The following is a 223,292-nucleotide window of genomic DNA, read 5'->3' on the forward strand; positions in this document are numbered from 1 at the left end:
CGCTCGGCACCAAGGGCGGGCCGCAGACCGATGTGAATGCCCAGGTGCTCAGCGTTGATGGCGGGCCAATCCCGGGACTTTACGCGGCCGGCAATGTCATGGCCTCGGCAATGGGCATGACCTACGGCGGCCCCGGCGGGACGATCGCGCCGGGCATGGTGTTCGGTTATCTGGCGGGGCGCCATGCGGCCGGGCGGGGAGCGCATTGATATGCGGGTGATGGTGCTGGGGGCGTCGGCGGATCAGGGCATCCCATTGGTGCGGGCGCTGCTTGCGGCCGGGCACGAGGTGACCGCCGGCGCGCGTCGCCTCGATGCGATGGCGACCACGCCGTTTCCCGATCTGCCAACCGTCCACGCCGACATCGGCGACGGCGCGTCGCTCACGGCCGCCTTTGCCGGACAGGACGCACTCGCCTTTCACCTGCCGTTCGAATTCGACCGCGCCCGCGCCGCCGCTTATGGGCAGGCGATCGGAACCGCGGCCAAGGCGGCGGGGGTCGGCACGATCGTGTTCAACACCGCCTGTTTTGTCGCCGATCACGATCTGGATCTGTCGGCGCACGACGGGCGGCGCGACATCGAGGCCGCTTTGCAGGCGAGCGGCGCGCGCTGCTGCTTTGTCGAGCCCGTCGTGTTCATGGACAATATGATCCGCGTGTGGAGCAAGCCGTCGATCGCGCAGCGCGGCATCTTTGCCTATCCCGCCGCGCCGACGCTGCGCATCAACTGGGTGTGCCTCGACGATGTCGCCGCGGCGATGGTCGCGGCGCTGGAAACGCCGGACGCGCCGCTGCACCTGCCGCTCGGCGGCCCCGAAGCGCTGGTGGGCGACGAGGTCGCCGATCGCCTGTCGGCGGCGCTCGGCCGCCCGATCCGCTTTCTCAGCCTGGCGCCGGGCGAATTTGCCGCGCGCATGAGCGAGCTCGTCACCGGATCGCGCGAAATCCAGCCGCACAGCATCTATGACGGCATGGCCAAATTCTATTCCTGGTACAATAATCAGCCGGTGTCGCCGCTGATCGTCGATCCGGCGCCCGCGGCGCGGCTGGGGCTGACGCCGACGCCGCTCGTCGAATGGGCAAAGCGGCAGGATTGGGGCTAGGCTAGCGCAGCCAGCGCAGCGTCGCATCCAGCAACGCGCGCGCCCGTTCAGCGGGATCGGGCCAGCCCTCGCGCAGCGCGGCGCTGCGCAGTTCAACGCTCAGCGGCGCATCGCGCGGCAACACCGCCAGCAGTTCGGCCAGCGGCAGCGCACCATCGCCGGGCATCAGCCGCAGGTCGAGCGCTTCGTGGATGATCGCCGGAACATCGCTCGGCGGCGGGCCGTGCGCCGGGGCGTCGCAGAATTGCGCATAGGGAAAGCGGCGCGGGTCGATCGCCGCGAGATCGGCGGGCGCGCCGCCGGTGCGCGCGAGGTGGAGCGGATCGATCAACAGCCCGACGTCGTCGCATCCCGACTGGTCGAGGATGGCCAGCGCTGATTGCACATTGCCGACCGTCGTAAACGCCGCAAATTCCAGACAGACGCGCATTCCCGCCGCCGCTGCATGGTCGCTCAGCCGCGCCAGCTTTGCTGCTGTCTGCGCGGGGTCGGGTTCGGAGCTCACCGCCAGCACATGCCGCGCGCCGATCGCCGCCCCCGCGTCGATCGCGGCAAAATGGGCTGGATCGTCGGGACCGGGTTTCAGCCAGATCACCTCGATGTCGAGCGCGACCAGCCCGGCGTCGGCAATCCGGTCGCGGATCTCGATCGTCGTCGCCGGTGTCCACGTCGCCGGATCGTACCAGATCCCCACCGCGGGCCAGCCGCTTGCCGCCGCCGCCGCGACGGTCTGACCCGGCGAAAATTCGGGCATCACCCCCGCCGCGAGCGAGAGCAGGGGGCCGGGTGGCGCCATCAGGCGGGCAGCGTCCCGTCCATATATTTTTCCAGCGTGCGGTGGAAATGGCGGATGCGGCTTTCCTGATAATGGCCGAGCTCGAGCACGCCGTTCGGCGACGATTTCATCCCCTCCTGCACATAGGGCAGGTTTTCCATATCCTGGTCGAACACCCCGGCGAGCGCGGCGCCGATCAGATGGCTGGCGCTGGCGAACGGTTGGTCGCCCGGGATCAGGTGCATCGGCGCCGATTTAGGCGGCTTTTCGCCCTTCGGCGTGCGCATCAGGATGCGGACTTCCATCAGGCAATGGTCGGCATCGCCCCATGGGCGCCAACGATAGACGATGTTCGGGACCAGCCCGCCCCACGGCGACCAGTTGGGGAAGACATTATAGGTGAAATTGTCGAGCATCTCGCTGTCGGTCGCGTCCGAATAGTCATGCCCGTTCATCGCCGCAAAGGCGTCGCGGTTCGCCTGCGCCAGCACCTTGCGCGCCAGCATCGGATCGTCGGCGTCGAAGCCTTTGAGGTCGGCCGGATCGCCTGTTGCGCGGCGCGCGCGGCTGTCGCCGCCGCCGATGAACTCCTCCAGCGATTTCAGGACGTAGAACTGGTCCTTGCCCTTGATATGCGGCGACATTGCGCCCGCCGGGGTAATCGCGCGGTTAAGGAAATCGCCGTAGAGGTCGTAGCGCGTGTTCGCGTCGGCGGTGAAACCCAGGATCTGCGGATGGGTGACGATGCTGTGCCACGCCTCCATAAACGCCTCGGACACCGCTTTCCAGTTCGCCGGGATGACGCGGCCGACCCACGCGCCGGTGTAGCATTCGTCGAGCCGCCAATTGTCATAATGCTCGACGCCGGGGCCGATCCAGTCGCGAAAAGCGGGCAGGTCGTGATTCTCGGTGACCAGGATGAACCCCTGCCACCGCTCGACGCGCAATTCGGGCAGGCTCATGTCTTTGGCTTCGAGATGCTTGAAGTCCCACGCGCACGGCGCTTCCTTGAACCGGCCGTCGTGATGCCAGGAAAAGCCGTGGAAGGGACAGCGCAGATGCACCGCGGGGCCGCTTTCGGTGCGCAGCTTGCGCCCGCGGTGGAGGCAGACGTTATAGAAGGCCTTGACCGACCCATCCTTCTGGCGGACGAGCAGGATGCTTTTTTCGTTAATGTCATAGACGACGGTGTCGCCCGGCTCGGGCATATCCTCTTCGCGCGCCGCATATTGCCAGATGTTCGGCCACATCTTTTCGCGCTCGAGCCTGGCCCAATCTTCGCTGACATAGCGCGCGATCGGGATCGGCGCGTCGCCCATGTCCTGGTTCGATTCGGCGAACAGATAGTCGGGAACGCGGCGCGTATCGGCCTTCAGCATGTCGGTGTAGCTGGTCCCGGGGCAACGATCGTCGCGATCGGCAGCTTGGGGCGAACTCAGGTCGTTCATCGATGCACTCCGGATGGTCAGGCAAGCTGGTCGAGCGGCATGCCGCACGCCGCGGCGATCGCGCGGTGGACGCCGTGCAGCGCCGGTTCGTTCGCGCCGAGCACGACGCGGAAATCGTCGGGCGCGGTCAACAAATTGGCATAGCCGCTGCTCGCGACGCGATAATCCTCGGTCTGCACCACGGTCGCGGTGGCGTCATACGCCATTTCACACATGGCGCGATGCTCGTCGCCCTCGACGCCGAACGGCGCATAGACCGCGAACTGGCAGAACATTTTGCCCGGCCCGTCGGGAAACAGGCGGAAAACCTGGGTGAAATAGACCCCGGGGGTGACCGCGCCGAAAAAGATCACCGTGTTGGGGAACAGGAAATGCACCCCGCCATATTCGGTCTCGGGCCACTCGCTCTCGTCCTTGCCGACCAGATCGCCGATCGACAGGTCGGGAAAGCTGACGCGGTGATGGCGGCCGATCGGTTCATAGACATTGCGGTCGCTGTAATGCGTCACGCCGATCGTCGAGGCGTGGAGCATCTTGAAATGATAACCCTCGCCATAGGTGTCGAGCGCGAATTTCCAGTTGGAATCGGCGGTCAGGATGCCCTTCTTCACCGGCTCGGCGCGGTGCAGTTCGAGCTGCGCCAGCACCGGGCCGAAATCCCCCAGATGTGCCGCGGCATCGATCGGCGCGCCATCGGGATCGGCGCGCACAAAGATCAGCCCCAGATATTCGGTGCACGGCAACGCGATGAGATTCCGCGCGCCGATCTCGCAATTGGCAAAGCCCTCTTTGCCCGGCTGCCCGACCAGTTCGCCCGCGGGGTCAAAGGTCCAGGCGTGGAAGGGACAGACGAGCCGCGGGCGCGGGCCCTGCCATGGTTCCTTTTCCTCGACCAGCTTGGCGCCGCGGTGGGTGCACATGTTGAGGAAGGCGCGCGCGGCGCCGTCCTTGCCGCGCGTCACCAATATCGATGGGCCGACCGAGTCGAAGACCAACGTGTCGCCGGCTTTGGGAATATCGCCCGATAGCCCCGCGACAATCGGCTCGCCCCGGAAAATACGCGCCATTTCCGCTGCGTTGCGCGCTTCGCCAGTGTAGATGGATTTATGCAAGGGCAGCGGCGCTTCGGCGCGATCGGTGCGATTCTCGGCGATGATCGACACCAGCTTGCGCAATCCGGTTCGCGCATTGCGCTTGCGGACGGCGGGCCAATCTTTTTGGGCGATCTGGGGATCGGACTCGGCCATGGCTCTCCTCACATTTTGCCCAGTATGCGTCCGGGTCTCGGCTATCTTATCGCACAGAGTTGCAAGCTTGTGCGCTATCGCTTTTGAGGAGGATGTCCCATGGCCCGAACCCGAACGCTCGCATCGCTGGGCGACGTGATGCAACTGGCGTATGTGCCGTCGGACTTCGACGCGGCGGTGGCGCACTGGACCGAGGTGGTCGGGGCGGGGCCGTTCTTCCTGCTGCCCAACATGTCGCTGCCGGGTGGGCGCTATCGCGGCGAACCGAGCGATCCCGTGTTCACCATGGCGCTCGGCTATTGGGGCGACATGCAGATCGAACTGATCCGCCCGGAAAATGACGCGCCGTCGATCTATCGCGGCGCCTATGGCGTTACCGACCGGCTGCACCACGTCTGCATGCTGGTCGATTCGATCGCCGAAGCGCGGACGCGCTGCGGCGAGGTGGGGGCGGAGATCATCTTCGAGGCGCCGGTCGGCGACAGCGGCGGGGTGATTTACGCCGATCCCGGGACGGGGCCGGGCAATCTGATCGAACTGCTGGAACCGCAGGCGGGGACGCGCGAGCTGTTCGCGATGATGCGCGAAGCTGCGCGTAATTGGGACGGTAGCGAGCCGCTCAGGACGCTGGGGTAATTCGATCGCGCTCGCCCAACTCCGTTCGCCCTGAGCTTGTCGAAGCCTGTCCTGAGCGCCTGCAAGGCAGTCGAAGGGGGCCGTTCTTTGTTTTGGCGCGGTGCAGAAGAGAAGGACGGTGCTTCGACAAGCTCAGCACGAACGGAATATAGGATAGCTCTAACTATTCGCCCCCAGATACCCCAGCTGCCCCGCCTTGAAGATCGTCTGCGCGCGGTTGACCGAGTTCAGCTTCTCGCCCGCGCGGTGGACATGATAACGCACCGTCGCATGGCTCAGCGAGATGATCATGCCGATCTCGCGGTCGGTCTTGCCGATCGCCGCCCAGCGCAGGCATTCAACCTCGCGCTTCGACAATTCGCAATCCGAGGGGATGCGGCGCTTGGTCCGCATCGCCGACGCATAGCCGGCGATGAAGCGCCGCGTCGCGAGCGCCAGCGTGTCGCCGATCGCCGCGAACAGCTCGGACAGATCGGTGATGTCGGGATCGGACGGTTGAAAGCTGTTTGCGGAAATCTGACCGAACGGCAGGTGGACGGGAACGACGATCGCCGCCTTGTACCGCTCGTGCGCTGAAAAATAGCGCGAAAGGTCGATGTCGTCGAGATAGGGGTTGGGCTGCGCGGTGCGAAACCCGTCGCCGTTGCACCAGAAAGGCTCGCTTTCATAACGGCACGAGCGCGGCAGCGGCGAATGCAGCGCCAGCCTGTGGTCCTCCCACCAGCGTTCGCCGTCGCCCAGCCAGCCGAACAGATCGGCGGCCAGCACCGCGCCGTCGGCGTCCACCATCGTTTCTTTGGAAGCAATGTCGTCGCACAGCGCGGCGCGCAGGCCATAAGCGGCGGCATAGTCGCGCAGCACGACCGCCGCATCGTGAATATCCTCCACGTTGCGGATCGTGACCGCCTCGACCAGCGTCCGGGCATCCATTGGCGGTGCGAACCCGTCGACCGGCAGTTTTTCTGCCCGTTCTCCCATGGCGGGGACTATTTCATAGTGGCCGGCAAGTCGCAATGCAGGAGTCATAGGCGTAACACCGTCTTTGCTATGATGTTTTTCTGAACTTCGCTCGAACCGCCGAATACGGTCCACGCCCGGCTGTTGAGATAGCGGGCGGCGGCAACCTGCGCGTCGGCGTCGCCGATCGGCGGCGGCGCTTCATTGCCATAAAGCGGGCGCACGGTCGGCAGTTGCAGCCCGTCATACCCGTGCAGGTCCATCGCGAGTCCGTCGATCCGCTGGTGAATTTCGGACGAGATCAGCTTGACCAGCGACGTCTGCGGGCCGGCGGGGCGACCCTTGGCGATGTCGGCCAGGATGCGCAGCTCGGTGGTTTCGAGCGCCTCGGCCTCCAGCCGCAGCCGCGCGATCCGCATCGCGACCTGCGGATCGCCGCCGACCGGTCCATTGTGCCCGCTCGGCGTATCGCCCGCCAGCTGTTCCAGATGGTCGATGGCGCGGATCAGGCGCGGCGCGTGGAACGATCCACCGCGCTCGTTCTCGAGCAGGAATTTGGCGATCGTCCAGCCTTGCCCCTCTTCGCCGATACGGTTGTCGACCGACGTGCGCGCACCGTCGAGGAAGACCTGGTTGACCTCATGATCGCCCGCCATGGTGATGATCGGGGTGACGGTGACGCCGGGCTGATCCATCGGGATCAACAGGAAACTGATCCCGGCCTGCTTGCGGACTTCGCCGTCGGTGCGGACGAGGCAGAAAATCCAGTTCGCGTGATGCGCGTGGGTGGTCCAGATTTTCGATCCGTCGACGATATAATCGTCGCCGTCGCGCCGCGCACGGGTGCGCAGCGAGGCGAGGTCGGAGCCGCTTTGGGGTTCGCTATAGCCCTGGCACCAATAATCGGTCCCGGCGCGGATGGCGGGGAGGAAGCGGTCCTTCTGTTCCTGCGTCCCGAACGCGCAGATCACCGGGCCGACGAGGCGCAGCCCAAGCACCGACAGCGCCGGGGCGCCCGCGATCGCGCATTCCTTTTCAAAGATATAGCGCTGCATCGGCGTCCAGCCGGTGCCGCCGCAATCCTCAGGCCAGTGATAGGCGACCCAGCCCTTGTCGCCCAGGATGCGGTGCCAGACGAGGCCGATGTCGGGTTCGACGAACACGCCGGGGGTGCGCCGCGCGCCGTCGCGGACATAATCGGGTAACGACGTGCGGAGGAACTCCCGCACCTCCTCGCGAAATTTCAGTTCGTCCTTGGTAAGGTCTAAATCCATAGTTCCACTAACGCTCGAGGATCGCCACTGCCGACAGGCCGGGGGCGCCATAGACATGCGAATAACCGACCTTGGGGCCGTTCGGCACCTGCCGCTCGCCGCCGCGACCGCGCAGTTGCACCGTGTTTTCATAGACCTGCCGCAGGCCCGAGGCGCCGATCGGCTCGCCGCACGCCAGGCAGCCGCCGTCGGTGTTGATCGGCATTTTTCCGCCGATCTCGCTCCAGCCCTCGGCAAGCCATCGTTCCTGCTCACCGTCGGCGCAAAAGCCGTTTTCGGCCATGTGCATGATTTCGGCGCCGCTTTCGGTATCCTGCAATTGCGCGACCGACACGTCTTCAGGACCGATACCCGCCATTTCGAACGCGGCCTTGCTGGCGACCTCGGTCGGCTTGCCGCCGCCGCCCACGCTGATCGACGGGGCGAACACCTCGAACGATCCCTCGGGGCGGGTGCGGAAGGCGACGCTGGCGATGCGCACCGCGTCGGACCCCAGTTCGCGCACCTTTTTGGCCGATGCCAGCACCAGCGCAACCGCGCCCTCGGCGGGCGAACAGAACATATATTTGGTCAGCGGATCGTTGACGATCGGCGCATTCAATATCGTGTCGAGGTCGACCGGCGAGCGCCGCCAGGCGTGATCGCAGAGCGTGCCGTTGCGGAACGCCTTTTCGGCAACCAGCCCCAGCGTGCGGCGGCTGATCCCGTGCAACGCCATGTAACGCTGGATCTTGAGCGCGAAAAACTGCGTCGTCAGCATCATCCCCGTCTCGCCATACCATAAGGGCAGGCCATAGTCCGATGGCTTGGCGTTGAACGCGCCGCGCGGGTGCTTGTCGAACCCGACCGCGAGCGCGATGTCGCACGCCCCCGCCGCAATCGCATTGCGCGCGGCGGTCAGCGCGCTGCCCCCGGTCGCGCAGCCGTTGGCGACATTGATGAAGGGGACGCTCGTCAGCCCCAATTCGTTGACCATGATGTCGGCCGACCCCGCCGCCGCCGACCCGCCATAGGCGAATTCGACGTCGCGCCACTCGATCCCGGCATCGCCCAGCGCTTCGCGTACCGCATAGACGCCCTGATCGCGGCCCGAACGGCCGTCGGTACGGCCGAAGGGATGGATGCCCGCGCCGATGATATAGACGTCGTCGTTCATGGCTGGCGCTCCGGGCGGAAGGCATAGGTTGCGCGGGAATCGTCGAAGGGAACGACGGCGAATTCCATCGCCATGCCGATGACCAGGTCGGCGGGGTCCGCATCGACGATCCGCGTCTCGACGATCACCTCGCCGGGCAGCTCGACATAGCCGATCAGGAAGGGCCGGAAGGGCTGCGGGCCGCTGTACGGCTCTTTGGGTTCGAACCCCTGCGTCGTCCATGACCAGAGCGTGCCGTGGCGCGACAGCGCGACGGGCTCGACCAGCGCCGCGGCGTCGCCGTCGGGCACCGGAAAGACAATCTCGCCGTCGGCGCGGCGTCCGCCGATCAGCCGCGGTTCGGCCTCCCCGGTCCACAGGCCGGGCGCGATCGGGGCGAGCGCGTTCATGCCGCCCTCGCAAAGCGGCGCAGGCAATGATCCTGATCGCCGAACAATTTGTCGAGCAGCATCACGCGTTTCAGCGCATGGCCGATCGCCAGCTCGTCGGTCTGCCCCATGCCGCCGTGCATCTGCACCGCTTCCAGCCCGATCCGCGTCGCCGCCTCGCCGACGAACGCCTTCGCGCCCGCGGTCAGCCGCGGCCAGTTCACATCGTCGGTCGTGGGATCGAGCATCGCGGTGCGCAGCACCATCGAGCGCGCCTGTTCGAGCGCGGCATAGCATTCGACGAGTCTATGTTGCAGCGCCTGAAAGCTGCCGATCGCGGCGCCGAACTGCTGGCGCTCGCCGACATAGGCGAGCGTGTCGTCGAACATCGTCTGCGCCAGCCCGAGCATTTCGGCGGCGGCGAGCATCTGGACGTCGCCGATCACGCGCTGGAATTTGGCTTCGGCCAGGTCGAAGAGTTCGGCCGGCGAGCGGTGCAGGTCGAGCGTCGCGGCGTTCGATCCGTCGATCACCGGATAATCCTGCCGCACGACCCCGGCGTCGTCGTGCGCGACCTTCGCAAGCCGATTGCCCGCGATCGTGACGAGCAGCGTATCGGCCAGCGGCGCGCCGAGGACAAAGGTTTTTTCGCCGACAACCTGATCGCCTTCGGCGCGCGTCCCGATCGCTTCGGTGGCATAGCGGCGCCCCGGTTCGGCAAAGGCGGCGGCCGCGAGGCGCTGGCCCGCGAGCAAATCGCCGACCAGCGCAACATCGCCCGCGGCGGCGGCAAGCCGGATCGGCAGCACGCCATTCTCCAGCCAGGGATCGATGGCGATCCCGGTGCCGAGCGCTTCGGCGGCGAGCGCGAGGTCGACCATCGTCCCGCCGATGCCGCCCATCACCTGCGGCGCCGCGAGCGCGAGCAGGCCGAGGTCGGCGACCTCCTGCCAGCGCGCGCGCGCATACCCACCCTCGCTTTTGCGCATCGCATGCCGCGCCGCGACGTCGACCGGGCCGAGGAAGCGGCCGATCGTGTCGCGCGTCAGCTGCTGATCTTCGTCGAGATCGAAATTCATGCGCGCCGCCGAAAGGTGATCGGCAGCGTGGTCAGCCCGCGCAGCAGCATGTTCGGCGGCCAGCTCGGCACATGCCCATCGGCGACGCGAAAATCGGTCAGGCGTTTCAGCAGTTCCGAATAGGCGACCGCCATTTCCTTGCGGCTCAGCATATTGCCGACGCACATATGGATGCCCTTGCCAAAGGCGAGGTGGCTGCGCGCGTTGGCGCGTTCGATGTCGAACCGATCAGGGTCGGGATATTTGGCCGGGTCGCGGTTCGCCGCGGCATAGCGCAGCTGCACCATCGCGCCCTTGGGGATTTTGACCCCACCGAGTTCGGCGTCCTTCAGCACCATCCGCCACATGCCCGCGGTCGGGCTTTCGGTGCGCAGCACTTCTTCGACAAGGTTGATGATCGCGCGCTCATTGCCTGCGTCGGCGGCGACGACCGCCTTCGCCATCTGGTCGGGGTTCTCGATCAGCTGGAGCAGGCCTCCCGCAAGCGCCGAGGTCGTCGTCTCGTTCCCCGCGACCATCAGCTGCTGCATGATCGACAGGATTTCGGCGTCCTCCAGCGGGCGTTCGCCATCGAACTCGGCATGGACCAGGTCGGAGAGCAGATCGTCGGTGCGCGCGGCGCGGCGCTCGTCGATCTTGGCTTTGACGAAATGCTGGAATTCGACGACCTCGCGCGCGCATTCCAGCTCGCGCTCCTTGGGGATCATCCGGCCCAGCCGGTCGACAAAGGCGTCGGACCAGCGCTTCACCTTGTCCAGATCGTCGCCGGTCATGCCGATCTGGCTGGCGATCATCGCGACGGGCAGCGGAATGCCGAAATCGCGGACGAAATCGGCTTCGCCCCGTTCAGCCATCCTGTCGATCAGCCCAGCGACGACGCCGCGCATATCCTCCTCGATCGCGGCGACGCGCTTCATCGAGAAGGCGAGATTGACCAGCTTGCGGAAACGGGTGTGCGTCGGCGGATCGGCGGTCAGCAGCGTATCGACCTGCGGCCAGCCCTCGGCGAGGATCGCAGCGACATCGCCGTCCTCGGCCATCGCGCCCGACAATGTGCCCTGAAAATTGTTCGAGAAGGTTTCGACGTCGCCAGTCGCCTGCGCGCAATGTTCATAGGAGAGGACGAGGAACATCCCCTCGGACAATTGCACGACGGGGCTTTTGGGCAGCCAGGCGCGATAATAATCGAACGGGTCGGCGATGACCTGCGGCTCGAAAAAGCTGCTTGCGGCGATAGTGTTCACGCGCCTCTTCCCTCAATCTTCTTGTTATACGCGCAACTATATGCAGCCGCTCCAGCGGCGCGATGCACATTTTCGTTAGGAAGCGACGACATGGGCGAGCGCGTTCGCGATGAAGCGGCGGAGGTTCGGATCGGCATAGGCGGCGGGGCCGTCGCCGGGCTGGAGATAGACAAGACGCCCGGCGCCGACGGGTTTTTCCCACGCGATCAGGTCGCTTTCGGGGCGGTGATCCCACCCGTCATTGCTGAACATCCGACCCGCCACCGCCTGCGCCGCCGAATAGAAATTGCCGCGCACAAAGGCGTGATCGGCGCGGAGGAGCGGCGTCGCCGCACCCCACACCGGCGCCAGATACAGTTCGTCACACAGCGGAAAGCGCGGCGGCAGCCCGGCGGTCACCGGATGCGCAGGATCGAGCACCACCGCGTCATAACGCACGTCGTGGCGGTAGCCCGAGTCGAGATGCGCCGCGCCATGCGCTTCGCCGGGTGCATAAAGGAAGCGCCCGCCCACCATGTCGGTCCATTCGGGCCACGCCGCCCAACCGGCGATCGCGTGGTGCATCGCGACCGCGCCGCCGCCGCGCGCAAAATAATCGGTGATCGCGCGGCGATAGGCCGGGGCGGGCGGGCGCGTCGTCGCCCTGCCGCCCTCGAAACTATAGCCGGGCATGTCATAAAAGAGCATCGCGTCGGCATCGTTCGCGGCGCCCGCGGCAATTGCCGCCTCGGCCTCGGGGTGGATCAGATGCGTCACCGTCCAGCCGTCGAAGCTCGCCAGCAGCGCGGCGAACGGCTCGGCTTCATAAGGATGGCCGCCCGACAAGACGAGCAGGCGCCGCGTTTCCGTCATGCGATCTTCAATATCATCTTGCCCTGATTGCTCCCCGAAAACAGCCGCATGAAGGCGTCGAAACTATTCTCGATCCCCGTGTCGACATGCTCGTCGGCGACCAGTCTGCCCGCTTGCAGCCAGCCAGCCATTTCGGCGGCGCCCTCGGCAAAGCGCGGGATATAATCTGCGACGAGCAGCCCGCGGATCGAGGCGCGGTGGACGATGAGCTGCCAGATGTTGCGCGCGCCGACCTTTTCGACGCTATTATATTCGCTGATCAGCCCGCACAACCCGATCCGCGCCCCGTGGCGCAGGTTCATCAACCCCGCGTCGAGGATGTCGCCGCCGACATTTTCAAAGATGATGTCGACCCCATCGGGCGCTTCGGCGCGGATCGCCGCGCTCAGTGCGTCGCCGTCCTTGCCCCGATAATCGATCGCGGCGTCAAAGCCGTATCGGTCGATCAGTCGCGTGCATTTTTGGGAGCCGCCCGCGATGCCGATGACCTTGCTCGCGCCCTTGATCTTCGCAATCTGCCCGACGAGTGAGCCGACCGCACCCGCCGCTCCGGTGACCAGCACGACATCGCCGCCCTTGGGCTCGCACACCTCGATATAACCGAAATAGGCGGTCATCCCGACCGCGCCGAGCACCGAGAGATAGTTGGTGACCGATGGCACGAGGCTCGCATCGATCGGCTGGGTAAAACCGCCGACGATGCCGACCGAATAATCCTCGATCCCGTTGAGGCCCATCACCCATTGGCCGGGTTCGAATCCTTCGGCCTTGCTCGCCTCGACAACCCCGACGGTCGAAGCGCGCACCGGGGTACCGAGCGGGATCGGCGGCATATAGCTGGGCGCATCGTCCATCCAGCCGCGGATCGCGGGGTCGAGCGAGGCATAATGGTTGCGGATCAGGAATTGCCCGTCGGCGAGCTCGGGCGTGGGTTCGGTGACCAGCGAAAAATCATCGGCAACCGGTTCGCCGTTGGGACGGCGGGTCAGCAGGAAACGGCGGTTGTCGGGCATGGAAACTCCTCAGGCGGGAACGATGGAAACCGGGATCGCGCTTTGCAGCGACTGGCCGGTGATTGGATCATAGCGGACGGTTTCGCTGACCAGCCGGTTGGTCGAATTGCCGCGCTCGCGCACCTCGTCGGGGCCGACCTCGGGACCGCCGAACGCATGTGCCATCGACACGACGCCGGGGCGCATACCCGCCGCGGCGCGCGCCTCGGCGACGACCTCGCCCGCCGCCGAACGGATGCGGACGATGTCGCCCTCGCGGCACGGGATGCGCGCCATGTCGTCGGGATGCAGGAAGGCGGGGTTGGTCGTGCGTTTGGCGGTCAGCGCGGTCAGGTTCTGGCCGGTCGAATTGAAGCGGTGGCGGCTGCGCCGCGACACCATGCGGTACGGGAAATCGGGGGTCGGCTGGTCGGCGGTGCCATAAGCGATCAGCTGGTCGGGCATCGCCCCGGCGGTCAAGTCGAAACGGCCGGGCGCGTCGGGATCGCCGGGTTCGACGATCGGGTGGAGATCGGGATAGATCACCGCTTTCCCGTCAACGGTATCGGCGCGGACCTGGCTCGGCGCGACGACGCAGCCCGCGCTCATCAGGTCGAGGAAGCTCTGCTTGCTCGGCTTGGCATCCATCGGGCAGGGGCCGCCGGCGAGCGGGATCGGGGTGCCGATCCGGTGGGCGATGCCCCACAGCATTTCCCATTCCTCGATCAGGTCGCCGGGGGCGTCGATCATCGCCTCGGTATAGCGGGCGTAGGGGATTTCGTACCACCATTCGCTGAGGTTGCTGATGTCCTCGCGCTCGAGGCACATGGTCGGGGCGAGGATATAGTCCGATCGTTTGGCGGTCGCCGACTCGGCGTTGACGTCGACGCTGACCAGCAGCTCAAGGCCGTCCAGCGCGCGGGTCATCTTGTCCTGATCGGGAAAGGCGACCACCGGATTGCCGCCGATCGAGATCAGCGCACGGATCTGGCCCTCGCCGGGGGTGAGCATCTCGTCGGCCAGCACATTGCACGGCATTTCCATGCCGAGGTGGGTGAGGCCGCGGATGCGCGACGCCGGAAAACCCTCGCCATAGAGCGCCATCGGCGGCGCGACCTGCGCGCGGCGCGGGGTCGCGGCGGTAAACACCCGCGGGATCGAGCTTTTCTCACCCTCGCGGCAAAAGCGCCCGCAGATGATGTTGAGCGACGAGACGAGATATTGGGTCAGCGTGCCCTGACCCGCCATTTCGGGGCCGGTGCCGGTCGACACGACGCCTTTGGTCCCGGTGGCGAACATCCGCGCCGCGGCGACCAGCTGGCTTTCCTCGACCCCCGCGCGCCCCGCGGCGACCGCGGGGGTGAAAGCGGCGACGGCGCGGGTGAGGTCATCAAGGCCATCGACATATTGCTGGACAAAGCCCTGATCGTAGAGGCCTTCGGCCAGGATGACATGGATGATCCCGGCGAGCAGCGCGGGATCCTCGCCCGGACGCACCGGCAGATGGATGTGCGCGAGCGCCGCGACGTCACTTGTCCGGGGGTCGGCGACGATCAGCTTCAGCCCCTTGTCCAGCGCATCGCGCAGGCGGCGCGAGGGCGAGAAGGGCGGCAGCCCGCCGGGCGGTCCATAATGCGAGACGATCGGGTTGTTGCCGATAAAAAAGGCGACATCGGCGTCGGCGAATGTGTGCATGCCGCCCATCCAGCTGCCGTAGCGCATCGTCGTATAGACTTTGGCGGGCTGGTCGAGGGTGACCGAAGTATAGATGTTGCGCGTGCCCAGCCCCTGCGCGAACGCCATCGCACTGCCGACCCCGGCGCTGTTCTGAAACGCGTAGGTCCCGCCATAGACCGCCACCGCGTGCGGGCCGTGCGCGGCGATGATCGCCGACAATCTGGCGCCGATCTCGTCGAGCGCGGTCTCCATCGCTATGTCCTGAAACGCCCCGGCGACGCGCTTTTGCGATATGGTCAGCCGCTGCGGCCCATGATGCGCCTCGGGCAACTGGCGGCCCTTGATACAGGTATAGCCACCGAACACCGGGTCGTCGGGGTCACCCTGGACCTTGGTGACCCGCCCTGCGTCGATCGTGATCAGCATCGCGCAATTGGCATGGCAGAAGCGGCAGAAACTGCGGCGGACCTCAGGCATCTTATCTCTCCCTGATTGCACCCTACGCCCCCACGCTGCCCAAGCGACTGGCACTTTTGGCGGTGGTTGCGGGCCAAGCGCAGGCGCAGTTTCCGGACAAGGAACAGGGAGAGTATCGATGCCGACATCGCGCCAATGGCTGCTGAACGGACATCCGCGCGGGCGCGGGATCGAGGATGGCGATTTCGTGCTGGCCGAAAAGGACGTCAGCGCGCCGGGTGACGGCGAAATCCTGCTCAAGACGCTCTATCTGGGGTTCGACCCGGCGCAAAAGGGCTGGATGGAAAATATCGCCGACTATGTCGCGCCGATGGCGATCGGCGACGTCATGCGCGGCAGCGGGATCAGCGAAGTGGTGGAGAGCCGCCATCCCGGCTTTGCCGCGGGCGACCTCGTGATGGGGTCGACCGGTTGGACCGAATGGCACGTGTCGGATGGCACGGGGCTGGTCAAGATCGACACCGCGCTGCCGCCGACTGCAATGCTGTCGGTGCTCGGGACCACCGGGGTCACCGCCTATTGCGGATTGTTCAAGGTCGGGCGCCCGGTCGCGGGCGATACGGTGCTGGTGTCGGGCGCGGCGGGGGCCACCGGATCGGTCGTCGGCCAGCTCGCCAAGATCGCCGGGTGCCGGGTGGTCGGGATCGCGGGGGGCGCGGACAAGTGCCGCTGGCTGGTCGAGGAGGCGGGCTATGACGCCGCGATCGACTACAAGGCGGGCGATGTGCGGCGGCAGATCAGGGATCATTGCCCCGGCGGGGTCGATGTCATTTTCGACAATGTCGGCGGCGCGATCCTCAACGACATGCTCGGCGAGATCGCGACCGGGGCGCGGATCGCGATCTGCGGCGGGATCAGCCGCTACGAAACCGGGTCGCTGCCCGCCGGACCGCAGAATTATTTCAACCTGGTCTTTCGGCGCGGCACGATGGCGGGCTTTATCGTGCTCGATTGGGCGGCCGAATTTCCCGCGATCCGCAAGCGGCTCGAGGGTTTTGTCCAGGATGGCCGGCTGACCTATCGCGAGGATGTGCAGCAGGGGTTCGAAAACGCCCCGGCGACGCTGAAACGCCTGTTCAGCGGCCAGAACCGCGGCAAGCAATTGTTGCAACTATAGGGAGATCGACATGGGCAGGCTGGCAGGCAAGCGCGCCGTCATCATCGGCGCGGCATCGACGGGCAATATGGCGCAGGTGACCGCGCGGATCTTTGCGCGCGAAGGGGCGACGGTGCTGGTCGCGGGGCGCAAACAGGCGCCGCTCGATGCCTTTGCGGCCGAAATCGGCGGCCATGCCGCGCTCTGCGACATCACTGACAAGGCGTCGGTCTTCGCACTCGCCGATACGGCGAAAGCCAAGATGGGCGGGGTCGACATCGCGATGAACGCCAGCGGCTGGGGGCTGCTCAAGCCGCTGCTCGACGTGACCGAGGAAGAGCTCGACGCAATCGTCGCGTTGCAATTCACCGGCGTGCATCATTTCCTCCAGGCGTTCGTCGGTGCAATGCTGGCGAACGATCCGAGCGGTGGGTCGATCATCCAGATTTCATCGGCGACGACGCGATCGCCGATCAGCAATCATGCCGCCTATATCGGCACCAAGAGCGGGTCGGAGGCGCTGATCCGCTGCGTCGCCAACGACTTCGGCGCCGCGGGCATCCGCGCGAACATCGTCTCGCCTGCGTTTACCGAATCGCCGATGACGCAGGGCGCGTTCGCGACCCCGGGGCTCGTTGACGCCTTCCTGCCGCGCTACCCGCTCGGGCGGCTCAACACCGCCGAGGATGTCGCGAACGCGTGCCTGTGGCTGGCGAGCGACGAGGCGTTTGTGACCGGGGAGAATTTGCAGCCGAATGGCGGGCTGGCTTTGCGCGGCAATCCGCAGGAGGGCGATATTGCCGCGGCGGTCGGTGCGGCGATGGCGAAATTGCCAAGCTAGCTGATCTGCCGCTCGCGCCCTTCCCAATAGGGCGCGCGGAGTTCACGGCGGAGGATCTTGCCCGACGGGTTGCGCGGCAGCGCCGCGATGAAATCGACCGACTTGGGGCATTTATACCCCGCAATCCGTTCGCGTGCCCAGCCGATGATTTCGCCCGCATCCGCGCTCTGGCCTTCGCGCAGCACGACGCACGCCTTCACCGCCTCGCCCCACTTCGAATCGGGAACCCCGACAACTGCAACATCGGCGACCGCGGGATGACCGTAGATCGCATTCTCGACCTCGGCCGGATAGACATTCTCGCCGCCCGAGATGATCATGTCCTTCACCCGGTCGTGGAGGTAGAAATAGCCGTCCTCGTCGGTGTAGCCCGCGTCGCCGGTGCGCAGCCAGCCCCCCGCGTCGATCGTCTCCGCCGTCTCTTCGGGCCGCCCCCAATATTCGCGCATATTCGCCTGGGTGCGGATCGCGATCTCGCCGATTGCGCGCGGCGGCAGGGCGTTGCCGTCGGCATCGATCACCCGCATCTCGACCCCGCGCAGCGGCTTGCCGACCGATCGCATCCGCTCGTTGCCCGCCGGATCATGATCCTCGGGCGGCAGCGCCGCGATCGTGCCCGATGTTTCGGTCATCCCGTACATCTGGACGAAGCCGCACTGGAAGACGTCGATGCACTGGCGCAAGAGGTCGAGCGGGATCGGCGATGCGCCGTAGGCGATATGGCGCAGGCGCGAGAAATCGACCTCGCGGGCCCGCGGCTGACCCACGATGATCTGCATCGCCGCGGGCACCATGAAGATTTTCGAGATGCCATAGGCCTCGATCAGGTCGAGCACCCCGCCCGGATCGAACTCGCGGGTGATGACCCCGGTCGCGCCGTTGGTCATCACGGTGATGCCGTACCCGGTGCCGCCGATGTGGAAACAGGGCATCGCGACCAGCCCGACGTCATCGGCATCCCAGCGTTCCCAATCGGCCTGCAGCACCGGATCGCGGTCGAGCTGCGAGCGCAGCACCGACCCGTTGGTCAGCACCGCGCCCTTGGGTTTGCCGGTGGTCCCCGATGTGTACATCTGGATCACCGCGTCCTGCTCGTCACGCGCGACGTCGGGATCTGTTGCGGCAAAACCGTCGCGCCAAGTCCGATAGTCGGGAAAGCCATTTGCCGCGCCTTCGGTCGTGATGACATGCGCGACGCCGGGAAAAGCGTCACGGTGCGCGGCGACCAGCTCGGCAAATTCAGGGCCGACGAACAGGATGCGCGCACCGCAGTTGTCGATGATCCACGCGATTTCGGGCACCGCGAGCCGCCAGTTGACCGGCGTCGTCACCCCGCCCGCCTTGGCGACCGCGACCACCAGTTCGAAATAGAGGTCGCTGTTCTTGCCGAGATAGGCGACGCGGTCGTCGGGCTTCAGCCCCAGCGCGATCAGGCCGTTTGCGGCGCGGCTGCTGTTCGCATCGAAATCGGCATAATTTGTCGCGCGGCCCTCGAAGTGAAAGAGGATGCGGTCGGGGCGCTCGCGGGCGTTGGTCCGCGCGACGTCGGCGATCCGCTGAAAGGCTGGCACCGTCACAGACTTCCTCTCCCTTTTCAGGCGTGACCGAACGCCTGCCGGTAGAGACTGGAGTCGGCCGCATAGAAATTGCAATGGAAACCCGACGGGACGCGGAACGGGACATGCACCGTCGCGAGCGGTCCCGCGGCGATGTCGAGCGCGGCAAAGATCGCCAATTCGCTCGTCGCGGCGCCGGCGCGGTGGACCAGCGTCATCGCATAGCCGTCGCCTTCGCCAGCGGCGCCCATCTTCGGCGCAAAGATCAGCTCGCCGCACGATGTGCCGTTGCCGAAATGATAATAGTCTTCCTGGCCGCTCACCGTGTCAAAGCGCAGCACCGCGTCCATTCCCTCGGCGCGCCCGTCGCGGCTGTTCAAATTGATGTTGGCAAAGCTGTGGCGCGATGCGCGCGTCATGAAACGGTCGTCGGGGCGCGGGAACTGGATGTCGCGGTCGTTGAGCGTTTCTTCCTTGAGCCAGCTGCCTTCGCCCGACGGGTCGATCGTCCAGCGGCGCAGGCTTTGCTGGGTGTCGCCATGCGTCCGGCGCACGCCGGTTTCGTCGGGGAACAGCGCGGTGCCGTTGGCCGCGGCGACGTCGGCGATGATCTTGCCGCCCGCTTCCCACACATTGAGTTCGTGGAACATGTGGCGCGGCTGATAGTCGAACCAGCGCACGTCGCTCGCCGACCCGTTGCGTGGCATGATCGCGAATTTGGTCGGGCGGCCGTTGACCCACGCCGTCATCGGCCCGCCCTTCATAAAGCGGCCAAGGTCGGCGTCGATCGGGATGACCGGAAACACCACCCAGTTTTCGGTCAGGAAAAACGTGTGCATCAGCGCGTTGTGCGGCATGTCGATCAATTCGGCCTTGCGGACGCTGCCGTCGGCGGCGATCACGTCGTAGCGGATCTGCGGCGCCCCCATCGGGCCGTTGATCATCGCACCCAGGTTGATCAGCTCGCCCGTCGCATGGTCGACCTTGGGATGCGCCGAAAAGGTCGTGGTGATCGTCCCGCCATAATGTTCCTCGCCCAGCGTTGCGAGCGTGCGCGGATCGAGTGCGACCGCGGGCGCGCCCTCCATCAGCGCGAGCAATTTGCCGCCATGGACGATGATATTGGTGTTGGCGGTGTTGTAACGCTTGCCCGCCACCGACGGGTCGGCGGTCATCGGATTGCCGAACATCCCGAACAATCTTTGCCCCGCTGCCTTTTCCAGCTCGAATTTCTCGGTGCGCACCCAGCGGTTGAGCATCGACGCGCGGCCGCCTTCGATATGAAAGGCGTAAACCATGCCGTCGCCGTCGAACCAGTGATAGTCGCCCTCGCGCGTCGGATAGAGCGGTTCGGGGCCGTTGCGATAGAAAACCCCGACCAGATCCTCCGGAATCTCGCCGTCGACGATCAGGTCGGGGGCGGTCGCCTCGAACCGCACCGGTTGATGATGCCCCGACAGATAGGGGTGATCGAAAAATGCCTTGGCCATCAGCCGATCACCCCCGGATATTCTAGAATTTGAAGCCGAGTTCGACACCATAGGTCCGGGGCTCGATCGCGCCGGAGAAGGTGAAGAGGCCGGCCACCGGCAGGGTGCTGCCGATGTCGCGCACATTGGTCAGGTTGCGGCCAAACAGCGCGACGCTGACCTCTCCGCTGCCGGTCAGGAAGGTGTAGGAAACCTGCCCCGACAGATTTTCACGGTCCTTGGTGAAACAGCGGACATCGTTGGTCACCGCACCCAGAACGATCGGCCGGTTGGCGGTTATGCAGGTCGCCGTCTTGCTCTGGAAGCGCAGCAGCAGATTCGCATCGAAACGCCCCGAACCCACTTCCTTCGAATAATTGGCCCCTGCCGAAATCTGGTATTTCGGCGCCCGGCGCAGGGTCAGCGTCGACACGTCGTCGCCGACATTGTCGCCGTTCAAATCCTTCAGAAACGTGCCATATTCGGCGTCGAGATAGCTTGCCGATGCGGTGAAGTTCAGTTCGTCGGACGGCTGGATGATCAGTTCCAGTTCGGCGCCGGTGATCGTCGCAGAGGCGGCGTTGGCAACGACCGTTTCCTGCGGCTGGGCCGATCCCGGCGGCGACGGCTGGACGATTTCCTCCTGCTTGTTGTCATATTTCGTGTGGAACAGCGCGAAATTGGTGCGCAGGCTGCGGTTCAGCCAGTCGGCCTTCAAACCGACCTCGAATGAATCGACCGTTTCGGGGAAATAGGGTCCGAGCGAGGTGGCCGACGCCGCGCGCCCGTTGAACCCGCCCGATCGGAACCCGGTCGAATAGGAACCATAGACGATTTTATTGTCGCCGATTTCATAGGTCGCGTTGGCGCGCCAGGTGAATTTGCCGAACGACGCTTCGCCCGAACAATTGCTGGCCGGTCCATAGGTTGGCAGTCCCGCCAACGGTCCCGGTCCAAAGACGCCGGTCACGCGAACGCACGACCGTCCGTCGAAATTCGGCTGGCTCAGCTCGACCAGCCCGACGACCTGGCCGTAATTGTTGAAGGTTTCCTTCTTGTCGCGGGTATAGCGACCGCCGACCGACAGCTTGAATCGGTCGGACAGCGTGAACTGCGCGTCGGCAAAGCCGGCATAGGATGTCGCCTTGTTGTCGGTATAGGCGCGCAGCGTCGCCCCGGTGGGACTTTGCGAGGGCACCGGACCCAGCCGGGTGAATTGGTCCAGCTGGTAATTGCTGGTGTAATAATATCCGCCGACCAGCAGGTTGACCGCATCGCTCAGCTCGGCCAGCACGCGCAGCTCCTGGCTGAACTGTTCGAATTGCTGGATACGCCGGGTGGCGAAAAAGTCGGCCGAACTGCCGTCGAAATCCTGCGCCACATTCTCGTCATTGGTGCGATAGCCGGTGACCGAATAGAGCGTGACATTGTCGCTCAGCGACCAGGTGATGTTGCCGGTCAGCGCGTCGGTGTCGTTGGTGACGTCGTGCGGCGCGCGTTGATAGGTGCCGTTGACGCCGCGATCGGGCAACCGGAAGCGGTTGCATTCGGCGGCCGGCGAAAATCCGGGCACGCCCGCGGCCAGGCAGATCAGGTCCAGGCTCGACGATGTCGGAATCGAAACCGTCTCGCCGCGCTCGCGCATATGTTCATAGGTGATCTCGGCCGAAAAGGCGCTGCTCGGCTCGATCAGCGCGGTGACGCCGCCGGTCAGCGTTTCATATTTGCCGTCGCGGCCGCCGGTGCTGAGGTTGCGGACAAAGCCGTCGGTCTTGTCATAATAGCCGAACGCCTTGATCGCGATGAAATCGCCCAGCTTGCCGCTGTTCAGGACAAGGCGCGCGCTTTTGGTGTCGAACCGCGCATAGGAAAAGCGGCCCTTGGCGCTGAATTCGTCGGTCGGGGTGCTGCGCTTGACCTCGATCACGCCGCCGATCGTGTTGCGGCCGAACAATGTCCCTTGCGGGCCGCGCAGCACCTGCAGGCTCTCCAGATCGAAACTGTCGAGCAGCTGGCCGGTATTGGTGCCGATGAACACGCCGTCGACGACGACGCCGACGGTCGGGTCGAAACTTTTCTCGATGTCCTCGAACGAAATGCCGCGGATCGAAATCGCGGCGGCGCTCGGGCCCGCCGAAACGCTGTCGATCACCAGGCTGGGAACGCGTCCCGCGACATCGCGAATGTCCTGTACCATCCCGGTATCCAGCGCCTCGGCGTCCAGCGCGGTAATCGCCACCGGCACCGACTGGGCGCTTTCCTCGCGCTTTTGCGCGGTGACGACGATTTCGCGGATGCCGCCCTCTTCGGCGGCGGCGGGCGCGTCCTGCGCGGCGGCGGGGCTGGCGATGGCCAGCGCCGCGAGCGATACGGTGGTCAGGATGGCGGGCAGCATTCGGGCATGCGTGGACATCGGATTTCCTCCCTCTCGCGCCGGCGCATAGGCTCGCCGGTCACGTTAGAGGGCAAGGTCCGCTTTATGCCCCGAATGAACAATCATCAAAAATATCAGGCACGCCGCAGCGGCGTCCAGATACTTGAATCTACTGGCGTTGTGTCGCGCCGCCGTCGACGAAAAGCCCGTGACCCGACATGAATCGCGCATCATCCGACGCCAGAAAGGCGGCGACGTCGGCGATGTCATCGGGCTGGCCGAGCCGGCCGAGCGCCGCCTTTTCAATCCAATGTTGTTTGAATGCGGGCATGGCGGTGAAGGCCGGGGCGGTCATCGGGGTGTCGATCGCGCCGGGCTGGATGCAGTTAGCGGTGATCCCGAACGCGCCCACTTCGGCGGCGACCGATTTTGTCATTCCCAGCACCGCATGTTTCGACGCGCTATACGCGGTCATCCCGGCTTCGCCGAAACTCGACATCACCGATCCGATCAGGATGATCCGCCCGTGCGGCGACCGTTTGAGCAGCGGCAGCGCGTCGCGCATCAGGCGGAATACCGCGGTGACGTTCACCGCCATCATCGCGTCGAAAAATTCGTCGCTATGCCCGTCCAGCGGCTGCATGCCGGTGATCCCGGCGCAGGCGACGATGATGTCGAGGGCGCCAAAGCGGGCCTCGGCCTCCGCCACCAGCCGCGCGTTGATCCCCGCCTCGGTGACGTCGGCGGCGATGTCGACATCGCCCGCGCGATCGACGGTCAGCACCCGCGCGCCGTCGGCGGTCAGCCGCTGCGCGATCGCCAGCCCGATCCCCGATCCCGCCCCGGTCACCAGCGCGACGCGGCCGCCCAGGCGCCCCGCCATCACAGCGAACTGCCGCCGTCGATGCGAAACTCGGCCCCGGTGGCAAAGGCCGATTCGTCGGAGGCAAGATAGAGGACGATCGCCGAAATCTCTTCGGGTTTGCCCAGCCGCCCGACCGGATGCGTCGCGACCCAGCTGTCGTACAGCGCCTGGCCGTCGGCGACCTGCGCCATCACCTTGTCGAGGATCGGGGTGTGGATCGCGCCCGGGTGGACCGAATTGCAGCGGATGCCATAGCCTTTGCGGGCATAATGCAGCGCGACCGATTTGGTGAGATGCGTCACCGCGGCCTTGGCGGCGTTGTACGCGGCAAGGTCACCCTGCGCGCGCACCCCGCACATCGACGACATGTTGATCACCGACCCGCCGCGATCCTTCATCTTCGGGATGACATGCTTGCAGCCGAGAAAGACGCCGTCGACATCGACCGAAAATTCGTGGCGAAAGGCTTCGAGGCTCAGATCCTCGATCGAGCCATGGGTGGTGATCCCGGCATTGTTGACGAGGATGTCAATGCGGTCACAGCTGTCGAGCGCGGCGATCCACTCGGCCTCCAGCGACACATCGAGTTTGACGAAGCGCTGGCCAAGCTCGGCGGCGAGCGCTTCGCCCGCGACTGCATCGATGTCGGCGATCACGACGCTCGCGCCCTCGGCGACGAAGCGGCGGACGATGTCGAGCCCCAGCCCCGACGCGCCGCCGGTGACAAACGCCGTCTTCCCGGCGATCCGCCCGCTTGCTTCTGCCATCGCATCCTCCCTTATTTTCTTTGCCCACTATCATGCCGCCCGGCGGCCGAGGGGACTATTTATTGCGCTAGGTGCGGGGACGGCGCCGACGGTTCCAAGGTCAGGCCGGGACAGGAGAGGCCGGATGGCGACGGACTGGGACTATATCATCGTCGGTGCAGGGTCGGCGGGCTGCGTGCTCGCCGAGCAGCTGAGCGCCGACCCGCACGTCCGCGTGCTGCTGCTCGAAGCGGGCGGGCGCAACGACAGCCGCTGGGTCGCGATCCCCAAGGGGGTCGCCAAGCTGGTCACCAATCCCGACCATATCTGGGCCTATGGCGTGGCGCAGCCGCGCGGCGACGGCGGCGCGCCCGGCGAGGTGTGGATCCGCGGCAAGGGGCTGGGCGGATCGTCGGCGGTCAATGGCATGATCTGGAGCCGCGGCGAGCCCGCCGACTATGACGAATGGGAAAAGCTCGGTTGCACCGGCTGGAACGGCGAGGCGATGACCGACGCTTTCCGCAAGCTCGAAGATCATGGCCTCGGCGCCAGCGCGATGCGCGGCGCGGGCGGCCCGGTCGGGGTAGCGCCGAAAATCCACAGCTATCCGCTCGCCGAGACGATGGTGCAGGCGGGGACCGAGATGGGGCTGCGGCCTGTCGACGACCTCAACGCCGCGACCTTGGACCGCGTCGGTTTCTATGCGCATAATGTCCGCCGCGGGCGGCGCGAGAGCGCGGCGACGACCTTTCTGGCGCGCGCCCGGAAGCGCGCGAACCTGCACATCGTCACCCACGCGATGGCCGAGCGGCTGATCGTCGCGGGCGGGCGCGTCATCGGCGTCGAGGCGAAAGTCGCGGGCCAGCCGCAGCGTTTCGATTGCGCCGGCGAGGTGATCGTGTCGGGCGGCACGCTGGAAAGCCCGCTGCTGCTCCAGCGGTCGGGCATCGGCCCCGCCGCAACACTCCGCGCCGCCGGAGTCGAACCGCTGGTCGACGCACCCGACGTCGGCGGGCGGCTGCGCGAGCATCTGGGTTTTTCCATGCCGCACCGCCTGGCGCGCGACGTTGGCAGCAATCGCAGCTTTTACGGGATCGGACTGGCGCGCGCGATGGCGCAATATCTGCTGACCCGCGGCGGGATCATGGCGACGGGACCGTTCGAGGTCGGCGCGTTCCTGAACCTGACCAGCCGCGACATGCGCCCCGACCTGCAGCTTTATCTCGGCGGCTACACCTTTGCGCTCGGCGACGACAAGCATCCGGTGCCGCTCAGCAGCATCGACCGCAAGCCGGGGATGACCATCTATGGCCAGCTCCTCCGCCTGACGAGCGAAGGCAGCATCCTAATCGCCGGACCCGGCAGCGATGCGCCGCCCGACATCAAGCCGAACTGGCTGTCGACGCGCGAGGACGAGCGTACCGCGATCGCCGCGGTGCATGCGATGCGCCGCTATATGGCGCAGCCGGCGCTGGTCGGGCTGGTCGAGCGCGAGCTGCTGCCGGGTGCGGCGGTGCAGAGCGACGCCGAAATCCTCGCCGCCTTCCGCCGCCTCGCCACCTGCGGTCTCCACGGCGTCGGCACCTGCCGCATGGGCAGCGACAATCGTGCCGTCACCGACGCGCGGCTCCGCGTCAAAGGCATCGACGGGCTGCGCGTCGTCGACTGTTCGGTGATGCCGTCGCCGGTCACCGGCAACACCAATGCCCCCGCGATGGCGCTGGCGCTGCGCGCCGCGGGGCTGATCCGCGAGGATCGGCGGACGCTGCGCGCGGTGGCTTAGGCGCTCTCGCGGTCCTTCAGCCAGCCGATCCCGCGGCGCAGCAGGTCGTAAAACACCGGCAAATCCCATGCGCAGCGGTCGACCGTCGGCCACCAGTCCATCATCGGTTGCAGGTCGTAATGGCCGCGGCAATGGCCGAGCGTCAGGTACAGCACCGCGCCCGCGCCATGTGGCTTGATGTAAAACACCGGATAGGTGCCGGGCGCATCGTCTGCCTCGACGAACCCCGTCCCCGGGCCGCTGCATTCGGTGTCCATCAGCACGTGCAGATCGCCGTGCGTTTCGAGATGGTAGAGCTCGTCGGTCGTCTCGAACGGTTCGATGCCGCGCATCAGCGGGTGATCGGGATCGACGACGCGAACCGTATAGGGTTCGATCGCCGGGTGGCTGACGAACTGCGATCCGAGCAGGTCCATCATCAGCGGCGCCCAGCGCGGCGCATCCCATACCCCGGTATCGAGCAGGCGCAGGATCGAATTGGTGCCGTGGAGGGCGTACCAGCGCCCACCGCGGGTCAGCCAGGCCTTGAGCGCCTCCTGTGCCGACAACGACGGCGTGACGTCGCAGGTATAGGTGATCAAGATGTCCGCCGCCTCGATCGCCGCGATATTGTCGTAATTTTCGAACACCCGCGTGCGAACGCGCGGATCCTCGGCGAGCAGCTTGAGCAGCTCGAGCCGTGCAAAGTCCATATCGTGCCAGACGCCGCCGCAGATCAGCACGCAGTCGATGCGGGGTGGATGCTCGCTCTCGCTCATCGCCAGTCCTCTCCTCCTGTTATGGCGCCATGATGCGGGGCCGCGGCGCGTCCGTCACCTTGCTGTATTGATAGGTTCCCGAACGCAGCGAAACTGGCAAGAGGGCAGGCGAGAGGAGAGGCACGATGCAGCAGAGGCTGAGCGGCAAGGTTGCTTTGGTCACCGGCGGGACGAGCGGGATCGGCGCGGCCACCGTCGGCCGGTTGACGCGCGAGGGCGCGAGGGTGGTCTTCACCGGCTCCAACGCCGAAGCGGCGGCGGCGGTCGAAAGCGGCACCGGCGCGATCTTTCGCGCCCACCGCGTCGAGGATGCGGCGGCGTGGGATGCCTTGATGGCCGAGATCGAGGCCGAATTCGGCCGCCTCGACATCGCCTTTGCCAATGCCGGGACCGAGGCGGGCGACGCGAGCGTCGAAGACATTGGCATTGCAGCCTGGAACCATATCGTCGGCGTCAACCTGACCGGCGCGATGCTGACCGTCCAGCATGCGATCCGCGCCATGGCCAAGAATCCGCAAGGGCCGGCCGGTTCGATCATCGTCAATTCATCGATGAACGCGCATCGCGCGATGGGCAATTATGCCGCTTATTCGGTGACCAAGGCCGCGGTCGTCGCGCTGGTCAAATCGGCGGCGATCCACTGCGCGGGCAAGGGCTATCGGGTCCGCGTCAACGCGATCCTGCCCGGCGTCGTCGAAACCGACATGATCCGCGGCGTGATCGACCGTTCGCCCGACCCCGCCGCGGCGCGTGCCGCGTTCGAGGGGATGGCGCCGATGAAGCGCATGGCGCAGCTCGACGAGGTCGGCGCGCTGGTCGCCTTCCTCGCGTCGGACGAGGCGGGTTTCATTTCGGGCAGCGACTATGTCATCGACGGCGCGACGACCGCGGGGATGATGGGGGTTTAGCGCCCTTCGATCCGGTACAGCCCGCGATGCTCGGGCGGCTCGCTGCGTTCATATTGCGGCGGCACCGCGATGGTCGCGCCGAGCGCGGCGGCCGCGTGCCATGGCCAGCGCGGATCGTAGAGCGCGGCGCGGGCGATCGCGATCGCATCGGCGTCGCCATTGGCCAGGATTGCTTCGGCTTCCAGCGGATCGCTAATCAGGCCGACGGCGATCACCGGCATGGTTACGGCATCCTTGACCCGACGCGCCAGCGGCACCTGATAGCCCGGCGTCGGCACAATCTGCTGCGCCGGGTGCAAGCCGCCGCTCGACACGTTGATCGCGGCGCATCCGCGCGCTTCAAGCGCTTGCGCAAAGACGACGGTCTCGTCGATGGACCAGCCGCCGGGGGTCCAGTCGGTTCCCGATACGCGCACCGTCACCGGGCCATGGGCGCCGAAAGCGGCATGCACCGCGTCGAACACCTCCAGCGGAAAGCGCATCCGGTTGTCGAGGCTGCCGCCATAATCGTCGCCGCGCTGGTTCGCCAGCGGCGACAGGAACTGGTGGAGCAGATAGCCATGCGCGGCGTGCAGCTGGACCGCGTCGATCCCCAGCCGCGCCGCACGTAGCGCCGCATCGGCAAAGGCGGTGCGGATGCGGTCGAGCCCAGCGGTGTCGAGGGCGGCGGGGGCGTTGCTGGCGGCGAGGAAGGGGATTGCCGACGGCGCGACCGTCTGCCAGCCATTGGCGGCATCGGGAGCGATCGGCGCCCCGCCGTCCCACGGTCTCGCCGTGCTCGCCTTGCGCCCGGCATGCGCCAGCTGGATCGCGATCGGAATGTCCGACCATCGCCGCACCGCTGCCAGCACGCGCGCCATCGCGGCTTCGGTCGCATCGTCGTACAGGCCGACGTCGGCATAGGTGATGCGCCCATCGGGCACGACCGCCGCGGCCTCGATCGTCAGGATGCCCGCGCCCGAAATCGCAAGCTGGCCAAGGTGCATCAGATGCCAGTCGGTCATCTGGCCGTCGGTGGCCGAATATTGGCACATCGGCGCGATGATGATGCGGTTGGGCAACGACAATCCGCCGATCGCGATCCGCTCGAACAATCTGGCCACCATCGTCTCCCGCTATGCGCCGCCATTTCGCGTCCCCCTGCCGGCGCCGTCAAACGGGGGAGCGCGCCGGATAGGCCGATTATCGCCGCCGGTGAATGCGCAAAAATGACGAACTGCACATGGGCCACCGGTGCTGCCCCACCGATCGCCATCACCCACCGGATATTGCGCGCCGGGCGCCGCCGCGGTTTGCCGGGCAGCGTTTTGGGGTTAGATTTCGGGGGCCGGAGCGCGCAGGGAACTTGCCAATCGCGGCCGCACGCTCTTTAGCTGTGTCAACGGGGCTGGCGCCGCTGGGGAGGGTTCGATGGCCGGGATATTGGAGGGCAAGGTTGTCGCGATCACCGGCGCCGGGCGCGGCATCGGACGCGAACTCGCCTTGTATTGCGCGGCGGAGGGTGCGGCGATCCTCGTCAACGACCCCGGGGTAGCGCAGGCCGGCGACGGCGGCGATGCGGCCCCGGCACAGCAGACCGCCGACGATATTATCGCTGCCGGGGGCCGGGCGGCCGCGAACTTCGGCAATGTCGCCGACCCCGGGGAGGCGGCCAGCATCGTCGAGGACGCGGTGCAGCGCTTCGGGCGCATCGACGCGGTGGTCAACAACGCCGGGATCCTGCGCGACACCATCTGGCACAAGATGAGCTACGAGGATTGGAAAAGCGTCATCGAGGTCAATCTCACCGGCGTGTTCAACGTGTCGAAGGCGGCGACGCCATATTTTCGCGAGCAGCAATCGGGCAGCTTCATCCACTTCACCTCGACCAGCGGGCTGATCGGCAATCTGGGGCAGGCCAATTATTCGGCGGCCAAGCTGGGCGTCGTCGCGCTGTCGCAATCGATCGCGCTCGACATGGCGCGCGTCGGGGTGCGCTCGAACTGCATCGCGCCCTTTGCGTGGAGCCGGATGACCTCGTCGATCCCCGCCGATACGCCCGCGCAGCAGGAACGGGTGAAGCGGCTTCAGGAAATGTCGGCCGACAAGATCGCGCCGCTGGTCGCCTTTCTGGCCTCCGATCGCGCGCACGACGTTAGCAACCAGATTTTCAGCGTCCGCAAGAACGAGATCCTGCTGTTCTCGAAACCGCGCCCGATCCGTTCGATGACGAAATGCGAAGGCTGGACCGCCGAGGCGATCGCCGACGAGCTGATTCCCGCGTTCCGCCCCGCTTTCGCGCGCGCCGACGAGGTGTCGGCAGATGTCTTTCCGTACGACCCGATTTGAGGACAATGTGATGCACAATCCCGGCATGGACGCCGACATCTTCGACCAGTTCATCGAACAGCTGGAACGCTATGTGCGCGACCGGCTGATCCCGGCCGAACAGGGCATCATCGCGACCGACCAGATCCCCGCCGACATCCTCGCCGAAATGCGCGACATGGGGCTGTTCGGGCTGACGATCCCCGAGGAGTTCGGCGGCGCGGGCATGAACGTCAGCCAATATGTCCGCACCATCCACACCTTGTCCTACGCGATGCCGGCGTTCCGCTCGATCATCTCGATCAACATCGGCATGGTCGCCTCGGCGCTCAAGAACGGCGGCACCGATGCGCAGAAAGCCGAATGGCTGCCGCGCATCGCGGCGGGCGAGATCGCCTGTTTCGGGCTGACCGAACCGGGTTCGGGGTCGGATTCGGCGGGGCTTCAGGCGACCGCGGTGCCGACCGACAATGGCTGGGTGCTCAACGGCACCAAACGCTACATCACCAACTCGCCCTTCGCGAAAATCGGCCTGATCATGGCGCGGACGAGCAAGGAAAATCTGCCCAAGAATGCGCATGTCTCGGCCTTCGTCGTGCCGATGGATACGCCCGGCATATCGATCGGCAAATCGGACAAGAAGATGGGCCAGTCGGGCAGCCATATCGCCGACATCGTGATGGACGACGTCCGCGTCGGCGGCGAGGCGTTGCTCGGCGGCGAGCTTGGCAAGGGTTTTGCCTATGCGATGATGAGCCTCGACAACGGCCGCATGTCGGTCGGCGCCGCGGCGACCGCCTACGCCCGCCGCGCGCTCGACAGCGCGATCCGCTACGCGACCGAGCGCAAGGCGTTCGGCGAACCGATCGCCAACTTCCAGCTGATCCAGCAGATGCTGGCGCAGAGCGAGATCGATATTTACGCCGCCGAATCGATGATGGCCGACGTCACCGTGCGCGCCGATGCGGGCGAAAACGTCCTGCGCAAGGCGGCGGCGTTCAAGGTGTTCGCCAGTGAAATGTGCGGCCGCGTCGTCGACGCGTGCGTCCAGGTCTATGGCGGTGCCGGCTATCTCGCCGAATATGACGCCGAGCGCTTCTTTCGCGATGCGCGCATCTATCGCATCTACGAAGGCACGACGCAGATCCTGCAGCTCCAGATCGCCAAGCATATGCTGCGCGAATTTGCGGCGGCCAATTGATCGACGGCCGCGCATCGCGCCGCGATCGTCACCCCGAAGCGGTGCCCGTCCGCCGATAACGGAAATACCAGACCTCGTGCCCCAGCGTGCGCGCCTTGGCCTCATAGCGCGTTTCGGGCCAGCCGCCGGGGCGGACCTGGAAATCGCGCGCGTCCTGCGCCAGCCACTCGAACTGGTGGCGGTGGCGCCGCATCACCATCAGCGCGTGCTGCAGATAGATCGGGTGATCGGTGCCGAAACGGAACTCGCCGCCGGGTTTCAGTTTCGCCGCGATCAGGTCGAGCGGGCCGTCGTTCATCATCCGCCGCTTGGCATGGCGCGCCTTGGGCCAGGGGTCGGGATGGAGCAGATAGGCAAAGCTCAGCGCGCCGTCGGGAATCCGCCGCAGCACCTCCAGCGCGTCGCCATGATGGATGCGCACATTGCCCAGCGGCAACTTCCGGCCATGATCGCCGGCCACATGGACCAGCGCCTGCGCGACCCCGTTGATGAACGGCTCGGCACCGATGAAACCATGATCGGGCAGCATATCGGCGCGCCCCGCCATATGCTCGCCGCCGCCAAAACCAATTTCAAAATGCAACGGACATTCGTGCCCGAACACACGCTCCGCGGAAACTTCGCCAACTTCCGGCACCGCAATCTGCGGCAACAAAGTATCGACCAGCTCCTGCTGCCCGGCGCGCAGCGGCTTGCCCTTTGAACGGCCATAAAGGCGGTTGATCGTCGTCGGATCGCCGGGTTTGTGCGCAGTCATGCCGCGCCCCCTAGCCGCGCAGGGCAGGGGCGGCAAGCGCCCCGCGATCGTCGTCAGGCCGCCAGCGCCGCCTTCAACTTGTCGGTGAGGTCGGTGCGTTCCCACGGGAAGGCGTCGCCGTCGGCGGTGCGGCCGAAATGGCCGTAGGCCGCGGTCTGCTTGTAGATCGGCTTGTTGAGGCCGAGGTGGGTGCGGATGCCCTTCGGCGTCAGGCGCACCAGCTGCGGGATTGCGGCTTCGATGCGGCCTTCCTCGACGGTGCCGGTGCCGTGCAGGTCGACATAGATCGACAGCGGTTCGGCGACGCCGATCGCATAGGAGAGCTGGATCGTGCAGCGACGCGCGAGCCCGGCGGCAACGATGTTCTTGGCGAGGTAGCGGGTGATATACGCCGCCGACCGGTCGACCTTGGTCGGATCCTTGCCGCTGAACGCGCCGCCGCCGTGCGGGCTGGCGCCGCCATAGGTGTCGACGATGATCTTGCGGCCGGTCAGACCGGCGTCGCCGTCGGGGCCGCCGATCTCGAAACGGCCGGTCGGGTTGATGTGATAGACGGTGTTTGCGGTAAGCAGTTCGGGAGGGAGCACGTCGGCAATGACGCCCAGGACATATTTGCGCAATTCGATGTATTTTGCTTCGTCACCCTCGCCATTGTGAAAGAAATAGCCCGGAATATGCTGGGTCGACACGACAATCGCGGTCGCCTCGACCGGGCGCTCGTTGGCGTAACGCAGGGTGACCTGGCTCTTTGCATCGGGCTCGAGGAACGGTGCCGTCCCGGCCTTGCGGTCGGCGGCCATGCGTTCGAGGATCTTGTGGCTGTAATCAAGCGTCGCGGGCATCAGATCGGGGGTTTCGTCCGATGCGTAACCGAACATGATACCCTGGTCGCCCGCGCCTTCGTCCTTGTCACCGCTCTCGTCGACACCCTGCGCAATATGCGCCGACTGACCGTGAAGATTGTTTTCGAAGCGGAAGGTGTTCCAATGGAAGCCGCTCTGCTCGTAACCAATTTCGCGAACCGTGTTGCGGACCGTAGCCTCGATTTCCTCGAGCGCGCCGGGCGCCCATTCGTCATTCTCGAACACGCCCTTGCAGCGGATTTCACCTGCAAGGACGACGAGTTGGGTGGTGGTCAGCGTTTCGCAGGCGACGCGCGCTTCGGGATCCTTCGACAGGAACAGGTCGACGATCGAATCGCTGATCTGGTCAGCCACCTTGTCGGGATGCCCTTCGGACACGCTTTCGGAGGTGAACAGGAAGCTATTGCGCATGGGGGAGCCTTTTAGGGATCAAATATAAAGGAAGCTTTATGTCGCTGCGCTGTTAGCGTCCGCGACGGCGAAAGGCAATGGCTGCGGCGAGTAACAGCAGCGCAAATCCGACCGGCAGCATGTTGCCATGGCGCGCGAACAGCGTCGGGGCATGCGCGGGCGGAACGATGGTGTCGATCCGTCCCGCGGCGTGCATCGGCAGCGATTCGCGCACCCGGCCGTCGGCATCGATCACCGCGCTGATCCCGGTCGGGGTGGCGCGGATGACGGGCAGCCCTTCCTCGATCGCGCGCAGCCGCGCCTGCGCCAGATGCTGCGGCGGGCCCCAGCCACCGAACCACGCGTCGTTCGACGGGTTGAAGATGAAATCGGGGCGGTGGTCGCGGTCGACGACCTGCCCCGAAAAGATGATCTCGTAACAGATTTGCAGCCCCGCGCGGCCGAAGGCGCCGAGGTCGAGCGTGCGTGCACCCGGACCCGGCCAGAAATCGATATCGCCGGGGGCGAGCCGCGACAGGCCGATCGCCGACAGCACCGGGCGCAGCGGCAGATATTCGCCATAAGGCACCAGATGCGCCTTGTCATAACGCGGGCCGAGGGTGCCGTCAGCGTGGACGGTCATCACCGCGTTGCGCGCGCCGACGACGTCGCCCGTCTTGTCGAGTTCGAGCTTGAGCGCGCCGAGCAGCATCAGATCGCCGGGGTTCATCAGCGCAGTCAACCGCGCCCGCGCCGCAGCGGGCGAACGGTCGTAATAGGGCAGCGGATAGCCCGCCTCAAGATAATCGGGCACCGCCGCCTCGGGCCACAGGATCAGCCGCGGCGTATCGTCCTTCGGCGCGGTCAGCCGCGCCAGCTTGGCGAAATTGGCATCGGCCTTGGCCCCGACCCATTTGTCCTGCTGCCCGACATTGGGTTGAACGACGGTGATGGGGATTCCGTCTTTGGCCGTTTCGGACGCTTCCGGTCGGACCCAAGGTGCCGCTACGAATATTACAAGCACGGTGACGACCGTCGCGATCCGCATCTTCGTTGTGATATTCGAAGATTTCGAGCACCATGCCTGCGCAAATTGCGTCAATTCGCCAGCAAGATAGATTGCTACGCCAGCGAGGCCGTAGGTGCCAATTCCGACGGAAAACCAAGCCAATACTTCTGTCGGTACCAGTGTGACGCCTAGCGGATTCCACGCAAAGCCGGTGAATACCCAGCTGCGCAGCCATTCAGTGAGCGTCCAAAATGCCGCAAAGGCGAGGATGAAGGACAGCGTCGCTCCCGCAAAGACGGGGGCCGTTGGCGATTTATCCGGCGTCGTAGGTGCGGGGCCGCCAGCGGCCGTGCCGGGAGTCACGTGCCTCCCGACACCCTTCGCGGCGGCGACGAATTTCGTCACAGCCCAAGCTCCCCACGCCGCCAGCGCCGGATATACCGCCAGATACAACGCCAGCAGCACCACCGCGATCCACCCCAGCCACGCGGGCATCGCTGCCTGATAGGTAAAGGCCGTCGCGATCCAGTTCAGACCGACGACAAAATGCCCGACCCCGAATGCCCAGCCGATGCCGAACGTTCGCCAGCCCCTGGGGCTGCGTGCGACCAGCGCCATCCAGCCCGCAAGCGCGAGCAAGGTCAGCGGCCAGAGGTTTAGGGGAGCAAATCCGGTCGCCGAAACGGCGCCGAGCGCGAGAGCAATCAGCTTGGGCCAGCGGTCGGCAAAAGCGGCGATGCGGGGGGATAGCGCGGTCACGCGCGCTGCTTTAGCCGGGCGGCCACGTGCTCACTAGAGCATATATTTCATCTTGATCGCCTGACGCGTGTCACCGGTGATCGCGAAGCTGGCCGATTTGAACTTGGGCGCCCCCATGCCGATCGCGGGATTGCGCGAAAAGCCGAATCCTTCCTTGGGCATGAACAGCGCCATATCCATCTTGTTGTTGCTGTTTTCGTCGTGGACGACGGCGACCGCATAGGTGCCGTCGGCGGGGGCAGCGATGCTGAAATGACCCGCATTTGTGGCTTTCACTGCCAGCCGCACCGACGCCTTGTCCTTGCTGCAATCGGGAAAGGCCTTGGGGTTGGCGGTCAGGCAGACGAGCAGCTGTCCCTTGGTGCTGCGCAGCCCGGTGACGCTGACGTCAACCGTTGGGCTGGGCGCCGGCGGCGGCGCGCTCGCGGCGGCGGTGAGCAGCGGCAAAATCGCCAAGGCCAATATCGGTGCCGCACATCTTGTCCCAAAAACGGAAATAAAGCCCATAATTCCCCCGGTACGCGGCGTGATGCTGTTCATGGTGGGTCGCCGTTATCAGCCACCGTCCGACTGGTCCATGAACAAGCGCGCGCGGAAACATTTCCCACCCCATATGATTGCCGACCCCCATCACCGTCATGATCGCCAGCACCAGCCCCAGCACCGCGACATGGATCGGGATCAGGAACACCAGCGCGGGGATGACCACCGCGCCGGTGGTCGCCTCGATCGGATGAAAGCTCATTGCCGCCCAGGCGGTCGGCGGGCGGCTGTCATGGTGCACCGCATGCGCGATACGGAAGGGGCGCGGCCGGTGCATCCAGCGGTGGGTCCAGTAGAACCAGCCGTCGTGCGCGAGCAGATAGGCGAACAGGCTGACCGGCAGATACCAGAGCGGCCAAGCATCGACGTCGGTATAGATGCGTGTCCAGCCGTGCGCCTGCCACCCCCATGCGACGATGCCCGCGGGAATCCCGTAAATCGCGGCGCTGGCAAGGCTCCAGCCGATCTCGCGCCGCATCTGCGGTTCCAGCCCGCGATAGAGGCCGGGGTGCTTCCAGCGCGTCGCCAGCGCAAAACCGCCGCTGCTGATCAGGTAGCGGACCCCAACGATTGCGGTCATCGCCAGCGCAGAGAAAATGATCGCTTCCATGCACGAAGCGATAGCCGCCCGCGCGCGCGGCGGCTAGGGCGGACGCATGACCGCTGCCGAACCCGATTATTGCGACATCGCCATCGTCGGCGGCGGGCTGGCTGGCGGGCTCGCGGCGCTGGCGCTGGCGGCAAAGCGCCCGGCGCTCGATGTGCGGCTGATCGAACCCGATGCGATCGGCGGCAACCATATCTGGTCTTTCTTCGACAGCGACATCGCCAAGCGCGATCGCTGGCTCGTTGCGCCGCTCGTCCGCTATCATTGGGACAGCTATGACGTCGCCTTTCCTGCGCGCGCGCGCCGGGTGCGAATGGGCTATAAAAGCATCACCGGCGAAGCGCTGGCCGAAGCGGTCGCCGCGGCGCTGCCGCCGGGGCGGATGATCGCCGACCGGGCCAAGCATGTCGCGCCCGACCATGTGTTGCTGGCGCGCGGCGGGCGCTTGTCGGCCAAGCATGTCATCGACGCGCGCGGCACCGGGAAACTGGCGATGCTCGACTGCGGCTGGCAGAAATTCGTCGGCCAGGCGCTGACGGTCGAGGGCGGACATGGCATCGAACGGCCCGTCGTGATGGACGCGACCGTCGAACAGCTGGACGGCTATCGCTTCGTCTATCTGCTCCCCTTCGATGCCGAAACGGTCTTTGTCGAGGACACCTATTACAGCAACGACGCCGATCTGGACGTTGCGGCGGTGCGCGATCGGATCGCCACCTATGCCGCGCGGCGTCAGTGGAACGTCACCGCGGTGACGCGCGAGGAAACCGGGGTGCTGCCGGTGGTCGTCGCGGGCGATTTTGACCGGCTGTGGCCGCAGATCGACCGGGTGGGCCGCATCGGGGTGCGCGCCGGGGTGTTCCACGCGATGACCGGCTATTCGCTGCCCGACGCGGTGCGAACCGCCGCGGCGCTGCCGGCACTGATCGATCGCGGCAATCTTGGCGCGCGGCTCCGCGCCCGCGCGGCGGGGTCGTGGCGCCGCCAGCGTTTCTACCGCATGCTCGGCGCGATGCTGTTCCGTGCCGCCGATCCGGGCGATCGTTACCGCATTTTCCAGCGTTTCTACGGCCTTGCCCCCGGCCTGATCGCGCGCTTTTACGCGGGGCGATCGAACGCCGCCGACAAATTGCGCATCCTGGCAGGCAAGCCGCCCGTATCTCTTCGCCGCGCGATTGCGGCGCTGTCAAAACTGGACTGGAAATGACCCGTACCGCCATTGTCATCGGCGCCGGTTTCGGCGGCTTGGCGCTCGCCATCCGGCTGCAATCGGCCGGGGTCGCGACGACGATCGTCGAGGCCCGCGACAAGGCGGGGGGGCGCGGCTATCACTGGCAGCGGCAGGGTTTCACCTTCGACGCCGGGCCGACGGTGATCACCGACCCGCCGTGCCTGCAGGAATTATGGGCGCTCAGCGGACAGGACATGGCCGCCGATGTGACGCTCGACCCGGTGATGCCCTTTTACCGGCTCAACTGGCCCGACGGGACGAATTTCGATTATTCGAACGACGACGCCGCGCTGAATGCCGAGATCGCGAAGCTCAATCCCGCCGATGTCGCGGGGTACGAGAAATTCCTGACCTATTCGAAGGGGGTGTATGAGGAGGGCTATGTCAAGCTCGGCTCGGCGGCGTTCCTCGACTTTTCCTCGATGATCAAGGCGGCGCCGGCGCTGATGAAGTATCAGGCGTGGCGCAGCGTCTATTCGATCGTGTCGTCTTATGTGCAGGACGAACGGCTGCGGCAGGCGCTGTCGTTCCACACCCTGCTGGTCGGCGGCAATCCGATGAACACCAGTTCGATCTATGCGCTGATTCACACGATCGAAAAAGAGGGCGGCGTGTGGTTCGCGCGCGGCGGGACGAACAAGCTGGTCGCGGGCATGGTGGCGCTGTTCGAGCGGCTGGGCGGGACGATCCGCCTTGCCGATCCGGTGACGAAGATCGAGACGCAGGGCGACCGCGCGACCGCGGTGCAGACCGCGAGCGGCTGGCGCGGCGAAGCCGACATGATCGCATCGAACGGCGACATGATGCACAATTATGCCGCGCTGCTGTCGGACCACCCCCGCGGGAAAAAGGCGGCGAAGTCGCTGAACCGCAAACGCTGGTCGCCGTCGCTGTTCGTCGTCCATTTCGGGGTGAAGGGCGATTATCCCGATATTGCGCATCACAGCATCCTGTTCGGGCCGCGTTACAAGGGACTGCTCGACGACATCTACAAGAATGGCGTCGTGCCCGATGATTTCTCGCTCTATCTCCACCACCCGACCGCGACCGACAAGGCGATGGCGCCCGCTGGCTATTCGACCTTCTACGTCCTTGCCCCGGTCGCGCATCTGGGCAAGGCAAAGGTCGATTGGGACGGCGCCTTTGGCCAGCAATTCGCCGATGCGATATTGGACGAGGTCGAGGCGCGGGTGCTGCCGGGGCTGAGGGCGAACCTCGCAACCAGCTTTCACTACACCCCTGCCGATTTCGGCCGCGACCTGTCGGCGCATCTCGGCAGCGCGTTCAGCCTGGAGCCGGTGCTGTGGCAAAGCGCGTGGTTCCGGGCGCACAACCGCGACGATGTGATTTCCAATCTTTACTTCGTCGGCGCCGGGACGCATCCGGGTGCAGGAATCCCGGGGGTCGTCGGCAGCGCCAAAGCGACTGCGAAGCTAATGCTGGAACAATAACCCGTTCGCCCTGAGCTTGTCGAAGGGCCGTTCTTCCTTCAAAGCGCGAAAAGACAAGGACAGGGCTTCGACAAGCTCAGCCCGAACGGATTTTGGAGTAGCTTCGTTTCATGAAACGTCTTGCCGTCTATTGCGGGTCCGCGACCCCCGACGATCCGATCTATATCGAAACCGCGCGCCATGTCGGGCGCACGCTGGCCGAGCGGGGCATCGGCGTCGTTTATGGCGGCGGCCGGCTCGGGCTGATGGGTGCGGTCGCCGATAGCGCGCTGGACGCGGGCGGCGAGGTGATCGGGATCATTCCCGAAGCGCTCGTCGGCGCCGAGGTCGCGCACCGCGGCTGCACCGAATTGCACGTCGTATCGGGGATGCACGAACGCAAACGCATGTTCACCGACCTGTCCGACGGCTTCCTGACCATCCCCGGCGGGGTCGGGACGATGGACGAATTGTGGGAAGCGATCAGCTGGGCGCAGCTCGGCTATCACAGCAAACCGGTCGGACTGCTCAACGCCGCAGGTTTCTACAACGACCTGATCGCGTTCAACCAGAATATGATCGAGGTCGGTTTCATTCGCCCTGCGCATGCCGGGATCATGATCGTCGACGCCGGGCTCGACGATCTGCTCGACAAGATGGCGACGTACGAACCCCATGCCCCGATCTTTGCGATGAAGGCCGACGATCTGTAATGCAGGCGGCGGGCGTCTACGATGCGAACGCCCTGCACGGTTTTGCGCATGACAGCATTGTGCGCGGGTCGAAAAGCTTTGCGCTGGCCAGCCAGTTGTTCGACCGCGAAACGCGCGAGCGGGTGTGGCTGCTCTATGCGTGGTGCCGCGCCGCCGACGACCTGACCGACGGGCAGGATCATGGCGGCGCGATGGCGCAGGATCATGATGCCAAGGCGGCGCTCGCCCGCATTCGCACCCTGACCGACGCCGCCTTTGCCGGGCAGCCGACCGGCGACCCGGCGTTCGACGCGCTCGGCTTTCTGCTCACCGAGGTCGCGATCCCGCGCGCCGTGATCGACGATATTATCGCGGGCTTTGCGCTCGACGCCGACGACTGGCGGCCGCGCAGCGAGGCCGATCTGCTGCGCTATTGCTATCATGTCGCGGGCGCGGTCGGCGTGGCGATGGCGCTGGTGATGGGGGTCGACCCTGCTGACGAGGCGACGCTCGACCGCGCCAGCGACCTTGGCATCGCGTTCCAGCTCGCCAACATCGCCCGCGACGTCGCCGAGGATGCCGCCGCCGATCGCTGCTATTTGCCGATGGAGTGGATGGTCGAACTCGATATTCCGCCGGGCCAGCACATGCATCCCGCCTTTCGCGGGCGGTTGACGGTGATGGCGAAATGGCTTGCCGAAATGGCCGCGGAATATGAGGCGTCGGCGCGCTGGGGCGCCCGCAAACTGCCCCCGCGCAGCCGCTGGGCAGTGCTCGCCGCCGCGGGCATCTATGGCGACATTGCGCGCGAGGTGCGCGCCCGCGGCGATCATGCGTGGGACCGCCGCGCCAGCACGACGCGGCTCGCCAAGCTCGGCTGGATCGCGCGCGCCGGCTGGTCGGTGCTGCGCCGCCCGCCGGGACACCGGATCAGCCGCGACGGGCTGTGGACGCGCCCGCGGAGCGGGGCGCCGCCGCCGGACTCCGCCGTATGACCGAACTCGAATGGGTGGCCGCGGCGCTGGTCCTGATCAACGTCGCGCTCGTCGCGCTGCGCAGCGTGTGGAACTACCCGTTCGCACTCGCCGCGGTCAGCCTTTACGCGGCCGTTTTTTATGATGCGCGGCTGTATAGCGACATGGTTTTGCAGGGCTTTTTCTTCGCGCTCAATCTCTATGGCTGGGCGAGCTGGCTCCGCGCAAAGGACGACAGCGGCGTGCCGGTCGGCTGGATGGGCGCGGCGTCGCGTCAGAGCTGGGCTGCGGTAACGATCGTCGCGTGGGTCGCGTGGAGCTCTGCGATGGATCGCTACACCGATGCCGTCGCCCCGTGGATCGACGGCGCGATCGCGATGCTCAGTGTCACCGCGCAATGGCTGCTCGCGCGTCGGCGCGTCGAAAGCTGGTTTCTGTGGATCGTCGTCGACCTGATCGCGATCCCGTTGTTCGCGTGGCGCGGTCTTTACGCGACCAGCGCGGTCTATGTCGTGTTGCTCGGCCTGTCGATCGACGGGCTGATCCAGTGGCGCCGCGCCGCGGCAACGGGCAGGGTGGTGCTATGACCCGCCATATCTGCTTTCACGGCGCCGAAAGCACCGGCAAATCGACGCTGGCGCCGCGCCTTGCACTCCGGCTCGGCGGGCTGGTCGTCCCCGAATTTGGCCGCACCTATGCCGAGGCCAATGGCACCGACCTCGACGACATCGACCTGCTCGCGATCTTCGACGGGCATATCGCGGCGACCCGCGCGGCGCTGGCGCAAAACCCCGACTGGCTGATCTCCGACACCGACGCGCTGATGACGCAGGCATGGGCGATCATGCTGCTCGGCCGCCGCCTGCCCGAAATCGATCTGTGGGACGATGTCGCGGACCTTTATCTGGTCCCGGCGATGGACCTGGCGTGGCAGGAGGACGGCACCCGCCTGTTCGGCAGCGACCTGGCGCGGCGGCAATTCATGGACGTCGCGATCGGCGAGCTCGACCGCCGAAAGCTGAAATGGGCCTGGGTCGAGGGCGACGGCGACGCGCGCCTGCACAGTGCGCTGGCGGCGATTGACGCGGCGGGGTTGGGGTGAGCGACGCTTCGACGGCGTGGATGGCGGGTTTGGGGTGGGGGGCGGCCATCTGCGATGTTGCTGTTCCCCGGCGAAGGCCGGGGTCCAGAGCGCCATCACGCGACGCTTGCGTTTGAACGCTCTGGGCCCCGGCCTTCGCCGGGGAACAGCTAGTTGCGGTCGAAACCCGACGGCCCGCCTGCTACCGCGCGTAAGCGTCGCGCAATTCGCGCTTCAACACCTTGCCGATCGGGCTGCGCGGCAGTTCGTCCACGACGGTGATGCCGCTGAGCCGCTGGGTCTTGCCGACCTTGGCGTTGCAGAGTGCGCGCACCGCCTCGGCATCGGCGCCGGGTTTCAGCACGACGAAAGCCACCGGGGTTTCGCCCCACTCCTCGCTCGGCATGCCGACCACCGCGGCCTCGACGACGCGGTCGTCGGCAAGCAGGATCGCTTCGAGGTCGCTGGGGAAGATGTTGAAACCGCCCGAGATGATCATGTCCTTGGCGCGGTCCATCAGGGTCAGGAACCCGTCCTCGTCGATCCGCCCGATGTCGCCGTGGCGATAGAAGAGATTTCCCTCGCTGTCGTACCAGTGCATCGCCTTGGTCGCGTCGGGGCGATTGTTGTACCCCGTCATCATGGCGGGCGAGCGGCCGACGACTTCGCCGACCGACCCCTGTGGCAGTTCGTTGCCGTCCTCGTCGATCACTTTCGCGACATGCCCCGGCGCGGGCTTGCCGACGGTGTGGAGCTTGTCGGGAAATTGATGCGCTTCGAGAATGAAGGCGGCGCCGCCCTCGGTCATTCCGTAAATTTCCACCAGCCCGCCGGGCCAGCGCGCGAGCACGTCGGCCTTCAATGCGGCGGGGAAAGGCGCCGAGGTGCAATATTTGACGACGAAGCTGGAGAGGTCGAAGTCGCCGAAATCCTCCAGCGCCATGATGCGGCGATATTGCACCGGGACCAGCATGGTGTTGGTCGCGCGCTCGCGCGCCGCCAGTTCCAGAAATCCGCGCGCGTCGAATTTCTTCATCAATACGGTCTGCCCGCCCGACCCGACGGTCGGCATGAAACTGGCCATCGTCGTGTTCGAATAGAGCGGGGTCGACAGGATCGTTACCGCATTGGCGCCATAGGCGGGGGCGCCGCGGATGATATGCTGCCAGCGCATCGCGTGGCTGTGGATGATCCCCTTTGGCGTGCCGGTCGTCCCCGATGAATAGATGATGTTGAACCCGTCTTCGGGGCGGATATCGACGTGGGTTGGTTTGGCGCCTGCCAACGCCAGCCAGGCGTCGAGCGGGGTGCCAGCATCGCCGCCGTCCATCGCGATCAGGTCGCTGGCGGTGATTACCTGCCCTTGCAGGCTCGCCCGCGCGGCGCTGTCGAGGAAAAGTTGGCGCGCGCCGGTGTCGGCGATCATCGCCGCCATCTGCTCGCCCGTGGCGCTGTTGGTGACCAGCCCCGCGACCCCGCCGGCGCGCAGCGTGCCCAGGATGACCGCCATCTGCTCGACGCTGTTGAGCCCCGCGATCGCGGTGCGATCGCCCTTGGCAAAGCCGTCCTGCTGTAACCGCGCGGCGATTCGGTCGGTCAATTGATCCAGTTCGGACCAGCTCAGTCGCCGCGCCGCGTCGGCAGCCGCTACGGCATCGGGACGTTCCGCGGCATGGGCACGGACAAGGTCGGGCAGGGTGGCGAAGTCGCCGTCAAGCATTTCGATACTGGTCATGGCCCAGGGTTAGCACAGCCGAAAGGCGGTGCAATGCCGGTGGGGCGGCGGCGCGATTGGGCTCTGACCCTCGCTGTTGCGACGACGACGGGGATTGCGGATGACATCATCGGGTCTGGCGGAAACCGGCGACAGGAAATTGCTTGTCGCGCTCTATCATCCCCGCGCGCCGCGCGCGGCCGTGCTGCGCGGCGCGATCGAGGCCGCCGGATGTGCGGCGCGGATATTGCCGCCGCAGGCCAACGGCCTGCGACCCTGGGTCGATGGCTGTTTCGACCTGCTGCTGATCAACCCGTTTCTCGATTGGCAGGAACCCGCCGAATTCATTCGTCTGGCGCGATCGATCGCGGGCCGACGGCCGCTGCTCGTCGTATCGGATCGTAATTCGCTCGCCGAGCGGATGCTGGCGCTCGGTGCTGGCGCCGACGACGCCGTCGGCTGGACCGGAAATACGCCCGAGGTGATCGCCCGGATCGCCAGCCTGCTCCGGCGCAGCCGCATTGCCGCTGGGCAGCTGGGTGAGGGCGAGCTGCGCATCGACCTGATCGACCGGCGGGTCGAGCGCGCGGGGCGGTTGATCCGCCTGCCGCTGCGCGAATTCGACCTGCTGGCGAATCTGGCGCGCGTCCCCGACCACCCGATTTCGCGCGCGGCGCTGCTCAAGGCGGTGTGGCGGATCGATTTCGATCCCGGCACCAACCGCGTCGAGGTGCATATGTCGCGGCTGCGCGCCAAGGTCGATCGGGGTTTCGCCTGGCCGATGCTGCGGACGGTGAAGGGGCGGGGCTATGCGCTGCGGTCGCGGCCCGATTAGGCGCGGCGACGCAGCCTCGCTTGACCGAAAGTTTCAGGTTGCTACTGATCTTCGACATAAGAAATCAACGATTCCGGAGATGATGGCCCGATGCACCCTTCCGTCCATGCCCGCAGCAACCCTGAAAAACCCGCGATTATCGTCGCCGAGACGGGCGAAGCGATCAGCTATGGCGCGCTCGACGCCGCGTCGAATCGCGCCGCGCAGCTGTTTCGCGCCCACGGGCTGGGGCATGAGGATGTCGTCGCTTTCATGCTCGAAAACACGCCGCATTATTATGGGCTGACCTGGGGCGCGCAGCGTTCGGGGCTGCGCTATGTCTGCATCTCGTCGCGGCTGACGCAGGACGAGACCGACTATATCCTCGAAAATTCGGGCGCGAAGATGCTCGTCGTTTCGGCCAGCCTGGGCGACGCGGCGCAGCAGCTGACAACCGGGATCACGCGCTTCGCCATGGGCGGCGACCTTGCCGGCTGGGCCAGCTGGGAAGATGCGGTTGCGGCGATGCCGGCGACCCCCGTCGCGGACGAACGCGCCGGGGTCGACATGCTCTATTCATCGGGGACGACCGGGCGGCCCAAGGGGGTGCGCGTGCCGCTGCCCGAGGACGCCGCAATCGATGCGGCCAACAGCCTCGTCATGCTCGCCTCGGCGGTGTTCCAGATCAACGCCGACAGCATCTACCTGTCGCCGGCGCCGCTCTATCACGCCGCGCCGCTGCGCTGGTCGATGACGATCCACCGGCTGGGCGGCACCGTCGTCCTGATGAAGAAATTCGATCCCGAAGCGGCGCTCGCCTATATCGAAAAATATCGCGTCAACGCCAGCCAGTGGGTGCCGACCCATTTTGTGCGGATGCTCAAACTGCCCGACGACACCCGGGCGCGCTACGACAGTTCGTCGCTCAAGGTCGCGATCCACGCCGCGGCGCCGTGTCCGGTGCCGGTCAAGCAGGCGATGATCGACTGGTGGGGGCCGGTCTTGTTCGAATATTATGCCGGGTCGGAGGGCAATGGCATGACCTTTATCTCCAGCCCCGACTGGCTGACCCACAAGGGCAGCGTCGGCCGCCCGATTCTGGGCGCGGTGCATATCGTGGGCGAGGATAATGAAACCGAGCTTGGGCCGAATGAAGAAGGCGCGGTCTTTTTCGAAAGCGAGAATGTCTTCGAATATCATGGCGATAATGAAAAGACCGCGTCGAGCCGCAATTCGCGGGGCTGGTCGACGCTGGGCGATGTCGGCAAGGTCGACGACGAAGGTTTCCTGTATCTGACCGACCGCAAGAGCTTCATGATCATCTCGGGCGGGGTGAATATCTATCCGCAGGAAATCGAAAATCATCTTGTCACCCATCCGAAGGTTGCCGACGTCGCGGTGGTCGGCGGACCGCACGACGAAATGGGCGAAGAAGTAATCGCGGTGATCCAGCCCGCCGACATGGCTGATGCCACCGATGCGCTGCGCGACGAGCTGATCGGCTACGCGCGCGAGAAATTGTCGGGCGTGAAAATCCCGCGCCGCATCGACTTCATGGAGGCGCTGCCGCGGCACGACACCGGCAAGCTCTACAAGCGCCTGCTGCGCGACCAATATTGGGCGAAAGAGAAAGCGTGATGCCGCGTCGGCTGGAGTTTTTCTTCGATCTTTCGTCGCCCTGGACCTATCTGGCGTTCACCAATGTCCAGGCGATCATCGCGCAGAGCGGGGCGGCTGCGACCTTTCGGCCGATTCTGGTTGGCGGGGTGTTCAACGCGGTCAACCAGGGCGTCTATGCGGCGCGCGAACAGGCCGACAACCGCAAGCTCCAGCACAGCTGGAAGATATTGGGCGACTGGGCGCGGCTGGCCGGGGTTGCGATGAATTTCCCCTCGCAATGGCACCCGGCAAAGAGCGTCAACGCGATGCGCTTTGCCGCCGCGCTCGAGGATGACCAGCCGGCGCTGATCGCCTTTTCGCGCGCCGCGTTCGCCGCCTATTTTGGCGCCCAGGACAATCTGGACGATCCCGACGTGCTCGAAGCGGCGGCGGCGACGGCGGGGCTCGACGGCGCCGCGATTCGCGCCGCGGCCGCGAGCGATCCGGTCAAGGCGCGGCTGCGCGCCAATACGGACGAGGTGATCGCGCGCGGCGGTTACGGATCTCCGTCCATGTTCGTCGATGGCGACGATATGTATTTCGGCAACGACCAATTGCCGCTCGTCGAAGCGGCGCTGCGCCGCTGAACATGAAGGATTCTCCTATGCAAGACCGGATTTCGATCACCATGCTGGGCGGCGGCATCGCCGACGTCCGGCTGATCCGCGCTGACAAGATGAACGCGCTCGACCCCGCAATGTGGGCGGCGCTGGCCGAGGCGATCGACACGCTCAAAGCCATGGCGGGGCTGCGCGTCGTCGTGCTGTCGGGCGAGGGCCGCGCCTTTTGCGCCGGGCTCGACCTCGCCAGCCTGGGCGGCGAGCGCGCGCCGGGGACGAGCAGCACCGGCGGCAGCCTGAACGAACGCGCGCACGGGATTGCCAACGGCCCGCAATATGCCGCGTGGGGCTGGCGCGAAATTCCGGTGCCGGTGATCGCGGCGGTGCATGGGGTGGCGTTCGGGGCGGGCAGCCAGATCATGGCCGCCGCCGACATTCGCATCGTCCATCCCGACACGCGGATCGCGATCATGGAAATGCGCTGGGGGCTGGTCCCCGACGTCGCCGGGATGGCGTTGTGGCGCACGCAGGTCGCCGACGATGTGCTGCGCGAGATGATCTATACCAACCGCGAATTCAACGGGTCGGAGGCCAAGCTGCTCGGCTTTGCGACGCATGTTTCGGACGATCCGCTGGCCAGGGCGATGGAGCTGGCCGCGGTGATCGCCGACAAGAATCCCGACGCGATCCGCGGTGCCAAGCGATTGTGCAACATGCTCGCCGATGCAAGCGACGCAGAGATTTTGCAGGCCGAAAGCGACGAGCAGGTGAAGGTCATCCGCACGCCGAACCAGATGGAGGCGGTGATGGCGGGGATGCAGAAGCGGCGGCCGAATTTCGTGGATTGAGCAGAAAACCTAAACCCGTTCGCATCGAGCGAAGTCGAGATGCCCATCGTCGGCGCACGACCTAAGGGTGTCTCGACTTCGCTCGACACGAACGGATTTAGAGATGGGTCAAAAACCGCACCGCATTGTCCCAGTCGCGCTTGTGCGCGGCGCGTTGCGCTTGCGCCTGCGCATCGGCGCCCCAGCGACGTTCTTGATAAAGTTCGTCCAGGCTGACCGCGTCCCACAGGGTCTCGGCGTCAAACGCGTCCTCGACCCGCGCCAGCCCGGCGACCAGCGATCCGCCGATGGTGACGAGCGGGGTCAGCGCGGTCATCCGCCACGGATCGATCGCGAACACCGCATCACGCAGCGCCGCGACCGTGGCCGCCGGCTGATCGATCGGGAGGATCCCCCGCGTGATCGCAAATTCGATTCCATAACGCGCCTCGGCCCAGGCGAGCAGCGGATTCCACGCCGCCGCCTGTTCGGCCTGCAGCGCCGGATCGCGGTCGTCGCGATAACAGAAGAGGTCGGTGGCGGCATAAGCGGCGATCGGTTCGGCAAAGGCGGCCGGGTCGGGGGCCGCGAGGTCGATCGCGGCATTGGCGAGCCCGGTCATCGGCATCGCGCCGGGATCGATCGTTTCGCCGACATGGCGCCATTCGGCGGCGATCGATTCAGCCAGGGCGGCGCTGGCGACCGCCAGCGGCGCGCGTTGCGGGGTGCGCACGGGCCGTCCGTCGAGCGCGATCCCCCAGCCGCCGTCTTCGGTGGCGACGGCGACCTCTTTCCAGAAGCGTTTCACGGGTTTTTGGGCGAACGCCAGCGGCGCGCGAGCAACAACGGCATCACCGCGAAATCGAACACGCCGACCAGTACGATCGCGACGCCGATCCAGCGGTCGGTCGGCTGCCCCGCCAGCGAAAAGCCGCCGCTGATCAGGATGAAGCCAATCGCGACGAACGCCACGCCCATCAGCCGCATGATGGTGATCGCAAGAAAGCGTTTTTTGGCGAGTGCGTCGTCGGCCTGGGTCATACGCCCGCCTTATCGCCGCCGAGGTGGCGCATCAACTGCGCGAGCGCGCCATGACCGCTCGCCTCGACCCCCGCGATGACCCGGTCCCGCTCGTCGGGAGATTTGTTCTGCGACAGCTTGATCGTCGGGCGCCACGCGGTGACCCGCAGCTCGAAACCGACGATCGCCCCCGTCATCTTGCTGAACAGCGCGGGGTTCATCTTGTCGCGCGTCCATGGCGGATTGGCGCCGACGCGCGCTTCGTGGTTTGCCGACAACGTGTCGAGCTGCGCGATCAGCGCGGCATCGTCGAGCTTGCTGACGACGCCCTCCATTTCGATCGCGACATAGTTCCACGTCGGCACCTGATCGGCATCGGCATACCAGCTCGCGCTGACATAGGCGTCGGGCCCCTGCACGACGGCGAGCGCATTCGCCCCACCCAGATGGCGGGTCAGCGCATTGCCGCGCGCAAGGTGGAATTGCAGCGTGGCGCGATCGTCGCTCAGCACCACCGGCGCATGCGCGACGCGCGGCCCGTCGGGGGTGGCGGCAAAGATCGCAGCAAAACCGATCTCGCGGACCAGCAGTTCGGCAAGATCGTCCTGTCGCGGGCGAAAGGCGGCGTTCGGGTGCATCAGCTGGCCCGGGGCGGACGGGCGGGATGTTTCTTGGCGCTCGGCTTCTTGCCCGCAGGCTTGTCGACCGCTGGCTTCTTGGGCGCTGGCTTCCCGGGTTTTGCCTTGGCTTTCGGCTTGGGCTTGCCGACAAAGTCGGTCGGCTTGCCCTCGGCGGAGCGACCGCGCCGTTCGCCGCGCCGCGCCTTGCGGATCTGCTTGCTGTGCGCTTTCGCTTGCGCCTTCAGCGCCGATTTCGGCGGCGGGCCTTTTTCAACGGCGTCGATGCCGATCTCGCCGAGCAGCAAATCAAAGCCCAATGCGTCGAGGCTGGCGGCGAAATGTTCGGGCACCTCGGCCTGCACGTCGATCGCGCCGCCATCGGGGTGATCGATGCGCAGCCGGCGGCTGTGCAGGTGCATCTTGCGGCTGATCGTCCCGGTCAGAAACGCGCCCTTGCCGCCATATTTGCCGTCGCCGACAATCGGATGGCCGATCGCCGCCATATGCACGCGCAGCTGGTGGGTGCGCCCGGTCAGCGGCTGCAGTTCGACCCACGCGGCGCTGTTGCCGGCGCGCTCGATCACGCGGTAGCGCGTCTTCGACGGCAGGCCGCTGTCGTGAACATGCATCTTCTCACCGCCCGACCCCGGCTGCTTGGCGAGCGGCAGGTCGATCTCGCCCTGCTGGATGTCGGGTACCCCGACGATCAGCGCCCAATAGGTTTTCTTCGCGCTGCGGTTCGAGAAGCTTTTGGCGAAATAGGCCGCGGCCTTGGGCGTCCGGGCGATCAGCAGCGCGCCCGACGTGTCCTTGTCGAGCCGATGGACGAGCTTGGGCCGCGTCGGCCCGTCGAACTTCAGCGCGTCGAGCAGGCCGTCGACATGCTGTTCGGTCTTGGTGCCGCCCTGCGTTGCGAGTCCCGGCAGCTTGTTGAGCACGATCGCACTCGCGTCGCGGTGGATCAGCATCCCCGTTGCCAGCTCGATGTCGGCGTCGGTCAGCGGGCGGCCTTTGCGCGCCGGGCGCGCCGCGGTTTCGACCGGCGGGGTTGGCATCACCAGCTTTTGCCCCGCCGCGATGCGATCGGATACATCGGCCTTTTTCCCGTCGAGAGTCAGCTGCCCCGACCGCGCCCAGCGCGCGAGCAGCGCGTGCGGTGTGCCCTCACGGTGGCGCTTGAACCAGCGGTCGAGCCGGATGCCGTCGTCTTCTTCGGCGATCGTCGCGCCGTCGAGCTGTGGCTTGGCGCCGGTCATGCCGGCACCTGCCGCATCAGGAACAGGCCGAGCCCGCAGGCGGCGATCGCGCCGATCACCGACGCGAGGACATAGCCGGCCGCCTGAGCGTTTTGGCCGCGTTCGAAAAGCATCCAGAATTCCATGCTGAAAGAGGAAAAGGTGGTGAAGCCGCCGAGGATTCCGACGCCGACGAACAGCCGCGCGGCATCGCCGCCGCCCTCGCCGCGCGCCAGCGCACCGATCAGCAAACCCATCAACAGGCTGCCGACGACATTGATCGCCAGCGTTCCCCACGGAAAGCCGGGGCCGAGCCGCGCGAGCATCGCCTGCCCGACCAGATGGCGGGCACCGGCGCCGATCGCGCCGCCGATCATGACGGGAAACAGGCTGTTCATGACGCTCGCCCTAGCCCGAAACTGGCGCGAGGCATAGCGGGTGCGTTTTGGCTAGGCGTCGGGGCCTGCCAGTGCGGTCGCCGGACGGTCGTGCGCCGCGCGCCAGTCGGCGGGTCGGATAAAGTTGCCCTGCCAGATGCCGCGCCGCTTTGCCTGCGCTTCGGCCTCCTCGACCAGATAGGCGTCGCTGGTCGCCACCGCCCACCCCTGCCGCACCATTTCGGCACCCAGGTCGATGCCGCCTGGAAAGGGGCGGGTGCGGCACGTCGCGAGGCTGCGGTCGTAGCGGTCGCGGGCCGCGACTTCGCAGTGCAGCGGCCCGCCGCCGGCAAGCCTTGCGAGCGCTGCCCGCGCATCATGCCCGCACGGCCAGCGGCTGGCATCACGACGCGCACAATCCTGCCGATATTCGGCCGCGTCGATGCCGGTCAGCCGGATCGTCACCGACCCGTCGTCCTGCCGCACGATCAGGCTGTCGCCGTCGATCACGTGGACCAGCGGCACGATGTGCACGGGTGCGGGCAGCCAGCCCCACGCGGCGATGGCCATGCCGATGAGCAGCAGCAACGCCAGCAACGAGCGAAAGCGCCGCCGCCAGCGCAGCCGCGTGAGCGAGGAGGGGGCAGCAGACATCGCCCTCGCCTGACCCGACCGCCGCGGCTTGGCAAGCGTCAATAATTGATTGACGATGAGAACAAATCATGTCCAAATTGGACCAATTCATTCCGCCCGACGCGTCCCCGACTCGTGCAGCGGCCATCGCCTGGGTCCGTATTGGCGGCAAATGGGAACGAACAAAAGGTGAATGACGCCGAAATGAGGGAATTATCCCCTTCGGACATTTACGGCAGTACCCAGAAAACACGACAATGCGTAGATGGTTATCTATGCTGCTGTTGGCGGGAGCCATCATTTGCGGGACAGCCAGCCCATCAGTCCCATCGGCGGACCAACGGCGCGATTGGCGGCAGGTGTCCGAGATCTGGCTCGAAAACCACGCCTTCCCGCTGCTCGAATGGAACCGGCGGAATGATAACGTGGTATTCCTGTATATTCGCCGAATTGCCCCCGTAAAATGCGCCGACGATAAGGAGCTCTTCCCGGTGCTCACCGAGACTGTGGACGGAGATGCCCGTTTCCTGCGCCGCCCCCGTGCGCTCCAGGTATCGCCCCGGAAAGACAATCAGCGGGTTGACTTCTTCGGGGTCGAGGTCGTTTCCGATCTTCGCGAACTCTTCCCGAAGGCTGGCGATATCTTCGCCCCATTCGCACATGCGATATGCAAGTTTGACCCTCACAGGAGTCTTGCCTTCATTCTCAAAGAGGAATTTGAAATTGGCTTGAAGTTGCCATTCTTCGCTGCCCGCCTTGCGGGACCATGTAACCCCGTCAAGTTTCGAACTGAATATGATCCAAGGCCGTTGAGTTTCCTCGGTAAGTTCGTTCTGGCGCAGCATCGCGGCAGTAGCTTTGCCGGTGTCCTCAACAGCTTGTCGAGTCTGCGTTACCTGTCGCCAGATCAGAAGCGTGCCGAGGCTGGTAATTACGAAAGTCGCCACCGCAGCGACGAACATCCACATAGCCCAAAACGCCATATCCTCTTGGGCGGTCAAATCCCGCAAAACATATGGGCTGGGTTGCTCGGTCTGGGCCTGCTGATCTGCTACAGCGGCTTCCGAACTAGCGGGTGGTTGTTTGAGCGGAAGCGAGACTGCGCCTTTTTGTTCGCTGCCTTGCTTATTCCCGTTGGCGGGTGGCTGGTCGGCATGGCGGTGGTTGGCCTTTTGACCAACTAGGACCTCCGTGCCGTCGCCCCGATTGTTTCCCGTCATTCCCACCCCCATTTGCCCATAGCGACCATATGAGCGATAAGGGCGTAGGAGTCACGATATGCCGGAAACCCAAAACGAACGCTTCGACAAACTTCTAACTGCAATGCTGGCAGGTGATGCGCCTAGCGCGCGAAAGAAGCCATCAAGCGGGGAAGCATCAGATGCGGAACGTGACGCATGTTGTAGCGATACTCAAACTCGCCCAGATACTTCGAAAGATGCTTCTGACTGACGTGGATATGGGTGCCGTTGATCGACCGCTTTAGCTGCGCCCAGAAACCCTCAATCGAGTTTACCGACGTTCCCTGCGCGCCGACATACTGCCCAGCGCTGTGGTTCACTGACATATGATAATATCCCTCACCGCCGACCGTCAGATATGCGCCCGCTTCGTCCGTATGCACGATGCTGTGGCGCTTCACGTTCTCTTTGATGACGGGGAGCAGGGTCGCACGGCGCTGGTTCGGGACAACCTTCGTCATCACCTTTCCGCCGCGTTCCATTAGGCCGATCACGACAGTCTTGTTCGACATGCGGCCTTCTTCGGCTGTCGTTTTGCCGCCAATGATCGTTTCATCGACTTCGACTTGCTTGGTGAAGCCGCCAAGCGGTCCATTGCCGTCCACTGCGCCCATATACTCGCGGATTTGGTGGCACATGCGCCAAGCCGTTTTGTAGGTCACGCCGATCTGGCGCTCGACAGCCTTGGCGGCAACGCCGTTGCGCGTGGTCGTGAACATAAACATCACCGTGAACCAGTCGCGAAGGCTGGTGCGGGTCCGGTCAAAAGGGGTGCCAGCGGTCGGATAGACTTGGTGGCCGCAATACTCGCACACATAGGCGCGGCGGGTCGAGACGCGGTAATAATGGGCGCTCTTGCCGCAACCGGCGCACTCATGGCGATCACCGAAACGCTGGCGCATGATGTGCTCTAGGCAGCTTTCCTCGTTCGGGAACTGCGCTTGGAACTGGCGAAGGGTCGGTGCTTTGCTCATGCCGATTATCTAGCACAAGACCCTAAGTGTCGCAAGGGGATAATTACCCGAAATGACGACATAGTTACGCCAGGGTGGAGCAATGAAACGGGGACAATGAGCATGATGGACCATGAAGCACCGACGCGACGGGACAGCCCGGCCTTTCCTTTGCACCGCCTGGCCGATGCGGGCGCCGGGGCGCCGCCGATGACCGGCGCGCCGGGGCGCGATGGCACGGCGTCGCCCCTGCTGTTCGTCGGCCCGCCGACCGCGCTGCCCGACACGGCGGCGCTTGCCGCGGTGCGGCTGGCCAATATGCTGCCGCCGGCGCGGGCGGCGGGCTATATCCGGCACAGCGGCCTGCTGGATATTGTCTGGCTGGCGGCGGCGGACACGGTCGAGGGCGCGATGCTCGCCGACATCTGCGCCGCGGTGGGCGAACAGGAGTGCCACCTGATTTGCGAAACTTCGCTGACCGCGCTCGACCGGGTGGCGGCGGCGATTCCGGCGGCGCTGCATGTTCAGTTCCTCGTCGATGCCGACCCGACCGACAAGCTGGTCGCGCTGGCGGCGGCGCGGCGCACCCGCCACCGGTTGGTCCACGACGTCGCGCGCGACGATGCGATGGAGCGGATCGACCGGTTGCAGGACGAGGTCGCGCGGATTTCGCGGCTGCTCGCTGATCTGGCCGGGCAGCGCGGCGGGCTGGCCGGTACCCCTACGGGCTTTGCGGCGCGCGGCGAAGACTTGGACGATTATCCGGGGCAGGTGCGCTCGCCGCCGCGCGATTATGCCGCAATCCCGCGCAGCTTTGTTCCCGAAGAGCGCCTGATCGACCGCCAGCGCGCCAAGGCGGTGCGGCGGATGCTGCGCCAGCGGCGGATGCGCGAACAATATTTCCCCGCCGACCTGTTCGCCGACCCGGCGTGGGACATGCTGCTCGACCTCTATGCGGCGCGGCTGGAGCGCCAGCCGGTGTCGGTGTCGAGCCTGTGCATCGCCGCCGCGGTCCCCGCAACCACGGCGCTGCGCTGGATCAAGACGATGACCGACGCCGGGCTGTTCGTGCGCGAGGCCGACCCGCACGATGGCCGCCGCATCTTCATCGCGCTGGCCGAAGCCGCATGCGACGCGCTCGCCCGCTATTTCGAGGCGCTGGAGGAATAGCGGCGCGCTTGCCAGCGCGCCCCGGCTGTGGCAGGGGCGCGCTTCCCCGCCTATGGTGACATTCCGGGGGCGCTTAGCTCAGTTGGTAGAGCATCTCGTTTACACCGAGAGGGTCGGCGGTTCGAGCCCGTCAGCGCCCACCACCGTCTTTTTCCTTTCATCACAAGAATCCGAGATCGAGAGCGGCGGCTCTGCCGCGTGGTCGGTCGATGCGCGATATAATCAAATCATATAGTAATCGGTTGCATTATTATTATTCATATAGACCTGGCCCGATAACCTTCGCTTGTCTGAACCGGGACCGTCAACCCTCGGTCGAGCGTCAGCGCTAAGCGGCGCAACGACCGGTCGGCGGTTGCTCCCGGACGCATGATGGGGGAGGGATTCGATGAACAAGATGATGACCAGGGGCCGCGCCGCGTTGATGTTGGGCGTCGCGACCGCGATGATCAGCCCGCAGGCCGCGATGGCGCAGGATGCGCCGGGCGCGAGCGACGGCGGACTGGAAGAGATTGTCGTGACCGCGCGCAAGCGCGAGGAGAATCTGCAATCGACCCCCATCTCGGTCGCGGCGCTGAGCGGCGATGCGCTAGCCAAGGCCGGGATCGACGAATTTTCCGAAATCGCCAACCGGATTCCCGGCTTCACGCTGAACCCGGACAATGTCTCCGAACCCAATATCTTCCTGCGCGGTATCGGCACCGACATCGAAAGCGCCGCATCGAGCGCGGCGATCGGTTTCTTCCTGAACGACGTCTATCTGCCGCGCGCGCAGGGCACCGCGATCGAACTGTTCGATCTGGAACGCGTCGAAATCGTCCGCGGGCCGCAGGGCACGCTTTACGGCAAGAATGTCGTCGGCGGCGCGATCAATTATATCACCCGCAAGCCGACCGACGAATTTCGCGCCGGCGCCGAAGCGGGGATCGGCAATTATGGCGGCTTTGACGTCAAGGCGAATGTCGCGGGCGGCCTTGGCGAAGGACTGTCGGGCAGCATCGCGGCAACCGCGCGGCGGCATGACGGCTATGCCTTCAACAGCTTCACCGGCAATGACGTCGAGGATCTGACGGCATTCGGCGCCTTGGGGCAGTTGCGCTATCAGCCCAACGACAGCCTCGACATCCTGCTGACCGGCGACCTGACGCGGCGGCGCGCGCGCGGCAAATGGGTCGATATCCAGACCCCGTCGACGCACAATATCCCGTTCGTGAATCCCGATCCGCGGCGCGGCCCGAACAATATCGACGGCAAGCAGGACGCCGACCTGGGCGGGGTGCATTTGAGCATCGACTGGGACAGCGGATCGGGGACGCTGACATCGATCAGCGCCTATCGCGAAGGCCGCTTCAAGGTGCTCAACAACGACGCCGGCAGCTTCATCGACTTCACCCGGCTCGCTTATGGCCCCGACGGCCGGATCGATTTTTTCGGGTTCGACCGCACCCGGTTCAACGACGATTATTTCGTCAACAACAAGAATGAGCGGGTCAAAAGCTTCTCGCAGGAATTGCGGTACCGCTCGGACTGGGACGGCGCGTTCAACCTGCTCGCCGGGGTCTATTACCAGCATGAGCAGGTCGACCGGGTCGAGGATGCCGATTATATCTTCGTCCGCTTTTTCGCGCAGGGCCGCGAGATTGCCGAAACCGGCCTGAAGTCGGACACCTATGCCGCGTTCCTCGAAGGAACATATGATTTCACCGACACGCTGGGGGTCACCGCGGGCATCCGCTACACCAAAGACAGCAAGCGTTTCACGGTCTATCGCGAGACGATCGGCGATTTTCTGGGCGCCGATTTCGAGGACGAGAACGGCAATTTCACGCGCAGCTTCTCGGCATCGGACAAACAGAGCTGGGACGCCTGGACGCCCAGCATCAACCTGCACTGGCAGGCGAGCGAGGATGCCTATCTCTACGCGCTGGTGTCTAAGGGCTATAAATCGGGCGGCTGGAACGGCGAAAATGCCACCAACCCCGGCGAAGCGCGCGTGTCCTATGACCCCGAATATGCCTGGAATTACGAAATCGGCGCGAAGACGACCTGGCTCGACAACCGGCTGCGTCTCAACGTCACCGGTTTCTGGACCGAATATAAGAACCTCCAGACGCAGCAGTTCGTGATCTTCGATCCCAATCTGCCCGCCGACAATGTCATCGCCAATGCGGGCAAGGCACGCGTCAAGGGGATCGAACTGGAAACCGCGCTGGTGCCGGTCGACGGGCTGACGCTGTTTGCCAACTACACCTATATGGACGCCAAGATTACCGGCGACCTGATCAGCACCGAGCTGCGCTTCGACTTCAGCTGTTTCTGCAACGTTGCGGTGCCGACCAACCTCAAGGGAAATGTGCTGCGCCGCTCGCCCGAAAATTCGTTCAGCATCGGCGGCGATGTGACGGTGCCGCTCAGCAGCCGGCTCAACGGCTTTGTGCGCGCCGACTATAATTGGACCGACGATTTCTTCTTCGACAATGAAAATGGCCTGCGCACCGCGCAGGATTCGGTCGGCGTCCTCAACGCCTCGATCGGGGTCGCAACCGAAGACGATAAATGGGAACTGCGGCTCTGGGCCAAGAACCTGACCAACGAACTGTATGAATCGGGCAAAGCCGACGTGATCGGATCGGTGCTCGTGTCCTACAATCCGCCGCGCACCTATGGCGCGACGCTGCGGTGGAAATATTGATCCGCTAGCAAGGCCGCGGCGATGCGCATCGGTTTGATCGGTTTCGGCTTTATCGGGGCCGAGCTGTACCGGCGTATCGCCGCGGACCCGGGGTCGGGACAGGTGGTGTTCGTCCACAACCGGACGCCGTCTCGCCTGACCGCGATCCCGCCCGAACTGATTTTGGACGATCTGGCAGATGCGGCGAACTTTGCCCCCGATCTGATCGTCGAAGCGGCCGGTCCCGATGTGACGCGCCGCCATGGCGCCGCGTTTCTGGCCTTTGCCGATTATCTGCCGCTGTCGCTCACCGCGCTCGCCGACGATGCGCTGTACGACCGGCTGAGCGATGCGGCGGCGCAATCGGGGCGGTCGCTGCTGATCGCGCATGGCGCGCTCGTCGGGCTCGACAGCCTGATCGAATGGCGCGCGATGTGGGACGATGTCACGATCAGCTTTCGCAAACCGCCTGCGAGTTTGGGCGCTGGCGCGGTGCCGCCGGATCGCGAGAGCCTGTTGTTCGACGGCAGCGTCCGCGCCGCGGCGGTGCGTTATCCGCACAATGTCAACGCGATGGTTGCCTGCGCGCTGGCGACCACCGGGCTCGACCGCTGCCGCGCGCGGTTGGTTGCCGACCCCGCGATCGATCATCTTGAACTGACGGTCGAAGCGCGCGGCCGCGACGGTTCGCAGCTGTCGATTCAGCGCCGCCAGCCGGCGATGGGGGTATCGGGCAGTGAAATGGCGGCGGCGGCGCACCGATCGATCCTGCGCGCGGGCAGCATCGTCGGACCCGTCGAATTTCTATGACGACCGGCGCCGACGCCATGCGGGCCGCGGGCCGCTTACCACCGGATGCAGGGGACAGCGGGACCATGACGACTGTGCCAATTCAGACGACGATCGACGCGCTGGCGTTCGGGCCGTTCCATGCGCGGGTGTTGGCGCTGGTCGCCGCGATCATTTTGCTCGACGGCTTCGACATCCAGCTCGCCGCCTTCGCTGCCCCGGCGATCCTCGCCGACTGGCAGATCGGCTCGGCGGCGCTGGCGCCGGTGATGGCGGCATCGCTGATCGGCATGGCGTTCGGGACCAGCATTGGCGGACGCATCGGTGACCGGTTCGGGCGGCGGCCCGCGCTGATTGGCGCGGTGCTGTGGTTCGGCAGCACCGCGATGCTGACGGCGCTGTGCACGGGCGTGACGAGCTTTTCGATCCTGCGCTTTGTTACCGGGCTGGGGCTGGGCGCGGCGGTGCCCAACGCCACCGCGCTGGTCGCCGAATGGATGCCGGCGCGGGCGCGCCACTATGCGGTCACGGTGATCTCGGTCGGGGTGCCATGCGGCGGGATCATCGGCGCGGGCATCGCGTCGTGGCTGATCCCCGCCTATGGCTGGCCCGCGGCGTTTCTGCTCGGCGGTGCGCTGCCGCTGCTGCTGTGCCTCGTCATGCTGCGCGGCTTGCCCGAATCGCCGATCCTGCTCGCCCGCCGCGGCGGTGCCGACGCCCGGATCGCGCGGATGCTTGCGAGCGCGGGTGGGTCGGCGCCGGGACCGTTTGCGCCGCCGCCGGTGGTGACGGCCAGCGGCCAGGTTTTCGGGCCGGCGCTACGCCGCGCAACCTTTGGCATGGCGATCGCTTTCTTCGCCGCTTTGATGGGGGTTTATGCGCTGCTCAGCTGGGTGCCCGTGCTGCTGTCGAGCGCCGGGTTTCCGATGGAGCGCGCGATCCGCGGCGCGATGATCCTCAATCTTTCCGGGGTCGCGGCGTCTTTCGCGCTGACCTGGGTGATGCTGCGGATCGGGTCGCGCGCGACGCTGATCGGCACCGCCGGCGCCGCGATGGCGGCGCTCGCGCTGTGGGCGGCGCTGTTGCACACGCCGGGCGTTGCGCCGGGGCTCATCCTGCTCGGCCTGGCGGCGACGGGGGCGACGGTCCTGTCGCTGCAAGTGTTGCTGCTCACCCTGTCGGCGCATGTCTTTCCGGTCGAATGCCGCGCGGCGGGGATCGGCTATTCGATCACCTTTGGCCGCGTTGGCGCGATCCTCAGCGCATTTGGTGCCGGGATGTTGCTGGCGCAGCCGGACGGCCTGCTGCTGTTCTTTGCGATGCTTGCGGGCGCGCTGCTGCTGCTGGCGGCGGGGGTGATGCTGATCGATCGGCATATGCCCGCGCGGCGCTAGGGCCGCGGCGGCCACGGCCTTTCGGGCGCCTTGAACACCGGCTTGCCGAGCAACGGCGACGACAGCGCGTAGAAGCCGTGGTTGGTGAACGCCCACAGGATATTGCGATCATATTCGGCATAGACGCCATAGGTCAGATTGCCCTGCGATTCGCCGCCGGTTTCCGCGTCGGTGGGGAAACGCGGCACGAAATATCCTGCGATCACCGGCCGGGTCGGATCCTTGACGTCAAAGATCTGTACCCCGGCGTTGTAAAAGGCGTAGGAGACGATGCCGTCGCGGAAGCGTCCGGGCTGGGTCAGATAGCCCGACCTTTTGGGGCCGAAGCTGCCGCGGCGCTGGCAATAATCGGTGAACGCCGCGTCGGCGGGCGGCGTCGGGCGCGGGAATTTTGCCGCGATCTTCAGATGGGCCGGATCGCGCGCATCGACGACGAAGATGTCCTTATAGGGTTCATAACATTCGTCGTTCATCGGATAGCCGTTGCTGAAGACATAGCCGGTGCGCTCATATTGGCTGAGGTCGACATTATCGAACTCGGTCCCGGCGAATTTTGGCACCTGGTTCACATGACCGACGATCTTGATGGCGGCGGGGTTGCTGACGTCGAGCGCATAGAGCCCAAGCCCGGCCATCGCGCCGAAAGCGATCTTGCCGCCCGCGTCGGGCGCCTTGGTCATGAAGGGGGGCATCCGCGATCCGAACCATGAGGTGCGGTTCCCGGCGCGCGGGTTGCTCAGATAGGCGGCCTCATGATCGGGATCGCCGAGGATCTGCCCTGGTGCAGCAAACTGGCTGACAAAGACGGGGTTGGCGGGGTCGCTCATGTCCCACACCTGATAGCCGGGGGTATAGATATAGTCGGCGAACTCGGTCAGCATGAACCGGTCGTCGGGGGCGGTCGACAGGAACATATATTTGCCCCCGGTCCACGCCGGAATGTCGAGCGCGCCCGACCCCTGTTGCTCACCATAGGGCGCGTCGGGGTGGCGATAGTCGGTGGTGCGTTCGGCGATCAATTGCCACTGGTGGGGCAGCGGGCCGTCCATCGCATAGACGCGAAAACCTCTCAGCCCTTGCCAATGCTTGAGCGTATCGACGCCTTTGGGTTCGTGATATTTTTCGTCCATGACGCCATAGCGCGGGACTTCAAAGGCCTGCACCATTACATATTTGCCCAGACCCTGGTGCCACTGGACATTGGCGGCGCCGAAACCGTCGGTCTTGGCATAGGGGTTCACGATATCGCGCTTGCCATGCGCGACGACGCGCTGGCCGCGGCGATAGACCAGCTTGGCGCGGCGCGGGTCGGTGATGTCGAAGATACCGAGGCCCGAGCGATAATAGACATACATGTACCGTTTTTTGCCGAAATCGACGATTGTCTGCCAGGTATGTCCGGTCGACGGGATGAAGTAGTAAAAGGCCAGCACCTCGACATTTTTCCGGTAGGATTTCTGATCCCAATGATCGAGCTGGCCGGGAAAATTGGGCGCGGTGCGGACCAGCGGCGTCGCTTTGGGATGGCGGAACGTCCCCGTCGCGGCGTCCATGCCATAATCCTGGCCCGGCACGGGGGCGGGAGGCTTGCGGTCATAGGTGAGGTTCCACCAGGCGCGAATGTCGGGATCGGGAATATCGTCGGCCGATGCGGTCAGCGGCGGCGTTTCGGCCGCGCCGCCCGGTGGCGGCTCCGCCGCCGACGTGGGCAAGCTGCCGATCAAAAGCGCGAGCATGCACCCTGCGCCCAAGTATCCGTTCATCGCGTACCGCATTCCAGCCTCCCAAGTCGAAACCCGGTGGCGTTTGTCGGCGCTGTGACCCCTGCGATCCAATATCCGATGGCCGGAGCGATATAACGGCTTGGAAATATCGTCGGTCGCGAGCAGGAGCAAAATCTTCCAGCCCGCCCCCGGTGCGACCGGGTCGCTGTGGTGGCCCGGTTTCATTCGATATAATATTTTATGAATATCAGTGAGTGTATAATCTATTATCTCGATATATAAACGCAACTAGTTTCCAGCCGGCAATGCAATCAGGCCGACGCGAGCGCTTTCCCATCCGAGGACGAGCCGTGTCGGGCCGCTGGGGAGAGAAAATGGTGGGATCGACACGAATTTTGCGCGAAGCGCTTTTTGCAACGGCGGCCGTCTGCGCCCTGCCCGGCGTCGCGCAGGCGCAATCGGCACCGGCTGACGGTGTCGATGCGGCGGCGAACGACGAGATTGTCGTCACCGCCCGCAAGCGCGAAGAGAGCCTGCAGGACGTGCCGATTTCGGTCCAGGCGTTCAGCGGCGCCGCGCTGGAGCAGGCGGGGATCAAGGATTTCTCCGAAATCGCCTATCGCGTTCCCGGCCTCAAGCTCAGCGCCGAGCGCGCGGTCGACACCGAATTGTTCATTCGCGGCATCGGTTCGGACATTCAGGGCGCCGGTGCCGACGGCGCGGTCGGCATTTTTGTCGATGGCGCCTATCTGTCGCGCGGCACCGGGTCGTTGCTCGACCTTTATGATCTTGAACGCGTCGAGGTGCTCAAAGGGCCGCAGGCGCTGCGCTTCGGCAAGAGCGTCGTCGGCGGGCTGATCAACTATGTCACCAAAAAGCCCGGTGACACCTTCGAGGGGCGCTTCGAGGCGACCTATGGCAATTACGACAAGCTCGACGTCGCGGCTTCGGTGCGCGGACCGGTGTCGGACACGCTGGGGCTGGGGCTGGTCGTCAGTTCGCGGATACATGACGGCTATGCGATCAACACGCGCGGCGGCGACGAAGAGGATCAGAATGTCCAGTCGGTGCGCGCCCAGCTGCGCTGGCAACCGAGCGCGACGGTCGATATTAACCTGTCCGCCGATTATACGCGGCACCGCGACGGGGCGCGCTGGGTCGATGTCATCGTCCCAGGCGACAGCAACGAGGTCACCTACAACAGCTTCTTTGCCCCGCCGATCGCCAGCCTGCCCGGATTTGTGCTGCCGAACCGCAACGCGCCGTTTCAGAGCGCTGACCGCCGCAAGGGCGCGCACAACTTCACCGGTTATCAAAATTCGGACATGTATGGGGTCAGCGGCTCGATCGACTGGGAAGCGAGCGACAATCTGAGCATCGCGTCGCAGACCGCCTATCGCGATTCCTCGCTCGCGGCGCGCGAGGATGGGTCGGGGCTGTTCTTCGACTTTGCGATCGATCCGGCGACCAACGCGCCTGACATCACGCCGGCGATGGTGGCGGGGCTGGGCACCTATCTGGCGACGGTCCCCGACAGCTATTTCGACAGCGGCAAGGCCGAGGATGTGAAGCAGTTTTCGCAGGAACTGCGGCTGCGCTGGGATGATGGCGGCCCGCTGCGGCTGGAGGGCGGGGTCTATTATCTGCGCGAAAATATCCGCCGCGCCGAGGATGTGAACTTCCTGTTCCCCGATTTCCAGGCGATCACCGAATTCGCTTTCGCCATGGCCTTTGGCGGTACCCCTGCATCGCCGTTCCCGGGCTCGAACCACACGGTCACGACGTCAAGGAACGACAATATCGGGGTATTTGGCGAAGTCAGCTACAGCCTGTCGGACCAGCTCACCTTCGACGCCGGGCTGCGCTATGCCTATGACCGCAAAAGCTATTCGAACAACCGGTCGGGCGACTCGTTCGAAGGCGCGCCGGTGAATTTCACCGTGACCGACAAGCGCAGCTGGGATGCGTGGTTGCCCAGCGCCACGCTGCGTTTTGAACCCAGCCCCGATGTGACACTCTACGCACGCTATGCCAAAGGCTATAAGCCGGGCGGCTGGACCGGTGAAGATGCGAACACCCCCGCCGAAGCTTTGGTGTCGTTCGAACCCGAAACCGCCGACAGTTTTGAACTGGGGGCCAAGCTGGCGCTCGCCGACCGGCGCGTGTTCATCAACGCGGCGGGCTATTACACGCTGTACGACAATCTCCAGACCAACCAGTTCCTGTCGCCCGGCCCGGGGCTGCCGCCCGACAATTTCGTGTTCAACGCAGCCAACGGCACCCGTGCTTATGGCCTTGAGCTCGATGTTCAGGCGCGGTTGACCGACAGTTTCAGCGTGTCGGGCAACTATGCCTATTCGCGGTGCAATTTTACCGGCGAGCTGATTATCGACGATGATGGCACCGACCTGGACGGCAACAGCTGTCGCCGCACGCCCAAACATGCATTCGGTATCTCGGCCAATCTCGACCAGCCGGTCAGCGACACGATCGTCCTGCTCGCGGGCAGCGATTTCCAATATACCGGCGCCAATTTCTTCGACAATCCGAACACGCCGATCCTGAAGTTCGACAGCGAGATATTGCTCAACGCGCGGATCGGGCTGCGCGATGTCGACAGCAAGTGGGAGGTGACCGCCTGGGTGAAAAACCTGACCGACGAGCTCAACTACACCAGCAAGCTCGAGCTGTTCGGCACCATCTATGGCACCTACATTCCGCCGCGCACCTATGGCGTGACGGCCCGGTTCCGCTTTTAGGGCGCGCCGGGGCCATGCTATCCTGGGTCAAGACAATGGGGACATGCCGATGAAACGCGGAGTGAGGATCATCGGCAGCGGCGCGGCGGTCATCGCCGGGCTGCTCTATGCCACCGTGCTGACCGCGGCGAGCGGCGAGGGCGGCCATGCCACCGGCCCGGTCAGCATCGTCGATCCCTATCTGAAGGCGTGGCACGAGGCGACGCCCGAAAACCCGCCGCGCCCGCCGGTGCCCGATATCGACTATGGCATGGACCCGGCGACCGGCGCGTTCCGCCATCCGGCCGCCACCCCGCTGACCACCAATGCGCCCAATTTCGCGGGCCAGCTCGATCATTGGGACCAGAATAGTTACGCCAAAAATGTCGAGGTGATCGGCTTTTATCCGGGCGTGACCTCGCCTTGGCATGCGTGGGCCAGCGTCGTCGATTTCGGCGGCAGGCGGTACCTCTACACCCACGACCGCGACTATCTGCGGATCATGGACGTCACCGATCCGGCCAAGGCCAAGGTCGTCTGGTCGCAAGGCGGCGTCTGGGATGCGAAGGGGTCGAGCGAAGATTGGGACGCTTCGACAGTCACCGACTATTTCGGCGGCGTTACCATCGCCTGGAACAAGAAGCTTCAACGCAATGTGCTGGTCGCATCGTACGAGATCGGGCGCTTTGGCCTGATGGACGACAAGCTGCGCCAGCCGGACAAGGTCGCGGCGCAGCGTAATTACAATTCGCTGAAGGGCTTCAAGGTGTTCGTGATGAACGGCCCGACCCCCGAGAAATGGGATTTGATCGCGACGCGGACGACCGACTATCGGCATCCCGATGCGCCGGTGGGGCAGCAGCAGGGGTCGGGCGCGCTCGATGCCGCGACCTGGTGGGGCGGCAAATATATGCTGTTGTCGGCGGCGCCCGACGACAGCTATTCGCTCACCGAATATCCCGATTATCTCTATTCGCCCGGTTATCAGGTCTGGGACATGGAGGATCCGGCGAACCCCCAATTCGTGTCGCAGATCAGCGTGCCGGGGCAAGTGCTCGGCGACAAGGACAGCGAGGCCGCGTACCGCGCCAACCCGCGCGCGGGCAACCGCACCAGCTGGATGGGATCGCGCAACCCGATCGTGCTGACCAAGCCGATCGAGGCGGGCGGCCGGATCGGGTTCGGCGGCATGGGCGGGCTGGGCTTTTACACCTTTGACCTCGCCGACCCGGCCAAGCCGAAAACCTTGGGCCACCTTGACGTGCCGCCGAGCTATGCGGGTACCGAATTCGACAATGTCGATGTCAGCCAGTACGATCGCACCGGCTTTGTCTTCTCGAACGGTTACCCGATGAACGAGAATTGTTACGAGCCGTACAAGGATATTTTCGCGATCGATGTCCGCGACCCGGCGCGTCCGAAGGTCGCGGCGAAATTCCCGCGGCCGGTGCCGCCGCCGGGCGCCTCCTTTACCGATTTCTGCCAGCGACGCGGCAGCTTCGGGCCGAAGCGGTCGGGCGGATTAGGGCAGCCCGAGGGCGGCCGCCAGGGGCTTGCCATCTACGCTTTCTACAACGCCGGGATCCAGATTTTCGACGTCAAGGATCCGGCGAAGCCAGCGATCGCGGGCTATTTCGTCCCGCGCTTCCCGACCGAGAAGGAACTGCCCGGCTATACGTTCGGCAATTCGACCTTTGCGGTGTTCACCGAATATGACCGCAACATCATCTGGGCCTTTTCGGTGAACGGCGTTTACGCGCTGTCGAGTCCGCTCCTCGGCAAACCGCATCTCGCCGCCCCGAAGAAGATCTGGCCCGAGCGCCGATAAACCCGTTTTGGAGGACTGACATATGCGCGCATGCACCATGGCGCTGGCGGGGGCCTTGCTCCTCGCCGGATGCTCGAACGCGTCCACGGAAGACGCGGCGAACCAGCCCGCCGAACCCGCGGGCGACAATATGCTGCACATCAGCTGGGGCGGCATCGCCGAGGCCGATGTCGGCGAGGCGAAGCGCCATTGGTCGACCTGGGCGATCAACCTTGTCGACGGCGGACCAGCCTATGGCTGGCTGTCGGACAAGGCGGGTAGCCTGCCGCACACGCTGAATTTCGAACTCGCGGGCAACGGCAAGATCGCCGCCGTCGCGCTCGACAATCGGTTCGAGCCCGTCGTGCGCGAGGATGGGTCGATGTCGCAAACCGCCGAAGGTTCGCCGGTGCGCCGCTTTGCCCTGCTGGGTTCGACCGTCGGTCCCGAAGGGCCGTTCGAGACCCTGATCGAGGGGGAGGCGAAGGGCGACGCCCGGACGATGATCCAACTGGCCAAGCCGACGTCGGCGCGCTGGCTGCGGCTACGGATCGACAGCAATTGGGCGGGGAGCGGCGCGACGCGGCTGTCCGACCTGGGTGTCATCGGCGAACTGGAGGCGCGCGGCGCGGCGGCGCCCGCCGAGCTCAGCGGGGTCTATAGCCATGAATATGGCCCGATCCTGCTGCGGCAACAGGGGAATGAAATCTTCGGCTGTTACAACGACGGGCTCGGCACGTTGCGCGGGACCCAATTCGGGCGCATCATGCGGCTGACCTGGTTCTCGAAAACCGAGGGCAGCATCGGCGCGGCGACGCTGGTCGCGGCGAACGACAAACTCTATGGCTTTTGGTATCGCCCCGAGGACAAGATGGGCAGTCCGTGGAACGCGGCGAGGGAAAGCGGGATCGACGGCGCCGACCTTGGCGAATGCCGTGCGGCGCTCTATCCGCCCGCCTGACAAGCGAAGGCCGACCGATGAACGAACCATTTCCCGTCACCGCCCCGAGCGCCGCGATCGCCGACAGCGACCAGCGTTTCCCGGTTCGCCGCATTTTCTGCGTCGGCAAGAATTACGCCGACCATGCCCGTGAAATGGGAGGCGACCCTGATCGCGAGCCGCCCTTTTTCTTTTCGAAACCGGCCGATGCGATCGTTGCCGGGACCGCCGCCATCGCGATGCCGCCGCGCACCGAAAATTTGCATCACGAGATCGAACTGGTCGTCGCGATCGGCAAGGGCGGCCGCGACATCACATCCGACGACGCGCCGGCGATGGTGTTCGGCTATGCCGTCGGCAATGACCTGACCCGCCGCGACTTGCAGGCCGATGCCAAGGCCGGCGGGCGGCCGTGGGACATGGCCAAGGGCTTTGATCGCAGCGCGGTGCTGTCGCCGATCCGGCCGGTTGCGGCCGTCGGCCACCCGGCCGCGGCGCGGATTTGGCTGTCGGTGAATGGCGAGACGCGGCAGGACGGCGACATCGCCGACATGATCTGGCCAATCGCGGACATCATCGCCGAACTGTCGACCTATGTCGAACTGATGCCCGGCGACCTCATCTACACCGGCACCCCGGCGGGGGTCGGGCGCATCGTCCGCGGCGACCTGGTCGAAGGCGGCATCGACGGCATCGGCGCGATCGCCAATCGCTTCACCTGACGGCGCTCCTATAACCTCTAGAGCATATCACGCCGGGCTTTCGATATTATTTGTTTATGACGAGCGGGTCTAGGCCGATCGCGGCTGACCGCTTTTGATGAAGGATCGCGCATGAAACCGACCAGTGTTGCCCATAATGTCGTGACGGCGCTTCGCGATCTGGGCGTGCGCCATATCTTTGGGGTGCCGAGCGGCGGCTGGGTCGATTATATGGAGGCGATCCGCACCACCGACGGGATCGAGTTCGTCCTGGCCAGCCACGAGGGCGGCGCGGGCTTCATGGCCGATGTCTGCGGACGGCTGACCGGGGTGCCGGGGGTCTGTTTCGGCACCTTTGGCCCCGGCGCGACGAACCTGGCGACCGGGGTCGGCGGGGCAACGCTCGACCGGTCGCCGATGATCGCGCTGACCGACGAAATGCCGGCGGCGTGGCGCGACCGGACGATCCAGATGGGGATCGATCACCAGGCGCTGTTCGCCCCGATCACCAAGGCGACGATGCGGATCACCGCCGACAGCGCGGTCGAAACGCTGGGCGCAGCGGCGCGGATTGCGCTGTCGGGGCGCCCGGGGGCGGTGCATGTCGGGCTACCGCAGGGGATGAGCGCGGTCGCGGTCGGCGAAGCGCGGATTGCGCCGGTCGCCGCCGATCCTGTTGCGGCCCCGGCGGCTGCCGATGTGGACGCGCTGGTTGCCGCCTTTGCCGCCGCCGAAAAGCCGGTGCTGGCGATCGGGCTGGGCGCCGTCCATGCGGGCGAGCAGGCGCGGCTGGTTGCGCTGGCCGAACAGTTCGGGCTGCCGGTGCTGCTGACCCCGATGGCCAAGGGCATGATCGCCGAAACGCATCCCAATTATGCCGGCGTCCTGTTCCACGCGCTGTCCGACGTGGTCGGCCAGACGCATGCCGCGGCCGATCTGGTCGTCGCGGTCGGCTATGATCCGATCGAGTTCAATTACGAAAACTGGATGCGCGAGGGGCTGGCGCTGGCGAGCATCGACGTTGCACCGGCCGACATCGACCGCGCGAAATATCCGCTGCTGGCCGATGTCGTCGGCAAGATCGCGCCTGCGCTCGACGCGCTGCTCGCGCTGCCCGCCGCGGCCAAGGGCTGGGATCTTGCGGCGCTTGGCGCGCGCAAGGATGCGATGTTCGCGCGGCTGGCGGGGCGCGATGGCCCCTTCGGCCCGTGCGCCGCGCTCGATGTGCTCCGCGACGTGCTGCCGGACGACGGCATCATGACCTGCGACGTCGGCGCGCACACGCATCTGATCGGCCAGCACTGGCGCACGCCCGCGCCGGGCACCCAGATCATGACCAACGGCTGGTCGGCGATGGGGTTTGGCCTGCCCGCCGCCATCGCCGCCAAGCTGTGCCGCCCGGATACGCCGGTGTGCTGCGTGCTCGGCGACGGCGGCTTCCTGATGACCGTCGGCGAACTCGCCACCGCGGTGCGCGAGAAATTGCCGATCGTGATCGTCGTCTTCACCGACAATGACCTGGCGCTGATCCGCATCAAGCAGGAAAAGAAACAGAACCCGATCTATGGCACGCCGGTGCGCGCCGAGGGGACGATCGGCGGGCCGTCGCTGTTCGGGGTGCCGGTCACCGTCGCGCGCGACCCGGCGGAATTCCGCGCCGCGCTGGAGGCGGCTTTTGCCGCCGACGGGCCGGTGATCGTCGAGGCTTTGCTCGACAGCCGCGAATATGACGAACTGGTGCTGCGCAAGGACAAGCCATGATGCACGTCCCGTTCGACGCGGGCCAGTCGCTGCTGATCGGCGGCCGCTGGGAAGGGGCGACCGACACGATGGCGGTGGTCAATCCCTGGTCGGGCGAGGAACTGGGGCAAGTCGCGTGCGCGACCGCCGATCATGTCGAACGCGCGGTGACCAGCGCGCGCGCGGGCGCCGCGGCGATGCGCGACCTGTCGACGGGCGAGCGATCGCGGATATTGCACGCCGCGGCCAGCGCGCTGGACGGCGAGGCGGAACGCTTCGCCGCTGCGATCACTGCCGAAACGGGCAAACCGATCCGCGCGGCGACGCGCGAGGTGGCGCGCGCGGTCAACACGTTGCGGCTGTCAGCCGAAGAGGCGGTGCGGATCGCGGGCGAGACCATCGCGTTCGACAGCGTGCCCGGCGGCGAGGCGCGATCGGGGCATTATCTGTTCGAACCGCTGGGGGTGATCGCGGCGATCACGCCGTTCAATGATCCGCTCAACCTGATCTGCCACAAGCTTGGCCCCGCCTTTGCGGCGGGCAATTCGGTGGTGCTGAAACCCGCTGAGCAAGCGCCGCTGGTCGCGATCATGCTGGCGCGCCTGCTGGTCGCCGCGGGTCTGCCAGTCGGGGCGCTGAACCTGCTGACCGGCCGGGGCCGCGATTTCGGCGATGCGCTGACCGGACATCCCGACGTCGCGATGGTGAGTTTCACCGGCGGCGCGGGGGTCGGCGCGGCGATAGCCCGGTCGGCGGGGGTCAAGCGGCTGGCGATGGAGCTGGGCGGCAATGGCGCGGTGATCGTCATGGACGACGCCGACCTGGGTCGCGCCGCCGCCGCCTGCGCCGCGGGCGCATTTGGTGCGGCGGGACAGAATTGCATCGGCGTCCAGCGCATCTATGTCCACGCCGCCGTCCACGATGCCTTTCGCGATGCGCTGGTTGCCGCGACCATGGCGCTGCGCGTCGGTGACCCCGGCGATCACGCCACCGACGTCGGGCCGATGATCTGCGCCGTGCAGGCCGAACGCATCCTGGCATGGACCAACGAAGCGGTGGCAGACGGCGCGGCGGTGCTGACCGGCGGCGAACGCGCCGGGACGCTGGTCCGGCCGACGCTGCTCGCCGACGTGCCCGAACAGGCGCGCGTGGCGTGCGACGAGGCCTTTGGACCCGTCGCGAGCCTGTTTCGTTTCGGCGAACTCGACGATGCGATCGACGCCGCCAACCGCGCCGACTATGCGATCCACGCCGCGATCTTTACCGCGTCGCTCCGCCATGCGCGCCACGCCGCGCGGCGGCTGCGCGCGGCGGGGGTGATGATCAATGATTCGACAGACTATCGTCTCGACGCCATGCCGTTCGGCGGGGCGGGGCGCGGCAATATGGGGCGCGAAGGCGTACGCTTTGCCGTGCGCGAGATGGCGCAGACAAAGGTGATATGTTTCCATGATGCGTGACGCCGCCAACCTCGACCGTGCTGCCTGCGAGGCGATGGACCTGGCCGACCCGCTCGCGCCGCTGCGCGACCTGTTCGTCCTGCCGGGCGGCCTGATCTATCTCGACGGCAATTCGCTGGGCGCGATGCCGAAGGACGCGGCGGCGCGCGCCGAGGATGTCGTGAGGCGCGAATGGGGCGCCGACCTGATCAAGAGCTGGAACAGCGCCGGCTGGTTCGACCTGCCGGTGCGGCTCGGTGACAAGCTGGCGCCGCTGATCGGCGCCGGGGCGGGCGAGGTCGTGGTCTGCGATTCGACCAGCCAGAATCTGTTCAAAGTGCTGTCGGCGGCGGTCGCGATGCGCCCCGACCGGCGCGTCCTGATCCTTGAGGGCAGCAATTTTCCGACCAACAATTATATCGCCGAAGGCGTCGCCGCCGCGACCGGCGGCCGCGTGTCGGTGCGATTGTGCGAAAAGGACGCGATCGCCGATGCGATCGACGAAACGACCGCCGCGGTGGCGATCACCCATGTTCATTACAAGACGGGGCATATCCACGACATGGCGGCGATCACCGCGCGCGCGCAGGCGATGGGTGCGCTCGCGATCTGGGATCTGTGCCACAGCGCGGGGGCGATGCCGGTCGACCTCAACGGCGCGGGCGCCGATTTCGCGGTCGGGTGCACCTATAAATATCTGAACGGCGGCCCCGGCTCGCCCGCATTCCTGTTCGCCGCCAAGCGGCATCAGGGCGTTTCTCAGCAGCCGGTGACGGGTTGGTGGGGCCATGCCGCGCCCTTTGCGTTCGAACCTGGCTATCGGCCGCAGGGTGACGTTCGCCAGTTTCTGATCGGCACCCAGCCGATCGTGTCGATGGCGCTGGTCGAAACCGGGCTCGATATTCATCGTTCGGCCGACCTTGCGGCCATCCGCGCCAAATCGATGGCGCTGACCGATCTGTTCATCCAGCTGGTCGAGCAGCGCTGCGCTGGGCATGGCTTTTCGCTCGCGTCGCCGCGCGCGGCGGCCGACCGGGGCAGCCAGGTGTCGTTTGCGCACACCGACGGCTATCCGATCATGCGCGCGTTGATCGCCGCCGGGGTGATCGGCGATTTCCGCGCCCCCGATACCGTGCGGTTCGGCTTTGCCCCGCTCTATGTGCGTTATGCCGACGTCTGGGACGCGGTCGACCGGCTGGTGACGATCATGGACGACGCGGTCTGGCAATCGCCCGAGCATCAGGCGCGCGAAGCCGTCACATGAACCAGGGGCGCGAGGGGATGGCGATGGACGAACAGGCCTATATCGACCGCGAGGCGGGGCTCGAACGCGGGCTGAGCAAGGCGCAGATCATCATGATCGGCCTGGGCGGCGCGATCGGCACCGGGCTGTTCATGGGATCGGGGATCGCGATCGGCTATGCCGGTCCCGCGGTCCTGATCAGTTATGGCATCGCGGCGCTGATTTCGGTCATCATGGTGTTCAGCCTGTCCGAAATGGCGGTCGTTCACCCGACCGCGGGATCGTTCGGCACCTATGCCGAAATCTATCTGGGCCCGATGATGGGTTTCATCGTCCGCTATACCTATTGGATCCAGCAGGTGCTGCTGATCGGCAGCGAAGCGGTCGCGGTCGGCATCTATATGGGCTGGTGGTTCCCCGGCACGCCAGTGTGGCTGTGGGCGATCGGCAGTGCGTTTGTGGTCGTGTGGGTCAACACGCGCGCGGTGCATAATTTCGGTTCGGTCGAATATTGGCTGACCGTGATCAAGGTGTCGGCGATCGTCGGTTTCATCCTCGTCGGCCTCAGCCGCATCTTCGGCCTCGTCGGCGATCCCGTCGGCCTGCACAATGTCACCGGGCTGGCCGGGGGCTTCATGCCCAACGGTTTTTCGGGGGTGTGGATGGCGGTGCTGATGGCGCTTTTTTCGTTCATGGGGCTGGAATTCGTGGTCGGCACCGCGAGCGAGGCAAAGGATCCCAAGACGGCGATTCCGGCGGCGCTGCGGACCATGGCGGCGCGGCTGTTCCTGTTTTACATCCTCGCGCTCTTCATCATCGTCGCTTTCCTGCCGTGGACCGAGTCGGGGGCAAAGGTCGTCACCCAAAGCCCGTTCGTGAAGATGTTCGCGAGCGCCGGTATCCCCTATGCCGCGGGGATCATGAACTTCGTCGTCGCGTCGGCGGCGCTGTCGGCGATGAACACCAGCATCTATCTCGGCTCGCGGATGCTGTTCTCGCTCGCGCGCGGTGGTTATGCGCCGCGCGCGTTCGGCGAACTCAACCCGCAGCATGTGCCGATGCGCGCGACCATGCTGACCGGGGTCTTCATCCTGCTGGCGGCGTCGCTCTCGATCCTGACGCCGCTCGCGTATAATTATCTGTTCGGCATCACGCTGTTCGGCGGGCTGCTGGTGTGGAGCACCATTTTGGTCAGCCACCTGCGGTTCCGCCGCCGCCATGCCGCCGCCGACCTGCCGGTGCGGATGCCCTTTTTCCCCTATGCCCAGATTCTGGGGCTGGTGCTGCTCGCTGCGATCACGGTGACGATGGCGCTCGACACCGACTTTTGGCAGACCGCGGTGATCGCGGGAGTGCCTTGGCTGGTCGTCGTGGCGTCGGCTTATTTCGTCTGGCGCCGCGCCGCGCGCGGATCGGCCGCCGCGTCCTGATCCTGGCCAAGCTCGGCGCGGATCTCGTCGGCGATTTCGTGGACGACCGCCATGAAATAGCGCGCCGCCGCCGATAGCTCGCCATGCGCGTGGGTCGTCGCGCCGATCCGCGAACTTGCGCCAGCCAGCGTCACGGGAAGCGCGACCAGGCCCGCCTGTCCGATCCCGACCTGATGCGGCATCGTCGCGAGCATGTCGGTGTTCATCAGCAACGCATGGTTGGTCAGGATCGACACCGATTCGATCACATCGTGCGGCGGCTCCAGCCCTTCGTGCAGGAACGCCTGGTCGACCTGTCGCCGCAGCGAGGTTTGCGGCGGCGGCATCACCCACGCCTGGTCGACCAGGTCGGCGAGGGACAGCGATTTGCGCTGCGCCAGCGGGTGGCCCTGGCGCACCATCACCGAAACCGTATCGAGATACAGCACCTCCTGCTTCAATCCTTCGCGTTCGCGATATTCGGGCAGGCGCCCCAGCACGACGTCGATGTCGCCGGTGCGCAGCCCAGGCATCAGCCGGTCGATCGTCCCCTCCGCCACCGTCACCGCGATCCCCGGACGGCGTTCGCGCAGCCGCGCCAGCGCGCGTGGCAGGAGCGAGGTGGACGCGGCGAGGAGGGTGCCGACGTGGACGCGCCCCGACAGCCCCTCTTCGAGCGACTGAAGTTCTTCGCCGGCGTGGCGCAGTTGGGTCAGGATCAGCTTGGCATGTTTTATCATCACCCGGCCGAAATCGGTCGGGGTGACCCCGCGCGAGGAACGGTCGAACAGCTGGACGCCGAGCGCGTCCTCCATCTCCTTGATGCTCTTGGTCGCGGCGGGCTGCGCGATGTTCAGCGCCTGCGATCCCTTGAGCACGGTGCCCTCGTCGGCGATCGCGGTCAGGAGCCGGAGCTGGCGGAGCTTCAGCCGGCTGAGAAGAAAATTCTCGTGAAACTTTGGCATTTTGCCCCCTCGCGACCGCTTTCCGGCAATATAGCCATTTTATAATAGCGAAGGCAAGTCTCGGGATTATTGTTGATAGCTAAGCCTCGTTACCCACGCTTCATGCCCGCGCGCCGATGGCGATGGTCGGGGGATGGACGAACAGGGGTGCGGCGAACGACATGACCATAGAGGCTTCACAACCGGCGGCTGTCATCGACATGCACAGTCACTTCTTCCCCCTGATGGACGCGGCGTATCGCGCGCACGCGGAGGCCGAAGGACTGCCGTGGCTCCGCGATACGGGCGGTGGCAAGGGGTTCATCATGCAGGGGACGAAGGAGTTTCGTCCCGTCGACGACATATTGTGGGATCCGGCGCGGCGCGTCGATGCGCTCGATGCGCAGGGCATCGACCTGCAGATCATCTGCGCGACGCCGATCATGTTCGGTTACGCCCGCCCGGCGGCGCTGGCGCTGGAATCGGCGCAGCGTTTCAACGATGCCGCGCTCGCCTTTTGCAGCCACGCGCCGGGGCGGATGAAGGCACTGGCGCAGGTGCCGCTGCAGGACATCGACATGTCGTGCGCCGAGGTGAGCCGCGCGGTCGCGGCGGGGCATCTGGGGGTGCAGATCGGCAATCATATGGGGCTGCGGAACCTCGACGACGCCGGGATATTGACCTTTTTGACCCATTGCGCCGACGTCGGCGCGGCGGTGCTGATCCACCCATGGGACATGATGGCGCGCGAACGCATGCCCAAATATATGCTGCCCTGGCTGGTGGCGATGCCTGCGGAAACGCAGCTTTCGATCCTGTCGCTGATCCTGTCGGGCGCGTTCGAACGCCTGCCGCGAAGCCTGCGCATCTGTTTCGGCCATGGCGGCGGCAGCTTTGCCTTCCTGCTCGGACGGGTCGAAAATGCCTGGAAGCACCGCGACATCGTGCGCGTCGATTGCCCGAACCCGCCCTCGACCTATGTCGATCGCTTCTTCGTTGATTCGGCGGTGTTCGACCCGCGCGCGCTGACCCTGCTCATCGAGGTGATGGGCGAGGACCGGGTGCTGCTGGGGTCCGACCATCCGTTCCCGCTGGGCGAGCAGGACATCGGGTCGCTGGTGCAGGGGCATGCGGGGTTGAGTGCCGCGCAGAAGGCCAAGATATTGAGCGGCAACGCCCGGGCGTTTTTGGGTTTGTAGCGCCCACTAGTAATTTCGTCATTGCGAGCGCAGCGAAGCAATCCAGAGCAGGCGTGAACCGCTCCGGATTGCTTTGCTGCGCTCGCAACGACGATTCAGCGGGCGCGTGATCCATACAAAAAAGGCGACCGGAGCGTTGCTCGGTCACCTTTCTTTGTAGTGGGAGTGTGCCGCGGTCAGGGCGCCTTGGGTGCGCTCCGGTAGCTTTCGGTGCCAGCCCAGCCGCGTTCGGACACGTCGACCATGATATTTTCGGGCCCCTTCATCTTATACTCGGCATTGTCCTTGTTGGGGTTTTTGCCGAGGCCCTGCGCCAGATTGACGTCGTGACGCGGGGCGTAGCCCGATGCCTCGAACCGTGCGACGACGGCGTCGATGTCGTCGCACTGAAAACCGATATGGTGAAGCCCGGTATAGCCTTCGGGAAATTCCATCCCCGCCGCGGGGCGGTTCTTGAAACAGAGCAGCGCGATATTGATGTGGCCGTCGGTGACATAATAGCCGCGGGCGTTGCGGCTATCGATCTTGCCGGCGAGCGTCCAGCCGAGGACATCGGTGAAAAAGCCGACCGACGTGTCGGGATCGGCGGCAGCAATTGCGACGTGGCGCAGGCGGGTGGTCATGGGTCGGGCCTTTCTGGTTGGACGGAAATCAGGTTCCGATGCGGATCGGGCTGACCAGATCGTTCAGCGCCGCGACGATGCTCTGCGCGGTGATCCGGCCGGTGCCGGGATTCTCGACGGTCGGAATATTCTCGATCGCCAGTTCAAAGCGGGCGCTGTCGGAATCGACGATGATCCGGTGGGTGTTGCGTTCGAGTGCCGGATCGGCCCAGATTTCGAGCCGCGTCCGCGCCGGGCCGACGCCCGCCATGCCGAGCGCGGCGGCGACATTGACGTTGGCGGGAAAGGCGATCGCGCCTTCGAGCGCGCTGCCGTCGAAAATCTTGAGCGGTGCGGTCAGCGCGGCCAGGTCGATCGCGTTGCGCACGACATATTCGGCCTTGACCAGCGACTTGACCGGCTTGCGCGTCACCATCGTCACCGAATGGATCGTGCCGATCGCCGCGGCGCGGACGGCGTCGAGGCCGAGCAGCGCGCCGGTCGCCAAAACGATGCGGCCGCCGTGCGCGCGGGCGATCTCGATCGCATCGGGCCATTGCATCAGCGCAGCGCCGCTGACCGTCACCAGGGTCTTGCCCGCCCGCAGCGTCGTTTCGGCGATCGCGCGGAAGGCGGCGGTCGGCGCACTGTCGACGATGATGTCGCACCGCGCGACGAGTTCGGCGGTGTCGACGACCGGAACCGGCTGGCGCAGCGCCGCCATCGCCGCCGCGGCGCGCGCGGGGTCGCCCGCCGACACCGCCGCCAGCGTCAGCGGCAGGTCGCTTGTTTCGATATGCCGCGCCACGACGCGGCCGATGGTGCCGAATCCGGCGATCCCCACATAAGTCATGGGTCCGCGCTACGGCGTCTTTCCTGTCGCGGATAATATAGATTGCCCGCCTTCCTATCCCGAAAAGGATATAGAGAGGCGATCGCCGAAGATATGCAAATTTGATTATATAAACGTCCACTTTCTATCTTTGACGGCATATGAAGCGCGCCGCACAAGGAAGGCCGACCTTTGGGGAGAGCCGATGCTGGATGTGTTGAACGGAGATTTGCTGACGCTGGCGGCGATGATGCTGGTGACCGGCGCGGTGGGCGGCGTGATCGCCGGGATGCTTGGCGTCGGCGGCGGCATCGTGATCGTCCCGGTCCTCGATCTTATCCTGTCGGCGCTGGGCGTCGATGGCGACATCCGCATGCACGTGACCGTCGCGACCTCGCTCGCGACGATCATCCCGACCGCGATTTCCTCGTCGCGGGCGCATGCGGCGAAGGGCGCGGTCGACGGCGCACAACTCCGCCGGTGGGGCGCGGCGATCTTTCTCGGCGCGATCGCCGGGGTGGCGCTTGCCTCGCGCGTTTCGGGCGATGTGCTGTCGGCGGTGTTCGGGGTCGTCGCGCTGCTCGTCGCGATCAAGATGCTGCTGCCGCTGGAGGGCAAGCATATTGCCGAAACGCTGCCCGGCGGCGTTCCCGGCCAGGCCATTCCCTTTGCGATCGGCGGCGTGTCGAGCATGATGGGGATCGGCGGCGGCACGCTCAGCGTTCCCGTGATGACGTTGTTCAATGTGCCGATCCACCGCGCGGTGGGCACCGCGGCGCTGTTCGGCCTGTTGATCAGCGCCCCTGCGACCGCCGCGTTCATCGTCGCGGGCTGGCATGTCGACGACCTGCCGCCGGGCAGCCTCGGCTATGTCAACCTGATCGGCTTTGCGATCATCGCACCGGTGTCTTACCTGACCGCGCCGTGGGGCGCGCGGATCGCGCATGCGCTGTCCAAGCGCCAGCTCGGCGTGCTTTTTGGCCTGTTCCTGACCGTCGTCGCAGTGCGGATGCTGCTGCGGGCGTTCGGGTGAGATGCGATGCCGCGGCCTTATAACAAAATCGGTGCGCCCTATGCGCAACGCCTATTGGATCGCCGCGCCGCGCTCGCGCAGATCGGGGGCGCGCTTGCGCTCTCGCTCGGCTGCACGGCGCCGGCGCTCGCCCGCCCTTCTGGACAGAAAGATCGACCTATGACCTGGTTCGCCCTTGCCACCCGCGCCGGACCCGATGGTCCGCGTCCGACCATCCAGGTCGGCGACGCCTTTCACGACCTGCACGATGCCGCCGCGGCGCACGGCTTTGCCGCCGTTACGGGAGATGTTACCGCGATCATCCGCGACTGGGACGCGCGCCGCGACGGGCTGTTCGCGCTCGCCGCGGCGCTGTCAGGCAAGGACGGCTCGATCGCCGCGCCACGCCTGGCCGCGCCGTTCGAGCCGCGCCGGATTTTTGCGGCCGCGTCGAACTTCATCGAACATGCCGAAGAGATGCAGACCAAGCTCGCCGCCAAGGCCGAAAGCGAACCCTTTATCTTCCTCAAGACGATCGAAAGCGTCGTCGGGCCGGGCGACACCGTTGTCGTGCCGCCGCAGGTGTCGCGCCCCGACTGGGAGGTCGAGCTGGGCGTCGTGCTGGGGCGGCCCGGCAAGAATGTCGCGGTGGCCGATGCGCACGCCATGATCGCGGGCTATACGATCGTCAACGACGTGTCGGCGCGCGACCGCACCCGGCGCAGCGACTTTCCCTTCTCGCACGACTGGTTCCGCGGCAAGAGCTTCGACAGTTTCACCCCGCTGGGGCCGGTGTTCGTACCGCGCGACTGTCTGGGCGATCCGCACGCCATTCGCCTGGGGCTGAAGGTGAATGGCGCGGCGATGCAGGACGGCAATACGTCCGAGATGATCTTCAACATCTATGAACAGATCGCTTATCTTTCGACGATCCTCGAACTGCGCGCCGGCGACCTGATCGCGTCGGGCACCCCCGCCGGGGTCGGCATGGGCCGCGGGGTGTTCCTGAAGGACGGCGACATCATGAACGCGTGGGTCGAGGGGGTCGGCGAGCTCGTCAATCCCGTCGCGGCGCCGCATCTGCCAAAGGGAGCATGACCATGGCCGCCTTTCACCGCCGCGCGCTGGTCGCCCCGCTGCTCGTCGTGGCCGCGATCGCCGCGCTGACCCTGTGGAGCGCATTCGGCGGCAATACGCCGCGCACCGCGCCGGCCGAGAACAGCCGCAGCGTCCGTTTCAACATGGCCTGGCTGCCGCAGGGCAGCATGGCGGGCATCTTTGTCGCGATCGACAAGGGCTATTTCGCTGAAGCCGGGCTGGATGTGCAGCCGGTTCGCGGCTTCGGCGGCATGCGAACCGCGAACGAGCTGGATCAGGGCATGTTCGAATTCGCCTATATCGACCCGCTGTCGGTGGCGCTGAACCGGTCGAAGGGCGGCGCGGTGCGGATGGTCGGCGGCATCAACATGCGGCTGCCCGCGGGGGCGTGCTTCGTCAAGGAACGGCACAATATTGCCGCGCCCGCCGACCTTGCCGGCCTGCGTTTCGGCGCCGGGCAAAGTTCGATGATCCAGGCGCTGCTTCCCGCCTGGCTCAAGGGCAATGGCGTCGATCCGGCGCGCGTCGAGCAGATCCAGCTCGACCCCGCGATCGTCGTATCGTCGCTGGTTGAAGGGCGGATCGACGCCGCCGAATGCTGGCTGGGCAATTCGATGGCGCTGTTCGACAAGGCGGCGAAGGCGAAGGGCGTGACGATCGGCCGTATCGCTTATGCCGATTTCGGGCTCGACGTGTACGGCAGCGGCTTTGCGACGCGCGACGCGCTGATCGACAAAGACCCCGAGCTGGTGCGCGCGTTCCTGAAGGCCGCCTATCGCGGCTATGCCGATGCGGCGCGTGATCCCAAGGCGGCGCTGGCGATCACCCGCAAACATTATCCGTTGCTCGACGAAGCGGTGACCGAGCGGCAGATCCGCGAGACCGCGGCGCTGATGGCGGCCGAAGGCGGATCGCATCGGCTGAACCCCGCAAAGATCGAGCGCACCGTTACCTATCTGCAGGCGAGCGGCCAGCTGCAAGGGTTCGACCAGGCGCCGCAGCTTTTCACCAACGCCTTTTTGCCGATGGGGAGCCAGCGATGACCGATCCCGCCACCTATCGCCCGCGGCCGACGCGGCTGGGGCATCTTGTCCTGAAAGTCCGCGACATCGACCGGTCGCTCGCCTTCTACACCGAGGTTGTCGGCCTGGAAGTGTCCGACTGGATCGACCATCAGATGGTGTTCCTGCGCGCGGGCGTCGATCATCACGACCTGGCGCTGTTGCAGCTGCCGCCCGGCCATGACGCGGCGCCCGGGGGGCATTATCCGGCGGTCGAGCATTTCTCCTATCGCCTCGAAAGCCTGGACGAGATGGAAAAGGTGGCGGCGATGCTGATCGCACGCGGCATCACCATCGACCGCGGCATCGGCAAACATGGCCCGGGCGCCAACAGCTTCCTGGTATTCCGCGATCCCGACGGCAACAATGTCGAATTCTATACCGACATGACGCAGATCGACGCCGACCATCCCTACACCGCGTCGGTGTGGGACGGCCAACAGCTCGACACATTCGACCGCTGGCAGCTCGAGCATTTTCTGGTGCCGCCGCCGGCGCGGATCAGCGCGCTGATCGACAGGGAGGACGGGCAATGAGCGCGCCCGCCGTCACCCGCGATCATGCGATCAGCCTGGGCTTTTTCCTGTTCCTCGGCCTCGCCTGGGAATTTGGCGTGCGCTGGTCGGGGGTGCAATCCTATCTGTTGCCGCCGCCGAGCGCGATCCTGGCCGAACTGTGGCAGTCGCGCGGGCCGATATTGGCGCAAAGCCTGGTCACGCTGACCGAGGTGTTCTGGGGCTTTGTCATCGCGGTGGCGCTGGGGGTGCCGATCGCGGCGCTGATCTATTTCTCGCGCACCGCGAAACGCACCGTCTATCCGCTGTTCGTCGCGCTGCAGAGTATTCCCAAGATCGGGCTCGCACCGCTGATCGTCGTCTGGTTCGGTTATGGGCTGACGTCGAAACTGATCATGGCGTTCCTGTTCGCCTTTTTCCCGATCATCATCTCGACGCTCGGCGGGCTGGCGAGCACCCCGGCGCATCTGGAGGAACATTTCCGCGCCTTGCGCGCGACGCCGATGCAGAGCTTCTGGCGGCTGCGCGTGCCCGCGGCGCTGCCGAGCTTCCTCGACGGGTGCAAGGTCGCGATGCCGCTTGCGGTCATCGGCGCGGTGGTCGGCGAATTTGTCGGGTCGAACGACGGCTTGGGCAACCTGATCCTGACCGCGTCGGGTTCGGGGCACACGACGCTGACCTTTGCGGCGTTGATCGCGGTGACGTTGATGTCGCTCATTCTTTTCTACAGCGTGGCCTATTGGGAACGCTTCATCTGGTGGCGGGCGGCATGAGCGCGGTGATTTCGATTTCGGGCGCCGGCAAGCGCTTCGGCGACCTTCGGGTGCTGGGCAATGTCAGCGCCGATATTGGCGCGGCGGAGTTTGTCTCGGTGCTTGGCCCGTCGGGGTGCGGCAAGAGCACGCTGCTGCGCCTGATCGCCGGGCTGACCCCGTTCGAGGACGGCAGCATATGTTTCAATGGCGCCGAAGTGACGGCGCCCGCCCCCGAAATGGGGTTTGTGTTCCAGACGTCGAACCTGCTGCCCTGGCTCAATGTGCGCGACAATCTGTTGCTCGGCGTCGACCTTGACCCCGTGGCGCAGCGGCCGGACGCCGCGGTGCTGGCCGATCTGGTCGAGACGCTGGGGCTGACCGGGTTCGAGGACAGCCATCCGCACCAGCTGTCGGGCGGGATGCGGCACCGCGTCGCGATCGGCCAGGCGCTGGCGCGCGGGCCGCAGGTGTTGCTGATGGACGAACCGTTCGGCGCGCTCGACGCGCTGACCCGCGACCGGCTGAACATGGAGTTGCTGCGCATCTGGCAGCGCGACCGCAAGACGGTGGTGCTGGTCACCCACAGTATTTCCGAAGCGGTGCTGCTGTCCGACCGGGTGCTGGTGATGTCCGAGCGGCCGGGGACGATCGTCGAGGATGTCCGCATCGACCTGCCGCGCCCGCGCGACCCCAGCGTCACGCGCGAGGATCCGGCGTTCGGCGACTATGTCGTGCGGCTGAGCAAATTGATGGGGGTTTTGTGATGGAGAGCGGGATATTGGCGACCGCGGGTGCCGAAATCTATTGGCAGACGCACGGGCAGGGACCGGCGGTGGTGCTGGCGCATGGCATCGGCGGCAATCATGCGATCTGGTATGCGCAGGTCGATGCGCTCGCGCGGTCGAACCGCGTCATATTGTTCGATCATCGCGGTTTCGGCCTGTCGCGCGATCTGGACGGGCGCGGGCGTGACGGCTTTGTCGATGACCTTGCGGCGCTGCTCGACCATCTGGGCGAGGCGAAGGTGGCGCTGGTCGGGCAGTCGATGGGGGCGGGCAGCTGTATCGGTTTTGCGCACCGCGCGCCCGGACGGGTCGCGGCGCTGGCAATCTGCGACAGCCTGCACGGCATTGCCGAGACGGACGCGGTGAAGGCGGTCATGGACGCGGCGCGGGCGAAGACCGCGGCGATGGGGCAGATCGAGCGCGTGCTGGGCGCCGCGGCGCCGCGCGAGCTGGCGGCGCTCTATACGCAGATCGCGAGTTTCAACGCCGCCGATCGCCACAGCCTGACCGGCCGGTTCGACGCGCGGCCCGCCGCCGAGCTGGGCGCCATGGGCTTTCCGATCCTGTTCCTGTGCGGCGCCGACGACATATTGTTCCCCGTCGAAGCGGTGCGGATGGTGCAGGCCGAGGTAGCGGGATCGTTTCTGGTCGAGGTCAACGACGCGGGCCATTCGGCGTTTCTGGAGCAGCCGGTGCAGTTCAACGACACCATCCTCTCGCTGCTCCAGATGGCGGGGCATGTCGGCACCGGCGGCGCGGTGCACAGCAACACCGCGGGCTATGTCCGGGTCGGGGGCGAGGCATGACCGATATGGCTTACCCCTTCGCGAGCCGCGACATCCTGAACTATGTCGACGGCGCTTTTGTCGCGACCGGCGCGCATTTCGACAATGTGAACCCCGTCACCGGCGAGGTCGTGGCGCGGGTGTCGCTGGCCGACCAGCCGCTGGTCGACCGCGCGGTTGCCGCGGCGCGCCGCGCGCTGAAAGGGCCGTGGGGCAAGATGTCGCAGGCCGAACGGTGCAAGCTGCTCGTCCGCGTCGCCGAAGGGATCGAGGCGCGCTTCGACGAATTTGCCGCCGCCGAGATCGCCGACACCGGCAAGTCGCTGCATCAGGCGCGCACGATCGACATTCCCCGCGGCGCCGCCAATTTCCGTGCTTTTGCCGGGCTGGCCGAAGCGCGCGCGATGCCGAGTTTCCGCACCGACCTGCCGGGCGGGCGCAGCGCAATCAACTATGCGATCGCGCGGCCGCTGGGCGTCGTCGCGATCATTTCGCCGTGGAACCTGCCGTTGCTGTTGATGACGTGGAAGGTCGCGCCCGCGCTCGCCTGCGGCAATGTCGTTGTCGTGAAACCCAGCGAGGAAACGCCATCGACCGCGGCGCTGCTCGCCGAGGTGATGGACGCCGCGGGGGTGCCGCCGGGGGTGTTCAACCTGGTCCACGGCTTTGGCGCTGCATCCACCGGCGAATGGCTGACCGCCCATCCCGACATCGACGCGATCACCTTTACCGGTGAATCGGCGACTGGCGGGGCGATCATGCGCGTCGCGGCGGCGGGAGTGAAGCCGGTCTCGTTCGAGCTTGGCGGCAAGAACGCCGCGCTGGTCTTTGCCGATTGCGATTTCGACGAAGCGGTGGCGGGGACGGTGCGGTCGGTGTTTTCCAACTGCGGGCAGGTGTGCCTGTGCACCGAGCGCGTCTATGTCGAGCGCCCGATTTTCGACCGCTTTGTGAAGGCGCTGGCCGAGCGCGCCGCGGCGCTGACCATCGGCGATCCCTGGTCGGGCGCCGACATGGGGCCGCTGATCTCGCACGGCCACCGCGACAAGGTGCTCGGCTATTATCAACTCGCGCGCGACGAGGGGGCGACGGTGGTGACCGGCGGCGGAGTGCCCGCGTTCGGGAGCCCGCTCGATCAGGGGGCGTTCGTCCAGCCGACGATCCTGACCGGCCTGAGTGCTGACGCGCGCTGCGTGCGCGAGGAGATTTTCGGCCCGGTCTGCCACATCGCCCCCTTCGACCGCGAAGACGAGGCGATCGAATTGGCGAATGACAGCGCCTATGGTCTGGCGGCGGCGATCTGGACCCGCGATGTCGGGCGCGCGCACCGCGTCGCCGCCCAGATGGAAACGGGGATCGTCTGGGTCAATGAATGGTTCCTGCGTGACCTGCGTACCCCGTTCGGCGGGATGAAATTGTCGGGCATCGGGCGCGAGGGCGGCGAACATTCGCTGGGCTTTTATTCCGAGCCGACCAATATCTGTGTGAAGCTGTAAGAGGATCCTATGGCCGACATTGCTGCCATTGCCGCAAGGCTCGACGCCGCCGCCAGAGAGACAAGGGCGATCGCGCAAATCACCGGGCAGGAGGGCGAATTGTCGCTCGCCGACGCCTATGCGATCCAGCGCGCCGCGATCGACCACCGGCTGGCGCGCGGCGCGGCGCTGGTCGGGGTCAAGATGGGGTTCACCAGCGAGGCCAAGATGGTCCAGATGGGGCTGACCGACCAGATCTGGGGGCGGCTGACGTCGGACATGGTGGTCGCGAACGGCGCCGCGATCGACCGCACGCGCTTCATCCATCCGCGCGTCGAGCCCGAGGTCGCGGTGCGGCTGAAAGCGCCGCTGGCGGGCGAGGTGACGCGCGAAGAAGCGCTGGCGGCGGTCGATGCGGTCGCGGCGGCGCTGGAGATTATCGACAGCCGCTACGAAAATTTCCGCTTCGCGCTGGGCGATGTGGTCGCCGACAATGCCTCGTCATCGGCCTTTGTCGTTGGTCCGTGGTTGCCCGCGCACACCGACGTCGCCGATGTCGCGATGGAAATGCGGGTCGACGATGTCGTCGTCGAGACCGGGTCGAGCGCGGCGATCCTGGGCGACCCGATCCGCTCGCTGGTCGCCGCGGCGCGGCTGGCGGGGGCGGCGGGACTGACGTTGCAGCCGGGCTGGACGATCATGCTGGGCGGCGCGACCGCGGCGGCGGCGATCGGGTCGGCGCGTGCGGTGTCGCTCGACGCCGCGCATCTCGGCCGCGTCGGCTTCACGATCGCGGGAGAGGCGGCATGAGCGGCGCGAGCGAGGGTCGGATCATTCCCGGCAAGGCGCGGCCGCGCGGGCGCTTTCCGCATTATCGCCGCGCGGGCGATTTCGTGTTCGTATCGGGCACCAGCTCGCGGCGGGCCGACAATAGTTTCGCGGGTGCGTCGGCGGACGAATATGGCACCGTCAGCCTCGACATCCGCGAGCAGACGCGCGCGGTGATCGAGAATATTGCGGCGATCCTGACCGATGCGGGCGGATCGCTGGCCGACGTCGTCGATGTGACGAGCTTCCTCGTCAACATGAATGATTTCGGCGGCTATAATGCGGTTTACGCCGAGTTTTTCGACGAAGCGGGTCCGGCGCGCACGACGGTCGCGGTCCACCAGCTTCCCCACCCGCACCTGCTGATCGAGATCAAGGCCACCGCCTTTATCCCGCGCGCGCCGACGAAAGGATAGCGGCCATGCTGAGCTATGGATTGCCCTTCAACTTCCGCCAGTGGATCGAGGATCACCGCGATGTGCTGAAGCCGCCGGTCGGCAACGCGCAGATCTGGGAGGATGCCGATTTCATTGTCACCGTCGTCGGCGGCCCGAACCAGCGCACCGATTATCATGTCGACCCGCTGGAGGAATTCTTCTTCCAGCTGGAAGGCGACATGAATCTGCGGCTGTGGACCGATGACGGCCCCCAGGACATGCCGATCCGCGAGGGCGACATCTTTCTGTTGCCGCCCGGCGTGCCGCATTCGCCGCAGCGCCCTGTCCCGGGCAGCGTCGGGTTGGTGATCGAACGCAAGCGCCCCGACGGGATGATCGACGCCTTTCAGTGGTATTGCGACGATTGCGGTCACATCGTCCACCGCGTCGAAGTGCAGCTGAAAAGCATCGTGCGCGACCTGCCGCCGCTGTTCGCCGCCTTTTACGCCAGCGACGAACTGCGCACCTGCGGCCATTGCGGCGCGGTGCACCCCGGCAAGCATGGGCCGCAGGCCGCGGCATGAGCAATATGCACAACAATGCCGCGCGGCGGCTGCGCGATGCCTATTCGGGCGGGGTCATCAAACCGCTGCGCGACGTGCTGGCGGCGACCGACGCCGACGGCGCCTATGCGGTGCAGACGATCAACACGCGGTTCTGGGAAGCGCAGGGGCGGCGGATCGTCGGGCGCAAGGCGGGGCTGACCGCGAAGGCGGTGCAGGTCCAGCTGGGTGTCGATCAGCCCGATTTCGGCGTCTTGTTCGCCGATATGCAGATTGCCGATGGCGGCACGCTCGATCCGGCGCGCACGATCCAGCCGAAGGCCGAGGCGGAAATTGCGTTCGTGCTCGGCGCCGACCTGCCCGCTGCCGATACGACGGTGGAGCAGGTCGCCGCGGCGGTCGCCAGCGTCCACGCAGCGATCGAGATCGTCGACAGCCGGATTGCCGACTGGAAGATCAGCTTTGCCGATACCGTGGCCGACAACGGCTCGTCGGCCTTCTTCGTGCTGTCCAATGCGGGGCTGGCGCTGGCTGGCCTCGACCTTGAGGGCGCGGCGATGGCGCTGACGGTGAATGGCAGCGTCGCCTCGACCGGGGTGGGCGCGGCGGCGCTTGGCAATCCGCTCAATGCCGCCGCGTGGCTGGCGCAGACGCTGGCGGGGCGCGGCGAGCCGCTGAAGGCGGGCGACATCCTGCTCGCGGGGGCGCTGGGGCCGATGGTCGCGTTGACGCCGGGCGATCAGGTCGTGGCGACCATCGCGGGCATCGGCAGCGCCAGCTTCACCTATGGCGAGGGCTGACCCGATGGCGAAGACCAAAGTGGCGATCATCGGATCGGGCAACATCGGCACCGACCTTATGATCAAGATCATGCGCCTGTCCGACACGCTGGAGATGGCGGCCTTTGTCGGCATCGATCCCGAGTCCGACGGGCTGAAACGCGCCGCGCGGCTCGGCGTGCCGATTACCGCCGACGGGCTCGATGGCCTGGTCGCCATGCCCGGCTTTGCCGACATTGCCATCGTCTTCGATGCGACCTCGGCGGGGGCGCACCAGCGGCATAGTGCGGTGCTGATCGCCCATGGCAAGCGCGTCGTCGATCTCACCCCCGCGGCGATCGGTCCCTATACGATCCCGCCGGTGAACGGCGACGCGCACCTGGACGCCGCCAACGTCAATATGGTGACGTGCGGCGGGCAGGCGACGATCCCGATCGTCGCTGCGGTGAACCGCGTCGCGAAGGTGCATTATGGCGAGATCGTCGCCTCGATCGCTTCCAAGAGCGCGGGGCCGGGGACGCGCGCCAACATCGACGAGTTTACCGAGACGACCAGCCGGGCGATCGCCACCGTCGGCGGCGCGGCGCGCGGCAAGGCGATCATCGTGCTCAACCCCGCCGAACCGCCGCTGATCATGCGCGACACCGTCTATTGCCTGTGCGACGATGGTGACCGCGATGCGATCGCCAAGAGCATCGAGGCGATGGTTGCCGACGTGCAGGCCTATGTCCCCGGGTACCGGCTGAAGCAGGCGGTGCAGTTCGAGAGCATCGGCAGCAACGCGCCGCTGCGCATCCCCGAAATGGGCGGCAGCTTTACGGGATTGAAGGTCAGTGTCTTCCTCGAGGTCGAGGGGGCGGCGCATTATCTGCCCGCCTATGCCGGCAACCTCGACATCATGACCTCGGCGGCGCTGAAGACCGCCGAGAAGATCGCGCAAAGGCTGGCGGCATGACCTTGGATCCCACGACCACCAAGCTTTATATCCAGGACGTGACGCTGCGCGACGGGATGCACGCGATCCGCCACCAATATGGCCTCGATCATGTCCGCGCGATCGCGAAAGCGCTCGACCGCGCGAAGGTCGATGCGATCGAGGTCGCGCATGGCGACGGGTTGCAAGGGTCCAGCTTCAACTATGGGTTCGGCGCACACACCGACTGGGAATGGATCGGCGCGGTGGCCGAGGTGCTCGAGCATAGCGTGCTCACGACCTTGCTGCTGCCCGGCATCGGCACGATCCACGATCTCAAACACGCCTATGACCTGGGCGTGCGCTCGGTGCGGATTGCGACCCACTGCACCGAGGCCGATGTCGCGAAGCAACATATCGAGGTTGCGCGCGGCATCGGCATGGACGTGTCGGGGTTCCTGATGATGAGCCATATGTCGGCGCCCGACGCGCTGGCGAGCCAGGCGCAGCTGATGGAAAGCTATGGTGCGCATTGCGTCTATGTCACCGACAGCGGCGGCGCGATGACGATGGACCAATATGCGGCGCGATTGCAGGCGTACGACCGGGTGCTGAAGCCCGAGACGCAGCGCGGCGTCCACGCCCACCACAATCTGTCGCTCGGCGTCGCAAACAGCATCGTCGCGGTGCAAAATGGCGCGCTGCGCGTCGATGCCAGCCTGGCGGGCATGGGGGCGGGCGCGGGCAATGCGCCGCTCGAGGTGTTCATCGCGGCGGCGGACGTCCATGGGTGGAACCATGGCTGCGATCTTTACGCGCTGATGGACGCGGCGGAGGATCTGGTGCGGCCGTTGCAGGACCGCCCGGTGCGGGTCGACCGCGAGACGCTCACCCTCGGCTATGCCGGGGTGTATTCGAGCTTCCTGCGCCACGCCGAAAAGGCGGCCGCCGACCATGGGCTCGACACACGCGCGATCCTGGTCGAGCTGGGGCGGCGCAAGATGGTCGGGGGGCAGGAAGACATGATCGTCGACGTCGCGCTCGACATGGTTCGGGCCGCGACACGGGCGGGTTAGCGTTGCAGACGATGTTGCGCCTGTATCTCATTTGAACCATATAGGTTATTTCACTTGACATCGTAACGCTGATATGGCACAAGTGTCACATCATGAAGAATTGCGAGTCGGGCCGGCGGCCTTTCCCCAGGGGAAAGGCTGTTCCGGCCCGACTGGCGTTTGAGGAGGATGGCCTGTGGCGCAAATCGGCAAGACGGCGACCCGGAAAGCGCGCGGCGCGCGTCCGGGCCGCGCCCAGATGGATATGTTTCTGGAAGCATTGGCGGAAACGTCGAACGTCGCGGCGTCGGCGCGCGCCGCGGGCGCGACGGGCAATGCGATGTACCGCGAGCGGCGGCGTAACGACGGCTTTGCCGCGCGCTGGCACGCGGCGCTGTGCGAGGGGTTCGCGCGGCTGGAGGCCGAGCTATTGTCCGAGGCGCTGGTGGCGCCCAGCGGCAATGTGAAGGACGCAACGCTGAAATCGCGGGCGCAGAAATATCGGCTGGGGCTGGCGTTGCTGGCGGCGCACCGCGCGGCGGTGCGCGGGGCCAAGTTGCCGGGCGGTGGCGGTGCGGTGGCGACGCAGGGGAGTGCGAAGGAGCGGCTGCGGGCGAAGCTTTACGCGATGCAGGCGCAGATGGAGGCCGAAGCCGCGGGTGATGAGGAGCAGGATGACGGCGCGTGACGGGAGCGGTTGCGCGGATCGCCGAGGGGAGAAAAGACCTTGATCGCTGGTTGAAGGCGCTGTCGGGAGACAAATGCGCGGCGCTGCTGACCGACTGGCGCTGGTGGCGGCGGGAGGATCAATGCCCGCCCGCGGGCGACTGGCATGTGTGGATGTTGCTGGCGGGGCGCGGGTTCGGCAAGACGCGGACCGGCGCCGAGTGGGTGCGCGAATTTGCGGAAGCGACGCCCGGGGCGCGGATCGCGCTGGTCGCGGCGTCGCTGCACGAAGCGCGGCAGGTGATGGTCGAGGGTGAAAGTGGTTTGTTGGCCATCGCGCCCGATGCGTCGCGGCCCGACTATGAAAGCAGTCTGCGGCGGCTGACCTGGCCGAACGGCGCGGTCGCGACGCTCTATTCGGCGGCCGAGCCCGACAGTCTGCGCGGCCCGCAGCATGAAGCGGCCTGGTGCGACGAAATCGCCAAATGGCCGCAGGGCGAGGCGGCGTGGGACAATCTGATGTTGACGATGCGCGTCGGTACGCAGCCGCAGGTCGTCGCGACGACGACCCCGCGCGGGGTGCCGCTGGTGCGGCGGTTGATCAAGGAAAAGGGCGTCGCGGTGACGCGCGGTCACACGCGCAGCAACCGGCTCAACCTGTCGCCGCGCTGGCTGGCGACGATGGCGGCGATTTACGGCGGCACGCGGCTGGGGCGGCAGGAGTTGAACGGCGAGCTGCTCGACGATGTCGAGGGGGCGCTGTGGTCGCGCGCGCTGATCGAGCGGTGCCGGGTCGCGGCGGACGCGGTCGGCAAGCCGGTGCGGGTGGTAATCGGGGTCGACCCGCCGGCAAGCGCGCAGGGTGACGCGTGCGGGATCGTGGTCGCGGCGCTGCTGCGCGATCGCCGGTTGGCGGTGATCGAGGATGCGAGCGTCGAACGCCCGGCGCCCGGCGTGTGGGCGCAGGCGGTCGCCGCCGCGGCGGCGCGCTGGGGCGCCGAACGGGTGGTGGCCGAGAGCAATATGGGCGGCGAAATGGTCGCCGCGATGCTGGCGCACGCCGATGCCCGGCTGCCCGTCCGCGCGGTGCACGCGAGCGTCGGCAAGGCGCGGCGCGCGGAGCCGGTGGCGCTGGCCTATGAGCGCGGGCAGGTGGTGCACGCGGGGGCGTTCGAGGATTTGGAGGACCAGCTGTGCGGGTTGCAGATCGGCGGCGGCTATGCGGGACCGGGGCGCTCGCCCGATCGGGGGGATGCTTGTGTGTGGGCGCTGGCGGCGTTGCTGGAGGGGGTGCGGATGGGGCGGGTTGTGGGGGTTCGGCGGGTTTGATCGCTCTATAGATTCTCTGGTTCCGCTCGACACGAACCGAATTGTGACGGCGGCGCGGCCCACCGATGTCGCACAAGGATGATAGCAGCCCCCGCCTTCGCGAGGGCGACGATCTGGGAGGCTTTTCATGAACTGGTTTGGCCGGAAGGCTGCGCAGGATGCTGCGCGGCCTGCTTTGTCGCGGGTGTATGGGGCATATGGGGTGATGGGGGCGGCGCCCGCGCCCTTGTCGTTCGAGGCGCAGGTGCGTGAGGGCTATTTGTCCAATGCGATTGTCCAGCGCAGTGTGAAGCTGGTTGCCGAAGCCGCAGGAAGCGCGCCGGTGGTGGCGAGCGATCCGGCGCTGGCGGCGCTGGTGGCGGCGACGTCGGGCGGGCAGGGGCTGGTCGAGACGCTGGCGGCGCAGCTGCTGCTGCACGGCAACGGTTATGTGCAGATATTGACCGACGGCGCGGGGGCGGCGGCGGAGCTGTTTGCGCTGCGCCCCGAGCGGGTGACGGTTGAGGCCGATGGGCGCGGGTGGCCGGTCGCTTATCGTTACAAGGCGGGCGGGTCGGCGGTGGTGCTGCCCGCCGAAGATGGCGCGGGGCGAACCGCGGTGGTGCATGTAAAGGCGCTGCATCCGCTGGACGATCATTATGGCGCGGGGTGCCTGGGCGCCGCGGCGGGCGCGATCGCGGCGCATAACGCGGCGGCGGCGTGGAACGCGGCGCTGCTGGGCAATGCGGCGCGGCCGTCGGGGGCGCTGGTGCATGATCCGGGCGACAAGGGGATGCCCTTGTCGGCCGAGCAGGTCGAGCGGCTGCGCGAGGAGCTGGCCGAGGGGTTTTCCGGCGGTGCGAACGCGGGGCGGCCGTTGTTGCTGGAGGGCGGCCTGCGGTGGCAGGCGCTGAGCCTGAGCCCCGCCGAGATGGATTTCCTGGCGCTCAAGGAATCGAGCGCGCGCGAGATTGCGATGGCGTTTGGGGTGCCGCCGATGCTGCTCGGGCTGCCCGGCGATGCGACCTATGCCAATTACCGCGAGGCCAATCGCGCGCTGTGGCGGCTGACGGTGCTGCCGCTGACGGCCAAGATTTTGGGGGGCATCGCGCAGGGGCTGAGCGGGTGGTTCGCGGGCGCCGAGCTGCGCGTCGATCTGGACCGGGTGCCGGCGTTGGCCGAGGACCGGATGGCGCTGTGGCACGAGGTGTCGGCGGCGGACTGGCTGAGCGCGGACGAGAAGAAGGCGCTGTTGGGGGTGGGGTAGCGTTCGCCGACAACGGGCCACCCCCACCCAGCTTCGCCTAGGCAGCAAGCTGCCAAGGCTTCGCAACCCTCCCCCGTCTCAGGGGGAGGGGCGTTAGTGAGGAAATCGACATGGATGAGGAAGAAGCGCTGGCGCGGTTGATCGCGCTGGCGGGGACGAGTGCGCCTGACGCAGCCTTGCTGCGCGCGGTGGTTGAGGAGGCGAGCGAGTTGGGGGCGCGGCGGGCGCTGGCGCGGCTGGGGCTGGCCGATGCGGCGGCGCGCGACGACATCGTCGATCTGCGCCAGCTGCTGGGGGCATGGCGCGATGCCAAGACGAGCGCGTGGAAGGCGGCGGTCGACTGGGCGGTGCGCGGGATGCTGGCGTTGCTGGTGGTCGGACTGGCGGTGAAGCTGGGGCTGCCGGGGTTATTGCGGTGAGGGCGGCGGCAGAAAGAGGTTCACGCGGAGACGCGGAGGCGCGGAGAGAAGCTTGCCTCTCTCCGTTTGTCCTGAGCTTGTCGAAGGACCGTTCTTCCTTTGTCGGGTCAGAAGAGAAGGACGGCCCTTCGACAAGCTCAGGGCGAACGGGGGAAGAAAAGCTCCGCGTCTCCGCGTCTCCGCGTGAACCCCGCTCCATCCGCTTTGCTGGCTATGCCGCGGTGTTCGACCGGGTCGATCGGGGCGGCGATGTCGTGCGTCGCGGGGCGTTTTTGGCAAGTTTGCGCGAGCGGCGCGCGGTGCCGCTTTTGTGGCAGCATCGGCCGGGGGCGGTGGTCGGCGTGATCGAGACATTGGCGGAGGATGCGCGCGGGCTGCGCGTGGTGGCGCGGGTCACGCATCGGATCGCGGCGGCGCTGATTGCGCGCGGCGCGCTGACGGGATTGTCCTTTGGGTATCGGGTGACGGCGGCGCGCGGGGGCCATCCGCGCGAGCTGCTGGCGCTCGATCTGGGCGAGGTGAGTTTGGTGGCGATGCCGATGCAGCCGCTGGCGCGGGTGATTGCGGTAGATTCAACGAAGGAGTGACGGGCATGGAATTGGATATGGAAGTGAAGGCGGACGCGCTGGACGGGGCGTTCGATGCAGTGCTGGCGGCCGAGGCGGTCGATGACCTGAAGGCGTCGGTGGCGGCGCTGAAGGCACAGGTCGACGCGCAGGCGGTGGCGGCGTCGCGGCTGCCGCTCGACGGGGCGAAGGCGGCCGATCCGGCGCGTGACGCTTTTGTCGAGCGCTATCTGCGGCGCGGGATCGATGCCGGCGTCGAGATGAAAAGCCTGTCGGGGGCAACGGGCGGCGAGGGCGGCTTTGCGGTGCCGCGCGAGATCGACGGCAGCATTGCCGAGACGCTGAAATCGCTGTCGCCGATCCGCAGCATCGCGACGGTCGTGCAGACGGGGACGAGCGGGTATCGCAAGCTGGTCGCGACCGGGGCGATGGGCGCGGGTTGGGTCGGCGAGACGGCGGCGCGGCCCGAGACCGCGACGCGCAGCTTTGCCGAGATCGTGCCGCCGTCGGGCGAGCTTTACGCCAATCCGGCGGCGAGCCAGGCGATGCTGGACGATGCGATGTTCAACGTCGAGGACTGGCTGGCCGACCAGCTGGGCCGCGAATTTGCGGTCGCGGAGGGCGGCGCATTCGTGACCGGCAACGGGACGAACCGGCCGAAGGGGTTCCTGACCTATGCCACCACCAATGAGGCCGACGCGGTGCGCGCGTTCGGCACGGTGCAGCATCTGGCGACGGGGACCGCGGGGGCGTTTCCGGCGGTGAACCCGCAGGACAAGCTGGTCGAGCTGGTCCATGCGCTGCGCGCGCCCTATCGGCAGGGCGCGGTGTGGGTGATGAATTCGGATACGCTGGGCCGCATCCGCAAGTTCAAGACGAGTGACGGCGCGTTCATCTGGCAGCCGGGGCTGGTCGAAGGACAGGCGGCGACGCTGCTCGGCTATCCGGTGGTCGAGGCCGAGGACATGCCCGATGTGGCGGCGAACAGCCTGTCGATCGCGTTCGGCAATTTCCGCGCCGGTTACCTCGTCGCCGACCGCGGTGAAACGCGCATCCTGCGCGACCCGTTCAGCAACAAACCGTTCGTGCATTTTTATGCAACCAAACGGGTCGGCGGTGCGATCATCGATTCGCAGGCCATCAAGCTGATGAAATTCGCCGCCAGCTAAGCTGACGCTGGCGCGATGGGCGCCCGGCCACGCCGTCCCCTTTCGGGCGAGGCCGGGCGCTGAGAACCGGTCGGCATTACGTCCATACCGGCCTGCAAATGGCGGTCTCCCGCGCTTCCGGTGCTCACGTACTGAAGTACGCTGCGCTCCGGGTCACGCGAAACCACCATTTTCGGCTCGGTCTGAACGAAATGTCGACCGGTTCTTTTCGATCGTTTGAAGGTGCTCGACGCCGAAGGCGGGGGCCGACGGCGGAGTGTGGCACGGCGGGTGGAGAAATAGCGATGACGATGAGCCTGGTGCCGGGGGAGTCCCCGGTGAGCCTGAGCGAGGCGCGCGGGTGGCTGCGGATGGGCGCGGCAAGCGACGATGCGGTGATCGCGCCGCTGCTGCGCGCGGCGACGAGCATTTGCGAGGCGTTTACCGGCCAGTGGCTGGTGATCCGGCCCGGAACCGAAGTGCTGGCGCTGTCGGGCGGCGCGGCGCGGTTGACGGTGCGCCCGGTCGTGGCGGTCGAGGATGTCGCGCTGCTCGCCGACGACGGCAGCGAGACGGTGCTGGGCGGCGGCGAGTATCGCCTGGCGGTCGGGGCGGGCGGCGAGGGCCGGGTCAGCGTCGCCGGCGCGGATGGACACGCGCGGGTGCGCGTGACCTATCGCGCCGGGATCGCCGACGATGGCGCCGGGGTTCCCGATGCGATCCGGCAGGGGATCGTGCGGATGACGCAGCATCTGTACGACGCGCGCGACGGGACCGACGCGCCGCCGCCGGCGGTGATCGCGGCGCTGTGGCAGCCGTGGCGGATGCTGAGCCTGGGCAGCCCGCGATGAGCGGCGCCGAGCAGGCGGTGCGCGCGAAGGCGCTGGCGCTGCTGGCGGGCGATGCCATGCTGGCGGCGCAGGTGCATGGCGTTTTCGACGGGACGCCGGTGCGGGTGAGCGCGCCCTATGTGGCGGTGGGTGCCGCCGAGGGGGCGGACTGGGGAACGAAGGATCGCGCCGGGCGCGAGGTGCGGTTGACGCTGGCGCTGGTCGGGGTCGGCGGCGCGGTCGATGATGACGCCGCGGGGCGGATCGAGGCGCTGGTCGCGGGGCTGCGCGGGGCGGCGGGTGGTTGGTCGGTGGTGAGTACGCGGATGGTGCGGACGCGGTTCGGGTTCATGCGCGAGGGTGGCTGGCGGCACGAGCTGGTCGTGCGGTGCCGGTGTTTGGCGGCGTAGCGCTAGGCCGATGAACCCACCCCGCTGCGACTAGCCAGCAAGCTGGCAAGTCTCGCTGCCCCTCCCCTGAAGGGGAGGGGATTTTCCTATTTTTTCACTCGCCCGGGAGCGAGTTGTTGGCTTTGTAATCCTTGAACTTGTCGGTGAAATTGGCGTGGTAATCCTCGATCTGCATGTCGGCGTCTTCGACCGCGACCTTTTCGGAATCGCCGCCTGAGCGGCCGAGCGCGATCACCGCCTTGCGGAAGGCGTCGCGTTCGGCGCCGCAATTCGCTTTCAGCGCCATTTCATATTCGACCTCCTCGACCTTGGCCTCGAGCGCCTTCTTCATGTCGTCGCGCAGGCATTTGGTGAAGGCGGCGCGCGTGGTGTCGACGGTCGGCGACTGAACCATGGCGGCCAAAATCAATGTCGTAATCAGCATCCTGCGACTCCCCGTTCCGCATGTTTTTCTGATGAGGAGATTAAACCATGGCAATTGAAAATGGGAGCGCTTTTCTGCTCAAGGTCGGTAACGGCGGAGCGCCGCCGACCTATTCGACGGTCGCCGGGCTGCGCACGACGCAGTTGTCGGTGAACGGCGAGGCGGTGAACGTCACGACCAAGGATTCGGGCGGCTGGCGCACGCTGTTGTCGGGCGCCGGGGTGCGATCGGTGTCGGTGAGCGCGGCGGGGATCTTTACCGGGTCGGCGGCGGAGGTGCGCCTGCGCGGCCATGCGCTGGCGGGGGCGATCGACGATTATGAGCTGAGTTTCGAAAGCGGCGAGCGGCTGCGCGGACGGTTCCTGGTGACGCGGCTGGACTATGCCGGGGACTATAATGGCGAGCGCAATTATACGCTGAACCTGGAATCGAGCGGCGCGGTGGTGAGCCTGTGAGCGCGGGGGCGAATGGCTTGCGCGGCGAGGCGGAATTGCGCGTCGGCGAGCGGGTGTTCGTGCTGCGCCCGAGTTTTGCGGCGCTGGTCGCGGCGGAGGGCGAGCTGGGGCCGCTGTTCGCGCTGGTCGAGCGCGCCGCGGACGGGCGGCTGGCGCTGGGCGAGCTTGCTTCGCTGTTCTGGCATTGTCTGCGCGATCGGCCTGACGCGCTGACGCGCGAGGCGGTGGGCGAGGCGGTGGTGGCGCAGGGGCTGGCGGCGGTGACCCCGGCGCTGCGCGTGCTGCTGGGGCAGATTTTGTCGGGGCGGTGAGCGTTCGGACTTAAGAAAAAAGAAGAATTTCGCACAAAGACACAAAGACACGAAGAATGGCAGCCGCGCATCGCTGCGCCGAAGCTCGACCTTGGCTTGAAAGGCGGCGTGCGCGCCTTTGACTGGCGGCTGTGTCGCCATTTTCGATCTTCTTCGTGTCTTCGTGTCTTTGTGCGAACCCCAGTTTTCGCGGCGGTGAGGTGCAAGATGGGCACAGATGGCTACCCCGATGCGGCAAATCTTTCGGGTGGCGCCCTGTATTTGCTGGGCCTGATGGCGCGGGTTGCAGCGTGGCGGCCCGATGAGTTTTGGGCGGCGACGCCAGCCGATGTTCGCGCCGTGCTGGCCGGGTGGGCCGAGGCGGACGCGGCGGCGGCGGTCGATGGCGCGGCGCTGGCGTCGATGATGGAGCAATTTCCCGATGGATGAGATCGACGAGATGGTGGTGGCGGTGCGCGCCGACACCGGCGCGTTCCGGCGCGACATTGCGGCGCTGCGCGCCGAGCTGGAGGGAGCGCTGGGGTCGTCGAGACGCCGCTCGACGCCATGGTGATGGCGGCGCCGCGCTGGCGGCTGGCACGGAAGGATTGAGCGATGGCGACTTTGGTGCTGACGGTGGTCGGCGGCTTTATCGGCGGCCCGGTCGGGGCGGCGATCGGCGCGAGTCTGGGGCAACAGGTCGATGCGGCGATCTTCAGGCCCAAGGGGCGCGAGGGGCCGCGGCTTGCCGATCTGAAGGTGCAGGCGTCGACCTATGGCCAGCAGATCCCGCAGCTGTTCGGGACGATGCGCGTCGCGGGCAGCGTGATCTGGGCGACCGACCTGATCGAACGGCGCAGCAAACGCGGCGGCGGCAAGGGGCGGCCGTCGGTGACCGAATATAGCTATGCGGTGTCGCTGGCGGTGGCGCTGTCGTCGCGGCCGATCCGCGCAATCCGGCGGATCTGGGCCGACGGCAATCTGCTGCGCGGGACGAGCGGGACGTTTCAGGAGCGCTGCATCTTTCGCTGGCATGACGGCGGCGAGGATCAGGCGGTCGATCCGCTGATCGCGTCGGCGATCGGGCCGGGGTCGGCGAGCGGCTTTCGCGGGCTGGCCTATGCGGTGTTCGAGGAGCTGGAGCTGGGCGCGTTCGGCAACCGCATCCCGTCGCTGACTTTTGAGGTCGAGGCCGATGCGGGAAGCGTCGATGCCGGGGTGATCGGCAATGTCCTGCTCGGCGAGGCCGGGCGCTGTTTGGGCGAATGGCCGGTCGCGGGCTATGCGGCGTCGGGCGACCGCGCGCGCGACGCGCTGGCGCCGCTGTTCGAGGTCGACGGCGTGCGGGTGGCAAGCGGGTCCGACGGGTGGCGGCTGGCGCCTGCGGCATTGGCGGGAACGCCGCTGGCGCTGGGCAGTTTTCGCGAGGTACGGCGGGCGGAGGCGGGGCGCGATGCGGTCGAGCGGCAGCGCGCGCCGCTGGCGGCGCTGCCGGGGGCGATCCGGCTGCGGCATTACGAACCCGAGCGCGATTATCAGCTGGGCCAGCAGGGCAGCGCGGTCGCCGGCGGCGGGGTGCGCGAGGAGCGGATCGACCTGCCCGCGGTGCTCCCGGCGCCATCGGCGCGTGCGCTGGCGCAGCGACTGGCCGCCGCGGCGGCGGACGGGCGCGAGACGTTGATCTGGCAGGCCGATCTGGCGGCGCTGGCGCTGCCGGTCGGACATATCGTGACATTGGCCGATGGCAGCGCGTGGCGGCTGGCGGGGCGCAATGTCCGGGCGAGCGACATATTGCTGGAGCTGAAACGGCACCAGCCGGTGCCGGTCGCCGCGCTTCCCGCCGAACCCGGGGTTCCGGTACGCCCGCCCGACTGGCCCGATGCGGCGGGGACAGTGCTTCTGTTCGACCTGCCCAATATCGGCGGCCCGGCGGCGGCGACGGCGCGTATCCTGATCGCCGCGGCGGGTAGCAACGACGGCTGGCGCGGCGCCGATTGCTGGTTCGTCGCCGCGATCGATGCCGAGCCGGTCGCGCTCGGCACGGTGCGACCCGCGGCGGCGCTGGGCGCGCTGGCCGCGCCGCTGGCGGCGGGGAGCGAGTATCTGGTCGATCGCATCAACACGGCTTTGGTGACGCTGGTCAATCCGTCGATGACCCTGGAATCGGTCGACGATGCCGCGCTGCTCGGCGGCGCCAACCGGGCGATGGTGGGCGGCGAACTGCTGCAATTCGGCACTGCCGAGCTGGTCACCGCGGGGGTTTGGCGCCTGTCGCGCCTGCTGCGCGGACGGGCGGGGACCGGCGGCGGGGCCGCGCATGCGGTGGGGGCGCCGTTCGTGCTGCTCGACGACGGCGCACCGACGCTGCTGCCCGAGGCGCTGGCGGCCGCGGCAGAGGGCTGCGGGGCGCGGCTGCAATGGGCGGCGCGCGGCGCGACGGCGCTGACCGAGATCGCGGTGCCGCCCGCCGCGGCGGCGTTGCGGCCGCTGGCGCCCGTGCATGGACAAATATCGCCCGATGGATCGGGCGGGGTGGTCGTTGCGTGGCGGCGGCGTAGCCGCGTCGACACCGGCTGGCGCGACCATGTCGACTTGCCGATCGGCGAAGGGCAGGAGGCGTGGCGGATCGTGCTGGCGCCGCCCGTCGCCGGCATCGCGCCGTGGGAGCGCGCGACGCCGAGCCTGCATATCGAGGCTGCGGTCCTCGCCGCGCTGCCGTCCGGCACCATGGTGGCGATTCGCCAGGTCGGCGACTTTGCGTTGTCGCCGCCCTTGTCGCTGCCGCTGACATGAAAGGATAGATGATGACCGACATGCCGATGACCCCGCGCCTGGCGTTGCCGTTGCTGGCGGTGGCGCAGGCCCAGAAAGAGGCGACGCACAATGAAGCGCTGACCCTGATCGACGCGCTCGTCCACGCCGCGGTCGCGGCCGGGCCGCTGAACGACCCGCCGGCGGCCCCGGTGGCGGGGCAATGCTGGCTGGTCGGCAGCGCCCCGACCGGTGACTGGGCCGGGCAGGCGGCGGCGATCGCGATCTGGAGCGCGGGCGGCTGGCGATTTTCCGCGGCGCGTGCGGGGATGGTGGTGACGCGGCTGGCCGACGGCGCGCGGCTGCGATTCGAGGGCGGCGAATGGGCCGGGCCGGCAACAATCGCGACGCCGGCGGGCGGCTCGACAATCGATGTCGAAGCGCGTAGCGCGCTTGGCATGTTGATCCTGCACCTTGAGGCGCAGGGTCTTCTGATTTCAGGCTGAATTTCCGCTCGTTGGTCAAAAAAGTGCGACTTTTTAGCAACAGATTGGCGATTTGTTTACTTGCACGGAACCAAAGCGACGAGTAGGACGTCTGCCGAGACGTATATCTCAATTTGAAAGGGGAATTACTATGAGGAAGCTTGCCGTCGCTGTGGCGTTGGCCTCCACCGCCCTTGCGTCGCCTGCTCTGGCGCGCGACGACTCCTGGTATGTGGGTGTCGGTGCTGGCGCAATGCTGGTCGAAGACCTTGATCTCGACATCGGCGTTGTCGACAACGCCGCTTCGCTCGACCATCGCGCGGGCTATGACTTCGAAGGGACCGTCGGTTATGATTTCGGCGGCTTCCGCGCCGAAGTCGAAGTCGGCTATCGCGAAGCCGACATCAAGTCGGGCCGCTTTGCCGCACCTGGCATCCCGCAGACCGCTTCGGGCGCTGGTGCGCTGCGCACCGGTGACCTTCGCCTGAACGGCGACACCAATGCGCTGAGCTTCATGGTCAACGGCCTGCTCGACTTCGGTGACGACGACGGCCTTCAGGGCTTTGTCGGCGGCGGTGCCGGTGTGGCCCGCGTGTCGGTCGAACCCGTCTATGCCGGTGCTTTCCTCGACGATTCGGACACCGGTTTTGCCTGGCAGGCAATCGCCGGCGTTCGCGCCCCGCTCAGCAGCAACTGGGATGTTGGCCTGAAGTATCGCTTCTTCAACGCCGACAATCTCGACCTCGTCGATCAGCTCGGCCGCGACGTTTCGACGCGCTTCCGTTCGCACTCGATCCTCGGCACGCTGACGTACAACTTCGGCGGTGCGCCGGAACCGGTTGTGGCACCTCCGCCCCCGCCGCCCCCGCCGCCCCCGCCGCCTCCGCCGCCCCCGCCGCCCCCGCCGCCGGTGGTGTGTGAGCCCGGGCCGTACATCGTGTACTTCGACTGGGATCAGTCGAACATCACGCCGGAAGCCGCTTCGACGCTCGACAACGCGATCAGCGCCTACAACCGTGGTTGCACGGGTACGCAGGTCATGCTGGCCGGTCACGCTGACCGTTCGGGTTCGGCCACGTACAACGTCGGTCTGTCGGAACGCCGCAACACCGCGGTTCGCAGCTATCTCACCGCTCGCGGTATCTCGGATGGCTCGATCAGCGCGCAGGGCTTCGGCGAAAGCCGCCCGGCCGTTGCCACCGCCGATGGCGTCCGCAACGACCAGAACCGTCGCGTGGAAATCACTTACGGTCCGAACTCGGGCATGTAAGACCGGTTTCCATTCCCGACCGGGACTGGAAGAAACAAGCGAGGGCGGTACCGCAAGGTGCCGCCCTTTCTTTATGGCGATGCGGTTCTTCGTGGCGATGCCGCGCGGCGATCGGGATCTGGCCGCAGGGCCTAGAATGTCCCTGCCTGTTTTGTATAATGATATACCATTACTTCAAGGGTGCGAGATGGTCTTGGGCCCTTTACGATGGGGCGGGTGCCCGCCAGTCGCGGGCGTTCCTCCCCAAGCGGGAGAGAGGCTATGCGCAGACGCCGCAGCATGTTTCATCGCAGCATTTTTCGCGCCGATCCGAGCGGCGACCCCGACATCAACACCACCCCGCTGATCGACGTGATGCTGGTGATGCTGGTGATGTTCATCATCACCATCCCGCCGCCGACGCATAGCGTCGATGTGACCCTGCCCGCCGATGGCGTCGGAATTCCGGTCGCGGACGAGAACCGCGTGACGATCGACACCGCCGACGTCATCCGCTGGAACAGCGAGGCGGTCGATCTGGCGCAGCTGGGGATGCTGGTCAAAGCGGCGGCCGATCGTCCCGAACCCGCCGCCATCCTGCTCGAGCCCGACGCGCGGGCGCGCTATCTGCGCGTCGACGAGGCGATCGGTGCGATCCGGCGCAACGGCGGGTCGAAACTCGCCTTTCCGGGAATCCAGCAATATGCCGGTCTGATCTGAACCGGCGCGGCACTCTGCGGTTAGAGCCCTTTTGGATGGGCTCTAGGCGACAGTCGCGGTACCGGGGCGCAGATACGCCATCATGTAGCTGACATAGTCGGCCTTGCCGAGCGGGACGCCCATGTGGCGGAGGATCGAATAGGCGGCGACGAGGTGGAAGTAGAATTGCGGCTGCGCCCAGTCACGCACATAGGTCAGCGCGGTCATGTCGAACGCCATTCCGTTCGGCAGGTCGAAGCCGACCGCGCGGCCGGGGTCGGTATCGAGCGTCGCGGCCTCGACGGTGTCGAGCCATGCCAGCGTCGCCGCGATCTGGGCCTGGAGGCCCGCAAAATCGGCCGCATCTTCGGTAAATGCGGGCGCACCGGTCGCGCCGAGGCGCGTCGGCGACTGCATTGCTTGCAGGCAGCTGAAGCGGACTTGCGATGCGAGCGGGAACATGTCGGGCGCCAGCCGCGCGACGATGAGCTGCAATTCGCCGACGCCGTTTTCGGCGCCCCAGGCGAGCGCCTTGGCGAGTTGGCCCGACAGCGCGCGCAGGCCGTTCTGATAGGCGGGAACGGTGAGGTCGTAGAGCATCGTCACATCCTTTGCGGGTCAGGGCTTTGCATGGGAGGGCCGGTCAGGCGGGGGCGAGATTGTCCTGGAATTGCAGGCGTGCAAGGCGGGCATAAAGGCCGTCGGCGGCGACGAGCGCGTCATGCTTGCCCTCCTCGACGATGCGGCCGTTGTCCATGACGATGATGCGGTCGGCGGCGCGCACGGTCGCGAGGCGGTGCGCGATGACGATCGTCGTGCGGTCGTGCATCAAGGTTTCGAGCGCGTCCTGCACCAGCTTTTCGGATTCGGCGTCGAGCGCCGAGGTTGCCTCGTCGAGCAGCAGCAAAGGTGCGCGGCGGAGCAGCGCGCGGGCGATCGCGACACGCTGGCGCTGGCCGCCCGACAGCCGCGCGCCGCCTTCGCCCATGAAGGTGTCGAGCCCCTGCGGAAGCTTACGAAGGAATTCCTCGGCGTTGGCAGCCCGCGCGGCGTCCCACAACTGGTCGTCGCTGGCGTCCCAATTGCCGTAGCGCAGATTGTCGCGCGCTGAGGCGGCGAAGATCACGGTTTCCTGCGGCACCATCGCGATGCGGGCGCGGATGTCGGCGGGGTCGGCATCGACGAGCGGGACGCCGTCGAGCAGGATCTGCCCCGCCTGCGGATCGTAGAAACGCTCGGCGAGCTGGAACAAGGTCGATTTACCGGCGCCCGAGGGGCCGACGATCGCGACGGTTTCGCGCGGCTGGATCGCGAGGTTGAAGTCGTGCAGCGCAGGGGCGTCGGGGCGCGTGGGGTAGTGAAATTCGACGTGCGCAAATTCAAGCGTACCGTGCGGCGGTTCGGGGAAGGCGCGCGGCTGGGCGGGCGGTGCGATGCTCGCTTCGGCATTGAGCAGTTCGGAGAGCCGCTCGGCGGCGCCCGCGGCGCGCAGCAGATCGCCATAGACTTCGGTGAGGGCGCCGAAAGCGCCCGCGACGAGCCCGCCGGTGAGGACGAAGGCGGCGATCGTACCGCCGGTGATTGTCCCCGCCGCGACGCCTTCGGCCCCATACCACAGCAGGGTGGTGATCGCGCCGAACAGCAGGCCGATGACGATCGCGGTCATGATCGCGCGGAGGCGAATGCGGCGCTTGGCGGTGGCAAAGGTCGCCTCGACGGCGCTGGCAAAGCGTGCGGCTTCGCGTTCCTCCTGGCCGAACGCCTGGACGATCTTCATCGCGCCCAATTGTTCGGAGGTGGTGGCGCCGATGTCGGCGACGCGGTCCTGGCTCGACCGTGAGACATTTTGCAGGCGGCGGCCGAGCAGGACGATCGGCATGATGATCAACGGGATGCCGAGCAGGATGCCGCCAGTCAGTTTGGGCGACAGGGTGAACAGATAGGCGATGCCGCCGATCCCCATAACGGTATTGCGGAGCGCCACCGACACGGTGGTGCCGACGACCTGTTCGATGATCGTCGTGTCCGACGTCATCCGCGAGGCGATTTCGGACGGACGGTTTTCCTCGAAAAAGCCGGGCGCAAGGCGCAGCAGGTTGCGCTGCACCGCTTGGCGGATGTCGGCGACGGTGCGTTCGCCCAGCCAGCTGACGAAATAGAAACGCAGCGCGGTGGCGAGCGCGAGTGTCAGCACAATACCGTAGAAAAGGCGGAAATGCGGGGCGACGTCGCCGCCGCCGGCGACAAAGCCGCTGTCGATCATTTCCTTGAATTGCCAGGGGATTGCCAGCGTTGCGAGCGCGGCGACGCCGAGCGCGACGGCGGCGATCACCAGCTGCAACGGATAGCGACTGGCATAATGCCAGATCATCCGCAGGCTGCCGAGCTTGCGGCGCGGTTCGGCGGGGGCTTTGGCGGCGGAAGGGTCGGGAGTTCGGGCCATCGCAGCGGCCCTAGCAGTGGCGCTCGCCGCGCTCAACGCCGCAGAATGTCTTGGGGCTTCATGGATTATGAAGCGGAGCTGCATAACCAGCGCCGCGATACGGGACAAAGAACATCACAAACCGCGTTTATGACGCATTGCACAATAGATTGGATGCCCTAGACTGGCGCCAACGAAAAGGCGTCTCAAGAGCGCCGGGGCTTGCCAAGGAACATATCGAATATGCTGTATCACGCCTTTGAAATGCAAAAGAGCTGGCTGGCGGGCGCAAGCGCGCTGGCGACCGCGGGGGCGCAGGTGATGCAGCACCCGGCGAACCCACTCGGCTATTTCGGCGGCAGCCCGCAATTCGCATCGGCGCTGGAGGTGTTCGCGCACGCTGCGGCGCCGCGCGGCAAGCCGGGGTTCGAGCTGTACGAGACCGAAGTCGATGGCGAAACGGTGCGCGTCACCGAGGCGATCGAGGCGCGCAAGCCGTTCGGACAGCTCAAGCATTTCAAGCATAAGGGGACGAAAGACGCGCCCAAGCTTTTGATCGTCGCGCCGATGTCAGGCCATTATGCGACGTTGCTGCGCGGCACGGTCGAACGGATGCTGCCCGGCCATGACGTGTGGATCACCGACTGGCGCGACGCGCGGAACGTGCCGCTGGAGGCGGGCAAGTTCGATCTGGACGACTATATCGATTATCTGATTGGCTGGCTGGAGCATATCGGCCCTGGCGCGCATATGCTGGCGGTGTGCCAGCCGTCGGTTCCGGCGCTTGCCGCCGCGGCGATCATGGCCGCCCACAAGCACAAGGCCCGGCCGCGGACGCTGACGATGATGGGCGGGCCGATCGACACGCGCAAGGCGCCGACCGCGGTCAACGAACATGCGATGACGCGGCCCTATGCCTGGTTTCAGGAAAATGTCATCGTGACCGTACCAGCCTGGTATCCGGGCGCGGGGCGCCGCGTCTATCCGGGGTTCCTGCAGCTCGCCGGCTTCATGTCGATGAACCTTGGCAACCATATGATGAGCCATTGGGAGATGTTCCGCCACCTCGTCGACGGCGACGGCGAAAGCGCCGACAAGACCAAGGAATTCTACGACGAATATCGCTCGGTGTGCGACATGACCGCCGAATTCTATCTCCAGACGGTCGATCTGGTGTTTCAGCGTCATGCGCTGCCGAAGGGCGAAATGCTGCATCGCGGCAAGCCCGTCGACCTGAATGCGATCGAGGATATTGCGCTGCTCGCGATCGAGGGCGAGCGTGACGACATTTCGGGGATCGGCCAGACCAAGGCGGCGTTGACGCTGACCAAATCGCTGCCGACCGACAAGAAGAAATATCTGATGGCGAAGACCGTCGGCCACTACGGCATCTTCAACGGCCGGAAATGGCGCGAGGATATTGCGCCGGTGGTCGAGGGGTGGATCCGCAGCAACGGCGGGTGACGTGTAGGGAATCGACCGTTTCTTGTCATCCCCGCGAAGGCGGGGATCCCGCTTTGCGACGGCGAAGGAAAAAGCGGGATCCCCGCCTTCGCGGGAATGACGAAGTTAGGTGAGAACGTCCGCTCCCCACCCCAAAACGGCCGTTCTGCTAGCCCGTTTGCGAGGTTCAATGCACCGGCGACGTCCGCACCGCCCAATAGACCAGATAAAGCAATCCCGCCCATAGCAGCAGGATGAAGGCCATTCCGGTGCGGCTTGACGGGCGTTCGCTCGCGGCCTCGGCGGCGGCGTGGAGTTCGGCCCAGAGCGACGCAGGGATCAGGCGGCGGACGAGGATGAGCCCGAGCGGCACGATGATCAGGTCGTCGAGCCAGCCCAGCACCGGGATGAAATCAGGGATCAGGTCGATCGGCGACAGCGCGTAAGCGGCGACCGCGACGGCAAGCAGGCGGGCAAGGTTCGGCACGCGCGGATCGCGGGCGGCGAGCCATGCGGCATGCGCCTCGACCGCGAGGCGGTGGCCGAGGTCGCCGATCCGTTCGGATAGGGATTTGCCCGTCATCCTTTCCACCATAGACATTTTATGGGTCATTGCGAGCGAGGCGAAGCAACGACGATGTTGTGGGATTGCAGTCTTCGCTTATGATCGGGAGATGGCGATCCAACTGAAAAGCGCGCGCGTCGAACGCTGGCCGATCGCCAGAGATTTTGCAGTGGTGCATGGCGCCCATGTCGATGTCATCGTGGCCGAGGTGGCGGGCGAAGGAGCGATCGGGCGCGGCGAGGGGACGCCGGTCGCGGCGCTGGGCGAGGATGCCGCGGGGTGTCGCGACCAGATCCTTCGCGCCGCGGCGCATATCGGCGGTCTGGGCACTGCTGCCGCACGCGCCGCGGTGCAGGAGCTGTTGCCGCCAGGGGCGGCGCGCAACGCGCTCGACTGCGCGCTGTGGGAGCTCGAGGCCAAGGAACGCGGCCTGCGGCTGTGGCAGCTGGCCGGGTGCGAGGGGGCGCCGACCGCGCGGGTGACCGCGTTCACGCTCTTGCCGGGCGGTCCCGGCGCGATGGCCGAACAGGCGGCGACCGCAGAGGCCGATGGATATAGTCTGCTGCGGATAGAATTGACCGGCGACAACGACCGCCTGTGCGTCGCGGGTGCGCGCAAGGGGGCGCCCAACGCCCGCCTCATCGTCGATGCCGGGGCGCGATGGGGCGAGGCCGACATATTGAGCGAGGCCGAAGCGCTGGCAGAGCTCGGCGTCGAAATGATCGCGCAGCCGGTGCCGGTCGGCTCCGACGCGCTGCTCGACCCGGTCTATGCGCCGGTGCCCTTCGTCGCGGACGAAAGCTGCCAGACGGCCGCCGACGTGGCGCGGATCGGTGCCTTTTACGACGGGGTCAACATCAAGCTCGACCAGGCGGGCGGGCTGACCGAGGCGCTGCGCATCGCCGACGCGGCCGATGCGATGGGGCTGGCGATCATGGTCGGCGGGGCGGTGTCGACCAGCCTGGCAATCCTGCCCGCCTTCGTCCTCGCACAGCGGGCGAAATGGGTCGATCTTGGCGGTCCGGTTCGCCTTGCGGAAGACCGCGATGGCGGGTTCGAATATCGCGGCGGGCGGATTGGCCCGCCCGTGGGCTAAGCGTCGCCCCCGCGCCGGCGGGCCCCCAAGAGGCATAGAGCGACGTCAGATGCGTTGCCCAAAGCCACCAGCGGCCCCGCCTTTGCGGGAGGGACGAATATTACAGCGCCACTTCGGCATGCTGGCCGAGCTCGCCTTCCTTCATCGTCATCCCGGTCATCAGCTTGAAGATGCCCTTGATCCCGGGATCGGCGGTCCAGATTTCGGCATTGTCCAGATCGAAGCGGAGGAGGACGAGTTTCGGGTCGTCCTTGCCGTCCTCATACCAGGCCGCGATGCCGTTGTTCCACAGCCTGTCGAGCACGGCGCGGTCGCTTTCGTGGACCAGCGTCCCCGAAATGCAAGCGAACAGGTCGTGGCCCTTCGCCGCAAATTGCGCCATCGCCGGGCCGCCGCCCGCCAGGCGATTGTCGGTCGAGGTGAAGAACCAGAAGGCGCTGTTCGCATCCTTGTCGAGCTGCGCGTTCATCGGGATATGATGTTCGCGTTCGCCGGTCGCGCCGACCATGACATAGGGGCTGTCGGCCAGCGCTTTCCAGAATTGCTGTTTGATGTCGTCGCTCATGGAGGAATTCCTTTCGTCCCTCGATAAGCGAATAACGCGCCAGCGCGGTCGCCGTTGCCCGGTTCAGCGCGGCCGCGGCTCGGCATAGCTGACGACTTCATATTCGATGCCGTCGGGATCGAGGAAGTAGAAGCGACGACCCGGTTCGTAGTCGCCGTGGTTGAAGGGGATGAGGCCGACCGCCTTGACCCGCGCCTCGACCGCGTCAAGGTCGTCGACCTGGATGCCGAAATGATTGAGCGGTTCGCCCTTGGGGTAACGCGCATCGGCGTGCTGGCCGTCGGGGCCGGTGTACAGCGCGACATAGGCGCGGTCGCTGCCCAGGTGGATCGTGCGCCCGCCATCGCGCGCCGGGCCGCGCCAGCGTTCGTACCAACCGAAGATGGCGGACAACAGGGTTGCGGTGCGGTCGGGGTCGCTGACCGTCACATTGACATGCTCGATGAAGGAATGCGTCACGCGGTTACTCCTGATTCGGGTTGACGCGGCAGGTATTGCAAGCTCAACTGAGGTTTAGGTCAAGCGCAAATGGCGCGACCGGCTTGTCCGGCCCGTCATTGCGAGGAGCCGAAGGCGACGCGGCAATCTTCAGCCATCGGCATGCGATAAGGTCGATGGCTGGCGATTGCTTCGCTTCGCTCGCAATGACGAGGGAGGCTAGAGATGCACCGCACCGACCTGATACCGATCGGCGAACTGGCCGCGCGCACCGGGGTCGCGGTGTCGGCGATCCGTTTTTACGAGGCGAAGGGACTGGTCGAAGCGCTGCGCACGCGCGGCGGCCAGCGGCGTTTCCTGCGCGCCGACATCCGCCGCATATCGTTCATCCTGATCGCGCAGCAACTGGGGCTGAGCCTGGAAGAGATCGCCGCCGAACTGGCGCGGCTGCCCGCCGGGCGGACGCCCAACGCGAGCGACTGGGCGCGGATCAGCACCGGATTGCACGCGCGGATCGCCGCGCAGATCGCGGCGCTGCAACGCACGCAGCAACTGCTGGGCAATTGCATCGGTTGCGGGTGTTTGAGCCTGAAGAAATGCGGGCTGTACAACCGAGAGGACAAGGCCGCGCAGCGCGGGGCGGGGCCGCGTTACCTGCTGGGGGATCGGGCAGGGGAGATTGCGGAGGTCGGGTGAGATCGGCTTTTGGGGTGGGGAGCAGTCACCTCCTTCGTCATCCCGGGCTTGACCCGGGATCCCGCTTTTTGACGCAACCACCCGCTTCTGACGCAAAGCGGGACCCCGGATCAAGTCCGGGGTGACGAGAATGCTATGGCTACTTCCGGTCGAAACCCGTCACCCCAACCGGCTCTTACGCGGCGCTAAGCTTCTCGATCTCCGGCGCGCCTGCCAGGCACGGACCCAGCTTCGCGCCAAGGGTGCGGAAATGGTCCGACGCGCGGTGGGCTTCGACCGCGGCGCCATCGTCATAACATTCCAGAACCTTGTACACCCCCGCTTCCTCGGTGCGGAACAGCTTGTAATAGCTGTTGCCCGGCTCGTTCGCGGCGACCGCGGGGGCCAGCTCGGCGAAGACGCCCTCGAATTCGGCTTCCTTGCCGGGCTGGACGCGCAAGGTCGCGATGATGCCGATGCCGCTCATGTCATTCTCCCTGTTTCAGGCCTTCAGATCGGGATCGACGTCCCAGCCGTCCTCGACCTGCACGCCAAAACTGTTCAAGATCATCGAAACCTGTGTGTACTGGCCGACCGTCATCACCAGATCCATGCGCCCCTTCTCGCCGAGCGGCGCGAGCGCCGCCCAGGTCGTATCGGTAACGAAATGATCGGTCGTCAGCTCGTCGGTGGCACGCAGCATGGCTTGGTCGAGCTCGCTCCAGCCATCCGCATCCGGCCCCGCCTTGATCCGCGCGATCTCGGCTTCGGTCAGCCCGCAGTCGAGCCCGATGCGCTTGTGCTGGGTCCATTCATACCCCGAACGGCAATTATAGCCGGTGCGCAGGACAACCAGCTCGCGATCGCGCGGGGTGAGCGCGCTCCGCTTCGACAGGATATAATTGCCCCAGCCGAGGAAAGCGGTGAGCGCCTTGGGCGCATGCGCCAGCGTGCGGAAGATGTTGAGAATCTTGCCGCCCCCGACCCGGCCACCGTCGGTAGCCAGGAAGGGTTCGAGCGCGGCGCGCTGGTCGGCATCGAGCCGGTCCAGATCGACCGGCTCGATACGCGGTTGGCGGAGTCTCACTGGAGGGGCCGCAAATCAAAAGACCTCGAACAGGCCCGCCGCGCCCTGGCCGCCGCCGATGCACATCGTGACGACGGCATATTTGACGCCGCGGCGCTTGCCTTCGAGCAGCGCGTGGCCGACGCAGCGCGCGCCGGTCATGCCGAACGGGTGGCCGATCGAGATCGAGCCGCCGTTGACGTTGAGCAGCTCGTTAGGAATGCCGAGCTTGTCGCGGCAGTACAGCACCTGCACCGCGAAGGCTTCGTTGAGTTCCCACAGGCCGATGTCGTCCATCTTCAGCTCGAAGCGTTCGAGCAGCTTGGGGATCGCGAACACGGGGCCGATCCCCATTTCGTCGGGCTCGGTGCCCGCGACCGCCATGCCGACATAACGGCCCAGCGGCTGGAGGCCGCGCTTTTCGGCGACCTTGGCTTCCATCACGACGCAAGCCGACGATCCGTCGGCAAGCTGGCTGGCGTTGCCCGCGGTGATCGTGTGGCCTTCGCCCATCACCGGCTTCAGGCTCGACAGGCCTTCGAGCGTGGTGTCGGCGCGGTTGCACTCGTCCTTGTCGGCGACGACGTCGTGGAAGCTGACTTCCTTGGTTTCCTTGTTCATCACCGCCATCGTCGCGTTGCAGGCGACGATTTCGTCGGCATAAAGCCCCGCGGCCTGTGCCGCGGCGGTGCGCTGCTGCGACTGGAGCGAATATTCGTCCTGCGCTTCGCGGCCGATGTTGTAACGCTTCGCGACGACCTCGGCGGTGCCGATCATCGGCATATAGGTGTCCTTGTGCATCGCGATCAGCTCGGCGTCGGTCTCGATGAACACCTTGCCGCTGCCGCTGACCTTCGAGATGCTCTCGATGCCGCCGGCGACGCAGATGTCCTGGCGGTCGACGATGATCTGCTTCGCGGCGGTCGCGATCGTCATCAGGCCCGACGAGCATTGGCGGTCGATCGACATGCCGGGGACGGTGACGGGCAGCCCGGCGCGGAGCGCAATCAGGCGCGCGACGTTCATCGTCTGCGATCCCTGCTGCATCGCGGCGCCGAACACCACGTCGTCGATCTCGCCGCCCTCGATCCCGGCGCGCTCGACCGCGGCCTTGACCGAATATGCGCCCAGCGTCGGGGCCAGCGTGTTGTTGAACGAACCGCGGCCCGCCTTGGTCAGCGGGGTGCGGGCAGTGGAAACGATGACGGCGTCACGCATGATGATATTCCTTCTTACTTAAGCCCTCCCCTTCAGGGGAGGGTTTGGGTGGGGCATGTCGAGGAAGTACAGCCAACAGGCCCTCCCCCGACCCCTCCCGCAAGCGGGAGGGGAGATTTACCTCAAACGAAAAACTGGCTGATCCATTCGGCGATCAGGGCGGGTTTTTCCTCGCCCTCGATCTCGACGGTCACTTCATTGGTCTGTTGCCACTGGCCGGGGCGCTTTTCTTCCAGCTCGAGCAGCTTGATATGGCTGCGCACACGCTTGCCCGAACGGACGGGGGCGAGGAAGCGGACTTTGTTGCAGCCGTAATTGACCCCCATCTTGACGCCGCCGACCTTCGGCCCATCGGTGCTCTGGCCCAGCATCGGCATCAGCGACAGGGTCAAAAAGCCGTGCGCGATCGTCCCGCCGAACGGCGTCAGCTTGGCTTTTTCTTCGTCGATATGGATGAACTGATGGTCGCCGGTCGCATCGGCGAACTTGTTGATCATCTCCTGATCGACGAGCACCCAATCCGACGTGCCGAGATGCTCACCGACCTTGGTCTGCAATTCCTGCGGCGTGATTGTGGCCATCGCTCATCCCCTCGATCATTGGTTCGGGGCGCGTTCTAGGCCTGTCTGGACGCGTTGCACAAGGCCCATGCGGTCATGCCAAGGCGCCGTAGCGTCAGCTGGGCTTGGCCGCCTTGGCGGCCGCCGCCTTGGGTTTCGGAGACTCGGCATAGGGCATGATCATCGTGCCGTCGGGGGCGGCGGTAAAGGTTGTCTGGGTCGGATAGGCAAACTCATATCCTGCCCGTGCCATCGCGTCGAACACGCGGATGCCGACATCGGTGCGCGCCGCGGCGACGACGTCGAATTCGTCGCTGAACACATCGAACAGCAATTCGAAATCGAGGCTGGAGGGGCCAAAGGTCAGAAAGCTCGAACGGATGAACTCGTGCCCGCCCGCCACAACCTGTTCCTCGAGCAGCGCCGGTAGGTCGCGCAGCATCGTCGGTGTCGTCTGATAGATGACGCCGATGGTGAAGGTGATGCGGCGGCGGTGGAGATGCGCGAAATTGGTGATCTCCTTGCCCAGCAAATTGGTGTTCGAAATCACCAGCAACTCGCCGTTGAGCGAGCGCAGGCGGGTGCTTTTCAGGCCGATGCGCTCGACCGTCGCGGTGCTGGTGTCATATTTGATCGTCTCGCCGACGCGGAACGGCCGGTCGAAAATGATCGACAGCGACGCGAACAGGTCCGAAAAAATGCCTTGTGCGGCGAGGCCGATGGCGATGCCGCCGATGCCAAGCCCCGCGACCAGCCCGGTCACATTGACCCCCATATTGTCGAGGATGACGATGGCCGCGATCGCGAACAATGCGACGCTGATAAGCAGGCGGATGATCCCCATCGCATTCGACAGCGTTTCGTTGTTCCCGTCCGACGCGCGGCGCTGGATCAGGCCCAGGATGACCTCGCGCGCCCAGATCGCGACCTGCAACACCACCGCGACGGTGAAGACCAGCTGGATGATCTGCATGATCACGGCGGGCGGCTGTGCATAACCCGCGACCATGCGGATCGCGACGATCGCCAGCACGAAGGACTTGGTCTTGTGGATCACCCGCCCGACGATGTGGGTCAGGGTGAATTCGCCCGGCGTCGCCTGCGCGCGCTTCAGCGCAAAGCCGCGGATCATCGACAACAGGAAATAGATCGCGAGCCCGGCGGCGATCGCGATGCCGATCTGCAACCAGTGGCTGTTCACCCACGCGACGCTGCTGTCCCACCAGGCGCGGATGTCGGCCAGTGGGTTGCTCGCTGCGGCGGGCGCCGCGGTGGCGGTCTTGGTGGCCGCAGTCTGCGCCGCGGCAAGGATGGAAAAGGTCAAGTCGGTCCTCGTGGGTCTGGATCAGGCAGAGCGGAGCAGCGCCGCGGCGCCCGGCGCGCGCTCCAGATAGGTCAAAAATCCGCGTTCGTAACGCGAAAGATATTTGGCCGCGCGCGGCAGCGCCCCGGCGGCGGTGGCAAAGTCGCCGCGCTCCTGCGCCGCCGCGATCATCGCCGGGTGGACATAGGCCTTGCGCGCGATGGCGGGCGTGTTGCCGAGGTGGTCGGCGACATGCTCCAGCACCGCCTTGAGGGTCGGCGGTTCGGGCGCGTCGTACAGGAACGCAAAGGCCTCGACGCTCGCCGACCAGGTGCGAAAATGCTTGGCGCTGAAATCACCGCCCATCGCCTCGCGGATATAGGCGTTGACGTCTTCGGAAGCGACCGCGCAGACGCCGCCATCCTCCTGATACTGGAACAGCTTCTGTCCCGGCAGATCCTGCAGGCGGCGCACCAGGGTCGTGAGGTTCCGGTCGCTGATCGCCACCTCCTTCTGGGTGCCGCCCTTGGCGCGGTAGCTCAGCCGCAGCGTCTGGCCGGTCAGCTTGGCGTGGCGCTGGCGCAGCGTCGTCGCCCCGAAACTCTTGTTTGCCGCGACATATTGTTCGTTACCGACGCGCAGTGCGGCGAGGTCGAGCAGGCGGACGACCGCGCCGACGACGCGTTCCTGACACAGATTGCGCCGCGCCAGGTCGCTCTCCAGCCGCGCGCGGAGCAGCGGCAACGCATGACCAAAGGCCGCACAGCGATCATATTTGTCGGCCTCGCGTGCCAGCCGGAAATCGGGGTGATAGCGATATTGCTTGCGCCCGCGCGCGTCGTAACCGGTCGCCAGGATATGGCCGTTGGCGGCGGGGCAAAACCATGCGTCTTCGTAAGCCGGGGGCAGGGCGATCGCGTTGAGCCGCGCGATCTCGCCCTGGTCGCGGATGATCTTGCCCTTGGTATCGCGGTACCGCCAATCCTCCCGAACGCGCTCGCGCGTGATGCCCGGCAGGCCGTCGTCGACGTGGATCAGGCGCGGGGAGGGCATGCGGCATTAGCGCCCCGCCGCCCCGATGGTTCCGTCAGCCGACGCCGGGCACGCTATGCCGCGCCGGCACCTGCGCCGGGCGCGCGGTCAGCGGGCGCCACCCGGCCTCCTGTTCGCGGCGGCGGCAATAGGTCGACAGCCCCATCTCCAGCGCCAGCATCATATAGATGAACGGCTGGAACGCGATGCCGACGAACAGCGATCCGACCATATAGACGATATGGCCGTGCTGGAGCGCGGTCGCCAGCGGCGCGATCCATTGTTCCTCGCCGCGCCGCGTCTTCAGATAGCGGCGGCGGAGCCGCTCCATCTGGACGATGCCGATGATGTGGAGCAGCAGCCACAGCGCCAGCCCCGGATAACCCTGTTCGCCCAGCATCTCGAAATAGCTCGAATGATAGGCGCGCGACTTTTCGTCATGGACCGTCGCGTCGGCATTTTGCGGCTGGTCGGGGTCATAGTCCGACCCGCTCGTTTCGACGCGCAGCCGGTTCTGGATATAGGCCTCGAACCCGCCGCCGAACGGGTTTTCCTTGGCATAGTCCCACGTCCACGCCCACACCGCGACGCGGGTCGACGCCGACTGGTCGGACTTATAGCCCTGGATCGTTTCCATCCGCTCGGTGAAACTCTGCGGCAGGAACGGCACCGCGGCGATCGCGAGCAACCCGGCGCCGGCGATATAGAGGAACCGGTGCTTGACCGCGCGCAGCGACAGCACGGCCAGCACCGCGAGGCAGACGAGCCCGGTGCGTGCCTGCGTCCCGATCGGCAGCAACATGCAGGCAAAGCAGAGCGCGAAGCAAAAGAGCGACACGCGCCAGTCGGGGGTAAAGATCGTCCCATGGCGGCGATACCACAGGATCAGCGGGATGATCGCGATCCCCACCGTCGACATGATCGACCCTTCGTATAATCCGTAATTTTCGTTGAGCAGCAGCTGCAGCGAGCCGTAACCGCCGCCGCCCGCCGCGGTCTTGATGCCGCCCGCGATCGCGATCGACGCCGCCGACAGCAGCATGATCAGCGCCAGCGATTCGATGCGCAGCTTGGTCCGCAGGGTCAGCGGCAGGAAGATCGCCCAGACCAGCGCCTTCCAGACCCAGCTCCATTTGTCGGCGGCTTCGACCGGGAAATCGGCCTGCGACGTCGTCAGCCCGCAATAGATGAGCAGCGCCATGAGCAGGAATTGCCGCCCCGACCAGCGCATGTCGCGCTTGTCGTCGGCGGCGAGCCAGCCGACGATCGCCAGGCCAAAGACGATCAGCGAGATCGGGATCGAGTTGATCAGGAAATAACTCAGCCGCTGCGGCGCGACGATGTCGATGTAGCAAAAGCACAGCACAAACAGGAACGGCCGCCGGAAACCGACGCCGATGAAGGCAAACAGAAAGGCAACGAAGGCCAGGTCACGCATCGCGCCGGGCATCCCGTTCGGCGTCGCGGTCCTGCTGCCATTGCACCCGCGGGCTGACCTCATGGTCCAGGTCGCTGCGATACAGCAGGCGCCACAGCGCAATCGCCATCAGGACGTGGGTGAGGCCAATCGAGAAATTGTCGACCATTCGGGCCTACCTTGTTGTTTTACCGGACGGTTCCGGCCGCGCTTCGACGTGGCTCTACGATATTGGGGTTGACGCGGCGTTAAGCCTTGTCTGCCAATAGGCCGCATCATGCCTCGCATCCTGCACGTCCTCGATCATAGCCTGCCGACGCACAGCGGCTACACCTTTCGCACCCGCGCGCTGATGAAGGCGCAGGTGGCAAAGGGCTGGGCGGTTGCGGGGGTCACCGGGGTGCGCCACCCCGAACCCGGGCCAGACGGCGAAACCGTCGACGGCTTGACCTTTTACCGCACCGCGCCGATCGCCCCGGCGCGCGCACCGATCCGCGAATGGCGCGAAATCGGCGCGCTGGCCAAGCGGGTCGAGGCGCTGGCGCAGCAATGGCAACCCGATGTGCTGCACGCGCACTCGCCGGTCCTCGACGGCCTCGCCGCGCTGCGCGTCGGCAAAAAACTGGGCATCCCCGTGATCTATGAAATCCGCGCCTTCTGGGAGGATGCCGCGGTCGGCAACGGCACCGGGCGCGAGGGCAGTTTGCGCTATTGGCTCACCAAACAGCTTGAGACCCATGCGGTGAAAGCGGCCGATGCGGTCGCGGTCATCTGCGAAGGGCTGCGCGGCGACCTGATCGCGCGCGGGATCGACCCCGCCAAGATCACCGTCTCGCCCAACGGCGTCGATCTCGACCTGTTCGGCGATCCGCCACCGCGCGACGATGCGCTTGCCGACACATTGGGGATCGCCGCCGCCGACGCGGTGATCGGCTATATCGGCAGCTTCTACGACTATGAGGGGATCGATGATCTGATCGCGGCGATGCCCGCGCTGGTCGCGGCGCAGCCCGCGGCGCGGCTGCTGCTCGTCGGCGGCGGGCCGATGGAGGCGGCGCTGAAAGCACAGGCCGCCGCGTCGCCTGCCGCGGCGCAGATCCATTTCGTCGGGCGGGTGCCGCACCAGCAGGTGGAACGCTATTACTCGCTGATCGACATCCTCGCCTATCCGCGCAAGAGGATGCGGCTGACCGACCTCGTCACCCCGCTGAAACCGCTCGAAGCGATGGCGCAGGGCAAGCTGGTCGCGGCGTCGGACGTCGGCGGGCATCGCGAACTGATCGAGGACGGCCAGACGGGCACGCTGTTCGCGCCCGACGATCCGGCGGCGATCGCCGCGGCGCTGGCGCAGCTGCTGGACAATCGCGGAGTTTGGGCGGAACGAAGGCGGATCGCACGTATTTTTGTCGAAACCCATCGTAACTGGTCATCAAACATTTTACGTTACGAACCGGTTTACCAGCGATTGCTGCGCGGCACCGGCTGACCGCGCCGCTGGACGCGACGCTATTTTGGCCCCCGCAGGCCGCACGGAATTGGACGATATGGACGACAGCAGCGACAACCCCGGCCACGCCGTATCGAGCGCGCTGCTGCGCGTGCTGCGGCCCGCGATGCCGGCGGTGATCGGCGCCGCGGCGCTGACCTTTTTGTTCGCCGCCCTCATGCCGATGTCGTGGGTCGCGGGGATCGCTTGGAACCTCTATCTCGATCGCCTCTCCGACTATTTCGTGCCGCCGGTCGGCAACGCCGCGCGCCTGCTGCTGGCGCTCGGCATGGCGGCGATCGCTTCGATGATCGCCGGGCTGATCGCGCTGCTGATCGCCCAGCCCGATGCGGCGGGGCTGGCGGCGCTGCGCGGCCGCTTCCGCCGCGCCGCCGCGAGCGACGCCGATGAGGCGAGCGATGGCGACCATGATTTTTCGGCGCGTCGCCGGCGCGTCGACCTGCATCCCGACGATCCGCCGCGGCCGCCGATCCGCGCCGGCCGCGACCTGCCCGCGGGCGGGCTGGGGCCGCTGACCGCGGCAACCACCGAACAGACCGGCGAACAGGCCGCCGAACAAATGATCGAGCAAAGCGCCGAACACAGCGCTGAGGCCGATCTGTGGCTCGGCGAATTTGCCGAACAAAATGCCGAGGAACTGATGCTTGCCGACCTCGCGCCCGAGGATGCGGCACCGACCGGCGACGAACCCTGGCTGCAACCGGCCGAAATGACCGCGCCGCCGCCGCCCGCCGCCATCGACAATTCGCTCGGCGCGATGGTCGCGCGGCTCGAAGCGGGGCTGGCGCGCCGCCGCGAAGCGCCTGGCGAGGCGGCTTCGGCGACCGGCGCCGCCACAGTGGAGCCCGAGGTCGACCTCGCGCTCGAAGCCGCGCTCAGCACGCTGCAACGGATGACGCGCCAGTCGGTCGGCTAGATCCCGCACCCTCAGGCCCCTCAATCTTCCACCGTCAGGATTTCGATCCGCAGCGCGCGCGGCTCGCTGCCGCACTCCACCACGACATCGGCGACGATATGCCCGGGCAGCGTCCATTCGGCCGCGGTCAGTTCGGCCTGCAGCGCCGCGCCCACCGCTTGGCCGTCGCCCGCCGCCAGCGCGGCAGCAAAGATGTGGCGCGCGCCGACGAAATTCGCGCTCGCCCACGGCCGGAATGTCGAGGGGCACAGCGTCAGCCCGATCGGCAGCGCCTGCGTCAGCAGGTGGCGCAAACGGCGGTGCGGACAGCCGGGGCGCGGCGACAGGGCGGGCGACCAGCGCATCATGCCCGCTCCCCGGCGCCCGCCTTGCCCAGCGGACGGCCGCGGCGGTTCTGATAGCTTGTGATACGCCCGGCATGGCGGTCGGCGCGCCATGTGTTCATGAAATGTTCCACACGGCAAATCAGCGGACCTCCCGGTTCGCGGCCCCTACGCAGATCGCTCACCAGCATCGGATCGCGCACCGCGGCGCGGCCGAAGACGCTGGGCGGCATCGCCGTTTCCTTCAAAAAGGCGTTGATCCGTTGCAACAGGCTGCGCTCCATATGTTCCTCCCTGACGACGCCAACAACCGGGCGACTCACCCGATAGGATAATTCCTATTTGCCGCTCAATTTCCTACTTGTCTAGGAAAAATCCGCTTGCTAAGAAACAAATAGGAAGGACCAGCCCCAAGCCACCCGATGAGCGACCATGTTTCCGATCCGCGCGCTGCGCTCGACCGCCTGCTGGCCGACAAGGGCATCGACTATGCGCGCCTGTCGCAGGTGATCGGGCGCAACCCCGCCTATATCCAGCAATATATCAAGCGCGGTTCGCCGCGGCGGCTCGCCGAACAGGACCGGGCGCGGATCGCCGCTTATCTCGGCGTATCCGAAGCGCTGCTCGGCGGCCCGGTCCAGCGCGTCGCCACCCCGGCGCGGCTGCGCGGGCCGGGGATGATCCTCGTCCCGAAACTGGCGATCGGCGCGTCGGCGGGCGCGGGCGCCAGCGTCGAGGGTGAACCGGTCGAGGGCGAGGTCGCGTTCGACCCCAAATGGCTGCGCGACCTCGGCGCCGATCCGCGCGCGCTCAGCATCATTCGGGTCGAGGGCGATTCGATGGCGCCGACGCTGAACGACGGCGACGACATCCTGGTCGATGGCGGCGACGCCGCGGCGCGGCTGCGCGACGGCATCTATGTGCTGCGCATGGACGATGTGCTGATGGTCAAACGTATCGCGCGCGCGCCGGGGCCGGGCCGCATTTCGGTGATCAGCGACAACCCGCATTACCGCAGCTGGGACGACCTGCCGATGGCATCGGTGCGGCTGGTCGGCCGCGTCGTGTGGACGGGGCGGCGGGTGCGGTAGCGTTTAGCGCGGCGCCGCCATCAGCGCTTCGATCTCATGCTCCAGCACCTCGGCGCGCTGGCACTGTTCCTCATTGCCGCCCTGGCATTTTTCGGCCGCCTTGTCGCGCTGGCGCGACAGCTTGCCCAGCTGTTCCTCGCGCTGGCGCATCTCGCGGCCGCGGTTGCGATCCGATTCGTCCTGGCTGGTCGTCGTCCAGTCGGCGACCTGCCCGACGGCCTTGACCGGGGCGGTGACGACGCTCTTGACCGCGCTGAAACAGCCGGTCAGCAGCGGCAGCGCCGCCAGGGCGATGATGATGGCACGCATAATTTTCTCCTCGCCTCCGCCGCCGCGCGGCCCGGCGTCCCATCGCATAGCCGCCGCGATCTGAACAGAATATTGCGACAGATCGCCTTGGCGCCGCGGCCTTGTGTCACAGCATTGAAACAAATGGTTAAAGCGGTGTTTACCAACACCGCCTAGGGATTGCGCCAACATAGATCGCAGCGCGAAGAGAGACGATGACCGTGATGGCTCCCGCCTTTACCCCCACCTCCGGCCATGCCGCGGCGATCGGCGCCGATGCGCATATGGCAGAGGTCATCGACCTGTTCCGCGGCAATCCCGAACTGCGCGGGCTCGCGGTGCTCGACGCCGACGCGCGCCCGATCGGCATCATCCGCGAACAGCGGGTGCGCGAACTGCTGTTCTGCCCCTTCTGGTTTTCGCTGATGCAAAATCCGACGATCGGCGGCTCGATCGCCTCGATGATCGAACCCTGCCCGACCGCCGATGTCGCACAATCGACCACCGAATTGCTGCGCATTGCGGGCCAGGGCCGCGCGCGCGGCGAACTGATCCTGACCGAACGCGGCCGGTTCGTCGAAACGCTCGACAGCGGCCAGATCGCCAAGCTGGCGATGCTGCGCGACGTCGAACTGGCACAGGAGCGCGCGGCGCGGGCGACCCGGGTCGACGACGCCGGACGCCGGTTCCAGCAGGACATTACCGCGCTCACCGCCATCCTGTCCGACATGGCGCATCAGGTCGAAACTTTCGCCGCCACCTTGTCCGATCGCGCCCGCCAGACCGGGCGCGACGCGGTGACGGTCGCGGGGGCGACGGCGCAAACGCTGACCGGGCTGCACGAACTCGGCGATCGCGGCCACGCGCTCGCCGCGACGATGGCCCGGATCGTCGCCGACGGCGCGCGCGCGCGGACTATCCGCGGCGAGGCGCATGGCAAGGTGCGGCAGGCGGGCGAAAAGGCGAATGCGCTGAAAACCGCCAGCCAGTCGATCGAACAGATGCTGGCACTGATCATCGACATGGCGAGCCGTACCAACATGCTGGCGCTCAACGCCGGGATCGAAGCGGCGCGCGCCGGCGATGCCGGGCGCGGCTTTGCCGTCGTCGCGTCGGAGGTGAAGACGCTGGCCAGCCAGACGCGGGTCGCCGCCGGCGACATCGCCCAATATGTCGACCGCATCCGCGACATCGTCGGCCAGGTGGCGACCGGTTTTGTCGAGGTCGAACGCGCGATCGACGCCAATAACGGCTTTTCCGACGCGATCGACAGCGCGGTCGACGGGCAGAGCGCGACGACGCTGATGATCGCGAGCTATGTCGAACAGGCGGTCTCGGCGGGCCGCGAGATCGATCTGCGCGTCCAGGAAATCGGGCAGGGCGCAACCGCGGTCGGCGACGGCGCGCAGGCGCTGGGCGAATTGTCGGCGGGGCTGTCGGAGGCCGCGCGTTCGCTCGATCAGCGCGCCCGCCATTTTGTCGAAGCCGTCGCCGCTGCCTGATTTTTGGGCGCTTCGGCAAAGACTTGCCGCGCGCCATCCCGCTGCTAGGATGGCGCGGCGCCGGGGGCGTCCATGGCCGCCGGTGGGGAGGAGGGTCATATGACGAATGTACAAAAGGGCTTGGCCGAATTGATCGGCACATTCTGGCTTGTCTTCGGCGGCTGCGGCAGCGCGGTGCTGGCGGCGGCGTTTCCCGATGTCGGCATCGGATTGCTCGGCGTCTCGCTTGCTTTCGGTTTGACGGTCGTCACCATGGCCTATGCGATCGGCCATATTTCGGGCTGTCACCTCAACCCCGCGGTCACCGTCGGGCTGTGGGCGGGTGGCCGCTTCGACGCGCGCGACATCCCGCTCTATGTCGGCGCGCAAGTGGTCGGCGCGGTCATCGCGGCGTTCCTGCTGTTCTATATCGCCAGCGGCAACCCCGCTTATGACCTGGCGACTAACGGCCTCGCGGCCAACGGTTTCGATGCGGGGTCGCCGGGCGGTTACGACATCTGGTCGGCGTTCCTGATCGAAATCGTGCTGACCGCCTTCTTCCTGTGGATCATCATGGGCTCGACCGATGGTCGCGCCCCGGCGGGCTTCGCGCCGCTCGCCATCGGGCTGGCGCTGACACTGATCCACCTCATCTCGATTCCGGTCACCAACACCTCGGTCAATCCGGCGCGCAGCACCGGCCCGGCGCTGGTCGTCGGCGGGCTGGCGATCCAGCAACTGTGGCTGTTCTGGCTCGCACCGCTGATCGGCGGCGCGGTGGGCGGGCTGCTCTACAAGACGCTGGGCGCCGACACCTTCCCGAAACCGAATATCGAGGGCGAATAACCACCCGGCCGGCGGGGGCAGGGCGCCTCCGCCGGTCTTATTTCAGCAGATCGATGGCAAAAGCGCGGACCTCGTCCGCCATGTCGGGGCGTTCGAGCGCGACCGCGAGGTTGGCCTGGATATAGCCCGCCTTCGACCCGCAGTCGTAGCGCGCGCCGTCGAAGGTCACGGCGTGGAACGGCTGGTTGCCGATCATCGTCGCCATCGCGTCGGTCAGCTGGATTTCGCCGCCCGCGCCCCTTTCCTGCCCCTCGAGTACGCGCATCACCTCGGGCTGGAGGATATAGCGGCCCGAAATGATCAGGTTCGACGGCGCATCGGCGACTGCCGGCTTTTCCACCAGCCCGGTAACCTCGGTCAGCGCGCCGTTGTGCGCCCCCGGCGCGATCACGCCATAGCTTGATACCTGTTCGCGCGGCACTTCGAGCACCGAGATCAGATTGCCGCCGACCTGGTGGTACGCGTCGACCATCTGCTTCATGCAGCCGGGCGATCCGTGCATGAATTCGTCGGGCAGGAAGATCGCGAAGGGTTCGTCGCCGACGATCGCGCGCGCACACCAGATCGCATGACCCAGCCCCAGCGGCTCCTGCTGGCGAACATAGGCGCAATTGCCGGGGCCAAGCCGCGTCGGCTCCAGCACCGACAGATCCTTGCCGCGTTCGGACATCGTCTTTTCCAGCTCGAACGCGACGTCGAAATGATCCTCGATCGCGCTCTTGCCGCGGCCGGTGACAAAGATCATCTGCTCGATCCCCGCCTCGCGCGCCTCGTCGACCGCATATTGGATCAGCGGCCGGTCGACGACGGGCAGCATCTCCTTGGGGATCGCCTTGGTCGCGGGCAGAAAGCGCGTGCCGAGACCGGCAACGGGGAAAACGGCTTTGCGGATCGGTTTCATGGCCAGCGGCTTAGCCGCGAAAGATGGTCAAGAAAAGTCGAACCCGCGCTTGTTTTGCCACCTTATTGCGGGGTGACGATCACCACGACGCGGCGGTTGTCCTGGCGGCCTTCGTCGGTGTCGTTGCTCGACATCGGTACCGCTTCGCCGCGGCCGACGACCTGATCGGCGGTGAATGTCATCCCGCCGGCCAGCATCGGCGCCGCCACGGCCTCGGCCCGCGCCTGCGACAGCGTCAGATTATAGGCGGAAGCACCGGTCGAATCGGTGTGGCCTTCGACCCGCGCGGTCGTGATCCCGACCGCGACGAGGTTGGCCGCCGTCCGGGTTATCCGCGCTTGCTGCTCGGCCGGGACGCTGCTTTCGTTGACGGAAAAAAGCAGGCGTTCGGGCATGCTCAATGCCCAGCCGGGACCGTCTTCGACAAAACCTTCGGTCTTGAGCACCGCGATTTGCGCGGGCGTAAAGCCGGTCGGCGGCGGCACGCTCTGGCAGGCGGCGAGCAGCGCGGCAAAGGCGAGCATGCACAGGGCTCGGATGGGTCGGGCGATAGTTTGGGTCACGGCGATACTCCGCTGGTCATACTCGGGAACGGTTGGTCAGTTTGTCGGCATACATTGCGGCGTCGGCGGCGGTCAGCAGCGCCGTCGCGTCGTCGCCATGGTCGGGATAGACGGCGGCGCCGACGCTCACCGACGCGCGATAGCTCTCGCCGCCGGGCAGCGTCACGGGCTGGGCGACGCAGGCGCGAATATGATTGGCCAGATCTTCGGGCACCGCATCGGCGTCGAGCGGATCGATGATGACGACAAATTCGTCGCCGCCGATGCGCGCCGCGAAATCGCCCTTGCGCAGCGTGTCCTTGATGCACGCCGACAGCGCGACCAGCACCGCGTCGCCCGCGGCATGACCGAAATTGTCGTTCGCCGCCTTGAAATTGTCGGCGTCGATAAACAACAGCGCAAAGCGGTCGCCGCGCGTTTCGGCGGCGGCAATCCGCTGCGCCAGCTGTTCGTCAAAGGCATGGCGGTTCGGCATCGCGGTCAGCGTGTCGTGCGAGGCGCGGTGGGCGAGCACGGCGCGCTCGCTTTCCATATGCCCCTGCCAGCCCTGCAATTCGTCGAGCAGCGCATTGATGTCGCCGCCCAGCCGGTCGAGTTCGGCGATGCCCAGCGGCTGCACCCGCTTGTCGAACCGGCGGTGCAGGCGCACGTCGTGCGCGACGGTCGCGATCTCGTTGAGCGGTTTGACCAGCTCATATTCGAACCGCCTTGCCAGAAAGATGGTGCCGAGCGCGGTGACGAGCAGGCAACCAAGCCCGGCGAGCAACCCGATGCGGACATAGTCGATCAGGGTCGAGCTATCGCCCCAGACCTCGATCGTGCCGATCGCCGATCCGTTGCGGTCGACGGTCACCGCAAAGGGGCGCGGAAAGAACATCCGGGTCAGCAACGGCGCGGGGTCGGCCATCGGCGACGTCCATTGGGTCAGCGGCTGGCCGCGATCGTTCAGCACGCGCAGCCGCGCGATCCCGGGAATGCGGGTCAGCGGTTCCAGCCCTTCGCGCGCCGCTTGCGGGTCGTTGAACACCAGCGCGGGTTCGACGCCGTAGGCGCCCAGCTGCGCCGCCAGTTCCATGTTGCGGTCGGCATAGCCGCGCAGCGCGGTCACCCCCGCCAGCAGGATGGTGAGCCCCGACAGCGCGACCGCGAACAGCGTGATGCCGAAATGAAAGCGCGACAGCAGCTTTTGCAGCGTCGTGCGCGCGCCGATCCGTTCGGGGGTCTTGCCGGTCATGGCGCGCCTCCGTCGCTGCGCCCGATGCTCAGCACCCGCGGGTCGATACGCAGCGGGCCGCGCCCGATGGCGTCCAGATTGACCGAAAAGCTGAGGCTGGCGGCGCGGTTGCTCAAACAGAACATCGCGCCATAGATGCAGGCGGCGTCGTCGTCGGTGATCGTCAGGATCGGGCGGCCGCGGACCCACGCGATCAGCTGCCGCCGGTCGGCGATCGCCATGCGGCCGAGGAACAAGATGTCACAGCCGCTACGGCTGGTGGCCGCCGCCACGCTGATCCGCCGCACCGTCACCGATCCGGCGCCGGGCACGTCGGGCGCCATGCGATTGGTCAGCCGCGGGGTGCCGATCACGCACATCACGCGTGCCGCATCCGCCGACACGCCGGGCCAGCGTGCATAGCTGACGATGCCGCCGACCATCCGGTTGACCGCACGCGCCATACCGTCGCCGCTGTCCTCGACGATCGTCTGGCTTGCGGCCTGGACCGACATCTGGGGCGTCGTCAACGACGCGCCGATCAGAAACAGCGATGCCAGCACTTTGCAGAGACCCCCATCTGCGCCTGGAACGAGACCTAGTCTGCCCGAGCGAGGGGGTGTCCGCTAGCCAAAACGATTGGAAAGTCAATGAAAAGTGACGTCATGCGACCATATTGCAACAGTCGTTCGGACCCGAATGGCGAGCAATCGCGCACATGTTTCGTAATCCCGGCGAAGGCCGGGATGACGATCTGGAGAAGTCAGGCGCGCAGCCGGTCGGCAAATCCCTTGCGCAGCTTGGCGAGCTTCGGCGGGATCACCGCCATGCAATAGGGATTGCGCTGGCCTTCGCCCTCCCAATAGGCCTGATGATAATCCTCGGCCGGATACCAGTCGGACGCCGCTTCGATGGTGGTGACGATCGGCGCCGGCCAGTCGGCCGCAGCGCGGTCGATTCCGGCCCGTGCCGCGTCGCCCTGCGCGGCGTCGAGCGGGAACAGCGCGCTGCGATATTGGGTGCCGACGTCATTGCCCTGGCGGTTGAGCGTCGTCGGGTCGTGGGTCGCGAAATGGACATCGAGCAGGTCGGCGTAAGAGATCGCCGCGGGGTCGAAGGTGATACGGATCGCCTCGGCATGGCCGGTATCGCCGCCGCACACCTGCTTGTAAGTGGGGTTGGGAATCGCGCCGCCGATATAACCGCTCTCGACGCCTTCGACGCCTGCAAGCGATTGGAACACCGCCTCGGTGCACCAGAAGCAGCCTCCGGCAAAAATGGCGGTTTCGTGGGTCATGGCGTCGATCCTTGTCTGGCAAAGCTGGGGAAAAGCAGATGCTGCCCAAATAAGGCGCGCGCGGTGCTATTCCAAGGGTGGCGGCGCGTCGATCAGCGGCGGGCGCAGCGGCTGGCCCCCGGCACGCGCCGCCGCGATCGCCGCGACTTCGGCCTCGATCGATGCGACGCGGTCGCGCCAGCGCGGGTGGGTGCCGGCCTGGAACAGCGGACGCCCCTGGCGCTGGCCGAATTTCTGCCAAAAGCGCGCCGCGGCGGCGGGATCGTAACCCGCCCCCGCCAGCAGCCATGCCGACAGCCGGTCGGCCTCGACCTCGGTCTGCTTGAACAGCCGCGCGCTGCGGCCGAACTGCTTGCCCAGCCCGCGATCGACCCCCGCGGCGTCGAGCCGGGCGCGGTGGCGCAGGATATTATGCGCGATTTCATGCGCGATCGCCGCGGCCAGCTCGGCATCGTCGGCGGCAAATTGCGCCAGCCCATGGTTGACCAGCACCATCCGCCCGTCGGCGACGGCGCCGGGCTTTTCGCTCGCCTCGACGCGAAAGTCGCTGACGCATCCGGCAACGGGGGTGATGGGAAGCGCCGCGGCAGCGCCGACGTCGAGCGCGAGCGGCGCGGCGGCGGGCAGCGCTGCGAGCTGCATCTCGATCGCGGTGATCCGGGCAAAGGGGTGCGCGTCCCGCCCGTTCGGTACCGGCGCCGCCGCGATCCCGAGCACCGCCATGCCGACGCGCATTCCGGCCAGCGCCGCCGGTCCGGTCGGGGCGATCGCGGCGACAAAGGGCGCGTCGCGATCCGCCGCGCCATAGGCGGCGAGCGCTTCCGGCCGCCGCTCGGCATCGTAAAGCCGCGGGTCGCCCCAGATCCAGCCGAACTGCGGCTGCTGCTCGCGGCACCACGCGGCATTGGCGGTGGTCAGGCGAAACCCGATCGCCGCGACGCGCGCTTCCAGCGCGGCGAGCGAGGCATAGGGCGACGGATCGGCGCTGGCCGCGGCCTGGACCGGCGCCGCGGCCAGCAGCGCCAGCGCGGCAAGGATCGAAGGAGCACGGCGCAGCATCGCGCCCGCTTATCAAGCCTCGGCTGTCGCGGCCATGAATTTCCCCCGCCGCGCCGCGGCCGCCCCCTTGCCTATCGTCCGGCAAGCGCCGATAGGGCGGGGCGATGACGAACGCCGCGCCACTGTCTTCGCCCGCCGCCCGCCAACCCCGCCCCGCCGCGCTCGCGCGCTGGCTGTGGGCCGTCGCGCTGCTGGTGGTGATCGTCGTCGGGGTCGGGGGGGTCACCCGCCTGACCGAATCGGGGCTGTCGATCACCGAATGGCGCCCCGTTTCGGGCGTGCTGCCGCCGCTCAACGAAGCCGATTGGGTCAAGGAATTCGAAAAATACAAGCAGATCCCGGAATATAAGGAGATCAACCTCGGCATGACCCTGGCGGGGTTCAAGGCGATCTTTTTCTGGGAATGGCTGCACCGCATTCTGGGGCGCGTGGTCGGCATGGCGATGCTTGTGCCGCTGGTCTGGTACGCCTGGCAGCGCACGATCCCGGCGGGTTATGGCGGGCGGTTGCTGGCACTGACTTCGCTCGTCGGGCTGCAAGGCGCGCTTGGCTGGTGGATGGTCGCCTCGGGGCTCGAATATCGCACCGACGTCAGCCATTTCCGCCTCGCCGCGCATTTGCTCACCGCGCTGTTCCTGCTCGCGGGCCTGGTCTGGACCGCGCGCGACCTCGATGTTCTGGCTAGCGACCCCGCGGCGCGCCCGGCGCGGCTCACCGGCGGCGGCCTCGCGCTCATCGCCATCCTGTTCGTCCAGCTGCTGCTCGGCGCGTGGGTCGCAGGGCTCAATGCCGGATTCGTTGCCAGCAGCTGGCCGCTGATGAACGATCATTTCGTGCCAGAGGGGATCGACTGGACCCGCGGCGCCTGGATGGCGCTGACCAACGATCCCTTCCTGATCCATTTCCTGCATCGCTGGTGGTCGTGGATCGCGGCGCTGGCGTTGTTGCTCCTCGCCCGCGCGCTGGCGCGGCGCGGCGCCCGGCGCGAGGCCGGGCTGCTGCTCGCCGTCGTCGCAGCGCAAATGCTGCTCGGTATCTGGACCGTGGTGTCGGGCGTTTCGATGTGGGTTGCCGTGGCGCATCAGGTGGTGGGGGCGATCCTCGTCGCCATCGCCGCCGCGGCGCTGCACCGGCTGGGCCGCGCCGCCGCATGATGCTGCTCGGCGGTCTCGGCGGCGCGCTGCTGCTGATCGCCCAGCCGCTGCCGGCCGATGGCGACGCGCCGGTCGCCGCGACCGCGCAGCTCCACTTTGCCCCGCCGGTCGGGCGCCCGATGAGCTATCGCGTGACGACGCGCCGGATCGGCCGCGACGGGTCGCTGATCAATTTTTCGCTCGTCTATGCGCTGCAATGGCAACGGATCGGGCGCGGCTACCAGCTCGACGCGACGCTGGAGCGGATCGATTCGGACGCGCCGCCCGCGGTGACCCGCGCGCTGACGATGATGCTCCAGCCGCTGGTCGGCGAACCGCTGGCCTATCTGGTTGCCCCCGACGGCAGCCGCATCGACCTGGTCGATCCCGACGGATTGTGGGAACGGGCGTCGGCGCGGATCCAGGCGACGGGTGCCGAGGGGCGCCGTGCCGAGGCGAAGCAACTGGCCGCGCTGATCGCGGCGCTGCCTGCCGCCGAGCGCGACCGGCTGGCGACCGCCGACGTGCGCGCGCTGGTGGCATCGGCGAACGGTGCGATTCCGGTGGCTGGCCCGGCCGACGGCGCCAGCGTGTCGATGCTCCACGGCGGGGCGCTGCGCACGATCGCCAGGGTCGAAAGCCAATCGGCGGCGGTCGGCGGCAGCGGCGCGCCGCTCCAGATCGACCATCTGTGGACCGTCGACACCGCGACCGGGCTGGTGGTGCACGAACGGCGGCAGAGCTGGATTGTCGAGCCGGGCGGCGACGGGCGGACGCTTGTCGAGGAGCGCGTACGGGCGCTGGAACCCGCGTCCTAAATTGACAGGTATCATAATACCTGTCAGCAAAGCCGCTCTACGCTTGACTTTCCGCCCGCTTGGCGCCATTGGCCCGCTCCGAAGCGCCGCTGCGTCCAGCATGGATCAGGCGGCGCGGTTTGTTTCGGGCGCTGGTGCATCGTTCCATCGCCCCGTCCCCATCTGTCAAGGAGGTCGCCATGATGAAGGCGCTGACCAAGACGACCGCATCGGCGAACGCCGCGACGGTCGAAAAGAAATGGGTGCTGATCGACGCCGAGGGCCTCGTTGTGGGCCGCGTTGCATCGATCATCGCCAACATCCTGCGCGGCAAGCACAAGCCGTCGTTCACCCCCCACGTCGATTGCGGTGACAATGTCATCGTCATCAACGCGGAGAAGGTGGCGTTCACCGGCAAGAAGCTGGCCGACAAGCGCTATTACAAGCACACCGGCTATGCCGGCGGCATCAAGGAAACGAGCCCCGCGAAGATCCTCGAAGGCCGTTTTCCCGAGCGCGTGCTCGAAAAGGCTGTCGAACGCATGATCCCGCGCGGCCCGCTCGGCCGTCAGCAGATGCGCAACCTGCGCATCTTCGCTGGCACCCAGCATCCGCATGAAGGGCAGAACCCCGAAGTGATCGATGTCGCGTCGATGAACCGCAAGAACAAGGTGGGTGCATAATGGCTGACGAACAGACCATGACCGATCTCAAGGATCTCGCCGGCGCCGTCGAAGGCACCGTCGCCGCTCCGACCAGCAACACGCCGCTGCGCGAAAAGCAGGTCGACAAGCAGGGCCGCGCTTATGCGACCGGCCGCCGCAAGGACGCCGTCGCCCGCGTGTGGGTCAAGCCCGGCACGGGCAAGATCACCGTCAACGGCCGCGACCAGGAAGTCTATTTCGCGCGTCCGACGCTGCGTCTCGTCATCAACCAGCCGTTCGGCCTGACCGATCGCGTCGGGGCTTATGACGTGATCGCCACCGTCAAGGGCGGCGGTCTGTCGGGCCAGGCGGGCGCGGTGCTGCACGGCATCGCGCAGGCGCTGACCCGTTTCGAACCCGCGCTGCGCGGCGTGGTGAAGTCGGCCGGCTTCCTGACCCGCGACAGCCGCGCCGTCGAGCGTAAGAAGTACGGCAAGGCCAAGGCCCGCCGCAGCTTCCAGTTCTCGAAGCGCTAATCGCTTTCTTCCGTCGACGGACGGAGAAGGGAAGGGCGGTCCGGCAACGGGCCGCCCTTTTTCGTGCGTTGGGGGCCGCCCCTTAAGCGGGGTTAAATATCAGTAAATAGGCCATTGTCTAATCGCCGCGCGCAGCTAAGCTACCCCCATGCGCCGACTCTCTGACCCAGAGGAGGTGTACACTTATACTTTGGGGGTAGTTTATGAATTTTCATTTTGATTCGCGGCGCATGCGCCGCGGAGCGTTGCTCACGTCGGTTTGCGTCGCGGGCCTGTTGCAAGCGGCACCGGCGCTGGCCGAGGCCGATGCGGGCATCGCGCCGACCGGCGGCGAGGGCCATATCACGGTCACGATTCCCGAACCTCAGGCCAATCTGGTCCCGGTCACGCCGGGACCGACGATCCAGCAGATTACCCCCGAACCCGAAATCCTGATCGCCAACCCCGGCACGCCCGTCACCGCGCGCGACCCGGTGAACATCACCGGCGTCGGTCAGATGATCATCGACAATGGCGGCGGCTTCGTCGGCCTGTGCACCGGCACGCTGATCAATCCGCGCACCGTGCTGCTCGCGGCGCACTGCGTGAACACCCGCGCGGCGACCGCTTATGGCGCCAATTCGGGCGGCACCGCGATCGGCTTCGGCTTTGAAACCAACACCCGCGCCAACGCCGCGGGCCAGACCGACGAACTGGTGCGCTGGCTGCTCGGCGGCGCCGGCGGGGCCGGCAAATATCAGACCAACACCGCGCAGGCCTTCTACAACGCGAACTGGCTGGCCTATAATCCGCTGTCGCTCGAACCGGCGGCGCGCAGCTTTCTGTACGGCGACGTCGCGCTGGCGTCGCTCGACACGCCCGCGGCCAATATCCCGACCTGGGCGATGCTGTTCTCGCCGCTGCCCGCGCCCGACGCGATCACCGCGGCGGGAACCGGCTATAATGTCGGCATCGTCGGTTACGGCAACAACGGCACCGGGACGAGCGGCGCGGCGGGCAGCGATTTTCGCCGCCGTGCCGCCGAAAACATCCTCGGGGCGCTGACCGACATCCAGACGTTCGAAGGCTTTCTGTTCGGCGGCGCGCCCAACGGCCTGACCCAGAATCTCTATTTCCTCGACTTCGACGATCCGCGGCGCGGGATGACCGGGGCCAGCCCGTTCGACTTCAACGCGTTTCGCGACAATGCGCGCGCCAACCCGAACGGCGCTTCGCTCGAAGGCATCACGTCGCAGGGCGATTCGGGCGGGCCGCTGATCCTGCAGAACTTCTCGCGCCAGGTGGTGATCGGGGTGTTGTCGGGCGGTTACACCCGCTTTTTCACCGGCCAGCCAGCGAACGGTTATGGCACGGTGTCCTTCTATCAGCCCGCTTATCTCTATTGGGACTGGATCGCGGCGAACAACCCCTATCATTATGTCTCGGCCAGGGCGGGCAACGGGTCGTGGACCGATCCCAATCACTGGGTATCGACGATCGACCCGTCGTACATGATCCTGTCGAACGGCCAGCTGGTCAACGGCATCCCGACGCTGACGGGTGAGCAGAAGACCGGCACCACCGGCGATTTCGGACAGATTTGTTTCCAGAGCGGCGGCGTCAGCGATTGCCTCGACACCCGCACCGGGGTCGAGGTCGTCGAAAACCGGCCGATCGGCACGTCGGGCGACAATGCGGGCTCGGCATCGATCGCCGACATTACCGGCGGCGCCACCGCGACGCGCGACGCGCTGATCCCCGGCGCCCAGCCCGAGGCGCAGGCAGCGGCGACCCCGCTGCCCGCCGCGACGCTCGCCAACGGCCTGCCCGGCGCGACCAATTTCGTGCCGAACAACGTCGACCCGGTGCGCACCGCGGGCACCGCGCCGCGCTATTTCGATGTGACGCTCAGCGCTACCGGGCTGACGACGCTGTCGGGCGCCAGCGTGACGGTCGACCGGCTGACGATCGGCACTGCGGGCGCTGCGCTCCAGATCGATACGGGTGCGTCGCTGTCGTCGCTGATCAACGTCAACCAGCTGGCGGGCATGGTCACGGTCAACGGCACGCTCAGCTCGGTCGGCGACTACAGCCTGTTCGGCGGCGGCCTGATGGGATCGGGGCGGATCAACACGCCGTTCCTGACCAGCGTGCTCGGCCAGATCGCGCCGGGCACCCCGACGACGATCGGCACGCTGACCGTCGGCGGCAATCTGGTGCTGTCGTCGGGCAGCAACCTGTTCATCAACTTCGGCCCTAACGGCACGTCCGACGTGCTCGCGGTCGTCGCGAACGGCACCTCGACGGGAACGGCGACGCTGGGCGGCGCGGTCAGCTTCTCGCCGGTGGCGGGGACGCAGGTCACCGCAGGCAATCGCTACACCTTCCTGACCGCCGCGGGCGGCGTGAGCGGTACCTTCAGCTCGGCCAACGCGCTGTCGGCGATCCTGACCCCGCGTCTGACCTATGGCCCGAACAGCGTGTCGGTCGAAATCCAGGCAGGGCTGTACCGCAACGTCGTCGCCGCTACTGCGGTGCAGGGCGCCTATGCCCAGCTGCTCGACCAGTCGCGCGGCACCGCGGGCCTCGCCGGTGTCTATGGTCCGCTCGACCTGCAGAACGCTGCAACGATCCGCGCGACGCTCGAAAGCTGGGCGCCGCGCACCGAAACGCTGCGTGGGTCGCTCGCGACGGTGGCGGTCGACAATATGTCGCGCTTCTATCGCGATCGCCTGCTCCAGCTTGATGACGGCGACATGGGCGGCACCCTGTCGATGATCGGCCGACCGGTGCAGCTTGCGCATCTCAACATGACCGCGGCCGGCGCCGACACGATGGCGGTGCGCTCGGACAGCGATGCGGTGACGGTGCAGCAGGGCCGCTTGCCCGACGACACCAGCGCCTTCTTGGCTGGCGGCTATCTCGACGGCGACAGCCGCCCGATGGCCAGCGCGCTGCCCGGCGGCGGCCGCGACCAGTTCGACGGCTTCTATCTGGCCGGCGGCATCGAAAAGGCGCTCGATGAAGGCAGCGTGATCAGCTTCGCGCTCAGCTACACCGACGTCGACGGCACCACCCCGGTCGCGGGTCAAAAGGCCAGCGGCAGCCTGTATCAGGGCACGCTGTACGGCAAGGCTGCACTGGGCGGCGGGATCGAACTGGCGACGCAGGTCAGCGCCGGTGCGTTCGATTCGCGCACGACGCGGGTTGCCGACCTGGTCGGCACGCCGTTCACGCTGACCGGCGACGACACCTCGCTGATCTTCACCGGCGAGGTCAGCCTGGCGAAGAATTTCGACCTTGGTTCGGTCGAATTCGGGCCGCGGGTTGCGGCGCGGGCGAGCCATATCGGCTTTTCCGACATCAAGGAAAATGGCGGCGGTCCCGCGCTGCGGCTCGACCGGTCGAGCTTCAACAGCTTGCAGGCGCGCGCCGGTCTGGCGCTGTCGGGCAAGAAGGGGAGCAGCTTCCAGCCGCACCTCAGCGCCGATTTTGTCCATGAGTTCGAGGACGCCCCGGCGTCGTTCGGCGCGACCTTCGTCGGCGGCCCCGGACCCAATGCGATCTTCGGCCTCGCGGGGACCGACAAGGACTGGTTCGAAGTCGGCGGCGGCATCACGGTGACCACCGGCAATGTCGACCTGTCGATCGGCGCCGACACGACGATCGGACGCAAGGATGTGTCGAACCAGAGCTATCGCGGTTCGGTGACCTTCCACTTCTGATCGGAACCCGGCCAAAAAAAGGGGGAGGGCGGCTCGGCGACGGGCCGCCCTTTTTCGTCGCTGGGTCATGGAGTTGACATCGCGGGATGGACATGGCGATGTGAAGCCTCCTTCTTTCGAAAGCCTCTCATGACCCATGCAACGCTGATCCGGTGGCATATGCTGACCGCGGCATTTCTGTTTCCCGCCATTCTGCTCTTTCTGATGACGGGCGCGCTTTATACTTGGGGCATCAAGGGCGATTATGCGTCGGCCGAATATGACGTTGCGCTCACCGCGCCCCTGACCAAAGATAAGGATGCGTTGCAGGCGGTGGCCACCGCCGAACTGGCGCGCCGCCAGATCGCGTTGCCGTCCGGCGCCGCGTCGGTGAAGTCGATGGGCGATGCTTTTCAGTTGGAATGGACGGGAACGCGGCGCGACGTGCTGCTCGATGCGACCGACGACGCAATGGTCGCCAAATTGACGGTCAAAGATACGGGCTGGCACCGCTGGCTGGTGCAAATGCACAAGGCGAAGGGCGGGACCGCGTTCAAGATTTATGCGGTGATTCTGGCGCTCGGCCTTCTGTTCCTGGTTGTGTCGGGCCTTTTGATGGCGTGGCGCGTCCGCGCGATGCAGCGTCCTGCCGTGCTGGCCTCCTTGGCAGGGCTTGGCGCCTTTGTTGGGATCGCCCTGATTTCCTGAGGATAGACTCTAAATCAGGTCGAGGCTCCCGAGCGCCAGCGCTTGACGCGCTGGGCGTTCGGCCATCACCGCAAACATTTCGTCACCGCGGTCGGTGCGCTCGACGTTCATCGAGGCGAAGACCGCCATGAAATAGCCGCTGAGCGCCCCGACACGATAATCGTCCCACAGCGCCGCGGGGTCGGGATCGACGCCATGCGCGCGCAGCGCCGCCAGCCAATGGTCGAAGGCGGGGCGGTCGGCGGCGGCGCGCTCGAACGGGTCGGCGATGCTGGTGCCGACCAGATAAGCGAGATCGGTCGCGCCGCTGCCGCGCCCCAGCGTCTGCCAGTCGACGAGCCAGCAGGCATCGCCATCGGGGGCGAAGAGGATGTTGTCGATCCGCAGGTCGCCATGGACCAGCGTCCGTGCCGCAGGTTCGCGCGACAAATAGGCGTCTAGTTTCGCCACGATGCCGGCGCCAACTTCCAGGATTTCGGGCGCAAGGCGGGCCGCGTAACGCTCGCGAAATCCCAGATAGAGCTGCGGGAACAGTGCGCGGACCAGATCGCCATTGTCGCGCGCAAACCAAGGCAGCTGCGCGAGGCGCGGATCGTTCCACAGAAGGGCGTGGAGGCTGGCGGCGGCGTCGATACACGGGACGAGCCCGGCAAGGCCAAGCCCCGCAAGCTGGTCGCCCTGCCGCGCGGGGGCGAGGTCGGAGAGGATGAGGACGAAGTCGACCTCGTCGTCGGCGATCTCCGAATGGTGGCAACGCGGCGCCGGAACCCCGCTTGCCGCGGCAAGCTCGCGGTACCAGCTGACTTCCTTGACATAGGTACCGGTGAGCTTGGCGATGTTGCGGCTGGCCTCGTCATGGCTCGGGCATTTGGCGATGACGGTCGCGGGGGCGTCGGCGCCATCCTGCCAGTCGCCATCCTCCCAATCGAGCGTCAGGCGGTAGCTGTCGCACATCTGCCCGGTGCCGACCTTGGCCGCGGTGAACCCCTTCAACCGCCCTGACTGCCCAAGCACCGCGCCGAGCCAGTCGGCGCTGATCGCGTCGGGCGACGTCGGAAAGCTCATGCAGCGGGGTCCATCAGTCCGGTCAGGCCGGTCGGCGCGTGCGGGCCGACGAACAATTGTTCGAGCACGCCAATGCCGACGTCGGTGCGGTCGCCGTCGGTCAGCTCGGCACGAACCAGCGCTTGCACGTGCATCGCCAGCGGATTGCCCCACGCTCGCTCGGCTTCGGACAGGCGGTCGTGCGCCACTTCGAGGTCGCCATGATCGAAGCCATGACCCCAAATGGGATGGGTGTACCCAAGCCCGCTCATCGCGAACAAAGGCTCGCTGGGGGTGAGCGTCAGGCGCGTGCTGCCATCGAAGTCGGCAGTCAACCCGGTCAGGCGCCGCGTGCCCGGCTGCCATTCGGCGGCAAAGGCCGGATCGGCGAAATGGCGCTCGCTGCCGTTGCCGCTCACCAGCACCGCGCGGCGGTTCCACGCGCTGCCTTCGCCATCGTCGTTGCTGTGAAAGAACAGCGAGCGATCGGCGAAATTGCACGGCGTCCACAGCCAGAAGAATTGGTGGAAATTTCCCTGCGGCGGCGGTTGCGGTTCGGCGGCGCCGACCGGGCGGATGCCCCAGCTGCGGTCGCGGGTTCCGGCGCAGTCAGCGCCGATCTCGACCCGCCGCCCATCGACCGTCAGCCAGCCCGACCAATGGCCGTTCTGGGTCATGCGGGTATAGTCCATGAACAGGCGGGTGCCGTTGCGGCGAGTGAACCGCGGTTCCTCGATCGGGAAATGGCGCGCGGTGAAATGCAGCTCGCCGGTGAGCGGGCCGTCGTTCGCCGCGATGGTCAGCGTCAGCCGCTTCAGCGGCTCGTCGATGCGGATCGCGATCGGCCCGACCGTCAGGTCGAGCCGCTCGCCCGCCGAGCGGCGGCTGGCGCGCAGATTATGCTGCACCCCGCCGATCAGCACACAGAACGCCGCATCGACGATGCCGAGCTGTGGATAAAATCCCATCGCCGCGGCGAAGAATATCGATCCGTCGGGCGCGTAGCCGTTGAAGAAATAGCGGTCGTAAAAATTGCGGTCGGTACCCGCGAACGCGATCGGTTCGGCGCTCTGGTGCAGCGGGAAATCGTCGCCCTTGGTCAGCATCGCTTATCCTCATCCCGTTTTTTCTTGCAACCTAACGTGATGAGACGCGGCGTCAATGCACCGGCGGATCCACCGGCGGAACGGCGTGGATCGGCGCCACCGGCTCGCCAGGTTCGCGCGGGGGCAGTGCGTCGGGGGGCACGCCCGCGATCTGCATGTCGGGGGTCGGCACCGCGTCGATGTTGCGGACCCGAACCGCCACGTCGCCGTCCCTGATCCTGAGTTCGTTGAAGCTGGGCGGGGTCGAACGGATGCGCTGCGACAGCGTCCCCGCTCCGATCATGCGGATCGAACCTGCGGCGGTCGGCGCCACCAAGTCGAAAGCATCATGGACATGGCCGGTCAATACCGCCGCGACGCCGCGTCCCGCCAGCGCCTCGAGCGCGCGCGCGCCGCCGCGGGTCAGCGCGCGGCCCTTTGTCCCGGCCTCGACCAGCGGATGATGCGCGGTGACCAGCGCGGTGGTGCCGCCCGGGAGTGCGTCGATCGCCGCCAGCGTCTTGGCGAGCGCACCGCGCGTCACCCAGCCCTTCGACCAGTCGAGCCGCCACTGGGCGCGCGCGGTGGTTTTCAGCGGCACGACCGCGACGCCCGCAAGGTTCAACTCGCGTTCGACCAGCCGCTCGATCCGGCGGATGCGGCGATACGGCCAGAAAAAGCGCGCGAACGGGTTGAAATAGGGCAGGTCATGGTTGCCGACCTCGACCGTGACCGGCACATCGAGCGCCTCGATCCAGTCGCACGCCGCGGCAAACTCATGCGATCGCGCGCGCATCGTGAGGTCGCCGGTGATCAGCACCGCATCGGGCTGTTCGCGGCGGACGCATTCGCGAAACCAGTCGAGCGCGGCGCGATCCTCCAGCCCGAAATGCAGGTCGCTGATATGGAACAGCCGCGTCATGCCGTCGCGATGAAATCGACCGCGCTGGTGCCGAGCGAAAATTTGGCGGGTGACGCGACCTCTTGCAGTTCGCCGTCATATTCCAGGCTGATCGGTTGGTCGCTTTCCAGCACGACGGCCTCGCTGGTTGCGATCGGCTCGCTCGGCCCGTCGCGAAAATCGCCCCCCAGCCACGCGAGGCCGTGGCGCAACACGTCGCCGGTGCCTTCGGTCAATATGCCGTCGGCGCGGATGCCCGCCGCGGTCGGGGTCAGGATCACCGCGGGATAGGCCTTGCCGTCGGTGCCCACGCGGACGCCGGGGGCGTTCATCATCTCGTCGAGCGCGTCGGGCGCCGCGCGGCTCGCCTCGATCAGCCCATCCTGCCGCATCGTCTCGCGCACCTCGGCCCAGCGCGTCGCGGGACCGGCGACGACGGTGATGAAGGCGGTGCCGGCGCCGGACACGACCGTCGGGATCGGGCTGCGCCGCGCCCTGCCTTGCAGGGCATCGGTCAAAATCTCAGACACCGGCCGGTCGCCGTGCAACGCCTTGGAGAGCAGGTTCAAGGTTCCGCCGGGAAGCGCGAGGATCGCACCGTCCCAGCCCGCCCCCTGCGTCGCGGCGGCATTGATCGTGCCGTCGCCGGTCCACACCAGCAGCAGGTCGATGTTCTGCTGTTTGAGCGCGGCGGCATCGGGGATGTCGCCGTCGGGCAGCGCAAAGGTCGCGACCAGCGGCGCGCCATGCGTGCGGCACAGTTCGGCGATCTGGTCGCGGACAGCCTCGTCATGGCTGCCGCTTTGAGTGTTGCAGAGCAGGGCGGGGCGGGTGAAGGAACCGGTCATCGCGCTGTCCTACGCATGAAGAGGAAAAAGGTGGCGAAGCATTCGCGCTGCATCCGCCGGATCAGCCGCCTTGTCGCGACCCGCGCCGCGCGGTAGGGCGCGACGATGACGGCACGGGTTTCCAAAGGACGGCGATTGATCAAATTCTTGCTCGTGGCCCTGCTGCTCGTGCTGCTGTTCGGCGGCGCGGCGCGGATGATCGTCGCGGGGGGTGCGAAGTCGCTGAACCTCGGCGACCGGTTGCTCGGCGACAGCGACGGCGCGACGTTGCAGGTGGCGGGGCAGCCCTATGGCGCGGGCGCGCGCAACAAGCTCAACATCTGGGTGCCGACGGGGACAAAAAAGACCGACAAGCTGCCGGTGCTCGTCTTCCTCTATGGCGGCGGCTGGTACAGCGGCGCGCGCGACGACTATGGTTTTGCGGGCCGCGCCTTTGCCAAACAGGGCTTCGTCGTGGTGATCCCCGATTACCGCATCGTGCCCGAGGGACATTGGCCCGATTTCTTGCACGACAGCGCCGCCGCGGTCGCGTGGACCGACGCGCATATCGCGAACTATGGCGGCGATCCCGATCGCATCGCGCTGGCGGGCCATTCGGCGGGCGCCTATAATGCGGTGATGCTGGCGCTCGACCCGCAATGGCTGCGCGCGGCGGGCAGCGACGCGTCGGTCATCCGCGGCGTCGCGGCGCTCGCCGGGCCTTATGATTTCCATCCGTTCGAAAAGGGTGGCCGCGCCGACGTCGCGATGGGCGATATCCGCCCGGTCGAACAGACCCAGCCGATCACCTTTGTGCGCGCCGATGCGCCGCCGCTCTGGCTTGGTCATGGCACCGCCGACACCGTGGTGCGGGTGCGCAACAGCCAAAGATTGGCCGCGGCGATGCGCAAGGTCGGCGGGTCGGCGACATTGCGCGAATATGACGGGCTCAGCCACAACGACCTCGTCATGGCGCTGACCAAGCCGCTGGCGTACAAAGGGCCGATCCTGCCCGAGATGACCGATTTCCTGCGCGCCGCGACCGCGCGCCGCATTTCGTCCGCGCCGCCCGCCGAATGATCCCCGCGATCGTCCTTGCGGGCAGCCGCCCCGGCCCCGACCCGTTGCTGACGGGTAGTGGCGCATCGACCAAGGCGCTGCTGCCGATCGCCGGGCAGGCCATGCTGATCCATGTCGTCGGCGCGCTGCGCGCTTCGCCCGACGTGGGCGCGATCACGATCCTGGCGCAGAACAGCGCCGAACTTGCCGCCGCGCCGGGGCTGGCGGGGATCGCCGACCTGCATTTCGTCGATTCGGGGCAGGGGATCAGCAGCTCGCTCGCCGCCGCGCTCCCCGCCGGCGACGATCCGCTGCTCGTGACGACCGCCGACCATGTGCTGCTCACCCCGACAATGGTCGCCGAATTCCTGACCGGCGCCGCGGATAGCGATGTCGCGGTGGCGATGGTCGAGCGCGCCGTGCTGCTCGCGCGCTATCCGCAGTCGAAGCGCACCTGGCTGAAATTTCGCGGCGGCTGGTGGTCGGGCGCGAACCTGTTCTACCTGCGCGGGCGCCGGGCGCTGCCGTTGCTCGATTTCTGGGGGCGGATCGAACGCGACCGCAAAAAGGGGCTCAAGATCGTCGCCGCCTTCGGTCCGTGGCTGTTGATCGGGGCGCTGCTTCGCCTGTTCACGATCCAGCAGGGCGTGGCGCGTGCCGGGCTGCGCTTCGGACTGAAAGCCAAGATCGTGCCGATGGCCGAGGCGGAGGCGTGCATCGACGCCGACAAGCCCGCCGACATCGTGCTGATCGAGCGGATATTTGCCGCGCGGCGGCAAGCCGCTATAGGGCAGCCGCTATGACCATCGAAAAAGCCATCATCCTGTCGGCCGGGCAGGGCTCGCGCCTGCTGCCGCTGACCCGCGACATCCCCAAATGCCTGATCGACCTCAATGGCCGCACGCTCATTGGGTGGCAGGTCGCGGCGCTCGCCGCCAACGGCATCAAGGACATTGTCGTCGTCACCGGGTTCCGCACCGAACGCGTCGAGGATCATGCGCTCCAGCTGTACCGCGACACCGGGGTGCGCATCCGCACCTTGTTCAACCCTTTCTTTCAGGTCGCCGACAACCTTGGCACCTGCTGGATCGCGCGCGAGGAGATGGACCGCGATTTCATCATCCTCAACGGCGACACCATCATTTCGGACGAGATCGTCGCGAAGCTGATCGCGGGCGCCAGCGAGCCGATCACCGTCACCGTCGACGTCAAACCCGACTATGACGACGACGACATGAAGGTGAACCGCGACGCCGAGGGCCGCCTGCACCACATCGGCAAGCGGTTGCTGCCCCCCGATACCAACGCCGAATCGATCGGCATGCTCGCGTTCGTCGGCGACGGCCCGTCGATCTTTCGCAACCAGATCGACCAGATGATGCGCACGCCCGAGGGGGTCGAGCGCTGGTACCTGCGCGCGATCGACGTCATCGCCAAAGGCAACCGCGTCGGCACCGTGTCGATCGAGGGGCTGGAATGGCAGGAAGTCGACTTCCCGCAGGATGTCGAGGCCGCCGATGCGCTCACCGCAAAATGGGCGGCCGCAGGACTCTACGCAAAATAGGGCTTGAGCCAGCCGGTGAGCGCCGCGACCTGTGCGTCGTCCAGCTTGACCGCCTGCGCCAGGTCGGGTTGCGCGGGCCAGCCCGCATCGGCGACGGTCAGCCCGGCACCCGAGCGTTCGCCGTCATAGCGCGGCAGGACGTGAAAATGGACGTGCGGATCCACCATCATCAGCATCAGATAGTTGATCTTTGCATAGCCGACCGCGCCGGTCAGCGCCGCCTCGATCGCTGCCGTCGCGGTCTTCAGCTCGGTGTGCGCGGCGGCGGGCAGGTCGCCGAACGCCGTCGCGTCGGACTTCGCCGCGAGCACCAGCGCGCCGAGCACCGGCTGCGCCGGGCGCACCAGCACGACCCAATGATCATATTCGGCGATCAGCGTCGCGGGGTGACCGAATTTCGCAATGGTGTCGTTCATGCCGCCTCCATCCAGCTGACGATCGGGCGGCCCGAACGCCGCACGGCATAGGCCTGCACCAGCTGCACCGCATGGACGACCAGCGAGATGATCGTCCACCACGCGACCGCGATCAGCCCGATGTCGGGGCGCCCCGCCAGGGTGGCAAAGAACAGGATCGCGATGTTCGGGTTGCGCCGCGCAGTGATCAGGCGGAACTGGCTGTCGAACCGCCGCCAGACATGGACGTCCATGCCGAAATCCTTGATGAACATCCCCTCGATCACGCGCTGGAGCACATAGCCAGCCAGCACCGCGATCATCACGAACAGGAAGGTCTGATCGGACAACGCCAGACCCCAGCTACCCAGCCCGACGCCCCAGAAATACCACCAGAAGGGCGGGTGGACCAGGTCGACCCCGTGATCGGCGACATTGCCCCATTTCGACGAGGTGATCGTGCAGCGCGCCAGCTTGCCATCGACGGTGTCGAACACCATGAAGATGAAGGCCGCGAGCATCCCGGTCCAATAATGGCCGTAGGCGAAGAGATAGGTGGCATAAATGCACAGCGCTGCGCCGATCGCGGTGACCATATTCGGCGTCATGCCGATGCTCGCGGCGATCCGCGTCAGCCATAGCGCGAGTTCGGGCCACAGATATTTGGTCAGCGCATCGGTGACGCCCTTATACGCCCCGAAATAGCTTTTGCGCTCGATGTCGCGCCGCGTCTCCGGGGTCAGCCGCTGGATGAAGGGGCAGTCGAGCTTGCGCAACTGGCGGTTATAGATTTGCGGATTGTCGCGGTAATCGATGACCGTCAGCGCGCCGCGATGCGCCGCAACATCGTCGGGGCCGAGGCCGCCGGTCAGATGCGCCATCACCAGCGCATCGCCGTCCATCACCACCGTGCCGGGCAGCGCCGCGATATGGCGCAGCCACACCGGATCGAACACATAGTCGAGATTGACGGTCAGCTGCGCGCCCGACGGCGGCGGCGTGTCGGGCAGACCTTCCGCCCGCGCCAGTCGGCGCAGCCGTTCGGCGTTGGTCATTCCCCACAGCAAGGTCGGATTGTCGCCGATCAGCGCCAGGGCGGGCAAGGTCGTTGGTTCGCTCATCCGCCGCTCTTATCCTCTGCCGCGTCCTTTGCAAGGAAGCGCGCAATCGCTTCGGCGCCCCGCTGCGCTGCGCCCGCGGGATCGCCGCCGATCGATTCGGCCAGCCGTTCGCGCTGGGCATCGGCATAGCGCGAATGGCGCGCGGGCGCGCGCTCCAGCGCCGCGGGCAGCGTGGCCAGATCGTCGATCACGTCGCCCAGCGTCCAGAACAGATAATCGGGATCGCCCGCCCATTGGGCCTCATGCGCGTTGAGGAACAGGCAGGGGCGCGGGGTCGCCAGAAATTCGTAAACCTGGCTGCTGACGTCGCCCAGATAGATGTCGGCGCCGCTGGTATAGCTCATGTCGAACAAGCGTTCGGATTGCAGGTCGATCAGGATCTTGTCGGGCACCGCGAGCGCTTCGACGGCAGCGCGGTCGGTATCGCTCGCCTCGGCGAACAGGCGGATATGCGGCGCGACGACCAGATTGTAATGATCCTGCGCCGCGAACCAGGCGATGATGTCGCGCCCGAAGCGGTCCCACGACGACAGGTCGCGCCGGAAATGCGGGGCGTAAAGGACGGTCGGGCGATCGTTGGCGAACAGGCGGGCGCGGCTGGTCTGAAGTCGGCGCATCAGGTCCAGTTTGACATAACCGTTGACGGCATAGTGCCCCGGTCGGATCGTTCCGGCGTCGAGCATGCGCTGCTCGCTCTTTTCGCCCGCAACGAGCGCAAAATGGAAATGGCGGTCGCGCGCGTCAAAGGTGATGGCGCGGTCGCCCGCACCGTGCGGGGTAAAGATCAGTCGGGTTCGCCGCGGCAGCAAGTGCCGGATCGCGGTCGTCGTCCGTTCGGGCACGACGATCGCATCGAACTGGCGCAGAAAGCGCAGCGCGCCCAGCAGGATCGGCAGGCGCGGGTGGCGAATGACCGCGCGCTCGCGCAGCCAGCGGCTGACCCCGCGCTGGCCGAGCAGCGTGATGCGGGGGGCAAAGCCCGGATAAGCCGCCGCTACCTGCTCGACCACCGGCAGATGTCCGGCGCTGGCGACCGCAACCTCGATGTCGCTGCCCGCCGCCGCCATCTCGGCGGCGATCGGCAGCGCGTGGAAAATCTGGTGCGGCTCGCCGATGAACAGGAACAGGATCCGCATTATGGCGCCTCGATCGCGGCGCCTGCCGCCGCATCTTCGAAATCGGCGGCGCGCCAGCCGTGCTGCGCCGCCAGCCGGACGAATTTGTCGCCGCGCCCGACCAGCCAGGCTTCGTCGGCCAGCGCAAAGGTCGGCGCGTCGCTGATATGGTCGGAATAGGCGCGGATATGCGCGGCGCCGTCGGGCGTATGCGCGGCCAGCCATTCGGCGACCCGCCGCGCCTTTTCGGCGCCGTAGCAATTGGGTCCGTCGAGCGTCGGCAGCCAGTTGCCGTCGGGATCGCGCTGGTGGCGCGAGGCGACGATCGCGTCGAATTTCAGCGCGGCGGCGATTGCATCGGCATAAAATTCGGGCGCCGCGGTCGCCATCACCAACCGGTAGCCCTGTTCCCGGTCGCGCGCGATCGAGGCGCTGGCGCCCGGCGGCACATCGCGCGGCACCCGCCAGGCGGCAAAGCGCTTCGCAAGCCCCGCGGCACGCGCCGGGGTCAGGTGACGGCCCAGCATCAGGCGGATCGCAGCGGGCTTGAACCGGTCGCGGCCATAAAGGCGCAGCGCATAGCCGATCATCAGCGCGGCGAGCGGGGGGAGTAGCAGCAGGCGCCACGGCGCTTCGCGTGCCGCGGCCCACAACAGGAACAGGGTAAAGGTTGGCCGCCGCAGCACGGTGCGGTCGAGATCGTAGATCGCGACGCGAGTGACGCCGCCGGTCATGGCGCCTCGCTCCCGATCAGGTGCAGCCGCCGCCCGGTTTTGCCGAGCGAAGCGCGGTCGGCATAGGGCAGGGCGAAGCGGATCGCCGCCCAGATCGACGCAAGCGCGATGAGGACGATCAGCGGCAGCGCCACCGGATCGGGCAGTCGGTCGGCGAGCAGCGCGGCGGCCCCCGCGACGAAGGTCAGCCCCATCCCGCGCAGCGCGACGATGGGGAATTGATGGTCGAAGGGATGCAATTTCTCGTTCATCGCCAGTTGCAGCGTCGGGATCGCCGCCATCACGACCAGGCCGATCGACGTCGCCAGCGTTACCCCGGTCAGCGCATCCATATGATCGACGATCAACCACCCGGCGCCGACCGCGACGCCGACGCCAAACACGCTCGCGGTCAATTGGTGGCGAAAGGCGGAAACGACCTGCAGGACGGGCGCTGAAATGCCAAGCACCGCTTCGGCGGCGCGCGCGAACAGCAGGATGACCAGCGCCGCCTGCGCCGCCTGCGCCTGCGCGCCGAACAGGCTGAGCAGCGACGCGCTGCCCGCCGCGAGCACCGCGGCGAGCGGCAAGGCGATCGCCGAGATCAGCCGCGTCGCATAGGCATAGATGTCGGCAACCTGGCGCCGGTCCTCGCGCTCGGCGCTGGCGGCGAGCGGCGCCATCACATAGACGAACGCGATGCGGACAAGCTGGACGACGCTCGACAGCTTGCGCGCGATGGTGAACAGCCCCGCCGCCGCCGCGCCGGCGGCGCCGGGCAGCAGCAGGTTGAGTACCAGCGCCGGGGCGTCGCCGAACAATCGCGCGATGATGTTCGACGGCAGGATCGACAGCCCGGCCCAGAAGGTGTTGCGCGTGGTTTCGGTCACCCACGGGCCGCGCCACATGTCGTCGAGACTGTAATGTTTGGCGAGCAGGCGGACGCACAGGATTGCGGTGATTGCCAGCGAACAAAGATGCGCGATGAACAGCCCCTTGAGCCCAAGGCCGCCGGCAAAGAACAGCCCCGCGAACACCAGGCGCAGCACCTGTTCCCAGACGATCCGCAGCCGGATTTCGGCACCGAACACCATGCGCGCGCGCAGCGCCGAGGTCGCGATCTCGACAAAGGCCCAGAGCGGCAGCGCCCAGACGAAGACCCGGATCGCCGGGGTGACGAGGGCGCGATCCCTTTCGGCGACATTGAGCAGCGGGCCAAGATCGGCGGCGAAGGCCGCGATCAGCGCCGCGACGACGATGCACGGGCCGACGCCAAAGATCATCGCGGTGCGCAATGCCGCCGCCGCGTCGGCATCGCTCGCCGATTGCGGCACGGTGCGCTGCATCGCGCTGGTCATGCCCATGTCGAAGATATTTTCGAGCAGGTTGATCGCCGCCCACAGCACCGCGTAAAGCCCGTAGCCCGCGAGCCCGAACATCAGCACATACAGCGGCTGCGCGACGATTTCGACGACCGCGCCCAGCCGTGCGAGCACCGTGGTGCCAAGCCCGCGCGCGACGCTGCGGCTGGTGACGGCGGGTTGGGCGGCGCTTTCGCTCATCGCTGCCGCCCTAGCGCCTTGCCCGCGCACCTGCCAGCGGCTTTCGCGCTTTCAACCTCTTGTCGTCCCTGCCAATCGGGTCTAGGCAGCGCGCAATTGTATAGGGGAGCCCCGCGACATGGCCGAATTCCGCCTGCCCAAGAACAGCCGCCCGCAAAAGGTGGGCAAGGTCCACAAGGCCGAGGGCGCGGCCGCGGTCAAGACGTTCAAAGTCTATCGCTACGACCCCGACAGCGGCGAAAATCCGCGTTTCGACACGTTCGAGATCGACACCGAAAAATGCGGCCCGATGGTGCTCGACGCGCTGATCAAGATGAAGAGCGAGCAGGACAGCTCGCTGACCTTCCGCCGGTCGTGCCGCGAGGGCATTTGCGGCAGCTGTTCGATGAACATGAACGGCAAGAACGGCCTCGCCTGCACCACCGCGATCGAGGATTTGAAGGGCGCGATCACCATCACCCCGCTGCCCGCGATGGACGTGATCAAGGATCTGGTCCCCGACTTCACCCATTTCTATGCGCAATATGCGTCGATCGAACCGTGGCTGAAAACCAAGACGACGACGCCGAGCGGCAAGGAACGCCTCCAGTCGCCCGCCGAGCGCGAAAAGCTCGACGGCCTTTACGAGTGCATCCTGTGCGCCTGTTGCTCGACCAGCTGCCCCAGCTATTGGTGGAACAGCGACAAGTTCCTCGGCCCGGCGATCCTCCTCCAGGCCTATCGCTGGCTCGCCGACAGCCGCGACGAGATGACCGGTGAGCGGCTCGACGAGCTGGAAGATCCCTTCCGCCTCTATCGCTGCCACACGATCATGAACTGCTCGAACGCCTGCCCCAAGGGGCTGAGCCCGGCGCGCGCGATCGCCGAGATCAAGAAGCTGGAAGCCGAGCGGCAAGTCTGATGCGCTGGGGGGCGTTCGCCGCACTGGCGCTCGCTTCCTGCACGACAAAGCCCGCGGTCGAAACCGTTCCCGCGCCCCGCACCTATGCGCATGGCATTGGCGGGGCGACCTTCCTGATCGGCGGCAGCTTCGCGCCGGGCCGCTCGCCCGACGGCAATAGCGTGATCCTCTATGGACCCGAAGGTTCGATACTCGTCGATACCGGCCGCGGTGCCGAGCATCTCACGGCGATCCGGCAGGGGCTCAGCGGGCTTGGCTTCCCGCTTGTCGCGATCGTCAACACCCACTGGCACCTCGATCATGTCAGCGGCAATCCGGCGCTGAGGGCGGCGCATCCCGGGGTCAAAATCTATGGCACCTCGGCGATCGATGGCGCGCTGACCGGCTTTCTGGCGACCAGCGCCGCAGCGTCGCGCCGCGCGCTCGCCGACGGCACGCTGCCCGCCGCGGCGCGCGCCGATGTCGAGGGCGACCTTGCGACCATCGCGCGCGGGGGCGAACTGCGGCCCGACGTGATCGTCGATGAACCGCGCGACATGACGATCGCGGGCCGTCCGTTGTCGCTGCGTATCGCACACCGGGCGGCGACGACACGCGACTTGTGGCTTTACGACGCGGACCAGAAGCGCGCGATCGTTGGCGATCTGGTGACCGTCCCCGCCCCGTTCCTCGACACCGCCTGCCCCGAGGGTTGGTTAAAGGCGCTGGACGATGTCGCCGCATCGGGCGCCGAGCAGGTGGTGCCGGGGCACGGCCCGATCATGCCGATTGCGGATTTCCATCGCTGGCGCGGCGCCTTTGGCGATTTTATCGCTTGCGCGCGCGGCGCGGGCGCGCTTGAGGGCTGTTCGGCGGGCTGGCTCGCGGGCGCGTCGCGGTGGATCGGCGATGACAGCGTGCGGGCCAAAGCGATGGCGGACTATTATGGCGGGCTGATCCGCGCGGGAAAACTGGACGGATATTGCACGGCATGAATGACGGGATCGAGGAACCGAAGCGGCGCGACCATTTCAGCGCCGAGGCGCTGGACGATGGCTGGCTGAGCTGGGATCTCAAGGACGCGAGCCGCTTCAACAGCTTCATCGAGCCCCTGACCGTCCGGGTCGAGCCGCCGACCTCCGATGGCCGCCCGTGTGCGCGGGTGCGCATGATTCCGACACGCAAACACAGCAATCTGGGCGACAATGTCCATGGCGCGGTGACGCTGGCGCTGGTCGACATCGCGCTGTTTGCGGCGTCGCATCAGTTCGGCTCGCTCAACGCCGGTCATTCGGTGACGCTCGACCTGTCGACGCAGTTCGTCGGCGCGGGTCGGCTTGGCGAGCCCCTGGACGCGGTGGTCGAGCTGGTGCGCGAGACCGGGCGCCTGATCTTCCTGCGCGGGCTGGTGGTGCAGGGCGAGGGCGACGAGCATATCGTCCTGACCTTTGCGGGCACCATTCGCAAGGCGAGCAAGGATCGCGGCTGATGTCGGTGCTGTCGGCCTATGACGCGCTTGTTGTGGGCGGCGAGCTTCGGCCCGACGCCGAGCAGCGCGCCGCCGCCGAACGGCTGAACCTGTTGCAGGCGGAGCTGGAGGCGGTGCCGCCGCGTGGCAGTCTGCTGTGGCGGCTGACCGGACGCAAGCCCGAGAGCCCTCGCGGCGTCTACCTGTGGGGCGCGGTCGGGCGCGGCAAATCGATGCTGATGGACCTGTTCTACGACCAGCTGCACATCCAGCGCAAACGGCGCGTCCATTTCCACGCCTTCATGCTCGACGTCCATGCCCGGATGCGCGAGGTGCGCAAAAGCGAGGCGGGCGACCCGATCCCGCTGGTTGCCGATGCGCTGGTCGAAAACACCCGCTGCCTCGCGTTCGACGAGATGGTGGTCAACAACAGCGCCGATGCGATGATACTTTCGCGCCTGTTCACCGCGCTGATCGACCGCGGGGTGACCGTCGTCGCAACTTCGAACCGCCCGCCGTCGGACCTGTATAAGGACGGGCTGAACCGCGAGCATTTCCTGCCCTTCATCGCGCTGGTCGAAGCGAAACTCGACGTGATGGGACTGAACGGGCCGACCGATTACCGCCGCGACCGGCTGGGCGATGGCGCGCGCTGGTTTGTCCCCGCCGACGACGCGGCGAGCGCGGCGCTGTCGGCGGCGTTCTTCCGCCTGACCGACTATCCGCCCGAGGACCGCGCGCATGTCCCGACGCTCGATCTCGACCTGGGCGGCGCGCGGACGCTGCATGTGCCGAAGGCGCTGAAGGGGGTCGCCGTCTTTTCGTTCAAGCGGCTGTGCGCCGAGGCGCGCGGGGCGTCGGATTATCTGGCGGTCGCGCGGCATTTCCACACCGTGATTATCGTCGGCATCCCGCGCATGGGGCCGGAAAACCGCAACGAAGCGGCGCGCTTCGTGACGCTGATCGACGCGCTGTACGAATATAAGGTCAAGCTGCTGGCCAGCGCGGCGGCAATGCCCGATGCGCTCTATGTCGCCGGAGACGGCGCGTTCGAATTCGAACGGACGGCGAGCCGCCTGTCCGAAATGCAGTCCGACGACTATCTGGCACTAGGCCATGGCGAGCAGGACGCCGCTGGCAATTTTCCCCCAGCGTGACGAGTTGATCGCCACCGCGATAACGTCGCGGACATAACGCACCTCGTGGGCGAGGTGGCCATATCCCTGTTGTATGACCCGGCGCATGGTGCGTAGCGGCCGCGGGGCGGGGACGTGGATTCGGGGCGGACGCGGCGGTGGCGGCGGCAGGGTAGCAAGGCCGCCGCTGGTGACGCGCGGGTCGTCGGCAACGGCACGGCACAGCGCCTCCATCCGCGAAATGGCGAGCCGGTTGGCAACCTTGCGGTCGCGGCTCAGCAATTCGAAACTGTGGCTGAACACCGAAAACTGGATCGCGCCGCTCGCCGCGGCATGATCGAGCGCGTCGCGCATTTCTTCTTCCGACATCGCGCACAGCTGTGCCGGGCGAAAGCGGCTGGCGCGGTCCATCAGCCCGCTGACCGGCACTTCGACGACGCCATGGTGCAGCCGCATGCCAAGGTTCCCGGCGTCGAGCGAGATGTCGCAACCCTGTCCCTGCCACGCCCCGTTGAAGCTGCTGTCGAAACCGAAACCGAGCGCGGCCAGCGCGCGCAGCGTGTCGTCATTGGCGCCGAAATTGCCGGCGCGAAAGGCGACCGGTTTGGGCGCGCCGGCGCCGACCAATATGTCACGCGCCAGCCCGATCAGCTTCTTTTGCGCCGCCAGCGGAAAATCGCCGATGTTGCGCCCAACCAGACGACCGACGGGGTTGAAGCGCGCGAAGGCCAGCCATTCGGTGTGGATATGCACCTGGACCTCATGCCCGCGGTCGACGATGGGGCGGACGATCGCGTCGATAACCCCGGGGCCGTAAACCAGCGCCGGCATCGGATCGACGAAGAACACCCCGGTCAGGCCGTGGCGTTCGAGCATGTCCATCTGGAAATGGATGCCGAAATCGCCATCGCGGCAACGGCCCAGGATCGAACTGTCGAAATTGGCACGCGCATCGGCGCCGCGCTGATACAGCCCGGCCGACAATTCGGTATCGAAACTGATGATTGCCCGCGTCATCCCCTCGCGCCTAGCATCGCAGCAATAAGGGAGGGTTAACCCCGCCCTGCGGCACCTTGCCCCCGCGAAACCTGTCATGCCCTTGCAGCATTGTCCACCCGATCGCATCTCCGAGCGAGAGCATCTGGCGCTTTATTGTTATTGCGAACTATTTGCAAAAAAAGGCGGATTTTCGACCTTTTCGCGGTTGTTTCGTTAAGGGAATCGGCGTAGGGGCGTCGCCAGTCTTGGGATCGACATGGCACTTTAGCCCGTGTGCCGACGATCTTTGAACCAATTGCCGGGCTTGCCAGAAGGGAGTGCCGCGCGCCATGGGACGCAAGAAGATCGCTTTGATCGGAGCCGGGAATATCGGCGGGACGCTGGCGCTGCTCGCCGCGCAGAAGGAACTGGGCGACGTCGTCCTGTTCGACGTGGTCGAAGGCGTGCCGCAGGGCAAGGCGCTCGACCTGTCGCAGGTCGGCCCGATCGCGGGCTTCGACGCGAAGATCACCGGCTCGAACGATTACAAGGACATCGCGGGCGCCGACGTCATCATCGTCACCGCCGGGGTCGCCCGCAAGCCGGGGATGAGCCGCGACGACCTGCTCGGCATCAACCTGAAGGTCATGAAGGCCGTCGGCGAAGGCATCAAGGCCAACGCCCCCGACGCCTTCGTCATCTGCATCACCAATCCTTTGGACGCGATGGTGTGGGCGCTGCGCGAATTTTCGGGCCTGCCGCACAACAAGGTCGTCGGCATGGCGGGCGTGCTCGATTCGGCGCGCTTCAGCCACTTCATCGCCGATGAATTTGACGTGTCGGTGAAGGATGTGAACACCTTCGTGCTCGGCGGCCATGGCGATACGATGGTGCCGGTGACGCGCTATTCGACGGTCAACGGCATCCCGGTTCCTGATCTGGTCAAGATGGGCCTGTCGAGCCAGGACAAGATCGACGCGATCGTCAAGCGCACCCGCGGCGGCGGCGGCGAGATCGTCGCGCTGCTCGGCACCGGCTCGGCTTTTTATGCCCCGGCAGCGAGCGGTATTGCGATGGCCGAAGCCTATCTGGGTGACCAGAAGCGCATCCTGCCCTGCGCCGCTTATGTCGACGGCCAATATGGCCTCGACGGCCTGTATGTCGGCGTTCCGGTGCTGATCGGAGCGGGCGGGGTCGAGAAGATCGTCGAGATCGAACTTGATACCGAAGACAAGGCAGGCCTGCAGGTGTCGGTCGACGCGGTCAAGGAACTGCTCGACGCGTGCAAGGCGCTGGATTCGTCGCTGGCGTGATGATCTGGCGGCGAGCCCTGTCGGCGACTTTGCTCTCCGCAGCCGCAGTCGTGCCCGTGTCTGGGCAGGCAAGCGGAGACACGGCCCCTGCCGTTGCGCAGGACAAGGTTGCGTCGGCGTCGGCGACAGCGGCGCGCGAGCTAATGCGTGTGTGCGTCGATACGGCGGCGTCGCCCGCCGCGGTTCGTGCGCTGGCAGCGTCAGAGGGTTGGCAAACGGTCGACCCGCTTTCGTTGCCGGTGAAAAATCGGGTGGTCGTTAACGGCAAGAAAAAGAGCGAGGATCGCGTCTACACGCGGAATAGCGCGTGGACCTACACAAGGGACGGCGTGGAACTGACCATCGGTCTGTTCGACTATCCCGACTTGCCACAACAGATGCAGAGCCAGTGCGAAGTGATGGCCTGGGATCTCGATTCGACGGCTCTCGACGAAGCATTGCTTGGCGATGCGCGCGTCTCCGCCGAGGCATCTTTTCCAGGCCTTCCGTTAAAGAACTATCGGGTTTCCGGAGCCAATCTCAATATTCGGTACGTCGCGAGCGATGCGGGATCGAAGATGATCCACTCGTTCACGGTCAATTAGCAAGCACAAGCAAAGGTGACATAATGTCCATCCTCATCGACAAAAATACCAAGGTCATCACGCAAGGGATGACCGGTGCGACCGGCACCTTCCACACCGAACAGGCGCTCGCCTATGGCACGCAGATGGTCGGCGGCGTGACGCCGGGCAAGGGCGGCACGACGCATATCGGCCTGCCGATGTTCGACACCGTCGCCGAGGCGAAGGCGGTCACCGGCGCGACCGCGAGCTGCGTCTATGTCCCGCCGCCGTTCGCCGCGGACTCGATCCTCGAGGCGATCGACGCCGAGATGGAGCTGATCGTCTGCATCACCGAAGGCATTCCGGTGCTCGACATGGTCAAGGTGAAGCGCGCGCTGTCGGGTTCGAAATCGCGCCTGATCGGCCCGAACTGCCCCGGCGTGCTGACCCCGGGCGAATGCAAGATCGGCATCATGCCGGGCAGCATTTTTTCGAAGGGCAGCGTCGGCGTCGTCTCGCGCTCGGGCACGCTGACCTATGAGGCGGTGTTCCAGACCACCAATGCGGGCCTGGGCCAGACGACCGCGGTCGGCATCGGCGGCGACCCGGTCAACGGCACCAACTTCATCGACGTGCTCGAACTCTTCCTCGCCGACGAGGCGACCAAGTCGATCATCATGATCGGCGAAATCGGCGGCGATGCCGAGGAGCAGGCGGCGCAGTTCCTGATCGACGAAGCCAAGCGCGGCCGCAAAAAGCCGATGGCGGGTTTCATCGCGGGCCGCACCGCACCTCCGGGCCGCCGCATGGGACATGCAGGGGCAATCGTGTCGGGCGGCAAGGGCGACGCCGAAAGCAAGATCGCGGCGATGGAAGCCGCGGGCATCACCATGTCGGCCAGCCCGTCCGAACTCGGCACCACGCTGGTCGAAGTGCTGAAAGAACGCGTGTGATTTAAGCGCCCGCTGGCAACAGTCGTTGTTAGCGGGCGTTGCTCCCATATCCTCCCCGGAGCCATTTCTCTCTCGAGAATGGAAAAGACAATGAACCTCGAACGACAAAGCTTTGACATCGACGAGCCGCAGCCCGGCCCCAGCTGGGCGCCGAAGAACTGGCCGCAGATCGACAGCGACGACCTGACCGCCGCGCTCGACCCGCAGCAGATGCAGGTTGCGGTCAAGGCCGCCGCCGCCAAGGGCGGTGCTCCGCTGTCGAACGCCGAAGTCGAACGCGCCGCGCAGGATTCGATCCGCGCGATGATGCTGATCCGCACCTATCGCGTGCGCGGGCATCTGGCCGCCAATCTCGACCCGCTGGGGCTGACCCAGCGCGAGCTGCCCGCCGATCTGACCCCCGAATATCATGGCTTCGCCGGCGCCGATCAGGACCGGCCGGTGTGGCTGGGCGGGACGCTGGGACTCGAACGCGCGACGGTGCGCGAGATCGTCGCGATCCTGCGCGCCAATTATTGCGGCAATGTCGGCCTCGAATATATGCACATCGCCGACATCGAGGAGCGCCAGTTCCTGCAGGAACGGATGGAAGGCGCCGACAAGATCATCGAATTTTCGGTCGAGGGCAAACGGGCCATCCTGAACAAGGTGATCGAGGCCGAGGAATGGGAAAAATTCCTCGCCAAAAAATATGTCGGGACCAAGCGGTTCGGGCTCGACGGCGGCGAGAGCATGATCCCCGCGATGGAAGCCATCATCAAATATGGCGGCCAATACGGGGTCAGGGAAATCGTTTACGGCATGGCGCACCGCGGGCGCCTGAACATGCTCGCGAACGTCATGGCCAAGCCGTACAAGATCATCTTCCACGAATTTGCCGGCGGATCGGCGAACCCCGACGACATCGGCGGTTCGGGCGACGTCAAATATCACCTTGGCACCTCGACCGACCGCGAGTTCGGCGGCGCGTCGGTGCATATGTCGCTGGTCCCCAACCCCTCGCACCTCGAAGCGGTCGATCCCGTGGTGCTCGGCAAGGTGCGCGCGCAGCAGGTGGTGCGCGACGACCTCGCCAAGCATGAGCAGGTGCTGCCGGTGTTGATCCACGGCGACGCGGCGTTCGCGGGGCAGGGGATCGTGTGGGAATGCCTCGGCTTCTCGGGCATCCGCGGGTACAACACCGGCGGCTGCATCCACTTCATCGTCAACAACCAGATCGGTTTCACCACCAGCCCGCAATATGCGCGCTCGTCGCCCTATCCGTCGGATGTGGCAAAGGGGGTGATGGCGCCGATCCTGCACGTCAACGGTGACGATCCCGAAGCGGTGACCTTTGCCTGCAAGCTCGCGATCGATTTCCGCCAGCAGTTCAAGCGCGACGTCGTGATCGACATGTGGTGCTATCGCCGCTTCGGCCATAACGAGGGCGACGAGCCCAGCTTCACCCAGCCGCAGATGTACGCGAAGATCCGCCAGCATCCCAAGGTCAGCAAGATCTATGGCGATCGTCTGATCGCCGAAGGCGTGGTGACGCAGGACTGGATCGACGGCACCGCCAAGACCTTCTCGGATCAGCTCGAGGTCGAGTTCGAGGCCGGCAAGACCTACAAGGCGAACAAGGCGGACTGGTTCGCCGGTCGCTGGTCGGGCCTGCACATGCCCGCCGACCCGGAAACCGCGCGCCGCAACATCGAGACCGGCATCGACAAGAAGCTGATGGAAAGCCTCGGCCGCACGCTGACGACGATCCCCGAAGGCCATGAGGTGCACAAGACGCTGCGCCGCGTGCTCGAGGCGAAGCGCGAGATGTTCGACAAGGGCGAAGGCTTCGACTGGGCGACCGGCGAAGCGCTCGCCTTCGGATCGCTGGTGTCAGAAGGCTATGCCGTCCGCCTGTCGGGCCAGGATTCGGGTCGCGGCACCTTCAGCCAGCGGCACGCGGTCTGGATCGACCAGAATACCGGCGGTCGCTATCTGCCGCTCGAACAGGTGCCGCATGGCCGGTTCGAGGTGCTCGACAGCCCCTTGTCCGAATATGGCGTGCTCGGCTTCGAATATGGCTATGCCATGGCCGATCCGAAGACCCTCGTGCTGTGGGAAGCGCAGTTCGGCGATTTCGCCAATGGCGCGCAGATCATGATCGACCAGTTCATCGCGTCGGGCGAGGCCAAATGGCTGCGCGCCAACGGCCTCGTGATGCTGTTGCCGCACGGCTATGAAGGGCAGGGGCCGGAGCATAGCTCGGCGCGGCTCGAACGTTTCCTCCAGCTGTGCGCGGGCGACAATATCCAGGTGTGCAATATTTCGACCCCGTCGAACTATTTCCACGTCCTGCGCCGCCAGATGCTGCGCCCGTTCCGCAAGCCGCTGATCATCATGACGCCGAAATCGTTGCTCCGCCATAAGCTGGCGGTGTCGCAGCGCAGCGACTTCATCGGCGAGGCGCATTTCCGCCGCATCATGTCCGACCGCACCCCGCCTGCCGACGCCGACATCAAGCGCGTCGTGCTGTGTTCGGGCAAGGTCGGTTACGACCTGATGGAAGCGCGCGATGCCGCAGGGCTGACCGACACGACGGTGATCCGCATCGAGCAGCTCTATCCCTTCCCCGGCGATCCGCTGGCGGTGCGGTTGAAGCGGATGCCGAAGCTGGAAGATGTCGTCTGGGCACAGGAAGAGCCGCGCAACAATGGCAGTTGGTTCTTCGTCAACGAACTGATCGAGGACGCGCTGACCGAAGCGGGCAAAAAGGGCATGCGGCCGCGCTATGCGGGCCGCGCCGCCGCGGCGTCGCCCGCGACGGGCCTGATGAGCCGCCACCAGACCGAGCAGGCGGCGCTGGTCGCCGACGCGCTGGGCCTGAGCGTTCGGGCCGAAATTCGCCGCAGCAAGAATAAAGCCTGATCCAGGCATAAGACCCCCAAGGAACTGCACCTATGAGCACCGAAGTCAAAGTCCCCACGCTGGGCGAAAGCGTCACCGAAGCGACGATCGGCGAATGGCTGAAACAGCCGGGCGAAGCGGTCGCACTCGACGAGCCGATCGCCAGCCTTGAGACCGACAAGGTGGCGGTCGAAGTGCCGTCGCCGGTGGCGGGGGTGATGGGCCAGCAGGTCGCCGCGGTCGGCGACACCGTCAATGTCGGCGCGACGATTGCGACGATCGAAGCGGGCGGTGCCGCCGCCGCTACACCCGCACCAGCCGCTGCGCCCGCCGCCACCGCAGCTCCCGCTGCAAAGGCCGAGGCCGCCGCCCCGGCGCCCGCCACCACGGGCGAGGATTCGGTGACGACGCTGTCGCCCGCGGTGCGCCGCCTGGTGCTCGAGCATGGCCTTGACCCCAGCAAGATCAAGGGCACCGGCAAGGACGGCCGCCTGACCAAGGAAGATGTCCTCGCCGCCGCCAATGCAGCGCCCGAAGCCCCCGCCGCGGCGCCCGCCGCCGTCGCCGCTGCCCCCGCCCCATCGGGCGCCCCGGGCCGTCGCGAAGAGCGCGTCAAGATGACACGGATGCGCCAGACCATCGCCAAGCGGTTGAAGGCGGCGCAGGACACCGCGGCGATGCTGACGACGTTCAACGACGTCGACATGTCGGCGGTAATGGCGACGCGCGACAAATATCGCGAGACGTTCGAGAAAAAGCATGGTGTCCGCCTGGGCTTCATGAGCTTTTTCACCAAGGCGGTCGCGCTCGCGGCGCATGACATCCCGGCGGTCAACGCGCGCATCGACGGCGACGAAATCGTCTATCACGATTATCTCGACGTGTCGGTCGCGGTCAGCGCGCCGAACGGGCTGGTCGTGCCGGTCGTCCGCAACGCCGACGGCCTGAGCTTTGCCGAAATCGAAAAGGCGATCGCCGACCTTGGCAAGCGCGCCAAGGACGGCACGCTGACGATGGACGACATGACCGGCGGCACCTTCACCATCTCGAACGGCGGCGTGTTCGGCGGCCTGATGTCGACCCCGATCATCAACCCGCCGCAGTCGGCGGTGCTCGGCCTCCACCGCATCGAGGACCGTCCGGTCGTGCGGAACGGCGAGATCGTGATCCGCCCGATGATGTATCTGGCGCTCAGCTACGACCACCGCCTGATCGACGGCCGCGAGGCGGTCAACTTCCTCAAGACGATCAAGGAAGCGATCGAGGATCCGACGCGGTTGTTGATCGATTTGTAATAGTTTGTGCTCCTGCGAACGCAGGAGCCCAGGGCAGGATGCAATGACGGTGCAATCTGACCCTGGGTTCCCGCTTTCGCAGGAACACGGAGATGCAAAATGAACCGGCCGGGCTATCTCTATCTGATGGCAAGCGCGCGAAACGGCACATTGTATCTTGGCGTTACCAGTGACCTGCTGGCCCGAGTGTGGCAGCATCGCAATGAGGTGGTGGAAAGTTTCACCAAGAAATATGGGTGCCACAGGCTGGTCTGGTACGAAGCGTTTGATGACATTCAGCAGGCTCGTCATCGCGAACTGCAAATGAAGAAATGGAAACGGGCGTGGAAGGTTGAACTGATCGAACGGGACAATCCACAATGGCTGGATTTGTTCGACAGGCTTTCGCTTTGACGCCCTGGGTTCCTGCGTTCGCAGGAACACAAACGGAGTGAGTTATGGCTGATTACGACTACGACGTCCTTGTCATCGGTGCTGGTCCCGGCGGTTATGTCGCGGCGATCCGTGCGGCGCAGCTAGGGCTCAAGACCGCCTGCGCCGACGGGCGCGCGACGTTGGGCGGTACGTGCCTCAACGTCGGCTGCATTCCGTCAAAGGCGATGCTGCACGCGTCGGAATATTATGACGCCGCGGCGAATGGCGCGATGGCGAAGATGGGGATCGACGTGACCCCCAAGCTGAACCTGCCCGCGATGCACGCGCAGCGCGTCGATGCGGTCAAGGGGCTGACCGGCGGGATCGAGTTTCTGTTCAAGAAGAACAAGGTCGACTGGCTGAAGGGCTATGCGGCGTTCACCGGCAAGGACAGCGTCGCGGTGGCGGGCAAGACCTATCGCGCCAAGAACATCATCATCGCCACCGGATCGTCGGTGACCCCGCTGCCCGGGGTCGATGTCGACAATGACAAGCAGATCATCGTCGATTCAACGGGCGCGCTCGAGCTGGCCAAGGTGCCGGGTCATATGGTCGTCATCGGTGGCGGTGTGATCGGGCTTGAGCTCGGGAGCGTGTGGCGCCGGCTGGGCGCCAAGGTCACCTGCGTCGAATATCTCGACCAGATCTTGCCCGGCATGGACGCCGATGTCCGCAAGGATGCGAACCGCATCTTCAAGAAGCAGGGCATCGAGTTCAAGCTGAAGACCAAGGTCACCGGCGCGGTCGTGAAGGGCAAGAAGGCGGTGCTGACGCTGGAACCCGCCGCGGGCGGCGAAGCGGAGACGCTCGAGGCCGATGTGGTGCTGGTGTCGATCGGGCGCCGTCCGAATACGGACGGCCTCGCGCTCGACAAGGCGGGGCTGGCGGTCAATGCGCGCGGCCAGATCGAAACCGACCATGATTTCAGCACGCAGGTTCCCGGCATCTGGGCGATCGGCGACGTCATTCCCGGCCCGATGCTGGCGCACAAGGCCGAGGACGAGGGCATCGCCTGCGCCGAGAATATCGCGGGCCAGACCGGCATCGTGAACCATGATGTCATTCCGTCGGTCGTCTATACCTGGCCCGAAATCGCCGGGGTCGGCCTGACCGAAGAGCAGGCCAAGGAAAAGGGTGAGGTCAAGGTCGGCAAGTTCCCGATGGCGGGCAACAGCCGCGCCAAGACCAACCACGAGCCCGACGGTTTCGTGAAGATCATTGCGGACGCCAAGACCGACCGCGTGCTGGGCGTGTGGTGCATTGCCAGCGTCGCCGGCACGATGATCGCGCAGGCCGCGCAGGCGATGGAATTTGGCGCGACGTCGGAAGATATCGCCTATACTTGTCACGCGCATCCGACGCACAGCGAAGCGATCAAGGAAGCCGCGATGGCGGTGACGGGCAAGCCGATCCACATCTGACGGCAATAACGGGGGAGAGAGATTATGGCGAAGCATTGGCTCTGGGTAGCGGCTTCGCTGACCCTCTCCCTCACCGCGACGGGCGCGCAGGCAGCTCCCGACCTGAATGCCGCCAACGCGCGGCTGACCGCGCTGCTCGACAAAAATTACCCGGCGCTCGATGCGCTGTACCGCGATCTGCACCAGAACCCCGAACTCGGGATGCAGGAGGTTCGCACCGCGGGCATATTGGCGCAGCATCTGCGTAAGGCGGGCTTCACTGTGACCGAGAAGGTCGGCGGCACCGGCGTCGTCGGCGTCCTGAAAAATGGCGAAGGCCCGACGATCCTGATCCGCGCCGACATGGACGCGCTGCCGATGGAGGAAAAGACCGGGCTCGCCTGGGCGAGCAAGGCGCGCGCCACTTATGAGGGCAAGGATGCGCCGGTCATGCACGCGTGCGGTCACGACACCCACGTCGCCTATCTGGTCGGCGTCGCGCAGGCCTTGAGCACAATGCGCGACAGCTGGTCGGGCACCGTGGTGCTGATCGGTCAGCCCGCCGAGGAGATCTTGAAGGGCGCGAAGGCGATGCTCGACGACGGGCTGCTCACGCGCTTTCCCAAGCCCGACTATGGCTTTGCCGCGCATGTGCTGAACGGCCCGACCGGCACGGTGGGGATCAAGGCGGGCACCGCCTTCTCGGCCTCCGACAGCTATTCGATCCTGTTCCACGGCCGCGGCGGTCATGGTTCGATGCCGTCGGCGACGCTCGACCCGATCCCGATCGCGGCGCGCTTCGTCACCGATGTGCAGACGGTGATCAGCCGCGAAAAGGATCCCTATGCCTTTGGCGTGCTGACGATCGGTGCGATCAATGCGGGCAGCGCGCCCAACATCATTCCCGACAGCGCCGAGGTGAAGGTCAACATCCGCTCGCTGACCCCCGAGGTGCGCCAGCTGCTGCGCTCGGGCGCCGAGCGTTCGGCCAAGGCGGCGGCGATGATGGGCAATGCGCCCGAACCGACGATCACCTACCTGACCGGCACCGCCAGTCTGGTGAATGACGAGACGATGGCGGCAAACGGCTTTGAGATCCTGAAACCGGTGTTCGGCGACAAATTGCTGTTTGCGCCCGCCAGCGCGGCCCCGGTGTCGGCGAGCGAGGATTATTCGGAGTTTGTGGATGCGGGCATCCCGTCGCTCTATTTCGCGATCGGCGGCTATGATCCCGCGGTGCTCGCCGATCTGAAGGCCAAGGGTCAGCCGATCCCGACCAACCATTCGCCCTTCTTTGCCCCGCAGGCCGAACCGGTGATCCGCGGCGCGGTGTCGGCGATCGTCCTGTCGGTCATCGGCGGGGTGCGGCCGGGCGCGAAGTAGGCGCCGATGTTCGATTTCGACAATGTACTGATCGTCCGCCTGCTCGACCTGGCGGGAATCGGCGTGTTCGCCTTGTCGGGGGCGTTGATGGCGGTGCGGCTGCGCCAGACATTGGTCACCGCCGCCTTCTTTGCGCTGGTCACCGGGGTCGGCGGCGGCAGCGTGCGCGACCTGTTGATCGGCGCGCCGGTGTTCTGGGTGCAGGACGGGGCGATTTCGGCGGTGTGCATCGCGATCGCGCTGGTCGTGTGGTTGACCCCCGAACGCTGGTGGCAGGGGCAATTGCTCGAATGGGCCGACGCGGTCGGGCTGGCGGCCTATGCGGTGTTCGGTACCGCCAAGGCGCTGGCGTGGGGGGTGCCGCCCGCCCCGGCGCTGCTGATGGGCGTCATCACCGGCTGCGTCGGCGGCACCATTCGCGACATATTGGCGGGGGTGCCGTCGATCATCGTGCGCCCGGAAATTTATGTGACCGCGGCGGCGCTCGCGTCGGGGCTGTTCCTGCTTTTGCTGTGGCTGGGCACCGGCACGCCGGTTGCGGCGGTGGTCGGCGCGGTCGCCGGGTTCATCCTGCGTGGTGCAGCGATCCGCTGGTCGCTCGCGCTGCCAGCGTATCGCGACCCCAAGACAGGCGTTTAGCGCGCTGTCCACCATCCCGATCGTGTCGAGCGAAGTCGAGACACGCAGAGTTCGTGCCTGACTTCGCGTGTCTCGACTTCGCTCGACACGAACGGACGAGAGGCGGCGCGTTAGGCTCTCGATGCCCGGCTTGACGTTCGCGTCAACTGCGCCATGGTGGCGGAAACCGGCCAAAGGATTTTCGCAGCATGACCATCGCGCAAACGACCGCCAACGGCATCAATATCACTTATGAGGACAAGGGGGCAAAGGACGCCCCGGTGATCCTGCTGGTGATGGGGCTGGGCGGGCAGCTGACCTTGTGGCCCGACGAATTCGTCGACGCGCTGAACGCGCACGGGTTTCGCACCATCCGTTATGACAATCGCGACGTCGGTCTGTCGACGCGCTTCGACGCCGCGGGAGTGCCGAACCTCAAATGGATGTTCGTGAAGGCGGCGATCGGCCTGCCGGTGCGCCCCGCCTATACGCTTGCCGATATGGCCGCCGACGGCATCGCGCTGCTCGATCATCTGGGGATCGCCCGCGCGCATATCGTCGGCGCGTCGATGGGCGGGATGATCGCCCAGCATATCGCGGCGCGTTATCCAGACCGCACCCTGTCGCTGACCTCGATCATGTCGAGCACGGGCAACCGTCGCCTGCCGCGCGCGCGTAAGGAAGCGATGCAGGCGCTGGCGAACCGTCCGATGAGCGGCGATCCCGAGGATATGATCGCCTATTCGGTGCGCACCGCGCGGGTGATCGGCAGCCCCGGCTATCCGGCGGCGGAGGAGCGGCTCCAGCGCCGCGTCCGCGCCGATTTTGAGCGCGGCTGGTACCCGCAAGGCGTCGCGCGGCAGATGGCGGCGATTGTTGCCGACGGCGATCGGCGCGCCCTGCTGAAATCGATCACCGCGCCGACGTTGGTCGTGCATGGCGAGGACGACCCGCTGGTGCCGCTGGCCGCGGGGCGCGACACCGCGGATAACATCGCGGGGGCGCAGCTGCTGACGATTCCCGGCATGGGGCATGACCTGCCGCTGGCGCTGGTCGATACGCTGGCCGATGCGATTGCGGGGCATGCGAAGGGTGTTGCGGTGGCTGCCTGAGAGTTAGCGGTCGTCAACTAATACGTCATTGCGAGCGTACCGAAGCAATCCAGTGCGGTTTACGCACACTCTGGATTGCCGCGTCGCTTCGCTCCTCGCAATGACGAACGATTATTTCAACAACAGCGCCACCGTCGCGAAAAAGCCCTTCGCCTCGGCCGCACCCGGCCGCGGCACCGCGGGCAGGTAGCCGCGGCAATCGAGGCACGCGGCCTGCACCGATCCGCTTTGAGTCAGCATCGCCATATCCTGCATCAGCCGCCGTTCGGTCAGCTGGCGGTTCATCGCCGCGATACCGAACCAGCCGCGCGGCGCGGCGGCACTTTCCTCTTCGCCCTTGCCCCAATTGGCGAGCATCTTGGCAAATTCGCTCGGCTCGTCCTCATAATATTTGGCGTGGAAATCGCCATCGACCTTGGCGAGTTTCGCCGCCGCCGCCAGCGCCGCGGGCAAGCCGCCGAACTGGTCGACCAGCCCCAGCTGGCGTGCGGTGCCGCCGGCCCAGACGCGACCTTCGGCGATCGCCTGCACCTTCTCCAGCGGCTGTTTGCGGCTTTTCGCGACCAGCCCGGTGAAGCGGGCGTAGATGTCCTCGACGCTCGCCTGCGCCAGCGCGTTGAATTCGTCGTTGACGCCGCCGAACACGTCGGGCTGGCCCGACAGCGGTGTCGTCGCGATGCCGTCGGCGGTGACCCCGATCTTGGCGAGCGCCTGATCGAAGCTGGGCAGGATGCCGAACACACCGATCGATCCGGTGATCGTCTCGGGCTCGGCAAAGATGCGGTCGGCGGGGGTGGCGATCCAATAGCCGCCCGATGCCGCGACATTGGCCATCGACACCACGATCGGCAGTTTTTTTGCCTTGGCGGCGAGCAACGCCTGACGGATTTCTTCGGACGCGAGCACCGATCCGCCGGGCGAATCGACGCGCAGCACGATCGCCTTGGTACTATCGTCGGCGGCGGCGTCGAGGATATGCTGCGCAACAGTGGCGCCCCCGGCGATACCCGACGGCGCCTCGCCATCGACGATCTCGCCGACGACGGGGATGACCGCGATCGCGCTGCCGTTCAGTTCGGGCGGGTTGGCGGCGACCCAGTTTTCGAGCGGGATCGCATTATATTCCCACGGCTTGCTGTCATCATAGGCGCCGCTGATTTCGGCGACGCGGGTGTTGAACGCCATCCGGCTGCCCAGCTTGTCGACCAGCCCGGCGTCGAGCGATGCTTTCGACAGGTCATTGCCCGCCGCGCGCACCGCGCCAGCGGTGTCGGCGATATAGGCGTCGATCTTGGCCGCCGGCCGCGCCCTTTTGACGTCGGTCAGCCAATTGTCCCACAGCACGCTGGCATAGGCGAGGTTGGCCTCTTTCGCTTCGGGCGACTGGTCGCTGCGCAGGAAAGGTTCGACCGCGCTTTTGAAGGTGCCGACGCGATAGATGTTCGCGGTGATACCCAGCCGGTCCATCAGCCCCTTGTAATAGAGCCGCGATCCGCCGGGACCGGCGATGGCGACGCCGCCGATGCTGTCGGCCCATATTTCGCTGGCGTGCGAGGCGATCTGATAGCTGTCGGTGGTGTAGGCAGTGGCAAAGGCCAGCACCGGCTTTTTCTTGGCGCGGACCTTGTCGATCGCGGTGCCGATTTCAGCGAGCGAGACCTGCCCGCCGCCAAGGAAGCGGTCGAGGTCGAGCACGACCGAGGTCACGCGCTTGTCGTCGGCGGCGCTTTCCAGCGCATGGACGACGTCGCGGACGCGGATTTCCTGAAGCTGGTTGCCGCCCGACAGCGCGGTGAAGGTGTCGACTTCGGCGGGCTGTTCGCTGACCACCCCGTCGAGCTCGATCAGCAGCGCGCCCTCGCTGACCGGCAGTCCGGCGTTGGGGCGCCCCGCGAGCAGGCCGAACAGCACGACGAAGAACAGCAGCAGAAAGATGAGCGCGAGCGCGTCCTTGATTGCCACCAGCAGTTTCCACACCTTGCGCGGAAAACTGGTCGTCGATTTGGGCTTGTCGTCGCCGGGCAGCGGGCGGCGCACGGGGATCGCCCAGGGGCCGGCGGGGTCGTTCGAGGTGTTGGCGGTGGTGTCGGTCATGCCGCAAACCTAGGGACGCGGTTCGCCCTTGGCAATGCACGCTTCGACGGGTGGGTCATCCAGCCCTATCGGCGACGTCAGAGCCAGCCTTCGCGGCGGTACCAGCGCACCGTTTCGGTGAGCGCGTCGTCGGTGCCGCGTTCGGGGCGCCACAGCGCCGCGGGTGGATGCGCGCCCGTCGCCGCGACCCAATCGGGATGCGCGATATAGCGCGCGCGGTCGGGGGTCAGCTTGGCGCGGCCGCGGCGGACCAGCTTGTCGATCCGCCCGCCCGCCTTGAGCACCGCGGCCGGAATGGCGAGCGTCGCGACATGGCTGCGCCCCACCGCGCGCCCGATCGCGCGGGCAAAGCTGCGGTGTGACCAACCGTCCGCTCGGCCGTCGTCGGGCTCGTAGATCGCGCCGACGCTGGTATCGCGATCGGCCGCCAGCGCGACGAGCAGGCGCGCCAGATCGTCGACATAGATCGCCGACATGCGCCCCTTGGGCGGCAACAGCGCGATGCCGCGCCGCGCCATGCGGAACAGGTCGAGCATTTCGGTATCGCCGGGGCCGAACACCGCGGGCGGGCGAACGATCGTCCAGTCGAGTTCGCTGGCCTGCACAACCGCCTCGGCGCGCTCTTTTGACCAGCCATAGTCGGAAAGCGCGGGTTCGCGCGCCGCGAGCGACGAGACGTGGACAAAACGTGACACGCCCGCGCCGCGCGCGGCCTCGACAACATTTGCTGTCGCGGTCGCATTGCCTGCCTCGAATGCTGCGCGGGTCGGGACATTGACGACCCCCGCGATGTGCATGACGGCATCGCTGCCCTGTGCCATTTCGGCAAGGCTGTCCGGTTTGTCGAGCGCGCCCGCGATCCATGTCACGCCGTCGCGCTCGGCTTGCGGGCGGCGGGTGAGGGCGCGGACATGCCATCCCGCCGCGATCGCATCGCGCATCGCCGCGCCGCCGACGAAGCCGGTTGCGCCGGTCATCGCCAGCACGGGCTGGGTCACAGCAGCACCATATGGTCGCGGTGGACCATCGCGCTGCGCGGCGCGTAGCCGAGCGCCGCTTCCTGCGCGTCGCGGCCCAGGCCGACGATCGCGGCGGCATCGGCGCCCGGATATTCGGACAGCCCGCGCGCGATCACCGCGCCGTCGGGACCGGCGATGTCGAGCACGTCGCCGCGGGCAAAGGCACCCGCCACGCTGTTCACCCCCGCCGCGAGCAGGCTGGCGCCGCCGCGCAGCGCCCGCGCGGCCCCGGCATCGATCGTCAGCCGTCCCTTGGCGGTCAATCCGCCCGCGAGCCACGCCTTGCGCGCGCTGGCGCCCTTTTCGGCGACGAACAGGCTGTGCCGCGCCGCGGTCGACAGCGGCCGGTCGATGCGGCCCGAGGCGATCGCGAGATGCGCGCCCGCGGCGTTGGCGATGCGCGCCGCGGCGATTTTCGACACCATGCCGCCCGATCCCATGCCCGACGCCGATCCGGTATCCGCCATCGCCTCGATGCTGGCGTCGATGCGTTCGATCCGCGCGATATGATTGGCGCCGGGCTGTGCCGGGTTGCGATCGTAAAGGCCGTCGATGTCGGACAGCAGCACGACGCCGCCCGCGCCCGCCGCCTGTGCGACGCGCGCGGCGAGGCGGTCGTTGTCTCCGAAGCGGATTTCCTCGGTCGCGACGCTGTCGTTCTCGTTGATGATCGGTACGACGCCCAGGCTGAGCAGCCGGTCGAGCGTGGCGGCGGCGTTAAGATAGCGGCGGCGATGTTCGAGGTCGTCGAGCGTGACCAAAATCTGCGCTGCGGTCAGCCCCTCGGCGCCCAGCACGTCGGCCCACACTTGCGACAGCGCGATCTGCCCCGTCGCGGCGGCGGCCTGCGCGTCCTCCAGCGTCCCACGGCCCCCCTTCGCCAGCCCAAGCCGCCGCGCACCGAGCGCGATCGCGCCCGACGATACCACCGCGACCTGCTGCCCCGCGCGCCTCCGTTCGGCGATGTCGGCGGCGATCCCGGCCAGCCAGTCGCGGCGCACCGCGCCATCGGGATCGACGAGCAGCGCCGACCCGATCTTGACGATCAGGCGCGAACAGACGGAGGGCGCGAACAGCAGCATGCGCCGTGCGTTAGCGCGCCGCGCCGCATGTGCCAATCGGTCGCTTGGGCGGCAGCAAATTTAGCGCGGCGGCGGCGGCGCGCTGAACAACCGCCCGATTTCGTCGATCCGCGCCACGTCGAGCGCCGCCAATGCGGGATCGGCGACCATCGCCTGACCGAGCGCAGCCCAGTAGAGAAACGTGGCGCGGGGTCGTGCGCTGTGCTGGTCGATCCCTGCCGCTTCCAGCAATTTGGCGATATGGGCGACCCGCCGGGCATCGACGCCGGCGACCTCGGTCGCCACTTGCCGGTCGTCCAGCGCCCAGGCGCGGATCGCATGGTCCAGCCGCTGCCGCGTCCCGAACCCGCGCCGGATCAGCTGCGCCAGCGCGTCTTCCGCTCCGTCGGCGACCGCATGCTCGTCGATGATCCGGTCGGTCATCTGGTCTTGCCAGTGCTGCAGCAATTGTGCGCGGAAGTCGGCTATATCACGAAAATGCCAGTAAAAACTGCCGCGAGACACGGCAAGCGCCTTGGCCATCGGGTCGGCCTTGACCGCGCTGATGCCGTCTTTTGCCAGCGTTTTCAGGCCGTGGTCCAGCCAGTCGGTCTTGCTCAAACGATCGGTCATCGCCGGACCATACATCACTGTATTGAAATGCGCCATCGACGCTGCTATCACCATACAGGGGTGTATGGATATGATCGATCAGAATATCGCGCTGTTGCTGGCCGGAGTCGTCGGGGCGGGGGTTGCGATCTTTCACGGGATCGTCATGCAGCGGCATATGGTTCGCCCGATCGACGCGGCGCTCGCGCGTTCGCACGTCTCGCTGCCGATCCGGCGGCTGGTGTCGCCGCTTCTCCATATCAGCACGATCGCATGGCTGATCGGCGGACTCGCGCTGATCGCGGTCGGCGGCGGCTGGGCGCCGCATTTGCGGCTCGCCGTCGCGCTGGTCGTCGGCGGCTTTTATCTGCACGCGATGGTGATGAATGGCTGGGCGACACGCGGCCGCCACCCCGGCTGGGTGCTGATGGGCGCCGCGTTGGTGCTGATCGTCGCGGGCATCCGCCCCTGAACGACCGCGGCGCTGCCGGATTTCGTCCGAGATCTTAGCGTTTTCCGCCGAAGGTGTAGCTGAGCGCAAGGCCGACCGACGGCTGGCTGCGCGACCCCAGATTGCGGGTGACCGGCGAATCGGCCGCATCGCCGATGAGCCGGTCATAGCGGCCGTAAACCGCGAACCCCCAGTTCCTGCCGAGCATCCGGTGATAGCCCGCGGTCAGCCCGACCGACTGGATGCCGCCGCCCGGATCATAGGCAGGCAGGCCGGAGGTGAGCGCGGCCGCGGGGGTCACGCCGAAATAGGCGTTGCTGTATTTCGCGTCGCCCAGCGTCACGCGCGGCCCGACCGAAAACAGCCAGTCGTCGCCGTCGCGCGCGACATAGTCGGCGCTGACTTCTCCGACCCAGCCCTTGTGACCGCTCAGCCCCTTGCGGCCCTCGACGCGGACGCGGATCGCCGGGGTCAGCGATACCTGGGCAAAGCCGCCCGCCTCGATCGTGAAACCGACTTTCGGCAGGTCAGCGCCGATGTCGGCGGCGGTGCGTTTGCCGATGAATCCCAGGGCCGGCCCGAACGCGAGGTTGCCGGATTGGATGAGCGGGGCGCCAAAGCTCTCGTCCGCGGCTTCGAAGGTGAATTCGGTGCCTTCGCGCTCGCGCGACAGATCGAAATAGGGGCCAACCGATAGATCCTTCGATCCCGGCCACGACGGCGACAGCTGTGGCCCGATGATGATCCGGGTGCGCTTTTCGGGTTTGTCGCCGGTTTCCTGCGCGTGCACGGGCAGCGCGGCGAGGGCGACGATCGGCGATGCGGCGAGGAGAAGATGGCGCGAAAGGCGGCGATTGGGCATCCCGAATTCCTTATTGTTCCCAATCAGAAAGCTCCGGCAGCCGCATTCGTTCCTAGACCGGCGACCAGTCGGTCGTTTCTTCGCCGTCGTCGCCGCGGCCGCCCGCGCGCTTTTCGGGGCCGATGATCTCGAGCAGCTTGTCGAGTACCGGGCCGACCCCCGCGCCGCTCGCCCCCGACAGCGCCATCACCGGATGGCCGCTTTCCGCAGCGAGTTCGGCCGACAGCGCCGCGACCAGTTCGTCGTCGAGCGTGTCGATCTTGTTCAAGGCGACGATCACCGGCTTGTCGACCAGATCGGCGCCATAGGCCTCCAATTCGTCGCGCACGATGCGATAGCTGGTCGCAACATCTTCGTCATTGGCGTCGACCAGATGGAGCAGCACGCGGCAGCGTTCGATATGGCCGAGGAAACGGTCGCCGACCCCGGCGCCGTCGGCGGCCCCTTCGATCAGGCCAGGGATGTCGGCAACGACAAATTCATTGCCCTTGTGGCTGACCACCCCGAGCTGCGGGCGCAGGGTGGTGAAGGCGTAAGCGCCGACCTTGGCTTGGGCGTTGGTGACGCCGTTGATGAAGGTCGATTTGCCCGCGTTGGGCAGGCCGACGAGGCCTGCGTCGGCAAGCAGCTTCAGCCGCAGCCACACCCATTTTTCCTCGCCCGGCCAGCCGGGGCCGTGCTGGCGCGGGGCGCGGTTGGTGCTGGTCTTGTAACTTGCATTGCCGCGCCCGCCGTCGCCGCCGCGCAGGAAAACGAGCGTCTCGCCCTCCTTGGTCAGGTCGGCGAGCAGGGTGCGGTCCTCATCATCGTCGAGGATCTGGGTGCCGATCGGCACTTGGATGACCAGATCGGGGCCGCCCGCGCCGGTGCGGTCGCGTCCCGCCCCCGGGGTGCCGCGCTTCGCCTTGAAATGCTGGGTATAGCGAAAGTCGATCAGCGTATTGAGCCCGGCGACGGCTTCAAAGATGATGTCGCCGCCCTTGCCGCCGTTGCCGCCGTCGGGGCCGCCGTATTCGATATATTTCTCGCGCCGGAACGACACGGCGCCGGGGCCGCCGTCGCCGGACTTGATGTATATCTTGGCTTGGTCGAGGAAATGCATGGCGGGGCCTTTAGGGGCATGAAAGACGGGAGCTATTTGTAAATCCCGCTCGCATCGAGCGAAGTCGAGATGCCCCTCGGCCGTGCCAGCCCGTGGGGTGTCTCGACTTCGCTCGACACGAACGGGGAAGCGGGAATTGGCCGCCCTTTAGCTCGTGCGTAATAAAATTGCCAGCCCTCAGCCGTGCGGCTTGCCGCCATGCTCCGCCCAGAATTTGGCGATGCGTCCGGTGATCAGTTCGGTCGCCAGCACGCGCGACGTATCGCGCGGCAGGTCGAGCGCCTCGGCCATCGGCCCACCCATCTGCGCATCGCCCAGCGCCATCAGTACCAGCGCCAGCGTGTCTTCGTGCATCAGCCGCTTTTCATGCGCGTCGGGCGCCATGCCGTCGATCAGGCGGTGGATCGCCTCGACGATCGGGTCGAGCGCGTCCTCGTTGCCCGTCGCCGCCATCCAGGTCGCAAGCGCCCCGGCACCGCCGCTGTTGAACGCGTCAAAGGCGAGATCGACAATCTCGCGGACATTGCGCTCGCCCGGCGGCGATTCGGCCATTTTCCGGCCAATCGTCGCGCACACGGTTTCGGCCTGATAGGCGGCGAGCGCCTTTTGCAGCCCGGCGGCGCTGCCGAAATGGTGCAGCAGGTTGGCGTGGGTGCGGTCGATGCGCGCCGCGACCGCCTTCAGCGTCACCGCCGCGGGGCCCATTTCGATCAGGATATGCCGCGCGGCCTCGAGCGCCGCCGACCGGCTTTCTTCGGGACTCAGGCGCTTCTTCACTATTGACATATATGTAAGTAAACCCTATTGAACCACCCCATCGCCCCTTTTCGACGGTATGACCCATATGTCCAGCCTTTCCCTCTCCCCGACTCCCGCCGACCTGTCGATCACCCCGCGCGACATGCGCTTTGGCCGCGACGACAAACAGGGCCGCTGGTGGCTGAACGGCGACCCGATCGCCTCGGCCTTCCACACCGCGCTGTCGGTGACCTTTCCGCGCGGCGAGGCAATGTTCATCGAGGCGGTGAAGGCGCACCGCGACGGCGTGCCCGACAAGCTGGCACGCGAAATCCGGGCGTTCACCCAGCAGGAAGTGATCCACAGCCGCGAACATGTCGTCTTCAACAAAAAGGCGGCGGAGGCGGGGTACGACCTGTCCGAGCTCGAGGCCGATGTGAATCAGGTGCTCGACCTGATCAAGCAGCGGCCGCAGATCGTCAACCTGATGGCGACGATCGCACTCGAACATTATACCGCGATGATGGCATCGGTGATGCTGCGCGACGACAGCATGTATGCGGGCGCCGAACCCGAATGGGCGGCGCTGTGGAAATGGCACGCGATCGAAGAGATCGAGCATAAGGGCGTCGCATACGACACCTGGCTGCACGCGACGAAGGACTGGAGCCGGTTCCGCCGCTGGCGCGCCAAGTCGATCATGATGCTGCTCGTCACCAGCCGCTTCTGGCCGAAGCGGATCAAGGGCATGAAGAATTTGCTCAAGCAGGACGGCCTGACCGGCTGGCGCGTCACGGCGCGCATCTGGTGGTATCTGCTCGGCAAGCCCGGCGTCCTGCGCAAAAGCTTCCTGCCGTGGCTCAGCTATTTCCTGCCGGGTTTCCACCCGTGGAACCACGACGACCGCGCGCTGATCAAGCTGCATGAAAGCGACTATGCCGACGCGGTCATGCCGACGCAGGCGTCGACGCCGCGCGAGGAACTCGCCGCCGCCTGATTTTGGTCGCCGCCGGTCCCGACTAGACGCCGCGCATCGCGTCCCATATCCCCTTGATGGTGGAGGGGACCATGCAACCACAGATGTCGGCGGCGGAAGTCACGCAGTTCGAGCTGCAATTGGCGGGGCTGTCGTCGCTACTCGAATTCGGCTGCGGTGGCAGCACCCTGGTCGCGGCGCGGCAGGTGCGGCGGATCGTCAGCGTCGACAGCGACCCCGCTTGGCTGGCGAAGGTCCAGGCCGACATCGCGGGCGAGGCGGTGGAATTCACACCGTTCCACGCCGACATCGGCCCGGTCGGCGAATGGGGTTATCCGGTCGACGAAGGCCGCATCCGCGACTGGCCGCGCTATCACAGTCAGATCTGGCGCGGCATGGGGGGCAGCCCCGATGCGGTGCTGATCGACGGGCGCTTTCGCGTCGCATGCCTGTTGCAGGCGATCATCCACTGCAAGCCCGACTGCATCTTGCTGTTCCACGATTTCCGCGATCGCCCGCATTATCATGTCGTGCTGCGTCACGTCGACGTGCTGACCCGCGTCGATAGCCTCGCGGTGATGCGGGCGAAGCAACAGGTCGACGGCAAGGCGGTGCTGCACGACCTGTTCGATCATTATCTGAACCCCGATTGACCGGCCGGACGCGCTTCGGCACACCCGCGCCCATGCCGATCATTGCCCCCGTCATCGAAACCGACCGCCTGCGCCTCCGCCCCGGTCGCCTTGCCGACAAGGATGTCCATGTCGCGATGTGGGCCGACGAGCGCGTCACCCGCTTCATCGGCGGCGAGCCACGCGCGCCCGACGTCAGCTGGGGCAAATTCCTTGGCTCGGCGGGGCTGTGGCCGGTGATGGGGTTCGGTTATTGGGTGTTCGCCGACCGGGCGAGCGACGCGCTCGTCGGCATGGGGGGGCTAAGCTATTTCGGCCGCGGCATCCCCGAACTCGAAGGCTTGCCCGAGGCGGGGTGGGCGTTCGATGCCGACCATTGGGGCGCGGGGTTTGCGACCGAGGCGATGACCGCGGCGCTCGGCTGGGCGGATGCGAATCTTGATGCGAGCGAAGTGCGCTGCATTATCGATCCGGGCAATGAGGCATCGGAGCGCGTCGCGGCGAAGCTGGGGTTTCGGCGGATTGGTGAGAGCGATGCGCTGGGGCATGTCGTGGCGATTTATGGACGGCCCAAAGGTGGCTGACGGTTGAAGGCAAGCCGTCGTCCCCGCGCAGGCGGGGACCGCTATCGGCCTTGTTCTTCTTGACTGTGTAAACCTCTAGCGGCCGCGTTCAGAGGCACGGGACTCTGAAACGCCCTTCGCGGGGGCGACGCTTTCTCAGGCCGCCTCGACCACCAGCACCCCGCCGTCGGCGCTGACGACGCGGACCTTCGTCCCCTCGGCAGCATCCGGCCCGCGCACGGGCCATTCGCCGTCGCCGACCCGCGCACGGCCGCGGCCGTTTTCGATCGCGGTCACCAGCGTCAGCACTTCGCCAATCAGCCGTCCGCCGCGCTGGTTGAGCAGCGGGTCGCTCGACACGATCGGATTGGCCTTGAGCCAGCGGCGCGCGCCATAGAGCGCGATGAACGCCAGCACGGCAAAAACGCCAAGCTGCATCGGCACCCCGATCGGCAGCAGAAAGGCAAGTACGCCGGTGGCGATCGCGGCGACGCCCAGCCAGACGAGGAAGAACCCCGGCGCGATGATTTCGGCGGCGCACAGCAGCACCCCGACGGTCAGCCACGCCCAGTGCGGCGCCATATTGTTCAGCCACTCGGTCATGTCAGCGCACTCCCGGGGGTGTCGGGCCGCGCTCGAAGGCATCCTTGGCAAGTTCGCCGATGCCGCCCAGCGTACCGATCAGTTGGGTCGCCTCGACCGGGAACAGGATCGTCTTGCTGTTCGGGCTGGTCGCAAACTGGCTGACCGCTTCGACATATTTCTGCGCGATGAAGTAATTGATCGCCTGTGCGTTGCCGCCGGCGATCGCGTCCGACACCATCTGCGTCGCCTTGGCTTCGGCCTCGGCTTCGCGTTCGCGCGCTTCGGCGTCGCGGAAGGCAGCTTCGCGGCGACCTTCGGCCTGCAGGATCTGGCCCTGCTTCTCGCCCTCGGCACGCAGAATTTCAGAGGCGCGCATGCCCTCGGCTTCCAGAATGTTGGCGCGCTTTTCGCGCTCGGCCTTCATCTGCCGCGCCATGGCGTTGGAAATGTCGGCGGGGGGACGAATGTCCTTGATCTCGACGCGGGTGATCTTGACCCCCCAGGGCGTCGTCGCCTCGTCGACCACGACCAGCAATCGCGCGTTGATATGGTCGCGTTTCGACAGCGTCTCGTCGAGGTCCATCGAGCCCATCACCGTGCGCAGGTTCGTCGTCGTCAGGTTCATGATCGCCAGATACAGGTCGCTGACTTCATAGGCGGCCTTGGCGGCGTCGAGCACCTGAAAGAACACGACGCCGTCGACCGCGACCATCGCATTGTCCTTGGTGATGATTTCCTGCCCGGGAATGTCGAGCACCTGCTCCATCATATTGACCTTGCGGCCGACGCGATCGAAGATCGGCATGATGAAGTTCAGACCCGGCTGCGCGGTGTGGGTGTAACGGCCAAAGCGTTCGATGGTGTAGCTGAAACCCTGACGAACCGGGGTCAGCGCCCACAGCAGGAACACCGCCGCGAGCACGACGAGCGCGATCGGAAACCAATAATCCATCGAAAATCCCCTCTGCGAAGCTGGCCGTCAGGCCTCACTCCTTTATTGCGAGAATGGCCAGCTTGCGCCAGACAAAAGCGCATGACCCAAGACATCTTCGCGCCCCGCTCGCTGCTCTATGTTCCCGGCTCCAATGCCCGTGCGCTGGAAAAAGCGGGCGGGTTGGCCGCTGACATGCTGATCATCGATCTGGAGGATGCGGTCCCCGCGGATCGCAAGGGCGAAGCGCGCGCTGCGATGCGCGCCGCGGTCGTGGCGGGCTTTCCGGGCAAACGCGTCGCGGTGCGGATCAACGCGACCGGGACGGCCGAGCAGGCGGCAGACGTTGACGCGCTCGCCGATCTGAAGCTCGATGCCGTGGTGCTGCCCAAGGTCGATGCGCCCGCCGATCTGGGACCGGTGCGCGGGCTGGGGCTGCCCGTGCTGGCGATGATCGAGACCCCCGCGGCGATCTATGCCGCGCGCGACATCGCCGCCGACCCTGCCGTCGCCGGGCTGATCGCGGGGCTTAACGATCTGGCGCATGAATTGAAGCTGCCCGATGGGATGGACCGCGGCGCGATGAGCCATGCGATCCAGGCAATCGTGCTCGCAGCGCGGGCGGCCGGGGTGTGGGGCTTTGACGGGGTTTACAATGCAATCGACGACGCCGTCGGCTTTGCCGCCGAGGCGGCCGAAGGGCGGCGGCTCGGTTTCGATGGCAAGTCGCTGATCCACCCGTCGCAGGTCTATCCGTGCAATGCCGCCTTTGCGCCATCGCCGCGCGAGATTGCCGCCGCCGAGGCGCTGGTTGCCGCGGCGACCGGCGGGGCGCAGCGCCACGACGGACGGATGATCGAGGACATGCATGTTGCGGCGGCGCGAGCGCTGCTGGCGCGGGCAGGGAAACCTTAGTCGTCGTCATCCCGGCGCAGGCCGGGATCTCACCGGTGCATTCGGACTCGAGGTCGAGATCCCGGCCTGCGCCGGGATGACGAACGTGGCGGGCGTTCGTCGTTCGACGAACGCGCCTTGCCTGACCGGGGTGGAAATGCCATGCGGCGGCCCCATGAAGATCATTCGTTTCCCCACCGCTGTCGCGGCTGTCGCCCTTATCGCCTGCTTCCCTTCTGCCGCTTCGGCAGCGCCTGCCAAAGCTGATCCGCCGGTCACCGAGGCCCAACTCGCCGCGCATATCAAGGTGCTGGCGGGCGACGCGTTCGAGGGGCGCGCCCCGGGGACCGACGGCGAGGATCGCACCATCGCCTATATCGTCGGCGAATGGGCCAAGGCGGGCCTCGAGGCGGTGCCGGGCAGCACGACGCCCTGGCTCCAGCCCGTCCCGTTCGTCGAGAGCAAGGCCGTTAGCGGCACCGCCAGGTTCAAGGTGCATGGCCGCGACTTCGCTATCGAGGATGACGGCATCATCCTGACCGGGCGCGAGACGTCGGCCGCGCTGGCGAATATTCCGGCGGTGTTTGTCGGTTATGGCGTCGATGGCGCGGGCAAGGTCAATGCCGATGTCACTGGCAAGCTGGCGATCATGTTGTTCGACAACGCCCCGTTCGGCGACAAGCTGCCGCGCTACCGCGAGCGGCGCCAGATGCTCGCCGACGCAGGCGCCGCGGCGGTGCTGGTGATCGCGACCGACGCGGTGCCCTGGGCGCAGCTGCGCGATAGCGCGGGTAGCGCCGCGGTGCGATTGGCGGGCGCCAAGCCCGGCGCGCCGGTGAGCGGTTTCCTGTCGCTTGAGGCCGCCGACGCGCTGCTCAAGAAAGCGGGGCAGGACGGCGCCGCGGTGCGCGAAGCGGCGAAGTCGCCCGACTATAAGGGGATTGTGCTGCCGGTAACCGCCGACCTCGCCACCCAATCGGCGCTCCGCCCCTTCGCCAGCAACAATGTGATCGCCAAGCTGCCGGGGGCGAAACCCGACGGCAAGGCGGTGCTGTTCCTCGGCCATTGGGACCATCTGGGCATTTGCGGCAAGGACGGCGACGCCGACCGCATTTGCAACGGCGCGGTCGACAATGCGAGCGGTATCGCGGTGCTGATCGAAGTTGCGAAAAGGCTGGCGTCGGGCCAGCGCCCCGACCGCGACATCTATTTCCTCGCCACAACGGCGGAGGAAAAAGGCCTGCTCGGCGCGCATTATTTCGCCGATCATCCGGTGGTGCCGCTCGGTAACATCACCGTTGCGCTCAACGTCGATACGATCGCGATTTCGCCGCGCGGCACGCCGGTGGCGACCATCGGTCGCGGCAAGCCCGCTTATGACGCGGTGGTGCGTCAGGTGGCGACAAAGCTTGGCCGCAAGCTCGACGAAGACGGCGAAGCCGATGCCTTTATCCAGCGGCAGGACGGCTGGGCGCTGGGCGCGAAGGGCGTGACGTCGCTGATGGTCGGCGGCAGCTTTTCGGACATGCCGCTGCTCGAGGCGTTTCTGGGTGGCGATTATCATGAGGCCGCCGATAACTTCAGCGACAAGATCCCGCTGGGGGGGCGCCGCCGAGGATGCCGACCTGCACGTCGGCCTTGGGCGCGCGTTCGCCGATGTAAAGGCGTGGCCGGGGAAGTAAGTTTCGTCGCCCCCGCGAAGGCGGGGGCGACGGAAAAACTAAGCCGCCTGCTTCGCCCGCTCGCTCATTTCCTGATTGAGCATTTCGGCCAGCAGGAACGCCAGTTCGAGCGACTGCCCGGCGTTGAGGCGCGGGTCGCAATGCGTGTGATAACGGTCGGCGAGGTCCATCTGGGTCACGTCCATCGCGCCGCCGGTGCATTCGGTAACATTCTGGCCGGTCATCTCGATGTGGATGCCGCCGCCATGTGTACCCTCGGCGCGGTGCACGGCAAAGAAGCCGCGCACTTCGGCGAGGATGCGCTCGAACGGGCGCGTCTTGTAGCCGTTGGGCGTCTTGATGACATTGCCATGCATCGGGTCGCACGACCAGACGACGGGATGGCCCGATTCCTTCACCGCGCGCACCAGTTTCGGCAGATGCGCCTCGATCTTGTCATGGCCGTAACGCGTGATCAGCGTCATCCGGCCCGCGACATGGTTCGGGTTGAGCGTGTCGAGCAGGCGCAGCAGCACGTCGGGCTCGAGGCTCGGCCCGCACTTCATGCCGACCGGATTGCCGATCCCGCGGAGGTACTCGATATGCGCCGATCCCTCGAAGCGGGTGCGATCGCCGACCCACAGGAAATGGCCCGAGGTGTCGTACCAGCCGCCGGTCAGGCTGTCCTGCCGCGTCAGCGCCTGCTCATAGGGAAGCAGCAGCGCTTCGTGGCTGGTGTAGAAGCTGGTGCCCTTGATCTGCGGGACCGTTTCGGGGGTCACGCCGCAGGCTTCCATGAAAGCGAGCGCTTCGGAAATCCGCGCGGCGGTTTCCTGATATTTCTTGGCCCATGGGCTGCGGTCCATGAAGTCGTGCGTCCAGGCGTTGACCTGGTGCAAATTGGCATAGCCGCCGTTTGCGAAGGCGCGCAGCAGGTTCAGCGTCGCCGCCGACTGGTTATACGCCTTGACCATGCGCTGCGGGTCGGGCTCGCGGCCCGCGCCCTCAAACGCGATGTCGTTGATGATGTCGCCGCGATAGCTCGGCAGCGACACCCCTTCGATGTCTTCCAGATCGGCCGAACGCGGCTTGGCGAACTGGCCCGCCATGCGGCCAAGCTTCACCACGGGCATCTTCGACGCAAAGGTCAGCACCACCGCCATCTGGAGCAGCACGCGGAAGGTGTCGCGGATGTTGTTCGGATGGAATTCGGCAAAGCTCTCGGCGCAGTCCCCGCCCTGCAGCAGGAACGCCTTGCCCTCGGCCACGCGGCCAAGGTCGGCGGTCAGGTCGCGCGCTTCGCCGGCAAACACCAGCGGCGGATAGTTGCTGAGCTCGCGCTCGGCCGCCGCGAGCGCATCGGCGTCGCGATAGGTGGGAAGCTGGCGGGCCTCGTGCGAGCGCCAGCTATGCGGTTGCCAATTTTTCGTCATCTGCCTGTTCTTTTCGCATTCGAATCCGAGCGCCGCCATGGCGCGATTGCCCACCTGGCGCAATGCGCGCCATTCCCGCAAACGCGAAAATTAGCATTATCGTGACATTTGCGCACCTATGCTTTGTCTTTCGCACCGAAAACTGTTAGTTTGTTACGGCTTTTTGGAATGCGACCGGCGCGTTCAAGGCATTTGGCTATCGGCAACGTTATACCCCAGTGACCTGATTTCGGGTCTCCACGCGAAGCGATTGGCTATGGCGAATTTCGAGTCCGCATGGTTTGTATATGGGGCGCTGTTGCTCCTGCTCGCGACCAGCTTTGTCGTGCGCATCGACTATGTCCGGATCGGGCTGGCCGCCGCGGCGCTGGTCGCGGTGCCGCTGGTTCTATTTCGCGAACCCGATGTCGGATACGGCATGCTGGTGCTGGCGATCCTGGTCGTCAATATCGGCATCCTTGCCCGATTGTGGCTGCGCGATAAAAATATCCGCTTCTCGGCCGAGGAAGAGGAATTGCGCCGTCAGCATTTTGCAGGCCTGCCGCCGACCGCGGCGCGCGGCCTGATCGATCAGGGGCACTGGATTTCGGCGCGCCGCGGCGAGATATTGATCCGCGAGAACCAGGCGGCGCCCAGCCTCTTCTATCTGGCCGAGGGGCAGGCGGCGATCCACCGCGACGGGGTCGAGGTCGGAAAATTGTCCGACGGCGCGCTGATCGGCGAAGCGACGGTGCTCGACGGCACGCATGCGACGGGAACGGTGCTGCTGGGCAGCAATGCGCGGCTGTGGTTCGTTCCGGCGGCTGCGCTCCGCGCCTATCTGGCCGCAAATCCCGGCATCGCGAGCGCGCTGCACGAGGGGTTTGCGCGCGCATTGCGCGGCAAACTCGCCAGCGCGAACACGCGGCTGGCCGACCGGCCGCCGATCGGTTGAGCCCAGCGGTGCTGTGACGCCTCGAATATGTAATCGCCACCTGCTAACGCCCGGTCCATGACGTTGATTCTCTATGGCATCCCGAACTGCGACACGGTGAAAAAGGCGCGGCGCTGGCTCGACGAGCAGGGCGTGGCTCACAGCTTTCACGACGTCCGCAAGGATGGGCTGGACCCCGCACGGCTGCAAAGCTGGATCGACGCGCTCGGCTGGGACAAGCTGCTCAACAAGGCCGGCACGACCTTTCGCCAGTTGCCCGACGCACAGAAGAATGGCCTCGACGCGGTCTCGGCCAAGGCGCTGATGCTCGACCAACCCGCGATGATCCGCCGCCCCGTCGTCGAAGCCGAGGGCGCGGTCAGCGTCGGCTTTTCGGCCGCCGAATGGCAGGCGCGTTTTGCGGCATGATCCGGTCGACTCTGGCCCTGCTGGCCCTGCCGCTGCTCGCCGGCTGTTCGGCTGATCCGGTGACCGCGCAGGCGACCCTCGACGGCCAGCCGCCGATCGTCATCGCGCACCGCGGCGCGTCGGGCGAGCGGCCCGAACATACGCTCGCCGCCTACCGGCTCGCGATCGAGCAGGGCGCCGATTTTATCGAGCCCGATCTGGTGCTGACCAAGGACGGCGTGCTGGTGGCGCGTCACGAGAATGAGATTTCGGAGACCACCGACATCGCCGATCGCGCCGAATTTGCCGACCGCAAGACGACCAAGACGATCGACGGCAGCAAGGTGACCGGCTGGTTCACCGAAGATTTCACGCTCGCCGAATTGAAGACGTTGCGCGCCCGCGAGCGGCTGCCAAAGCTGCGCTCGACCGAATATGACGGCGAGTTCGACATCCCGACCTTCGAGGAAATCCTGGCGCTGCTCGCCGAAGTCAATCGGGGGCGCGACAAGCCGGTCGGCGTCTATCCCGAAACGAAGCACCCCAGCCACTTTATCGCCATTGGGCTGCCGCACGAAGCGCCGCTGCTCGCGCTGCTGGGTCGCTTCGGCTATCGCGGGCGCCAGGCGCCGGTCTATATCCAGAGCTTTGAGGTGCGCAACTTGATGGACCTGCGCGCCAAGACCGACCTGCCGCTGATCCAGCTGATGGACGGCGAGGGTGGGCCCGCCGACATGCCCGAAACCAGCTATGCCGCCATGGCGTCGCCGATGGGGCTGAAGGCGATTGCGGGCTATGCCGATGGGATCGGCCCGAACAAGGCGATGGTCATCCCGCGCGGCGCGCTGGGGTCGCTCGGCGAACCGACCAGCCTGGTGCGCGACGCCCACGCCGCGGGGCTGAAAGTGCATCCCTGGACCTTTCGCCGCGAAAATTACTTCCTGCCGCTGGGCGACCGCGGCGGGGTGAACCCGGCCGGGCACGGCGACCTGGGCGCCGAGATCGCCGCCTATCTGCGCACCGGCATCGACGGACTGTTCAGCGACAACCCGCGCGAGGCAGTGGCGGTGGTGGCGACCCGGGCCAAGCGGTGACCGGGCCGAGCTGCATCTGAGGGTTGGCGCGGCGATTCTGACGTAGTGGGTATCGACCGGACGCTGTCCGTCCTTTCATCGTCATCCCGGACTTGATCCGGGATCCATGACGACGGTGCAGCTATGGATCCCGGATCAAGTCCGGGATGACGAAGATGGGGGAAGTTGGTGGCAACTTCCCACCCCATAGCAGCGGCAAAAAACCCGGCCCGACGCCCCCGGGGAGAGGCGTGGGCCGGGCCGCGCGGCCGCGCTGTCTCAATCCTTGCTGTCCTCCCACTGGAATACGGTTTCAAGCGGCTTGCCAAAGACGCGGGCGATGCGGAACGCGACCTCGAGCGATGGCGAATATTTGCCCTGTTCGATCGCCGCGATCGTCTGCCGCGTGACGCCGACCTGATCGCCCAGGTCGCCCTGGGTCATTTCGCCTGCCAGGAACCGCAGCGTCCGGATGTCGTTGGTGAAGGGGAGCCGGGCCATCGCTCAATACCCGCGGCGATAGAAATAGAGCTGCGATCCGACGCGAACGAGTTCAGCGACGACAACCGTTGCGATCAGCAGGTTGAGGTGCACCGCCGCGCTCAATTGATAGAATATCGCGAACAGATTGGCCCAAACCCCGAGGACCAAAGGATAATAGGCGAGGTGCGTCCCGCGCATATGGATCGTCCGTTCGCGCTCGTCGTCTTTCAGATGGGCTTCTTTGGGCGCCCGAATGGCGAAAAAGGCGGCGGTCAGCGACATCGCGCCGATGATGATGACCGTGACCGGCAACAGCATATCCGCCGCCGCAGCCACCCCCGCGCGGCTGCCGACGATTTGCCAGGGGTAGGAAAGGAAATACCAGCCAAAGGCGCTGACGATGGCCACGAACGCAGCCCAGTGGATTTTCTCGTTGAACGACATCTGCAATCTCCGGTGTTAAGCGTTATGCACTCTATGTCGAATATATCTAACATAGTGTCAAATGAATTTTGCATCGAACCGCTTGGCGCTTTTGCCGACGCCGTTTAGCCGCTAAGCCCCCGCCCCATGTCCACCCTGCCCAAAACGCTCACCTTCGACACCTCGACCAGCCGCGCGAATCCGACGCCGCAGCCGATGAAGCGGCTGACTGTGCCGCGTATCCGCCAGCGCAAGGGCGGCGAGCCGATCGTGATGCTGACCGCCTACACCGTTCGCATGGCGCAGCTGCTCGACCCGCATTGCGACATGCTGCTGGTCGGCGATTCGCTGGGTCAGGTGATTTACGGCCTGCCGCACACGGTCGGGGTGACGATGGAAATGATGGCGCTGCACGGCGCCGCGGTGGTGCGCGGCAGCTATCATGCCGCGGTCATCGTCGACATGCCGTTCGGCAGCTATGAAGCGAGCCAGGAGCAGGCGTTCACCAACGCCGCGCGGCTGCTCAAGGAAACCGGCGCCGCGGCAGTGAAGCTGGAGGGCGGCCGCGCGCTCGCTCCGACGATCGAATTCCTGACCCAGCGCGGCATCCCGGTGATGGGGCATGTCGGGTTGACCCCGCAGGCGGTCAACATCCTCGGCGGCTATGGGGTGCGCGGCAAGAGCGACGAGGAAGCGCGGTCGATCGTCGAAGATTCGGTCGCGGTGTCGCAGGCCGGCGCCTTTTCGCTGGTGATCGAAGGCGTGCTCGAATCGATCGCGATCGAGGTGACGAACAAGGTCGCCTGTCCGACCATCGGCATCGGCGCGTCGGCGCAATGCGACGGCCAGGTGTTGGTCACCGAAGACATGCTGGGCATGTTCGAACGCGTCCCCAAATTCGTCAAACGCTATCAGGACATGGCCGGCGTCGTCGACGGCGCGGTTCGGGAATATGCCGATCAGGTCAGGTCACGTTCATTCCCGACCGAGGATCAGATCTACGCAGGCTGATACAGTGTGCGGCACGGACCCTCAGCCAAGTGAATCGCTTGGCCTTTTTCCGCACCGTCGCTAAGGAAGCCGCGGCCCCAGAGCCATGAATGACAAATGGAGGTTTGATTGGCCCTGAGCCCGACCAACGATGCCGCGCTGTTGCAAGAGGTTGACGAAGCCGTCCGCAAGGACCGGCTCGACACCATCATGCAGCGCTATGGCCGCTGGATCATCGGCGGCTTGCTCGCCGCCTTGCTGGCGTTTGGCGGCTATCTGTACTGGAATCACCGCCAGGATGCCGCACGCGGCGAGCGCGCCGAGGAACTGATTGCGGCGTTCCAGAAACTGTCGACGAACCAGCCGCGCGCCGCGGCGACCGAGCTTGAAAAGCTCGCCGCCGGAGGCGATTCCGCCTATCGCGCCGTTGCGGTGATGCAGCAGGCCAATATCAAGGCGCAGGCCGGCGACCTGAAGGCCGCCGCGGCGCTGATGGCGACGATCGCCGCCGATACCAAGCTCGATCAGGCGCTGCGCGATCTCGCACTGATCCGCCAGACCGCGTTCGAATATGACAGCCTGAAACCCGAAGCGGTGATCGCGCGCATGAAGCCGCTGGTCGACGCCAAGGATCCGGCATCGAGCTGGTTCGCCAGCGCCGCCGAACTGTCGGCGACCGCCCATTACCAACTCGGCCAATATGACCAGGCCGGCGCGCTCTATGGCCGCATCGCCAAGCTGCCCGGCGTCGCCAAATCGTTGCAATCGCGCTCGGTGCAGATGGCGGGCATGCTCGGCGTCGATGCCGTCGCCGACCGTGCCGCCGAAAGCGCCGCGAAAGACCAGAAAGGCAATGCCGCGCCGCAAGCAGCGGCAGCCGCCCCAGTTGAGGAAGCCAAGTAATATGCGGAAGACGCGTTACGGAATCTATGCGGCGCTGTTCGCGCTGCCGCTCGCAGGTTGCGGCGTGCTCAAGGGCGACGGTGGCCCGAAGACGCCGACGGTCGGCGATCGCGTCTCGATCCTGTCGAACGACAACAGCATCAAGGTCGATCCGGCCACCGCGGCGATCGCCGTGGTCCTGCCCGAACCCGCGGTCAACGCCGCCTGGGCGCAGTCGGGCGGCAACGCGTCGAAATCGATGGGTCACCCGGCGCTGGGCGCGACGCGCAGCAAGCTGTGGCAGGCGAATATCGCGGGCAGCACCAACAAGCAGCGGCTGGCGGCGTCGCCGGTGATCGCCGACAACCGGCTGTTCGCGGTCGATACCGATGCGGTGGTGACCGCGCTCGCCGCCGATACCGGCGCGCCGCTGTGGCGCACGGCGATCGGCAGCACGGGCAAAGATTTCAAGGATTCGCTGTTCGGCGGCGGCGCCGGGGTCGATGGCAATGTCGTCTATGCAACCAGCGGCGCGGGCGATGTCGCGGCGCTCAATGTCGCCGACGGGTCGGTGATCTGGAAGGTGAAGCCGGCGGGACCGCTGCGCGGCGCGCCGACGATTGCCTTTGGCGGCGTCTATGTGATCAGCCAGGATAATCAGATCATCGCGCTCAACGCCGCTAACGGCGGCGTGCTGTGGCAGGCGACCGCGTCGCTCGAACCTGGCAGCGTGTTCGGCGCGGCATCGCCCGCGGCGGGGCAGGGGACGATCGTCGCCGGCTTCTCGTCGGGCGAGGTTCAGGCCTATCGGTACGAAAACGGCCGCGACCTGTGGGAAGACGCGCTGGCGCGCACGTCGATGGCGCTGTCGGTGTCGACGCTGACCGACGTCGATGCCGACCCGGTCGTCGACAATGGCCGCGTCTTTGCGCTGGGTCAGGGTGGCCGCATGGCAAGCTACGAACTGCTCACCGGGCAGCGCAGCTGGGAAATCTCGATCGCGGGTATCTCGACCCCCTATGTGGTCGGCGAATGGGTCTATGCGATGACCGACGACGGCAAATTGCTGTGCGTCGCGCGCACGTCGGGCAAGGTGCGCTGGCTGCAACAGCTCGCGCGCTTCCGCGTCGAAACCGAAAAGAAGAAGAAGGATCCGATCCGCTGGACCGGGCCGATCCTGGCCGGCGGCCGCCTGATTGCGGTCAACAGCGAAGGGATCATGGCGGAATATTCGCCGGCCGATGGTTCGCTGCTCGGGTCGACCGAATTCAAATCGCCGCTGTCGCAGGCGCCGGTGGTGGCGAACAATATTTTGTATATTTTGGCGGACGACGGGCAAATCACGGCCTGGCGCTGATTAAACAGGGGGCTTTGCCTCCCTGTTTATTAAAGGAATCGATCATGTCGCGATTCGCGACGATAGCCATTGTCGGCCGCCCCAATGTGGGCAAATCGACGCTGTTCAACCGGCTGGTCGGCAAGCGGCTGGCGCTGGTCGATGACCAGCCGGGGGTGACCCGCGACCGCCGCGAGGGCGACGCCAATCTGCTCGGGCTGGAATTTCGCATTGTCGATACCGCAGGGTTCGAGGATCAGGATGCCGCGACGCTGCCCGGCCGGATGCGGGTGCAAACCGAAAAGGCGGTGCGCGAGGCCGATGCCGCGCTGTTCATGATCGACGGCCGCGCCGGGGTTGTCCCGCTCGACGAGGAAATCGCGCGCTGGCTGCGCAGCGAGGACACACCGATCATCCTGGTGGTCAACAAGGCGGAAGGCAAACAGGGCGAAAACGGGCTGATGGAGGCCTATTCGCTCGGCTTCGACAATCCGGTCGCGCTCAGCGCCGAGCATGGCGACGGCATGGTCGACCTGTTCGACCTGCTCCGCCCGATCGTCGAACCGTTCGACGAGATCGAAAAGGATGTCGCCGCCGCCGGCGACGACGATGAGGACGCCCCGCTCGGCCCGATGAAGCTGGCGATCGTCGGGCGGCCCAATGCCGGCAAATCGACGCTGATCAACCGGATGATCGGCGAGGACCGGCTGATCACCGGGCCCGAGGCGGGGATCACCCGCGATTCGATCCGCGTCGACTGGCAATGGGAAAATGACGGCGAGGTCCACGAGATCCAGCTGTTCGACACCGCGGGCATGCGCAAGCGCGCCAAAGTGCAGGACAAGCTGGAAAAGCTGTCGGTCGCCGACGCGCTGCACGCGGTCGATTTCGCCGAGGTCGTCGTGCTGCTGCTCGACGCCACCAAGGGGCTGGAGGCACAGGATCTGCGAATCGCCGACCGGGTGCTGCAGGAAGGTCGCGCGCTGATCGTCGCGCTCAACAAATGGGATGTCGCCGAGGAGCCGTCGTCGCTGTTCAACGGCGTCCGGAACGCCCTCGACGACGGGCTGAGCCAGGTCAAGGGCGTCCCGGTGCTCACCATTTCGGGCGCGACGGGGAAGGGCATCGACACGCTGGTGCGCGTCGCGTTCGAACAGCGCGCGATCTGGACCAACCGCGTGTCGACCGCCAGGCTCAACCGCTGGTTCGAGGGCGCGGTCGAGACCAATCCGCCGCCGGCGCCCGGCGGCAAGCGGATCAAGCTGCGCTACATCACCCAGGCGCGCACCCGGCCGCCGACCTTTGTCGTATTCGGCACCCGCACCGATGCGCTGCCGGGCAGCTATGAGCGCTATCTGGTCAACGGCATGCGCAAGGAACTGGGGTTTCAGGGCGTGCCGGTGCGGCTCAACTTCCGCAATTCGCGCAACCCCTATGATGAGTGACGGGGCTTAAGCATTGGGCGCGCTGGTCGTCGATGCGCGCGGGATGCGCTGTCCCTGGCCCGCGCTGCGGTTGGCGCGCGCGATGCGCGATGCGGCCGATGTGCTGCTGATCGCCGACGACCCGCAGGCGGGGCGCGAGGTTGCCGCACTCGCCGGCGAACATGGCTGGCTGGTCGAGCCGGAACCCGCCGTGGATGATGCGGCGCGCTGGCGGGTACGCCGCCGCTGACCCAAATTGGGGCGGCTTTTGTCGCAGGCCGATCGCGTCGTAACGGCTTTTTTACCCAAATTGGGCATTCTGGAGCTGGGACCACGGCCGAATTTGAACACCAAGGGACAAAGCATTGGACGAAATCCTGGTCGATTGGGATGAATTCCGCGCCACGCGCACCCAGCTGGGCGCCGCGTTCGTGCGGATTCTCGGCTATTTTCGCGAAGACGGCACCAAATCGGTGGCGGCGATCGAGGACGCGATGCGCGCCCGCGACGCGCGCGGGCTGGTCATGCCGGCGCATACATTGAAAAGCGAAGCACGCCAGTTCGGCGGCGAAAAGCTGGGTGCGGTCGCCGAAGACATTGAAATGTTCGCGCGCCACTGCGTCGAAAGCCAGACCAGCCCCGACGAATATCTGCCGCGCGTCGTCGAACTGCGGCGATTGTTCGAAGAAACGCTGGCGGCGCTCGAACGCGAGGCCAACCCGCTGGTCCAGCGGCGCCCGGCCGGGTTCGGCCGCGCCGTCGGTTACTGAGCGGGCGAAGCTTTCCGCATCGGCTGAATCGCGCCGCGCGCCAGGCTGCGCCACAGCCATTCGAGCGGGCCATATTGGAAGCGTTCGAGCCAGGGCCGTGACCACAGCAGCATCGCCGCCCACATGCCGAAGCAGAACAGATACAGCGCCGTGCGCCCGACGCCGCCGAACAGCCCCAGCCCATAGCCGTAGAAAATCGTCGTCATGACGATCGACGTCGTCAGATAATTGGTGAACGCCATGCGGCCGGTGGCGGCGAGCCGCGCGCGCACCGCGTCGTTCGCCTTCACCTTGATCAACCACATGATCAGCGCTGCCCAGCCGATCGTCATCACGATGTCGAACGGCGCCGACAGCGACAGTGACGCGCCGAATGTCGACACCGCGCTGAACCCGCTGCTCGCCTGATACAGCGCCAGCGCGACCAGCGGCGGGATGCCGATCAGGAAACAGCGCAGCGCCCATTTGCGATAGCGCGCCGGCTCCCAGTCGCCGGTCAGCATGCGCGATTTGAATAGCGCCATGCCGACCAGCATCAGGCCCATTGTTTCCCACAGGAACATCAGCACCATGACCAACGGTTCGGTGAGCATTTCCCCGGTGCGGTGCGCGACGATGCTGGCATAGCTGCCAAGATAGATCGCCATCTCCTTGGCATAGCTCGCGGCGCCCGGACCCATTTCGGCATTCATCTCGGCGAGACCCGCGTTCATTTCCGCGGCGAGATCGGCGGGCATCCGGCCCGCTTCGGTCAGCGCCATCGTCGCCCAGCCGAGCGCGAGGAAGCCGATCCCGACGACGAAAAAGGCGACGGCCCAGATCGTCAGCGCCTTTACCGACAGGTTGCGGAACGCGAACAGCAGCAGGCCGCACATCGCATAGAGGAACAGGATGTCGCCGAACCAGATGAAGTAGAAATGGATGAGGCCGAAGATGCCGAGCCAGACCATCCGCGAATAATGCGCGCCCGCCGCGCTGCGGTTGCCGCTTGCGGCGCTTTCGATGACGAGCAGGGTGCTGGCGCCGAACAGCATCGAAAACATGCCGCGCATCTTGGAATCGATCAGCACGAAGTTGAAGAACCAGGTGCCGAGGTCGAGCCCGCTCGCCGGTCCTCCCGCAACAGGGTTCGAATAGGCGGCGAAGGGCAGGGCAAAGGCGGCGATGTTCATCGCCAAAATGCCCATCACCGCGACCCCGCGAATGGCATCAAGGCTTTCATATCGGGCTGTGGTCATGGTCTATCCCCCCTTTGGGCAAGGCGCAGAGCTATCGCGCGGGTCCGGCAGCGTCGAGCGCTTTCTCGCGTCGGCGATTAACGCGCTATTGACATCCATGTCAGTAATGCTATTTCGAACTCACCCCTTGATTCGTACGAGACCCTCCATGATCCCGACCATCTTCTCGCACCCCGACCGCAAAATGCCGACCTTTCGCCCGTTCAAGGCGCTGTCGCATTTCCGCAAGCTCATCAAGGACAAGGAAGACACCGAACAGGTGTTCCACATTTTTGAAAGCCTGCCGCGCAAGGGGTTCATGGACGATGCGCGCGCCTTCGTCGAAAGCGACAAGGGACGCCAGCTGATGGCGAGCGAACCCTATCTGCCCGACCTGCTCGACGACCATGCCTGGATCGACGCGCTGCCCGAGGGCAGCGTCGGCCACGCCTATGTCACCTTCATGCGCCGCGAAGGCCTGTCGGCGGCGGGGCTCGTCGCCGAAGCCGACAAGATGGGCCGCCCCAAGTTCGACGATCAGGTACAATGGTATGCCAACCGCCTGCGCGACACGCACGACCTGTTCCACATCCTGACCGGCTATGGCCGCGACGCGCTGGGCGAACAATGCGTACTGGGCTTCACCTATGGCCAGACCGGCAACTACGGCAATTTCTTCATCGCCTATGCCGGTGGTTATGAAGTGAAGCGCGGCGTGAAAGCCGATGCCCCGGTGTTCGGCGCGATCCGCCAGGGCCAGCGCCACGGCAAGGCATCGCAGGCGATCATCGAACAGGACATCCGCGCGCTGCTCGCCGAACCGCTCGACGCGGCGCGCGCGCGGCTGGGGATCGGCGAGCCGACGCTGTATCGGGAAGCCCACCGCGCGTACCGCAGCCGCGGGATCGACCCGTATAATTTCCTGGCGTCGCAGCAGGCGATGGCGGCCTGAGCGTTTCGGGTCGGTCGGGACCGGCTGCGATTAAATCATGATCGTGTCCCCGCGAAGGCGGGGATCCATCTCCTGTTGTTGCAATTTTGCACTGGCAGATGATGGGCTCCCGCCTTCGCGGGAGCGCGCGGCGTTATTGTCCCAGCTTCGCGATCAGCGCCTGCGCCGCCGCCGGGTTGCGCACCTTCGCACCCGCTATGAAGAAGAGATAGACGTCGCGGTCGCCCTTGGCCCAGTCGCGGGCGCGCGTCGCCCACTGGTCGAGCGCCTTGTCGTCATAGCCGGTTGCGACATCCTCCTGGCTGCGCTGGAGCCGGGCATAGGTGAAGTCGGCGGTCTGCTCGTCAATGCACGGGAATTCGTCGCTGTCGGCATAGACGATCGCCATATTCCGCTCGCGCAGCATGTCGATAAACACCGGGTCGCGGAAGCTTTCGTGCCGCACCTCGATCGCGTGGCGCAGCGGCAGGCCGTCCTGACTGTCGGGAAGCAGGTCGAGGAAGCCCGCGAAATCGTCGCGGTCGAATTTCTTAGTCGCCATGAACTGCCAGTGGATCGGGCCGAGCCGGTCGCCGAGCCGCGTCAGCCCTTGTGTCAGGAATTTCTCGATCGAGGCGGCGCCCTCGGCGAGGATCTTGCGGTTGGTGGTGAAACGTGACGCCTTGACGCTGAACTGGAAGCCGTCTGGGACCGACGCGGCCCAATTGGCAAAGCTTTCGGGCTTTTGGCTGCCATAATAGGTGCCGTTGATCTCGATGCCGGTCAGCTGCTGCCCGGCATATTCGAGCTCGCGCTTTTGCGGATGCTTGTCCGGGTAAAAGGTGCCGCGCCAGGGTTCGAAGGTCCAGCCGCCGATGCCGACATGGATGCTCATAAGGTCGTCTCCGTCCACCCAAACCCGTTCGTGCTGAGCTTGTAGAAGCACCGTTCTTCACTTCGACGCCGCAAAGAAAGAACGGCCCTTCGACAAGCTCAAGGCGAACGGGTTATGTAGTCGGACGCAACGTCGGATGCCAGCGGGCGCGTTAAGCCAACGCCGCGTCGGCGCCCATCAGGTTCGGGAAGAACCCCTCATGCGCCGCGCGCAGCTCCGCGAGCGTTACCTGATGGTCGCTGCCTTCCAGTTCGAAGACGATGCGATCCTTGATCGTGCGGCCGACCGGATCGACCGGCACGTCGGCACGACCGGCGGCGTCGAGGAAGTCGGCGAGGCAGGTGTCGCAGACGGTGACGAGGTACAGGCCCTGATCCTCGCCGAAGAAGCTTTCGGCGATGCCGAACGGCTGTTCTTCGCTGATCAGCACGCCGATGTTCGACTTGAGTGCCATTTCGGCGAGCGTCACCGCCATCCCGCCGTCGGAGACGTCGTGGCAGGCGGTGACCCAGCCGGCGTTGATCGCGGTGCGGATGAAGTCACCCGTGCGCTTTTCGCAGCGCAAATTGATCGGCGGCGGCGGGCCTTCTTCGCGGCCGTGGATTTCGCGCAGCCACACCGACTGGCCGAGATGGCCGGCGCGTTCGCCGACCGCGAGCACGATGTCGCCGGTGCGCTTGAAGCCGATGCCGACCGCCTTGTTCCAATCCTCGATCACGCCGACGCCGCCGATCGCGGGGGTGGGCAGGATCGCGCTGCCACCGCCGGTTGCCTTGCTCTCGTTATAAAGGCTGACGTTGCCCGATACGATCGGATAGTCGAGCGCGATACACGCCTGCGCCATGCCGTCGAGACAGCCGACGATCTGGCCCATGATCTCGGGGCGCTGCGGGTTGGCGAAGTTCAGGCAGTTGGTGATCGCCAGCGGGGTGGCACCGACGGCGCTGATGTTGCGCCAGGTTTCGGCGACCGCCTGCTTGCCGCCCTCGACCGGGTCGGCGTAGCAATAGCGCGGGGTGCAGTCGGTCGACATTGCAAGCGCGCGGTTGGTGCCGTGGATGCGGACGAGCGCGGCGTCGCCCCCGGTCTGGACCGTGTCGGCGCCGACCTGGCTGTCATATTGTTCCCAGATCCAGCGGCGGCTGGCGATGTCGGGGGTGCCCATCAAGGTCTTGAGGTCGGCGGCGACGTCCTTCGTCTCGGGGACGTTCGTAAGCTCCGCCTGCTTCGGCGTCGGGACGTGCGGGCGGTCATAGAGCGGCGCGTCGTCGGCAAGCGGGGCGAGCGGGATGTCGCAAACGATCTCGCCATGATGTTCCAGCACCATGCGCCCCGTATCGGTGACGGTGCCGATGACCGCGAAGTCGAGTTCCCATTTGTGGAAGATCGCGGCGGCGAAATCTTCGCGGCCGGGCTTCAGCACCATGAGCATGCGTTCCTGCGATTCGGACAGCATCATCTCATACGCTGTCATGCCGGTTTCGCGCTGCGGCACATCGTCCATCTTGAGGTGGAGGCCGACGCCGCCCTTCGACGCCATTTCGACCGACGAGGAGGTGAGGCCTGCGGCGCCCATGTCCTGGATCGCGACGATCGCATCCGACGCCATCAGTTCGAGGCACGCCTCGATCAGCAGCTTTTCGGTGAACGGGTCGCCGACCTGCACCGTCGGGCGCTTTTCCTCGGCGTCCTCGCCGAAGTCGGCCGACGCCATCGTCGCGCCGTGGATGCCGTCGCGGCCGGTCTTCGATCCGACATAGACGATCGGATTGCCGACGCCCGATGCGGCCGAATAGAAGATCTTGTCCTGCTCAGCGACGCCGACGGTCATCGCATTGACCAGGATGTTGCCATCATAGGCCTTGTGGAAATTGACCTCGCCGCCGACGGTCGGAACGCCGACGCAATTGCCGTAGCCGCCGATGCCGTGGACGACGCCCGAGATGAGATGTTTCATCTTCGGATGGTCGGGGCGGCCGAAGCGCAGCGCGTTGAGGTTCGCAACGGGGCGCGCGCCCATGGTGAAGACGTCGCGGAGGATGCCGCCGACCCCGGTCGCCGCGCCCTGATAGGGTTCGATGTACGACGGATGGTTGTGGCTCTCCATCTTGAAGATGGCGGCGAGCTTCTTGCCGTCCGGCCCTTCGCCGATGTCGATGACGCCGGCATTTTCGCCGGGGCCACAGATCACCCACGGTGCCTCGGTCGGCAATTTCTTGAGGTGAAGGCGCGAGCTTTTATAGCTGCAATGCTCGGACCACATGACCGAGAAGATACCGAGTTCGACCAGGTTCGGCTCGCGCCCGATTGCGTTGAGGACGCGGTCATATTCTTCCGGAGACAGGCCGTGTTCGGCGACGATCTCGGGGGTGATGACGGAGGCGGGCGCGGTTGCGGTCTGAGTCATGGCGCGCCTTTAGCGATGTAGGCGCAAAACGAACAGACCCCATGACGCGAAAAGCGCCATGGGGTCAGCGGCCGGAGGGAGTCAGCGCGAGGCGAGGGTGGTCGCGGGCTTGGTCAGCGGTTCGACGTCGCGCAGCGGGAAGCTGACCTGCTGCGATCCGACGGTACCGCGCACGCGGTGGGTGCCGACGCGCAGGGTGAAGGGTTTGCCGGTGCGTTCTTCGACGCCGCTGATCACGCGGACGTCGCCGACCCGGGTCACGGTATAGCTGTAGGTGCTGCCCTTGTGCTCGAAACGCTGCGGCGCGGTGTCGTCGGCGTGGGCGGTGACAGGAACGGCGGCGAACAGGCCGAGGATGGGGAGGATGAATTTTTTCATGATGCAAGTCCTTGTTTATCAGAACAAAACTTGCCTTTACGCCCCTCTCTCTTGTGCAATGCAGCATGAGTGGTCGCGTGGCCCAGGGCAATTGCAAAAAGCGGAATCGGGATTGTCGAAAGTGAAGCGGATTGGCGCTTATCCCTTCGAGCCAAGTGAGGCGATGTTCCCGGCGAAAGCCGGGGCCCAGGACGTCCAAAAGCTGGCGCTGCTCTAAGGCGCTCTGGACCCCGGCTTTCGCCGGGGAGCAGGAAAGGCCTGAAGGCTGAGCGGGGCTACGCCGTGCGCGGCAGCAAGGTCAACACCAGCCACGCCGCCGCCGCCGCGGCGAAACCCGTCGCGAGCGTGCCCCATGCGATGTCGAGCAGGGTGACCTTGGTCGACCAGATTTTCATCGTCGCATGGTTGGTGAGGTCGTAGGTCAAGTAGCAGAAAAAGCCGAACATCGCCCCCCACTGCGCCGCGACCTGCCATTTGCCCGCCGCCAATGCCGCGGCGACCGCGAAAATCTGGATGCCCAGCATATAGAGCGCGTAAAAGATCAGCGCCGGGGCGGGGCGCCAGCCGTCCATCAGCAAGGCGCCGATTTCGGGGCGATAGACTTTCGCCAACATCGTACGGAGCCACAGCGCATCAAGGATGCCGAAGATGATCGCAGTGGCGAAGTAAGCGGCGATGGATTGCAGGGTCATGGTTGGGCTTTCATGGCGACCGACCGGCGATTGTGATGACCGATGACACCGACGCCAGCGTTAGGCGCGCGCAGTGCGACGTCAAGCTTGACCGCACTTGACCATTGGGGGGCGAAAGGGCCAAAGCAGGGGCATGACGGACACCCCCGACGCCGCTGCCGCTCTCGCCCCGGACCGTGCCATCGCTGCGCTTTCGTTCGAAGCCGCGATGGGCGAGCTGGAAACGATCGTACGGCGGCTCGAAAGCGGCGATGTCAGCCTGGAGGAATCGGTTGCGCTCTATGAACGCGGCCATGCGCTGCGCGGGCATTGCGAAGCGCGGCTCGCCGCGGCACAGGCGCGGATCGAACAAGTGAGCCTCGGAGCCGACGGGCGGCCGACGGGAACCACCCCCTTCGGCGAAAGCTAAGCGGCCATGGCGTCGACGAGCGAGGACCTTTCGCGCGCAACACACTTGTTGCTGAGCACCCAGGCCGAGGTGATGGCGGGCATCGACCGACTGTTCGACCAGCTGCTGCCGGTTCCGAACGATCCGCGCGCGCCGCTTTACGAAGCGATGCGCCACGCCGCGATCGCGGGGGGCAAGCGGCTGCGCCCCTTGCTCGTCCGCGCCGCGGGCGACCTGTTCCATGTTGACCGGACGCTGACGTTGCGCGTCGGCGCGGCGGTCGAGGCGATGCACGTCTATTCGCTGATCCACGACGATCTGCCGTGCATGGACGATGACGATCTGCGCCGCGGCAAGCCGACGGTGCACAAGGCGTTCGACGAGGCGACCGCGGTGCTGGCGGGCGATTCGCTCCACGCGCTGGCGTTCGAATGGCTGTGCGATCCGATGACCAGCAGCGATCCGTTCGTGCGCGGCGAGCTGTGCTGCGAACTGGCGCGCGCCGCGGGACCGGCGGGGATGGCAGGCGGGCAGATGATGGACCTCGCCGCCGAAACGTCGAATTTCGACCTGCCGACGGTGACGCGGCTGCAACAGCTCAAGACCGGGGCGCTGATCGCCTTTTCGGTCGAGGCCGGGGCGATCCTGGCGCGCATCCCGCCCGAGGGACGCTCGGCGCTGCGCGCCTATGCGCGCGACATCGGCCTCGCGTTCCAGATCGCCGACGACATCATGGACGTCGAGGGTGACGAGGCGCTGGCGGGCAAGGCGCTGCACAAGGACGAGGCGGCGGGCAAGGGCACCTTCGTGACGCTGATGGGGCTCGAGCGCGCGCGCGGCCAGGCGACCGCGCTGGTCGAACAGGCGATCGGGCATCTGGCGAATTTCGGCGAAGAGGCGGCGCTGCTTCGCGCCATCGCCCGCTATGTGGTGGAAAGGGACCGTTGATGCGCATTGGGGTCTATCCCGGAACCTTCGACCCGATCACGCTGGGGCATATGGACATCATTCGCCGCGGCGCGAAACTGGTCGATCGGCTGGTCATCGGGGTGACGACCAACATCACCAAATCGCCGTTGTTCGACGATGACGAGCGGATCGAGATGGTGCGCAGCGAAGTGGCGGGGCTGGGCGGCGACATTCGCGTCGTCGGGTTCAACTCGTTGCTGATGGATTTTGCCGAGCGCGAGGGCGCCGGGGTGATCGTGCGCGGGCTGCGCGCGGTCGCCGATTTCGAATATGAATATCAGATGGCGGGGATGAACCAGCAGCTCAACGACCGGATCGAAACGATCTTCCTGATGGCCGACGTCGGGCTGCAACCGATCGCATCGCGGCTGGTCAAGGAAATCGCGATCTTTGGCGGCGACATCCGCAAATTCGTGACGCCGCCGGTGCGCGAGGCGGTGGTAGCGCGGATCGCCGAGCGTGGTCTGCTCCAGGGCGACCATTAGAGGAAAACGGCACCGGCCCGCTCCCCCACCCGGCCTCCCATAGTTTACTATCGTAGGGAGGCCGGGTGGGGGAGCGGGCCGGTGCCGCCAAGATTTGGAACAGCCGATCATTGAGCGTTCAGCTTTTTCCCGCTAGGGCGCGCCAATCGGGGCGCAAATCCAGTTATTTCATCAGAGGCCGATCCAGCATGACATTTTCTTTCCGCCCCATGATTCTCACGGCGATGGCGTTCGGTCTTGCGGCGGCGGCCGCCGCGCAGGAAGCGCCGCCCGCGCCGAACCCGATGCCCGACGCCGCGCAGCCCGCGCCGCCGATAGAAGCGCCCGCGCCGCCGGTCGCAGCCCCGCCGGCCGCCGATGCGCCAGCCGCTACCGAGACCGCGCCCGCCGCTGCGGCGACGCCCGCGGCCCCCGCGATGACTCCGGATCAGTACATCAACAATCCCGAATATATGCTCAACCTCGACCTTTCGACGGGCGGCCGGGTGGTGATCCAGCTTTATCCCAATGTCGCCCCGAACCATGTCGAACGGCTGAAGCAGTTGGCTCGCGCGGGCTTTTATGACGGGATCAAGTTCCACCGCGTGATCGACGGCTTCATGGCGCAGACGGGCGATCCGTCCGCGACCGGACAGGGCGGCTCGCAGCTTCCCGACCTCAAGGCCGAATTCAATGTGACCCCGCATCTGCGCGGCACATTGTCGATGGCGCGCGCCGAAAATGAAGACAGCGCCAACAGCCAGTTCTTCATCATGCTCCAGCCGCGCTTCGCGCTCGACCGCCGCTACACCGCCTTCGGCCGGGTCGTTTCAGGTATGCAATATGTCGATACGATCCAGAAGGGCGAGCCGCCCGCGGTGATGTCGCGCATGGTCCAGGTGTCGGTCGCCGCCGACAACAAGCCGGTCCCGCCGGCGTCGATGCTGCTCGAAGCGGCGCCGCCGCCCGCCGCCGAAATCACCGCCGACCAGCTCAACGCCCCGATCCGCTAAACCGGCCAGCGGCGCGAAACCCCATGCGCGTCGACGCCTTTGATTTCGAGCTGCCGAACGAACGGATCGCACTGCGCCCGGCGCGGCCGCGCGACGCGGCGCGGATGCTGGTGGTCGACGGCGACAAGATCGTCGATGCGGGGGTCGCTGATCTGCCCGCGTGGCTGCGCCCCGGCGACTGCCTGGTGTTCAACGACACGCGCGTGATCCCGGCGCAGCTGGAGGGGCGCAGGGGCGTTCGACATGATGGCGCGCAGAGCGCGCCGGGGGCCAAAATCGGCGCCACCTTGCACAAACGCATCGACCTGCGCCGCTGGCAGGCGTTCGTCCGCAATGCCAAACGGCTGCGCGTCGGCGAGATCGTCGATTTCGGCGCCGGGGTTTCGGCGCTGGCCGAGGAGCGCCTGTCCGATGGCAGCTTCATCCTCGCATTTACGGGCGACGAGCCGGTCGAGGTGCTGCTCGAGCGCGCGGGCACGATGCCGCTGCCGCCTTATATCGCGGGCAAGCGCGCGACCGACGCCGAAGACCGCGCCGATTATCAGACGATGTTCGCGGCGAAGGACGGCGCGGTTGCGGCACCGACCGCGGCGCTGCACTTCACGCCCGGCCTGCTCGCTGCGCTCGCCGCGGCGGGCATCGCAACCGAAACGCTGACGCTGCACGTCGGCGCCGGCACCTTCCTGCCGGTGAAGGCCGACGACACCGACGACCATGTGATGCACGCCGAATGGGGACGGATCGAACCCGACACCGCGGCGCGGCTGAACGCCGTGCGCGCCGCCGGCGGCCGCATCGTCGCGGTCGGCACGACCAGCCTGCGGCTGCTGGAAAGCGCGGCGCAGGACGATGGCACGATCGCGGCGTTCGCGGGCGACACCGCGATCTTCATCACCCCCGGCTACCGGTTCAAGGCGATCGACGCGCTGATGACCAATTTCCACCTGCCGCGCTCGACCCTGTTCATGCTGGTCAGCGCGCTGATGGGGTTGGACACGATGCAGGCGGCCTATGCCCATGCGATCGCGAAGGATTACCGTTTTTATAGCTATGGCGACGCCAGCCTGCTGCTGCCCGAACGCGCCGGATAAACCCGTCGCCGCGGCCGGCGCGCCGTCCGGTCAAATCTCGATGATGATCTTGACGTTGTCGGCGCTGACGGCCGCCGCCTCGGCAACCTGCGCCTTGGCGCGGGCGACGACGTCGCTCAGGCTTTCGGCCTCGTCGATCCCCAGCAATTCGGTCATCTCGACCTCCAGCAGGATTGCCAGCGCCTTGATCCGCCCGACTTTCGGCCGCGCCTTGTCCTGCTCCCAGGCCGAGATCGATTGCTCGCTCACCCCCAATTCGGCGGCGATCTGTACCTGCGTTAGCCGTTTGGCGGTGCGAAGCCGGTGGAGCCGGACGCCGAAGCTTTCGGCGACGGGAGTGTCGCGCGCCGCATCGGCGTCGCGATCTGCCCCGACCACCGCGCGCAGCTGCGCCGCGCTCAGCGTCGCGGGCGACACCGGCGTTTCGAACTCGCAGCCGTAAAGCGCCCCGCTCGCCCAGATCACCCTGGCGCGGGTCGAACCGGCATGCGGCAGGACGATGTCGATGCCGTCACCCTGCGTCAGCGCGACATCGCCCTCGAGCAGCAAGCCGGTCGCCGAGATATTGTGGACTGACACAATGACGTCGCCGCCCGCGGCCCGCGTGCCATGCACTTGCAGACGCAGCCTCCGCCGCGCGCTGCGGGCCTTGTCGCCCGCTGGCGCCATTTTTTCGATAAATGCCGGAATAGCCATTGCGCCCCTTAGTCGGCGCTGTGGGGTTAAGGGAGCGTTACCGGAACCGATATGCGGCCATGCGTGCGATCGCGGCGACGACGGTCGGCGCGCGCCGCCACCGACCGCGCGCGCCGCCTCGTTTCGGGCCCAGCGCCGGGCCAGCGGGCGGATCGCCGGGTTAAAGAGGAGCTAAGTTAAAAGTTAAGTCGAGGCATCACGGCCCTGCGGCGGGTCCGATCGGGTCGGTCGGTTCGAATCGCGCGGCCGACTCGTTCGCAAACTCCCAAGAATCGGGAGGATTCCGCTTTATTCCCTATTCTTAATATCTTGCCGGGTGCTGTCTCAAAGGGGAACAGAGTCCCATATGGCGCCCCATATGGGCTCAGCCGAACGGTATCGGCATTGCCAATGTAAATATTTTGTTTATTTTCTCAAACAGATTTGAACGATTCTTCGACCACGGGGGTGGCGGGAACAAGAATAGCACGCGGCGAGATGTCTTGAACGAATCGAGCATCCAGCCCGGCATTGGGGGTTTTTTGGCACATCGTCTTCACCGGAAGGTGGCGCGATTCGGCGCGGCTCCAGCCTTTATGCTGTTGTCCGCGATCGCGACCGCAAGGCAGGCAAAGCGTCAGGCGCCGGTCGATCGGCGCAGCGGTCTGGGTCTTCTCCTCCTCGCGCTGGCCGCGACCGTGGCGACGCCCGCAAATGCCCACGAAATCCAGAATGTGCGATCGCTCGACATCGCGGTGAGCGGTTCGATCCGCCAGCACTGCGCGATGGGCAGCATCGGCAATATGGATTTCGGCAATCTGGAACGCCGCGGCCTGGGCGTCGAGACGCAGGTGGCGCTCGATTGCAACGTTCCCTTCACGATGACGATCAAGGGCGCCCGCGGCGGCCTGACGCACACGACGATGCCCAACGGGCAGGGTCCGTACAGCGGCGTCGTTCCCTATAGCCTGGCCGTCGAAATGCCCGTGCGATACCCGTCGCGGCAGACGGTGAGCCAATCGTTTAACAGCCGTCAGCTTTTGGCCGGCGGCGTCATTTCCAGCAACGGCGGCATCGCGACGGACGGCATGGTGCTGGCGGTCGAACTCGGCCAGCCGTCGGGCGAGGCCGGGCTGCTGGCCGGCGATTATTCGGAAACGATCACGATCACGATCTCTCCGATCTGAAGAATTCGCCCGCGGCTCTCGTCGCGGGCGGAATTAAGCCGGAAGGGCAGGCACCGATGCCCTCCCGGTTTCTCCGACCAGCCGGTGCAAATATCACGCCCCGCCCGGTCTTGGGCGACGGCGGTATAATAGAGGGAAGAAGATTATGAAGAAGCTCCTTAGCGGCACCGTTGCCGCCATTGCCATCGCCGCCGTTGCGACGCCGGCCGTTGCCCAGACCAACCAGCGTCACTATGCCGGTGTTGTTGCGGGCGTTCCGTTCACCGCGACGAACCCGTCGACGGTGCCGAACCTGCAAATCGGCCCGATCGTGATCATTCCGTCGGATACCGCTTTGCTTGACGCCGGCATCGCGCTTGGCGTCGGCACGCGCTACACCGCATTCGCCGACGCTCCGAGCGACAGCGAAACCGCGACCCCGACCGTCGACGTCGTGTTCACGCTGTCGGGTTCGGTCAACAAGGACTGCTCGTTCTATTCGGGCAACAACGCCAACGCGACCAACATCAGCTTCGGCGTCATCGGCGTCCGCACCGGCAACAATGAAAACGTCAACTCGGCGTTCGAAATGGTTGGCCCGGCGGTTGCCGACATCGACACGCTGACCGCGGGTTGCAACTTCAACAACGAAGTCGTGATCACCAAGAACAACGGCACCCAGGGCCTCGTCAACTCGGCGGCTGGCGGCTACGACACCGACGAATTCCAGGCGAACATTCCGTACAGCGTGAATGCCGCATGGACCGGCGTTGCCGTCAACACCGTCGGCGCTGGCACGGCCCAGTCGCTGAACGTGTCGACGTCGCAGAACAACGGCACCAAGCAGCAGGGCGCATGGCGTTCGAACATGGCGATCGACATCGTCGCCCCCGCGATCACCAACAAGGGTCTGGTCGCCGGTAACTACAGCGGCACCACGACGCTGACGCTGCGCGCCCTCTAAGTTCGCGCGGTAACCGATAGGCGAAGGGGAAAGAGCGATCTTTCCCCTTCGTTTATAAATGAATGCGATGATGTCCGGCGACGACAGGGGGACGGGGAATATGACAGCTTTGGCGACGATGAAGCGGCATGCGCGCGCGCTTTTGGCTGCGCTCGCCGCGCTTGTGATCCTCGCGACCCCGGCGCTCGCAATGCGGGTGTCGCCGATGGTTGTCGAAATGGAATCGCGCGGCAGCAATGCCGTGGCGCGGATCGAGGTCCAGAACATCAACCCCGGCAATCTGGCGTTCCAGACGCGCGTGTTCCGGATGGAAATCGATAAAGACGGCAATATCTCAGAAACTCCGGCCGACGAGGATTTCCTGATTTTCCCGCCGCAAGGCGTGCTGCCCGTGAGCGGTCGTCAGGTCGTCCGCCTGCAATGGGTCGGCGATACCGAGCTCGCGACGTCGCAGGCCTATTATGTCTCGGTCGAACAGCTGCCCGTGCCTTTTGAACCCGGCGCCGCCGATTCGGTCGGGGCGCAGGTGCAAGTGCTCTATAATATGCGCGCGCTGGTCGTGGTCGCCCCGCCCGGTGCCAAGCCCGATGTAAAGGCGACGACGGTCAAACAGGCGACGTATCAGCCGCCCGCGCTGCCGGGATCGAACGAATTGCCGCCCATGCAGGACGGGGTGGAAATCACGCTGCGCAATGACGGCCGCCGCCACGCGCTGATGGCGAATTTCGGCTGGCAGCTGGAAGGCACCGACACGGCCGGCAAATGGCTGCGCGTCGACATCTCGCCCGAAGAACTGAACCGCGCCGTCGGCACCGGCTATGTCCCGGCGCTGGGCGAGCGAACGTTCCGCGTCCCTGTCCCCGGCTTCGGACCCGGCCCGATCAAGCTGTCGTTCAAACGGTGAGGCTCGCCCTCGCGCTTTGTTCGGTGGCGTTGCCCGCGCTGTACGCGGGCACGGTGGCTGCGCAGGTGGCCATTCCGCTGCCGCAAAATCCCCGGACGCCGCCGGCGCAGGATGCTGGCCCGCCGACGACCATTCCGCTGCCCGGAACGCCGATCCCGCCGATCCCGACGCCGACGCCGGTGATGCCGCAGATCCCGATCGGCGCGCATGGCCGGCCTGACATCAACCCCTATAACCGCGACATCGAAATGACGGTGCCGCTGACCTTCCAGAGCAGCAGCCTGGGCGATATTCCGATGCTGCTGACCGCGGACGATCGCTTCCTGCTGGAATCGGCAACCTTTCTGCGGCTGATGCAGCCGGTGCTGAACGAAACCGCCCACGCCGAACTGGCGTCGCGGCTGGCGACGCTGCCCAATTTCGGTCCCGACGATCTGGCCAAGACCGGCGTTCAGCTGACCTACGACCCCAGCACGCTGGCGGTGGTGGTGGTCGAGGTGTCGGCCGAACAGCGCGCGATCAAGGATATTTTCGCGCCGCCGCGCGAAGACGCCAACGATGTGACGCTGCAACCGGCCGGTTTTTCGGCCTATCTGAACCTCAGCGCGATCCAGACTTATGTCTGGGAGGGCAACCAGGCCGATCCACCGACGATCAATTTCGACGGCGCGGTGCGGCTGGGCCGCTTTGTTTTCGAAGGCGACGCGCAATTGGGGCAGCAGTTCGGGCTGACCGGCGATTCCTACAAGTTCACGCGCAACTATGCGCGGCTGGTCTATGACGAGCCGGAAGATTACCGGCGCTGGTTTCTGGGCGATCTCGATCCCGAAATCCGCGGCCAGCAATCCTTTGTCGAAATGGGCGGCGTCGGCGTGCTGCGCCAGCGGCGGCGGTTCAACAGCTTTCGCTCGGCGATCCTGCAGGCCAATCGCCAGCTGGTCCTGCAACGCGAATCGACCGTCCGCTTTTTGCGCAACGGATCGCTCTATCGCGAAGTCCGCCTCCAGCCCGGCCGATACGACTTCAGTTCGCTGCCGCTTGTTGCGGGCAGCAACGATGTCGACATCCAGGTCACCGACAACAGCGGTGCGGTCCAGAACCTGTCGTATCAGCAATATCTCGACCCGATCGACCTCGATCCGGGCGATTATGAATATGGCGCCTTTTTCGGGCCGACCAGCCGGACCTTCGGCGGTGCGCCCGACTATCGCGGTCCGGTCGCCTTCACCGGCTTTTTCCGCAAGGCGTTCCTCAACCGCCCCGCAATCGGTGTGGGTTTCCAGGCCAGCAAGGATGTCCAGACGCTGACCGGGCAGACCCAGTTCGTCCTGCGCAACGGCAGCCGCTTGCTGCTCGACGCCGGGGGGAGCAATTCGAAGACCGCCGGACAGGGTTTCGCGACCGGCGTCAGCTACGAACATTTCATCGATCGCGACGGGCTGGCGGACAGTTTCACGCTGCGCGCCGATTATCTGTCGCCCAAATTCGCGACGCTTGGCAATCTCGACGGGATCAACACGACGTCGGCGACGGTGTCGGCGCAATATACGCGCCAGTTCAACCTGAAATTCACCACCACATCGACCGCGTCCTATCTCAAGGGCCGCAACGGGCTGGGCGACAGCTACCGCGCCGGGACGACGGGCTATTACCGCGTCGACCGCCGCTGGACGATCCGCGCCGGTGTCGATTACACGAAATTCCCGTCGAGCTTTTCGCGCGGCAATGGATTCAGCGTCAACGTCGGCGTCGTGTTCCAGCCCGACTATCGCCGCCGCGCCGAGGCGCGTTACGAAAGCCGCGACAATCTGGGCGAGCTTTCCTATAATCAGAGCGGACTGAACCTGCTCAACAGCGTCGGGTTTGGCGGCGTCGTGACGCGCGACGACAACAGCGCCCGCGCGCTCGGCTATGCCACTTATGCCGCCAACCGCTTCGATGCGTCGATCAGCCATGCGACCTTCGGACCCAGTCTGTCGGACGTCACCCAGGTCAATGCGACCACGGTACGGGTCGGCACGTCGCTGGCCTTTGCCGACGGCAGCTTCGGCATTGGGCGGCGGATCAACGACAGTTTCATGTTGCTGTCGCCCCACCGCAATCTGGGCAAGCGCAGCGTGGTCGCCGGCCAGTCGCTGGCCGAGAATAATTACATCAGCAAAAGCGGCGCGCTGGGCGCGGCGGTGAACAATTTCCTCGGTTCCTATGCCACCCAGTCGGTGCAATATGACGTCGAAGATCCGCCGACGGGCTACGACACCGGGCCGGGCGTCTTCCGCGTCCATCCGCCGTACAAGAGCGGTTATGCGGCGCGCATCGGCACCGACGCCTTTGCCAGCGTGATGGGCACCCTGATCCTCGCGCCCGACAAGCCTGTGTCGCTGATCGGCGGCCGGGTCACCCTGCTCGACGTCGCCGCCACGGAAACGCCCAAGCCGATTCCGTTCTTCACCAATTCGGTCGGGCGCTTCGCGATCACCAACCTGCTGCCGGGTCGCCGCTATCTGGTGGAAACCTATGGGCCCAACGGTTCGGTTGACCGCAGTTTCGAATTTACGGTGCCGGCGGACACCGATGGTCTATTGAACCTTGGCACCATCCGTCCCGGCACGAAAAATTAGGAGGCATTATGTTGCGACCAACGCTGTTCCTCGCCGCCGCGCTCCTGGCCTTGCCGCTACACGCGCAGGCGCCCGCGCCGGGCGCCAACATTCGCGGCGCCGAATGCCTGATCCGCGCCAATGCGACCCCGACGAGCTGGCTGATCCAAGGCTATGACCCGTTCGACGGTGCCATTCCCGAAGGCACGTTCGGCGTCACCTTCGTCAACGAAGGCGCCGCGGAATGTCGTTTCACGCCGACGTTCGAACTGAGCCAGCCGCCCTTTGGGCTGTCAAAGGGCAGCGGCAGACCGATCGGCTATGCGCTGCTCAATCTGACCGACACGCAGGACGTGACGCCGCGCGCCGGACGAACGCAGCGCAGCCCGTCGCAGCGGATGATCACGCTGGGCGCCAATGCGTCGCGCACATTGCTATACAAACTTGTCGCCGATCCCGACGACGTCAAGGATTCGGGCACCTTTACCCAAGACGTGACGCTGGAGGCGCAGGACAGCAGCTTCCGCTCGCTGGGCGGCACGCGCATCGTTTTGGGCATCGATATCCTGCCATCGGCGCGGATCGGTTTGGCGGGCGCCTATACGACGAACGATGGGCATGCGGTCGTCGACCTTGGCGAACTGCGCCCCGGCGTCGCGCCGGTGCCGCTTCAGCTTCGCGTCGCCAGCACCGGTTCCTATGACCTCAGTGTCACGTCGGCCAATTCGGGTCGCTTGCGGTTGGGATCGAGCGAATGGTCTGTCCCTTACAGCCTGGCGATCGGCGGCAATGCCGTCAACCTGACCGGTGCGCGCACCATATCGGGGCCCACCAACGGCGGCCTTCGCCGCGATGCGCTGCCCATTCAGTTCGTCATCGGCAACACCGCCGACCGCCGCGCCGGGGTTTACAGCGACGTCATCTCGATCTCGGTGACCGCACGCTGAGGCGATCCGGCTCGCCTGCCCGGCCTTAACTGAATGTTAGATTTGCCAGCCTAAACAATCATCCAAAGCTTCGGCCTGTAGGCGGAAAGGTTAGCGGATGATCAGGAAGTTTTCGCTCGGCATTGCCAGCGTGGTGCTCGTTGTGGCGCCGACGGCGGCCATGGCGGCCACCTACGGCTTTAACCTCAGCCTGACGGTTGCGGTCAACTGCACGGTCCAGCATCAGCCGACCGGTTTTGGCGCGATCAGCGGCGATGCCGTGTCGCTCGGCAGCTTTCGCGAATATTGCAACGCACCGACGGGCTATGATCTGGTGATCAGCTATGCGCCCGGGTCGTTGGAAGGCACCCGGATCATCGCCGGGGCCGACGAAATCATTCTCAACGGCTCGGGGCAGGCGGTGCTGAGCCGCACCAGCGGCCCGCGCGTCCGCGAGCGGCCGATTGCGGCGGTGCCGGGTGGCAATGGTTTTGACACCGATCGTTTCGAACTGATGATCGTCCCCAGCTGACGTAACGGCGAACGCGCTTGCGGCGGTGCGGCAAACTCCGACGCCTCCCGGCCCCCGATCAATCCAGAACAAGGTCGACGCATCGCGCCGCACGCGGGGCTTGCTGTCGTTCGTCACCCTTTTTCGCGCATTCCGTCCCGATCGACGGAAGCGCCACTGCGGCCCATTGTGGCACGGTTTCGGGGACGTGTGGTTCTCGCCTTATTTACAATATCGCAAGGCATTGCGCGCATAGCGGGGTCATATGGGGATCAGCAAGAGTTTGATTTGATGGAAATACCATCGCGGATCACATCCGGCGAGCGGGGGGATGATGGAGCCGATGAAGGCCAGCGCGGCTTTTTCGGCATGATCGGATCGCGCATCAGCAAGCAGCGCGGCGACGTCGCGCCAAACCTGCACACCCGTGAAGCCTTGCTCCTCCTCCAGAATTACGAAGAAAGCGGCCAGGGCTGGTTCTGGTCGACCGATGCCAAGGGTCGCTTGACCTATATCACCGATTCGGTCGCACGCCTGATGGGGCGGACCAGCGGCGAATTGCTGGGGACGATCTTTACCGAGCTGTTCCTGCCCGTCGACAGCCATGGCGAACGCCAGCGCACCTTACCCTTTCTGCTGACCAAACAGTCGAAGTTTGACGAGCTGCCGCTGCGCAGTGCGTTCGAGGGCGACGACCGCTGGTGGGCGATTTCGGGGCGGCCGCAGCTCGACAGCGGCGGTAAGTTCGCCGGCTATCGCGGCAGCGGTACGGACATCACGGTGCAGCGCCGCTCGGCCGAGGATGCGTCGCGCCTCGCGCTCTATGATTCGCTGACCGGGCTTGCCAATCGGTTCAACATCTCGAAAAAACTCGACACCACGCTCGCCGCCTTTGCGCAGCAGCAGCGCGTGTGCGCGATCATGCTGCTCGATCTCGACCGCTTCAAACAGGTCAACGACACGCTGGGGCACCCGGCGGGCGACGCTTTGCTCAAACAGGTCGCCGAACGGCTGCTCAAGATCGTCGGCGACAAGGAAATGGTCAGCCGGCTGGGCGGCGACGAATTCCAGATCATCCTGCCCGACGTCGACGATCGCGGCAAGCTGGGCGACATGGCCGCCGACATCATCGCCAGCCTGTCGCAGCCCTATTCGGTCGAAGGCAGCCGCTGTATCATCGGTGCGTCGGTCGGGGTGGCGATTGCACCGTTCGATGGGCTGAGCAGCGACGATCTGGTCCGCAACGCCGACCTGGCGCTGTACGCCGCCAAGGGCAACGGGCGCGGCCGGTTCAGTTTCTATTCGAGCGACCTGCATCAGGCGGCCGAGATCCGCCGCGCGCTCGAGGACGATCTGCGCGACGCGCTCGTGCGCGGCGAGATGGAGCTTGGCTATCAGCCGGTGGTCAACGCCAAGTCGAACATGGTGACCGGGGTCGAGGCGCTGGTGCGCTGGACGCACCCCGAGCGCGGGCTGATTTCGCCGGCGGTGTTCATCCCGATCGCCGAGGAGGCCAATCTGATCTGGCCGCTCGGCGAATGGGTGTTGCGCAAGGCGTGCGAAGATGCGGTCAAATGGCCGGGCGACATGCGCGTCGCGGTCAATGTTTCGCCGATCCAGTTTGCGAACGAGGATTTGCCCAAGATCATCGCCAACGCGCTCGCGGCGACCGGACTCGCGCCCAACCGGCTCGAGCTGGAAATCACCGAAAGCGTGTTCCTGGGCGATTCGGCCGAAACCGGCAAGATGTTCAAGGCGCTGAAGGCGCTGGGCGTGCGCCTCGCGCTCGACGATTTCGGCACCGGCTATTCCTCGCTCGGCTATTTGCAGACCGCGCCGTTCGACAAGATCAAGATCGACCAGAGCTTCGTGCGCGGCGCGACCGAGCCCGGATCGCGCAACAGCGCGATCATCGCGGCGATCGTCGCGTTGGCCGAGGCGCTGGAAATGGAGACGACCGCGGAGGGCATCGAATCGCTCGACCAGCTCGAGCTGATCCGCAAGCTCAACGTCAGCCACGTCCAGGGCTATGTTTATAGCAAGCCGGTGCCGCACGCCGAGCTGCTCGACCATGCCGAGGCCGGGTCGTGGACGATCAAGCCGGCCGGGCCGGCGCGGCAGCGCAACGATCGCTTCTCGCTGTTCCGCACCGTCGGCGCGATCCACGACAATCACCGTTACAATGTCGTTATCCGTAACCTGTCGACGACCGGCGCCTTTATCGAGGGCATTTTGGACGTGCCGATCGGCACCCAGTTCGTCATCGATTTCGGCGAAGGCCAGCTGGCCACCGCGACCGTTCGCCGGTCGATGAAGCATCAGCAGGGCATCGAATTTGAACAGACGATGGTCAGCGACGGCAATGGCGGGCTGTGCACCCGCCACCGCGTGTCGCCCTATCTGATTGCGGCGGCGACGCAATCGACCGCGGCGATCGCGCTGCCGCTGTTCACGACGATGAGCGACTGGAAAGCCGCCTGAACCTGGTCGCGGGAACCCTCGTTCGGATTGCCCGTTCTGCTCCGCGAAGGAGACGAACATGGCCGACACGAAAATCTTTGCCCGGCTGAAGGCTGACCACGATCGCCACCGCAAGCTGCTCGACCAGATCGACGAAACCCAGGGCGACAGCCCCGAACGCGAAAAGCTGTTCGAAGCGTTTCGCGTCGAGGTGACCGCGCACGCCGCGTCCGAAGAAATGTCGCTCTATGCGACGATGCTCGGCAAGCCCGACCTGCGCGAAGACGCGCAGCACAGCGTGTCGGAGCATAAGGAAATCGACGATCTGCTCACCGAACTTTACGAAATGGACTTCGCCTCGACCGGGTGGCTGACGCGGTTTCGCACGATGAAGCACCGCTATCTCCACCATATCGAGGAGGAAGAGGACGAGATGTTCCCCGAGGCCGAAGAGGGGTTGTCCGCGGCGAAGCAGAAGGAGCTGCTAGCGATCTTTGAAAAGGAAAAGCCGAAGGAAAAGGCCAAGGCCGCCGCCGATGAACCGTCGAGCGACGACGAGAAGGAATAGGCCAATCTTCCGTCATCCCGGCGAAGGCCGGGATCTCGCCGGTGCGTATGGCATCGACGTCGAGATCCCGGCCTTCGCCGGGATGACGAACCAGAGGCGAAACCTCGACTTTGCCGGCCTATCCCGCCATAGGCGCGCGCGATGACCGCAAGATTCGCCTTTTCCATTGCCGCGACCGACGGCGCCGCGCGCACCGGCACGATAGCGATGCAGCGCGGCGAGATCCGCACCCCCGCCTTCATGCCGGTCGGCACCGCGGCGACGGTGAAGGCGATGCGCCCCGCCGAGGTGCGCGCCACCGGCGCCGACATCATCCTTGGCAACACCTATCATCTGATGCTGCGCCCGACCGCCGAACGGATGGCGCGGCTCGGCGGGCTGCACAATTTCATGGGCTGGGACCGGCCGATCCTGACCGACAGCGGCGGCTATCAGGTGATGAGCCTGTCGGCGCTGACCAAGCAGAGCGAAGAGGGGGTTGCGTTCAAAAGCCACCTCGACGGCTCGCGCCACATGCTCACCCCCGAACGATCGATGGAAATCCAGCGTCTGCTCGGCAGCGACATCGTGATGGCGTTCGACGAATGCCCGCCGAACGGGGTGGACGCGAAACGCGCCGAGGTGAGCATGGACCGCTCGATGCGCTGGGCGGCGCGCAGCCGCGCCGGGTTCGATGCGGGCGGCGAGCATGCGGCGCGCTCGGCCCTGTTCGGCATCCAGCAGGGCTCGCTTGACGAAAAGCTGCGCGCACGATCAGCCGCGGCGCTGATCGACATCGGCTTCGACGGCTATGCGATCGGCGGCCTGGCGGTCGGCGAGGGGCAGGCGGCGATGTTCGGCGTGCTCGACTATGCGCCGACGCAACTGCCCGCCGACAAGCCGCGCTATCTGATGGGGGTCGGCAAGCCCGACGATCTGGTCGGCGCGGTCGCGCGCGGGGTCGACATGTTCGATTGCGTACTGCCGACACGCTCGGGCCGCAACGGGCAGGCCTTTACCTGGGACGGGCCGATCAACATCCGCAATGCGAAATTTGCCGAGGATCAATCGCCGCTCGATGCGTCATGCGCCTGTCCGGTGTGTACGACCTGGTCGCGCGCCTATCTGCATCACCTTGTCCGGTCGGGCGAAATGCTGGGCGCGATGCTGATGACGCAGCATAATCTGCATTTCTATCAGGCGCTGATGCAGGCGATGCGCGATGCCATCGCGGCCGGAAAATTCGCAGCTTTTCAAAGCGATTTCGACGCGCGCTACCGGCGCTGACGTCAGTCGAGCTTGCTCAAAAGATCCAGCAGCGACTGGGGGATCGTCTCATCGACGGTCGATTCATACGCGCGGCGCAGGGCGCCGTTGACGTCCTGCCCCTTGGTCGAAGTTTTTTTCTCCACGCCCTTTGCCGACGTCTCGCCGCGTGGCGAACCGGTTTTAGGCGACATTATCGGGGCATCCGCTTAACATGGGGCCTGTTGCTAACCGCGCATTTATCAAACCGCAATGGCGCGTTTGTTCTTCCCCATGAAACTAATTTGCGGCTAAATCGTTCCCATGGGGTGAAATTATGTCGGCCGGCGCCGGTTTTTACCGCGTTCGCCGGTTTTTCTGCGGGTTAAGACCCGTATCAGGAGGGAAATTATGTCATTGGGTCAGGCGATCGCGCCGCATCTTCCATATCTGCGGCGCTATGGTCGGGCGATTTCGGGGAGCCAGCAAAATGGCGACGCGCTGGTCGCGCGCCTGCTCGAAACATTGGTCGCGAACCCCGGCGCGGTCGATACCGGTAGCGACCTCAGGATCCAGCTTTACCGGATGGTGCATGACAATTTCGGGCTGATGGCCGAAGCTGCCGCGGCGGGCGACGCTGCCGACCTCACTGACATCGCGATCGCCGACGCGCGCCTGCGCCGCATTCCGTCGCTGGCGCGGCAGGCGCTGCTGCTGACCGCGGTCGAGGGGTTCAATGCCGAGGACACCGGCCGCATCATCGGCCGCGATGCCGATGCGGTGGCGACGCTGATCGTCGAGGCGACCGACGAAATCGACCGCCAGACCCGCGCGCGCATCCTGATCATTGAAGACGAACCGATCATTGCGATGGACATCGAAATGATCGTGCGCGACCTGGGGCATGACGTCGTTGCGGTCGCCACTACGCATCGCGAGGCCGTCGCCGAAGCGCAGAAGCATCAACCGGGCCTCGTCCTCGCTGACATCCAGCTCGCCGACAACAGCTCTGGGATCGAAGCGGTGCAGGAAATCCTGACCGCGCTGAAAGTGCCGGTCATCTTTATCACCGCCTTCCCCGAACGGCTGCTGACCGGCGACCGCCCCGAACCGGCCTTCCTGCTGACCAAGCCGTACCAGCCGGCGACGCTGCGCGCGGCGATTTCGCAGGTGCTGTTCTTCGACGAAAGCACGGTGCCAGCCTGAGGGGCGGCTCCTAAATCCATCGTCATTGCGAGCGTAGCGAAGCAATCCAGAGCCTGCGTAAACCGCCCTGGATTGCTTCGTTTCCGCAAAGCGGAAGTTTGTCCTGAGCGCCTGCAAGGCAGTCGAAGGGCTCGCAATGACGGGGTAGGGGTTGCTACCTCATTTGTGGCGGGCGATAGCCAAGATCGATGACCCTTCTCGACGCTTCCCGCCGCCAGTCGGCGCTCGACCGCCTGACCGCCAACGCGCCCTTTCTCGCGCGGCTGGCGGAGATCAACCCCGGCGACGTCACGCGTTTCCTCGTCGACGGCACCGATGCCGCACTGGCGGCGGTGTCCGCGCCGGTGGCAGGCGACGACATCATGCGCGCGCTGCGCCAGTGGCGCGGCCGCATCGCATTGCTGCTCGCGCTCGGCGATCTGTCGGGCGAGCATGACGTAGCGACCACCACTCGGCTGCTGTCCGATTTTGCCGATCAGGCGTGTGACGCCGCGCTCGCCGCTGCCTTTGCCGAACGTGTGCCCGGTGAGGAACCGCGCGGCCTGTCGGTGATCGCGCTGGGCAAGCTCGGCAGCCACGAGCTCAACTATTCGTCGGACATCGACCCGATCCTGATCTTCGACCCCGACACGCTGCCGCGTCGCCAGCGCGACGACCCGACCGAGGCGGCAGTGCGGATCGCGCGGCGGATGACCGAAATATTGTCGGCGCGCACCGGCGACGGCCATGTGCTGCGCGTCGACCTCCGCCTGCGGCCGCATCCCGAGGTGACCCCGGTCGTGCTGCCGATCGACGCCGCGATTTCCTATTATGAATCCGAAGCCTTGGCGTGGGAGCAGGCGGCGTTCATTCGCAGCCGCGCGTCGGCGGGCGACCGCGTGCTGGGGAAACGCTTCCTTGCCGCGATCCAGCCCTTCATCTGGCGGCGCAGCCTCGATTTCCGCCAGCTCAAGGAAATCGGCGCGATGAGCGACCGGATCCGCGACCATTTTGCGCAGGGGCAGGCGTTCGGGCCGGGTTACGACCTGAAGCGCGGGCGCGGCGGTATCCGCGAGATTGAGTTTTTCGCGCAAGTTCACCAACTGATCTATGGCGGGCGCGACCCGTCGCTGCGCGTCCCTGCAACGGTCGATGCGCTGGCGGCGCTCGCCGCGGCGGGGCGGATCGAGGCGGATGATGCAGACCGGCTGTCGGGCCATTATCGGACGTTGCGCCGGATCGAACATCGGTTGCAGATGGTCGAGGATCAGCAGACGCATGGCCTGCCGGTCCAGCCCGCCGCGCTCGATTGTGTCGCGCGGCTCGATGGCGCAACCGATGGCGCGGCGCTGCTGGCGATGCTCGAACCTGTCGCGGCCGATGTCGGAGCTTGCTACGATCGGCTCGTCGCCGAACGCGCGGTGGCCACCGGCCTGCCGCGCGACGACGACGGACTAGCGGCGGTGCTGCTCGCGGCGGGATTCGACCCGCCCGGCGCCGCGCTGCGCACGATCGCCGAATGGCGCGGCGGGAAATTGCGCGCGCTGCGCAGCCCGGCGGCGCTCGATGCGCTCGAAACCATGCTGCCCGAACTGGTCAAGGCGCTGGGCGCGGCGCCCGATCCGCAAGCGACGCTAACCCGTTTCGACAAGCTGGTTGCGAGGCTGCCCAGCGCGATCAATTTTTTCCACCTGCTCGCCGCGCAACCGGCGTTGGCGCGGATTGCGACGCGCATCCTTGCGCTCGCGCCGACGCTTGCCGATGCGCTCGGGGTGCGGGCGCAGCTGATCGAGGGGCTGATCGACAGCCGCGCCTTCGACGCGCCCGCGACCATGGAACAGCTGCGCGCCGAATGGGGACCGGGGCTGGCGGCGCTCGACTATGAACGATTGCTCGACCGCGTCCGCGATCAGGTCGGCGAACGGCGCTTTGCCTATGGGGTGCAACTCGTCGCGGGCGCGACCGATCCGCTGACGATCGCCTGCGGCTATTCCGAACTGGCGGAGGCGGCGCTCGGCGTGCTCGCCGATGCGACGGTGGCCGAATTTGTCGCGGCGCATGGACGGATCGCCGACAGCGAGTTGATCGTCCTCGCGCTCGGACGGCTCGGGGGCAGGGCGCTGACCCACGCGTCGGATCTCGACCTCATCTATCTGTTCACCGGCGACCATCTCGCCGAATCCGACGGATCGCGCCCGCTCGGCGCGACGACCTATTACAATCGCCTCGCGCAGCGGGTGACCGCGGCAATGTCGGTGCCGACCGCGGCGGGCAAGCTGTACGACGTCGACACGCGGCTGCGGCCACAGGGCGCGCAGGGGCCGCTGGTCGTGACGCTCGACAGCTTCGAACGCTATCAGCGCGAGGAAGCGTGGACGTGGGAGCATATGGCGCTGCTCCGTGCGCGGCCGGTCTATGGGTCGAGCGCAGCGCGCGCCGAGGTCGAGCGGATCATTGCCGATCTGCTGGCGATCCCGCGCGACCCGGCCAAGCTTGCCGCCGATGCTGCCGAAATGCGCGGCAAGATCGCCGCGCACAAACCCGCGACCGGCGCGCTCGACATCAAGGGCGGCCCGGGCGGGCTCGTCGACCTGGAATTTGCGATGCAGGTGACCCAGCTCGCCAGCGGCCAGTGCCACGATCCCAATATTGCCGCGGCGCTCGGCTGTTTGAAGGCCGCGGGGCTGGCGCCCGACGGGGTGTGCGAGGCGCACGGCCTGCTCGCGCGAATGCTCGTGATGCTGCGGCTGACCGCGCCCGAGGGTGAGCCGCCGACCGCCGCGGCGCGGCAACTGGTGGCGAGCCAATGCGGCGAACCCGGCTGGCCGCAACTGCTTGCCGCGCATGATGCGGCGCGGCAGGAGATTGCCGACTGGTGGGCGTCGATTCGCCCGCAGCAGGAGAGTGAAAAATGAGCGGTCTGAAGTTGGGCGATGCCATTCCCGCGGTGAAGCTTCTCGATGCCGATGGACGGGCGATCGATCTTGCCGCGATGGCGGGCGCGCCGCTCGTCGTCTATTTCTACCCCAAGGCCGATACGCCGGGCTGCACCGTCGAGGCGCAGGACTTCACCCGCCTCGCGCCCGAATTCGCGCATCTCCATGCACAAGTACTCGCGGTGTCGCGCGACGCACCGGCAAAGCTGTGCAAGTTTCGCGATAAATATGGCCTGACCGTCCGCCTTGCTTCCGACGAGGACGGCGCGGTGTGCGAAGCGTTCGGCACCTGGGTCGAAAAGCAGAATTACGGGCGCACCTATATGGGGATCGAACGCTCGACCTTCCTGTTCGGCGCCGACGGCAAGCTGGCGAAGGAGTGGCGCAAGGTGCGCGTCAAAGGCCATGCCGAAGCGGTGCTGGAGGCGGCAAAGGCGCTGTAAATGCAGAGTTTGGGTGAAGCCGCGCGGGCGGTCCTGCTGACGCCGGACCCGCACGACAAGCGCCGCGCCGCGCGCGGTCTGGCACGGGCCTGGCGGCAGGGGCAGCTTGCGCATCGCTGCGACACGGCGATGCCCGACACGCCCGCGTGGCCGGCGGCGCCCGAACTGCTCGAACCCAGCCGGATGCCGCGGCGCGGCAAGGGCGGCTCCGAACGCGGCCGCATCGCGCTGCTCCACGCGCTCGCGCATATCGAATTCGTCGCAATCGATCTGGCGATCGACCTCGTGGGCCGCTTCGGCGACGAATTTCCGCGCGAGTTTGCCGATGACTGGATTGGCGTCGCCGCCGACGAGGCCATGCACTTTGCGCTGCTCGACCGGCGCCTGCGCGCGCTGGGCAGCCATTATGGCGCGCTGCCCGCGCATGCGGGACTATGGGAAGCAGCACAGGTTACCGCCGACGACGTGCTGGCGCGGCTCGCGATCGTGCCGATGGTGCTCGAAGCGCGCGGGCTCGACGTCACCCCGCCGACGATCGCGCGCTTTCGCGAAGCCGGTGACGACGCGTCGGCGCAGATTTTATCGCGTATTTGCGAGGATGAAATCCGCCATGTGCGCGCGGGCACAGTCTGGTTTGGCTGGATGTGCGACGAACGGGGATTCAACGCCGTTGAAACGTGGCACACCCTCGTAAAGGCGCGCTTTCGCGGGGCTCTGAAGGCTCCGTTCAACGACTCGGCGCGCCACGACGCCGGTCTGACGCAAGAATACTATAGTGTTATTGCGTCTTAACCATTGGGATAGCAGACAGGCTTCGCGGGGGATGAGCAATCATCCAAACCAACAAACACCGGCGCCAAAGCCTCTTTATGACTTTGGCGACATGGCACACGCGGGGTCGTATTTTGATAAACACTCTTCTGACGCAGAAGTTGCATCAAGTCGCAATGATCTGCGCCGCAGCATGTTTCGGACTGGCCTCTCCCGCCGTCCACGCTGCCGAAACCAGCGCCGATGCCGGCATTATCGCACCCGACGAACCCGATGACGACAGCTTCACCGCTGGCGTTCCCGCGGCTGGCGAGGACAGCGAGGCCCGCGCAATTTTCCAGGCGTGGAAGCGTCTCGACACCGGGCTGACCGCCTCGATCGGCGTTGCGGTGCCCTCGCGCCGCCCGATCGACCAGATGTCGCTGTCGTCGTCGTACGGCATGCGCGTCCACCCGGTCACCGGCAAGGTCGCTCGCCACAATGGCATCGACATCCCGGCGCCGCACGGCACCCCGATTTACGCGACCGCCGACGGCATCGTCGGCCGCGCCCAGCGCCTTGGCGGCTATGGCAATTATGTCGAGGTCGAACATGGCAACGCCATCCAGACGCGCTACGGCCATATGTCTTCTTATGTCGTCATTCCCGGCCAGTCGGTGAAAAAGGGTGACGTTCTCGGCTACGTCGGTTCGACCGGCCGTTCGACCGGCAACCATCTACATTACGAAGTCCGCATCGAAGGCGCACCGGTCAATCCGATGCCGTTCGTGCGGTCGGACCAAATGGCGATCGCCGCGATCACCGGCAAAGATGTCGCGATGGGCGGTCCCGAATAAGAGATAATGACGAGCTTTCCTGGGTCGGAGAGGAGGGGCGCCAGGCGGGATAACCGTCGCGGCGCCCTTTTCATTTGAAACAAAGCGCCTATCTAACGCCTATGGCCACGCAGCTTTCCGATATCACCCTGTCGCCCGCCGCCGCGGCGCGCGTCCGCTGGATCGCCGACCGCAAGGGCGAGGCTGACGCGGCGCTGCGCCTTGCTGTCGATGGTGGTGGCTGCTCGGGCTTCACCTATCGCTTCGGCCTCGCCGAAGGCATCGATGCCGATGACATCGTCACCGAAACCGACGGGGTAAAGCTGGTCGTCGATCCGATCAGCATCGACCTGGTCCGCGGCTGCATCGTCGATTTTGTCGATTCGCTCGGCGGATCGTCGTTCAAGGTCGAAAATCCCAACGCCGCTTCGGGCTGCGGCTGCGGGTCCAGCTTCTCGATTTAGAACATCTCCCTTCAGGTCAAATGAAGAGCTGTTCCCCGGCGAAAGCCGGGGCCCAGGGCGTCATAGAGCGACGCCTGTTCTCGGGTGCCCTGGGCCCCGGCTTTCGCCGGGGAACAGATACTTGCCCGAAAAGCGATAAAGGGCGAACAAGTTCAGGGTGACGAAGGGGCTGGGATCGGCGCCGGCTTGCTGCCATAGGTGCCCCATGAAAATCGCGACCTTCAACATCAACGGGATCAAGGCCCGCCTGCCGCGGCTGATCGAATGGCTTGAGGAAACGCAGCCCGATGTCGCTTGCTTGCAGGAACTGAAATCGAGCGACGAGACAATGCCGACCAAGGAGATCGAGGCGGCGGGTTATGGCTTTCTCTACCATGGCCAAAAGGGCTTCAACGGCGTCGCGATCCTCGCCAAGGGCACGCAGCCGGTGGAGACGCAGCGCGGCCTTGCGGGCGAGGATGAGGACGAACAGTCGCGCTATCTGGAGGCCGATGTTCACGGGCTGCGCGTCGCGTCAATCTATCTGCCCAACGGCAACCCGCAGCCGGGGCCGAAATTCGATTACAAGCTGCGCTGGATGGCACGGTTGCGCGAGCGTGCGAAATTCCTGCTTGCCGCCGAAATCCCGACGATCCTGACCGGCGATTACAACGTCATCCCGCACGACGACGATGTGTGGGATCCGCGCGTCATGGCGACCGATGCGCTGATGCAGCCCGAATCGCGCGACGCGTGGTTCCGCCTGCTTGGCGACGGCTGGACCGATGCAATCCGCAGCCGCCATCCCGGCGGCCATGTCTGGACCTTCTGGGACTATCAGGCGGGCGGCTGGCAGCGCGATCACGGCTTTCGCATCGATCATCTGCTGCTCAGCCCGGCGCTTGCCGACCGGCTGGTCGATGCGGGAGTCGACAAGGATCACCGCGGTCGCGAAAAAGCGAGCGACCATGCGCCGACGTGGGCGGTGCTCAGCTAAGCGTCGGGATAGAGCACCGTCATCACCCGTTTCGGGTCGAGCGCATAATGATGCGCTACCGCTGCCGCGATGACGCTTTCCAGCGACCGCGTCGGTTTGAGATCGCGCCCGTCATAGCGCGCTGAAGCCGCCAGCCCCGGCCAGTCGGCCGACACCTTGCCCCCCGCCGCCAGCCCGCCGCCGAGCAGCATCGCGGTCGATGCGGTGCCATGATCGGTGCCGCCGGTGCCGTTGACCTCGACCGTCCGCCCGAATTCGGTCGCGACAATCACCAGCGTGTCGTTCCACGCCGGACCGAGCCCGGTCTGCAACGCGCCGACCAGCTGATCGAGCCCGCGCAATTGTGCGTTCAGCCGCCCGCGCTGGGCGCTGTGCGTATCCCAGCCGCCGGTTTCGACCATCATCACCCGCGCGCCGTCAGCGGGCAGCATCAGCGACGCCGCGAGCTTGCCCAGATCGGCGCCGTTGCGGCCGTTGTTTCCGCCGATGTCGCTCGCCAGTTCCTGCGTCTTGACCGCGCTGTCCCACAGCGGGTGGAGCAGCTTGTCGTCGGCGTAGAGCGCCGACAACCGCGCGATCAGGTCGCCGTCGGCCTGCGGCAGGCGGCTCGGCGCATAGGTGCCGACCTGGACCGTGCCGCGCAGCGCCAGCGGCACCGCGGGGGCGATCGCCAGCGCGTCACGCTGGGCGGCGGGAAGCAAAGTCAGCAGCCGCCCGACCCAGCCGTCGGCGCGGCCATAGGGCCGCGCCCCGCCGCCCTCGAGCATATTCTGCCCGTCGAAATGCGACCGGTCGCGATAGGCTGTGGCGACGGCGTGAGCGAAATGCGCTTGGCTGCCGGTGTAGAGTCCCGCGGTCGTGACGAGCGCCGGATGCAGCGTGAACATCGCATCGAGCTTGGCCCCGCCCGCGGTTTCATCGGCGAGTGTCCGGCGCGCCGCAGCAAATGCCGGGTCACCGATCGGCGCCACTGTCGCCAGCCCGTCGGCGGCGCCGCGCTGGATGATGAAGACCAGCCGCTTCGGCGTCGCCGCCGCGGCATAGGCAAAGCCGGGCAGCGCACCTGCCGCGGCGACGGTGATGCCCGACAGGATGATCGAACGGCGGGAAAGGGTCATCGTCTATCTCCGCAAAAAGGCCGGGCTGGCGAACAGCATCGCGATGCCCTGTCCCGGACTGTCGGCGCGGGCGATCGCTTGCCCGGTCGCTGGGGTCAGCGCATCGGCAAGGACAAGCGGCGCCAGCTGACGCGCGTCGGCGCGATCGCCGATCCGCCCCGCGATCCGGCTCGCCAATTCGACGCGCTGCATCAGCGCCGCCGATCCGGCCCAGGTCGCGACCTTGTCGTCGTACCCCGCGGGCGATCCGGGGCGCCAGATCGGCTGGCCCAGCTGGGTGAACATCGCCGCGACATTCTGTCTTTCGCCCAGCGCCGGGATTTTCAGCGCGCGCAGCATCGACACCGTCCAGTCCCACGGCGATTTGAACAGCGTCGGCGCCGCGGCCCAGGGTTCGGGTGATGCGACAAGGGTGCGGTAGAGCGACGACAGGTCGCCGCCGGTCTTGACGAAATCGGCAGCCAGCCGATCGACCAGCGCCGCGGGCGGATCGTCGGCGGTGAAATGGCGCGCCAGCTTGGTCGCGATGTGGCGCGCGGTGGCGGGGTGGACGGCCAAATCGCGCAGCACCGCTTCGGCTTGCCCGGCGCCGGCGGCGTCATAGCGCCGGCACAGCACGGTCTGCGCGCCGGGTTCGTGCAGCGGCGCGATAAACACCGTCGCGCCCGGTTCGGCATCGGCGGGCATCAGCCGCTGGCCCGCCCCGCGGCCCAGCCCGGCGACGGTCAGCCCGGTGAGCGCCTTGGCAAAGCCGGTGACGTCGGCCTGCGTATAACCCGTCCGCACCCCCAGCGTGTGCAGCTCCAATATCTCGCGCGCCAGATTTTCGTTCAGCCCCGGCGCCTGGCGGTTACCACGGTTGCGGACGCGGGTCGCGAACGCGCTGTCGGGGCCGAAACTCTGCGCCTGATCGAGGTACAGCAGCATCGCGGGATGACGCACCGCAGCGATCAACAGGTCGGCGAACTTGCCCATGATATGCGGGCGGATCGCCTCATTCTCATAATTGCCGACAAAGCCGATCACCGTCTGCTTGTCCGCCGACACCGCGAAATGATTGGCCCAGAAATGGACGAGCCGTTCGGCGAAGGGGGTCGGGGTCGCGACCGCTGCGGTCAGCCGCGCCGCGGTGGCATCGACATAATGACGCCGGATCGCTGAGCGCGCCAGCCGCCGCAATTCGGGGTCCATGCCCTTTTCGGCGTCACTCATCGGCATGTCGGCCGCCTCGCGGCGCATCGCCTGGCGATCCTCGCGATATTCGACATAAGCGGCGGCGATCACCGCGCGGCCCGCGAGCGCGGTCAATGCGGCGGGCGCGGGGTCATAGTCGCCAAGCTGGCGCGTCAGCCAGGCTTTGGCGTCGCCGATCGCCGGATCGTCATAGCGGCGACCCAGGCCGAAGCGGTTTGCGGCAAGATATTGGACTGCCATAACAAAGCCTTTCATGCCCCAAACGCACGATGGCCCCATTTTGTCGCAAAGCTGTCCCAGCCGTCAGAGCATTTTGTCGTAGATTTGATACACGCGGTTAACCTTGGCATCGATCGCCTCGGCGACCGCGTTCATCCCCTGATTATCGTCGAGCACCCAGCCGATGTCGCCGCGCTCGGTGCCATAATCGCGCACCGCATCGCGGCGGATCAGCTCGATCATCATGAACGCCAGGGTGCTCGCCATGCGGCTGTTCTGCAGTTTTTTGGTGACCCCCATCAACGGCACGCGCAGGGTGCGGCTTTTGGGCTTGCGCAGCCACCACAGCAATCGAGCCCAGTTGAACGGCAGTAGCGAACCGTCCATGTCGATCAGCAATTCGTTGATGTTGGGCAGTACGATGATGAACGCCACCGCCTCTCCGTCGAGTTCGGCGACGCGGACCAGATCCTCGAACACGATCGTCTTCAGCTTTTTGCCGACAAAGGCGATTTCGCTGTCGGTCAGCGGCACGAAGCCCCAATTGTCCGACCAGGCATCGTTGAGCAGCCCCATGATCAAGGCTGCTTCGGCGTCGAAATTTTTCTTGTCGACCTTGCGGATGCGGATGCGCGCGTTCTTTTCGCCCGCCGCGACGATGCGGTTCACGAGCGGCGAAAAGCCTTCTTTGACATACACGTCATAGTTGATGAGCTGCTTGATCGGGCGATAGCCGGTGCCTTCGATCCAGCCGCGATAGAGCGGGCTGTTGTGCCCCATCATCACCGTCGGGCGGTTGTCGAATCCTTCGATCAGCAACCCGGGTTCGTCCCACACCGAAATCGACAGCGGGCCGAGCGCGCGGTGCATTCCCTGACCGCGCAGCCAGTCCTCGGCGGCGGCGAGCAGCGCGCGGGCGGTTTCCTCGTCCTCGGCCTCGAGCAGGCCCCAGTTGCCGGTGCCCGGACCCATGCCCTGATCGGCGGGCTGGGCGAGTGCGAGGTCGTCGATATGCGCCGAAATCCGCCCGACGGTACGGCCATTGCGGCGCGCGAGGAATAATTGCGCCCTGCCATGTTCGAACCACGGATTCTTGCCCGGGGTCAGCAGGTTATAAACCTCGCCCTTCAGCGGCGGCACCCACGCCGGATCGCCGCGATTGAGCCGAAATGCGAGCTCGACAAACTCGCGCGTGTCGCCCTTGTCCTTGACCGGGTGGATGGTGATCGGGCCGTCCGATTGTCCGCTCATACTGGTTTCCTGAAATGCCAACCCTATATCGATGAGGCCGCATTACGGCATCGCCGCAGCGCTGGCGACCCGCATTTGGCCATTTTGCTGCCACGAAATCATGATGAAGAGTGCAGGTTATGACGACGATCAATCCCCCGGCCGATCGGATCGCGACACCTTTCGCGCCCGTGGCGACCAAAATCCCGAAGTCGGCGATCGCCGACGACATGGCAATGATCCGCGCCGCGTCGGAGCTGACGCGCGACCTGACGACGCCAAGCCCGCGCATCTATTGGACCGACTTTCTGGCGTCGGCGTTCATCGGCTATACCGGCGTCGCGGCGGCGATTTTGGCGCCGACGACGGCGTGGGCGCTCGCCGCTGCGCTGGCCGCGATCCTCGCGCTCTACCGCGCCGGCAGCTTCATTCACGAACTGACGCATATTCGCAAAAACGCGCTGCCGGGCTTTCGGCTTGCCTGGAACATGCTTGTCGGGGTGCCGCTGCTGATCCCGTCGTTCATGTACGAGGGCATCCACAGCCTGCACCACAACCGCACCAAATATGGCACGGTCGAGGATCCCGAATATCTGCCGCTCGCGCTGATGAAGCCATGGACGGTGCCGCTGTTCGTGGTCACCGCGGCGCTGGCACCGCTCGCGCTGCTCGTCCGCTACGCCGTGCTGACCCCACTGTCGTTCCTGATCCCGCCGCTGCGCCGGGTGGTGATGGAGCGTTATTCGGGGCTGATCATCAACCCGCTGTTCCGCCGCAAGCCGCCCGAGGGCGAGTTTCGCCGCCAGTGGGCGTGGCAGGAAGGCGGCGCGTGGGCGTGGTCGAGCCTGCTGATCGCCGCGGGCGTTTTCGGCTGGGTGCCGCTGCGCGCGCTGCTGATCTTTGGCGCGATCGCCGCCGCGACGCTGGTGCTCAACCAGATCCGCACGCTCGTCGCGCATCTTTGGGAGAATGACGGCGATGTGCTGACCGTGACCGGCCAGTTCCTCGACAGCGTCAATGTGCCGCCGCCGGGCCTGCTGCCCGAACTGTGGGCGCCGGTGGGGCTGCGCTATCATGCGCTGCATCATCTGCTGCCTGGCGTCCCCTACCATGCGCTCGCCGAAGCGCACCGCCGGTTGAAGGACGTGCTGCCGACCGATTCGCAATATCATGGCGCGAATTACGACAGCCTGCCGAAGCTGGTGATGAATCTGGTGGCGGGGTCGGCGCGCGGCGCTGCCGCTTAAAACTCGAAGGCTATTCTGAGCGGTCAGGACGAAGGCGAACTTCGCTCGCCCGCCAGTTGTAGACGTTGCCCGCTAAATCGAGCTGGCGCTTCCTCCCGAGAACAAGAAGGCGCTTGGTCAAAGCGCGACCGCCCCAATCTTTATCGTCCAGCCCGGTGGTTGATAGGGCTGTCGACAAAACGAATGCGACTTTTCGCCAGCGTTCATCACAAGCGGCCAAAAGATGCTCGTCGAGTTCGGCGTTGCCCAAAAGCGCTTCTCCCATAGAATATGGGCGGTCGCCCTATTCCTCAGTCCGAATCAAAATCATCTCGCCGATCAGCGCGAACAATATGAATGGTCCCCACGCCGCCAGAAATGGCGAGTAAGCGCCCAGATCGCCCATCGCGAGGGCGAAATTGTCGGCGACGAAATAGGCGAAGCCGAGCCCCATGCCCAGGATCGCGCGGATGAACAGCTTGCCCGATCGCGCCAGCCCGAACGCCGCGACCGCGCCGAGCAGCGGCATCAGGATCGCCGACAGCGGCCCCGAAATCTTGTGCCACAACACGCCCTTCAGCGCGTCGACGGGCCGCCCCGCCGCCTCCAGATCGTCGATCGCCGCCTTCAGCTTCAGGAAGGGCAGCTCGTCGCCGTCGACCTGCGCCAGCGTGAACTGGTCGGGGCGCACATTCTTGGCCGCGACAATAGTGCCGAGCGGTTCGACCGTGCCCGAGCGGCGCAGGAAGCGGGTCGCGCCGGTCAATTCCCAGCCGCCGCCCACGACCGAGCGCGCGCTGTCGGCGGACAGCATCGACGACAGCACGCCGCCGGTGCGTTCGTAGATGGTGACGCCGCGCAGGACGATCGCCGGCCCACCGGTTTCGACCGTCGCCGCATTGATCAGGTCGTCGCCGTCGCGGACCCAGATATTGCTGCGCACGCCATTGTCGGGTGGCACCCTTTTATACTCGACCTTTTGCCAGGCGCTGAGCGCGGCGGTCGACCGGGTGACGATGCGTTCGTTGAAGGCAAAGCTGATCGCGGCGACGAGCAGCGCGGCGAGGAACAAGGGCGCCAGCACCTGGTGCGCCGACATCCCCGACGCCTTCATCGCCACGACTTCGCTGTTCTGGTTGAGCGTGATCAAGGTCAATATGGTGCCGAGCAGCACCGAAAAGGGCAGGAAGGTCTCGATAATCTGCGGCAACCGCATCCCGACGTAGCGCCAGACATCCGCATCGCTGTTGCCCGCGACTGCCAATATCTTGCCGCTTTCGCCGAGCAGGTCGAGCGTCTGCAGGATCAGCACCAGCGCGAACAGGATCGAAAAGGAGCGGACCAGGAACAGGCGTCCGACATAGAGCGCCATCGTGCGCGACGGGAAAAAATGAAGCTGGTGCATATCAGGTCAGGCTTTCCACGCCCCGCGGCTTGCGCTGGAACAGCGTCGCCAGCCCGCGGATCTTTTGCGTCGTCTTGGCCGCGACGCGTTCGAGCGCGCCGATCGGCTGGCCGCCCGGCACATGCGCGACGACATAATACATCCAGATCGCCAGCGCCGCGAACAGCAGGAAGGGCACCCACAGCGCGATCAGCGGGTCGATCACCCCGCGCGCGCCCATATCTTCGGCATATTGGTTGATCTTGTGCTGGGTCACCAGCAGCACGATCGACAGGAACACCCCAAGCGAAGAGGTTGAGCGTTTGGGCGGGATCGCCAGCGCGATCGCGATCAGCGGGATCAGGAACATCGACATCACTTCGACGATGCGGAAATGGAAATTCGCGCGCGATTCGAGCCGCGTCTGCACCGACTGGCTCTCATCCTTGCCGGCGACGAACAGCTCGGGGATGGTCATTTCGCGGTCGGCGCCGCCGCGAGTGCGGAACGCCTCGATCTTGGGCAGCGGGATC

General features: G+C 66.1%; 226 protein-coding genes, 1 tRNA gene and 1 pseudogene (2 of these 228 running past the window's edge). 133 read left to right on the plus strand and 95 right to left on the minus strand.

All coding sequences use genetic code 11. The features are described from left to right. Both ACTIFP_RS10290 and ACTIFP_RS10295 read left to right on the plus strand, forming a co-directional pair. Positions 1–209, plus strand: partial view of an FAD-dependent oxidoreductase gene (locus tag ACTIFP_RS10290; RefSeq protein ID WP_439568625.1) — the 3' portion only. Its footprint begins 1,423 nt before the window's first position; 209 of the gene's 1,632 nt are visible here — the last part of the coding sequence; its start codon lies off the left edge, out of view; its stop codon occupies positions 207–209. Position 210: 1 nt separating this feature from the next. Next, positions 211–1,104, plus strand: a complete 894-nt coding sequence (locus ACTIFP_RS10295) for an SDR family oxidoreductase (protein WP_439568626.1) — start codon at positions 211–213, stop codon at positions 1,102–1,104. A 1-nt stretch (position 1,105) separates the two neighbouring features. On the opposite strand, the gene ACTIFP_RS10300 is transcribed toward ACTIFP_RS10295, so the two are convergent. The 3 genes from ACTIFP_RS10300 to ACTIFP_RS10310 are packed head-to-tail and all read right to left on the minus strand — an operon-like array spanning position 1,106 to position 4,574. Beyond that, a complete protein-coding gene (locus ACTIFP_RS10300; protein ID WP_439568627.1) occupies positions 1,106–1,900 on the minus strand; it encodes a sugar phosphate isomerase/epimerase family protein in 795 nt (264 codons plus the stop codon). Then, positions 1,900–3,327 carry an aromatic ring-hydroxylating oxygenase subunit alpha gene (locus ACTIFP_RS10305; RefSeq protein WP_439568628.1) on the minus strand — a complete coding sequence of 476 codons (1,428 nt, stop codon included), beginning with the start codon at positions 3,325–3,327 and terminating at the stop codon, positions 1,900–1,902. Before ACTIFP_RS10305 ends, ACTIFP_RS10300 begins: the two co-directional genes overlap by 1 nt. A gap of 17 nt (positions 3,328–3,344) precedes the next feature. Continuing rightward, a complete protein-coding gene (locus ACTIFP_RS10310; protein ID WP_439568629.1) occupies positions 3,345–4,574 on the minus strand; it encodes an aromatic ring-hydroxylating oxygenase subunit alpha in 1,230 nt (409 codons plus the stop codon). A gap of 99 nt (positions 4,575–4,673) precedes the next feature. Between ACTIFP_RS10310 and ACTIFP_RS10315 the strand changes: the two genes are divergently transcribed. Next, the gene (locus ACTIFP_RS10315) at positions 4,674–5,210 is read left to right on the plus strand and encodes a VOC family protein (protein ID WP_439568630.1); all 537 of its coding nucleotides are present in this window, start codon (positions 4,674–4,676) and stop codon (positions 5,208–5,210) included. 159 nt (positions 5,211–5,369) lie between these two features. Here the strand turns inward: ACTIFP_RS10315 and ACTIFP_RS10320 are convergent, their stop codons facing one another. The 9 genes from ACTIFP_RS10320 to ACTIFP_RS10360 form a co-directional block, all read right to left on the minus strand. After that, positions 5,370–6,188: a helix-turn-helix transcriptional regulator gene (locus ACTIFP_RS10320; protein WP_439568631.1), complete on the minus strand. Its 819-nt coding sequence runs from the start codon at positions 6,186–6,188 to the stop codon at positions 5,370–5,372. A gap of 44 nt (positions 6,189–6,232) precedes the next feature. Continuing rightward, positions 6,233–7,441 carry an acyl-CoA dehydrogenase family protein gene (locus tag ACTIFP_RS10325; protein WP_439568632.1) on the minus strand — a complete coding sequence of 403 codons (1,209 nt, stop codon included), beginning with the start codon at positions 7,439–7,441 and terminating at the stop codon, positions 6,233–6,235. Between the two features lie 7 nt (positions 7,442–7,448). Beyond that, positions 7,449–8,597 carry a thiolase family protein gene (locus tag ACTIFP_RS10330; protein ID WP_439568633.1) on the minus strand — a complete coding sequence of 383 codons (1,149 nt, stop codon included), beginning with the start codon at positions 8,595–8,597 and terminating at the stop codon, positions 7,449–7,451. After that, entirely contained in the window at positions 8,594–8,986 is a 393-nt protein-coding gene (locus tag ACTIFP_RS10335) for a Zn-ribbon domain-containing OB-fold protein (protein WP_439568634.1), read from the minus strand. Before ACTIFP_RS10335 ends, ACTIFP_RS10330 begins: the two co-directional genes overlap by 4 nt. Further along, positions 8,983–10,044, minus strand: a complete 1,062-nt coding sequence (locus tag ACTIFP_RS10340) for an acyl-CoA dehydrogenase family protein (RefSeq protein WP_439568635.1) — start codon at positions 10,042–10,044, stop codon at positions 8,983–8,985. The genes ACTIFP_RS10335 and ACTIFP_RS10340 overlap by 4 nt, the downstream gene beginning before the upstream one ends. Continuing rightward, entirely contained in the window at positions 10,041–11,288 is a 1,248-nt protein-coding gene (locus ACTIFP_RS10345; protein WP_439568636.1) for a cytochrome P450, read from the minus strand. The genes ACTIFP_RS10340 and ACTIFP_RS10345 overlap by 4 nt, the downstream gene beginning before the upstream one ends. A 75-nt stretch (positions 11,289–11,363) precedes the next feature. After that, complete coding sequence (locus ACTIFP_RS10350) at positions 11,364–12,140, minus strand: ThuA domain-containing protein (RefSeq protein WP_439568637.1); 777 nt, start codon at positions 12,138–12,140, stop codon at positions 11,364–11,366. Then, complete coding sequence (locus ACTIFP_RS10355; protein WP_439568638.1) at positions 12,137–13,153, minus strand: NADP-dependent oxidoreductase; 1,017 nt, start codon at positions 13,151–13,153, stop codon at positions 12,137–12,139. The genes ACTIFP_RS10350 and ACTIFP_RS10355 overlap by 4 nt, the downstream gene beginning before the upstream one ends. A 9-nt stretch (positions 13,154–13,162) precedes the next feature. Next, positions 13,163–15,286, minus strand: coding sequence for a molybdopterin-containing oxidoreductase family protein (locus tag ACTIFP_RS10360; RefSeq protein ID WP_439568639.1), 2,124 nt, complete (start codon positions 15,284–15,286; stop codon positions 13,163–13,165). A gap of 118 nt (positions 15,287–15,404) precedes the next feature. On the opposite strand from ACTIFP_RS10360, the gene ACTIFP_RS10365 reads away from it, so the two are divergent. Beyond that, positions 15,405–16,403 (plus strand): NADP-dependent oxidoreductase, encoded by a 999-nt coding sequence (locus ACTIFP_RS10365; protein ID WP_439568640.1) that lies wholly within the window; start codon positions 15,405–15,407, stop codon positions 16,401–16,403. A gap of 10 nt (positions 16,404–16,413) precedes the next feature. Further along, positions 16,414–17,223, plus strand: a complete 810-nt coding sequence (locus ACTIFP_RS10370; protein WP_439568641.1) for an SDR family NAD(P)-dependent oxidoreductase — start codon at positions 16,414–16,416, stop codon at positions 17,221–17,223. On the opposite strand, the gene ACTIFP_RS10375 is transcribed toward ACTIFP_RS10370, so the two are convergent. From ACTIFP_RS10375 to ACTIFP_RS10395, 5 genes are all read right to left on the minus strand, one after another. Further along, positions 17,220–18,800, minus strand: a complete 1,581-nt coding sequence (locus ACTIFP_RS10375) for a fatty acid--CoA ligase (protein WP_439568642.1) — start codon at positions 18,798–18,800, stop codon at positions 17,220–17,222. The two genes, ACTIFP_RS10370 and ACTIFP_RS10375, sit on opposite strands and share 4 nt — an antisense overlap. Positions 18,801–18,817: 17 nt before the next feature. Beyond that, positions 18,818–20,269, minus strand: coding sequence for a carotenoid oxygenase family protein (locus ACTIFP_RS10380; RefSeq protein WP_439568643.1), 1,452 nt, complete (start codon positions 20,267–20,269; stop codon positions 18,818–18,820). A 22-nt stretch (positions 20,270–20,291) separates the two neighbouring features. Then, positions 20,292–22,661 carry a TonB-dependent receptor gene (locus ACTIFP_RS10385; protein WP_439568644.1) on the minus strand — a complete coding sequence of 790 codons (2,370 nt, stop codon included), beginning with the start codon at positions 22,659–22,661 and terminating at the stop codon, positions 20,292–20,294. Between the two features lie 130 nt (positions 22,662–22,791). After that, the gene (locus ACTIFP_RS10390) at positions 22,792–23,505 is read right to left on the minus strand and encodes an SDR family NAD(P)-dependent oxidoreductase (RefSeq protein WP_439568645.1); all 714 of its coding nucleotides are present in this window, start codon (positions 23,503–23,505) and stop codon (positions 22,792–22,794) included. Then, positions 23,505–24,254, minus strand: a complete 750-nt coding sequence (locus ACTIFP_RS10395; protein WP_439568646.1) for a glucose 1-dehydrogenase — start codon at positions 24,252–24,254, stop codon at positions 23,505–23,507. The genes ACTIFP_RS10390 and ACTIFP_RS10395 overlap by 1 nt, the downstream gene beginning before the upstream one ends. A gap of 124 nt (positions 24,255–24,378) precedes the next feature. Between ACTIFP_RS10395 and ACTIFP_RS10400 the strand changes: the two genes are divergently transcribed. Next, a complete protein-coding gene (locus ACTIFP_RS10400; protein ID WP_439568647.1) occupies positions 24,379–26,016 on the plus strand; it encodes a GMC family oxidoreductase in 1,638 nt (545 codons plus the stop codon). Here ACTIFP_RS10400 and ACTIFP_RS10405 read toward each other — a convergent pair. Beyond that, positions 26,013–26,774, minus strand: coding sequence for a ThuA domain-containing protein (locus ACTIFP_RS10405; RefSeq protein WP_439568648.1), 762 nt, complete (start codon positions 26,772–26,774; stop codon positions 26,013–26,015). The genes ACTIFP_RS10400 and ACTIFP_RS10405 overlap by 4 nt on opposite strands. Positions 26,775–26,899: 125 nt before the next feature. On the opposite strand from ACTIFP_RS10405, the gene ACTIFP_RS10410 reads away from it, so the two are divergent. Then, a complete protein-coding gene (locus ACTIFP_RS10410) occupies positions 26,900–27,682 on the plus strand; it encodes an SDR family NAD(P)-dependent oxidoreductase (RefSeq protein WP_439568649.1) in 783 nt (260 codons plus the stop codon). Here ACTIFP_RS10410 and ACTIFP_RS10415 read toward each other — a convergent pair. After that, on the minus strand, positions 27,679–28,788 hold the full coding sequence (locus ACTIFP_RS10415; protein WP_439568650.1) for an NADH:flavin oxidoreductase/NADH oxidase: 1,110 nt from the start codon (positions 28,786–28,788) through the stop codon (positions 27,679–27,681). The two genes, ACTIFP_RS10410 and ACTIFP_RS10415, sit on opposite strands and share 4 nt — an antisense overlap. A gap of 304 nt (positions 28,789–29,092) precedes the next feature. On the opposite strand from ACTIFP_RS10415, the gene ACTIFP_RS10420 reads away from it, so the two are divergent. Next, entirely contained in the window at positions 29,093–30,010 is a 918-nt protein-coding gene (locus ACTIFP_RS10420; protein WP_439568651.1) for an SDR family NAD(P)-dependent oxidoreductase, read from the plus strand. Positions 30,011–30,020: 10 nt separating this feature from the next. Further along, positions 30,021–31,190: an acyl-CoA dehydrogenase family protein gene (locus tag ACTIFP_RS10425; RefSeq protein ID WP_439568880.1), complete on the plus strand. Its 1,170-nt coding sequence runs from the start codon at positions 30,021–30,023 to the stop codon at positions 31,188–31,190. A 28-nt stretch (positions 31,191–31,218) separates the two neighbouring features. Here the strand turns inward: ACTIFP_RS10425 and trmB are convergent, their stop codons facing one another. The 5 genes from trmB to ACTIFP_RS10450 are packed head-to-tail and all read right to left on the minus strand — an operon-like array spanning position 31,219 to position 36,121. Next, positions 31,219–31,947 (minus strand): tRNA (guanine(46)-N(7))-methyltransferase TrmB, encoded by a 729-nt coding sequence (gene trmB, locus ACTIFP_RS10430; RefSeq protein ID WP_439568652.1) that lies wholly within the window; start codon positions 31,945–31,947, stop codon positions 31,219–31,221. Positions 31,948–32,000: 53 nt separating this feature from the next. Then, positions 32,001–33,221, minus strand: coding sequence for a methionine adenosyltransferase (metK, locus tag ACTIFP_RS10435; RefSeq protein ID WP_439568653.1), 1,221 nt, complete (start codon positions 33,219–33,221; stop codon positions 32,001–32,003). 52 nt (positions 33,222–33,273) lie between these two features. After that, the gene (gene lnt, locus ACTIFP_RS10440) at positions 33,274–34,968 is read right to left on the minus strand and encodes an apolipoprotein N-acyltransferase (protein WP_439568654.1); all 1,695 of its coding nucleotides are present in this window, start codon (positions 34,966–34,968) and stop codon (positions 33,274–33,276) included. Between the two features lie 33 nt (positions 34,969–35,001). After that, on the minus strand, positions 35,002–35,430 hold the full coding sequence (locus tag ACTIFP_RS10445; RefSeq protein WP_439568655.1) for a DUF2141 domain-containing protein: 429 nt from the start codon (positions 35,428–35,430) through the stop codon (positions 35,002–35,004). Further along, positions 35,357–36,121 (minus strand): sterol desaturase family protein, encoded by a 765-nt coding sequence (locus tag ACTIFP_RS10450; RefSeq protein ID WP_439568656.1) that lies wholly within the window; start codon positions 36,119–36,121, stop codon positions 35,357–35,359. Before ACTIFP_RS10450 ends, ACTIFP_RS10445 begins: the two co-directional genes overlap by 74 nt. 46 nt (positions 36,122–36,167) lie before the next feature. Here ACTIFP_RS10450 and crtY point away from each other — a divergent pair, with 46 nt between their 5' ends. From crtY to ACTIFP_RS10480, 6 genes are all read left to right on the plus strand, one after another. Continuing rightward, positions 36,168–37,325, plus strand: coding sequence for a lycopene beta-cyclase CrtY (gene crtY / locus ACTIFP_RS10455; protein ID WP_439568657.1), 1,158 nt, complete (start codon positions 36,168–36,170; stop codon positions 37,323–37,325). Beyond that, complete coding sequence (locus ACTIFP_RS10460) at positions 37,322–38,800, plus strand: phytoene desaturase (protein WP_439568658.1); 1,479 nt, start codon at positions 37,322–37,324, stop codon at positions 38,798–38,800. The genes crtY and ACTIFP_RS10460 overlap by 4 nt, the downstream gene beginning before the upstream one ends. A gap of 110 nt (positions 38,801–38,910) precedes the next feature. Then, on the plus strand, positions 38,911–39,492 hold the full coding sequence (locus tag ACTIFP_RS10465; protein WP_439568659.1) for a TIGR00730 family Rossman fold protein: 582 nt from the start codon (positions 38,911–38,913) through the stop codon (positions 39,490–39,492). Then, positions 39,492–40,466, plus strand: a complete 975-nt coding sequence (locus ACTIFP_RS10470; RefSeq protein ID WP_439568660.1) for a phytoene/squalene synthase family protein — start codon at positions 39,492–39,494, stop codon at positions 40,464–40,466. The genes ACTIFP_RS10465 and ACTIFP_RS10470 overlap by 1 nt, the downstream gene beginning before the upstream one ends. Beyond that, positions 40,463–41,032 (plus strand): nicotinamide riboside transporter PnuC, encoded by a 570-nt coding sequence (gene pnuC, locus ACTIFP_RS10475; RefSeq protein WP_439568661.1) that lies wholly within the window; start codon positions 40,463–40,465, stop codon positions 41,030–41,032. The genes ACTIFP_RS10470 and pnuC overlap by 4 nt, the downstream gene beginning before the upstream one ends. Further along, positions 41,029–41,547, plus strand: a complete 519-nt coding sequence (locus ACTIFP_RS10480) for an AAA family ATPase (RefSeq protein ID WP_439568662.1) — start codon at positions 41,029–41,031, stop codon at positions 41,545–41,547. The genes pnuC and ACTIFP_RS10480 overlap by 4 nt, the downstream gene beginning before the upstream one ends. A 181-nt stretch (positions 41,548–41,728) precedes the next feature. Here ACTIFP_RS10480 and ACTIFP_RS10485 read toward each other — a convergent pair whose 3' ends face one another. Beyond that, positions 41,729–43,261, minus strand: a complete 1,533-nt coding sequence (locus ACTIFP_RS10485; protein ID WP_439568663.1) for a class I adenylate-forming enzyme family protein — start codon at positions 43,259–43,261, stop codon at positions 41,729–41,731. Between the two features lie 100 nt (positions 43,262–43,361). On the opposite strand from ACTIFP_RS10485, the gene ACTIFP_RS10490 reads away from it, so the two are divergent. The 4 genes from ACTIFP_RS10490 (at position 43,362) to ACTIFP_RS10505 (ending at position 47,121) form a co-directional block, all read left to right on the plus strand. Continuing rightward, positions 43,362–44,075, plus strand: coding sequence for a response regulator transcription factor (locus tag ACTIFP_RS10490; protein WP_439568664.1), 714 nt, complete (start codon positions 43,362–43,364; stop codon positions 44,073–44,075). A 90-nt stretch (positions 44,076–44,165) separates the two neighbouring features. Continuing rightward, the gene (locus ACTIFP_RS10495; RefSeq protein ID WP_439568665.1) at positions 44,166–45,692 is read left to right on the plus strand and encodes an acyl-CoA synthetase; all 1,527 of its coding nucleotides are present in this window, start codon (positions 44,166–44,168) and stop codon (positions 45,690–45,692) included. Beyond that, positions 45,692–46,300 (plus strand): 2-hydroxychromene-2-carboxylate isomerase, encoded by a 609-nt coding sequence (locus ACTIFP_RS10500; RefSeq protein WP_439568666.1) that lies wholly within the window; start codon positions 45,692–45,694, stop codon positions 46,298–46,300. The genes ACTIFP_RS10495 and ACTIFP_RS10500 overlap by 1 nt, the downstream gene beginning before the upstream one ends. A gap of 17 nt (positions 46,301–46,317) precedes the next feature. Next, positions 46,318–47,121, plus strand: a complete 804-nt coding sequence (locus ACTIFP_RS10505) for a crotonase/enoyl-CoA hydratase family protein (protein WP_439568881.1) — start codon at positions 46,318–46,320, stop codon at positions 47,119–47,121. A 97-nt stretch (positions 47,122–47,218) separates the two neighbouring features. Here the strand turns inward: ACTIFP_RS10505 and ACTIFP_RS10510 are convergent, their stop codons facing one another. The 8 genes from ACTIFP_RS10510 to ACTIFP_RS10545 all read right to left on the minus strand — a co-directional run bounded on the left by ACTIFP_RS10510 (position 47,219) and on the right by ACTIFP_RS10545 (position 53,200). Continuing rightward, positions 47,219–47,908, minus strand: a complete 690-nt coding sequence (locus tag ACTIFP_RS10510; RefSeq protein WP_439568667.1) for an ATP12 family chaperone protein — start codon at positions 47,906–47,908, stop codon at positions 47,219–47,221. Continuing rightward, positions 47,905–48,141, minus strand: a complete 237-nt coding sequence (locus tag ACTIFP_RS10515; RefSeq protein ID WP_439568668.1) for a hypothetical protein — start codon at positions 48,139–48,141, stop codon at positions 47,905–47,907. Before ACTIFP_RS10515 ends, ACTIFP_RS10510 begins: the two co-directional genes overlap by 4 nt. Next, positions 48,138–48,758, minus strand: a complete 621-nt coding sequence (locus ACTIFP_RS10520) for an FMN-binding negative transcriptional regulator (RefSeq protein WP_439568669.1) — start codon at positions 48,756–48,758, stop codon at positions 48,138–48,140. Before ACTIFP_RS10520 ends, ACTIFP_RS10515 begins: the two co-directional genes overlap by 4 nt. After that, positions 48,758–49,996, minus strand: coding sequence for an RluA family pseudouridine synthase (locus ACTIFP_RS10525; protein WP_439568670.1), 1,239 nt, complete (start codon positions 49,994–49,996; stop codon positions 48,758–48,760). Before ACTIFP_RS10525 ends, ACTIFP_RS10520 begins: the two co-directional genes overlap by 1 nt. Further along, positions 49,993–50,373: a fluoride efflux transporter CrcB gene (gene crcB / locus ACTIFP_RS10530; protein ID WP_439568671.1), complete on the minus strand. Its 381-nt coding sequence runs from the start codon at positions 50,371–50,373 to the stop codon at positions 49,993–49,995. The genes ACTIFP_RS10525 and crcB overlap by 4 nt, the downstream gene beginning before the upstream one ends. Positions 50,374–50,424: 51 nt before the next feature. Next, positions 50,425–51,006, minus strand: coding sequence for a thermonuclease family protein (locus ACTIFP_RS10535; protein ID WP_439568672.1), 582 nt, complete (start codon positions 51,004–51,006; stop codon positions 50,425–50,427). Between the two features lie 299 nt (positions 51,007–51,305). Next, positions 51,306–52,205, minus strand: coding sequence for a hypothetical protein (locus ACTIFP_RS10540; RefSeq protein WP_439568673.1), 900 nt, complete (start codon positions 52,203–52,205; stop codon positions 51,306–51,308). Between the two features lie 122 nt (positions 52,206–52,327). Next, positions 52,328–53,200: an IS1595 family transposase gene (locus tag ACTIFP_RS10545; protein ID WP_439568674.1), complete on the minus strand. Its 873-nt coding sequence runs from the start codon at positions 53,198–53,200 to the stop codon at positions 52,328–52,330. Positions 53,201–53,302: 102 nt separating this feature from the next. Between ACTIFP_RS10545 and ACTIFP_RS10550 the strand changes: the two genes are divergently transcribed. The 5 genes from ACTIFP_RS10550 (at position 53,303) to ACTIFP_RS10570 (ending at position 59,203) form a co-directional block, all read left to right on the plus strand. After that, positions 53,303–54,349 carry a winged helix DNA-binding protein gene (locus tag ACTIFP_RS10550; RefSeq protein ID WP_439568675.1) on the plus strand — a complete coding sequence of 349 codons (1,047 nt, stop codon included), beginning with the start codon at positions 53,303–53,305 and terminating at the stop codon, positions 54,347–54,349. A 67-nt stretch (positions 54,350–54,416) separates the two neighbouring features. Then, positions 54,417–54,492 (plus strand) — tRNA-Val (locus ACTIFP_RS10555). Between the two features lie 245 nt (positions 54,493–54,737). Beyond that, positions 54,738–57,041 carry a TonB-dependent receptor gene (locus ACTIFP_RS10560; protein ID WP_439568676.1) on the plus strand — a complete coding sequence of 768 codons (2,304 nt, stop codon included), beginning with the start codon at positions 54,738–54,740 and terminating at the stop codon, positions 57,039–57,041. A gap of 21 nt (positions 57,042–57,062) precedes the next feature. Then, positions 57,063–57,830 carry an aspartate dehydrogenase domain-containing protein gene (locus ACTIFP_RS10565; RefSeq protein ID WP_439568677.1) on the plus strand — a complete coding sequence of 256 codons (768 nt, stop codon included), beginning with the start codon at positions 57,063–57,065 and terminating at the stop codon, positions 57,828–57,830. A gap of 65 nt (positions 57,831–57,895) precedes the next feature. Further along, positions 57,896–59,203: an MFS transporter gene (locus ACTIFP_RS10570; RefSeq protein ID WP_439568678.1), complete on the plus strand. Its 1,308-nt coding sequence runs from the start codon at positions 57,896–57,898 to the stop codon at positions 59,201–59,203. Here the strand turns inward: ACTIFP_RS10570 and ACTIFP_RS10575 are convergent. After that, the gene (locus ACTIFP_RS10575) at positions 59,200–60,939 is read right to left on the minus strand and encodes a hypothetical protein (protein WP_439568679.1); all 1,740 of its coding nucleotides are present in this window, start codon (positions 60,937–60,939) and stop codon (positions 59,200–59,202) included. The two genes, ACTIFP_RS10570 and ACTIFP_RS10575, sit on opposite strands and share 4 nt — an antisense overlap. Positions 60,940–61,322: 383 nt before the next feature. Here ACTIFP_RS10575 and ACTIFP_RS10580 point away from each other — a divergent pair, with 383 nt between their 5' ends. From ACTIFP_RS10580 to ACTIFP_RS10615, 8 genes are all read left to right on the plus strand, one after another. Beyond that, the gene (locus ACTIFP_RS10580; protein ID WP_439568680.1) at positions 61,323–63,686 is read left to right on the plus strand and encodes a TonB-dependent receptor; all 2,364 of its coding nucleotides are present in this window, start codon (positions 61,323–61,325) and stop codon (positions 63,684–63,686) included. Between the two features lie 49 nt (positions 63,687–63,735). Then, positions 63,736–65,493 carry a hypothetical protein gene (locus tag ACTIFP_RS10585; RefSeq protein ID WP_439568681.1) on the plus strand — a complete coding sequence of 586 codons (1,758 nt, stop codon included), beginning with the start codon at positions 63,736–63,738 and terminating at the stop codon, positions 65,491–65,493. 22 nt (positions 65,494–65,515) lie between these two features. Continuing rightward, positions 65,516–66,433 (plus strand): hypothetical protein, encoded by a 918-nt coding sequence (locus ACTIFP_RS10590; RefSeq protein ID WP_439568682.1) that lies wholly within the window; start codon positions 65,516–65,518, stop codon positions 66,431–66,433. Positions 66,434–66,450: 17 nt separating this feature from the next. After that, entirely contained in the window at positions 66,451–67,134 is a 684-nt protein-coding gene (locus ACTIFP_RS10595) for a fumarylacetoacetate hydrolase family protein (RefSeq protein WP_439568683.1), read from the plus strand. Positions 67,135–67,245: 111 nt separating this feature from the next. After that, positions 67,246–68,874 carry a thiamine pyrophosphate-binding protein gene (locus ACTIFP_RS10600; protein ID WP_439568684.1) on the plus strand — a complete coding sequence of 543 codons (1,629 nt, stop codon included), beginning with the start codon at positions 67,246–67,248 and terminating at the stop codon, positions 68,872–68,874. Then, positions 68,871–70,313, plus strand: coding sequence for an aldehyde dehydrogenase family protein (locus ACTIFP_RS10605; protein ID WP_439568685.1), 1,443 nt, complete (start codon positions 68,871–68,873; stop codon positions 70,311–70,313). The genes ACTIFP_RS10600 and ACTIFP_RS10605 overlap by 4 nt, the downstream gene beginning before the upstream one ends. Continuing rightward, positions 70,303–71,556 carry a kynureninase gene (gene kynU / locus ACTIFP_RS10610; protein ID WP_439568686.1) on the plus strand — a complete coding sequence of 418 codons (1,254 nt, stop codon included), beginning with the start codon at positions 70,303–70,305 and terminating at the stop codon, positions 71,554–71,556. The genes ACTIFP_RS10605 and kynU overlap by 11 nt, the downstream gene beginning before the upstream one ends. Then, positions 71,553–72,965 (plus strand): amino acid permease, encoded by a 1,413-nt coding sequence (locus ACTIFP_RS10615; RefSeq protein ID WP_439568687.1) that lies wholly within the window; start codon positions 71,553–71,555, stop codon positions 72,963–72,965. Before kynU ends, ACTIFP_RS10615 begins: the two co-directional genes overlap by 4 nt. Here ACTIFP_RS10615 and ACTIFP_RS10620 read toward each other — a convergent pair. Next, positions 72,917–73,909 carry a LysR family transcriptional regulator gene (locus tag ACTIFP_RS10620; RefSeq protein WP_439568688.1) on the minus strand — a complete coding sequence of 331 codons (993 nt, stop codon included), beginning with the start codon at positions 73,907–73,909 and terminating at the stop codon, positions 72,917–72,919. The two genes, ACTIFP_RS10615 and ACTIFP_RS10620, sit on opposite strands and share 49 nt — an antisense overlap. Before the next feature lie 200 nt (positions 73,910–74,109). Here ACTIFP_RS10620 and ACTIFP_RS10625 point away from each other — a divergent pair, with 200 nt between their 5' ends. Further along, positions 74,110–75,087 carry an amidohydrolase family protein gene (locus ACTIFP_RS10625; protein WP_439568689.1) on the plus strand — a complete coding sequence of 326 codons (978 nt, stop codon included), beginning with the start codon at positions 74,110–74,112 and terminating at the stop codon, positions 75,085–75,087. 176 nt (positions 75,088–75,263) lie between these two features. Here the strand turns inward: ACTIFP_RS10625 and ACTIFP_RS10630 are convergent, their stop codons facing one another. Next, positions 75,264–75,710, minus strand: a complete 447-nt coding sequence (locus ACTIFP_RS10630; RefSeq protein ID WP_439568690.1) for a VOC family protein — start codon at positions 75,708–75,710, stop codon at positions 75,264–75,266. A gap of 28 nt (positions 75,711–75,738) precedes the next feature. Next, on the minus strand, positions 75,739–76,542 hold the full coding sequence (locus tag ACTIFP_RS10635) for an aspartate dehydrogenase (protein ID WP_439568691.1): 804 nt from the start codon (positions 76,540–76,542) through the stop codon (positions 75,739–75,741). A 184-nt stretch (positions 76,543–76,726) separates the two neighbouring features. Between ACTIFP_RS10635 and ACTIFP_RS10640 the strand changes: the two genes are divergently transcribed. From ACTIFP_RS10640 to gp17, 22 genes are all read left to right on the plus strand, one after another. Continuing rightward, on the plus strand, positions 76,727–77,554 hold the full coding sequence (locus tag ACTIFP_RS10640; RefSeq protein WP_439568692.1) for a sulfite exporter TauE/SafE family protein: 828 nt from the start codon (positions 76,727–76,729) through the stop codon (positions 77,552–77,554). 159 nt (positions 77,555–77,713) lie between these two features. Then, complete coding sequence (locus ACTIFP_RS10645; RefSeq protein WP_439568693.1) at positions 77,714–78,631, plus strand: fumarylacetoacetate hydrolase family protein; 918 nt, start codon at positions 77,714–77,716, stop codon at positions 78,629–78,631. A 2-nt stretch (positions 78,632–78,633) separates the two neighbouring features. Then, positions 78,634–79,674: an ABC transporter substrate-binding protein gene (locus tag ACTIFP_RS10650; RefSeq protein ID WP_439568694.1), complete on the plus strand. Its 1,041-nt coding sequence runs from the start codon at positions 78,634–78,636 to the stop codon at positions 79,672–79,674. Then, positions 79,671–80,228 (plus strand): VOC family protein, encoded by a 558-nt coding sequence (locus ACTIFP_RS10655; RefSeq protein WP_439568695.1) that lies wholly within the window; start codon positions 79,671–79,673, stop codon positions 80,226–80,228. The genes ACTIFP_RS10650 and ACTIFP_RS10655 overlap by 4 nt, the downstream gene beginning before the upstream one ends. Then, a complete protein-coding gene (locus tag ACTIFP_RS10660) occupies positions 80,225–80,980 on the plus strand; it encodes an ABC transporter permease (RefSeq protein WP_439568696.1) in 756 nt (251 codons plus the stop codon). The genes ACTIFP_RS10655 and ACTIFP_RS10660 overlap by 4 nt, the downstream gene beginning before the upstream one ends. Beyond that, positions 80,947–81,726: an ABC transporter ATP-binding protein gene (locus tag ACTIFP_RS10665; RefSeq protein WP_439568697.1), complete on the plus strand. Its 780-nt coding sequence runs from the start codon at positions 80,947–80,949 to the stop codon at positions 81,724–81,726. The genes ACTIFP_RS10660 and ACTIFP_RS10665 overlap by 34 nt, the downstream gene beginning before the upstream one ends. Before the next feature lie 14 nt (positions 81,727–81,740). Continuing rightward, positions 81,741–82,553, plus strand: a complete 813-nt coding sequence (locus ACTIFP_RS10670) for an alpha/beta fold hydrolase (RefSeq protein WP_439568698.1) — start codon at positions 81,741–81,743, stop codon at positions 82,551–82,553. Then, complete coding sequence (locus tag ACTIFP_RS10675) at positions 82,550–84,028, plus strand: 2-hydroxymuconic semialdehyde dehydrogenase (RefSeq protein ID WP_439568699.1); 1,479 nt, start codon at positions 82,550–82,552, stop codon at positions 84,026–84,028. Before ACTIFP_RS10670 ends, ACTIFP_RS10675 begins: the two co-directional genes overlap by 4 nt. A 9-nt stretch (positions 84,029–84,037) precedes the next feature. Beyond that, a complete protein-coding gene (locus ACTIFP_RS10680) occupies positions 84,038–84,817 on the plus strand; it encodes a 2-keto-4-pentenoate hydratase (protein ID WP_439568700.1) in 780 nt (259 codons plus the stop codon). Further along, positions 84,814–85,251 carry a RidA family protein gene (locus ACTIFP_RS10685; protein WP_439568701.1) on the plus strand — a complete coding sequence of 146 codons (438 nt, stop codon included), beginning with the start codon at positions 84,814–84,816 and terminating at the stop codon, positions 85,249–85,251. Before ACTIFP_RS10680 ends, ACTIFP_RS10685 begins: the two co-directional genes overlap by 4 nt. A gap of 5 nt (positions 85,252–85,256) precedes the next feature. Continuing rightward, positions 85,257–85,796, plus strand: a complete 540-nt coding sequence (locus ACTIFP_RS10690; protein ID WP_439568702.1) for a 3-hydroxyanthranilate 3,4-dioxygenase — start codon at positions 85,257–85,259, stop codon at positions 85,794–85,796. Further along, a complete protein-coding gene (locus tag ACTIFP_RS10695) occupies positions 85,793–86,575 on the plus strand; it encodes a 2-keto-4-pentenoate hydratase (protein WP_439568703.1) in 783 nt (260 codons plus the stop codon). The genes ACTIFP_RS10690 and ACTIFP_RS10695 overlap by 4 nt, the downstream gene beginning before the upstream one ends. Positions 86,576–86,579: 4 nt before the next feature. After that, positions 86,580–87,509, plus strand: a complete 930-nt coding sequence (locus ACTIFP_RS10700) for an acetaldehyde dehydrogenase (acetylating) (RefSeq protein WP_439568704.1) — start codon at positions 86,580–86,582, stop codon at positions 87,507–87,509. Continuing rightward, positions 87,506–88,543 (plus strand): 4-hydroxy-2-oxovalerate aldolase, encoded by a 1,038-nt coding sequence (gene dmpG / locus ACTIFP_RS10705; RefSeq protein ID WP_439568705.1) that lies wholly within the window; start codon positions 87,506–87,508, stop codon positions 88,541–88,543. Before ACTIFP_RS10700 ends, dmpG begins: the two co-directional genes overlap by 4 nt. A gap of 175 nt (positions 88,544–88,718) precedes the next feature. After that, positions 88,719–89,210: a hypothetical protein gene (locus ACTIFP_RS10710; RefSeq protein ID WP_439568706.1), complete on the plus strand. Its 492-nt coding sequence runs from the start codon at positions 88,719–88,721 to the stop codon at positions 89,208–89,210. Beyond that, a complete protein-coding gene (locus tag ACTIFP_RS10715; protein ID WP_439568707.1) occupies positions 89,207–90,517 on the plus strand; it encodes a DNA-packaging protein in 1,311 nt (436 codons plus the stop codon). Before ACTIFP_RS10710 ends, ACTIFP_RS10715 begins: the two co-directional genes overlap by 4 nt. A 127-nt stretch (positions 90,518–90,644) precedes the next feature. Then, entirely contained in the window at positions 90,645–91,763 is a 1,119-nt protein-coding gene (locus tag ACTIFP_RS10720) for a phage portal protein (RefSeq protein ID WP_439568708.1), read from the plus strand. Between the two features lie 110 nt (positions 91,764–91,873). Beyond that, positions 91,874–92,182, plus strand: a complete 309-nt coding sequence (locus ACTIFP_RS10725) for a DUF6127 family protein (protein ID WP_439568709.1) — start codon at positions 91,874–91,876, stop codon at positions 92,180–92,182. 77 nt (positions 92,183–92,259) lie between these two features. After that, positions 92,260–92,769 carry an HK97 family phage prohead protease gene (locus tag ACTIFP_RS10730; RefSeq protein ID WP_439568710.1) on the plus strand — a complete coding sequence of 170 codons (510 nt, stop codon included), beginning with the start codon at positions 92,260–92,262 and terminating at the stop codon, positions 92,767–92,769. A 5-nt stretch (positions 92,770–92,774) separates the two neighbouring features. Further along, positions 92,775–93,917: a phage major capsid protein gene (locus tag ACTIFP_RS10735; protein ID WP_439568711.1), complete on the plus strand. Its 1,143-nt coding sequence runs from the start codon at positions 92,775–92,777 to the stop codon at positions 93,915–93,917. A gap of 284 nt (positions 93,918–94,201) precedes the next feature. Continuing rightward, positions 94,202–94,747, plus strand: coding sequence for a head-tail connector protein (locus tag ACTIFP_RS10740; RefSeq protein ID WP_439568712.1), 546 nt, complete (start codon positions 94,202–94,204; stop codon positions 94,745–94,747). Beyond that, positions 94,744–95,136, plus strand: a complete 393-nt coding sequence (gene gp17 / locus ACTIFP_RS10745) for a tail completion protein gp17 (protein ID WP_439568713.1) — start codon at positions 94,744–94,746, stop codon at positions 95,134–95,136. Before ACTIFP_RS10740 ends, gp17 begins: the two co-directional genes overlap by 4 nt. Before the next feature lie 94 nt (positions 95,137–95,230). Here the strand turns inward: gp17 and ACTIFP_RS10750 are convergent, their stop codons facing one another. Continuing rightward, positions 95,231–95,560, minus strand: a complete 330-nt coding sequence (locus ACTIFP_RS10750) for a hypothetical protein (RefSeq protein ID WP_439568714.1) — start codon at positions 95,558–95,560, stop codon at positions 95,231–95,233. 47 nt (positions 95,561–95,607) lie between these two features. On the opposite strand from ACTIFP_RS10750, the gene ACTIFP_RS10755 reads away from it, so the two are divergent. The 8 genes from ACTIFP_RS10755 to ACTIFP_RS10790 all read left to right on the plus strand — a co-directional run bounded on the left by ACTIFP_RS10755 (position 95,608) and on the right by ACTIFP_RS10790 (position 101,510). Continuing rightward, positions 95,608–96,015 carry a phage tail tube protein gene (locus ACTIFP_RS10755; protein WP_439568715.1) on the plus strand — a complete coding sequence of 136 codons (408 nt, stop codon included), beginning with the start codon at positions 95,608–95,610 and terminating at the stop codon, positions 96,013–96,015. Next, the gene (locus ACTIFP_RS10760; RefSeq protein ID WP_439568716.1) at positions 96,012–96,326 is read left to right on the plus strand and encodes a gene transfer agent family protein; all 315 of its coding nucleotides are present in this window, start codon (positions 96,012–96,014) and stop codon (positions 96,324–96,326) included. Before ACTIFP_RS10755 ends, ACTIFP_RS10760 begins: the two co-directional genes overlap by 4 nt. Before the next feature lie 207 nt (positions 96,327–96,533). Then, a complete protein-coding gene (locus ACTIFP_RS10765; RefSeq protein WP_439568717.1) occupies positions 96,534–96,755 on the plus strand; it encodes a phage tail assembly chaperone in 222 nt (73 codons plus the stop codon). Next, positions 96,748–96,879 carry a hypothetical protein gene (locus tag ACTIFP_RS10770; protein WP_439568718.1) on the plus strand — a complete coding sequence of 44 codons (132 nt, stop codon included), beginning with the start codon at positions 96,748–96,750 and terminating at the stop codon, positions 96,877–96,879. Before ACTIFP_RS10765 ends, ACTIFP_RS10770 begins: the two co-directional genes overlap by 8 nt. Positions 96,880–96,920: 41 nt before the next feature. Next, a complete protein-coding gene (locus tag ACTIFP_RS10775; RefSeq protein WP_439568719.1) occupies positions 96,921–99,098 on the plus strand; it encodes a phage tail protein in 2,178 nt (725 codons plus the stop codon). A gap of 11 nt (positions 99,099–99,109) precedes the next feature. Further along, on the plus strand, positions 99,110–99,562 hold the full coding sequence (locus ACTIFP_RS10780) for a DUF2793 domain-containing protein (protein ID WP_439568720.1): 453 nt from the start codon (positions 99,110–99,112) through the stop codon (positions 99,560–99,562). Between the two features lie 130 nt (positions 99,563–99,692). Continuing rightward, entirely contained in the window at positions 99,693–100,811 is a 1,119-nt protein-coding gene (locus tag ACTIFP_RS10785) for an OmpA family protein (RefSeq protein ID WP_439568721.1), read from the plus strand. 261 nt (positions 100,812–101,072) lie between these two features. Next, positions 101,073–101,510, plus strand: coding sequence for an ExbD/TolR family protein (locus tag ACTIFP_RS10790; protein ID WP_439568722.1), 438 nt, complete (start codon positions 101,073–101,075; stop codon positions 101,508–101,510). 42 nt (positions 101,511–101,552) lie between these two features. On the opposite strand, the gene ACTIFP_RS10795 is transcribed toward ACTIFP_RS10790, so the two are convergent. Both ACTIFP_RS10795 and ACTIFP_RS10800 read right to left on the minus strand, forming a co-directional pair. Beyond that, a complete protein-coding gene (locus ACTIFP_RS10795; protein WP_439568723.1) occupies positions 101,553–102,089 on the minus strand; it encodes a DUF1993 domain-containing protein in 537 nt (178 codons plus the stop codon). A 43-nt stretch (positions 102,090–102,132) separates the two neighbouring features. Next, positions 102,133–103,932 carry an ABC transporter transmembrane domain-containing protein gene (locus ACTIFP_RS10800; RefSeq protein ID WP_439568724.1) on the minus strand — a complete coding sequence of 600 codons (1,800 nt, stop codon included), beginning with the start codon at positions 103,930–103,932 and terminating at the stop codon, positions 102,133–102,135. A 222-nt stretch (positions 103,933–104,154) separates the two neighbouring features. On the opposite strand from ACTIFP_RS10800, the gene ACTIFP_RS10805 reads away from it, so the two are divergent. Then, positions 104,155–105,375 carry a polyhydroxyalkanoate depolymerase gene (locus ACTIFP_RS10805; protein WP_439568725.1) on the plus strand — a complete coding sequence of 407 codons (1,221 nt, stop codon included), beginning with the start codon at positions 104,155–104,157 and terminating at the stop codon, positions 105,373–105,375. Between the two features lie 166 nt (positions 105,376–105,541). On the opposite strand, the gene ACTIFP_RS10810 is transcribed toward ACTIFP_RS10805, so the two are convergent. Continuing rightward, positions 105,542–105,937: a YkvA family protein gene (locus tag ACTIFP_RS10810; protein ID WP_439568726.1), complete on the minus strand. Its 396-nt coding sequence runs from the start codon at positions 105,935–105,937 to the stop codon at positions 105,542–105,544. Between the two features lie 91 nt (positions 105,938–106,028). Here ACTIFP_RS10810 and ACTIFP_RS10815 point away from each other — a divergent pair, with 91 nt between their 5' ends. Next, complete coding sequence (locus ACTIFP_RS10815) at positions 106,029–107,015, plus strand: dipeptide epimerase (RefSeq protein WP_439568727.1); 987 nt, start codon at positions 106,029–106,031, stop codon at positions 107,013–107,015. A 100-nt stretch (positions 107,016–107,115) separates the two neighbouring features. Here ACTIFP_RS10815 and ACTIFP_RS10820 read toward each other — a convergent pair whose 3' ends face one another. Both ACTIFP_RS10820 and ACTIFP_RS10825 read right to left on the minus strand, forming a co-directional pair. Then, positions 107,116–107,580, minus strand: coding sequence for a pyridoxamine 5'-phosphate oxidase family protein (locus ACTIFP_RS10820; RefSeq protein WP_439568728.1), 465 nt, complete (start codon positions 107,578–107,580; stop codon positions 107,116–107,118). Positions 107,581–107,643: 63 nt separating this feature from the next. Continuing rightward, the gene (locus ACTIFP_RS10825; protein ID WP_439568729.1) at positions 107,644–108,039 is read right to left on the minus strand and encodes a VOC family protein; all 396 of its coding nucleotides are present in this window, start codon (positions 108,037–108,039) and stop codon (positions 107,644–107,646) included. A gap of 204 nt (positions 108,040–108,243) precedes the next feature. Between ACTIFP_RS10825 and soxR the strand changes: the two genes are divergently transcribed. Further along, a complete protein-coding gene (soxR, locus tag ACTIFP_RS10830) occupies positions 108,244–108,714 on the plus strand; it encodes a redox-sensitive transcriptional activator SoxR (RefSeq protein WP_439568730.1) in 471 nt (156 codons plus the stop codon). Between the two features lie 175 nt (positions 108,715–108,889). On the opposite strand, the gene ACTIFP_RS10835 is transcribed toward soxR, so the two are convergent. The 8 genes from ACTIFP_RS10835 to ACTIFP_RS10870 form a co-directional block, all read right to left on the minus strand. Further along, positions 108,890–109,180: a putative quinol monooxygenase gene (locus ACTIFP_RS10835; protein WP_439568731.1), complete on the minus strand. Its 291-nt coding sequence runs from the start codon at positions 109,178–109,180 to the stop codon at positions 108,890–108,892. 15 nt (positions 109,181–109,195) lie between these two features. Then, a complete protein-coding gene (locus ACTIFP_RS10840) occupies positions 109,196–109,780 on the minus strand; it encodes a carboxymuconolactone decarboxylase family protein (RefSeq protein WP_439568732.1) in 585 nt (194 codons plus the stop codon). Between the two features lie 15 nt (positions 109,781–109,795). Further along, positions 109,796–110,977: an acetyl-CoA C-acyltransferase gene (locus ACTIFP_RS10845; protein ID WP_439568733.1), complete on the minus strand. Its 1,182-nt coding sequence runs from the start codon at positions 110,975–110,977 to the stop codon at positions 109,796–109,798. A gap of 122 nt (positions 110,978–111,099) precedes the next feature. Then, positions 111,100–111,558 (minus strand): MaoC family dehydratase, encoded by a 459-nt coding sequence (locus ACTIFP_RS10850; protein ID WP_439568734.1) that lies wholly within the window; start codon positions 111,556–111,558, stop codon positions 111,100–111,102. 94 nt (positions 111,559–111,652) lie between these two features. Next, the gene (locus tag ACTIFP_RS10855; RefSeq protein ID WP_439568735.1) at positions 111,653–112,861 is read right to left on the minus strand and encodes a mechanosensitive ion channel family protein; all 1,209 of its coding nucleotides are present in this window, start codon (positions 112,859–112,861) and stop codon (positions 111,653–111,655) included. 21 nt (positions 112,862–112,882) lie between these two features. After that, complete coding sequence (locus tag ACTIFP_RS10860; RefSeq protein WP_439568736.1) at positions 112,883–113,893, minus strand: DNA topoisomerase IB; 1,011 nt, start codon at positions 113,891–113,893, stop codon at positions 112,883–112,885. 34 nt (positions 113,894–113,927) lie between these two features. Then, a complete protein-coding gene (locus ACTIFP_RS10865; RefSeq protein WP_439568737.1) occupies positions 113,928–115,310 on the minus strand; it encodes a putative O-glycosylation ligase, exosortase A system-associated in 1,383 nt (460 codons plus the stop codon). Further along, positions 115,303–115,458 carry a hypothetical protein gene (locus ACTIFP_RS10870; RefSeq protein WP_439568738.1) on the minus strand — a complete coding sequence of 52 codons (156 nt, stop codon included), beginning with the start codon at positions 115,456–115,458 and terminating at the stop codon, positions 115,303–115,305. Before ACTIFP_RS10870 ends, ACTIFP_RS10865 begins: the two co-directional genes overlap by 8 nt. A 108-nt stretch (positions 115,459–115,566) precedes the next feature. Here ACTIFP_RS10870 and ACTIFP_RS10875 point away from each other — a divergent pair, with 108 nt between their 5' ends. Further along, entirely contained in the window at positions 115,567–116,775 is a 1,209-nt protein-coding gene (locus ACTIFP_RS10875; protein ID WP_439568739.1) for a TIGR04063 family PEP-CTERM/XrtA system glycosyltransferase, read from the plus strand. A 58-nt stretch (positions 116,776–116,833) separates the two neighbouring features. Then, entirely contained in the window at positions 116,834–117,712 is an 879-nt protein-coding gene (locus tag ACTIFP_RS10880; protein ID WP_439568740.1) for a hypothetical protein, read from the plus strand. 20 nt (positions 117,713–117,732) lie between these two features. Here the strand turns inward: ACTIFP_RS10880 and ACTIFP_RS10885 are convergent, their stop codons facing one another. Both ACTIFP_RS10885 and ACTIFP_RS10890 read right to left on the minus strand, forming a co-directional pair. Then, entirely contained in the window at positions 117,733–118,059 is a 327-nt protein-coding gene (locus tag ACTIFP_RS10885; protein WP_439568741.1) for a hypothetical protein, read from the minus strand. Then, the gene (locus ACTIFP_RS10890; RefSeq protein WP_439568742.1) at positions 118,056–118,319 is read right to left on the minus strand and encodes a hypothetical protein; all 264 of its coding nucleotides are present in this window, start codon (positions 118,317–118,319) and stop codon (positions 118,056–118,058) included. The genes ACTIFP_RS10885 and ACTIFP_RS10890 overlap by 4 nt, the downstream gene beginning before the upstream one ends. Before the next feature lie 138 nt (positions 118,320–118,457). Between ACTIFP_RS10890 and ACTIFP_RS10895 the strand changes: the two genes are divergently transcribed. Beyond that, positions 118,458–119,126, plus strand: a complete 669-nt coding sequence (locus ACTIFP_RS10895; RefSeq protein WP_439568743.1) for a LexA family transcriptional regulator — start codon at positions 118,458–118,460, stop codon at positions 119,124–119,126. A gap of 3 nt (positions 119,127–119,129) precedes the next feature. Here ACTIFP_RS10895 and ACTIFP_RS10900 read toward each other — a convergent pair whose 3' ends face one another. Continuing rightward, complete coding sequence (locus ACTIFP_RS10900; RefSeq protein ID WP_439568744.1) at positions 119,130–119,435, minus strand: hypothetical protein; 306 nt, start codon at positions 119,433–119,435, stop codon at positions 119,130–119,132. A gap of 194 nt (positions 119,436–119,629) precedes the next feature. Between ACTIFP_RS10900 and ACTIFP_RS10905 the strand changes: the two genes are divergently transcribed. Beyond that, positions 119,630–120,916 (plus strand): methyl-accepting chemotaxis protein, encoded by a 1,287-nt coding sequence (locus ACTIFP_RS10905; RefSeq protein ID WP_439568745.1) that lies wholly within the window; start codon positions 119,630–119,632, stop codon positions 120,914–120,916. 99 nt (positions 120,917–121,015) lie between these two features. Further along, a complete protein-coding gene (gene aqpZ, locus ACTIFP_RS10910) occupies positions 121,016–121,741 on the plus strand; it encodes an aquaporin Z (RefSeq protein ID WP_439568746.1) in 726 nt (241 codons plus the stop codon). Between the two features lie 37 nt (positions 121,742–121,778). On the opposite strand, the gene galU is transcribed toward aqpZ, so the two are convergent. The 6 genes from galU to ACTIFP_RS10940 all read right to left on the minus strand — a co-directional run bounded on the left by galU (position 121,779) and on the right by ACTIFP_RS10940 (position 126,774). Next, positions 121,779–122,642 carry a UTP--glucose-1-phosphate uridylyltransferase GalU gene (gene galU, locus ACTIFP_RS10915; RefSeq protein WP_439568747.1) on the minus strand — a complete coding sequence of 288 codons (864 nt, stop codon included), beginning with the start codon at positions 122,640–122,642 and terminating at the stop codon, positions 121,779–121,781. A gap of 62 nt (positions 122,643–122,704) precedes the next feature. Continuing rightward, positions 122,705–123,205, minus strand: coding sequence for an OmpA family protein (locus tag ACTIFP_RS10920; protein WP_439568748.1), 501 nt, complete (start codon positions 123,203–123,205; stop codon positions 122,705–122,707). 16 nt (positions 123,206–123,221) lie between these two features. Next, on the minus strand, positions 123,222–124,439 hold the full coding sequence (locus ACTIFP_RS10925) for a diguanylate cyclase (protein ID WP_439568749.1): 1,218 nt from the start codon (positions 124,437–124,439) through the stop codon (positions 123,222–123,224). Beyond that, the gene (locus ACTIFP_RS10930) at positions 124,436–124,981 is read right to left on the minus strand and encodes a YfiR family protein (protein WP_439568750.1); all 546 of its coding nucleotides are present in this window, start codon (positions 124,979–124,981) and stop codon (positions 124,436–124,438) included. Before ACTIFP_RS10930 ends, ACTIFP_RS10925 begins: the two co-directional genes overlap by 4 nt. A gap of 200 nt (positions 124,982–125,181) precedes the next feature. Then, positions 125,182–125,715, minus strand: coding sequence for a peptide-methionine (S)-S-oxide reductase MsrA (gene msrA / locus ACTIFP_RS10935; RefSeq protein WP_439568751.1), 534 nt, complete (start codon positions 125,713–125,715; stop codon positions 125,182–125,184). A 66-nt stretch (positions 125,716–125,781) separates the two neighbouring features. Beyond that, a complete protein-coding gene (locus tag ACTIFP_RS10940; protein ID WP_439568752.1) occupies positions 125,782–126,774 on the minus strand; it encodes a M48 family metalloprotease in 993 nt (330 codons plus the stop codon). 104 nt (positions 126,775–126,878) lie between these two features. Here ACTIFP_RS10940 and ACTIFP_RS10945 point away from each other — a divergent pair, with 104 nt between their 5' ends. The 6 genes from ACTIFP_RS10945 to ACTIFP_RS10970 all read left to right on the plus strand — a co-directional run bounded on the left by ACTIFP_RS10945 (position 126,879) and on the right by ACTIFP_RS10970 (position 134,275). Next, entirely contained in the window at positions 126,879–127,928 is a 1,050-nt protein-coding gene (locus ACTIFP_RS10945; RefSeq protein ID WP_439568753.1) for a COX15/CtaA family protein, read from the plus strand. After that, complete coding sequence (locus tag ACTIFP_RS10950; protein ID WP_439568754.1) at positions 127,925–128,725, plus strand: hypothetical protein; 801 nt, start codon at positions 127,925–127,927, stop codon at positions 128,723–128,725. The genes ACTIFP_RS10945 and ACTIFP_RS10950 overlap by 4 nt, the downstream gene beginning before the upstream one ends. A gap of 182 nt (positions 128,726–128,907) precedes the next feature. Then, positions 128,908–129,387, plus strand: coding sequence for a 50S ribosomal protein L13 (rplM, locus tag ACTIFP_RS10955; protein WP_439568882.1), 480 nt, complete (start codon positions 128,908–128,910; stop codon positions 129,385–129,387). After that, entirely contained in the window at positions 129,387–129,884 is a 498-nt protein-coding gene (rpsI, locus tag ACTIFP_RS10960; RefSeq protein WP_439568755.1) for a 30S ribosomal protein S9, read from the plus strand. Before rplM ends, rpsI begins: the two co-directional genes overlap by 1 nt. A gap of 203 nt (positions 129,885–130,087) precedes the next feature. Continuing rightward, positions 130,088–133,588: an autotransporter domain-containing protein gene (locus ACTIFP_RS10965; protein WP_439568756.1), complete on the plus strand. Its 3,501-nt coding sequence runs from the start codon at positions 130,088–130,090 to the stop codon at positions 133,586–133,588. A gap of 78 nt (positions 133,589–133,666) precedes the next feature. Further along, the gene (locus tag ACTIFP_RS10970; RefSeq protein WP_439568883.1) at positions 133,667–134,275 is read left to right on the plus strand and encodes a PepSY domain-containing protein; all 609 of its coding nucleotides are present in this window, start codon (positions 133,667–133,669) and stop codon (positions 134,273–134,275) included. A 9-nt stretch (positions 134,276–134,284) separates the two neighbouring features. On the opposite strand, the gene ACTIFP_RS10975 is transcribed toward ACTIFP_RS10970, so the two are convergent. The 4 genes from ACTIFP_RS10975 to ACTIFP_RS10990 are packed head-to-tail and all read right to left on the minus strand — an operon-like array spanning position 134,285 to position 138,153. After that, positions 134,285–135,340, minus strand: coding sequence for a phosphotransferase (locus tag ACTIFP_RS10975; protein WP_439568757.1), 1,056 nt, complete (start codon positions 135,338–135,340; stop codon positions 134,285–134,287). Then, the gene (locus ACTIFP_RS10980) at positions 135,337–136,425 is read right to left on the minus strand and encodes a hypothetical protein (RefSeq protein WP_439568758.1); all 1,089 of its coding nucleotides are present in this window, start codon (positions 136,423–136,425) and stop codon (positions 135,337–135,339) included. Before ACTIFP_RS10980 ends, ACTIFP_RS10975 begins: the two co-directional genes overlap by 4 nt. A gap of 52 nt (positions 136,426–136,477) precedes the next feature. Then, complete coding sequence (locus ACTIFP_RS10985) at positions 136,478–137,326, minus strand: metallophosphoesterase family protein (protein WP_439568759.1); 849 nt, start codon at positions 137,324–137,326, stop codon at positions 136,478–136,480. Next, positions 137,323–138,153, minus strand: a complete 831-nt coding sequence (locus tag ACTIFP_RS10990) for a diacylglycerol/lipid kinase family protein (protein ID WP_439568760.1) — start codon at positions 138,151–138,153, stop codon at positions 137,323–137,325. Before ACTIFP_RS10990 ends, ACTIFP_RS10985 begins: the two co-directional genes overlap by 4 nt. A 153-nt stretch (positions 138,154–138,306) precedes the next feature. Here ACTIFP_RS10990 and ACTIFP_RS10995 point away from each other — a divergent pair, with 153 nt between their 5' ends. From ACTIFP_RS10995 to ACTIFP_RS11005, 3 genes are read left to right on the plus strand one after another with little or no spacing between them, the layout of a single operon-like run. Continuing rightward, positions 138,307–139,212 (plus strand): alpha/beta hydrolase, encoded by a 906-nt coding sequence (locus tag ACTIFP_RS10995; RefSeq protein WP_439568761.1) that lies wholly within the window; start codon positions 138,307–138,309, stop codon positions 139,210–139,212. After that, positions 139,209–139,994: a nucleotidyltransferase family protein gene (locus ACTIFP_RS11000; RefSeq protein WP_439568762.1), complete on the plus strand. Its 786-nt coding sequence runs from the start codon at positions 139,209–139,211 to the stop codon at positions 139,992–139,994. Before ACTIFP_RS10995 ends, ACTIFP_RS11000 begins: the two co-directional genes overlap by 4 nt. Then, on the plus strand, positions 139,991–140,755 hold the full coding sequence (locus tag ACTIFP_RS11005) for a sugar phosphate nucleotidyltransferase (protein ID WP_439568763.1): 765 nt from the start codon (positions 139,991–139,993) through the stop codon (positions 140,753–140,755). The genes ACTIFP_RS11000 and ACTIFP_RS11005 overlap by 4 nt, the downstream gene beginning before the upstream one ends. On the opposite strand, the gene ACTIFP_RS11010 is transcribed toward ACTIFP_RS11005, so the two are convergent. The 5 genes from ACTIFP_RS11010 to ACTIFP_RS11030 are packed head-to-tail and all read right to left on the minus strand — an operon-like array spanning position 140,743 to position 145,661. Then, complete coding sequence (locus ACTIFP_RS11010; protein ID WP_439568764.1) at positions 140,743–141,171, minus strand: HIT family protein; 429 nt, start codon at positions 141,169–141,171, stop codon at positions 140,743–140,745. The two genes, ACTIFP_RS11005 and ACTIFP_RS11010, sit on opposite strands and share 13 nt — an antisense overlap. After that, positions 141,168–142,271 carry a CDP-alcohol phosphatidyltransferase family protein gene (locus ACTIFP_RS11015; RefSeq protein WP_439568765.1) on the minus strand — a complete coding sequence of 368 codons (1,104 nt, stop codon included), beginning with the start codon at positions 142,269–142,271 and terminating at the stop codon, positions 141,168–141,170. The genes ACTIFP_RS11010 and ACTIFP_RS11015 overlap by 4 nt, the downstream gene beginning before the upstream one ends. Next, positions 142,268–143,407 carry a hypothetical protein gene (locus ACTIFP_RS11020; RefSeq protein ID WP_439568766.1) on the minus strand — a complete coding sequence of 380 codons (1,140 nt, stop codon included), beginning with the start codon at positions 143,405–143,407 and terminating at the stop codon, positions 142,268–142,270. The genes ACTIFP_RS11015 and ACTIFP_RS11020 overlap by 4 nt, the downstream gene beginning before the upstream one ends. After that, the gene (locus ACTIFP_RS11025; RefSeq protein ID WP_439568767.1) at positions 143,407–144,120 is read right to left on the minus strand and encodes an HAD-IB family phosphatase; all 714 of its coding nucleotides are present in this window, start codon (positions 144,118–144,120) and stop codon (positions 143,407–143,409) included. Before ACTIFP_RS11025 ends, ACTIFP_RS11020 begins: the two co-directional genes overlap by 1 nt. After that, positions 144,117–145,661 carry a lipopolysaccharide biosynthesis protein gene (locus ACTIFP_RS11030; protein WP_439568768.1) on the minus strand — a complete coding sequence of 515 codons (1,545 nt, stop codon included), beginning with the start codon at positions 145,659–145,661 and terminating at the stop codon, positions 144,117–144,119. The genes ACTIFP_RS11025 and ACTIFP_RS11030 overlap by 4 nt, the downstream gene beginning before the upstream one ends. A gap of 118 nt (positions 145,662–145,779) precedes the next feature. Here ACTIFP_RS11030 and ACTIFP_RS11035 point away from each other — a divergent pair, with 118 nt between their 5' ends. Genes ACTIFP_RS11035 through zapE form a run of 4 tightly spaced genes read left to right on the plus strand, consistent with a single transcriptional unit; the run spans position 145,780 to position 149,166 of the window. After that, positions 145,780–146,562: a succinate dehydrogenase iron-sulfur subunit gene (locus tag ACTIFP_RS11035; protein ID WP_439568769.1), complete on the plus strand. Its 783-nt coding sequence runs from the start codon at positions 145,780–145,782 to the stop codon at positions 146,560–146,562. Then, positions 146,562–147,536: an MBL fold metallo-hydrolase gene (locus tag ACTIFP_RS11040; RefSeq protein ID WP_439568770.1), complete on the plus strand. Its 975-nt coding sequence runs from the start codon at positions 146,562–146,564 to the stop codon at positions 147,534–147,536. The genes ACTIFP_RS11035 and ACTIFP_RS11040 overlap by 1 nt, the downstream gene beginning before the upstream one ends. Continuing rightward, positions 147,533–148,030 carry a PaaI family thioesterase gene (locus ACTIFP_RS11045; RefSeq protein ID WP_439568771.1) on the plus strand — a complete coding sequence of 166 codons (498 nt, stop codon included), beginning with the start codon at positions 147,533–147,535 and terminating at the stop codon, positions 148,028–148,030. Before ACTIFP_RS11040 ends, ACTIFP_RS11045 begins: the two co-directional genes overlap by 4 nt. Beyond that, complete coding sequence (gene zapE, locus ACTIFP_RS11050; protein WP_439568884.1) at positions 148,027–149,166, plus strand: cell division protein ZapE; 1,140 nt, start codon at positions 148,027–148,029, stop codon at positions 149,164–149,166. The genes ACTIFP_RS11045 and zapE overlap by 4 nt, the downstream gene beginning before the upstream one ends. Here zapE and ACTIFP_RS11055 read toward each other — a convergent pair. After that, a complete protein-coding gene (locus tag ACTIFP_RS11055) occupies positions 149,119–150,162 on the minus strand; it encodes a polysaccharide deacetylase family protein (protein ID WP_439568772.1) in 1,044 nt (347 codons plus the stop codon). The genes zapE and ACTIFP_RS11055 overlap by 48 nt on opposite strands. 311 nt (positions 150,163–150,473) lie before the next feature. Here ACTIFP_RS11055 and mdh point away from each other — a divergent pair, with 311 nt between their 5' ends. From mdh to ACTIFP_RS11105, 10 genes are all read left to right on the plus strand, one after another. Further along, on the plus strand, positions 150,474–151,436 hold the full coding sequence (mdh, locus tag ACTIFP_RS11060) for a malate dehydrogenase (protein ID WP_439568773.1): 963 nt from the start codon (positions 150,474–150,476) through the stop codon (positions 151,434–151,436). Then, on the plus strand, positions 151,436–152,020 hold the full coding sequence (locus tag ACTIFP_RS11065; protein WP_439568774.1) for a hypothetical protein: 585 nt from the start codon (positions 151,436–151,438) through the stop codon (positions 152,018–152,020). Before mdh ends, ACTIFP_RS11065 begins: the two co-directional genes overlap by 1 nt. A gap of 23 nt (positions 152,021–152,043) precedes the next feature. Then, entirely contained in the window at positions 152,044–152,934 is an 891-nt protein-coding gene (gene sucD, locus ACTIFP_RS11070; protein ID WP_439568775.1) for a succinate--CoA ligase subunit alpha, read from the plus strand. Positions 152,935–153,024: 90 nt separating this feature from the next. Next, positions 153,025–155,838, plus strand: coding sequence for a 2-oxoglutarate dehydrogenase E1 component (locus ACTIFP_RS11075; RefSeq protein ID WP_439568776.1), 2,814 nt, complete (start codon positions 153,025–153,027; stop codon positions 155,836–155,838). A gap of 32 nt (positions 155,839–155,870) precedes the next feature. Next, positions 155,871–157,112, plus strand: coding sequence for a 2-oxoglutarate dehydrogenase complex dihydrolipoyllysine-residue succinyltransferase (gene odhB, locus ACTIFP_RS11080; RefSeq protein ID WP_439568777.1), 1,242 nt, complete (start codon positions 155,871–155,873; stop codon positions 157,110–157,112). Between the two features lie 99 nt (positions 157,113–157,211). Next, the gene (locus ACTIFP_RS11085; protein ID WP_439568778.1) at positions 157,212–157,505 is read left to right on the plus strand and encodes a GIY-YIG nuclease family protein; all 294 of its coding nucleotides are present in this window, start codon (positions 157,212–157,214) and stop codon (positions 157,503–157,505) included. 44 nt (positions 157,506–157,549) lie between these two features. Beyond that, a complete protein-coding gene (lpdA, locus tag ACTIFP_RS11090) occupies positions 157,550–158,947 on the plus strand; it encodes a dihydrolipoyl dehydrogenase (RefSeq protein WP_439568779.1) in 1,398 nt (465 codons plus the stop codon). A 24-nt stretch (positions 158,948–158,971) separates the two neighbouring features. Further along, positions 158,972–160,309, plus strand: a complete 1,338-nt coding sequence (locus ACTIFP_RS11095; RefSeq protein WP_439568780.1) for an amidohydrolase — start codon at positions 158,972–158,974, stop codon at positions 160,307–160,309. Between the two features lie 6 nt (positions 160,310–160,315). Next, the gene (locus ACTIFP_RS11100) at positions 160,316–160,948 is read left to right on the plus strand and encodes a trimeric intracellular cation channel family protein (RefSeq protein ID WP_439568781.1); all 633 of its coding nucleotides are present in this window, start codon (positions 160,316–160,318) and stop codon (positions 160,946–160,948) included. A gap of 188 nt (positions 160,949–161,136) precedes the next feature. Continuing rightward, a complete protein-coding gene (locus ACTIFP_RS11105) occupies positions 161,137–162,039 on the plus strand; it encodes an alpha/beta fold hydrolase (RefSeq protein ID WP_439568782.1) in 903 nt (300 codons plus the stop codon). 111 nt (positions 162,040–162,150) lie between these two features. On the opposite strand, the gene sppA is transcribed toward ACTIFP_RS11105, so the two are convergent. The 4 genes from sppA to ACTIFP_RS11125 all read right to left on the minus strand — a co-directional run bounded on the left by sppA (position 162,151) and on the right by ACTIFP_RS11125 (position 166,846). Beyond that, positions 162,151–164,133 carry a signal peptide peptidase SppA gene (gene sppA / locus ACTIFP_RS11110; RefSeq protein ID WP_439568783.1) on the minus strand — a complete coding sequence of 661 codons (1,983 nt, stop codon included), beginning with the start codon at positions 164,131–164,133 and terminating at the stop codon, positions 162,151–162,153. A 77-nt stretch (positions 164,134–164,210) separates the two neighbouring features. Continuing rightward, positions 164,211–165,110 (minus strand): NAD-dependent epimerase/dehydratase family protein, encoded by a 900-nt coding sequence (locus tag ACTIFP_RS11115; protein WP_439568885.1) that lies wholly within the window; start codon positions 165,108–165,110, stop codon positions 164,211–164,213. A 17-nt stretch (positions 165,111–165,127) separates the two neighbouring features. Beyond that, the gene (proB, locus tag ACTIFP_RS11120) at positions 165,128–166,234 is read right to left on the minus strand and encodes a glutamate 5-kinase (RefSeq protein WP_439568784.1); all 1,107 of its coding nucleotides are present in this window, start codon (positions 166,232–166,234) and stop codon (positions 165,128–165,130) included. Positions 166,235–166,294: 60 nt separating this feature from the next. Beyond that, positions 166,295–166,846 carry a TetR/AcrR family transcriptional regulator gene (locus ACTIFP_RS11125; RefSeq protein ID WP_439568785.1) on the minus strand — a complete coding sequence of 184 codons (552 nt, stop codon included), beginning with the start codon at positions 166,844–166,846 and terminating at the stop codon, positions 166,295–166,297. A gap of 64 nt (positions 166,847–166,910) precedes the next feature. Between ACTIFP_RS11125 and ACTIFP_RS11130 the strand changes: the two genes are divergently transcribed. After that, positions 166,911–167,297, plus strand: coding sequence for a hypothetical protein (locus ACTIFP_RS11130; protein ID WP_439568786.1), 387 nt, complete (start codon positions 166,911–166,913; stop codon positions 167,295–167,297). Between the two features lie 34 nt (positions 167,298–167,331). Here the strand turns inward: ACTIFP_RS11130 and ACTIFP_RS11135 are convergent, their stop codons facing one another. The 3 genes from ACTIFP_RS11135 to ACTIFP_RS11145 all read right to left on the minus strand — a co-directional run bounded on the left by ACTIFP_RS11135 (position 167,332) and on the right by ACTIFP_RS11145 (position 170,026). Next, entirely contained in the window at positions 167,332–168,138 is an 807-nt protein-coding gene (locus ACTIFP_RS11135; protein WP_439568787.1) for a MipA/OmpV family protein, read from the minus strand. Positions 168,139–168,190: 52 nt separating this feature from the next. Next, complete coding sequence (gene obgE, locus ACTIFP_RS11140; protein ID WP_439568788.1) at positions 168,191–169,240, minus strand: GTPase ObgE; 1,050 nt, start codon at positions 169,238–169,240, stop codon at positions 168,191–168,193. Positions 169,241–169,417: 177 nt separating this feature from the next. Then, positions 169,418–170,026, minus strand: coding sequence for a TetR/AcrR family transcriptional regulator (locus ACTIFP_RS11145; RefSeq protein WP_439568789.1), 609 nt, complete (start codon positions 170,024–170,026; stop codon positions 169,418–169,420). 58 nt (positions 170,027–170,084) lie between these two features. Here ACTIFP_RS11145 and ACTIFP_RS11150 point away from each other — a divergent pair, with 58 nt between their 5' ends. The 3 genes from ACTIFP_RS11150 to ACTIFP_RS11160 all read left to right on the plus strand — a co-directional run bounded on the left by ACTIFP_RS11150 (position 170,085) and on the right by ACTIFP_RS11160 (position 172,170). Further along, positions 170,085–170,975, plus strand: a complete 891-nt coding sequence (locus tag ACTIFP_RS11150; RefSeq protein WP_439568790.1) for a metal-dependent hydrolase — start codon at positions 170,085–170,087, stop codon at positions 170,973–170,975. A gap of 71 nt (positions 170,976–171,046) precedes the next feature. Further along, positions 171,047–171,607 (plus strand): hypothetical protein, encoded by a 561-nt coding sequence (locus tag ACTIFP_RS11155; RefSeq protein ID WP_439568791.1) that lies wholly within the window; start codon positions 171,047–171,049, stop codon positions 171,605–171,607. 32 nt (positions 171,608–171,639) lie between these two features. Then, positions 171,640–172,170, plus strand: coding sequence for a GNAT family N-acetyltransferase (locus ACTIFP_RS11160; protein ID WP_439568792.1), 531 nt, complete (start codon positions 171,640–171,642; stop codon positions 172,168–172,170). 135 nt (positions 172,171–172,305) lie between these two features. On the opposite strand, the gene ACTIFP_RS11165 is transcribed toward ACTIFP_RS11160, so the two are convergent. Both ACTIFP_RS11165 and ACTIFP_RS11170 read right to left on the minus strand, forming a co-directional pair. Continuing rightward, entirely contained in the window at positions 172,306–172,752 is a 447-nt protein-coding gene (locus ACTIFP_RS11165; protein ID WP_137753390.1) for an NfeD family protein, read from the minus strand. Between the two features lies 1 nt (position 172,753). Continuing rightward, positions 172,754–173,686, minus strand: coding sequence for an SPFH domain-containing protein (locus ACTIFP_RS11170; RefSeq protein WP_439568793.1), 933 nt, complete (start codon positions 173,684–173,686; stop codon positions 172,754–172,756). 81 nt (positions 173,687–173,767) lie between these two features. Here ACTIFP_RS11170 and ACTIFP_RS11175 point away from each other — a divergent pair, with 81 nt between their 5' ends. Next, positions 173,768–174,580: an HpcH/HpaI aldolase/citrate lyase family protein gene (locus tag ACTIFP_RS11175; protein WP_439568794.1), complete on the plus strand. Its 813-nt coding sequence runs from the start codon at positions 173,768–173,770 to the stop codon at positions 174,578–174,580. 688 nt (positions 174,581–175,268) lie between these two features. Further along, positions 175,269–176,084: pseudogene (locus ACTIFP_RS11180) on the plus strand (M28 family peptidase); the annotation flags it as partial. A gap of 195 nt (positions 176,085–176,279) precedes the next feature. On the opposite strand, the gene ACTIFP_RS11185 reads toward ACTIFP_RS11180, so the two are convergent. Continuing rightward, a complete protein-coding gene (locus tag ACTIFP_RS11185) occupies positions 176,280–177,653 on the minus strand; it encodes a class II 3-deoxy-7-phosphoheptulonate synthase (protein WP_439568886.1) in 1,374 nt (457 codons plus the stop codon). Between the two features lie 298 nt (positions 177,654–177,951). Between ACTIFP_RS11185 and ACTIFP_RS11190 the strand changes: the two genes are divergently transcribed. The 3 genes from ACTIFP_RS11190 to ACTIFP_RS11200 are packed head-to-tail and all read left to right on the plus strand — an operon-like array spanning position 177,952 to position 180,068. After that, positions 177,952–178,587 carry a Crp/Fnr family transcriptional regulator gene (locus ACTIFP_RS11190; protein ID WP_439568795.1) on the plus strand — a complete coding sequence of 212 codons (636 nt, stop codon included), beginning with the start codon at positions 177,952–177,954 and terminating at the stop codon, positions 178,585–178,587. A 57-nt stretch (positions 178,588–178,644) separates the two neighbouring features. Continuing rightward, complete coding sequence (locus tag ACTIFP_RS11195) at positions 178,645–178,995, plus strand: ArsC family reductase (RefSeq protein ID WP_439568796.1); 351 nt, start codon at positions 178,645–178,647, stop codon at positions 178,993–178,995. Beyond that, on the plus strand, positions 178,992–180,068 hold the full coding sequence (locus ACTIFP_RS11200; RefSeq protein WP_439568797.1) for a glycerophosphodiester phosphodiesterase: 1,077 nt from the start codon (positions 178,992–178,994) through the stop codon (positions 180,066–180,068). Before ACTIFP_RS11195 ends, ACTIFP_RS11200 begins: the two co-directional genes overlap by 4 nt. A gap of 258 nt (positions 180,069–180,326) precedes the next feature. Here ACTIFP_RS11200 and ACTIFP_RS11205 read toward each other — a convergent pair whose 3' ends face one another. Both ACTIFP_RS11205 and ACTIFP_RS11210 read right to left on the minus strand, forming a co-directional pair. Beyond that, positions 180,327–180,548 (minus strand): helix-turn-helix transcriptional regulator, encoded by a 222-nt coding sequence (locus ACTIFP_RS11205; RefSeq protein WP_137753383.1) that lies wholly within the window; start codon positions 180,546–180,548, stop codon positions 180,327–180,329. Positions 180,549–180,551: 3 nt separating this feature from the next. Continuing rightward, positions 180,552–180,974: a hypothetical protein gene (locus ACTIFP_RS11210; RefSeq protein WP_439568798.1), complete on the minus strand. Its 423-nt coding sequence runs from the start codon at positions 180,972–180,974 to the stop codon at positions 180,552–180,554. A gap of 126 nt (positions 180,975–181,100) precedes the next feature. Between ACTIFP_RS11210 and panB the strand changes: the two genes are divergently transcribed. The 6 genes from panB (at position 181,101) to ACTIFP_RS11240 (ending at position 186,355) form a co-directional block, all read left to right on the plus strand. Continuing rightward, positions 181,101–181,964 carry a 3-methyl-2-oxobutanoate hydroxymethyltransferase gene (gene panB, locus ACTIFP_RS11215; RefSeq protein WP_439568799.1) on the plus strand — a complete coding sequence of 288 codons (864 nt, stop codon included), beginning with the start codon at positions 181,101–181,103 and terminating at the stop codon, positions 181,962–181,964. A 108-nt stretch (positions 181,965–182,072) separates the two neighbouring features. Then, complete coding sequence (locus ACTIFP_RS11220; RefSeq protein ID WP_439568800.1) at positions 182,073–182,846, plus strand: tetratricopeptide repeat protein; 774 nt, start codon at positions 182,073–182,075, stop codon at positions 182,844–182,846. 1 nt (position 182,847) lies between these two features. Then, positions 182,848–184,182, plus strand: a complete 1,335-nt coding sequence (locus tag ACTIFP_RS11225) for an outer membrane protein assembly factor BamB family protein (protein WP_439568801.1) — start codon at positions 182,848–182,850, stop codon at positions 184,180–184,182. A gap of 44 nt (positions 184,183–184,226) precedes the next feature. Beyond that, entirely contained in the window at positions 184,227–185,606 is a 1,380-nt protein-coding gene (der, locus tag ACTIFP_RS11230; protein WP_439568802.1) for a ribosome biogenesis GTPase Der, read from the plus strand. Between the two features lie 13 nt (positions 185,607–185,619). Then, positions 185,620–185,835, plus strand: coding sequence for a sulfurtransferase TusA family protein (locus ACTIFP_RS11235; RefSeq protein WP_439568803.1), 216 nt, complete (start codon positions 185,620–185,622; stop codon positions 185,833–185,835). A 115-nt stretch (positions 185,836–185,950) separates the two neighbouring features. After that, positions 185,951–186,355, plus strand: a complete 405-nt coding sequence (locus ACTIFP_RS11240; RefSeq protein ID WP_439568804.1) for an Hpt domain-containing protein — start codon at positions 185,951–185,953, stop codon at positions 186,353–186,355. Here the strand turns inward: ACTIFP_RS11240 and ACTIFP_RS11245 are convergent. Further along, positions 186,349–187,593, minus strand: coding sequence for a DUF418 domain-containing protein (locus ACTIFP_RS11245; RefSeq protein ID WP_439568805.1), 1,245 nt, complete (start codon positions 187,591–187,593; stop codon positions 186,349–186,351). The two genes, ACTIFP_RS11240 and ACTIFP_RS11245, sit on opposite strands and share 7 nt — an antisense overlap. Positions 187,594–187,741: 148 nt before the next feature. On the opposite strand from ACTIFP_RS11245, the gene ACTIFP_RS11250 reads away from it, so the two are divergent. Further along, positions 187,742–188,524 (plus strand): Coq4 family protein, encoded by a 783-nt coding sequence (locus ACTIFP_RS11250; RefSeq protein WP_439568806.1) that lies wholly within the window; start codon positions 187,742–187,744, stop codon positions 188,522–188,524. Between the two features lie 133 nt (positions 188,525–188,657). On the opposite strand, the gene ACTIFP_RS11255 is transcribed toward ACTIFP_RS11250, so the two are convergent. From ACTIFP_RS11255 to ACTIFP_RS11265, 3 genes are all read right to left on the minus strand, one after another. Further along, complete coding sequence (locus tag ACTIFP_RS11255; protein WP_439568807.1) at positions 188,658–189,398, minus strand: DUF72 domain-containing protein; 741 nt, start codon at positions 189,396–189,398, stop codon at positions 188,658–188,660. Between the two features lie 151 nt (positions 189,399–189,549). After that, the gene (purL, locus tag ACTIFP_RS11260; RefSeq protein ID WP_439568808.1) at positions 189,550–191,805 is read right to left on the minus strand and encodes a phosphoribosylformylglycinamidine synthase subunit PurL; all 2,256 of its coding nucleotides are present in this window, start codon (positions 191,803–191,805) and stop codon (positions 189,550–189,552) included. An 81-nt stretch (positions 191,806–191,886) separates the two neighbouring features. Further along, complete coding sequence (locus ACTIFP_RS11265) at positions 191,887–192,183, minus strand: hypothetical protein (RefSeq protein ID WP_439568809.1); 297 nt, start codon at positions 192,181–192,183, stop codon at positions 191,887–191,889. Here ACTIFP_RS11265 and ACTIFP_RS11270 point away from each other — a divergent pair. Next, positions 192,170–192,400 carry a hypothetical protein gene (locus tag ACTIFP_RS11270; RefSeq protein WP_439568810.1) on the plus strand — a complete coding sequence of 77 codons (231 nt, stop codon included), beginning with the start codon at positions 192,170–192,172 and terminating at the stop codon, positions 192,398–192,400. The two genes, ACTIFP_RS11265 and ACTIFP_RS11270, sit on opposite strands and share 14 nt — an antisense overlap. Before the next feature lie 58 nt (positions 192,401–192,458). Here the strand turns inward: ACTIFP_RS11270 and ACTIFP_RS11275 are convergent, their stop codons facing one another. Then, positions 192,459–192,875: a DUF2177 family protein gene (locus ACTIFP_RS11275; RefSeq protein WP_439568811.1), complete on the minus strand. Its 417-nt coding sequence runs from the start codon at positions 192,873–192,875 to the stop codon at positions 192,459–192,461. 133 nt (positions 192,876–193,008) lie between these two features. Between ACTIFP_RS11275 and ACTIFP_RS11280 the strand changes: the two genes are divergently transcribed. The 5 genes from ACTIFP_RS11280 to queA all read left to right on the plus strand — a co-directional run bounded on the left by ACTIFP_RS11280 (position 193,009) and on the right by queA (position 196,800). Continuing rightward, complete coding sequence (locus ACTIFP_RS11280) at positions 193,009–193,284, plus strand: exodeoxyribonuclease VII small subunit (RefSeq protein ID WP_439568812.1); 276 nt, start codon at positions 193,009–193,011, stop codon at positions 193,282–193,284. A 72-nt stretch (positions 193,285–193,356) separates the two neighbouring features. Further along, the gene (locus ACTIFP_RS11285; protein WP_439568887.1) at positions 193,357–194,211 is read left to right on the plus strand and encodes a polyprenyl synthetase family protein; all 855 of its coding nucleotides are present in this window, start codon (positions 193,357–193,359) and stop codon (positions 194,209–194,211) included. Beyond that, positions 194,211–194,717, plus strand: coding sequence for a pantetheine-phosphate adenylyltransferase (gene coaD / locus ACTIFP_RS11290; RefSeq protein ID WP_439568813.1), 507 nt, complete (start codon positions 194,211–194,213; stop codon positions 194,715–194,717). Before ACTIFP_RS11285 ends, coaD begins: the two co-directional genes overlap by 1 nt. Before the next feature lie 188 nt (positions 194,718–194,905). Next, positions 194,906–195,709, plus strand: coding sequence for a peptidylprolyl isomerase (locus tag ACTIFP_RS11295; RefSeq protein ID WP_439568814.1), 804 nt, complete (start codon positions 194,906–194,908; stop codon positions 195,707–195,709). Between the two features lie 23 nt (positions 195,710–195,732). Then, positions 195,733–196,800 carry a tRNA preQ1(34) S-adenosylmethionine ribosyltransferase-isomerase QueA gene (queA, locus tag ACTIFP_RS11300; protein WP_439568815.1) on the plus strand — a complete coding sequence of 356 codons (1,068 nt, stop codon included), beginning with the start codon at positions 195,733–195,735 and terminating at the stop codon, positions 196,798–196,800. A 30-nt stretch (positions 196,801–196,830) separates the two neighbouring features. On the opposite strand, the gene ACTIFP_RS11305 is transcribed toward queA, so the two are convergent. After that, positions 196,831–197,496, minus strand: coding sequence for a helix-turn-helix domain-containing protein (locus ACTIFP_RS11305; protein WP_439568816.1), 666 nt, complete (start codon positions 197,494–197,496; stop codon positions 196,831–196,833). Between the two features lie 575 nt (positions 197,497–198,071). Here ACTIFP_RS11305 and ACTIFP_RS11310 point away from each other — a divergent pair. The 9 genes from ACTIFP_RS11310 (at position 198,072) to tgt (ending at position 208,840) form a co-directional block, all read left to right on the plus strand. Next, positions 198,072–198,662 carry a hypothetical protein gene (locus ACTIFP_RS11310; RefSeq protein ID WP_439568817.1) on the plus strand — a complete coding sequence of 197 codons (591 nt, stop codon included), beginning with the start codon at positions 198,072–198,074 and terminating at the stop codon, positions 198,660–198,662. Positions 198,663–198,807: 145 nt separating this feature from the next. Next, positions 198,808–199,605 (plus strand): hypothetical protein, encoded by a 798-nt coding sequence (locus ACTIFP_RS11315; protein ID WP_439568818.1) that lies wholly within the window; start codon positions 198,808–198,810, stop codon positions 199,603–199,605. 100 nt (positions 199,606–199,705) lie between these two features. Further along, complete coding sequence (locus ACTIFP_RS11320; RefSeq protein ID WP_439568819.1) at positions 199,706–200,509, plus strand: fimbrial biogenesis chaperone; 804 nt, start codon at positions 199,706–199,708, stop codon at positions 200,507–200,509. Continuing rightward, positions 200,506–203,130: a hypothetical protein gene (locus ACTIFP_RS11325; RefSeq protein WP_439568820.1), complete on the plus strand. Its 2,625-nt coding sequence runs from the start codon at positions 200,506–200,508 to the stop codon at positions 203,128–203,130. Before ACTIFP_RS11320 ends, ACTIFP_RS11325 begins: the two co-directional genes overlap by 4 nt. A gap of 8 nt (positions 203,131–203,138) precedes the next feature. Continuing rightward, on the plus strand, positions 203,139–204,056 hold the full coding sequence (locus ACTIFP_RS11330) for a hypothetical protein (protein WP_439568821.1): 918 nt from the start codon (positions 203,139–203,141) through the stop codon (positions 204,054–204,056). Positions 204,057–204,153: 97 nt separating this feature from the next. Next, positions 204,154–204,567: a hypothetical protein gene (locus ACTIFP_RS11335; protein WP_439568822.1), complete on the plus strand. Its 414-nt coding sequence runs from the start codon at positions 204,154–204,156 to the stop codon at positions 204,565–204,567. A gap of 270 nt (positions 204,568–204,837) precedes the next feature. Continuing rightward, positions 204,838–207,027, plus strand: a complete 2,190-nt coding sequence (locus ACTIFP_RS11340; RefSeq protein WP_439568823.1) for an EAL domain-containing protein — start codon at positions 204,838–204,840, stop codon at positions 207,025–207,027. A 58-nt stretch (positions 207,028–207,085) separates the two neighbouring features. After that, the gene (locus tag ACTIFP_RS11345) at positions 207,086–207,574 is read left to right on the plus strand and encodes a hemerythrin domain-containing protein (protein ID WP_439568824.1); all 489 of its coding nucleotides are present in this window, start codon (positions 207,086–207,088) and stop codon (positions 207,572–207,574) included. A gap of 141 nt (positions 207,575–207,715) precedes the next feature. Next, the gene (gene tgt, locus ACTIFP_RS11350; protein ID WP_439568825.1) at positions 207,716–208,840 is read left to right on the plus strand and encodes a tRNA guanosine(34) transglycosylase Tgt; all 1,125 of its coding nucleotides are present in this window, start codon (positions 207,716–207,718) and stop codon (positions 208,838–208,840) included. A gap of 2 nt (positions 208,841–208,842) precedes the next feature. Here the strand turns inward: tgt and ACTIFP_RS11355 are convergent, their stop codons facing one another. Continuing rightward, entirely contained in the window at positions 208,843–209,013 is a 171-nt protein-coding gene (locus ACTIFP_RS11355; RefSeq protein WP_439568826.1) for a NepR family anti-sigma factor, read from the minus strand. A 196-nt stretch (positions 209,014–209,209) separates the two neighbouring features. On the opposite strand from ACTIFP_RS11355, the gene ACTIFP_RS11360 reads away from it, so the two are divergent. From ACTIFP_RS11360 to xth, 7 genes are all read left to right on the plus strand, one after another. Next, positions 209,210–210,004 carry a response regulator gene (locus tag ACTIFP_RS11360; RefSeq protein WP_439568827.1) on the plus strand — a complete coding sequence of 265 codons (795 nt, stop codon included), beginning with the start codon at positions 209,210–209,212 and terminating at the stop codon, positions 210,002–210,004. Between the two features lie 188 nt (positions 210,005–210,192). Beyond that, the gene (locus ACTIFP_RS11365) at positions 210,193–212,898 is read left to right on the plus strand and encodes a bifunctional [glutamine synthetase] adenylyltransferase/[glutamine synthetase]-adenylyl-L-tyrosine phosphorylase (RefSeq protein WP_439568828.1); all 2,706 of its coding nucleotides are present in this window, start codon (positions 210,193–210,195) and stop codon (positions 212,896–212,898) included. Further along, on the plus strand, positions 212,895–213,362 hold the full coding sequence (locus ACTIFP_RS11370) for a peroxiredoxin (protein ID WP_439568829.1): 468 nt from the start codon (positions 212,895–212,897) through the stop codon (positions 213,360–213,362). The genes ACTIFP_RS11365 and ACTIFP_RS11370 overlap by 4 nt, the downstream gene beginning before the upstream one ends. Beyond that, positions 213,363–214,154 (plus strand): ferritin-like domain-containing protein, encoded by a 792-nt coding sequence (locus tag ACTIFP_RS11375; protein ID WP_439568830.1) that lies wholly within the window; start codon positions 213,363–213,365, stop codon positions 214,152–214,154. Between the two features lie 155 nt (positions 214,155–214,309). Continuing rightward, positions 214,310–214,969 (plus strand): M23 family metallopeptidase, encoded by a 660-nt coding sequence (locus tag ACTIFP_RS11380; protein ID WP_439568831.1) that lies wholly within the window; start codon positions 214,310–214,312, stop codon positions 214,967–214,969. Positions 214,970–215,070: 101 nt separating this feature from the next. Next, complete coding sequence (gene erpA, locus ACTIFP_RS11385) at positions 215,071–215,412, plus strand: iron-sulfur cluster insertion protein ErpA (RefSeq protein ID WP_439568832.1); 342 nt, start codon at positions 215,071–215,073, stop codon at positions 215,410–215,412. A 205-nt stretch (positions 215,413–215,617) separates the two neighbouring features. Continuing rightward, a complete protein-coding gene (gene xth / locus ACTIFP_RS11390) occupies positions 215,618–216,388 on the plus strand; it encodes an exodeoxyribonuclease III (RefSeq protein ID WP_439568833.1) in 771 nt (256 codons plus the stop codon). Here the strand turns inward: xth and ACTIFP_RS11395 are convergent. The 3 genes from ACTIFP_RS11395 to ACTIFP_RS11405 are packed head-to-tail and all read right to left on the minus strand — an operon-like array spanning position 216,385 to position 220,170. Next, positions 216,385–217,506 (minus strand): DUF1501 domain-containing protein, encoded by a 1,122-nt coding sequence (locus ACTIFP_RS11395; RefSeq protein ID WP_439568834.1) that lies wholly within the window; start codon positions 217,504–217,506, stop codon positions 216,385–216,387. The two genes, xth and ACTIFP_RS11395, sit on opposite strands and share 4 nt — an antisense overlap. A 3-nt stretch (positions 217,507–217,509) precedes the next feature. Then, positions 217,510–218,955, minus strand: coding sequence for a DUF1800 domain-containing protein (locus ACTIFP_RS11400; protein WP_439568835.1), 1,446 nt, complete (start codon positions 218,953–218,955; stop codon positions 217,510–217,512). A gap of 48 nt (positions 218,956–219,003) precedes the next feature. Then, positions 219,004–220,170: an N-acetyltransferase gene (locus ACTIFP_RS11405; protein ID WP_439568836.1), complete on the minus strand. Its 1,167-nt coding sequence runs from the start codon at positions 220,168–220,170 to the stop codon at positions 219,004–219,006. Between the two features lie 119 nt (positions 220,171–220,289). On the opposite strand from ACTIFP_RS11405, the gene ACTIFP_RS11410 reads away from it, so the two are divergent. After that, positions 220,290–221,396 (plus strand): fatty acid desaturase family protein, encoded by a 1,107-nt coding sequence (locus ACTIFP_RS11410; protein WP_439568837.1) that lies wholly within the window; start codon positions 220,290–220,292, stop codon positions 221,394–221,396. Between the two features lie 10 nt (positions 221,397–221,406). On the opposite strand, the gene ACTIFP_RS11415 is transcribed toward ACTIFP_RS11410, so the two are convergent. The 3 genes in view from ACTIFP_RS11415 to lptF are tightly spaced (at most 33 nt apart) and all read right to left on the minus strand, a layout consistent with a single transcriptional unit that may run on beyond the window. After that, positions 221,407–221,646: a hypothetical protein gene (locus ACTIFP_RS11415; protein WP_439568838.1), complete on the minus strand. Its 240-nt coding sequence runs from the start codon at positions 221,644–221,646 to the stop codon at positions 221,407–221,409. A 33-nt stretch (positions 221,647–221,679) separates the two neighbouring features. Next, on the minus strand, positions 221,680–222,780 hold the full coding sequence (gene lptG / locus ACTIFP_RS11420) for an LPS export ABC transporter permease LptG (RefSeq protein ID WP_439568839.1): 1,101 nt from the start codon (positions 222,778–222,780) through the stop codon (positions 221,680–221,682). A gap of 1 nt (position 222,781) precedes the next feature. After that, positions 222,782–223,292: the 3' end of an LPS export ABC transporter permease LptF gene (gene lptF / locus ACTIFP_RS11425; protein ID WP_439568888.1), read on the minus strand. 656 nt of this gene lie beyond the right edge of the window; the window shows 511 of its 1,167 coding nt (coding positions 657–1,167); its start codon lies beyond the right edge, outside the window; it ends in the stop codon at positions 222,782–222,784.

Source organism: Sphingopyxis sp., assembly GCF_051861155.1.
Taxonomy (GTDB): Bacteria; Pseudomonadota; Alphaproteobacteria; order Sphingomonadales; family Sphingomonadaceae; genus Sphingopyxis.

Coding starts and splice junctions, on each gene's coding strand:
- ACTIFP_RS10360 (WP_439568639.1), bottom strand. CDS start 15,286: ATGCCTGAGGTCCGCCGCAGTTTCTGCCGCTTCTGCCATGCCAATTGC.
- ACTIFP_RS10320 (WP_439568631.1), bottom strand. CDS start 6,188: ATGGGAGAACGGGCAGAAAAACTGCCGGTCGACGGGTTCGCACCGCCA.
- ACTIFP_RS10650 (WP_439568694.1), top strand. CDS start 78,634: ATGGCCGCCTTTCACCGCCGCGCGCTGGTCGCCCCGCTGCTCGTCGTG.
- ACTIFP_RS10755 (WP_439568715.1), top strand. CDS start 95,608: ATGGCAATTGAAAATGGGAGCGCTTTTCTGCTCAAGGTCGGTAACGGC.
- ACTIFP_RS11105 (WP_439568782.1), top strand. CDS start 161,137: ATGACCATCGCGCAAACGACCGCCAACGGCATCAATATCACTTATGAG.
- ACTIFP_RS10695 (WP_439568703.1), top strand. CDS start 85,793: ATGAGCAATATGCACAACAATGCCGCGCGGCGGCTGCGCGATGCCTAT.
- ACTIFP_RS11410 (WP_439568837.1), top strand. CDS start 220,290: ATGACGACGATCAATCCCCCGGCCGATCGGATCGCGACACCTTTCGCG.
- msrA (WP_439568751.1), bottom strand. CDS start 125,715: ATGACCCACGAAACCGCCATTTTTGCCGGAGGCTGCTTCTGGTGCACC.
- ACTIFP_RS10885 (WP_439568741.1), bottom strand. CDS start 118,059: ATGATGCGCTGGTCGCCCGCCCTGTCGCCGCGCCCCGGCTGTCCGCAC.
- ACTIFP_RS11250 (WP_439568806.1), top strand. CDS start 187,742: ATGATCCCGACCATCTTCTCGCACCCCGACCGCAAAATGCCGACCTTT.
- ACTIFP_RS10590 (WP_439568682.1), top strand. CDS start 65,516: ATGCGCGCATGCACCATGGCGCTGGCGGGGGCCTTGCTCCTCGCCGGA.
- ACTIFP_RS10465 (WP_439568659.1), top strand. CDS start 38,911: ATGAAACGTCTTGCCGTCTATTGCGGGTCCGCGACCCCCGACGATCCG.
- ACTIFP_RS10860 (WP_439568736.1), bottom strand. CDS start 113,893: ATGCCCTCCCCGCGCCTGATCCACGTCGACGACGGCCTGCCGGGCATC.
- ACTIFP_RS10565 (WP_439568677.1), top strand. CDS start 57,063: ATGCGCATCGGTTTGATCGGTTTCGGCTTTATCGGGGCCGAGCTGTAC.
- ACTIFP_RS10385 (WP_439568644.1), bottom strand. CDS start 22,661: ATGTCCACGCATGCCCGAATGCTGCCCGCCATCCTGACCACCGTATCG.
- ACTIFP_RS10905 (WP_439568745.1), top strand. CDS start 119,630: ATGACCGTGATGGCTCCCGCCTTTACCCCCACCTCCGGCCATGCCGCG.
- ACTIFP_RS11115 (WP_439568885.1), bottom strand. CDS start 165,110: ATGACCGGCGCAACCGGCTTCGTCGGCGGCGCGGCGATGCGCGATGCG.
- ACTIFP_RS11380 (WP_439568831.1), top strand. CDS start 214,310: ATGATCTGCGCCGCAGCATGTTTCGGACTGGCCTCTCCCGCCGTCCAC.
- ACTIFP_RS10600 (WP_439568684.1), top strand. CDS start 67,246: ATGAAACCGACCAGTGTTGCCCATAATGTCGTGACGGCGCTTCGCGAT.
- ACTIFP_RS11200 (WP_439568797.1), top strand. CDS start 178,992: ATGATCCGGTCGACTCTGGCCCTGCTGGCCCTGCCGCTGCTCGCCGGC.
- aqpZ (WP_439568746.1), top strand. CDS start 121,016: ATGACGAATGTACAAAAGGGCTTGGCCGAATTGATCGGCACATTCTGG.
- ACTIFP_RS10625 (WP_439568689.1), top strand. CDS start 74,110: ATGCACAGTCACTTCTTCCCCCTGATGGACGCGGCGTATCGCGCGCAC.
- ACTIFP_RS11035 (WP_439568769.1), top strand. CDS start 145,780: ATGGCCGAATTCCGCCTGCCCAAGAACAGCCGCCCGCAAAAGGTGGGC.
- ACTIFP_RS10480 (WP_439568662.1), top strand. CDS start 41,029: ATGACCCGCCATATCTGCTTTCACGGCGCCGAAAGCACCGGCAAATCG.
- ACTIFP_RS11395 (WP_439568834.1), bottom strand. CDS start 217,506: ATGACCCTTTCCCGCCGTTCGATCATCCTGTCGGGCATCACCGTCGCC.
- ACTIFP_RS10315 (WP_439568630.1), top strand. CDS start 4,674: ATGGCCCGAACCCGAACGCTCGCATCGCTGGGCGACGTGATGCAACTG.
- lpdA (WP_439568779.1), top strand. CDS start 157,550: ATGGCTGATTACGACTACGACGTCCTTGTCATCGGTGCTGGTCCCGGC.
- ACTIFP_RS11340 (WP_439568823.1), top strand. CDS start 204,838: ATGGAAATACCATCGCGGATCACATCCGGCGAGCGGGGGGATGATGGA.
- ACTIFP_RS10630 (WP_439568690.1), bottom strand. CDS start 75,710: ATGACCACCCGCCTGCGCCACGTCGCAATTGCTGCCGCCGATCCCGAC.
- ACTIFP_RS11005 (WP_439568763.1), top strand. CDS start 139,991: ATGACCATCGAAAAAGCCATCATCCTGTCGGCCGGGCAGGGCTCGCGC.
- lptG (WP_439568839.1), bottom strand. CDS start 222,780: ATGCACCAGCTTCATTTTTTCCCGTCGCGCACGATGGCGCTCTATGTC.
- ACTIFP_RS10365 (WP_439568640.1), top strand. CDS start 15,405: ATGCCGACATCGCGCCAATGGCTGCTGAACGGACATCCGCGCGGGCGC.
- ACTIFP_RS11010 (WP_439568764.1), bottom strand. CDS start 141,171: ATGAACGACACCATTGCGAAATTCGGTCACCCCGCGACGCTGATCGCC.
- ACTIFP_RS11400 (WP_439568835.1), bottom strand. CDS start 218,955: ATGAAAGGCTTTGTTATGGCAGTCCAATATCTTGCCGCAAACCGCTTC.
- ACTIFP_RS10540 (WP_439568673.1), bottom strand. CDS start 52,205: ATGACGGGAAACAATCGGGGCGACGGCACGGAGGTCCTAGTTGGTCAA.
- ACTIFP_RS10850 (WP_439568734.1), bottom strand. CDS start 111,558: ATGGCCACAATCACGCCGCAGGAATTGCAGACCAAGGTCGGTGAGCAT.
- ACTIFP_RS10310 (WP_439568629.1), bottom strand. CDS start 4,574: ATGGCCGAGTCCGATCCCCAGATCGCCCAAAAAGATTGGCCCGCCGTC.
- ACTIFP_RS11310 (WP_439568817.1), top strand. CDS start 198,072: ATGCTGTTGTCCGCGATCGCGACCGCAAGGCAGGCAAAGCGTCAGGCG.
- ACTIFP_RS10820 (WP_439568728.1), bottom strand. CDS start 107,580: ATGAGCGACGACATCAAACAGCAATTCTGGAAAGCGCTGGCCGACAGC.
- erpA (WP_439568832.1), top strand. CDS start 215,071: ATGGCCACGCAGCTTTCCGATATCACCCTGTCGCCCGCCGCCGCGGCG.
- ACTIFP_RS10460 (WP_439568658.1), top strand. CDS start 37,322: ATGACCCGTACCGCCATTGTCATCGGCGCCGGTTTCGGCGGCTTGGCG.
- ACTIFP_RS10635 (WP_439568691.1), bottom strand. CDS start 76,542: ATGACTTATGTGGGGATCGCCGGATTCGGCACCATCGGCCGCGTCGTG.
- ACTIFP_RS10980 (WP_439568758.1), bottom strand. CDS start 136,425: ATGCTGACCAAGGGCGACGATTTCCCGCTGCACCAGAGCGCCGAACCG.
- ACTIFP_RS10985 (WP_439568759.1), bottom strand. CDS start 137,326: ATGACGCGGCTGTTCCATATCAGCGACCTGCATTTCGGGCTGGAGGAT.
- ACTIFP_RS10880 (WP_439568740.1), top strand. CDS start 116,834: ATGGACGACAGCAGCGACAACCCCGGCCACGCCGTATCGAGCGCGCTG.
- ACTIFP_RS10325 (WP_439568632.1), bottom strand. CDS start 7,441: ATGGATTTAGACCTTACCAAGGACGAACTGAAATTTCGCGAGGAGGTG.
- ACTIFP_RS10675 (WP_439568699.1), top strand. CDS start 82,550: ATGACCGATATGGCTTACCCCTTCGCGAGCCGCGACATCCTGAACTAT.
- ACTIFP_RS11210 (WP_439568798.1), bottom strand. CDS start 180,974: ATGTCGTTCAACGAGAAAATCCACTGGGCTGCGTTCGTGGCCATCGTC.
- ACTIFP_RS10815 (WP_439568727.1), top strand. CDS start 106,029: ATGGCGATCCAACTGAAAAGCGCGCGCGTCGAACGCTGGCCGATCGCC.
- ACTIFP_RS11245 (WP_439568805.1), bottom strand. CDS start 187,593: ATGACCACAGCCCGATATGAAAGCCTTGATGCCATTCGCGGGGTCGCG.
- ACTIFP_RS10595 (WP_439568683.1), top strand. CDS start 66,451: ATGAACGAACCATTTCCCGTCACCGCCCCGAGCGCCGCGATCGCCGAC.
- ACTIFP_RS10525 (WP_439568670.1), bottom strand. CDS start 49,996: ATGACCGGCGCCAAGCCACAGCTCGACGGCGCGACGATCGCCGAAGAA.
- ACTIFP_RS11055 (WP_439568772.1), bottom strand. CDS start 150,162: ATGACGCGGGCAATCATCAGTTTCGATACCGAATTGTCGGCCGGGCTG.
- mdh (WP_439568773.1), top strand. CDS start 150,474: ATGGGACGCAAGAAGATCGCTTTGATCGGAGCCGGGAATATCGGCGGG.
- ACTIFP_RS11125 (WP_439568785.1), bottom strand. CDS start 166,846: ATGACCGATCGTTTGAGCAAGACCGACTGGCTGGACCACGGCCTGAAA.
- ACTIFP_RS11000 (WP_439568762.1), top strand. CDS start 139,209: ATGATCCCCGCGATCGTCCTTGCGGGCAGCCGCCCCGGCCCCGACCCG.
- ACTIFP_RS10340 (WP_439568635.1), bottom strand. CDS start 10,044: ATGAATTTCGATCTCGACGAAGATCAGCAGCTGACGCGCGACACGATC.
- ACTIFP_RS11295 (WP_439568814.1), top strand. CDS start 194,906: ATGACATTTTCTTTCCGCCCCATGATTCTCACGGCGATGGCGTTCGGT.
- ACTIFP_RS11320 (WP_439568819.1), top strand. CDS start 199,706: ATGACAGCTTTGGCGACGATGAAGCGGCATGCGCGCGCGCTTTTGGCT.
- ACTIFP_RS10780 (WP_439568720.1), top strand. CDS start 99,110: ATGACCGACATGCCGATGACCCCGCGCCTGGCGTTGCCGTTGCTGGCG.
- ACTIFP_RS10450 (WP_439568656.1), bottom strand. CDS start 36,121: ATGGAAGCGATCATTTTCTCTGCGCTGGCGATGACCGCAATCGTTGGG.
- obgE (WP_439568788.1), bottom strand. CDS start 169,240: ATGCATTTCCTCGACCAAGCCAAGATATACATCAAGTCCGGCGACGGC.
- coaD (WP_439568813.1), top strand. CDS start 194,211: ATGCGCATTGGGGTCTATCCCGGAACCTTCGACCCGATCACGCTGGGG.
- ACTIFP_RS11160 (WP_439568792.1), top strand. CDS start 171,640: ATGCCGATCATTGCCCCCGTCATCGAAACCGACCGCCTGCGCCTCCGC.
- crtY (WP_439568657.1), top strand. CDS start 36,168: ATGACCGCTGCCGAACCCGATTATTGCGACATCGCCATCGTCGGCGGC.
- ACTIFP_RS10400 (WP_439568647.1), top strand. CDS start 24,379: ATGGCGACGGACTGGGACTATATCATCGTCGGTGCAGGGTCGGCGGGC.
- ACTIFP_RS10410 (WP_439568649.1), top strand. CDS start 26,900: ATGCAGCAGAGGCTGAGCGGCAAGGTTGCTTTGGTCACCGGCGGGACG.
- ACTIFP_RS10720 (WP_439568708.1), top strand. CDS start 90,645: ATGAACTGGTTTGGCCGGAAGGCTGCGCAGGATGCTGCGCGGCCTGCT.
- ACTIFP_RS10520 (WP_439568669.1), bottom strand. CDS start 48,758: ATGCACCCGAACGCCGCCTTTCGCCCGCGACAGGACGATCTTGCCGAA.
- ACTIFP_RS11130 (WP_439568786.1), top strand. CDS start 166,911: ATGGATATGATCGATCAGAATATCGCGCTGTTGCTGGCCGGAGTCGTC.
- ACTIFP_RS11065 (WP_439568774.1), top strand. CDS start 151,436: ATGATCTGGCGGCGAGCCCTGTCGGCGACTTTGCTCTCCGCAGCCGCA.
- ACTIFP_RS10420 (WP_439568651.1), top strand. CDS start 29,093: ATGGCCGGGATATTGGAGGGCAAGGTTGTCGCGATCACCGGCGCCGGG.
- ACTIFP_RS10890 (WP_439568742.1), bottom strand. CDS start 118,319: ATGGAGCGCAGCCTGTTGCAACGGATCAACGCCTTTTTGAAGGAAACG.
- ACTIFP_RS10605 (WP_439568685.1), top strand. CDS start 68,871: ATGATGCACGTCCCGTTCGACGCGGGCCAGTCGCTGCTGATCGGCGGC.
- ACTIFP_RS11225 (WP_439568801.1), top strand. CDS start 182,848: ATGCGGAAGACGCGTTACGGAATCTATGCGGCGCTGTTCGCGCTGCCG.
- ACTIFP_RS10770 (WP_439568718.1), top strand. CDS start 96,748: ATGGATGAGATCGACGAGATGGTGGTGGCGGTGCGCGCCGACACCGGC.
- ACTIFP_RS10355 (WP_439568638.1), bottom strand. CDS start 13,153: ATGCCCGACAACCGCCGTTTCCTGCTGACCCGCCGTCCCAACGGCGAA.
- ACTIFP_RS11205 (WP_137753383.1), bottom strand. CDS start 180,548: ATGGCCCGGCTCCCCTTCACCAACGACATCCGGACGCTGCGGTTCCTG.
- queA (WP_439568815.1), top strand. CDS start 195,733: ATGCGCGTCGACGCCTTTGATTTCGAGCTGCCGAACGAACGGATCGCA.
- ACTIFP_RS10950 (WP_439568754.1), top strand. CDS start 127,925: ATGATGCTGCTCGGCGGTCTCGGCGGCGCGCTGCTGCTGATCGCCCAG.
- gp17 (WP_439568713.1), top strand. CDS start 94,744: ATGAGCGGCGCCGAGCAGGCGGTGCGCGCGAAGGCGCTGGCGCTGCTG.
- ACTIFP_RS11015 (WP_439568765.1), bottom strand. CDS start 142,271: ATGAGCGAACCAACGACCTTGCCCGCCCTGGCGCTGATCGGCGACAAT.
- ACTIFP_RS10330 (WP_439568633.1), bottom strand. CDS start 8,597: ATGAACGACGACGTCTATATCATCGGCGCGGGCATCCATCCCTTCGGC.
- ACTIFP_RS11155 (WP_439568791.1), top strand. CDS start 171,047: ATGCAACCACAGATGTCGGCGGCGGAAGTCACGCAGTTCGAGCTGCAA.
- ACTIFP_RS11135 (WP_439568787.1), bottom strand. CDS start 168,138: ATGCCCAATCGCCGCCTTTCGCGCCATCTTCTCCTCGCCGCATCGCCG.
- ACTIFP_RS11405 (WP_439568836.1), bottom strand. CDS start 220,170: ATGAGCGGACAATCGGACGGCCCGATCACCATCCACCCGGTCAAGGAC.
- ACTIFP_RS10585 (WP_439568681.1), top strand. CDS start 63,736: ATGAAACGCGGAGTGAGGATCATCGGCAGCGGCGCGGCGGTCATCGCC.
- ACTIFP_RS10535 (WP_439568672.1), bottom strand. CDS start 51,006: ATGTCTGCTGCCCCCTCCTCGCTCACGCGGCTGCGCTGGCGGCGGCGC.
- ACTIFP_RS11150 (WP_439568790.1), top strand. CDS start 170,085: ATGTCCAGCCTTTCCCTCTCCCCGACTCCCGCCGACCTGTCGATCACC.
- ACTIFP_RS11030 (WP_439568768.1), bottom strand. CDS start 145,661: ATGAGCGAAAGCGCCGCCCAACCCGCCGTCACCAGCCGCAGCGTCGCG.
- kynU (WP_439568686.1), top strand. CDS start 70,303: ATGATGCGTGACGCCGCCAACCTCGACCGTGCTGCCTGCGAGGCGATG.
- ACTIFP_RS10495 (WP_439568665.1), top strand. CDS start 44,166: ATGCACCCTTCCGTCCATGCCCGCAGCAACCCTGAAAAACCCGCGATT.
- ACTIFP_RS10370 (WP_439568641.1), top strand. CDS start 16,414: ATGGGCAGGCTGGCAGGCAAGCGCGCCGTCATCATCGGCGCGGCATCG.
- ACTIFP_RS11085 (WP_439568778.1), top strand. CDS start 157,212: ATGAACCGGCCGGGCTATCTCTATCTGATGGCAAGCGCGCGAAACGGC.
- ACTIFP_RS11360 (WP_439568827.1), top strand. CDS start 209,210: ATGTCATTGGGTCAGGCGATCGCGCCGCATCTTCCATATCTGCGGCGC.
- odhB (WP_439568777.1), top strand. CDS start 155,871: ATGAGCACCGAAGTCAAAGTCCCCACGCTGGGCGAAAGCGTCACCGAA.
- ACTIFP_RS10415 (WP_439568650.1), bottom strand. CDS start 28,788: ATGGTGGCCAGATTGTTCGAGCGGATCGCGATCGGCGGATTGTCGTTG.
- ACTIFP_RS10845 (WP_439568733.1), bottom strand. CDS start 110,977: ATGCGTGACGCCGTCATCGTTTCCACTGCCCGCACCCCGCTGACCAAG.
- ACTIFP_RS10765 (WP_439568717.1), top strand. CDS start 96,534: ATGGGCACAGATGGCTACCCCGATGCGGCAAATCTTTCGGGTGGCGCC.
- ACTIFP_RS10305 (WP_439568628.1), bottom strand. CDS start 3,327: ATGAACGACCTGAGTTCGCCCCAAGCTGCCGATCGCGACGATCGTTGC.
- xth (WP_439568833.1), top strand. CDS start 215,618: ATGAAAATCGCGACCTTCAACATCAACGGGATCAAGGCCCGCCTGCCG.
- ACTIFP_RS10785 (WP_439568721.1), top strand. CDS start 99,693: ATGAGGAAGCTTGCCGTCGCTGTGGCGTTGGCCTCCACCGCCCTTGCG.
- ACTIFP_RS10975 (WP_439568757.1), bottom strand. CDS start 135,340: ATGAGCTTTCCGACGTCGCCCGACGCGATCAGCGCCGACTGGCTCGGC.
- ACTIFP_RS11345 (WP_439568824.1), top strand. CDS start 207,086: ATGGCCGACACGAAAATCTTTGCCCGGCTGAAGGCTGACCACGATCGC.
- rplM (WP_439568882.1), top strand. CDS start 128,908: ATGAAGGCGCTGACCAAGACGACCGCATCGGCGAACGCCGCGACGGTC.
- ACTIFP_RS10775 (WP_439568719.1), top strand. CDS start 96,921: ATGGCGACTTTGGTGCTGACGGTGGTCGGCGGCTTTATCGGCGGCCCG.
- ACTIFP_RS10805 (WP_439568725.1), top strand. CDS start 104,155: ATGCTGTATCACGCCTTTGAAATGCAAAAGAGCTGGCTGGCGGGCGCA.
- ACTIFP_RS10575 (WP_439568679.1), bottom strand. CDS start 60,939: ATGCTCGCGCTTTTGATCGGCAGCTTGCCCACGTCGGCGGCGGAGCCG.
- dmpG (WP_439568705.1), top strand. CDS start 87,506: ATGACCTTGGATCCCACGACCACCAAGCTTTATATCCAGGACGTGACG.
- ACTIFP_RS10795 (WP_439568723.1), bottom strand. CDS start 102,089: ATGCTCTACGACCTCACCGTTCCCGCCTATCAGAACGGCCTGCGCGCG.
- ACTIFP_RS11255 (WP_439568807.1), bottom strand. CDS start 189,398: ATGAGCATCCATGTCGGCATCGGCGGCTGGACCTTCGAACCCTGGCGC.
- ACTIFP_RS11305 (WP_439568816.1), bottom strand. CDS start 197,496: ATGGCTATTCCGGCATTTATCGAAAAAATGGCGCCAGCGGGCGACAAG.
- ACTIFP_RS10800 (WP_439568724.1), bottom strand. CDS start 103,932: ATGGCCCGAACTCCCGACCCTTCCGCCGCCAAAGCCCCCGCCGAACCG.
- ACTIFP_RS10685 (WP_439568701.1), top strand. CDS start 84,814: ATGAGCGGCGCGAGCGAGGGTCGGATCATTCCCGGCAAGGCGCGGCCG.
- ACTIFP_RS11330 (WP_439568821.1), top strand. CDS start 203,139: ATGTTGCGACCAACGCTGTTCCTCGCCGCCGCGCTCCTGGCCTTGCCG.
- ACTIFP_RS10550 (WP_439568675.1), top strand. CDS start 53,303: ATGATGGACCATGAAGCACCGACGCGACGGGACAGCCCGGCCTTTCCT.
- purL (WP_439568808.1), bottom strand. CDS start 191,805: ATGACTCAGACCGCAACCGCGCCCGCCTCCGTCATCACCCCCGAGATC.
- crcB (WP_439568671.1), bottom strand. CDS start 50,373: ATGAACAGCCTGTTTCCCGTCATGATCGGCGGCGCGATCGGCGCCGGT.
- ACTIFP_RS11195 (WP_439568796.1), top strand. CDS start 178,645: ATGACGTTGATTCTCTATGGCATCCCGAACTGCGACACGGTGAAAAAG.
- ACTIFP_RS11145 (WP_439568789.1), bottom strand. CDS start 170,026: ATGTCAATAGTGAAGAAGCGCCTGAGTCCCGAAGAAAGCCGGTCGGCG.
- ACTIFP_RS11040 (WP_439568770.1), top strand. CDS start 146,562: ATGCGCTGGGGGGCGTTCGCCGCACTGGCGCTCGCTTCCTGCACGACA.
- ACTIFP_RS10470 (WP_439568660.1), top strand. CDS start 39,492: ATGCAGGCGGCGGGCGTCTACGATGCGAACGCCCTGCACGGTTTTGCG.
- ACTIFP_RS10380 (WP_439568643.1), bottom strand. CDS start 20,269: ATGGCCAAGGCATTTTTCGATCACCCCTATCTGTCGGGGCATCATCAA.
- ACTIFP_RS11165 (WP_137753390.1), bottom strand. CDS start 172,752: ATGACCGAGTGGCTGAACAATATGGCGCCGCACTGGGCGTGGCTGACC.
- ACTIFP_RS10750 (WP_439568714.1), bottom strand. CDS start 95,560: ATGCTGATTACGACATTGATTTTGGCCGCCATGGTTCAGTCGCCGACC.
- ACTIFP_RS10490 (WP_439568664.1), top strand. CDS start 43,362: ATGACATCATCGGGTCTGGCGGAAACCGGCGACAGGAAATTGCTTGTC.
- ACTIFP_RS10425 (WP_439568880.1), top strand. CDS start 30,021: ATGCACAATCCCGGCATGGACGCCGACATCTTCGACCAGTTCATCGAA.
- ACTIFP_RS10940 (WP_439568752.1), bottom strand. CDS start 126,774: ATGCTGCGCCGTGCTCCTTCGATCCTTGCCGCGCTGGCGCTGCTGGCC.
- ACTIFP_RS10790 (WP_439568722.1), top strand. CDS start 101,073: ATGCGCAGACGCCGCAGCATGTTTCATCGCAGCATTTTTCGCGCCGAT.
- ACTIFP_RS11315 (WP_439568818.1), top strand. CDS start 198,808: ATGAAGAAGCTCCTTAGCGGCACCGTTGCCGCCATTGCCATCGCCGCC.
- ACTIFP_RS10680 (WP_439568700.1), top strand. CDS start 84,038: ATGGCCGACATTGCTGCCATTGCCGCAAGGCTCGACGCCGCCGCCAGA.
- ACTIFP_RS10515 (WP_439568668.1), bottom strand. CDS start 48,141: ATGACCCAGGCCGACGACGCACTCGCCAAAAAACGCTTTCTTGCGATC.
- ACTIFP_RS10965 (WP_439568756.1), top strand. CDS start 130,088: ATGAATTTTCATTTTGATTCGCGGCGCATGCGCCGCGGAGCGTTGCTC.
- pnuC (WP_439568661.1), top strand. CDS start 40,463: ATGACCGAACTCGAATGGGTGGCCGCGGCGCTGGTCCTGATCAACGTC.
- ACTIFP_RS10620 (WP_439568688.1), bottom strand. CDS start 73,909: ATGCCAAAGTTTCACGAGAATTTTCTTCTCAGCCGGCTGAAGCTCCGC.
- ACTIFP_RS10660 (WP_439568696.1), top strand. CDS start 80,225: ATGAGCGCGCCCGCCGTCACCCGCGATCATGCGATCAGCCTGGGCTTT.
- ACTIFP_RS10740 (WP_439568712.1), top strand. CDS start 94,202: ATGACGATGAGCCTGGTGCCGGGGGAGTCCCCGGTGAGCCTGAGCGAG.
- ACTIFP_RS10335 (WP_439568634.1), bottom strand. CDS start 8,986: ATGAACGCGCTCGCCCCGATCGCGCCCGGCCTGTGGACCGGGGAGGCC.
- ACTIFP_RS11095 (WP_439568780.1), top strand. CDS start 158,972: ATGGCGAAGCATTGGCTCTGGGTAGCGGCTTCGCTGACCCTCTCCCTC.
- panB (WP_439568799.1), top strand. CDS start 181,101: ATGTCCACCCTGCCCAAAACGCTCACCTTCGACACCTCGACCAGCCGC.
- ACTIFP_RS10895 (WP_439568743.1), top strand. CDS start 118,458: ATGAGCGACCATGTTTCCGATCCGCGCGCTGCGCTCGACCGCCTGCTG.
- ACTIFP_RS10810 (WP_439568726.1), bottom strand. CDS start 105,937: ATGACGGGCAAATCCCTATCCGAACGGATCGGCGACCTCGGCCACCGC.
- ACTIFP_RS10690 (WP_439568702.1), top strand. CDS start 85,257: ATGCTGAGCTATGGATTGCCCTTCAACTTCCGCCAGTGGATCGAGGAT.
- ACTIFP_RS11045 (WP_439568771.1), top strand. CDS start 147,533: ATGAATGACGGGATCGAGGAACCGAAGCGGCGCGACCATTTCAGCGCC.
- ACTIFP_RS11025 (WP_439568767.1), bottom strand. CDS start 144,120: ATGACCGGCGGCGTCACTCGCGTCGCGATCTACGATCTCGACCGCACC.
- ACTIFP_RS10405 (WP_439568648.1), bottom strand. CDS start 26,774: ATGAGCGAGAGCGAGCATCCACCCCGCATCGACTGCGTGCTGATCTGC.
- ACTIFP_RS10835 (WP_439568731.1), bottom strand. CDS start 109,180: ATGAGCGGCATCGGCATCATCGCGACCTTGCGCGTCCAGCCCGGCAAG.
- der (WP_439568802.1), top strand. CDS start 184,227: ATGTCGCGATTCGCGACGATAGCCATTGTCGGCCGCCCCAATGTGGGC.
- ACTIFP_RS11100 (WP_439568781.1), top strand. CDS start 160,316: ATGTTCGATTTCGACAATGTACTGATCGTCCGCCTGCTCGACCTGGCG.
- ACTIFP_RS10545 (WP_439568674.1), bottom strand. CDS start 53,200: ATGAGCAAAGCACCGACCCTTCGCCAGTTCCAAGCGCAGTTCCCGAAC.
- ACTIFP_RS10570 (WP_439568678.1), top strand. CDS start 57,896: ATGACGACTGTGCCAATTCAGACGACGATCGACGCGCTGGCGTTCGGG.
- ACTIFP_RS11370 (WP_439568829.1), top strand. CDS start 212,895: ATGAGCGGTCTGAAGTTGGGCGATGCCATTCCCGCGGTGAAGCTTCTC.
- ACTIFP_RS10485 (WP_439568663.1), bottom strand. CDS start 43,261: ATGACCAGTATCGAAATGCTTGACGGCGACTTCGCCACCCTGCCCGAC.
- ACTIFP_RS10615 (WP_439568687.1), top strand. CDS start 71,553: ATGAACCAGGGGCGCGAGGGGATGGCGATGGACGAACAGGCCTATATC.
- ACTIFP_RS11075 (WP_439568776.1), top strand. CDS start 153,025: ATGAACCTCGAACGACAAAGCTTTGACATCGACGAGCCGCAGCCCGGC.
- sppA (WP_439568783.1), bottom strand. CDS start 164,133: ATGACCGACACCACCGCCAACACCTCGAACGACCCCGCCGGCCCCTGG.
- ACTIFP_RS10390 (WP_439568645.1), bottom strand. CDS start 23,505: ATGGCGGGGCGCCTGGGCGGCCGCGTCGCGCTGGTGACCGGGGCGGGA.
- ACTIFP_RS10640 (WP_439568692.1), top strand. CDS start 76,727: ATGCTGGATGTGTTGAACGGAGATTTGCTGACGCTGGCGGCGATGATG.
- ACTIFP_RS10700 (WP_439568704.1), top strand. CDS start 86,580: ATGGCGAAGACCAAAGTGGCGATCATCGGATCGGGCAACATCGGCACC.
- ACTIFP_RS10295 (WP_439568626.1), top strand. CDS start 211: ATGCGGGTGATGGTGCTGGGGGCGTCGGCGGATCAGGGCATCCCATTG.
- proB (WP_439568784.1), bottom strand. CDS start 166,234: ATGCTGCTGTTCGCGCCCTCCGTCTGTTCGCGCCTGATCGTCAAGATC.
- ACTIFP_RS10505 (WP_439568881.1), top strand. CDS start 46,318: ATGCAAGACCGGATTTCGATCACCATGCTGGGCGGCGGCATCGCCGAC.
- ACTIFP_RS11265 (WP_439568809.1), bottom strand. CDS start 192,183: ATGAAAAAATTCATCCTCCCCATCCTCGGCCTGTTCGCCGCCGTTCCT.
- ACTIFP_RS11275 (WP_439568811.1), bottom strand. CDS start 192,875: ATGACCCTGCAATCCATCGCCGCTTACTTCGCCACTGCGATCATCTTC.
- ACTIFP_RS10500 (WP_439568666.1), top strand. CDS start 45,692: ATGCCGCGTCGGCTGGAGTTTTTCTTCGATCTTTCGTCGCCCTGGACC.
- sucD (WP_439568775.1), top strand. CDS start 152,044: ATGTCCATCCTCATCGACAAAAATACCAAGGTCATCACGCAAGGGATG.
- ACTIFP_RS10735 (WP_439568711.1), top strand. CDS start 92,775: ATGGAATTGGATATGGAAGTGAAGGCGGACGCGCTGGACGGGGCGTTC.
- ACTIFP_RS10300 (WP_439568627.1), bottom strand. CDS start 1,900: ATGGCGCCACCCGGCCCCCTGCTCTCGCTCGCGGCGGGGGTGATGCCC.
- trmB (WP_439568652.1), bottom strand. CDS start 31,947: ATGACTGCGCACAAACCCGGCGATCCGACGACGATCAACCGCCTTTAT.
- tgt (WP_439568825.1), top strand. CDS start 207,716: ATGACCGCAAGATTCGCCTTTTCCATTGCCGCGACCGACGGCGCCGCG.
- ACTIFP_RS11335 (WP_439568822.1), top strand. CDS start 204,154: ATGATCAGGAAGTTTTCGCTCGGCATTGCCAGCGTGGTGCTCGTTGTG.
- ACTIFP_RS10645 (WP_439568693.1), top strand. CDS start 77,714: ATGACCTGGTTCGCCCTTGCCACCCGCGCCGGACCCGATGGTCCGCGT.
- ACTIFP_RS10990 (WP_439568760.1), bottom strand. CDS start 138,153: ATGACCGGTTCCTTCACCCGCCCCGCCCTGCTCTGCAACACTCAAAGC.
- ACTIFP_RS10870 (WP_439568738.1), bottom strand. CDS start 115,458: ATGGTCGACAATTTCTCGATTGGCCTCACCCACGTCCTGATGGCGATT.
- metK (WP_439568653.1), bottom strand. CDS start 33,221: ATGCGCAATAGCTTCCTGTTCACCTCCGAAAGCGTGTCCGAAGGGCAT.
- ACTIFP_RS11280 (WP_439568812.1), top strand. CDS start 193,009: ATGACGGACACCCCCGACGCCGCTGCCGCTCTCGCCCCGGACCGTGCC.
- ACTIFP_RS11365 (WP_439568828.1), top strand. CDS start 210,193: ATGACCCTTCTCGACGCTTCCCGCCGCCAGTCGGCGCTCGACCGCCTG.
- ACTIFP_RS10945 (WP_439568753.1), top strand. CDS start 126,879: ATGACGAACGCCGCGCCACTGTCTTCGCCCGCCGCCCGCCAACCCCGC.
- ACTIFP_RS10350 (WP_439568637.1), bottom strand. CDS start 12,140: ATGACGGAAACGCGGCGCCTGCTCGTCTTGTCGGGCGGCCATCCTTAT.
- rpsI (WP_439568755.1), top strand. CDS start 129,387: ATGGCTGACGAACAGACCATGACCGATCTCAAGGATCTCGCCGGCGCC.
- ACTIFP_RS10655 (WP_439568695.1), top strand. CDS start 79,671: ATGACCGATCCCGCCACCTATCGCCCGCGGCCGACGCGGCTGGGGCAT.
- ACTIFP_RS10560 (WP_439568676.1), top strand. CDS start 54,738: ATGAACAAGATGATGACCAGGGGCCGCGCCGCGTTGATGTTGGGCGTC.
- ACTIFP_RS11270 (WP_439568810.1), top strand. CDS start 192,170: ATGAATTTTTTCATGATGCAAGTCCTTGTTTATCAGAACAAAACTTGC.
- ACTIFP_RS11175 (WP_439568794.1), top strand. CDS start 173,768: ATGACCCAAGACATCTTCGCGCCCCGCTCGCTGCTCTATGTTCCCGGC.
- ACTIFP_RS10900 (WP_439568744.1), bottom strand. CDS start 119,435: ATGCGTGCCATCATCATCGCCCTGGCGGCGCTGCCGCTGCTGACCGGC.
- ACTIFP_RS11185 (WP_439568886.1), bottom strand. CDS start 177,653: ATGACGAAAAATTGGCAACCGCATAGCTGGCGCTCGCACGAGGCCCGC.
- galU (WP_439568747.1), bottom strand. CDS start 122,642: ATGAAACCGATCCGCAAAGCCGTTTTCCCCGTTGCCGGTCTCGGCACG.
- ACTIFP_RS10725 (WP_439568709.1), top strand. CDS start 91,874: ATGGATGAGGAAGAAGCGCTGGCGCGGTTGATCGCGCTGGCGGGGACG.
- ACTIFP_RS11355 (WP_439568826.1), bottom strand. CDS start 209,013: ATGTCGCCTAAAACCGGTTCGCCACGCGGCGAGACGTCGGCAAAGGGC.
- soxR (WP_439568730.1), top strand. CDS start 108,244: ATGCACCGCACCGACCTGATACCGATCGGCGAACTGGCCGCGCGCACC.
- ACTIFP_RS10395 (WP_439568646.1), bottom strand. CDS start 24,254: ATGGCAGAAGCAAGCGGGCGGATCGCCGGGAAGACGGCGTTTGTCACC.
- ACTIFP_RS10865 (WP_439568737.1), bottom strand. CDS start 115,310: ATGCGTGACCTGGCCTTCGTTGCCTTTCTGTTTGCCTTCATCGGCGTC.
- ACTIFP_RS11285 (WP_439568887.1), top strand. CDS start 193,357: ATGGCGGGCATCGACCGACTGTTCGACCAGCTGCTGCCGGTTCCGAAC.
- ACTIFP_RS11170 (WP_439568793.1), bottom strand. CDS start 173,686: ATGGATTATTGGTTTCCGATCGCGCTCGTCGTGCTCGCGGCGGTGTTC.
- ACTIFP_RS10925 (WP_439568749.1), bottom strand. CDS start 124,439: ATGACCGGCAAGACCCCCGAACGGATCGGCGCGCGCACGACGCTGCAA.
- ACTIFP_RS11375 (WP_439568830.1), top strand. CDS start 213,363: ATGCAGAGTTTGGGTGAAGCCGCGCGGGCGGTCCTGCTGACGCCGGAC.
- ACTIFP_RS11020 (WP_439568766.1), bottom strand. CDS start 143,407: ATGCGGATCCTGTTCCTGTTCATCGGCGAGCCGCACCAGATTTTCCAC.
- ACTIFP_RS10875 (WP_439568739.1), top strand. CDS start 115,567: ATGCCTCGCATCCTGCACGTCCTCGATCATAGCCTGCCGACGCACAGC.